This is a genomic window from Streptomyces sp. NPDC028711 (assembly GCF_055565415.1).
The window spans coordinates 1-224,963 of sequence record NZ_JBVHUJ010000007.1; the positions used below are offsets into that span (position 1 = coordinate 1).

A 224,963-nucleotide genomic window follows, 5' to 3' on the forward strand; every position below is an offset into this window, starting at 1 on the left:
AGCGGAGCGATCAACGCCCACGACTCATCCGTCAGTTCATGTCTACGCACCACGAACGGAGTAACGAGCCACCGACTTTCCGGACACGGCCTAGGGCCTGTCCTAGTCGTCGTCGCCTTCGAGGTCGCCCTCGGTCTCCAGGAACACCTGGCGCAGGGCGGCCAGGGTCTCCGGGTCCGGCTTCTCCCACATGCCGCGCGACTCGGCTTCGAGGAGCCGCTCCGCGATGCCGTGCAGCGCCCAGGGGTTGGCCTCCTTCAGGAAGGCCTGGTTCTCCGGGTCGAGGACGTACTCCTGCGTCAGCTTGTCGTACATCCAGTCGGCGACCACGCCCGTCGTGGCGTCGTACCCGAAGAGGTAGTCGACCGTCGCCGCCAGCTCGAACGCGCCCTTGTAGCCGTGGCGGCGCATCGCCTCGATCCAGCGCGGGTTGACCACGCGCGCGCGGAAGACCCGGGAGGTCTCCTCGACGAGCGTGCGGGTCCGGACGGTCTCGGGCCGGGTGGAGTCGCCGATGTACGCCTCGGGGGCGGTGCCCTTGAGCGCGCGGACGGTCGCCACCATGCCGCCGTGGTACTGGAAGTAGTCGTCGGAGTCGGCGATGTCGTGCTCGCGGGTGTCCGTGTTCTTCGCCGCGACCGCGATCCGCTTGTACGCCGTCTCCATCTCGGCGCGCGCCGGACGGCCTTCGAGCCCGCGCCCGTACGCGTACCCGCCCCACACCGTGTACACCTCGGCGAGGTCCGCGTCCGTACGCCAGTCGCGCGAGTCGATCAGCTGGAGGATGCCCGCGCCGTACGTGCCGGGCCGGGAGCCGAAGATGCGGGTGGTGGCGCGCCGTTCGTCGCCGTGCTCGGCGAGGTCGGCCTGCGCGTGCGCCCGTACGTAGTTCTCCTCTGCGGACTCGCCCTCCAGGCCCGCCACCAGGCGCACGGCGTCGTCCAGGAGGCCGATGACGTGCGGGAACGCGTCACGGAAGAAGCCCGAGATGCGCAGCGTGACGTCGACGCGCGGGCGGCCCAGCTCCTTCAGGGGAATGGGCTCAAGGCCGTTCACCCGGCGCGAGGCCTCGTCCCACAGCGGACGGACGCCGAGCAGCGCGAGCGCCTCCGCCACGTCGTCGCCGGCGGTGCGCATCGCGCTCGTCCCCCACAGGGAGAGGCCCACCGAGGTCGGCCAGTCGCCGTTGTCGGTGCGGTAGCGCTCCAGGAGGGAGTCGGCGAGCGCCTGCCCGGTCTCCCAGGCAAGCCGGGACGGCACGGCCTTCGGGTCGACGGAGTAGAAGTTCCGGCCGGTCGGCAGGACGTTGACCAGGCCGCGCAGCGGCGAACCGGAAGGACCTGCCGGGACGAAGCCGCCGTTCAGGGCGTGCACGGCGTGCGTCAGCTCGTCGGTGGTGCCGGCGAGACGCGGCACGACCTGCTCGCAGGCGAAGCGCAGGACGGCCGCGACCTCGGGGCCGTACGCGGCGGCCACGGCCGGGATCGCGTCCACGGACCAGTCCGCCGCCTCCATCGCCTCGACCAGCTCGCGCGCCTTCGCCTCCGCCTCGTCAGCGGTTGTCCGGGTCGCCGCCGACTCGTCGAGACCGAGCGCCTCGCGCAGGCCCGGCAGGGCCTGCGTACCGCCCCAGATCTGGCGGGCGCGCAGGATGGAGAGGACCAGGTTGACGCGGGCCTCGCCCTCCGGGGCGCCGCCGAGGACATGCAGACCGTCGCGGATCTGGGCGTCCTTGACCTCGCACAGCCAGCCGTCGACGTGCAGCAGGAAGTCGTCGAAGCCGTCGTCCTCCGGGCGCTCCTGGAGACCCAGGTCGTGGTCGAGCTTGGCGGCCTGGATCAGCGTCCAGATCTGGGCGCGGATCGCGGGCAGCTTCGCCGGGTCCATGGATGAGATCTGCGCGTACTCGTCGAGCAGCTGCTCCAGGCGGGCGATGTCGCCGTACGAGTCGGCGCGGGCCATCGGCGGCACCAGGTGGTCGACGAGGGTCGCGTGGACGCGCCGCTTGGCCTGCGTTCCCTCGCCCGGGTCGTTGACCAGGAAGGGGTAGACCAGGGGGATGTCGCCGAGTGCCGCGTCGGGGCCGCAGGCGGCGGACAGGCCGGCGTTCTTGCCGGGCAGCCACTCCAGGTTGCCGTGCTTGCCCAGGTGGACCATGGCGTCGGCGCCGAAACCGCCGTCCTCGGCGCGGGCGGCGATCCAGCGGTAGGCGGCCAGATAGTGGTGGGACGGCGGGAGATCGGGGTCGTGGTAGATCGCGATCGGGTTCTCGCCGAAGCCGCGCGGCGGCTGGATGAGGATCAGCAGGTTCCCGCGCCGGAGCGCGGCGAGGACGATGTCGCCCTCGGGGTTGCGGGAGCGGTCCAGGAACATCTCGCCGGGCGGCGGGCCCCAGTGCTCCTCGACGTGGCCGCGCAGCTCCTCGGGGAGCGTCGCGTACCAGCGCTTGTAGTCGGCGGCCGGGATGCGGACCGGGTTGCGGGCGAGCTGCTCCTCCGTCAGCCAGTCCTGGTCGTGGCCACCGGCCTCGATGAGGGCGTAGATCAGCTCGTCGCCGTCGCCGGAGACCAGGCCGGGAAGCTCCTCGACCGGCCCGAAGTCGTACCCCTCGGCGATCAGACGGCGGAGCAGGGAGACGGCGGAGGCGGGGGTGTCGAGGCCGACGGCGTTGCCGATGCGGGAGTGCTTCGTCGGGTACGCGGAGAGGACGAGCGCCAGCTTCTTCTCGGCGTTCGGGATGTGGCGGAGCCGGGCGTGCCGTACGGCGATCCCGGCGACGCGGGCGGCACGCTCGGCATCGGCCACGTACGCGGGCAGGCCGTCCTCGTCGATCTCCTTGAAGGAGAACGGGACGGTGATGAGCCGGCCGTCGAACTCGGGGACGGCGACCTGGCTCGCGGCGTCCAGCGGGGAGAGGCCCTCGTCGTTCTCCTCCCAGGCGGACCGCGAGCCGGTCAGGCACAGGGCCTGCAGGATCGGCACGTCGAGCGCGGCGAGCGCCCCCGCGTCCCAGGCCTCCTCGTCGCCGCCGGCCTGCGCCTCGGCGGGCTTGGTGCCGCCGGCGGCGAGGACGGTGGTGATGATCGCGTCCGCGCCACGAAGGGTGTCGAGCAGCTCCGGCTCGGGGGCGCGCAGGGATGCCACGTACAGCGGGAGCGCCCGCGCGCCGGCGTCCTCGATCGCGTCGCAGAGCGTGCCGACGAAGGCGGTGTTCCCGCTCATGTGGTGGGCGCGGTAGTAGAGCACGGCGACGGTCGGGCCGCTGTCGTTCTTCACGGTCCGGTCCAGGGGCCCCCAGGTGGGGGCGGCGGCCGGGGCCTCGAAGCCGTGGCCGGTGAGCAGGACGGTGTCGGAGAGGAAGCGGGCCAGCTGCTCCAGGTTCGCGGGGCCGCCGTGCGCGAGGTAGGCGTGCGCCTCGGTGGCGACGCCGATGGGCACGGTGGACGTCTCCATCAGCTGGGCGTCGGGTGCCTGTTCGCCGCTGAGGACGACGACCGGCTTTCCGGCCGCGCGGACCGCGTCCAAGCCGTCCTCCCAGGAGCGGAGGCCGCCGAGGAGCCGTACGACGACGAGGTCGGCGCCGTCCAGGAGGCCGGGGAGCTCGGCGAGGGGGAGTCGGGCGGGGTTGGCGAAGCGGTACTCCACCGGGCCGCCGGCCGCGCGGGCGCTGAGCAGGTCGGTGTCGGAGTGCGACAGCAGCAGAAGCATGGCGAGCGCAGGCCTTCCTCGGGGTTGTCCGCGCCCCGGGTGGTCGTATGGACGGCAGGAGTTCCTGACTCACTCGTTCCGTTTCCAGAACGGGTTCACAGTGGCGGGACCGCGCCGGATTCTCACCGGGCTTCCTCCCCGGGGTCCTGGGACCCCATGCCGATCTGCATCCTAGATCGTGGCGCCCAGGGGCGGGGCGGGCCGTCGAGTCGGCCTGATCACACCCGGTGGGCGGCCGGTGGCCCGTGGGTATGCTCGCCGCCATGCCGCCCACCCCGTCCACGACGCCCGAACCGGGCGAAGCCCGCATACGGGACCGAGGCGACGCCTGCCCCGGGGCGCTGCGTCTGCACCCCGCGGAGGACGGCCGTCTCGCCCGACTCCGCCTGCCCGCAGGCCGTCTGACGCCTCCTCAGGTCGAGGCGCTCGCGGTCGCGGCGGAGACCCTCGGCGACGGGCGGATCAGCATCACCTCGCGCGGAAACGCGGAGCTGCGGGGCCTCGCGGACGGCTGCGGCGCGGAGCTCGCGGCGCTCCTCGCGGAGGCGGGCCTGCTGCCCTCCGCCACCCATGAACGCGTCCGCAACATCGTCGCCTCGCCCACCGCGGGCCTCGACGGACTCGGATGCGCGGACGTGCAGTTGTGGGCGCGCGACCTTGACTCCGCCCTCTGCGCCGAGCCCCGGGCGGCCGCGCTTTCCGGCCGTTTCCTCTTCGTCCTCGACGACGGGCGCGGGGACGTGGCCACGCTCGGCGGGGATGTGAAGTTGATCGCAGGGGCGGACGGGACCGCCGTGCTGTGGCCCGGTGACCGGCAGGTCTTCCGGCTCGCCGCGGCCGACGCCGTACGGGCCGCCCTCGTCGCCGCCCTCGCGTTCCTCGACGCCGCCGACGCGGCAGGGAGCGGGGCCTGGCGGCCCCGGGAACTGCCCGCCGCCCATGTGCCGGACTGGGCCGGGGCCCTGGCGCGTGCGGGGATCGCGGCCGAGCCCGTACCCGTACCGCCGCCGCCCGCGTCCACGCCGCCCGCGCCCGGGGTCCTGCCCGGCGGCGCCCTGCACGTCCTCGCGCCCCTCGGCCGGCTGACCGCGGCTCAGCTGCGGGCCCTGCTGCCCGCCGACGAGGTCCGGCTCACGCCGTGGCGGGGAGCGGTCGTCGTGGGAGCCTCGGCCGGCCGGCTCGGCGACCTGGCGGCGCACGGCCTGATCACCCGCCCCGACGCCCCCCTGGCCGGGGTCTCCGCCTGCACCGGACGGCCCGGCTGCGCCAAGTCCCTCGCCGACGTCCGGGCGGACGCGCTCACCGTGCCCGCCGGGCCGCTGCCCGTGCACCTCTCCGGGTGCGAGCGGCGCTGCGGTCACCCGTACGGCGCCTGGGTCGACGTCCTCGCCACCGCCACCGCCACCGGCGACGACACCTATCTGGTGGACGGCGTCCCCACCCCCCGTACCTCCCTGTCCGAAGCCGTCGCGGCGGCCCGCGCCCCGTCGATTCCCACGCCCCATACGAGATGAGCGAGAGCGACACCATGTTCGACTACGAGAAGGACGGGACGGAGATCTACCGTCAGTCCTTTGCCACGATCCGCGCCGAGGCGGATCTCGCGGGCCTGCCCGCCGACGTCGCCCAGGTGGCGGTCCGGATGATCCACGCCTGCGGCATGACCGACCTCGTGCGGGACCTCGCGTACTCCCCCGGGGTCGTCGCGAGCGCCCGCGCCGCCCTGCGCGCCGGTGCGCCGGTCCTCTGCGACGCGCAGATGGTCGCCAGCGGCGTGACCCGCAAGCGGCTGCCCGCCGACAACGAGGTGCTCTGCGGGCTCTCCGACCCGTCCGTGCCCGGTCTCGCCGCCGAACTCGGCACGACCCGCTCCGCCGCCGCCCTCGAACTGTGGCGGGACCGCCTCGAAGGCTCCGTCGTCGCCATCGGCAACGCGCCCACCGCCCTCTTCCACCTCCTGGAGATGGTCGCGAAGGGCGCCGGGAAGCCCGCCGCCGTCCTCGGCATACCGGTCGGCTTCATCGGCGCCGCCGAGTCCAAGGACGCCCTCGCCGCCCAGGACCTCGGCCTCGAATACCTCGTCGTACGGGGCCGTCGCGGCGGCAGCGCGATGACGGCCGCCGCGATCAACGCGATCGCTCACGAAGCGGAGATCCAGGCATGAGCGGCACGAACACCGTGAAGGGCAGGCTGTACGGGGTCGGCCTCGGCCCCGGCGACCCCGAGCTGATGACGCTGGCGGCCGTGAGGGCCATCGCCGCCGCCGACGTGATCGCGTACCACTCGGCCCGCCACGGCCGCTCCATCGCCCGCTCGATCGCCGCCGAGCACCTCCGCGAGGACCACATCGAGGAGCGGCTGATGTACCCGCTCACGGTGGAGACCACGGACCACCCCGGCGGCTACCGGGGCGCCCTCGACGACTTCTACGAGGAGGCCTCGGCCCGCCTCGCCGCCCACCTCGACGCGGGCCGCACGGTCGCCGTCCTCGCCGAGGGCGACCCGCTGTTCTACGGCTCGTACCAGCACATGCACAAGCGGCTCGCGCACCGCTACGACACCACCGTCATCCCCGGTGTCACCTCGGTCAGCGCCGCCGCCGCCCGGCTCGGCGAGCCGCTGTGCGAGGCGGAGGAGGTCCTCACGATCATCCCCGGCACCCTGCCGGAGGACGAGCTGACGGCCAGGCTCGCGGGCACCGACTCGGCGGTCGTGATGAAGCTCGGCCGCACGTTCCCCACCGTGAAGCGGGCCCTGGAGCGGGCCGGCCGGCTCGACGACGCCCGGTACGTGGAGCGGGCGTTCATGGCGGGCGAGCGGACGGAGAGGCTGACGGAGGTCGACCCGTCGTCGGTCCCGTACTTCTCGGTGGCCGTGCTCCCCTCCCGTATCGACCGGGAGACACCCGTACGGGACAGGGGCGAGGTCGTCGTCGTCGGCACCGGTCCCGCCGGGGCACCCTGGCTGACCCCCGAGTCGCGCGGCGCGCTCGTCAACGCCGACGTCCTCGTCGGCTACACCACCTACCTCGACCGGGTCCCGGTCCTGCGCCCCGGGCAGATCCGGCACGGCTCCGACAACAAGGTCGAGTCGGAACGCGCCGAGTTCGCCCTCGACCTGGCCCGGCGCGGCCACCGGGTGGCGGTCGTCTCCGGCGGCGACCCGGGCGTCTTCGCCATGGCGACGGCCGTCCTGGAGGTCGCCTGCGAACCGGAGTACGCGGACGTCCCCGTACGGGTCCTCCCCGGGGTGACCGCCGCCAACGCGGCCGCCGCCGCCGCGGGCGCCCCCCTCGGCCACGACTACGCGACGATCTCGCTCTCCGACCGGCTCAAGCCCTGGGACGTCATCGAGGCCCGGCTGCGCGCCGCCGCCTCGGCCGACCTGGTCCTCGCGCTCTACAACCCCGGCTCGAAGTCCCGTACGCACCAGGTGGCCGCGGCCCGCGACCTCCTCCTCACCCTCCGCTCCCCCGACACCCCGGTGGTCGTCGCCCGTGACGTGGGCGGCCCCGAGCAGTCGGTCCGGGTCCTGACGCTGAAGACCCTGGACCCGTCGGAGGTCGACATGCGGACCCTGCTCCTCATCGGCTCGTCGCAGACCCGCGCGGTCGAACGCGCCGACGGCCGCACGATCACCTGGACGCCGCGCCGGTACGGGTGAAGGTGCCGAGTCCCTCCTGGTCCAGGTACTCGACCCGGACGGACTTCCCGTCAGGGGAGAACGTGACGCCGGTGAGGCCGACGGCGTTCTCGCCGCGCGTCGGGAAGCCGAACGTGTCGCCGTCGTAGTGCGTGAGCCGGTACGACTGGGGCTCCGGCCCCAGTCGCAGGACCAGACCGCCGCCCTCCTCGGCCACCGTGAGCCTGCCGTAGTAGTCGCTGGTGTACGTGCCGGCGTAGGCGCTCGCGGCCTTCGCGGGGGCGGCGTCGGCGGGCCTCTTCGCGTAGTCCGTCGGGGAACGGTCGGCGTCCGCCTGCTGCTGGTAGATGGCGTCGACGAGCGGCACCCAGTCGCGGCTCGGCCTGCCGTCCTGCGCGGTGTCGAAGAAGTCGAGGGCGACGGCGTCCGCGACGCCGACCGGCGCCCCGTTGGTGAGGACGACGATCCCGAGCCGCTCGCCCGGCAGCATCGTGACGTTGGTGTGCGCGCCGAGCGCGAACGCTCCGGTGTGCGAGAGGCGCAGCCGGCCCTCGTCGTCGTACGACACGTTCCAGCCGAGGCCGTAGAAGCCGGTCCGGCCCGCCGGAGCGTGCGCCGGGGAGGCGACGCTCTCGGGGTGGTGGGTGAGGTCGAGGGCGTCGGCGTCGACGATCCGCCGCCCGTCGAGGGTGCCGTTCGCCAGCTGGAGCCGCAGCCAGGTCGCCATGTCGCGGGCCGAGGAACTGACACCGCCCGCCGGGGACTGGGCGTCCGGGTCCCGTACGGACGCCTTCCAGGTCCCGTCGGCCTCCTTCACATGGCCGACGGCCCGGTCGGCGTTCGAGGCGAAGTCCTGGAAGCGGGAGCTGGTGTCGTTCATTCCGGCGGGCTTGTAGAGCGTGTCCTCGGCGAGCTTCTCCCACGGCACGCCCTTCTCCGCGGCGACGGCCTCGGCGGCCGCCGTCAGACCGAAGTTGGTGTACGCGTAGCTCGCGCGGAACGGTGCGAGGGGCTCGTACCGCAGGTGGGACAGGATGTACTCCTGGTCGTAACCGAGGTCCTCCAGGAGGTCGCCCGCGTGGTCCGGCAGACCACTGCGGTGCGAGAACAGGTCGGCGACCGTCACATGGGAGCTCACCCACGGGTCCTTCAGCCGGAACTCGGGCAGTTCGGGGGCGACGGGCCGCTGCCAGCCCTCGACGCCGACGGCCCCGGCGACGACGGTCGAGGCGATCGGCTTCGACACGGAGGCCAGCTGGAAGACGGTGTCGGCGTCGACCGTGCCGGCCTTGCCGACCTCGCGCACGCCGTACCCCTTGAGGTGGACGACCCTGTCCTCGTACACGACGGCGACGGACACCCCGGGAAGCCCGGTGCGCTTCATCATCGCCGCGACGTCGGCGTCGAGCCGGCCGACGGCCCGGTCCACGTCGGCCCGGTCGAGCACGGGCGGTGGCTGCGCGGGGGGCGGCTCGGGGGTGGGAGTGGGGCCTGTGCCCGGGGCCATGCCCAGTACGGACACGAGCCCCGCTGCGACCAGCCATCGGACGGTATCCATACCTCCATTGAACGCCGGGTGGAATCCTCTGTCGCACGGAAGGAACCAGTCGGTAAAGTGCGCCTCCGGCGGAACACCGGCCCCACCCGCACCGCCCCTTCCCCCACGCGTCGACTGTTCCCCGCTGTTCCCCACAGGTCCGGAAAGGGCCCCACTCTTCGTGATCACTCGTACCCGACTGAGCGCGCTGGCCACCACGGCCGCCCTCGTCGCATCCGGCGGTCTGCTGACCGCCGGCCCGGCCGCAGCGGCCGTCACCTGCGCCTCCCCGCTGTGGAAGGCGGACTACTACGCCAACACCACCCTCACGGGTACGCCCAAGCTGATCACCTGCGACAGCGTCATCGCCGAGAACTACGGCTACGGCGACCCGGCCGTCACCACGCTGCCCAGGGACAACTTCGGCGTCCGCTGGACCCTCAGCCGCGACTTCGGCTCCGGCGGCCCCTTCACGTTCACCGCCGAGGCGCAGGACGGCATCCGCGTCAGCCTCGACGGCGTCCGCAAGATCGACCTCTGGAAGAACGTCTCCACCACCCAGAAGAAGACGCTCAACCTGACGATCCCGTCCGGTCGCCACACGATCACCGTGCACTACGCGACCTGGACGGGCGCGGCGAACGTCAAGTTCGGCTACGCGCCGCTCACTTCGGCGACGGTCGACAAGGTGCGGCCGCTCGCACCGGCCAGCGCCTGGGTCGACCCCGACTACACCACGGGGGCGACCAAGATCTACTGGACCGCGAACAAGGAGATGGACCTCGCCGGGTACAGCGTCTACCGGCGCCCGGAGACCTCCACCGCCTGGAACCGGGTCAGCGGCACCACCCTGCTGACCACCAGGTCCTACACGGACAACACACCGCGCACGGGCCAGACGTACGTCTACGAGGTACGGGCACGGGACAAGGCCGGCAACGAGTCGTACGGCAGCCCCTACGACCCGGCCGTCCACACCATCGACCGCACCGCCCCCGCCACCCCGACGGGCCTCACCGTCTCCACCGCCAACAACGAGAACCAGCTGAGCTGGAAGGCGGCGACCGACGCCGTGCGGTACGAAGTGGAAGCGGCCGACCAGCCGACAGGGCCGTTCACGGTGCTCACGCCATACACCCACGGTCCGTTCACCGACCTGCGCTACTGGGACAGTTCGGCACCGACCGGAGCCCCGCGGTACTACCGCGTCCGCGCCTTCGACACCGTCGAACTCCCCTCGGCGTACTCCGCCGTCGTCAGCGGCAACAGGATCGACACGACGCCGCCGCCGGCACCGACGGCTGTGCGCGCTCTCGCCGAGCTCGACAAGACCTTCATCTCCTGGAACATGATCGGATCCTTCGGCAACGAGGTCGCCTACTCCGGAGGCTTCCGCGTCTACCGCTCGCCCGGCACCGCCCTCGATCCGGTCGATCTCACCCGGGTCTCCTGCAACCTGTACGAGGTGACGGGATCGGCCCCCGTCAGGATCGAGTGCGAGGACGAGGACATGGCGCCGAACGGCTACCACACGTACGCCGTCACCTCCGTCGACCCGGTGGGCAACGAGTCGCCGCTGTCCGCCCCCGTCACCATCCGCAGCGGCGACAGGGTCGCCCCCGCGCCGGTCGTCGACCTGAAGGCCACCCCGCGGGCCGACGGCACGCTGCTGACCTGGAAGCCTCCGGCGGACGACGACGTCGTCGGCTACTCGGCGTGGCAGGGAGTCGCCAGGGAGAACGGCACCATCGCCTGGGCCGGCTGCCGGGAGGGCCAGAGCGACCCCCTGGCCATGGTCTGCCCCAATGTCCCCGACGGGGAGGCCGCCGTCTACGCGGTGAGCGCCCGCGACCGCTGGGGCAACAGTCTTTCTCTCTACGGTCCGGACATCGCGAAGGTCACCGCGACGGAGCTCGACCTCCGGCCGTCCGTGAACGTCGTCGACGACTGGAACCTCTCGGGCGCCATGAGCTGGTCGGACGTCACCACGAGTGCGCCGTCCATCGGCTGGACGTGCTTCAGCGCCGAGGCGTGCGCACAGGTCGCCGGTTACCGGATGAGCCGCTGGGACCCGGTCACCAAGGCGTACGTGCCGCTCCACACGGGGCTGCTTCCTGCCGCCGGAACCAGCTACGCGGACAGGACGGCCGTGCCGGGGCAGGCGTACTTCTACACCTTCGAGGCGGTACGGGCCGACGGCACCACGGTGGCGACGCACACGCTGTCCACCGTGTGGCCCTCCCTCGTCTGACGAGGTCCCGGGCTCAGCCCCGCAGCACCCAGGCGGCGGCCCCCTCGGGGGTCGTCGCCACCGGGACGCCCTCCGGGACCGGGGGGCGGCGGACCAGCACGACCGGGATGCCGGCCTCGCGGGCGGCGCGGAGTTTCGGGGCGGTCGCCGCGCCGCCGCTGTCCTTCGTGACCAGGACGTCGATCCGGTGGCGGTCGAGGAGCTCCCGTTCGCCGTCCAGGGTGAACGGGCCCCGGTCCAGGAGGATCTCCGTGCGGGCCGGCATCGGGGGCTCCGGGGCGTCCACCGAGCGGACCAGGAACCACTGCGGGCAGTCCGCGAAGGCCGCGAGGCCCATGCGGCCGGTCGTCAGGAAGACGCGGTCGCCGAGGCCGTCCAGGGTCCCGGCGGCGTCCTCGAGGGAGGCCACCTCGCGCCAGTCGTCACCCTGCTCCGGGACCCAGCCGGGGCGGCGGAGGGCCAGCAGGGGAACATGGGCGGTGGCGGCCGCCCCGGCCGCGTTGAAGCTGATCCGCTCGGCGAAGGGATGCGTGGCGTCGATGACCGCGTCCACGGCGTGTCCACCGATCCACTCCACCAGGCCGGCGACGCCGCCGAACCCGCCGATCCGGACCTCCCCGGCCGGCAGCCTGGGGCTCGCCACCCGTCCCGCGAGGGAGCTGGTGACCCGTACCTCGCCGTGCAGCAGGCCCGCGAGGGCGCGGGCCTCGGTGGTCCCCCCGAGAATGAGTATGTGCACCACAGGAGCCCTTTCGTGACGTCAGGCGGCGGGCGTGAGGCCCAACTCAAGCACACCGGTCTCCGCCCGGGCTGGACGACGGGTGCCTGCGCGACGGCGGCGACGACGGCCGCGTACACGGCCCTCCTGACCGGCGACTTCCCGGACCCGGTGACGATCACGCTGCCGAAGGGGCAGACGCCGTCGTTCGCGCTGACGGCCGAGTCCCTCTCCTCCCGTACGGCCATGGCGGCCGTGACGAAGGACGCGGGCGACGACCCCGACGTCACCCACGGCGCGGTGATCCGCTCGACGGTACGGCTCCTGCCGCCGGGCTCCGGCGTGGTCTTCCGGGCGGGCGAGGGCGTCGGCACCGTCACCCTGCCGGGGCTGCCCCTGGAGGTCGGCGAGCCGGCGATCAACCCGGTGCCCCGGCAGCTGATGCGCGCGCACGTCGCCGAGGTCGCGGCCCGGCACGGCGCGCCCGGCGACGTCGAGATCACCGTCTCCGTCGACCACGGCGCCGAGATCGCCCGCTCCACCTGGAACCCGAGGATCGGCATCCTCGGCGGCCTGTCGATCCTCGGCACGACCGGGGTCGTCGTCCCGTACTCCTGCTCGGCCTGGATCGACTCCATCCGCCGGGGCGTGGACGTGGCCCGAGCGGGCGGTCTGACGCATGTGGCGGGCTGCACGGGCTCGACGTCGGAGCGGACCGTCGCCACCCTCTACGACCTGCCGGAGATCGCGCTCCTCGACATGGGCGACTTCGCGGGCGCGGTCCTCAAGTACATCCGCCGCCATCCGGTCGACCGCCTCACGCTCTGCGGCGGCTTCGCGAAGCTGTCCAAGCTGGCGGCGGGCCATCTGGACCTCCACTCGGCCCGCTCCCAGGTCGACAAGGCCTTCCTCGCGGACCTGGCCCGTACGGGAGGCGCGTCGGAGTCCCTGGCGGCGGAGATCACCGGCGCGAACACGGGCCTGGCGGCCCTCCGTCTCTGCGAGGCGGCCGCCGTCCCCCTCGGCGACCTGGTGGCCGCCCGGGCCCGCGACGAGGCCCTGACGGTCCTGCGGGGCGCGCCGGTGACGGTGGACGTGATCTGTATCGACCGGGCGGGGACGGTGGTGGGGCGGTCGGAGGTGGCGGGGCCGGGGGCGTGAACCGGGAGCCGGGACCGGGGGTGTGAACCGGAAGGTGGGACCGGGGGCCTTATCCGGGCGACAGCCCGGGAGGAGGGCCAGGGGCGGCCTTATCCGGGCGACAGCCGCCCGGGTCGCCCCGCAGAATGCCCGGATGCCCGACTTCCTGCACAAGCCCACCCTCACCGGCGACCTGGTGGTCCTCCGTCCCGTCACGGAGGAGGACGTCCCCGCGCTGCTTCCGATGTTCGAGGACACGGAGACGAGCCGGCTGACCGGCAACCACGCCCGCTTCGAGGAGGCGGCGCTGCGCGCGTGGTACGGCTCCCGGGGCGCCCAGGACGACCGTCTCGACCTCGCCGTCGTGGAGCGCGCGACGGGCCGGACCGTCGGCGAGGCCGTCCTCAACCTGTGGGACGAACCGAACGAGAGCTGCTCCTTCCGCATCGGGCTCGTCCCCGACGCCGCCGGCCGCGGCCTGGGCACGGAGGCGACCCGCCTGATCGTCGGGTACGGCTTCGCGTCCCTGGGCCTGTACCGGATCTCCCTCGAGGTCTACGCCTTCAACCCGCGCGCCCGCCGCGCCTACGAGAAGGCGGGCTTCCGTACGGAGGGCGTGCTGCGGGGGGCGCTGCTCTGGGAGGGCGAGCGGGTGGACGCGACGGTGATGTCGGTGCTGGCGCCGGAGTGGGAGGCGGAGGGGGTGGCGGTCGTCAGACCTTGACGACGAGGATCCGGTCGGGGACCAGCTTCTCCAGGTCGTCCACGTCCGAGGTGAGCACCATGACGTGGCCCATCTGCTGTCGTGCGACGACGGCGAGAACGGCGTCGATGGCGTACTTGTGCCCGTGCAGTCCGGCATCGGCCAGGAGTCGGCGGGCCTGGCGCGCCTCGTCCTTGCCGATGTCCACCACACGGACACGGGACAGCACCCAGTCCCAACGCTGCTCGGTCATTCTGCCGTCGTAGGCCTCGACGAGGGTCAAGGGGGACGTCACCACCTCGGCCCGCCCACTGGCAGCCAGGTCGAGGCGGGCGATCATCCCGCGATCACCCCGCACCGCGAGCGACAGTGCCTCACTGTCCAGGACGAAGACCCGGAGCGGCCGGTCCGCTCGCCTCGTCACGCGGCTTCGCCCGCGCGTCCCTCGCGGGCCCGCCGACGACGTTCGTGTTCTGCATCCCATTCGTCCAGCTCGGCGAGTGCGGCGCCCCGCTCGGCCTCCGTGACCGGGCCGTGCTCCTCCTCCAGCCAGTCGACCAGCTCCCGGAGCCGGTCACGATCGCGCCGCAGGCGCAGCGCCTCCGCGACGTACGCCGACAGACCGTGCTCGGCCGCCTCGGCGCGGACCTCGTCCAAGAGGTCCTCCGGGATCGTCACTGTCACCTTCTTCGTCGCCATACTCACGACCATACTCCCCAGGCCTCCTCCGTACGGCGGTTTCGGCATCCCCGGCCGGATGCGGCCCTCTGCCCCCGAACCTAGGCTTACGAAGGCACACCCCGCCCCCGAGCGAGAGGGAGTCCCATGGCGAAGCGTGGCAACAAGAAGCGGGCGCGTAAGAAGAAGAAGGCCAATCACGGCAAGCGGCCGAACGCCTGACCGGTCGGCGTGAACGCGGCGGGGCCCCGGGGATCGGACTTCCCGGGGCCCCGCCGCGTGCCCGTGCGCGGTTCAGCGGAGGTGCCGGACGGACCGGCCGTGGTTCAGCGGAGGCTCCGGCCGGACGGCCGCGGATCAGCGGAGGCTCCGGCCGACCGGCCGTCGTTCAGCAGGTGTGGCGGTCGCGCGCCGGGTCGTACAGGTGGCTGTCGCGGAACTCCGAGGCCGCGAGGGTGCGGCCGACGAGGATGACGGCCGTCTTCGTGATGCCGGCCGTCTTCGTCTGGGCGGCGATGTCGTCGAGGGTGCCCCGCAGGACCAGCTCGTCCGGGCGGCTCGCCATCGCCACCACCGCGGCCGGGCAGTCCGCGCCGTAGTGGGGGACGAGTTCGGCGACGACCCGGTCGACGTACCGGGCGGCCAGGTGGAGGACGAGCAGGGCGCCGCTGCGGCCCAGGGTGGCGAGGTCCTCGCCCTCGGGCATGGGCGTGGCCTGCTGGGCGACGCGGGTGAGGATGACGGTCTGGCCGACCGTGGGGACGGTCAGCTCCCGCTTGAGCGCGGCCGCCGCCGCCGCGAAGGCGGGGACGCCCGGGACGACCTCGTACGGGATGCCCAGCGCGTCGAGCCGCCGCATCTGCTCGGCCATCGCGCTGAAGACGGACGGGTCGCCGGAGTGGAGGCGGGCCACGTCCTCGCCGGCCTCGTGGGCGGCGGCGATCTCGGCGACGATCCGGTCCAGGTCGAGGTCGGCCGTGTCGACGAGGCGGGTGCCGGGACCGCACTCGGCGAGCAGCTCGGTGGGGACGAGCGAGCCCGCGTACAGGCAGACCCCGCAGGACGCGAGCGTCCGCGCGCCGCGCAGGGTGATCAGGTCGGCCGCGCCCGGGCCCGCGCCGATGAAGTAGACGGTCATGCTTCCTCTTCCTTGGTTACGGACCACTGCGTGACCGGCATCGCCTGGCGCCAGCCGGTGAAGCCGCCGACGGGGACGGCGGTGGCGACGGCGAGCCGGACCAGTTCGCCGCCGTGGCGGCGGTGGCGGTCGGCGAGCAGCGCCTCGGACTCCAGGGTCACGGTGTTCGCGACGAGCCGGCCGCCGGCGGGCAGCGCGTCCCAGCAGGCGTCGAGGAGGCCGGGGGCGGTGAGGCCGCCGCCGATGAAGATCGCGTGGGGGGCGGGAAGGCCGGTGAGGGCCGCGGGCGCCGGGCCCGTCACCACGCGCAGGCCGGGGACGCCGAGGGCATCGGCGTTCCGTTCGATCCGCGCCGCCCGCTCCGGCGACTTCTCGACCGTGATCGCCCGGCAGGAGCGGTGGGTCCGCATCCATTCGACGCCGATGGAGCCGGAGCCGCCGCCGATGTCCCAGAGGAGTTCGCCGGGGGCGGGGGCGAGTGCGGCGAGCGTGGCGGCGCGCACGTACCGCTTGGTGAGCTGCCCGTCGTGCTCGTACGCCTCGTCCGGAAGCCCGGGTACGGCGCCGAGCCGGAGGGTCTCCGGGTCGCGTACGCAGTCGAGGGCGAGGACGTGGAGCGCGTCGGTCCGCTCGAAGGGCCAGTCGGCGGCGGTCGCGTCGAGGAGCCGCTCGCGGTCCCCGCCGAGCTGTTCGAGGACCCGGATCCGGGTGCCGCCCCAGCCGGTGTCGCGGAGGAGCGCCGCGACCCGGGCGGGGGTCTCGGGGCCTTCGCCGAGGACGAGGAGCCGGCGGCCGGGGTGGAGCGCGGCGGAGAGCGCGGCGAGGGGCCGGGCGACGAGGGAGACGGTCTCGGTGTCCTCCAGCGGCCAGCCGAGCCGGGCGCAGGCGTACGAGACGGAGGACGGGTGGGGGTGGACGCGGAGGCGGTCGGCGCCGACGGTCTCGGCGAGGGTGCGGCCGATGCCGTAGAAGGAGGGGTCGCCGCTGGCGAGGACGGCGATCCTCCGGCCCTGGTGGGCGGCGAGCAGTCCGGGGACGGCGGGGCGGAGCGGAGACGGCCAGGTGATCCGCTCGCCGGGGCAGGTGTCGGCGGGGAGCAGGCCGAGCTGGCGGGGGGCGCCGATGAGGATCTCGGCGGCGCCGAGGACGCGGCGGGAGGTCTCGGGGAGTCCGTCCCAGCCGTCCGCGCCGATTCCGACGACCGACACTACCGATATCGCAGCGTTCACGTCGGGGACTCTACGTGAGCCCCTCGCGGCCCCTACTTCTGGGCGTTCTGTCCGACGTAGAAGAGGAGCCAGACGAAGCCGGCGAAGGCGTGGGTGGCGAAGACGTACACGAAGACGCGGAGCATGACGCCCCGCTCCTTCCAGCGCTCGTTGTCGTACGTCTTCTCGGTCATGCGGTCCAGGGTACGGGCGGGAATAGGGCAGGGGGGTGCGCCGTTGGAGCAGATAGTTTACGATTCAACCAACAGCCCCGAGGCAAGAGGTGAGCACGATGCAGTTCGGGATCTTCACCGTCGGCGACGTGACGACCGACCCCACCACCGGCCGCACTCCGACCGAGCACGAGCGGATCAAGAACACCGTCGCCATCGCGCTCAAGGCGGAGGAGGTCGGGCTCGACGTCTTCGCGACCGGCGAGCACCACAACCCGCCGTTCGTGCCCTCCTCCCCCACCACCCTCCTCGGGCACATCGCCGCCCGCACGGAGAGCCTGATCCTCTCCACCTCCACGACCCTGATCACCACCAACGACCCGGTGAAGATCGCCGAGGACTACGCGACCCTCCAGCACCTCGCCGACGGCCGCGTGGACCTGATGATGGGCCGTGGCAACACCGGCCCGGTCTACCCGTGGTTCGGCCAGGAAATCCGCCAGGGCATCCCGCTCGCCATCGAGCACTACGCGCTCCTCCACAAGCTGTGGAGGGAGGGCGTGGTCGACTGGGAGGGCACGTTCCGCAGCGCCCTCCAGGGCTTCACCTCCACCCCGCGCCCGCTCGACGGCGTCCCGCCGTTCGTCTGGCACGGCTCCATCCGCTCCCCGGAGATCGCCGAGCAGGCCGCCTACTACGGCGACGGCTTCTTCGCGAACCACATCTTCTGGCCCAAGCAGCACACCGAGAAGATGGTCCGCCTCTACCGCCAGCGGTACGCGCACTACGGCCACGGCACCCCGGAGCAGGCGATCGTCGGCCTCGGCGGCCAGGTGTTCATGCGGAAGAACTCGCAGGACGCCGTACGCGACTTCCGCCCGTACTTCGACAACGCGCCGGTCTACGGCCACGGCCCGTCCCTGGAGGAGTTCTCCCGCGAGACCCCGCTGACCGTCGGGTCGCCGCAGGAGGTCATCGAGCGGACCCTGTCCTTCCGCGACTACGTGGGCGACTACCAGCGGCAGCTGTTCCTCGTCGACCACGCGGGGCTTCCCCTCAAGACCGTCCTGGAGCAGCTCGACCTCCTCGGCGAGGAGGTCGTCCCCGTGCTCCGCAAGGAGTTCGAGAGCCTGCGCCCGGCCGGGGTCCCGGCCACGGCACCGCTCCACCCCGCCGTCCTCGCGTCCAAGGAGGTCTGACGCCATGCGGACCCTGAAGCTGGTCGCCGTCTCCGCCGGCCTCAGCTCCCCCTCCTCCACCCGGCTGCTCGCCGACCGCCTCCTCCAGGCGGCCCGGTACCGGCTGACCGAGCAGGAGTACGCGGTCGACGTCCAGGTCGTCGAACTGCGCGACCTGGCCCTCGACATCGCGAAGAACTTCGTTACGGGCTTCCCGTCCGCCGCGCTCCAGGAGGCGATCGACACGGTGACGGGGGCGGACGGGGTCATCGCGGTGACGCCGGTGTTCACGGCCTCGTACAGCGGCCTGTTCAAGTCGTTCTTCGACCTGATCGAGCCGGCCGCGCTCACCGGCACCCCCGTCCTCGTCGGGGCGACCGGCGGCACCGCCCGTCACTCCCTCGTCCTCGACCACGCCCTGCGGCCGCTCTTCGCCTACCTGCGGGCCCTCGTCACGCCGACCGCCGTCTACGCGGCCTCGGAGGACTGGGGCTCGGGCGGCGAGGAGGCCTCCCGAACGGGACACGGGGACGGGCTGCCGTCCCGGATCAACCGGGCGGGCAGCGAGTTCGCGGACATGGTCGCGGCCCGGCCGTCCCGGCGGCTCGACGACGACGAGGTCGTCCCGTTCGAACGGCAGTTGGCCGACCTGCGGCTCGACTGACGCGGGCCGGGTGGGAGGCAGGCCGCCGGGTGCTCTCCGGCCCGCCCCCTCCTACCCGACCGCCGGCACCACGTCCGCCACCACGCACGCCACGTTGTCCGGGCCGCCCAGGTCCCGCGCCAGCTCGACCAGCGCACCGACCGCGTCGTCGGGGTCACTGCCGCCGGCGAGCGCCCGCCTGATCCCCTCGGCCGGCGCGACCGCCGAAAGGCCGTCCGTGCACAGCAGATACCGGTCCCCAGGCCGCGCCTCGTGCACCCCGAGCTCCGGCTCGGGCGGTACGCCTCCGCCGTCCAGGGCCTTCAGGAGCAGCGCCCGGTCGGGCCGGTCCGCGGCCTCCGCCGGGTCCAGTTCGCCCGCGTCCAACAGCGCCTGGACGACGGTGTGGTCGCGGCTGAGCCGGACGAGCACGCCGTCCCGCAGCAGATACGCCCGCGAGTCGCCCAGGTGGGCGAGCACGAGACGGCTCCCGGTCCAGAGCGCGGCCGTCAGCGTCGTACCGGAATCGGCCAGGCCGGACACCGCGCCGTCGGCCCCGCGCACCGCGTCCTCCAGGGCGTTGAGCAGGTCGCCGGTGCGCGCCGACGGATCCGGCGCCGGTACGGAGACCAGCGCGCCGACCGCCGCGCGCGCGGCCCGCTCCCCCTCGGGCCCGTACCCGTCGGCGACGGCCAGCAGGTGCGGGCCCGCGTGGGCCGCGTCCTGCTGGGAGGGGCGGACCAGGCCGGGGTCGAGTCGCACGGCGGTGCGCAGCGTCCAGGGGGAGTGCACCCCTGCGGCCGTCTCGGAGGTCATCGTCATCTCGGTGGGTCCCTTCAGGCGTTCCACCAGGGAGGCCGCCAGGCCCCTGCGCGCCGCCGTCTCCGCCTCGATCCGCGCCCAGTAGCCGCGGATCGCGCGGGCCGCGCCCGCCGGGTCCGTGCCGTACAGCGCGCAGACCCGTCCGACCTCGGCGAGCGGCATGTCGATCCGCCGCAGCCAGGCGATCAGGCGGGCCCGGTCGACCTGCTCCTCGGCGTAGTACCGGTAGCCGGTGAACGGGTCGACGCGGGCGGGCGGCAGCAGGCCGAGCTCGTCGTAACGGCGCAGTGCCTTGGCGGAGAGCCGGGTGGCGCGGGCGAAGTCCCCGATGGTCAGCATGGGCGTGGGCATCGGCATGGGTTCCGCGTCGCGCACGGCTCTCTCCTCCCCGTGCCGGGCTCCCTGCCCGGCACCGCCGATGCTGGGCCTTCCCCGCACGGGAAGGTCAACACGGAGGATCCGGCACGCGCGGAGGACCGATCCGGCACTACTTGCGGTTGTAGAGCCTCATGGTGACCGCGCCGAAGACGACGACGAGCACCGCGGACCAGCCGAGCGTCCAAGCGATGTCGGCCGCCGGCCAGTCGCCGGCCATCAACTCCCGTACGGAGGTCGCCAGATGGGTCACCGGACTGTTGTTGACGAAGGCCTGGAGCCAGCCCGGCATCGTCCTCGGGTCGACGAAGACGTTGGACAGGAACGTCAGCGGGAAGATCACCATCATGCTGACGCCCATGACGGACTTCTCGCTGCGGAGCAGCAGTCCGAACATGGTCCAGATCCACGAGAAGGAGAACGAGAACACTAGGAGCAGCGCGACCCCAAGCAGCACGCCCACGGCCCCGCCGTCCGGCCGGTAGCCGATGATCATGCCGACCGTCAGCATCACGGCCGAGGCGATCAGATAGCGCACGACGTCGCCGAGGAGGTAGCCGACCATCGGCGCCGGCCGCCAGATCGGCAGCGTGCGGAAGCGGTCGAAGACACCCTTCTCGATGTCGGTGTTGACCGAGACGCCCGTGTACATCGTGATCATCACGACGCTCATCACGAGGATGCCCGGCAGCAGGAACTGGATGTACGAGGAGACGGAACCGGCGAGCGCGCCCCCGAAGAGGTACGTGTACATCAGCACCATCATGATCGGGAACGCCGTCACGTCGAACAGCTGCTCCGGCACGTGCTTGATCTTCAGCATGGCCCGCCAGCCGAACGTCAGCGACGCGGAGAGCGCGCTGGGGCGCGGGGGGCGCTCGTGGCCGACGAGGAGCGCGGCCAGGTCCTCCGCCCTGGGCGCCTCGAAGGCGAGGGGGTCGGTCTGCCGGGTGTCCTTGGTGGTGGCGACGGAGCTCATGCCGTCGTTCCCTTCCGTTCGGTGTCGTCCGCGGGCCGTCTGTCCGTCAGGGCCAGGAACACCTCGTCGAGGCTGGGCTGGCCGAGCCCGAAGTTGTCGACCGTGATCCCGGCCCGCGCCAGCTCCGCCAGGGCCCGCGCCGCCTGCTCGGCGGCGCCGAGGTCCGTCCCGTGGCCGTTGACGGTGGCGGTGAGCGCGACCGGGTCGGGTTCGAGGGTGACGGCCGCCTTCAGGGCGGCCTGGAGGACCCGCTCGGCCGCCGGCCGCTGCTCGGGGTCCCGGAGCCGTACGTGCACCGAACCCGAGCCGACGGAGGCCTTCAGCTCGCCCTTCGTGCCCTCCGCGATCACCTTGCCGTGGTCGATGACGGCGATGCGGGAGGCCAGCTGGTCCGCCTCGTCGAGGTACTGGGTGGTGAGCAGCACGGTGGTGCCCTGGGCGACGACGGCACGGACGATGTCCCAGACCTGGTTGCGGCTGCGCGGGTCGAGGCCGGTCGTCGGTTCGTCGAGGAAGAGCAGGTCGGGGGTGTTGAGGATGGACGCGGCGATGTCGATACGGCGCCGCATGCCGCCCGAGTAGTTCTTGATCTGCCGGTCGGCGGCGTCCCCGAGTCCGAACGCGGCGAGCAGCTGCGCGGAGCGCTCGCGGGCGGCGGGCCGGGTGTGGCCGAGCAGCCGGCCGAGCAGGACCAGGTTCTCGGTGCCGGTCAGGTCCTCGTCGACGGAGGCGTACTGACCGGTGAGGCTCACACGGCCGCGTACGGTGTCGGCGTCCTTGACGACGTCCTTGTCGAAGACGCGGGCCCGGCCGCCGTCGGGGCGGAGGAGGGTGGCGAGCATCTTGACGGCGGTGGTCTTGCCCGCTCCGTTGGGTCCGAGGACGCCGTAGACGGTTCCGGCGGGAACGCGCAGGTCGACGCCGTCGACGGCGCGGTTCGTGCCGAAGACCTTGACCAGGCCCTCGGTCTCGATGGCGAGGTCGGTCATACCGCTCCTCCCCCTCCGGGTCCGGGATCGAGCACTTCTGCCAGTCTCCGACACCGTCCGGTGGATCGCCAGGGCGGAGGCGCCGCCCTCCCGCCCCCGGCCCCCGGCCGCGTATCGCCGTATCGGAGGACCCCGGCTCCCCCGGCCGGTGGAGGAGGACCGGCCGCCGGGGCGACGACCGGGCGGGGGCGCGGCGGGACGCTGAGTCCATGATGAGAATCAAGGCGCTTCCCGGTGTGCCCCGTTGGGCCGTTCTCGCCGCCCACGCGGTTCCCCTGGCCACCCTCCCGTCCGGCCTGTGGCGGCTCGCGCTCGTCGCCGGGCTCCCCGTCACGCAGGACGCCGGGCTCGGGTCGCTGGGCGTGGGGGAGTCCGTGTACGTCGTCTCCCTCAGCGTCGTGTCCGAGCTGCTCGCCCTCCTCACCCTGGGGCTCGTCCGCTCCTGGGGCGAGGTCTTCCCCCGGTGGATGCCGTTCCTCGGCGGGCGGCGGGTGAACCCGGCCGCGGCGACGGGCGCGGCGCTCGCCGGGGTGGCGGGACTGTGTGCCATCGCCGGGTGGGGCGTGTACGCCTCGTACGCGGACCTCGGCCCCGGCATCCCGGCGACTCCGGCGCAGGACGCCCTGCTCATCGCCTGCTACGCGCCGCTCGCGGCCTGGCCCGTGCTGCTCGCCGCCGTGGCGGTCGCCTACCACCGGCGGCGCCGCCACGGCGGAGGGAGCGGAGGGCGTGGTCAGTACGGCGCGGGGCGGCCCGTGGCGTCCTCGTGGGTGTAGAAGAGGTAGAAGGCACCGGCCGCGTTCACCCCGGCGAAGGCCAGTCCGAGCCCGGTCGACGACAGGACGCTGGCGCCGGACAGGCTGAACAGGAAGCCGACCGCGATGCCGGTCAGGGTGCCCCAGGCGACGGCCCGCAGCTCGCGGGGGAGGGCGCGGCCGTAGCGCCGGAGCGCGTAGATAGCGCCGGCGAGGACCACGGCCGAGACGAGGCCGAGCCACAGCTGCCCGAGGGTGGCGGCACCGCCGTGGCGGGCGACGGTCGACGCGTAGAGGGCGTACAGGACGCCGATCGTGATCGGGGCGCCCCAGCCGTGCGTGCGGCCCTGCGTGCGCCCCTGCGGCGTGCTGGTCCGGCGCCGCCGGGCGGGTACCGCTGCGTGTGCGGCCATGGCAGGAGCTCCTTCGTCTCTCGCCCCCCTGCTGCTTCCCGCACCCTCCAGGGCACACCCGCGCCCGGCGCCCCGCAAGTGGATCAGCCGCGGGATCGGGCGCGGGATCAGCCGCGGGATCAGCCGCGGGATCGGGCGCGTGACCAGGCGCGTCGCCGGATCAGTCGCCTGGCCGTACGGCGACGGCGTCGATCTCGAAGAGCATGCCGGGCAGGGCGAGCGCCGCGACCCCGCTGAGGGTCTGCGCGGGCAGCCGCTCGCCGAAGTGGGCGTGCAGGGCCTTGCCGAGGACCTCCAGCTTGGCGAGGTCGTGCCCGACGACGTACGAGCCGAGGCGGACGACGTTCCGCAGGCCGAGGCCGACGCCTTCCAGGGCGAGCCGCAGGTTCGTCAGGGAGAGCTCGACCTGGGCGGCGAAGTCGCCGGGAACGGGAGCGCCGGTGGCGTCGGAGGCGTACTGGCCGGCGATGAAGACGAGCTCTCCGGGGGCGGAGACGGCGTGGCTGTAGCCGAAGGGGGTGGGGTCGTGGAGGGTGCCGGGGTTGGTGATGAGCCGAGGGTCGGCGGATCCGTCGGCGACGGCGGTCGGGGTCGGGGTCGGGGTCGGGGTCGTCTGGGCGGTCATGGCTGATCGTTCCTTCCGGGGGGTGCGGCGATCCTGACGGTGGAACATGAACCTGGATGTGTGATGTCCAGAATGATGCTTTCGAGCGCCCTCCCAACACGTGGAGGGCAGTCGTGTCACACGTGGGCGAACCAGTTCCGTAGCCGGTCGGGCGCGGTCGGCGCCTGGAGTTCCGCCCGCTGCCGTACGTCGTCCAGGGTCTGGGCCATGAGCTCCCGCCGCCAGGCCATCTCGGCCCTGCCCATGGCACCGGCGATGGCGCACTCGGCGGCGTACGTCCCCGGGGCGCCCGCGCCGGGACCCTGCTGCCGGATCTCCGTGCAGCGGAAGGCCTCGTCAGGTCCTTCGATGGCGGCGACGACATCCATCAGAGTGATCCGGTCCAGGCCGCGGGCGAGCCGGAAGCCGCCCTTGGGCCCGGAGACCGAGGTGACGATCCCGGCGCGGGCGAGCGCCTGGAGCTGCTTGTTGAGATACGCGGAGGGCAGCTCGTGATAGGCCGCGAGACGTGCGGCGGTGACCGCCCGGCCGGGCCCGATCCACGCCAGGTTCAGGCAGCTGTGCAGCGCCCACTCCACACCCTCGCTCATTCTCATGATCCTGGACCTTACATATCCAGGATCAGGTTTGCCAAGGGAATTCCGGCGCCGGGCTCAGGCGCCCTCCGCCGCGAGCGCCGCCAGGCGGCCGAGGGCGTCGTCAAGGACCGCGTGGGGCGGCGAGGCGAGGCCGACCCGGATCGCGTCCGGGGCCGTACCCGCCCCCACGGCGAAGGCGCTGCCCGGAGTGACCGCCACGCCCGCGCGTGCGGCGGCCGCGGCCGTGAAGGTCTCCGCCCGCCAGGGCGCGGGCAGCTCCCACCAGCAGTAGTACGCGTACGGGGAGGTCCGCAGGGTGTGTCCCGCGAGCCGCCGCAGGACCAGGGCGTGCCGGGCCTCCGCGTCCGCCCGCTTGGCCGCGACCGCCTCGGTGACCGTGCCGTCCCCGGCCCAGCGGGTGGCGGCGGCGAGCGCCAGACCGCCCGCCGTCCAGGCGCCGGAGCGCAGGGCGTCGGCGACGGCGGCGCGCAGCCGTTCCGGCACCACCAGGTAGCCGACGGTCAGGCCGGGGGCGAGCCGCTTGGAGAGGCTGTCGACGAGGACGACCCGCTCGGGGGCGTGCGCGGCGAGCGGGGCGGGCGCGTCGGGCACGAGGAAGGCCCAGGTGGTGTCCTCGACGGCCGTGAGGTCCAGGCCCCGAAGGAGCTCGGCCAGGGCGGCGCGGCGCTCCTCCCCCGTGGTCGAGGAGAGCGGGTTGTGGAGGGTCGGCTGGAGGTAGACGGCGGCGAGCGGCGCCGCCCGGTGGGCCGCGGCGAGGGCCTCGGGCCGTACCCCGTCGGCGTCGAGGGCGAGCGGCACGAGCCGGATGCCGAGCCGTTCGGCCACCGCCTTGACCAGCGGATACGTGAGCGCCTCGACGCCGAGGCGGCCGCCGGGCGGGACGAGCGCGGAGAGCGCGGCGGCGATGGCCTGCCGACCGTTCCCGGCGAAGAGCACGCTCTCCGGGTCGGGCGCCCAGCCGGGTGCGGAGATCGCGCTCTCCGAGTCGGGCGCCCAGCCCGGCCGGGCGAGGACGGTCGCCGCCGCCTCGCGGGCCTCCGGGGTGCCGGCGGCGGCGGCCGGCCGGGAGACGGCCTCGGCCAGGACGTCGGGCCGGCCGAGGGCCGCCAGCGCGCGGGCCATCAGCTCCGACTGGCCCTCGAAGCCGGGGTAGTTCAGCTGGAGGTCGACGGGCGCGGCCCCGGTGGCCTCGGCGAGCGCGGGCCCCGGCAGCGGGGGCGCTGCCCGGACGAACGTGCCGCGTCCCACCTCCCCCACGACGAGGCCCCGGCGCGCGAGCTCCCCGTACACGCGGATCGCGGTGGAGTTCGCGATCCCGTGGCGCCGCGCGAAGACCCGCTGCGGCGGCAGCCGGTCACCGGGGCGCAGCCGCCCGTCACGTACGGCCGTCTCGACCCGGTCGGCGATCCTCCGGTACTCCTCCACGGCCACCCCTCCGTATCGCACGACGCGTCGCACGCGCATCGCACGCGCCTCGTACCGCGCATCGCAAACACACCGCAACGCACCCGCACCCGCACCCGCACCCGCACACTCGCCCAAGCCATGCGTCGCCCCATTGCACCGAGAGCAAAGATCTTATTGCACCGAGCAGTTGCCGCTGCCTAGCCTGCGGCCATGCCCTTCTCCACCACCGTCCACGCCGAGACCTTCTACGAGGACCAGGGCACCGGCCCCGCCCTCCTCCTCGTCCACGGCCACCCCTTCGACCACACGATGTGGCGGCCGCAGATCGACCGTTTCTCCCGTACGCACCGGGTGATCGCCCCGGACCTGCGGGGCTACGGCGCCACCCCCCTGGGCCCGAACCCCCACTCCACCGACCTCGGCGTCTTCGCGGAGGACCTCGTCGCCCTCCTCGACGACCTGGGGATCGGCACCTGCGTCCTCGCCGGCCTCTCCATGGGCGGCCAGATCGCCATGGAGCTCTACCGCCGCCACCCCGACCGCGTCCGCGGCCTCGTCCTCGCCGACACCTTCCCCGCCGCCGAGACCGAGGACGGCAAGGCGGCCCGGAACGCCATGGCCGACCGGCTCCTGCGCGAGGGCATGCGGGGGTACGCCGACGAGGTCCTCGACCGGATGGTCGCCCCGTACAACACCCACGCCGCACCCCACGTCCACCGCATGATGTGCGCCACCGACCCGGTCGCCGCGGCCGCCGCCCTCCGTGGCCGGGCCGAGCGCCCCGACTACCGGAAGACCCTCACCACGGTCCCGTTCCCCGCGCTCGTGGTCGTCGGCCGGGACGACACGTACACCCCGGTCGCCGACGCCGAGGAGATGCGCGCGCTGCTCCCCCACGCCACGCTCGCCGTCATCGAACGGGCCACGCACCTGCCCAACCTGGAGCGGCCCGAGGAGTTCGACGCCGTACTGGAGAGCTATCTCCGCTCACTCGTCCGGCCCAGCTGAAGATTCGGAACCGCGCGCACGCGCCGACGATGGGGCCATGAGCCAGAACACGGCACCACCCCGCAGGCCGCACTCCTCCTCCGGCGCCTGGGCCGCCGGCGGCACGCTCTTCGCGGGCGTCCTCATGCTGGTCACCGGCCTCATGGACGTCTTCCAGGGCATCGCCGGCATCGCCAAGGACGACATCTACACCCGCGTCGGCGACTACGTCTTCAAGTTCAACCTCACCGCCTGGGGCTGGATCCACCTGATCCTCGGCGTCATCATCGCCATCGCCGGTTACGGCATCCTCAAGGGCGCGGAATGGGGCCGGGTCGCGGGTATCGCGCTCGCCTCCCTCAACATCCTGTTGCAGTTCCTCTTCCTGCCGTACCACCCGTGGTGGGCGCTCTTCTCCATGGCCATCTCGGTCTTCGTGATCTGGGCCCTGGCCACGGACGACGCGTACGGCCGCGACGAGAGACTCTGAGGACCGGCCCCATGCGGAGACCACCCGTGAAACGGCCGCCCACAAGGCGGCCGCCCCTGAGACGCACGACGACCGCCGTCCTCTCCCTCGCGGCGACCGCGGCCCTCGCCCTCACCGGCTGCGACACCATCGCGGACAAGGCGGGCGAGGTCGTCTCCTCCGCCACCGCGGCCGTCGCCTCGGCCGCCCAGGACAAGATGAACGAGGTCAAGGACGGGGCGAACGCCCGCGGCGACGTGCGAGCCGGGCCGACGAGCACCGACGGCGACCGCACGGTCGCCGAGATCACCGCGACCAACCCCAAGGACAAGGACGCCGACTACACGGTCATGGTGACCTTCCGGGACGGCGAGGGAAACTTCCTCGACTCGGTCGTCGTCACCATCGACGCCGTCGGACCCGGCGCGTCCAAGTCCGGTACGGCGCGCAGCAATCGGACGCTGTCGGGCGACACCAAGGCGGAGATCACCCAGGCACTGCGACACTGAGGGCGTGGACCGAGCCCTTGCCGCCGTGCCGGAACCCCCGCCCGTGACGAGCGCCGCCCCGGCGGCCCCCGAACCGCCGCCTCTCCGGCCCAGACACCGCCTCACCGCCTGGGCCGCGGGGCTGCTCCTCGTGGTGCCCGCCTTCCTCGCCGGCTGCCGGCTCCTCGACACCGACGCGACCACCCCCGTACCGCAGCTGCTCGCGCTCCTGCCCTGGTTCGCCGTGCCCGCCGGGCTCGCGGTGCTCCTCGCCGCCGTCGCCCGCCGCCGCGTCCTCACCTTCACGGCCGTCCTCGTCCTCACCGCCACCGGCTGGGCCGCCCTGCCCTACCAGCCGCAGCTCGTCACCGCGTACGGCGCGCCCCTCACCCAGGTCCGGGTGCTCGCCGCCAACGTCGAGTACGGCCAGGGCACGGGGGCGCTGACCGAGACGATCCGGCGCGAGCGGCCCCAGCTGGTGTTCGTCTCCGAATGCGACCAGGTCTGCGGACGCGCCCTCACCACCGCCTTCGCGGCCGAACTGCCCCACTACACCTCGGTCGACGCCGGCGGTGCCGTCGGCTCCGTCCTGCTCAGCGCGTACCCGCTGACCGACGAACGGGTGATCCCGGCGGTCATGGGCATGCCGGGCGCCACCGCGGTGATCGCCGGCCTGCCCGTACGCCTGCAACTCGCCCACCCGCTGCCGCCGGTGCCGGGCCAGGTCGACCTGTGGAAGCGGGAGCTCGGCCGGATCGGAAGCGCCGCCCGGCAGCACACCGGCCCCCTCCTCGTCGCCGGGGACTTCAACGCCTCCCAGGACCACGCCGCCTTCCGCTCGGTCCTGCGCGACGGCCACCTCCAGGACGCCGCCCGCCTCGCGGACGCGAGCCGCACCCCGACCTGGCCCATGGAGGGCCCCCTGCCGCCGTTCGTGCAGATCGACCACGTCCTGGTCAGCCGGGACTTCACCGTCCGGGGCATCCGCTTCCTCGACCTCGCGGGCTCCGACCACCGTGCCGTCCTCACCGATCTCGACCTGCGCGGCGGCCGCTGATCGGCCACGCTGGAAGACATGGAGAACGAGGAGATCCTGGACGACATCGGTGCCCTCGTCGAGGAGGAACGCGCCCTGCGGCAACGCACCGGCGGTCTCCTCCCCGAAGAACTCGCCCGCCTCGCCGAACTCGAGGTGCGCCTCGACCAGTGCTGGGACCTGCTGCGGCAGCGGCGGGCGAAGGAGGAGTTCGGCGAGGACCCGGACACGGCGACGATCCGCCCGGCCACCGAGGTCGAGTCCTACCGCAACTGAGCGCGGTCCGGAAGACGGGCCTCACGGGCCACCGGACACGCCCTAGGCCCAAAGGACCAGGACGATCACCGTACGCGGGCCGATGACCGTCCCGCCCCCGGCTGCGTAGGGTCGGAACGTGACGAGCAACGACGAAACGCTTCAGGAGTCCACCGCCCGCCCGGACGCCGAGTCCGTCCCCCGCCCGGACGCCGAGTCCACCCCCCGCCCGGACGCCGAGTCCACCCCCCGCCTGGACCTCGACGCCTACCTCGCCCGCGTCGGCTGGACCGGGGAGCGGCGCGCGGACGCCGCGACCCTGCGGTCGCTGCACCGTGCGCACATGCACGGCATCCCGTTCGAGAACCTCGACCCGCTCGGCGGCTCCGCGCCCTCCCTCGCCCTGCCCGACCTGGAGGCGAAGCTGGTCCGCGGGGACCGGGGCGGGTACTGCTACGAGCACAACACCATGCTGGCCGCCGTCCTCGACGCCTTCGGCTTCGGCGTCACACTCCTCTGTGCCCGCGTCGTCCTCGGCGCCCACGGCGCGATACGGCCGCGCACCCACATGCTGCTCCTCGTCGACGTGCCGGGCGAGCCGGTCCCGTACGTGGCCGACGTCGGCTTCGGCGCCTCCGGGGCGCTGCTCGAAGCGGTCCCGCTGATCGCGGACACCGAGTTCCGGGACGCGCCGCGCCGGCATCGCCTGGTCCACGAGCCGCACCGGGGGCCGCTGGAGATGTGGGTGCTCCAGGCGTACGAGGACGACGCGTGGACCGATCAGTACGCGTTCACCGTCGAGCCGTTCGAGGCCCCGGACTTCGACGTCATCAACTGGCACATCGCCACCAACCCCCGCTCCCCCTTCTCCCACCTGCTCTACGTCCAGCGCACGACGCCCGAGGCCCATCTCGCGCTCAGCGGCGGCCACCTGGTCGAGACCCGCCCGGACGGCACCCGCAAGGAACGCGAACTGTCGGGGCACGACGAGATCGCGCGCGTACTGACGACCGACTTCGGCATCGCGGTACCGGACGGCCTGCCCCTGGCCCCCCGGTAGGCGACAGCGGCCGCCCCCCCGCACGTGGGGCGGCCCCCGTAAGTTGGTCGTATGGCTCGTCCCGCACGGCCCGTACGGGTCGCTCCGCCCGTCTGGCTCACCGCCGGGCTCAAGCCCGCCCCCGCGCCGGTCCCCTGGGCCGCCGTCCTCCGCGCCGCCGTCGCCCTCGCCGCGCCGCTCGCGGTGGGGCTCGCCGCCGGGCAGCCGGCGTACGGGGCGCTCGTGTCGATGGGCGCCCTGTCCGGTGTCATCGGTGACACCGCCGACGCCTACCGGATGCGGGTCTTCAACATCGCCGTGCCGCAGCTCTTCGGGGCCGTCGGCGTCACCCTCGGCACCCTCGTCTTCGGTCACGGCTGGCTCGCGGTCGCCGCGCTCACCCTCGTCGCGCTCGTCTCCGGGATGATCTCCTCGATCGGCGCCGTCGCCTCCGTGTCCGGGCTTCTGCTGCTCCTCAACGCCGTCGTCGGCGCCGGTCTGCCCATGCCGGACCCGTGGTGGAAGGCGCCCGTCCTCCTCGGCCTCGGCGGCCTCTTCGTCCTCGTGCTCACGCTGCTCGGCTGGCCGCTGCGCCGGGCCGTGCCCGAGCGTGCCGCCGTCGCCGCCACCTACCGCGCCGTCGCCGACCTGTACGAGGCCACCGGCACGTCGGCGTACGACGAGAAGCGGCAGGCGGTCACCGCCTCGCTCAACCAGGCGTACGACCTGATCCTGGCGCACCGGGCCCGGCAGCACGGCCGCGCGCCGTCCCTGGTCCGGCTGCTCGCGCAGCTGAACGTCGTCATCCCTCTCGCCGAGGCCGCGCCCGCCGCGCATCTGCGCGCCCGGCTCCACGGCCCGCTGCCCGCCCTGATCCCGGCGGCCGTACGGGAGCTCGCCGACGCCGTCGAGGAGGGCCGCACCGGGGTCCCCGTACTCGATCTGCCGGCCCCGGAGCGGCCCTCGGAGAAGGCCGTCGACCACGCCCTGCGGTACGCGGCGGCCGTCGTCCACAAGGCGGACCCCGATCCGTACAACGTGGACGACCGGCTCGGCCGGCCCGCCGCGCTCCGGGTCCGCGTCCGCAGGACGACCCGCGCCGTGCTGTTCTCCGGGGCGTCCTGGCGGTACGGGCTGCGGCTCGCGCTCTGTATCGGGCTCGCACAGGCCCTGGTCTCGCTGATCGCCGTGCCCCGCTCGTACTGGGTGGCCCTGACCGTCACCTTCGTCCTGAAGCCGGACTTCGGCTCGGTCTTCTCCCGGGCGGTGCTCCGCGCCTTCGGCACCGCCCTCGGTCTGCTCCTCGCCGCCCTCGTGCTCGCCGAGGTCCCGCGCGGCTGGTGGGACGTCCCCGTGATGTGCGTGCTCGCGGCCCTCATCCCGGCCTTCTCCGCGAAGGGGTACGCCTTCCAGACGGCGGCCATCACGCCGGTGATCCTGCTGCTCTCCGACACCCTCAACCAGCAGGGCTTCGGCCTGATCATGCCCCGCCTGTACGACTCGCTCATCGGCTGCGGCATCGCCCTGATCGCCGGCTACCTGCTGTGGCCCGAGTCCTGGCACACCCGCATCGGGGACCGGCTCGCGGACGCCGTCGCCGACACCGCCGCGTACGTGTCCCTGGCCTTCTCCGGGGACGCCTTCTCCGGGGACGGCGCGGACCAGGGCGCGCGGCTGCGGGCCCGGCGGAAGCTCTACCGGGATCTGTCGACGGTCCGGTCCGAGTTCCAGCGTGCCCTGACGGAACCGCCTCCCACCGGGGCCCGGGCCGCCGCCTGGTGGCCGCTCGTCGTCGCCTCCGAGCGGATCGTGGACGCGACGACGGCCGCGCGCATCAGGGTCGACCACGGAGCCCCCGCCCCCGATCCGGCGGAGGTCGCCGCCGTCGAGCGGCAGCTGCGCGAACTCGCCCACGGACTGCGGGAGTCGGAGACCCTCGTGGAGGTCCGCGCGGAACTCCCCGGCGACGAGAACGGAGTCCTCGCGCCGCTCCGCCAGGAGGTCCGCGCGGCCCGCGCGATCGCCGGTCCCGACCTGCGGTAAACCTCCCCGCGGGGGCGTACGGGAGGACTTACCGGCGGTCACCGAACGGAACCCTCCCCACCGCCGTTACCGGAATCCACCCGGGCGACTACGATGCGCTCGATTCACCGTGATCCGCGCCCGCCGCCGTCGGCAACCGGCCCGGCGGACGGGCCACTTCGCCCTGCCACCGCCCTGCCCCGCCCCGCCTCCGTCCCGCCCCCGCCCCGTCACCACCTCGCCACCGCACCGCCACCGCCCGCCTCACCCCCCGCGCCCCGAGGACCCCGCCATGCGCACCACCACGAGCAGAGGGCTCCAGCCCAATGTCCTCGGCACCTTCGACACGATCGTGATGGCCGTCGCCGGCAGCGCCCCCGCCTACTCGCTGGCCGCGACCACCGCCGTGCTCTTCGGCGCCGTAGGCTTCGCGGGTCCGGCGGCCCTGCTGTACTGCGCGATACCGATGTTCGGCATCGTCCTCGCGTACGCCCGCCTCGGCCGCATCGACGTCAACGCGGGAGCCGGATACTCCTGGGTGGGCCGCACCCTCCACCCCTTCCTCGGTTTCCTCTCCGGCTGGGCCCTGGTCTTCGCCGCCACCGTCTTCATGGTGGCGGGCTCCCTGCCCGCCGGTGCCCTCACGCTTTCCCTGATCGACCCGGACCTCGCCGACAGCACCCCGCTCGCAGCCGCCGTCGGCGCCGGCTGGTTCCTGATCATGCTGCTCGTCGTCCTGGGCGGCGCCCGGCTCACCGTACGGGCCCAACTGATCATGTCGGGCGTCGAGATGCTGATCCTGGTCGGCTTCGTCCTCGCGGCCGTCGCGCACCGGGGGCGGGCCGCCGCCTTCGACTGGTCCTGGTTCGGCCTCGGCCAGTTCGAGGGCCCGCAGGGCTTCGCCGCGGGCGCCCTGATCGCCGCGTTCTACTACTGGGGCTGGGACGTCACCAGCAACCTCAGCGAGGAGACCCGGAACAGCCGCCGCACGGCCGGGCTCGCCGCGCTCGTCGGCGTCGGTTTCGTCTTCGTCCTCTTCGAGGCCTTCACCGTCGCCGTGAACGTGCTGCTGACCGCCGACGAGATCCGCACCGCCGGCCCCAACGTCCTCGCCGTCCTCGGCCAGGAGATCTGGCCGGGCGTCGGCGGCAAACTCCTCGTCGTGGCCGTCGTCCTGTCGACCGTCGCCACCCTGGAGACCACCCTCCTCCAGGTCACCCGCTCGCTCTTCGCGATGGGCCGCGACCGGACCCTGCCCGCCGCGCTCGGCACCGTCCACCCCCGCTGGAACACGCCGTGGGTCGCCATCGCCGCCGTCGGAGGCGCGGCGCTCCTGATGTTCTGCGCCGCCGCGGCCGCCGGCTCCGTCCAGCGGATCCTCAGCGACGCGGTCTCCGCGATCGGACTCCAGATCGCGTTCTACTACGGCCTCGCGGGCATCGCCGCGGTCGTCGCGTACAAGTCGGTCCTCTTCCGCTCCGTGAAGAACCTGGTCCTCGGCGGCCTCTGGCCGCTCCTCGGCTCCGCGTTCATGCTCTGGGCCTTCGTCGAATCGCTCGGCGAACTCTCCACGACCGCCCTCAGCATCGGCCTCGGCGGCCTGCTCGTCGGCCTGCTCCCGCTGGTCGTGTACTGGAGGAAGGGCAGCGACTACTACCGCCCGGCCCGCCTGGACGCCGTCCTCGCGATGGCCGCGACGGAGGGCTCGGGCCCCGCCACGCGCACGCGTACCGGCACCGCGGACAAGAGCTACGCGACGGACTTCTGACGGCGCGAAGCCCGCCCAACCACGACGACGAGCCCTCCCCGACTTCTGACGGCATCCGAACCGAAGGAGGCCCCCATGGCCGTACGCCGACGCTCCGCGCGCCCCGCGCGTCCCGAGCGCTTCGTGCCCGACTTCGACCCGGACTTCGGGGACCGCGCGCTGACCGAGGCGCGCCACGACATCGTCATCGGCCGCTGGCAGGGCGTACGGGACCTGCTCGCGGCCACCGGCGACCACTGGGCCCGCCGCACCCACCGGCTGCGGCTCCTCTCGCACGCCGCCGCCGGAAGCTCCACCGTGGAGACCTGGCGGGCCGCCGAACCGGGCAACCCCGACGCGGCCGTGCTGCGGGCGGCGACCGAGGTGGTACGGGTCTTCGACGCGGCCATCGCGGCGGGCCGGGGCGCCGCCGTCGAACGCGGCCGGATCGACGCCGCCGTCGACGCCTGCCGGAGCGCGGCAGAGGCGGCGCCCGCCGACCCGATGCCGTGGGTGTCGCTGCTCTCGGTGGCGAGGCTGTACGAGGGCGGGGTGCCGCGCCGCGAACTGCGGCACTGGTTCGACGAGCTGCGGCGCCGCGACCCGTACAACACGGAGGGGCACATCCAGGTGCTGCGCTACTGGTCGGCCCGGTGGCACGGGACGCACGGCAGCATGTACGACTTCGCCCGCGACGCGGCGGGCGTGGCACCGCCCGGCTCCCCGCTGCCGGTCCTGGTGCAGGTGGCGCGGGTCGAGGAGTACCGGTACATCGCGGACGGGGCACTCGGCCGCGGCCCGGTGCGCGGCTTCGACCAGCACTGGAAGCACGAACTGGCGGTCACGGAGCTGCGCCGCACGTACGCGCGGTGGATCGGCGGCCGCGACGGGGCCGCACCGGTCGCACCGGAGGAGGCCGGGGACCTCAACTTCCTGGCCCACGCGGCCTGCTACGCGGGCCAGGTGGAGATCGCGCGCGAGCTGCTCGGGATGCTGGGCAGACGGGCGGCGTGGGTGCCGTGGTCGTACACGGGGGACCCGGCGGAGCAGTTCATACGGTTCAGGGAGGGCCTGGGGACGGCGTAGACCACTCCGCACCCAGGCCCCCGGGGGTCACACGCCGATGTCGCGCCCGTCCGTGCGCCACACGGCGACGACCGACGGGCGGACGAGCTTGCCGGGTCCGTCGGGCCAGGCGGAGGCGGGATTCTCGACGGAGGCGCCGTCGATCTCGCCCGGGTGCTGCACGGCGACCAGGACACGGCGGTCCTGGATGATCGGTCCGCAGGTCTCGGCGCCCTTCGGCACGGTCAGGAACTGCTTGAGCTCACCGCGCTGCTCGCCGCGGGTGGCGACGCCGAACAGGCCGTCGTGCGAGCCGAGCTGGTTGCCGTCGGTGGAGATCCACAGGTTGCCGTGCGGGTCGAAGGCGACGTTGTCGGGGCAGGAGATCGGGGAGACCTTCTCCTTGGGGTAGCCGGCGAAGTAGGTGGCCGGGTCGTTCGGGTCTCCGGCGACGAGGAAGAGACGCCAGGCGAAGCCGTCCGAGGCAGGGTCGTCCCAGTGCTCGGCGAGTTCGAGGATCTGCCCGTGCTTGTTGAGGTTGCGCGGGTTGGCCTCGTCGGCGCCGGGGTTGGTGCCCTTGCCCCGGTTGGAGTTGTTGGTGAGGGCGACGTAGACGCGGCCGGAGCGCGGCGACGGCTCGACGTCCTCGGGCCGGTCCATCTTCGTCGCGCCGACCTTGTCCCCGGCGAGACGGGTGAAGACGAAGACCTCTTCGGCGGTCATTCCGGGCACGTGCGAGACGGCACCGTCGGGACCGGCCGTGGCGAGCGGGATCCACTGGCCGGAGCCGTCGAACTCGCCGTCGTTCGGCAGCTTGCCGGTGCCGTCGATCTCGGCGGCCGGGGAGTCGCCGGTCAGCTTGGCGACGTAGAGGGTGCCCTCGTCGAGCAGGGTCAGGTTGTGCTCACGGGCGGCCCGGGAGCCCCCCTTCTTCATCCTCTTGCTCGACACGAACTTGTAGAAGTAGTCGAACCGCTCGTCGTCACCCATGTAGACGACCGGGCGGCCGTCGTCGGTGAGGCGGGGCTGCGCGGCCTCGTGCTTGAAGCGGCCGAGCGCGGTGCGCTTGCGGGGCGTGGAGTCGGGGTCGTACGGGTCGAGCTCGACGACCCAGCCCTGGCGGTGCACCTCGTTGGGCTCCTGGCGCAGGTCGAAGCGCTTGTCGAACCGCTCCCACTTGCGCTCGGAGGCACCGGTACCGACGCCGTACCGCTTGTCGGTCGGCGTCGAGCCGTACGCGAAGTACTGGTTGAAGTTCTCCTCGCCGTGGAGGGTGGTGCCCCACGGGGTGGTGCCGCCGGCGCAGTTGTTGAGCGTGCCGAGGACGGTACGCCCCTCGGGGTCGGCGGACGTCCTGAGCAGGTCGCCACCGGCGGCGGGCCCGGTCAGCTCGAACTCGCTCGTGGTGTGCAGCCGCCGGTTGAGGTGATGGCGGGTGACCGGCGTCAGCTTGCCGGAGCGGTGCTCCTCCTGGACGACGACGACCGAGAGGCCGTGCGCGGCCCAGGCGATCTCGACCTGCTCGCGGGTCGGGTTCTCGGAGTCGTACCCCCGGAACATCAGGACTTCGTCGGTGTACTCGTGGTTGGCGACGAGGACCTGACGGTGGTGCTCCCCGCGCAGCGGCAGCAGGGAGAGGAAGTCGTTGTTGTACCCGAACTGGCCGGCCTGGGCCTTCGCCGACTGCTTCTCGGAGTCGAAGGCGGGGGCGCCGCGGAGGATGGGCTCGCCCCAGCGGATGACGATGTTCTGCGCGTAACCGGCGGGGACGGTGACCTGGTCGGCGGTGTTGGGCGCGACGGGCGTGAAGCGGAGGCCGCGGGCGCCGCCTTGGGGGGCGGGCTTCTGCGACCGGGCGACGGCCTCGGGGGCGCTGCCGAGGACGACGGCGCCGCCGGCGGCGGAGGCGACGGTCACGACGGCGGCGGCACGGAGGGCGGAACGGCGCGAGAGCGCACCGGCTATGACGTCGCCGACGTACTCGTTGTCGCTGGTGTTGGGCACCTCGTGGAAGCAGGCGTCACCGCACCGGAAGCGACAGGTGAGAGCGGAACGGCCGCCTCCGTGGGGGTTCGTGCTCAGCAGGGGCAGCAGTTTGCGCACTTCGTCCTCCTGGTGTGGGGATTCCTTCGGCGGCGACGCTATGTGCGTAGATCTGCACAGGAACGGCGACCGAGTGAACGCCGAATGAATGCACGGCAACCGGGGGCGACCGGGTCACGGAGGAGGGAGGGGGCGGCCGCTAACCTTACGTGTCCGCCCTGGCCAGGGATGAACGTCCCGAAACGCCCAGTACGGACATTCCCACTGCACCCCACTCATGCGAAAGGGTTCGCCCATGGGTATTCGGAGCATGCTGCGCAAGGTATTCGGCCGGGACCGCGAGGAGTCCACGGCAACCTCCGTCCCGCCCCAGACGCGTGAGACCACGTCGACGTCCGCGTCGACGTCCACGACCACGTCCTCGTCCTCGTCCTCGGACACGCCGGAAGCGGCGGCCCGGCGGGCGGCGGACGATCTGGTGGCGGCGTCGTTCGACAACCCGCAGATTCCACGGGCGCGGGCGAATTCGCAGGCGGCGGCTGCGCCTGCGGCGGACGCTGCGGGGGCGGTGACTGAGACCGAGGCCGCGCCTGCGGCGGACGCTGCGGCGGGTCCGGCTCCGGCCGAGGCTGCGCCTGCGGCGGACGCTGCGGGGGGTTCGGCTCCGGCCGAGGCTGCGCCTGCGGGGGCGGTGACTGAGGCGACGGAGCCGGAGACGGCGCCTGTGGAGGCTGAGGCGGCGCCTGCGGAGGCTGCGTCTGCTGCCGAGGCGGATGCGGAAGCGGAAGCGTCGGAGGCCTCGGAGACCGAGGGAACAGTTTCGGCCACGGCGTCGGCTGACACGGAGCCGGCGACGGCGACGGTCGCAGCTGCCGAGCCGGCAACGGCCGCAGCAACGACAGACGAGGCTGCGGAGCCGGTCGCGGAGACGCCCGACGCGTCGGAAGCCGAGAAGTCGGCTGACGCCGACGCGGTGACGGCGACGACCGAGCCCGCGACGGACGAGCCGGCGGAGCCGACCGAGAAGGCCACCGACGAGCCGGCGGACACAGCAGCCGAGTCGGCCCCGGCGGAGGTGACCGCCGACGCCGACACGGCGGAACCTGCTGCGGAGCAGCGGGAGCCGGCGGAGGCCTCCGCACCGGCAGACGAGCCCGAGGCCCAGGCCGAGACGGCCGAGTCCGCTGCCCCGACGGGGCCGGAGGCGACCCCCGGAGCCGAGCCGCAGGACAAGGTGCCCGCTCCGGCCGAGCCCGAGGCCCAGGCCGAGACCGCTTCCCCGGCCGAGCCCGAGGTGGCTGCCGAGGAGCCGCAGGCTCAGACCGCTGCCCCGGCGGAGCCCGAGGCAACTGCCGACGCCGACACGGACACGGACACGGACATCGAAGCGTCCGCATCTGCGGAGGAGCCGCAGGAAGCGGACGCGACCGTCACCGAGGCGGAGCCGGTGACGGCCAAGGCCGAGGCCACGGCGGAGCCGGAGGCCGAGGCCGACGCAACCGCCACGCCGGAGGCCGACGCCCCCGAAGCCGAGACCGCCGAGCCGGAGGCCGAGGCCGAGGCCCAGACCACCGCGCCGCAGGCCCCCGCCCTCCCCCTCCCCAAGGTCAAGGCCGTCGCCCCCCACCTCGCCGAGGCCTACAGCGCCGCCGGCGCGGAGCTCAAGAAGCAGGGGCTCACCGGGGCGCGGGCCGCCGTCTATCTCGTGGTGGACCGGTCCGGTTCGATGCGCGGGTACTTCAAGGACGGCTCCGTGCAGCGGCTCGCCGAACAGGTCACCGCGCTCGCGGCGCACCTCGACGAGAACGCCACCGTCACGACCGTGTTCTTCTCGACGGACATCGACGGCACCGTCGACCTGACGCCCGCCGACCTCACTCCCACCCGCGTGGAGGAGATCAACGGCACCCTGGGCCGCCTGGGCCGTACGAACTACCACCGCGCCGTGGAGGAGGTCCTGGCCCACCACGAGAAGGCGGACCCGACCCGCCCCGCCCTGGTCGTGTTCCAGACGGACGGCGCCCCGGAGTCGAAGACGGCGGCCACGCAGGCGCTGGCCGAGGCGGCGGACCGTCCGCTGCACTGGCGGTTCGTGGCCTGGGGCGAGGAGGACAACAAGGCCTTCGACTTCCTCCGGAAGCTCGACGGCACGCCCCGTACCGCCGCGTACTTCCCCGGCACGACCCCGGTCGAGACCGCGCACGCCGCCTTCTACCGGGGGCTGCTCGCAGGCCTGGAGTTCTAGGAAGCAGGGCTGGTGGCGGTGACCGGCAGGGTCACCGCCACCACGAGCCCGCCGCCCTCGGCGGCGCTGCGGGCGACCGCCGTCACGGACCCGCCGTGCGCGACCGCGATGGACCGCACGATGGACAGTCCGAGCCCGGCGCCAGGCCCCATCCGGTCCCGCCCTTCGCCGCGCCGGAAGGGTTCGAAGAGGCCGGGGACCTCGTCGGCGGGGACGACGGGCCCGGTGTTGACCACGGTCAGAACGCCGCCCTCGACCCGTACGTCCACCACGCCACCGCCGGGCAGGTTGTACGCGAGGGCGTTCGCGACGAGGTTCCGTACGAGCTGCCCGAGCAGCACCCGGCTGCCCCGTACGACACCTCCGTCGGCCACCACGTACGCGCCCTCGTACTCCTCCCCGACGACCTCGCCGAGGACCACGTCCTCCCTCTCCGCGAGGCCCCGCTCGCTGCGGGCGAGGAGCAGCAGCCCGTCGATGAGGCGTTCGCTGCGACGGTTGGCGTCGAGCAGCACCTGCCGTACGTCGCAGTCGTCGTCGAGCCCGACCTGGATGGCGGCGCGCTGGGTGGCGAGCGGGGTGCGGAGTTCGTGGGAGGCGTTGGCGATGAACCGGCGCTGGCTGTCGAAGGCGGTCTCCAGGCGTCCGAGCAGCGCGTCGATCGTGTCGCCGAGTTCCTTGAGCTCGTCGTCGGGCCCGCTGACGGCGATGCGGTCGTGCAGGTTGCGTTCGGAGAGGCGCCGCGCGCGGGCGGTCATCTCGTGCACGGGCCGCAGGACGCGCCCCGCGGTCCACCACCCGACGGCGACGGCGCAGCAGGCGATCACGAGCAGGGCCATGCCGGACCACATGAGCATCTGCTCGCCCGCAGCGCGGCTGATGTCGTCGCCGAGCTGGTACGCCTCGACGACGGCGATGTCGTCGGCGCGCGCCACGATCGCCTCGGCTTCACCGTCCGTACCGGCTCTGACCAGCAGGTTCACGATGAGCAGCAGGACCGCGCCGAGGACCAGGAAGACACCGCCGTAGACGAGGGCGATCCGGGCGCGGATGGTGGAACCGGCCCCGAGGTAGGCGTTGCCGGGCGGGCTCACAGCATGTACCCCACGCCCTGCACGGTCCGGATGAGCGAGGGCTCCCCCACCTTGGCGCGCAGCTTGCTCATGCAGACGCGTACGGCTCCGGTGAAGGGGTCGGCGTGGGCGTCCCAGGCGCGTTCGAGGAGCTCTTCGGCGGAGACGGCGGCGCCGTCGGCCTCCAGGAGGATCTGGAGGACGGAGAACTCCTTGGGGGAGAGGTCGAGGTCCCGCCCGTCGCGGGTGGCGGTGCGCCGGACGGTGTCCATGACCAGGCCGTACCGCGCGAGGAGCGGGGGGAGCGGGGGCCGGGCGGATCGCCGGCGCAGCGCCCGGACGCGGGAGACGAGCTCGGGGAACTCGAAGGGCTTGCCGAGGTAGTCGTCGGCGCCGAGGTCGAGGCCCTGGACGCGGTCGTCGACGGCGGTGGCGGCGGTCAGCATGAGGATCCGGGTGGGGGAGCCGGCGGCGACGAGCCGCCGGGCGACGTCGTCGCCGTGGACGCGGGGCAGATCGCGATCGAGAACGAGAACGTCGTAGGGGGAGGGGCCGAGCGGCGGGGCGGGCTCGGAGGGCCCGGCGAGCCCGACGGACACGGGGATCCCGTTGGGCACAGGGATCCCGTTGGGCACAGGGTCGCCCCCGTACAGCCCGAGCAGCTCCAACGCGTCGTCGCCCCCATGCACGGTGTCGACGGCGAATCCGGCCCGTCGCAGACCGGTGGCGACGAGCGCGGCGAGGTCCCGCTCGTCCTCGGCTACGAGTACACGCATGGGTCCCATCCTCCCCATCCCGCCGGGGGCACCGGCCTCCGGGGTTTATCGATGTGAGTGGATCTTCGTCCGACGGTTAGGATTTCGACCATGGCGGCCACTGGATCCGAGAAGCAGGGGGCGAAGGCGTTCTACGTCACGACCCCCATTTACTACGTCAACGACGCTCCTCACCTGGGCCACGCCTACACGACCGTCGCAGGCGACGTGCTCACGCGCTGGCACCGTCAGCGCGGCGAGAAGGTGTGGTACCTCACCGGCACGGACGAGCACGGTCAGAAGATCATGCGCACGGCCGAGGCGAACGACGTCACGCCCCAGGCCTGGTGCGACAAGCTCGTGGAGGAGGCGTGGAAGCCCCTCTGGGAGCACCTGAACATCGCGAACGACGACTTCATCCGCACCACGCAGAAGCGTCACACCGACCGCGTGCAGGAGTTCGTGCAGGACCTGTACGACAAGGGCGAGATCTACAAGGGCGGGTACGAAGGCCCGTACTGCGTGGGTTGTGAGGAGTTCAAGCTCCCGGGCGATCTCATCGAGGCGGAGGACGGCACGAAGCTGTGCGCCGTCCACAAGAAGCCGGTGGAGATCCTCAAGGAGGAGAACTACTTCTTCAAGCTGAGCGAGTACGGCCCGAAGCTGCTCGAGTTCTACGAGTCGAACCCGGGCTTCGTGCAGCCGGAGTCGGCCCGCAACGAGGTGCTGAACTTCGTCAAGCAGGGCCTTGAGGACCTCTCGATCTCGCGCTCGACGTTCGACTGGGGCATCCCGGTGCCGTGGGACGACAAGCACGTCGTGTACGTGTGGGTCGACGCGCTCCTGAACTACGCGACGGCCGTCGGCTACGGCGCCGACCAGGCGAAGTTCGACGAGACGTTCCCGGCGAACGTGCACCTCATCGGCAAGGACATCCTCCGCTTCCACGCGATCATCTGGCCGGCGATGCTGATGGCGCAGGGCCTGCCGGTCCCGGGCCGCGTGGCCGCGAACGGCTGGCTGATGGTCGGCGGCGAGAAGATGTCGAAGTCGAACCTGACGGGCATCAAGCCGCAGGACCTGACCTCGCACTTCGGCGTGGACGCGTACCGCTGGTACTTCCTGCGGGCGATCGCGTTCGGGCAGGACGGCTCGTTCTCGTGGGAGGACTTCTCCGCCCGCTACACGTCCGAGCTGGCGAACGACTACGGCAACCTGGCGTCCCGCGTCGCGGCGATGGTCGGCAAGTACTTCGGCGGCGCGCTGCCGGCCTCGGCGGCCGACGGCGAGGCGGAGAAGGCGATCCAGGACGGCCTGGCGAAGGCCGTGGCGACCGCCGACGCCAAGATCGGCGAGGAGCTGGACTTCCAGGCCGGCATCCTGGCGATCTTCGACTTCGTGAAGCAGGTCAACGGCTACATCACGGAGCAGGAGCCGTGGAAGGTCGCGAAGGACGAGTCGCCTGAGGGCCAGGCCCGCCTGGCGACGATCCTCTACACGGCGGCCGAGTCGCTCCGCGCGGTCGCGGTCCTGCTGAACCCGATCATGCCGGAGACCTCGCAGGCCCTGTGGGAGTCCCTGGGCGCGGAGGCGTCCCTGGGTGCGCTCGCGGACCAGCCGGTCCAGTCCTCCGCCACGTGGGGCCAGCTGCCCGCGGGCGCGACGGTGACGAAGGGTGCGGTGCTGTTCCCGCGCCTGGAGGAGAAGAAGGACTGACGTCCCCGCGTACGCGTACGAAGAAGGCCGCCGTCCCTGCTCACAGGGGCGGCGGCCTTCGCCGTGTCAGACGAGAGCGAGGACGGCGACGGCGGGGCCGGTTTCACCGAGAGGTGGGTGCTTGAACGCATTCCCACAATCCGCGCCTACTCGGAGTCGTCGTTCTCCGCCGCGATCTCCCGCTCGATGGACTCGAGCTCGCTGTCGGACAACTTGCCTTCGAGCAGAGCTCGCACACGGGTCCACGAGACTCCAGCGGGGGTATTGCTGGGAGTCGGCATGCTCTTAGGATGTGACCACCACCGACCTGGATGCAGTTCGTCCCATGCGGGTCGGGCGCCTGTCTGGCGCCGAGGCCCCCCGGGGTCGTTGTTGCCGAATCCATCAACCACGCTGTTCCAGACCGGACGGTAGTGATTGATCATCACTCGCTCCGCGAGGCTGACGAACGCCTCGATCGAGACCAGGTAGCGCACCATGAAGTGATCGACCTCCAGGTCATAGACCTGATCGATCGAACGCTGGTGGAGGAAGAGCCGATCCCACAGCTTCACACTGGGCTTCTCGGAGCGGGTTCCCTTCCGCACACCATCGGGTCTCGCCTGACCTACGTAGATCGGCTTCAGACAGGCGGGGTCACTGATCTCCTGGTACAGCGGATGCGGGCCGACGTAGTACAGCACGTAAACGCCGCTGCCGTAGATGGGCGGTACGGACGACAAGGGGACCGGCTCGCGCGTGAGCAGCTCCGCCTCCATGCTGCGGCCGAGATTGTCCAGGTCCAAGGGATTGAACGGCTCGCGACTCCCGGCTGCGGCCTCGGCATGCCACTTCTTCGTTTTGACCGGCTTCCTGGACGGTCTCACCGGATCCGGCAGGGAGGCATCGCTAGGGCGGTGTGGCATCTCAGACAACTTTCCTCCGAGCCTGTGTGGCGTTGGGTCTTCGGTGACGACGGTTGTTGGCGCCTGGTCAGTAATCGGAGACGTCCAGAACCCCAGACGCTGTGTAGTACCTCAGTGCGCTCGGGTACTCCTCGACCTTCGGATACATGATCAAGTAGCCAGGCAGGGCCGTGATCTGCCACAAGTCCGGCAGGTGCGAGGCGATGGCCCGGAGGAGCTCGTCGGCCGTCGCCCACGCATTCGGCTCGGCCACGTGGATCGCCTCGAAGGCACTGGACGCCTGGTAGCGGAAGACGTAAGGAAGCGCCTTCTTCGTGGCGGAGAGGAGGTCCGAGAGTGAGACGGTTCCGTTCCCACTGACGAATTGCCACAGCTGCGAGCACTTGTACTCGAGGTCAATCGGGTACGCCCGGTCGAAGTGATCCGCGTCCACCTCGGTCGTGTCCCGCCGCTTGCCGGGGTCGTTGTTGCCGAAGCCGTTGTAGTTCCAGGGCACCTCGCCCTGCCCTCGATGCTTGTTGATCAAGAGGCGTTCGGGCGCGACGGCGCCGAAGTCCTCGTCAACGTAGAGACACGTGAAGGCCATCTCGGCGAGGGATATGTTCCTGCGTCCCGAGATCTTGCGGAAGTGCCTCTCGATCCGCTGCGGCAGTGACGTGTCCGCCTTGCCGACGTAGACGAGTTGTCCGCCCTTGTAGAGCTGGTACACCCCAGGCAGTGGCTGGAGCGACTGGATGTTCTCGATGGACAGGGCCGCCGGCATCAGATCCTTCAACGCGGCCGCGAGCTGGTCGCCGAGTGCTTTGGTGATGCTGAGCTTGAACTCCGCGTGATTCTCCAGCGGCACGGCCAAGGCCTCCTGAACGCATGACGAGTGATTGTCGTCACTCTATCCGGTGAAGTTCGGAGACATAGGACTCCCTTGCCGCTAGGGGCTCACCTGATCGATAACTCCGCGGTATGGTTTTGATATGTCTGAGCTGCGAACGAAGCACCCCGAGGTGGGAACCTGTGTCGAGCTGTTCGCTGGCGGTGGGGGACTCGCCATGGGCGTCCACAACGCCGGCTTCCGGCCGCTGCTCGTAAACGAGTACGCCAAGCGGGCGATCGAGACCCTTCAGACGAACGACATGCCAGGGGGCGGGAAGTGGCCTCTGAGGCCCGGCGATGTCCGCGATCTGGTGGAGGACTTCAAGAAGCTGGACGGTCAGGTCGACGTCCTCGCCGGGGGGCCGCCCTGTCAACCGTTCAGCTTGGGTGGCGCCCACAAGGGTACGGAAGACGAGCGAAACATGTTCCCGCAGATGTTCCGCGCCATCCAGGAGATGCGCCCGAAGGCTGTCATCTGCGAGAACGTCCAGGGCCTGCTCCGGAAATCCTTCAACCCGTACTTTCAGTACATCCTGAACGAGATGCGTCTCCCCTTCATCAAGCGCGAGCGTGGCGCTACTTGGGAGGAGCACAACGACGTGCTGGAGAAGTTGCTCGCCAACGACTCGGTTGCCGCCTCCGAGCGCTATGACGTGAAGTACCACCGCGTGAACGCGGCGGACTATGGCGTTCCTCAGATCCGGCAGCGGGTCGTCATCGTCGCCTTCCGAGCGGACCTCAACGTGGCCTGGGAGAACTTCGAGCCGGAGGGGACCCACTCGGATGAGGCTCTGATCCACTCCATGCGTGAAGGCGGGGAATACTGGGACCGACACGCGAAGGTAGATCCGGAGGCTCGGGCTCGCGCGATGAGGAACCTGCCGAAGCTCGACATCGACAATCCGAGGATCAAGGAGAAGCTGGCTCTCCGGCCCTGGCGGACGCTCCGCGACGCGATTCACGGCATCGATGAGTTCGAGGGGCGCCCCCTGCCGTTTGTGAACGAGGAGGCTGTCAACGCGAAGGCCCAGGTGGGAGAGATCTCCGACCACTTCGGTTGGCCGGGTGCGCGGGTCTACAAGGGACACACTCCAAACCTTCTCGACCGCCCCGCCAAGACGGTCAAGGCCGGCGTACATGGTGTCCCTGGAGGCGAGTCCGTGATGATGATGGACGACCCCGAGTTCGACGACAGCGGCTACCGGTACATGACTGTCCGCGAGACCGCACGTGTCATGACCTTCCCTGACGAGTGGACACTCGCCGGCCCCCGCGGCGAAAAGATGCGGCAACTCGGCAACGCGGTGCCGGTGAAACTGGGCAAGGTGTTCGCCGACGCGGTCGCCGCCGCTCTGAACTCTGTCGGGGCCCTGGAGAAGCCCGGCGAAAAGCGATGACGCAGGCGGAGGCCAGGGGGCAGCGGGGCTGGAACGATCGGCTACCGCCCGCCAGCGCGTACAAGCCACGCCCCGGCCTGACCCGTGACAAACGGAGCCTCGAGCAGGACAGAGCGGCTGGCGGCCGGCATCGACGCGCCGTGCTTCTCGCCGATGGTTCATACGCCCGGGCGTCGATTCAACTCCGCCTGTACCGAAGTACCCGTCGCATCCAGGCGTACCTCCGATGGTCGGACAACGGGGTGACCAAGGAAAAACACGTCTGCGACGTCGACGCGGCGACGCGAGCGGCGAACCTCGCGCTGGCGTGGGCGAAGGCAAGAGAAGCGGGAAAAGTCGTCGACGAACCACTGCCTTCCCATTCGACCGCCTCGTCGGTGGCCGTCCGCGCGGTTATGACGGCGAACAAGGGCAAGGACACCAAGCCCGAGTTGATGCTCCGATCGGCCCTGCACCGCAGGGGCCTTCGCTACAGGGTCGGCATCCGTCCGCTCCCCGAACTGCGGCGTACGGCGGACGTCGTCTTCCCCAAAGCCAAGGTCGCTGTCTTCGTGGACGGCTGCTTCTGGCACGGCTGCCCGGACCACTATCGGCCGGCTAAGAAGAGCGGCGAGGCGTGGAACCAGAAGATCAAGGACAACCGAGACCGTGATGTCTCCACCGTCATCGCGCTCAAGGAGCAGGGGTGGACGGTGCTCCGCTTCTGGGAGCACGAAGATCTGGAGCAGGCTGCTGACGAAGTCAGCGCTGTGTTGGAGCAACGGAGGTCGATTGCTCCGAGGCACGGATGATCCGTACGAGGAACTCCCTCCCCTGTAGCCAGTCGAGGCCGATGAACCCTCAGTGGCTGCTCCTCGCGGGCGCGACGGTGACGAAGGGTGCGGTGCTGTTCCCGCGCCTGGAGGAGAAGAAGGACTGACGTCCCCGCGTACGCGTACGAAGAAGGCCGCCGTCCCTGCTCACAGGGGCGGCGGCCTTCTTGGTCCCACCCGTCACCAGGTCAGGGCCAGGGCGGCGACGGCGGGGGCCATGTAGACGAGCGGGAAGGGCACGTGGGCGTACGAGCGGGCCCGCAGGATGGTGATCACGGCACCGGCGAAGTACAGGATCAGCCCGATCGCGGCCAGGGTCCCGATGACCGGCACGAAGAACCCGACGACGAGCCCGACGGCCCCGGCGGCCTTGGCGGCCCCGAGCCAGTTCCACCACGACCTCGGCACGCCGTACGCGGCGAGAGGCTCGACGACGAAGGCGGCCTTGAAGAAGATCGCCGCAGCGGAGAACCCGGCCATGAAGGCGGCGACGGCGGTGACGACGACTGCGGTGGTGGACATCTCGGTGAACATCGCGAGGGCTCCTTCAGCCTTTCCCGTGTCCGCCTCGACCGAGCCGGACACAGCACTGACGGAGCGCGGAACGGATGTGTGACAGCCCGCGCGAAAAACTTCAGCGAACCCAGTTCTTCAAGGGCTCGGTGTCCAGCTCGTTACCCACCGGCTCCGGCAGCGTGACGCTTTTCCCGAAGGGCACGGTCACGACCATCTCGTACCGCTCGCCGTCCGGCTGGGAGTGCACCTTGACCTCGCCGGCGGTCCTGTCGATGTCTCGGAGCGAGGCAACCGTCAGGGCGGGCGTTGCCCTTGCGGTCTCTCTCGACGCGGAGCCCTTGCCCGGGATACAGCCACCAGCCGGCGTCGACCTGGATACACAGGCGCGTGAGCCACTCGATGATCCGCCCGTGGTTCCCGTCGGGCAGCGCCTTCGCCAAGAGCCCGGGATCGAGAGATCCGGGCCCTTCACACGTGCGGGTTACGGAGGGGGTGGCGGGTCAGCCGTTCGTCGCGTACGAGACGAAGCCCGCCCAGGAGCCGGGCATGAACGCGAGCTGGGGGCCGTCGACGCACTTGGAGTCACGGACGTGGACGGTGGCGGGCGTGCTGGCGACCTCGATGCAGGAGTCACCCTCGCTGCCGCTGCTGTAGCTGCTCTTTCGCCAGGCGACCTCGATGCAGGAGTCGCCCTCGTTGCCGTCGCTGTAGCTGCTCTTGAACCAGGCCAGTTCGGAGGCTTCCCCGGTAGAGGACTTGCGGATCATGTCTCTCCCAGCAATTGCTCGATGAAGGCCAGTGACTCCCGGGGCGGGAGAGCCTGAGCCCGGATCGTGCCATACCGCAGCTCAAGGATGCGTACCTGCCTCGGGTCCGTGACGGGACGGCCGTTAAACGCGCCGTCGGAGCGGCCCGTCGCAGTTCCATCGACGAACTTCAGCAGCTCGATCTTGCCGTCCAGACCAGGATGAACCTCTACGTGCGTCGGCATCACCTGAAGGGTGACGTTACGCATCCGGCCCACCTCCAGAAGACGTTCGAGCTGCCCTCGCCACACCATTCTGCCTCCCAGCGGCCGTCGCAGCAGCGACTCTTCGAGCACGAAGCCGAGCGAAGGCGCCGGATCCCGTTCGAAAATGGACTGTCGCGCCAGCCGAGCGGCCGCCAACCGCTCCACCTCGCCCTGGGAGTAAGGAGGTTGCCGACACTCGAATGCGGCACGCGCGTGTTCCGGCGTCTGCAGCAACCCGCTGATGCTGTTGCAGACGTACACGCCGATCTCTACGGCCTTCGCCTCGACGTGCGCCAGATCCCGCACCTTCTTCGGGTACCGGACCTTGGCAACGTCCTCCTTCATGGCCGAGAGCAACCCACCCGCCACCAGTACCTCGTCCGCCTTGTCCAGGAACTCGGGTCGCGGGATCCGCTTGCCGCTCTCGATCTTGTAGATGAGGTCCTCGCCGTAGCCGGTGGCCGCCCCGACCTCGGCGGCCCGCATGCCCACCGCCTCCCGCCGCAGCCTCAACTGCCGTCCCACGGTGGCGACTACGGCCACCCCCCAGTCATCATCCGGGTCGACCTCCCACCCCGGCTCATCCGCCTCGGTCTTGAGCCGCTGTGCCCCACCGTCCACCGACATGCCCGCACCCTTCCCTGGCCCCTTCGTGGCGCGATGCCCCTACCCCTGAGGAAGGTCCGGACAGCCCGGACAGCAGTGGACAAGCACCGGACAGTGACTCTACGCATCGACGCCGTCACTGTTCACGGTAGCCCGGGACGGCCACGCTCGGTGACGTGAATCAGCAGACAACCGCCCAAGTCCACGGCTCCATCAGTCACTTCAGCGTCCTCCTCTCCCCCACGCCACGCGGAGCCCGGCTCGCCCGGCTGCTCGCCGTCGCGTGGATGCGGGATCACGAGGTGCCGTACGGCGTGACGGAGGCCGCCACTCAGGTCGTCGCCGAACTCGCCGCGAACGCGGCCACGCACGGCCGGGTCGCCGGCCGGAGCTTCCGGCTCGCGCTCGTCAGCCACGAGGGAGTTCTGCGGATCGAGGTGACGGATACCCGGGGCGAGGAGCTGCCGCGTGTCCAACCAACCGCTCCCGAGGGCGACTCGGGGCGCGGACTGCTCCTGGTCGAGGCGCTGTCGGACCGGTGGGGCGTCGGGCCCGGCCCCGTACCCCGGAAGACGGTATGGGCCGAACTCGATCTCCCGCACCCCTGACCTGCACAAACGACTCAGGCACCGGATTCCGGAAACCTGGTCTTCGGCGAGGAGGACGGTCTCCCAAGACAACAACCGGAGCGAAAGAAACCCACCAAGCCCCACCCCTCCCCCCGCGCAGGCAGTCCCTCACTCACTCGGGTGAAAAACACCAACTCAGCTGACTTTGGGGTGGGTTGCCTGCCCTACGCTCTGCCCAACTGGCATATGACCGCCAGCCTCAGACATGCGTCGGCCCTCGCCGGGACGGGCAATCCCAAAGGCGAGGGCCTGACCATCAAGGAAGTAAAGGCTTCCCGATGGGTATCCAGCACACTAGCGCGCGCCCGCACGCCCAGTCCCGTAACGACGGGAAGAATCCCTCTCCGCGCACCCGTACGGCCACGCGTCCCGGCGGGGTCACGCACGACAACGCCCGGCACGCCACCCGCTTCACGGTGATCGGCAACCACCTCGCCCAGCACGCGGAGCTGTCGCTGCTTGCCATCGGCCTGGCCGTGCACATCCAGTCGCTCCCGAGCGGCGCGCCGATCGGCATCAGGGCCCTCGCGGCCCGCTTCCCGGAGGGGACGACCCGGATCGCGGCCGCGCTGCGCGAGCTGGAGGCCCACGGGTACCTGCGCCGCACCCGCGAGCGTACGAAGGACGGGCACATCGTCACCCGAACGGTGTCCTGCAACCAGCCGGGCCGAGCGGGCGCGACGGAGAAGCCGAAGCCCCAGCGCCCCGCGCAGCGGGAGAAGAAGCCCAAGCGCCGCGCCCTGCCCGCCGTACCGCAGCCGGCGTACCCCGTTCCCGACCTGCTCGCCACCGCGCTCGGCGTCCTCTCAGGGCTCCGCCACACCGACCCCCGGCTCCTGATCTCCGCGACGGACGCCGAACACCTCGCCCCGGGTGTAGCCGCCTGGCTGGAGCGCGAGCTCACCCCGGAGGCCGTCCACAACGCCCTGACCGCCGGCCTGCCGCAGGAGCCCCTCCACCGCCCGGCCGCACTCCTGGCCCACCGCCTGACGGCCCAACTCCCGCCCCTGCCACCCTTCCGCCCCCGCAAGAACCCGGCCGCCCACCACCCCCTCCAGAACTGCGACACCTGCGACCGCGCCTACCGCGCCCCCGCCCCCGGAACCTGCGGCGCCTGCCGCACCTGACCAACCTCCGGCCCCACACCCCTAGGGAACCCCGTGGTCAACCCACCGCACGAAGCGATGCACCACATCTTCCGCCACGACCTCCATCTCTTCAGCCGTCTGAAGGAGGTGCTGGAGCTGCCTCTCCCGGAGGCCGTCGAGGTGGTCGTCCTGCCCAACGACCTCACCGAAACGAGGCCCGTCGAGCGCCGAGTCGACACCCTCCTGCGGCTCGAAAGCGCCAAGGACGGCTCGCTCCTCCTCGCCATCGAGGCGCAGGGCAAGAAGGACCCGTCCAAGCCGGCAAGCTGGGCGTACTACGTCTCGTACCTGTGGACGAAGTACGGGCTGCCGACCGCCCTGCTGGTGGTCTGCCAGGACCGGGCCACGGCGGAATGGGCCGCCCGGCCGGTCGTCAGCGGACCCGCCTACATGCCCACGCTCAGCGTCCAGCCGATCGTCGTGGGCCCGCACAACATGCCCGTCATCACCGACCCGGCCAAGGCCGCCGAGGACCTGGCACTGGCCACCCTGTCGGCCATCACGCACGCGGGCGATCCGGACATCGGTGCCATACTGAAAGCACTGTCCACCGCGCTGCGGGACGTTCCCGAGAACGTCGCCGACCCGATCATCGAATTCACCGCACAAGGGCTGAGCAAGCGCCCAGCCCAGGACCTCTGGAGGACTCTGGTGGCCGTGGACCTCTCCTTCTACAAGTCGTACCTCGCCGAGGAAATCCGGGACGAAGGCCGAGCTGAGGGCAAGGCCGAGGGCAAGGCCGAAGGCCGGGCCCAGGCGGGCGCCGACGCCATACTGCTGGTCCTGGAGCAGCGCGGCCTCGACGTGCCCGACGACGTCCGCGCCCGCGTCACCGGCTGCGACGACCCCGAGACACTGCGCGTCTGGCTGACCCGCGCCGTCACGGCGGCCTCGGCCGAGGAGATCTTCGCGGACGAGTAGCACCGGTGGGAAGTACGGAAGGGCCCGGGGACGGATGTCCACCCCCGGGCCCCTCTACGTGCCTGTCGTGCCCATGGCTCGCAGCGCGGGGGCAGAATGCGTGACAGCCGAGAGAGGACCGGGGAGGGGCTCATGAACACGCCGGAGGCCGGTGAGCTCCAGATTCACACCGTGGTCGAGCACGGCCCCGACGGCGGTGTCTGCATCGTCCGCTGCGTCGGGGGCGTCCTCCGGCCCGGACAGGTCTTCGCCGCGAGGGGTCTGACGGGGACGGTGAGGCTGGACCGGGTCGAGAAGTACGGGCGCTTCCTGGAGTTCATCGACCCGCCCCACAGCGCGCTGGTCCACCTCTCCGGCGGCCCGCTCGTCCAACTCCGATACGGGGACGTCCTCAGGTCGCTGCCGAACGGCACCGCTCTCCACGGACACCCTCAGGACGAGGAGACCTGGGCCCGCGTGACCGGGCGGGTGGAGCCGGACTGGCGTCAGAGGCTCGAAGCCAGTGGGCTCCGGCCGGTCGGCCTCGACGTTCCCTCCGGTTTCCCCGAGGTCCTGCGGGCCCACTACGTCGTCCGCCGCCACCAGGAGCCTGCCCCGTCGGTCCACGCCGAGACGGAACTGGACGCCCTGTGGGAGTCGCTGACGACCAGCGCCCGACTCATATCTCCGGACGGCGAGTTCTACGTCATGCCACCGGACCCCCGCGGGCACGACATCGGTTGGGTCCGCGTCAGGGACCTCATCGGCACCGGCCTGCCGTCCCGCATCCTGACGGCCACCGGCCGCGCCGCGTTCACCGCCGTCTCCCTGGACGGCCGGGTCCTGGGCGCGGTGACCGAGGAGGAGACGGGAAGGCGGATCGTCGTACGCGCCGACGACTGGAAGAACGTCCGAGTAACCGGCTGAGGAGAGACTCCGCCGATTCCAGGGAGGGACATGATGAAGCAGTACGAAGGCGAAGACCAGGGAGTCCTCGACCGGCTTGAAGCTCTCGGGCGACACGGCGTGGAGACAGCCGGCGGAGGGGTGCCGGAAGACGCGTCAGACCCCAGGAGCGCGTTCCACGCCGTGGTCGGCTACGAAGTGAAGCCCACCAGGAAGGTCCTTCAGAAGGATCCGAACGTACGGGAGCAGGTGGACGCCCTCTGGCACGAAGAGGCGAGCCGGGTACGGCTATTCGATCGGAGCGGGGAGTTCCTTCTGTTCGTCTGGCCCTCAGGAAGCCCGACCGGTGAATGGCGCAGGATGCGCGACGCAACCGGTACCCACCTCCCTTCCCGCATCGCCACCGCGACCGGCAGCCCCGAGTTCATCGCCGCCTCCCTGGACGGCAGATCCCTGTGCGCCGTCTCTGTCGAGGAGTACGAGGACTGGATCGTCACGCACTCCTTCGAAGACGCTGACTGACATGACGGGCTCGGGTATTCGTTCGTTGCTCGTGTGAATGAGCGCGTGGCAGCATGCGGGAGTGGCTGAGAACGGGGACGGCATACCGGAGCCCGGACGGGTTTCGGAGCCCGAGCCTGGGGCCGGGGACGAAGTGGCAGTGGCGGCGCGAGTTTGCGCGTTTGCGAAGACACCCGTAATGGCCACATACCTGGCATCGAGGAGCACTACCGCTATGACCGATAGTCTCGTTCTGGTGGACCCCCAAAAACTTTCCAGCCTATTCGGAGACGTCCCATCTCTCGACGAATTCAAACTGCGCTCGATCAATCTGGACTGGCGAGGGCCGACGGTCACTCTACGAGTGGACCTTTCAAGCTTTCCGACAGTGGTCCCGCCGGAATGGGAGGGAGCGGACGTGGACACCGTGCAATGTCACCTTCAGTTTCTCGCCGTGGCAGACCTCTCCCTGACGGAGTGGAAACCGCCTGTTCACTCCGCATTGCTCGACGCGGACTCTATGGGCGAGGGGCGGAGAATACGAGTGCGGGTCACGGGCGTCGGGGTGGACCTCGGGTTCACCAGCAGTGAATCCGTACTGGTGGGCCACGTGAGCGCTTTCAGAGCCGCTCCTGACGGCACGGATGGAGGTCGACGCCTGTTCTCCCAAAGGATCGACAGCCTGCGCTACGAGGAAATTCCGAAAACTGAAGAGAAGGTCTTCTATGGGCGCCTCTGACTGGACATCGCTCGTCGGATCGGCAGAGTATTTCAAGGCCGCCTACACGACGCCTCCGGATCTGATCGACTGCGTCTTGTTCTATGTGCAGATCGACGAGAGAGACACCTCGGTGACGCTGGGATTCGAGACGTCCACTCTCCCCGCGAATCCGCCGGCTGCCTGGGCGGACAAGAAGTACAACACCATCGAGTTCTACCTGCGGTTCACAAGCGTCAAGGGCCTCAGGGTCACCGGTTGGAACTCCGATGTCCGTGACGCGAACGTCACCTTGAGCCCCGGTGAGGACGATGGTGTGCGGGTGGCCGTCGAAGCGCCGGGTTCGCACCTGGCGTTCACGGCGTCCGCATCTCTCCTGACCGGGGTGCGCCCCTATCTCGCCGCGTCTTCGAGCGGGGTCGGCCACGCACGCGACTCCGGTGGGTCCTAACGATGGGCCACAGCTTGGACGGGTCGGCTTCGAATCCCCCATTCTCTGATGACTCTTCGCCTCCGGGACAGCGCTGCACGGCGGGCCACGTCGGTGACGATGCTTCGTTGGAGGCCCTTGAGCAGTTCCTGCGGGCGGCCGAGGCCAAGTCCTGTTCACCGGAATGCCGAAGGCAGACGCGTGTCCTCGCTGTCGGACGCATGCAACGCCCTGAGCTCCCCGCCGAGTACAGGCTCCGATGGGGCCAACTCGCCCTGTCCGCGATCTCGGGGAATTACGCGGATGGCCCGCCACAGCAGGCCATGGCCGAAATGACGCACGTGCGCGTCTACATGATCGCGGAGTTCGGCGTCAGCGACACGGATGCGGCCCGGGATTTCTCCGCTCTGTGCTCGGACATCCTGCGGCACCTGGGGCTGCCGCACGAGGCGGCCGCGCGGTTGGCCGGAGAGTGGCGGGCACTGCCGCGGGAGCAGGTGCTCCAGCTGCGTCGTATCAAGAACATGCTGACCGCGCTGTCGCCCGTCCAGGCGCTCCTGGAGGGCGACGACCCGGTCATGCGTGACACGCGCGCCTGGTTGGAACTCGTTCCGAGGCTTCCCTGAGCATGGAATTCAGTCGGCTCCGACTCTGTTCAGACCTGATCGACACACTGGAGAACTGGCCGTGACCGGCGTTGGATTCCTCGCCTCTTTCATCACCACCGGAGAGCTGCACGGCCTCCGCGTCGGCTCGGCACTCGACGAGGTTAACCGGGCGTTCCGTCATCCCTTCGTTGATGCCGTCGGCGAGGAAGGAGCGTGGCTGCGGCGGGACTACGGACTCGTCGAGTTCGCCTTCAATCCAGAGCCGGAGGTGGAGTGGGTCATGGCCACCGCGACGATCCAGTTGCACCGCCTCGCGTCGGACGACGACCTGGCTCGGGTCTGGAGACGGAGCATGGCCGTCGGGTTTCCCCGGTACACCTCCTGGGAGGAGGTACGCGACGAGCTCTCCCGTACGCAAGGCGCCCCGGACCTGAAGGTCACCGGCCAGAGCGGATTCCTCCAGTACCGAGCCGCGTCCTCGAACGTCTCCGTCCTCGTCGTGGACGCCGAGGACGAGGAGCGCGGTTACCGCGTCGGCAACGGTGACGTGTGGAGCCTCGATCTGTGGGCGCCGTTCCGGGCTAGCTGATGATCGCCGTGGCAGGGCAGAAGAGAATCCCCTGACCGGTCGGGCCCTGGGAGGCACACGCACTGGAAGGCGACCGAGGGACACACGTGCAACACGGGAACGAAGACCACGGAAGTCCGGGATGGCTTCAGGATCTAGGTCGGCATGGGCTGGAACAGAGGAGCGGTGGGGCCTCCGGTGATGTGCCGCCTCCCAGGGAAGCGATCCTCGCCGTGGCAGGGGGCAACGTGCGGCCGGCCGTGACGGTTCCCCATGCCGACCCGAACGCGATGGAGCGGGTCGACATCCTCTGGCATGAGGAGGCGGACCGCATGCCGCTCCTTGACCAGGACGGTGAATTCCTGCTGCTCGCCACATTTCCCGGAAGCGTTACCAAGGGGTGGATCAGAGTGAGGGACTCCATCGGGGCCCGCCTCCCTTCACGAATCGCCGACGCGACCGGCTCCCGCGATTTCATCGCAGTCTCCGTGGACGGGAAATCGCTGTGCGCCGTTTCGGTCGAAGAATACGAAGACTGGATCGTCACGCATTCCTTCGAGGGCGCCCGGCCGGGAGGTCAGTAATACGGCGCCCGCGTCCCCCCACATGAAGGGCCCGGAATCGTACATACGGTTCCGGGCCCCTCAGTCGTCAATACCGCTTACCGCGCCGCGTCCGGGTGGACCGCCTCCGTCACCGGGCGGTCCTCCGTCGTCTTCTTCTCCACCGGCTTGCGGAGCTGGATGTTCAGTTCGCGCAGGCGGGACTCGTCGAGTTCCGTCGGGGCGCCCATCAGGAGGTCCTGGGCGTTGCCGTTCAGCGGGAAGGCGATCGTCTCGCGGATGTTCGGCTCGTCGGCGAGGAGCATCACGATGCGGTCGACGCCCGGGGCGATGCCGCCGTGCGGCGGGGCGCCGTACTCGAAGGCGCGGAGCATGCCCGCGAACTCGTGCTCGACGGTCTCGCGGGAGTAGCCCGCGATCTCGAAGGCCTTGAACATGATCTCGGGCTCGTGGTTCCGGATGGCGCCGGAGGAGAGCTCGATGCCGTTGCAGACGATGTCGTACTGCCAGCCGAGGACGTCCAGCGGGTCCTGGGTCTCCAGGGCCTCGATGCCGCCCTGCGGCATCGAGAAGGGGTTGTGCGAGAAGTCGATCTTGCCGGTCTCCTCGTCCTTCTCGTACATCGGGAAGTCGACGATCCACGCGAAGCGGAAGACGTTCTCCTCGAACTGGCCGGCGCGCTTGGCGGCCTCGACCCGGACCGGGCCCATGATCTTGGAGACCTCGTCGAACTCGCCGGCGCCGAAGAAGATCGCGTGGCCGGGGGCCAGGCCGAGGCGCTCGGTGAGGACCTTGACGTTCTCCTCGGTGAGGAACTTGGCGATGGGGCCGGTAAGGGCGTTGCCCTCGCCGACGCGGACCCAGGCCAGGCCCTTGGCGCCGAGGGAGACCGCGAAGTCGCCCAGCTGGTCGAAGAACTTGCGCGGCTGGTCGCCCGTGTTCGGGACGGCCAGGGCGCGGACGTGCTTGCCCGCGAAGGCCTTGAACTCCGACGCCTCGAAGACGTCCGAGATGTCGACGAGTTCGAGGGACGTGCGCAGGTCGGGCTTGTCGTTGCCGTACTTCAGCATCGACTCGCGGAACGGGATCCGCGGGAACGGGGACGTGACGTGACGCCCGCCGCCGAACTCCTCGAAGATCTCCGTCATGAGCTTCTCGATGGGCTGGAAGACGTCCTCCTGCTCGACGAAGCTCATCTCGACGTCGAGCTGGTAGAACTCGCCCGGCGAACGGTCCGCGCGCGCGTCCTCGTCGCGGAAGCAGGGCGCGATCTGGAAGTACCGGTCGAAGCCCGAGATCATGAGCAGCTGCTTGAACTGCTGCGGAGCCTGCGGCAGCGCGTAGAACTTGCCCGGGTTCAGGCGGGACGGGACGACGAAGTCGCGGGCGCCCTCGGGGGAGGTCGCGGCGAGGATCGGGGTCGCCATCTCGTTGAAGCCGAGGGCCACCATCTTGGAGCGGATGGAGGCGATGACGGCGGAGCGCAGCATGATGTTGCGGTGCATGCGCTCGCGGCGCAGGTCGAGGAAGCGGTACTCCAGGCGCCGCTCCTCGTTGACCCCGTCGTCGGTGTTGACGGTGAAGGGGAGCGGCTTCGAGGCGCCCAGGATCTCGACCTCGACGGCCTCGATCTCGATCTCGCCGGTGGGCAGTTCCGGGTTGACGTTCTCGGCGCCACGCGAGACGACCTTGCCGTCCACGCGGACGACGGTCTCCTTCGTCAGCTTGTCGAGGACCTCGGCGGCGGCGGTGCCGGGCCGGGCGACGAGCTGCGTGATGCCGTAGTGGTCGCGCAGATCGATGAAGAGGATGCCGCCCAGGTCGCGCCGATTGTGCAGCCAGCCGCTCAGCCGGACGTCGGTGCCGACGTCAGAGGCGCGGAGCTCGCCGCAGGTGTGGGACCTGTACCGATGCATCGTCGTTCATCCAGTCTTCGGGATTCGTGGGTGGTGGGCCGCCGCCCTGTGCCCCCTGTCACGGATGTCACAGGACACGCGGGCAGACCCACCCAGCGTACCGGCCGGGCCGCCATCGCTTTTCGAATACTCTCAGTGGCGACCTGGTGTCCGATATTCATAAAGTAGGGCAATGCGCACCGAGGACGTCCTGGCCGCGATCGCGACCGGCCTGTGGCGCTGGGACAACGCCTCCGGGATCGTCTCGCTCGACGCCGAGGCCGCCCGGCTGCTCGGGCTGCCCGCCGAGCCCGCCCAGCTCAGCGAGGCGGCCGTACGCTCCCGCTTTCATCCCGTCGACTGGAACGAGATCGACGGCGTCGTCAACCTCGCCGTCGCCGAGGGCACCCTCGCCGAGGCCCGGCTGCGGATCATGGACGAGCACGGACGGGTGATCCGTACCGTACGGAGCCGGTCGAAGCCACTCATCGAGGGCAACGACTACCAGCTGGTCGGCACCCTCCAGGAGGTCGCCGAGCAGCTGCCGGGGACCGCCGCCCGTACCCCCGTCACCGGCGACTGGCGCCGCTCCCGCGAGGCCTTCCTGCTCGACGCCGGCCGGGCGCTCGCCGAGGCGCGGTCGACGGCCGAGGTGCTGCGCGTGGCCGCCTCCCTCTCGATGCCCGGCTTCTCGCCCGACGGGCTCGCCGTCTTCGGGGTGGCGGGCGACCGGCTGACCGTCATCGGCCACCACGGGCACAGCGAGGGCGACGAGGGGCCGTTCACGTCGATGTCGCTCGACACCGACTATCCGGCGGCCGAGGTCGTACGCACGGGCCGGGCGATCTATCTGCCGACCCCCGACGAGTACCTGCGCCGCTTCCCCATGACCTGGCCGCTCGCCCAGCGCTTCGGGCGCCGCTCCTGGGCCTTCGTGCCGCTGGTCGTCGCCGGGCGCACGATGGGGGCCTGGATGGCGGCCTTCAAGCACCCGGTGGCGTTCACGCCCGACGAGCGTTCGGTGCTCACGACCGTGGCGCGGATGCTGGCGCAGGCCCTCGCACGCGCGGGCGTGGCGGAGTCGGAGCGCGAGCTGTCGCTCGGCCTGCAGCGGACGATGATGCCGTTCCTCGGGCCGGGGATCCCCGGCATCCAGGTCGCCGCCCGGTACGTGCCGACCGGCGGCGGGCTCCAGGTCGGCGGTGACTGGTACGACATGATCCGGCTGCCCGGCGGCACCTCCCGCTCCGGCGGGCGCGGCCCCGGCCGTATCGCCCTCGTCATCGGCGACGTACAGGGCCACGACGTGCGGGCGGCGGGGCTGATGGGGCAGCTGCGGATCGCCCTGCGCGCGTACGCCTCCGAGGGCCACCGGCCGGACGCGGTCCTCTCCCGCGCCTCGCGCTTCCTGTACGGGATCACCGACGGGGACGACGGGGAGCACGCGGGCGGCCCGCGCTTCGCGACCTGCCTCTACCTGGAGGTCGACCTGGAGACCGGGACGGTCGACATCGCGCGGGCGGGGCACCCGGACCCGGCGGTACGGATGAACGACGGAACGGTTCTGCTGAGGCCCACGGCCGGCGGCCTCCCCCTCGGCATCGACCCCGACACCGACTACCCCACCACCCGGCTCACCCTGGACCCCGGCGAGACCCTGATGATCTGCACCGACGGTCTCCTGGAGACCGGCGGTCACGACCTGGACAGCGGCTGGGAGCGGGTCAGGAAGCTCCTGGAGTCCCACGACGGCCAGGACCTGGAGCAGCTCGCCGACACGCTCGTGGAGGCCGTCCACGGCCCCGGCTCCCACCACACGACCGGGCCGCTCGCCGACCGCCGCGAGGACGACATCGCGGTCCTGCTGCTCTCCCGCCGGCCCGCGGGACCGGTCGTCGAGGCCCCGCGCCGCACCCTGATGACCATCGCCCAGGCGGAACCGGAACGGATCGCGGAGGCGCGGGAGCAGGTACGGCAGCTGCTGCACGACTGGGCGGACGAGGACCAGCTCGACTCGGCGGTCCTCATGGTCTCCGAGATGGTCACCAACGTCCTCGTCCACACGGACGGCGACGCCCTCCTGGTCGCCGAGGTCGCCTGCGCCGAGCGGTCCCGGCGACTGCGCGTCGAGGTCTCCGACACGAGCGACGAACTCCCGCACAAACGCCACCCGGGCGAGATGGCCTCCAGCGGCCGCGGCCTGGTCCTGATGGAGATGCTCGCGGACGCATGGGGCGTCGACCCGCGCGGCGACGGCAAGGCGATCTGGTTCGAACTGAACGAGAAGGGGAGGGCGGGGGAGGTCTGCTGCGGATAGGGGGCGTGGTGGGCTTTGGGGAGCCTTGGCCCGGCGGCCCCCGGGAAGGCCCCGGAGCCCGGCAGCCCGGGGCCTGGCCCGGCCCGGCAGCCCGGGGCCTGGCCCGGCCCGGCAGCCCGGGGCCTGGCCCGGCCCGGCAGCCCGGGAAGGTCCGGAGCCCGGGAAGGCCCGGCAGCCCGGGAGGGCCCGGCAGCCCAGGAAGGCCCGGAGCCCGGCGGACCCGCAGGCCCGGGCCCCTCCGCACCCCCGCCCCGCCCCGCCGCGCGCCCGTCCCCCCATCGGCGCAGACTGGGGACGTACGGCCGCCGCCGGGGGGAGCACGGAGCTTGCCATGGACACCCACAAGGTCGGGAGCGACACCACCGTCCTGGCCGACAGCCTCGAAGTGCCCGGGATCGGGCACATTCCCGTCAACGCGTACGTCCTCACCGCCGCCGAACCCCTCGTCGTCGACACCGGGCTCTCGCTGGCCGACCGGACCTTCGTCAACACGCTCGGCTCGGTCATCGACCCCGCCGACGTCCTCTGGATCTGGCTCACCCACCCCGACCGTGACCACACCGGCGGCATTTTCGACCTGCTCGTGGCCGCGCCCCGGGCGAAGGTCGTCACCACCTTCATCGGCGCCGGGATCATGACCACGGAGCGCCCGCTGCCGATGGACCGGCTGTACTTCCTCAACCCCGGCCAGTCCCTCGACGTCGGCGACCGCATGCTGCGCGCGTTCCGGCCGCCGCTCTTCGACAGCCCGGCCACGGTCGGCTTCTACGACGAGAAGACCAGGATCTGCTTCAGCTCCGACTGCTTCGGCGGGCCCATGCCGACGGCCGAGCTCGCGGAGAGCGGGCACGCGAACGACCTCAAGCCGGAGGAGCTGCGGGAGGCCCAACTGATGTGGGCGACCCTGGACAGCCCGTGGGTGCACATCGTGGACCCGGACAAGTACCGGACGACGATCGACCCGCTGCGGGACATGGCCCCGGAGATCGTGCTGTCCACGCATCTGCCGCCCGCGGTCCGGATGACGTCCTCGATGATCGACACGATCACGATGGCCCCGGACTCGGACCCGTTCGTCGGTCCCGACCAGGCGGCCCTGGTGCAGATGCTGGCCTCCTTCGAGCCCGGCGGGCTGCCGACGGCGACCTGAGCGCAGTACCTCAGGCGCCGGGCGCGACCGGTTTCCCGTACCGCGAGCGCAGTTCGCCGAGGACCCCCGTCGCGGCGGCCGTCAGCGGTACGGCGAGCAGCATGCCCAGGATGCCGGCGACGGACGCCCCGGCCGTGATCGCCAGCATGACCGCGGCCGGGTGCATCTGCACGGTCCGGCTCTGGACCATCGGCTGGAGCACGTTCCCCTCGATGACCTGGACGGCCAGGACGACGGCGAGCACCCACAGGGCGATGATCGCCCCCCGGTCGGCGAGGGCGACGAGGACGGCGACGGCGCCGGAGAGGAAGGCGCCGAGGTACGGGATGTAGGCGGTGACGAAGACGAGCGCGGCGAGCCCGACCGCGCCGGGCACGTCGAGGACGAGGAGTCCGACGCCGATGAGGACGGCGTCGACGAGGGCGACGAGGGTCGTCCCGCGCATGAAGCCCTCCACGGCCTCGAAGGCGCGGCGGGCCATGGCCTCGACGGTGTCGCCGGTGGCGGCCGGGACGAGGGAGCGCAGGGCGCCGGCGGCCCGGTCGGAGTCGCGCAGGAAGAAGAAGATCAGCAGGAGGGCGAGGACGGCCGTGGCGATCATCTCGCCGACGACGCTGATGCCGCTGATGACCCCGGAGGCCGCGGTTCCGCCGAATCTCTCCAGGAGCGTCTTGGCGTTCTTCGCGAGGTCGTCGAGGGAGGTCCCGGCGGCGCCGAGGTGCTCGGCGATGTCGCTCGCGGCCTGCCGCAGGGAGTCGATGATCTGGTCGCCGGTCTCGACGAGCGCGACGACGACGATGTACGTGGCTCCGCCGACGACCGTGAGGACGGCGACGACGGTGAGCGCGGCGGCGAGCGACTTGCGGACCTTCATCCGGAGCAGGCGCCGGTAGAGCGGCCCGAGGAGCGCGGTGCCGAGGATCGCGAGGAGGACGGGGGTGACGGCCGTCTTGAAGACGACGCACAGCCAGACGAAGACGGCGGCGACCCCGGCGACGAGCAGGATGACGGCGCACCAGGCGGCGACCCGCCTGGCACCTTCGGGAATCAGCGCTGTACTCGTCTGCACCCGACCACCGGACCACGCCGCCGGGCGCGTCGTCGCGCGCTGACGGGCCGTACGGGTGACGGCCCGTCAACAACGCCGTACTACGCGGCTTGCTCGGCCCTACTCGCCCATCCCGTGCACCGCCGGGATCGTCCCGAGACGGCCCGCCTGGAAGTCCTCGAAGGCCTGGCGCAGTTCGGCCTGGGTGTTCATGACGAACGGGCCGTAGTGGGCCATGGGCTCGCGGATCGGGCGGCCGCCGAGGAGGACGACCTCCAGGTCCGGGGTGTTCCCGTCCTGCTTCTCGTCGGCGCGGACGGTGAGCGCGCCGCCCTTGCCGAAGACGGCGGTCTGGCCCATGTGGACCGGTCGCCGTTCGGCGCCGACGGTGCCGCGTCCGGCCATGACGTACGCGAGACCGTTGAAGTCCTCGCGCCACGGCAGGGTGATCTCGGCGCCGGGGCGCAGGGTCGCGTGGATCATCGTGATCGGGGTGTGGGTGATGCCCGGCCCGTCGTGCCCGTCGAGCTCGCCGGCGATGACGCGGAGCAGCGCGCCGCCGTCGGGGGAGGTGAGGAGCTGGACCTGGCCGCCGCGGATGTCCTGGTAGCGGGGGGCCATCATCTTGTCGGCGGCGGGCAGGTTCACCCAGAGCTGGAGGCCGTGGAAGAGGCCGCCGCTGACGACGAGGGACTCCGGCGGCGCCTCGATGTGGAGGAGGCCGGCGCCGGCGGTCATCCACTGGGTGTCGCCGTTGGTGATGGTGCCGCCGCCGCCGTTGGAGTCCTGGTGGTCGAAGACGCCGTCGATGATGTAGGTGACGGTCTCGAAGCCGCGGTGGGGGTGCCAGGGAGTGCCCTTGGGCTCTCCGGGCGCGTACTCCACCTCACCCATCTGGTCCATCATGATGAACGGGTCGAGGTACTGGTAGTTGATCCCGGCGAACGCGCGGCGCACCGGGAAGCCCTCGCCCTCGAAGCCCGTGGGCGCCGTGGTCACGGCGAGGACGGGGCGGGCGACGGCGTCGGCGGTGGCGGCGACGCGCGGCAGGGTGAGCGGGTTCTCGACAGTCACGGCGGGCATGACGGACCTCCTGGGTGCGGCCTCGGTGGCCTTGTACGTCCACTTTAGTTGAATGCTGAACTTCCTGCCACCAGGAACGCGGAACGCCCGGGAGGAATTCCTCCCGGGCGCCCCTTGTGGTCCAGATTCGGTCAGCCGTACATCCGCCGCATCGCGAAGTCGACCATCTGCTCCACGGCCTTCGCGTCGAAGACCATCCGGTGGTCGCCCTCCATGTCGAGGACGAAGCCGTAGCCGGTCGGCAGCAGGTCGATGACCTCGGCGCCGGTGATCACGAAGTACTTCGACTCCTTGCCCGCGTACCGCCGCAGCTCCTTGAGCGAGGTGAACATCGGGATGACCGGCTGCTGCGTGTTGTGCAGGGCCAGGAAGCCCGGGTTGTCGCCGCGCGGGCAGTAGACCTTGGAGGTCGCGAAGATCTGCTGGAAGTCCTCGGGCGCGAGCGTGCCGGTCGTGAAGGCGCGCACGGCGTCGGCGAGGGAGGGCGGCGAGGGCTCGGGGTAGAGCGGGGCCTGCTGCTGCCCGTACCCGCCGGCCTGCATCCCGCCCTGCATGTCGGCCTGCGGCTGGGCGTACGGCTGCTGCGGAGGCGGCGCGTACTGCTGCTGGGCACCCGGATTCTGCTCGTAGCCGTACATGGGGGCAGCCTATCGACCCGCGGGCGGTCCCGGCACGGCCCGCGGGCAGTCCCAGCACTGCCCGTCAGCGGTCCCAGCACGGCCTGTGGGCGGGTGCGGGCCGCCCGGCCGCCCCGCACCCGCCGACGTACGCCCCCCTGCCCCTTGCTAGGTTCGCGGAAGCAATTTCGGTCACCACGGGGGTGGAACATGGCGCTGAACGCCACTTGGGAAGAGTTGTTCGGCGGGACGGCACCGCCGGGACAGCCCGCCACGATGACCCTCGCGGGGGTACCCTCCCCCGATTCCGGCGGCGGCGACGCGAACCTGAAGGCCGACGAAGGCCCGTGGCACCAGGCCGGGAACACCGCCGGTGAGCTGCGCACCTCCACCACCTCCTCGCTCACCGACCTCGACACCGCGAACGAGGGCGTCAGCGGCGGCACCGCCGGCTTCGACTCCTCGGCCGGCCTCACCGAGATCCTCGGCACCTGGAAGGCCCGCCTCGGCGCCGTACGCGACGAGTGCGGCCGCCTGGAGGGCGCGCTGAAGAGCGCGGGCCTGCAGTTCGGTGAGCGCGAGGCCGCGACGCAGAGGAAGATCGCCGCCGAGGCGCCGGCTCCCGCGCGGAAGGAAGGCTGAGCCCGTGCCCACCTGGCAGCAACTGCGCGACGTGAAGCTGAACGAGTACACCGACGCGGCCGACGGCTGGGGAAAGGTCTCCTCCCGCTCCAACGCCGACAAGGACCGTGTCGACAACGGCATGTTCGCCAGGATCCACGAGACGCAGAAGGGCGAGACGGCCACCGAGGCGACCCACGCCGTCCGGCAGCTCAGCCGCAACTACCAGTACCTGCACACCGAGTGCGGACTGGTCCGCACCGCGCTCAACGGCCTCGCATCGGAGCTCGCGGCCCCGCAGAGGAAGCTGAAGCAGGCCCTGGAGGACGCGGAGAACCTCAAGTTCACCGTGAAGCCCGACGGTTCGGTCGAGTACCCGACCGATTCCCTCGTCCTCGCCCCCGGCAGCAACACCGCCGAGCACGGCGCGCCCGTCCCGCTCGCGCCCGGCAAGGGCGAAGGGGTCGGCAGCGCCGACGCCAACAAGGGCAAGGCGGAGGACATCGCCCAGCGCATCGGCGACGCCGTCCGCGAGGCCACCGAGATCGACGGCCGCTACGCCGCCGCCCTGCGCAGGCTCAAGGCCGGCCCCGGCCTGGACGTCAGCGACGCGGACCTGGTCGACGCCGCCGCCGACACCAAGGCCCTCCAGCAGGCCGCCGGGAAGTACGCCGACGACGACCGCATTCCCCACGGCAAGTCCCCCAAGGAGAACGCCGAGTGGTGGAACGGTCTCTCCCAGGAGCAGCGTGACGAGTACGCCACGCTCTACCCGGCGTCCGTCGGCGCCCTCGACGGCCTGCCGTCGTCGGTCCGGGACGACGCCAACCGGATGGTCTTCGCCGAGACCCGGGCGCAGATCCAGACGGACCTGAACAAGCCCGCGCCGAACCAGTACATCCCGAACCCGAACGGCACCTACCCGGCCGTCGTCCTCAGCCCCGAGTACAAGCAGTGGCAGAAGGACCAGGAGCGGCTGAAGGAACAGCTCAAGGGCAGCGACTCGATCCAGGCCCGCTTCGACGCCACCGGCAAGGAGGGCCTGCCGGAGGCGTACCTCCTCGGCTACGACAAGGAGGGCATCGGCCGGGCGATCATCGCCAACGGCAACCCGGACACCGCCGACCACACCGCCGTCTACGTGCCGGGCACGAAGACGAACCTGAACAACTTCGGCGAGGACATCAGCCGGATGACCGACATGTGGAAGGAGACGCAGAAGTGGGCGCCGGGTGAGAGCGTCTCGACCATCACCTGGTTCGGCTACGAGGCTCCGCAGTCCGTCCTGACCGATGCCACGCAGAAGGACTACGCGTACAACGGATCTCCCCACCTGCTCCAGTTCATGGACGGTCTGGAGACCGCGCAGGGCGGTCCCGACAACAGCCACACGACGGTCATCGGCCACAGCTACGGTTCGACCGTCGTCGGAGACGCCTCCAACAAGGGCGATCTGGCCGCGGACGACATCGTGGCGGTCGGCAGCCCGGGCATGCTCACGGGCAGGGCCGAGGACCTCGACGTCGGCGCGGACCACGTCTGGTCCGAGGCGGCGACGAGCGACATGGTGCCGGCGGGCGGCAAGGCCGCGGGGCTCGGCGGCTACACGTGGGGCGTCGAGACCTGGAACGGCGTCCCGTTTAACGCGGGATACGTGCAGACCGTGCCCTCCGACGAGCTGTTCGGCGCGCACCGGATGGACGTGGACACCAGCGGTCACACCTCGTACTGGGAGCGGGACTCGGAGAGTCTCTCGAACCAGGCGAAGGTCGTGGTCGGTGAGTACGACAAGGTGAACGAGGACGACTGATGACCATCCGCAACCACCCCACCAGAGTCCGGGGGGCGGCGCTCGGCGCCCTCCTCCTCTCCCTCACCACCCTCGCGACGGGATGCTCCATGAACGACGCCGGCGGCGCCGACGACCTCGGCTACACCCCCACGACCCTCGCCGTCGCGGACGCCAGGACGCGGACGAAGGAGGTCTCCAGCCAGATCTTCGACATGATCGGGCTGCCCCGCGCCAAGTCCACCCCCATCGGCCCGGGCGCCTCGACCTGCCCGGAGGACCGCGAGCACCTCTTCAAGATCCGTCACCCCTGGTCGGTGTACGACGTCTCCGAGGAGGAGCTGAAGCAGGGCTTCGAGCGGCTCAGGCAGGCGCTGCCCACCAAGGGCTGGAAGGTCGTCTCGTACGGCCCGAACAACAGCAAGGCCAAGAGCCTGGAGCTCCTCGCGGAGTCCGAGAAGGAGCACTTCGCCGTCAACGCCGAGCTGTGGGTCGGCAGCACCGACCCGAAGAAGAAGAACCTGATCGGCGTCTCCGTCGTCTCCGGCTGCTTCCGGGCCCCCGAGGGGACGGACCTGAAGAATCTGTACTGACGGACAGAGATCCACAGGGAGGCCCGGGGCACGTGTCCCGGGCCTTTCTCTGCGGCTCGTGTCACAGATGACCCGATAGGGGTTGCTCTTATTACCGGTGGGTAGCATCATCGTAGAGAAGCGTGGGCTACTCACCGGTAGTACGAGCACGACCGCATGGGCACGACCACGCCCGCGTACCAGGACATCCGCCTCCCCGAGCCTTAACGGAGCCGTCGCCATGGGGCACTACAAGTCGAATCTCCGCGACATCGAGTTCAACCTCTTCGAGGTCCTCGGCCGCGACAAGGTGTACGGCACCGGGCCGTTCGAGGAGATGGACGTCGAGACCGCCAAGAGCATCCTCGACGAGATCCGCCGCCTCGCCGAGAACGAGCTCGCGGAGTCCTTCGCCGACGCGGACCGCAACCCGCCGGTCTTCGACCCCGAGACCAACACCGCCCCCGTCCCGGCCACCTTCAAGAAGTCGTACAACGCCTTCATGGAGTCCGAGTACTGGCGCCTCGGCATCCCCGAGGAGATCGGCGGCACCGTCTCCCCGCGCTCCCTGATCTGGGCCTACGCGGAGCTGCTCCTCGGCTCGAACCCGGCCATCTGGATGTACTCCTCCGGCCCGGCCTTCGCCGGCATCCTCTACACCGAGGGCAACGAGCAGCAGAAGAAGGCCGCGCAGATCGCCGTCGAGCGCCGCTGGGGCTCCACCATGGTCCTCACCGAGCCCGACGCGGGCTCGGACGTCGGCGCGGGCCGCACCAAGGCCGTGCAGCAGGAGGACGGCTCCTGGCACATCGAGGGCGTCAAGCGCTTCATCACCTCCGGCGAGCACGACATGGAGGAGAACATCCTCCACTACGTCCTCGCCCGCCCCGAGGGCGCCGGACCCGGCACCAAGGGCCTCTCCCTCTTCCTCGTCCCGAAGTACGAGTTCGACTGGGAGACCGGCGAGCTGGGCGAGCGCAACGGCGTCTACGCCACCAACGTCGAGCACAAGATGGGCCTCAAGGCCTCCAACACGTGCGAGATGACCTTCGGCGACCAGCACCCCGCCAAGGGCTGGCTCATCGGCGACAAGCACGACGGCATCCGCCAGATGTTCCTCATCATCGAGTTCGCCCGCATGATGGTCGGCACGAAGGCGATCTCCACCCTCTCCACGGGCTACCTCAACGCCCTGGAGTACGCCAAGGAGCGCGTCCAGGGCACCGATCTGGCCAACTTCATGGACAAGGCCGCGCCCAAGGTCACCATCACCCACCACCCCGACGTCCGCCGCTCGCTCATGACGCAGAAGGCGTACGCCGAGGGCATGCGCTCCCTCGTCCTCTACACGGCCTCCGTGCAGGACGAGATCGCGATCAAGGAAGCCGCCGGCGAGGACACCAAGGCCCTCCACGGCCTGAACGACCTGCTGCTCCCGATCGTCAAGGGATACGGCTCCGAGAAGGGCTACGAGCAGCTCGCGCAGTCGCTCCAGACCTTCGGCGGCTCCGGCTTCCTCCAGGAGTACCCGATCGAGCAGTACATCCGGGACGCCAAGATCGACACCCTCTACGAGGGCACCACCGCCATCCAGGGCCAGGACTTCTTCTTCCGGAAGATCGTCCGCGACCAGGGCGCGGCCCTGAACACGCTGTCCGAGGAGATCAAGAAGTTCCTCGCGGTCGGCACCGGCGGCGAGGAGCTGGCCGGCGCCCGCGACGCGCTCGCCAAGGCCGCCGTCGACCTCGAAGGCATCGTCGGCACGATGATCACCGACCTCACCGCCACCGGCGAGGACGTCAAGAACATCTACAAGGTCGGCCTCAACACCACCCGCCTGCTGCTCGCCTCCGGCGACGTCGTCGTCGGCTACCTGCTGCTGCGCGGTGCGGCCGTCGCGGCGGAGAAGCTGGCCGCCGGCGCCACCGGCAAGGACGTCCCGTTCTACCAGGGCAAGATCGCGGCCGCGAAGTTCTTCGCCGCCAACGTCCTGCCCGGCGTCACCGCCGAGCGCGCCCTCGCCGAGGCCGTCGACGGCTCGCTGATGGACCTGGACGAGGCCGCGTTCTAAGACCGCGCCCCCGTCCTGCAGAACACGGCCCGTCCCCGGGGAGGGGGGCGGGCCGTTCTGCCTTTTTTCGGGGCTCGGTTCGCCTCCGGGGCGCTCAAGCCGGGCTCACGGTCCCGACCGTGCTCGCCTTCCTCGTTCCTCGGGAGGCTCCGCGCGCTCGGGACCGTTCCCCCGGCCGCGCCCCTTCGGCTCACTCGCCAGGTCCTACCGGTGGACGTGACCGGCCACCTCCCGGCGCACCGGCCCGCTCGTGGGTGGGCAGGGGAGTGGTCATCCCGCCGGATCGGGCGGTCCCGTACTGCGTAAGGTTGATCCATGAGCAGCGCAGCTTCCCGTCCCACCGCCGGCCCCTTCGACCGCGGACACACCGACGACCTCATGGCCTTCCTGACGGCCTCGCCCTCGCCGTACCACGCGGTCGCGAGCGCCGGCGAACGCCTGGAGAAGGCCGGCTTCCGCCAGGTCGAGGAGACCGCCGCCTGGGACGGGACGAGCGGCGGGAAGTACGTCATCCGCGGCGGTGCGATCATCGCCTGGTACGTGCCGGAGGGCGCCGCCGCCCACACCCCGTACCGCATCGTCGGCGCCCACACCGACTCCCCCAACCTGCGCGTGAAGCCGCAGCCCGACCTGGGCGCGCAGGGCTGGCGGCAGGTCGCCGTCGAGATCTACGGCGGCACCCTCCTCAACACCTGGCTCGACCGCGACCTCGGCCTCGCCGGACGCCTCGCCCTCCGCGACGGCAGCACCCGCCTCGTCAACGTGGACCGGCCGCTGCTGCGCGTCCCGCAGCTCGCCATCCACCTCGACCGGGGGGCCAACGACGGCCTGAAGCTGGAGCGCCAGCGGCACATGCAGCCCGTCTGGGGCATGGGCGACGTCCACGAGGGCGACCTGATCTCCTTCGTCGCCGGCGAGGCCGGCGTCGACGCCGAGGACGTCAGCGGCTGGGACCTGATGGTCCACGCCGTCGAGGCACCCGCGTACCTCGGCCGCGACCGCGAGCTCCTGGCCGGTCCGCGCATGGACAACCTGATCTCCGTGCACGCCGGCGTCGCCGCGCTCGCGTCCCTCGCGGGCCGCGACGACCTCCCGTACATCCCGGTCCTCGCCGCCTTCGACCACGAGGAGAACGGCTCCGAGGCCGACACCGGCGCCCAGGGCCCCCTGCTCGGCAACGTCCTGGAGCGCTCGGTGTACGCGCGGGGCGGCTCCTACGAGGACCGGGCGCGGGCCTTCGCCGGCACCGTCTGCCTCTCCTCCGACACCGGCCACGCCGTCCACCCGAACTACGCGGAGCGCCACGACCCGACGCACCACCCGCGCGTCAACGGCGGCCCGATCCTCAAGGTGAACGTCAACCAGCGGTACGCCACCGACGGCAGCGGCCGCGCGGTCTTCGCCGCCGCCTGCGAGAAGGCGGGCGTGCCCTGGCAGTCGTTCGTCTCCAACAACGACATGCCCTGCGGCACGACGATCGGCCCGATCACCGCCGCCCGCCACGGCATCAAGACCGTCGACATCGGCGTCGCGATCCTCTCCATGCACAGCGCCCGCGAACTCTGCGGCGCGGAGGACCCGTACCTCCTCGCCAACGCCCTGGTCGCCTTCCTGGAGGGCTGATCCCGGACCCCGCACCCGTACCCGCTCGCGAAACATCCGGGAAAGGCCCCGCCTGACACCGTCGCCCCATGCACCGTCATGAGGGCCCGTCCCGGAAGAAGTTCGTCCTGTTCCTGACCGCCGCCGTGCTGTTCGGCACGGCGGTGGCGTGGGGGCTGATCGACCGGTACGCCGACCGGCCGCCCTGGGGCACGGACATCGCGTACGAGGGCGGTTACGTGCAGGCGAGCCGGATCCGCGGGTACGACGTGGACGGCTCGCGGACGAAGGCGCTGCTCGACGGGGAGTGCGCGCTCATGGAGCGGCAGGGGATGGGCGGCGACCGGGCCGTCCACGATCCGGCGGCCTGGGTGGCGGGGTGCCTGGACGGGGCCGCGGGGCGCCCGTCCAGGAACCAGGGGATCGTGCGCTGAGTTCCCTCAGCCGTCCATGCCCGCCAGGATCAGGGGCAGCCGGGTCGCGCCCGCCTCCGTGATCCTCACCGGGACGCCCCAGTCCTGCTGGTGGACGTGGCAGGCCGGGTACTCGTTCGACGGGTCGTCGTCGCAGGACGCCGCCATCGCCGAGACGTGCAGGACGCCCTCCGTGACCTCCGGGTTCAGGTCGAGGTCCCGGAAGAGGTCCGTGCCCGTGCCCTCGCCGCCGAGGAGGAGCTCCGGCGGGGTCGCGGAGACCAGGAGCCGGGTCGAGGGGCCGTAGCGATCGTCGAGCTTCTGGCCCGTCGGGGCCTGGAAGACGATGTCCAGACGGAGGCGGCCGGGGGCGACCTCGGTGGCCTCGCGCCGGGTGCGGTGGGCCACTGCCTCGACCCGGACGGCCTCCTCGGGGAGCCGCAGCCGGGTCAGCCGGTGCCGGGCGGACTCGACGACCACGATGTCGCCGTCGACGAGGACCGCCCCGCTCGGCTCGCGCAGGTCCGTGGCGAGGGTGGTGACCTCGCCGGTGGCGGGGTCGTAGCGGCGCAGGGCGTGGTTGTACGTGTCGCTGACGGCGACCGAGCCGTCGGGCAGGGCCGTGACGCCCAGCGGGTGCTGGAGCAGGGCCTGGGCGGCGTCGCCGTCGCGGTGCCCGAAGTCGAAGAGGCCGGTGCCGACGGCGGTGTGGACGCTCCCGTCCGCGTCGATCCAGCGCAGGGCGCTGGTCTCGGCGTCGGCGATCCACAGCCGGTCCTCGGTGGCCGACAGCCCCGACGGCTGCGCGAACCAGGCCTCGGCGGAGGGCCCGTCGACGAGCCCCTCGTTGGTGGTGCCGGCCGCGACCTCGACGGTTCCGGTCGCCGGGTCGTACGTCCACAGCTGGTGGACGCCGGCCATGGCGATCCACACCTTGCCCCGCCACCAGGCCACGTCCCACGGCGAGGACAGGTCGACCTCGAGGGCCGGCCCCGAGGTGGGGGACCCCTGCCACCAATGCCTTCCGGTGCCGGCGACGCGCTCGATCGCGCCGCTCTCCGGGTCGAGGACCCGCAGGGAGTGGTTCACCGTGTCGGCGACGACGACCTTCCCGTCGGGGAGCAGGGCGAGACCCTGTGGCTCCCGGAAGACACCCTCGCCGATGCGCCGCACGACGGTCTCGCCGTCGGCGGCGAGCTCGACGAGCTGGTGCCGGGTCGTGTCGGAGACCAGGAGGTTCCCGGAGGGCAGCAGGATCGCCTTGCCGGGGAACCGCAGATCGGTGGCGACGGGCTCGGGCGCCACGTACGGCCCGTCCCCGCGCCGCAGCGTCCCCTTGGCCCCGTGCTCGGCCTCCAGCTCCTCGACGAGCGTCCGGATCGCGTTCGCGTGGCCCTCACCGGCGTGCTGGGCGACGACGTACCCCTCCGGGTCGATCACGACGAGCGTCGGCCAGGCGCGTACGGCGTACTGCTTCCAGGTCGCGAGCTCGGGGTCGTCCAGTACGGGGTGGTGCACCTCGTACCGCTCGACGGCGTCGACGACGGCCTGGTGCTCGGCCTCGTGCACGAACTTCGGCGAGTGCACCCCGACGATCACGAGCGTGTCGCGGTGCTTCTCCTCCAGCTCACGGAGCTCGTCGAGGACGTGCAGGCAGTTCACACAGCAGAAGGTCCAGAAATCGAGCAGAACGATCTTTCCTCGCAGGTCGGCGAGGGTCAGGTCGTCTCCTCCCGTGTTCAGCCAGCCACCCTTGCCGATCAGCTCGGGGGCGCGGACACGGGCACGGCGGGGTGCGGTCGCGGGCGCGGAGTCGTTCATGGGTCAAGGGTGCCGTACGGGTGGAATGTAGGGGCCGGGTGGGGCCGGGGTGCGTGTCCGGGGGCGGGGTGGGGGCGGGTGGTGGTGAGCATGGCGCCATGGTGGAGCGTTTTATCGGATCATCAGACTATTACCGCCATCGGGTGAGCTGGGGCCTCCTGGTGGTGCTGCTCGTCCTGCCCTGCCTGGTCCTGGCCTGCCTGGTCCTCCCCGTGGCCCTCGCGCGGGCCGGCGGCGCCGGGGACGGGTCCCTGCGGCTGACCGTGACCGTGAACGGCCGCGGCGACAGCGGGCCGCGACCGCCCGACATCCGGGTCGGCCGGCAGGTCGTGAAGCGGTACCGCCTCGTGAACCACAGCGAGGCGGACCTGTACCGGGTCCGGGTCGTCGACCCCGAGGTCCCCGCCGGGTCCGTGCGCTGCCCTGCGGGGCCGCTGCCGGCGGCCGAGGAGCTGGAGTGCGTCGCCAGGTTCCCCGCGGCGCCCGGGCTGCACTGGGGCACCGTCCGCGCGGAGGGCACCGTCCCGTCGCTCAAGCGGCGACTCACCGCGAGCGCCCGCGCCGGGTACAACGGGGTCGGCCCGGCCCCTGGGGCGCCCGGAGCGGGTGGGACGAGCGGGGCGGCCTCGGGGGGTCCTGGGGCAGGTTCGGGAGGGGGCTCGGTGGGGGGTCCTGGAGCGGGTTCCGGTGGGGCCTCCGTAGGGGGACCTGGAGCAGGTCCGGGAGCCTCCGTAGGGGGTTCCGTAGGGGGGACGGGTGCGGCGCCGCCCGGGGCGCCGGTTCCCGGGGCGGCGGGGGCTCCCGCAGCCCCTGCCGTGCCAGGATCCGCCCCTGGGACCGGGGCTGCCGGGGCCGCGGGGGCTGCCGCGGCCGGAGCAGGCGCGGCCGGGGCTGCCGGAGCCGGGGCCGCCGCGCCCGGGGCCCCCGCGCCCGGACCCGCCGCGCCCGGAGCCGGACCCGCCGCCCCGCCCGGCGCCCCCGCACCCCCCGCCGCTCCGCCGCCGGCGGCCGCACCCCCCGGAGCCGTACCCCCGGAAGCCGTACCCCCCGCCGCCGTACCCCCGGTCCTGCCCGTCGGGCCGCCCGGCCCGGGACCCGGCGGAGCCGTCGGGGCCGGGACCAGTGCCGGGACGGGGGCCGGGGCCAGTACCGGCACCGGGGCCGGAGCCAGCGCCGGCACCGGAGCCGGGGCCACTGTCGGCACCGGGGTCGGAGCCAGTGCCGGCACCGGTACCGGAGGCGTCGGCACCGATGTTCCTCCTCCCGTCGCCCGCCGCGCCGCCGCCGACGACTCCGAGGGGTTCCTGGGGCGCCTGCGGCGGCGCGGGCGGGAGGCGAGTGAGTTCGGCGTCGTGACGATGTTGCTGCTGCTCCTGATCCCGGCGGCCATCGCGGCCGCCCTCCTCGGCAACCGGAGAAGCTGACCGTGGCCCTGCTCGAAACGCTCGTCGTGGTCCTCGGCGTCGCGTTCGTCGCCGCCCTCGCCGTCGTCGCCAAGACCAGGCTCTTCCCGCTGGGCGAGGACGAGGAGCCCCGCGAGGACGTCGCCGAGTACATCGCGATGATGGTGTCGGTCCTCTACGCCGTCGTCCTCGGCCTCTGTCTCGTCTCCGTCTGGGAGACCCGCTCCGCCGCCGCCGACCACGTACAGGCCGAGGCGAGCGCCCTCCACCAGATGTATCTGCTCGCGGACGCGCTCCCCGCCGACCGGCGGGAGCCGCTGCGCGAGGCGGCCCGGACGTACGCCGGTCATGTCGTCGACGTCGAGTGGCCGGTCATGGCGGCGCGTGAACCGCTCGACATGTCCGGCTGGCGGCTCCTCGAACAGCTGCGGCGGGCCGGTGAGGTGGAGGAGTCCGCGAAGGTGCCCCACCAGATCGCCGCCCAGGAGGTCCTCGCCCAGCTCGGCTACGTCGACGACGCCCGGCGCGGCCGGGAGGCGGCGGCGCAGGAGCGGCTCTCCCCCGTGCTGTGGACGGGCCTGCTCATCGGCGGCGCGCTGACCCTCGGGTTCATGTTCCTCTTCGGGGTCAGGAGGAGCGCGACCCATGTGGTGATGGTGATGGGCCTGGCGGGCTTCATCGCCTTCACCGTGCTCCTCATCCACCAGCTCGACTCGCCGTTCGGCCCGGTGCTCGGGGCGACCCCGGACGCGTTCACCCGCTACTTCGCGTGAGAAGTGCCGGCCGCGCGGGCAGGCATACCGCCGTGAAATATCTCGTACGGGACAAGATCTTCGCGATCGGCGACGACTACTGGATCGAGGACGAGCAGGGCCGCCACGCCTTCCTCGTCGACGGCAAGGCGCTCCGGCTGCGCGACACCCTGGAGCTGAAGGACCCCGACGGGCACGTCCTGATCACCCTGCGGCAGAAGATGTTCGCCCTGCGGGACGCCATGACCGTCGAGCGCGACGAACGGCCGCTCGCGACCGTCCGCCGCAAGCGGCTCTCGCTGCTGCGCAACCACTACCGGGTGACGCTCGTCGAGGGCACCGCACTGGATGTCAGCGGCCGGATCCTGGACCGGGAGTTCGTCGTCGAGTACGAGGGTGAACTCCTGGCCCACATCTCCCGGCAGTGGTTCCACGTCCGCGAGACGTACGCGGTGAACGTGGTCCGCGAGGACGCGGACGCCGCCCTGCTCATCGCCGTGGCGGTGTGCGTGATCCGGATGGCCGAGCGGGAGCGAGAGGACTAGGCGGACAAGGGCACAGCGGCTACAGCGCCTTCTGGAGTGCCTGCTCCAGGTCCGTCCACAGGTCCTCGACGTGCTCGATGCCGACCGAGATCCTGACCGTGCCGGGGCCGATCCCCGCCGCCGCGAGGGCCGTCGCGTCGAGCTGGTGGTGGGAGGTGGAGGCCGGGTGCATCACCAGGGTCTTCACATCGCCGAGGGAGACGCTGAGGGAGGCGAGCCGTACCGCCTCGACGAAGGTACGGCCCGCCTCCCGGCCGCCCGCGAGGTCGACCGAGATCACCCCGCCGCCCCCGCCGGGCAGCAGACGCGCCGCGATCTCCCGGTCCGGGTGGCTCGCGAGCGCCGGGTGGCGTACGGCTCCGACGGCCGGGTGCGCGGCGAGCCGGGCCGCGAGGTCGGCGGCGCTCGCGCACTGGCGCTCCATGCGCAGCGACAGGGTCTGCATGCCGCGCAGGGTCAGCCAGGCGGCGAACGGGTCGGTGGACGCGCCCTGTTCGACGGCGTGGTGGCGGACCCTGTCGTACACCTCGGCGTCCTTGAAGACGGCGACGCCGCCGAGGACGTCCGCGTGCCCGGACAGGTACTTGGTGGCGGAGTGGACGACGATGTCGGCGCCGTGGTCGAGGGGCCGGCAGAGGAGCGGTGACGCGAAGGTGTTGTCGACGGCGACGGGGACCCCGGCCCCGGCGGCGACGGCCGCGAGCGCGGGCAGGTCGGAGACGCGGGTGGTCGGGTTGGCGATGGTCTCCAGGTAGAGGAGCCGGGTCTCGGGGCGCAGGGCCGCCCGTACCTCCTCCGGGTCGGTGCCGGAGACGTACGTGACGTCGACGCCCCAGCGGGTGGCGAGGTCGGTGAGGACCGCGTACGTGCCGCCGTACAGGCAGCTCTGGGCGATGACGTGGTCGCCGCCGGAGAGCAGGCCGAGCAGGACGGCGTTGACGGCGCCCATGCCGGAGGCGAAGGAGAGGCCGGCGGCGCCGCCTTCGAGGCGGGTGACGGCCTCTTCGAGGGTACGGACGGTGGGGTTGCCGAGGCGGCTGTAGAGGAAGGCGTCGGCGGAGGTGAAGGCGGTGGCGAGGGCGTCGGCCGAGTCGAAGGCGAAGACGTGTCCCTGGTGGAGGGGGACGCCGAGGGGCCTGCTGCCCGTGATCTCGACGTGCGGCGGGTGGACGGCGAGGGTCTCGGGACGGACCGCGCCGGAACCGGGCGATGCGGAAAGGGCGGGACGGAGGGGGGTGGCGGCGGAGTCGTCGGCGTGGCTCATGCGTTCAGTCTGTGGACGCGCCGTTTGCCTTCCCAGGTCCAATCGCGGCAGATTGGTCCGGCGATGGAGCCAATCGACGCGTCCCTGGATCTGGACCACCTGGTCTCCCGGCTCGGCCGCTGGTCGGCAGGGCGCGGACCGCTGTACCTGCTGCTCGCGACCCGGCTGCGCGCCCTGATCGACGAGGCCGCACTGCCTCCGGGCGCGCTCCTCCCGCCGGACCGGCGGCTCGCGAAGGCCCTGGCCGTGGGCCGTACGACGGTGGTGGCCGCCTACGACACGCTGCGCCAGGAGGGGCGGCTCGTACGACGGCAGGGCAGCGGTACCAGGGTCGCGCGTGCGGCGCTCGCGCCGGAGGCGCCTCGGGTGACGGAGACGTCGAACCCGCTGTTCCTGCACCTCCTGGAGGCGCCGGACGACGTGATCCTGCTGAGCTGCGCGGCCCCGGCGCAGCCGCCGCCCGAGTTGGCGGAGGCGTACCGCTCGCTCGTCCTGCCGGACGGGGATCTCGGCTACCACCCGGCGGGGCTCGGGACGCTGCGGACGGCGGTGGCGGAGCGGTACGCGGCGCGGGGGGTGCCGACCGGGCCGGGGCAGATCCTGGTCACCACCGGTGCGCAGCAGGCGCTTTCGCTGCTCGCCCGGCTGCTGCTCGCACCGGGGGACGGGGTGCTGGTGGAGGCGCCGACGTATCCGGGGGCGCTCGACCTGTTCCGGGAGGCGGCCGCCGTACCGCTGCCGGTGGCCGTGGGCCCCGACGGGATCGACGTGCCGGAGGCGGTCCGGGTGATGGAACGTCACCGTCCGGGCCTGGCCTATGTCGTGGCGCGGTTCCAGAACCCGACGGGGGCGGTGCTTCCGCCGCTCGCCGGGCGCCGGCTCGTGGAGGCGGCGAACGCGCTGGGCGTGCCGCTCGTGGACGACGAGGCCGTCGCGGACCTGGCGTTCGACAGCGCGTCGCCGCCGGCGCCGATGCTCTCCTCGTACGGCGAGGTGATCGCGGTCGGTTCGCTGAGCAAGGTCGTGTGGGGCGGGCTGCGCATCGGCTGGGTGCGCGCCCCGGCTCCGCTGATCGCCCGTCTCGCCCGGCTCAAGGCCCTGCACGACCTGGGCAGCGACCTGCCGTCCCAACTGGTCGCGGCCCGGCTCCTGGACGGCTTCGGGCCCGTACTCGACGCCCGGCTGCGCGGCCTGCGCGCGGGCCACGCCCACCTCCGCGCCGAGCTGTCCCGGCTGCTGCCCTCCTGGTCCTGCGCCCCGGCGACCGGCGGTCAGACGGTGTGGGTACGGCTTCCGCACGGCGACGGCGTCTCCTTCGCCCAGCTCGCGCTCCGGCACGGCGTGGCCGTCCTCCCGGGCGCGACGACCGACGCGCTCGGCGGCAGCGTCCGCCATCTCCGGCTCCACTTCCTCCTGCCGCCGGAGGTGCTCACGGAGGCGGTACGGAGACTGGCGGCGGCCTGGGCGGAGTACGCGCCGGACCCGGAACCGGAGCGGGCTTCCCTGCAGGGCATCACGCTCTGAACGGCACGGGCGTCACGCTCTGAACGGCACGGGCTTCATGCCCTGGGCAGGCACGGGCTTCATGCCCTGAGCAGGCGCGGGCTTCATGCCCTGGGCAGGCATGGGAGACCGCACCTTGCGCCTCGGGCGTCACCACGGAAACATACGGTGCACCTGCAAAGTGATGATCGTTCTTTCATGGGGGCACAGCGCATGGGGTTTGACGAGGACTGGGCCGGGATACGGTCCGGCACGACCGCACCAGACCCGGTCGGGACCCGGCTGAACCAGCTCGACGGCGGCGGAGGCGGGGGAGGCGGCGGCACTTCGGGCGGAGCACCGAACCTCGCCACCGCGCCAGCAAAGAAGAAGGCCGCGGCAAACACCATCGAGAACGAGCTGGAGCCGGGCACGGCGAAGGCCGCCAAGTGGGCCGACGCCGCCACGACCGCCGCCGTCAGCGGCTTCGAGGGCTGGGCGACCGCCGCCGGTCTGAAGACCGTCGAGACCACCTGGGACAACCAGGTGAAGAACCTCCTCGCCCGGCTCGCCTCCGAGAAGACCGCGCTGCGCGGCGCCGCGCTCTCGTTCAGCCGGCAGGAGACCGACACCCGCGCCCGTATCGCGGGGGTCCGGCCGACCTCGCGCATCGAGCAGTACTGAGGGGGCCGGACATGCTGACGTACTCCGAGATCATGACGACCGACCTGGGCAAGCTCTCCGCCACCGCCGACAAGTGGACCGAGATGGCAGGCGAGCTGCACAAGGTGGAGGAGCGCTACCGGGACAGCGTGCAGTCGCTGACGACGGCGCAGACCTGGCTCGGCGAGAGCGCGACCGCCGCCCACACCAACTTCACGGCGACCCGCTACGAGTACCAGGCCGCCCAGACGCAGGCGAAGGCCACCGGGACGCTGCTGCGCAACGCCCACGAGCAGTTCACCGAGCTGAAGAAGCAGCTGGAGAACGCCCGCGCCGACGCCGTCAAGGCCGGGATGAAGGTGTCCGAGGAGGGCAGGGTCGCCTACGACTACGAGCGGCTCTCGCCGAGCGAGCGCAGCGCGCTGCAGCACGACCCCGACGGTGCCAAGAGCGTCCGGGAGGCCGAGGCGGCCTGGACCGAGCACCTGGCCGGCTGCGTCAAGGCCTTCGACCTCGCCGACCAGGACCTGAAGAAGGACCTGGAGGCCGTGGTCAAGGACGGCTACGGCAACAAGAACGACGCGACGCTGGGCACCGGGTTCAACGGTGACGCGGGCAAGGTCTCCGCGGCCGACGACAAGGCCAAGGACGACCGGATGAACCTGGCCTGGCTGAAGATGAAGGACAACGAGACGCTCGACGACTACGTCGCGCGGCTCCAGCGCGACGGCATCGCGAAGCTCACCGGCAACGAGAAACTCGCCGACCTCGTCGCTCAGTTCACCAAGGGCACCATCACGGCGGGCGCGTTCGCGGGCGCCCTGACGACGGCCGGTCTGTACTCGTACAAGCTGTCCAAGGCGATCCGGCCGCCGTTCGTCCACCCGACCGCGCCCGGCACCTTCCTCTCCAAGCACTTCAACATGCGGCTTGCGGGGGCGGCTCCCGGCAGTCTGCTCAGCAAGGTGCCGCCGGGTCTGGCGACCGCGCTGACCGGCTCCGACGAGGCCGCCATGCTCGGCGGGTTCATGCGCAACGGCGCCTTCTTCATGCCGACCGCCGCCGAGGCCAACCTGGTGAAGGTCGCCCAGAACGGCGGTCTCGCCAACGCGGCCAAGGCCGCGGGCTGGATCCGTGGCGCGGGTGTCGTCGGCGGCGTGGCGGCCACCGCGTACGGCGTGGCCAACCTCGCCACGTACAACACGGACATGATCAAGGCCGATCCGGCGAAGTTCGCCTCGGACCTCACCGGGACGGCGTTCAGCGCCTCGATGACGGCGCTGACCGTGGCCCCGAACCCGGTCACCCTCGGCCTCGCCGTCGGCACCGGCGTGGCCTACGGGGCCGCGCTGATCTGGGACAACCACGAGGCCATCGGGAAGGGCATCGAGGAGGCCGGCGACTGGATCGGCGACAAGGCATCCGACGTGGGCGACGGCATCGCGAGCGGAGCGAAGAAGCTGGGCAGCGCGCTGAACCCGTTCGACTGAGTCCACCGAGGCCGTCCGCCCGTCACCGTAAAGGAATCCGTTCATGCACACCCAGGTCAGCCCGTTCGAACTCCTCGCGTGGAAGGAGGGCAACCGGCACCACTACAGCGCCGGCTGGAAAGGCGTCTCCCCGGAGTTCGGCGAGATCGTGCTGACCGCCCCGCTCCCCCGCGCCACCCGCGAGTCGATCGTCTCGGAGGTGCGGGGCGGACAGCTTCCCGTCACCTCGTTCGAGTCGCGCGGGATGCACGCCGAGGGGCTCACGCTGCCGACCCTGAACCGGTCCACGCTGCGGGTCGGGGACCGGATGGTGTACATCGACCGGAACCGCTTCGGCGCCACCCTCGAACAGCGCGCGCTGATGATGCGGTACGCGGGGGACCACTACCGGCTCGCGGCCCTCGACAAGCACGGTTACGTCCTGAACCGCGTCGCCGACGACGAGGACCCCGGGGTCACGATCACGGTCCGCGAGTCCGGGCGCGGCAAGAACCGCAGGCTCTCCGTCCAGGCCGCCGGGCGCGCCGAGGGCGGGGACCTGGCCCTCGCGCTGATCTTCGCGGGCGTCGACCGCTCCGTCCTGACGCGGGTCGGCGCGGTGAAGGCGGGGATCTCCCGCGTGACCCACTTCTGGACCGAGTCCCAGTACTAGGCCCTCGTACCAGGTACCAGGCCCTCGTACCAGGCCCTCGTGCCAGGCCCTCGTCAAAGTCCCGCCCGTCCTACCCGCCCCACCGATCACACCGTCCTACATGAGTGAGCGAGACATGCCTTCCTTCGACGTGACCCGATCCCGTTTCCGGCTGAACGACGACGAGGTCTTCGTCCTCGCCCAGCTGGCGACCGGTCAGCCGGTCCCGGAGTCCATGGCGCCCGCCGAGGCACGGCTGCGGGACTGCGGGCTCATGAACGGTGCCGGGGCGCTGTCCGCGCTCCTGCTGCCCCTGATGCGGACCCTCGTGCAGCCGACCGTGATCGTCTCCCTGGAGGCGGGCGGCCGGCAGGGCACCCTGCACCACGGGGTGCTCATCGGTGACGAGCACGTCGTCTGCCACGAGACCTGGCCGGGCCAGGAGGAGGCCGAGTACCGGCTCGTGGAGCCGAGGACCGTGGTGTGGACGCTCGCCGACCTGATCGGGCTGCGCCAGTCCGATGCCTCGGAGGCCGGCGAGGACGTGGTCGAGACGACCGTGGGCGTGCTCGAGGCGGGACTCGCGGCCCTGGAGAAGGCCGCGGCGACACCCGGCGCGGACGAGCGGGTCCTGGTCGGCGAGGCGCTGCGCGCGGCGGGGGCGGCGGACGGCACCGCCGCGCGTCTCGCGGAGCTGATCGTGGAGGTGCGCTCCAACTGGCGTATGACCGCGGCCTGGCAGGGCCGTCAGGACGGGGTGCAGGGCGTGGCGGCCCGCGCGGTCGCCGCGTGGGACTGCGGTCCGCTCGGTTACTGGCTGCGGGAGCTGCCCGCCGAGCCGATGGCGGAGGGCGGGGCGACGGCGACCAGCCCGTTCCGGCTGCGCCACGTCCCCCCGAAGCGCATCTGGCAGGAGCTGACGGGCCTCCTCCCGGACGGGGCGGAACTGGTACGGGCCCCGGCACCGGCGGAGGGGTGAGGCCCGGCGGGGCCGGCGTCGCGGGAGGGGTGAGGCCCGGCGGGGCCGGAGGCTCAGCCCCTCTTCGGCGTCGCCAGGCCGAGGACGCGGTCCTTCAGGGCCGGGAACTGTTCGCGGGTCGTGGTGACCTTCGACGGGTCGAGGTCGACGCGGAGGATCTCCTCCCCCGGGCCCGCCTCCGCGAGGACCTCGCCCCAGGGGTCGACGACGATCGAGTGGCCGGCCTGTTCGACGCCCGCGTGGGTGCCCGCCGTACCGCAGGCGAGGACGTACGCCTGGTTCTCGACGGCGCGGGCCCGGGCCAGGAGGGTCCAGTGGGCGCGGCGGCGGGCGGGCCAGCCGGCCGGGACGACGAAGGCCTGGGCGCCCGCCTCGACGAGCCCGCGGAAGAGTTCGGGGAAGCGCAGGTCGTAGCAGGTGCCGACGCCGACGGTGAGGTGCGGCAGGTCGACGGTGACGAGGTCCTCGCCGGCCGCCATCATCACCGCCTCGCCCTTGTCGAAGCCGAAGCGGTGGATCTTCCGGTAGGAGGCGGCGAGTTCGCCGTCGGGGGAGAGGACGAGCGAGGTGTTGTAGAGGGCGCCGCCCTCCGCCTCCACGAAGGAGCCGGCGTGCAGCCAGACCCCGGCGTCGCGTGCGGCGGCCGCCATCGCCCGGTGGGTGGGGCCGTTCAGCGGCTCGGACTCGGCGGCGAACGACTCGTACGCGAAGGCCCCCATGGGCCACAGTTCCGGCAGGACGACGAGGTCGGCGCGGCCGGATTCCTCCCGTACGAGACGCGCCACGCGGGTGCGCCGGGCGTCGACCGGTTCGTCCGGGTCTACCGCGATCTGGATCAGCGAGGCGCGCACACTACCACCGTCCTGGCATTCGAGCCGTCAACACAGGCCTACGATCGTCACACGAAAGCACTGCCGGGGTGCCTTCGGGCAGCGTAACTTAGCGTCCGAGCCTCCTACCCAGTCGTGTTTTGAGCCCGCGCACCGAAGAACCGCCGAGGGGTCCCGTGACCGTCCATCCCAGCCTCCAGAACTACGCCGACGCCTGGACCCACTCCATCGAGGCGATAGCCGAGCTGGTGCAGCCGCTCGCGGAGGGCGAGTGGAACCGGCCGACACCGTGCATCGGCTGGTCGGTGCGGGACATCGTGTCCCATGTGATCGGCATGGAGACGGAGATGCTCGGCGACCCGCGGCCGATCCACTCCCTGCCGCGCGATCTGTACCACGTACGCACTGACTTCGCGCGCTACATGGAGGTCCAGGTCGATGTGCGGCGGCACCACACCGCACCGGAGATGACCTCGGAGCTGGAGTACATCCTGATCCGCCGGGCCCGGCAGCTCCGTAACGAGAACCGCTCGCCCGAGCATCTGATCCGCGCGCCCCTGGGCGCCGAGCAGTCCCTGGAACTGGCCTACCGGATGCGGGCCTTCGACGTGTGGGTGCACGAGCAGGACCTGCGGGCGGCGCTCGGCGTCCCGGGCAACCTCGACTCGGCGGGCGCGCACGTGACGCGGGACGTGCTCCTGGAGGCGCTGCCGAAGGTGGTCGCCAAGGACGCGGGGGCACCCGCCTCCTCGGCGGTCGTCGTCGACGTGAGCGGCCCGGTGGAGTTCCTGCGGACGGTGCGGGTCGACGCGGAGGGCCGGGGTTCGATCGACGGCGCGCCCTCGCTGGGCCCCGCGGTGACGCTCGCGACGGACTGGGAGACGTATGTGCGCCTGGCCTGCGGCCGGGTCCGGTCGGCCGATGTGGCCGACCGGGTCAAGGTGGAGGGCGACGAGGAGCTGGGGCGTGCGATCCTCGACAACTTCGCGGTGACGCCCCGCTGACCTCTCAGACCGGCACGTGCACCGCCTCCACGCGGCTGGCCACGAGCCGTTCCCGTTCCCTGCGGTGGGTGCGGGCCTTGAGGCGGAGGATCTGGACGACGCCGATCGCCTCCAGGACGAAGACGGACGAGAACGCGATCCGGTAGTCGTCACCGGTCGCGTCGAGCAGCACGCCGACGGCGAGCAGCGTCGTCATCGAGGCCGTGAAGCCGCCCATGTTGACGATCCCGGACGCGGTGCCCTGGCGCTCCGGCGGGTTCGCCGGGCGGGCGAAGTCGAAGCCGATCATCGAGGCCGGTCCGCAGGCGCCGAGGACCAGGCAGAGGGTGACGAGCAGCCACATCGGCGCGTGATCACCGGGGTACGCGAGGGTGCTCGCCCACAGCAGGGCGGTCGCGGCGACCGTACCGAGGGCCAGCGGCGCGCGGGCCGTGTGGTGGCGGGCGATGATCTGCCCGTACGCGAGGCCCACGACCATGTTCGACAGGACGACCAGGGTGAGCAGTCCCCCGGCGGCCGACCGGGACAGGCCCTGCGCCTCGACGAGGTACGGCAGTCCCCAGAGCAGCAGGAAGACCATCGCGGGGAACTGGGTGGTGAAGTGCACCCACATGCCGAGCCGGGTGCCGGGCTCCCGCCAGGACTCGACGATCTGACGGCGCACGAACGCGGCGCCCGCGTGCGTGGAGGGCTGGGGCTCGTACCCCTCGGGGTGGTCCTTGAGGAAGAGCAGCAGCAGAACGAGGACGAGGACGCCCGCGAGGGAGCTGCCGACGAAGGTGGCCGTCCAGCCGAGGCTCTGCAGGGCGCGGGCGAAGAAGACGGTGGAGACGAGGTTGCCGGCCACGCCGAAGAGCGCGGCGACCTGGCCGATGAGGGGGCCCCGGCGGGCGGGGAACCAGCGGCTGCCGAGCCGCAGGACGCTGATGAACGTCATGGCGTCGCCGCAGCCCAGGAGGGCGCGGGCGGCGAGCGCCGTGCCGTACGAGGGGGAGAGGGCGAAGCCCAGCTGGCCGAGGGTGAACAGGACGACGCCGAGGGCGAGGACCTTCTTGGTGCCGAGCCGGTCGACCATGAGGCCGACGGGTATCTGCATGCCCGCGTAGACGAGCAGCTGGAGGATGGAGAAGGTGGAGAGCGCGGAGGCGTTGACGTCGAAGCGGTCGGCGGCGTCGAGTCCGGCGACGCCGAGGGACGTGCGGAAGATGACGGCGACGAAGTAGACGGCGACGCCGACGCCCCAGACGAGGGCGGCGCGGCGGCCCCCGGGCGGGTCTCCGGGAAGGGTGCCGACGGATCCGTGGGACCTGCTCACCGGTCCTCACCCCGGACCAGGACCTTGACCCAGCTGAGGTGCCGGCGGACGCAGCGGGCGGCGCCCTCCACGTCACCGGACTTGATCCGGTCGAGGATCTCGGCGTGCTCGGCGATGTTCTTGGCGACGCGGTCGGGCTGGGACTGCATCACGGCGACGCCCATGCGCAGCTGACGGTCCCGGAGCTGGTCGTAGAGGCGGGAGAGGATCTGGTTGCCGGCGTGGCGGACGATCTCGGCGTGGAAGCAGCGGTCGGTGACCGCGACTTCGGCGAGGTCTCCGACCAGGGCGCGCTGCTTCTGCTCCTCCAGGAGCTCTTCGAGCCGTGCGATGAGGGAGGCGGGCGCGGGCACGGCCCGGCGGACGGCGAACTCCTCGACGAGCAGGCGGGTCTCGACGACGTCGGCGATCTCCTGGGCGGAGACGGCGAGGACGAGGGCGCCCTTCTTCGGGTAGAGCTTGAGCAGCCCTTCCATCTCCAGCTTGAGGAGCGCCTCGCGGACGGGCGTCCGGGACACCCCTACCGCGAGGGCGAGTTCGCCCTCGGTGAGGAGGGTGCCTCCCTCGTACTGCCGGTCGAGTACGGCCTGCTTGACATGCGTGTAGACACGGTCGGCCGCGGCGGGCGGCTTGACGGGGGCGGCTGGCATGCGCACAGCTTAGATACAACAGAGGTGCAACAGGCAGGCCCGTCCGCGATGCGGACGGGCCTGTTTCACGTGAAACGGTCCGATCGGGGCGTTACGCCCAGGTGATCAGACGCTTCGGCTGCTCCAGGATCGCGGCGACATCCGCGAGGAACTTGGAGCCGAGCTCGCCGTCGACCAGGCGGTGGTCGAAGGAGAGGGCCAGCGTGGTGACCTGGCGCGGCTTCACCTTGCCCTTGTGGACCCACGGCTGGAGCTTGATCGCACCGACCGCGAGGATCGCGGACTCGCCGGGGTTCAGGATGGGCGTACCGGTGTCGACGCCGAAGACGCCGACGTTGGTGATGGTGAAGGTGCCGCCCTGCATCGCCGCCGGGGTCGTCTTCCCGTCGCGGGCGGTGGAGACCAGCTCGCTCAGGGACGCCGAGAGCTCGGGCAGGGTCTGTGCGTGCGCGTCCTTGATGTTCGGCACGAGCAGACCGCGCGGGGTCGCCGCGGCGATGCCCAGGTTCACGTAGTGCTTGAGGACGATCTCCTGCGCCGCCTCGTCCCAGGCCGCGTTGATCTCCGGGTTGCGCTTGACCGCGACCAGGACGGCCTTGGCGATGAGGAGCAGCGGGTTGACCCGCAGGCCCGCCATGTCCTTGTCGGACTTGAGCTCCTCGACCAGCTTCATCGTGCGCGTGATGTCGAAGGTCACGAACTCGGTGACGTGCGGGGCGGTGAAGGCCGAGCCGACCATCGCCGCCGCCGTGGCCTTCCGTACGCCCTTGACGGGCACACGGGTCTCCCGGGCATCGGTCGAGACGGGAGGCGCGGGCGCCACGGCCTGAGCCGGGGCCGGAGCCACGGCCGGAGCCGGGGCCTCGACGGTCGGCGCGGGCGCCGGAGCGGCCGCCGCGTGGACGTCCTCGCGGGTGATGATGCCGTCCGGGCCGGTCGGGGTGACCGTCGCCAGATCGACACCGAGGTCCTTCGCGAGCTTCCGGACCGGCGGCTTGGCCAGCGGCCGGGCACCGGCCGGGCCGTGCCCGTTGAGCTGCTCAGGTACGGAGACGGCGACGGGCGCGGGCACGGCCTGGGCCGTACCGGAAGCCGCCTGTGCCGGGGCCGCCTGGGTCGTCGCGCCCGCCGGTGACTTGCGCGCGCGGCGCTTCGTGGAGCTCGCGGCCACGCCGTAGCCGACGAGGACCGGCTGACGGGCCTGCGGCGCGTCCTCCTCCTCGACCGGCGCGGGCGCGGGGGCGGCGGCCGGAGCGGCCTCCGCCACCGGGGCGGCCGGGGCCTCGACGGGCCCGCCGCCGACGTTCACCGAGATGATGACCTGGCCGACGTCGACCGTCGTCCCCTCGGGGAAGCACAGCTCGTGGACCGTGCCGTCGAAGGGGATCGGCAGCTCGACCGCGGCCTTGGCCGTCTCGACCTCGCACACGACCTGCCCGTCGGTGACGGTGTCACCCGGCTGGACGTACCACTTGAGGATCTCGGCCTCGGTCAGGCCCTCGCCCACATCGGGCATCTTGAATTCGCGGATCGTCACGGTGCTCTCCTCAGTACGCCAGCGAGCGGTCGACGGCGTCGAGCACGCGATCGAGACCCGGGAGGTACTCCTCCTCCAGGCGCGCCGGCGGGTACGGCGCGTGGTAGCCGCCGACCCGCAGGACGGGCGCCTCCAGGTGGTAGAAGCACCGCTCGGTGATCCGGGCGGCGATCTCCGCACCGGAGCCGAAGAAGACGGGCGCCTCGTGGACGACGACCAGGCGGCGGGTCTTCTCGACCGAGGCCTGGATGGTGTCGAAGTCGAGCGGGGAGATCGAGCGCAGGTCCACGACCTCGATCGACTTGCCCTCCCCGGCCGCGGCGGCGGCCACCTCCAGACAGGTCTTCACCATCGGGCCGTAGGCGGCGAGGGTGAGATCCGTGCCCTCGCGGGCGACGCGGGCCTTGTGCAGCTCGCCGGGGATGGCCTCCGTGTCGACCTCTCCCTTGTCCCAGTAGCGGCGCTTGGGCTCGAAGAAGATGACCGGGTCGTCGCTCTGGATCGCCTGCTGCAGCATCCAGTAGGCGTCGGAGGGGGTCGCGGGGGTGACGACCTTGAGGCCCGCGACGTGCGCGAAGAGCGACTCGGGGGACTCGGAGTGGTGCTCGACGGCACCGATGCCGCCGCCGTACGGGATGCGGATGACGACCGGCATCTTCACCGTGCCGAGCGACCGGGCCCGCATCTTCGCCAGCTGGGTGACGATCTGGTCGTACGCCGGGAAGACGAAGCCGTCGAACTGGATCTCCACGACCGGCCGGTAGCCGCGCAGCGCGAGGCCGATCGCGGTGCCGACGATGCCGGACTCGGCGAGCGGGGTGTCGACGACCCGGTCCTCGCCGAAGTCCTTCTGCAGGCCGTCGGTGATCCGGAAGACTCCGCCGAGCTTGCCGACGTCCAGGCCCATGATGACGACCTTGGGGTCGGTCTCCAGGGCCTTGCGCAGCGACTCGTTGAGCGCCTTCGCGAGAGGAAGATTCTGAACAGCCATGATTACTCGTCCTCTCCGCCCTCGAAGGACGCCTGGAAGGCGGCGAACTGCGCGCGCTCCTCGTCGACGAGCGCGTGCCCGTCCGCGTACGTGTGGTCGAAGATCGCCATGTGCTCCGGGACGGGCATGGCGCGGACGACCTCACGGACGTGCTTGCCGAGCTCCTCGCTCTCCGTCTCCAGCTCCTCGAAGAAGGCCGCGTCGGCGTGGCCCTCGTTCTCCAGGTACGCCCTGAGCCGCAGGATCGGGTCCTTGGCCTCCCACTCCTCGCGCTCCGCGTCACGGCGGTAGCGGGTCGGGTCGTCGGAGGTGGTGTGCGCGGCCATGCGGTAGGTGAACGCCTCGATGAGCGTCGGGCCCTCGCCGCGACGGGCGCGCTCGAGCGCCGACCGGGTCACGGCCAGACACGCCAGGACGTCGTTGCCGTCGACGCGGACGCCGGGGAAACCGAAGCCGCGGGCGCGCTGGTAGAGCGGGACGCGGGTCTGCTTCTCGATGGGCTCGGAGATGGCCCACTGGTTGTTCTGGCAGAAGAACACGACGGGGGCGTTGTAGACCGCGGAGAAGACGAACGCCTCGTTGACGTCTCCCTGGCTGGAGGCGCCGTCACCGAAGTACGCGAGCACGGCGGAATCCGCGCCGTCCTTGGCGATGCCCATGGCATAACCCGTGGCGTGCAGGGTCTGCGAACCGAGAACGATCGTGTACAGGTGGAAATTGTTGCTGTTGGGATCCCAGCCGCCGTTGTTCACACCGCGGAACATTCCCAGCAGATTCGTCGGGTGGACGCCGCGGACCCACGCGACACCGTGTTCGCGATAGGTGGGAAAGACGTAGTCGTCGTCCCGCAGGGCGCGGCCGGAACCGATCTGTGCCGCCTCCTGGCCGAGCAGCGAGGCCCACAGGCCCAGCTCGCCCTGACGCTGCAGCGAGGTGGCCTCGGCGTCGAAACGACGCGTGAGCACCATGTCGCGGTAGAGACCGCGCAGCTCCTCGGCGCTCAGGTCGATGTCGTAGTCGGGGTGCTGGACGCGCTCTCCCTCGGGCGTCAGCAGCTGGACGAGCTCGGGCTCCGTGGCTTCCGCCCCGGCGCGCGCGCTGGTCTTCTTGGTGGTGCTCGTGCTCGCGCTTGCGGTGCGCTTGGTGCCGCTGCTGCGTCGCGTCGTCTTGCGCGCGGCAGTGCTCTCCACGGTCACGTGCGTGCTCCTCCGTCGGTCCGGCCCCCGGGTTCGCCGGGCAAGGCCAGTGCGGCTCTCCGCCTTATCCGTACCCTTCGCACGGGGTGGGTGCGACGCGGCCGGGGTCGGGCGTGACAGGTGCCCCGGCGAGCGCCCTGTCATAGGCACGTTACCCACAGCGTGGCATTACCGCGAAACCCCACTTGACCTGCGATTTTGCTTGGATTTCCAAGTAAATCGAGAAAAGCGGGAACAGCGGCTGGTCAGCGCGTCGGCAACGGCCGAGAGGGCCGCCGGAACAACCGGCACGTTATCCCGCGCACCCCGGGCACGGGAAGAGCCAATATGTGAGACTGACCGGGTGCGCGAAGAAGGAAAAATCCGGGTATTTCTGCTGGACGACCATGAAGTGGTCCGGCGCGGCGTCCACGAGCTGCTCTCCGTGGAGGACGACATCGAGGTGGTCGGCGAGGCCGGGACGGCGGCGGACGCGCTGGTCAGGATCCCCGCGACCCGCCCCGACGTCGCGGTGCTCGACGTCCGGCTGCCCGACGGCAGCGGGGTCGAGGTGTGCCGCGAGATCCGCTCGCAGGACGACGGCATCAGGTGCCTGATGCTCACCTCGTACGCGGACGACGAGGCGCTCTTCGACGCGATCATGGCCGGGGCCTCGGGTTACGTCCTCAAGGCCATCCGGGGCAACGAACTCCTGAACGCGGTACGGGACGTGGCGGCCGGCAAGTCGCTGCTGGACCCGGTGGCGACGGCCCGCGTCCTGGAGCGGCTGCGCGACGGCAACAACCCGAAGCGCGACGACAAGCTCGCCCATCTGACGGAGCAGGAGCGCAAGATCCTGGACCTGATCGGCGAGGGCCTGACCAACCGGGTCATCGGCGAGCGGCTCCACCTCGCGGAGAAGACCATCAAGAACTACGTCTCCAGCCTGCTGTCGAAGCTGGGCATGGAGCGACGCTCGCAGGCGGCCGCGTATGTGGCACGGCTGCAGGTGGAGCGCCGCTGAGGACCGCGGGGGCCGACCGCGTGCCCGTGCCGGCCGGTCTGCCGCTCCGACCGCCGCCCGTGCGTCACCCGTACGGGCCAGAGCGCGCCGGGCGCCGGGGTTCGGGACCTACGTCCCGTGAATCCGGGGCGGGGGCCCCTTTTCCGACACGGCGGCGGTGGCGGAGAGTGGAGATCATGTCCACCGACGAGATCCGCGCCATCGAGCTGCTCCGCCGTGTGTCGTACGGCCGGGTGGCGACGAGCATGCGGGCGATGCCGTTCGTCGCCCCCGCCCGGCACATCGTCGTCGACGGGCGGGTCCTGCTCCGGATGCACCAGGGGCTCGGCTACCACCGCGCCTGCGACGGCGGTGTCGTCGCCTACGGCGCGGACAACCTCAACTCCGGCGCCGGGAACCTGTGGTCCGTGCAGTTCACCGGCACCGCCGAGATCGTCGAACCGACAGAGGACGAGCTCGCCGCCTTCGGGCCCGAGCCGGAGGCGGTGGACGGCGAGGCCTTCGCGCCGGTCTACATGCGGATCGAACCGCAGTTCGTGACGGTGCACGCGCTCGACTACGCGAGCGAGACCCCGGTGGCCGGCCCCGCCGCCCCCTCCGTGCGGCGACATCTCCACCACGTAGCGTGATCTAACATCTGGCGGGTGCCGCGCTCATCTGAAACGCTCACCCCGCCGGCTGCCCCGCTCGCCCCACCGGCCGAGCCCGACGCCCACCCCACGAGCACCGGGCCCGTAGGCGCCTCCGCCCCGCGCGCCGCCGCTCCCGCCGCCCCCCTGGCCGCTCCCGCCCCGCCCCTCGGCGCCCTGCTGCGCCGTCATCGGCATGCCGGTGAGGCCCTGTCCTGCGTGCCCGTCGCCGAAGGGCTGCTCAACCGGGGCTTCCGGCTCTCCACCACCCGCGGCACCTACTTCCTGAAGCAGCACCTGGACGCCCCCACCGCCGACCGCGTCACCATCGCCCGCCAGCACCGCGCCACCCACCGGCTGCACGCCCTCGGGCTGCCCGTCGCGCCCCCGCTGCCCGACGCCACCGGCCGCACGGTCGCCGTCATCGGCGGCCACTGCTACGCCCTGCACCCCTGGATCGACGGCCGCCACCGGGACGGTGCCCAGCTCTCCGCCGACTGCTCCCGGCGCCTCGGCACGCTGCTCGGGCAGGTCCACACGGCCCTGGACCGGGTCATGGAGCCTTCGGGACCCGAGGGCACGCCCGGCGCCGCCGACGACGGCGTCTGCGCGAGCGCCGACCTCCAGGACACCTTCCGGGCCATCGACGAACTGATCCGCCTCGCCCGCGCGCACCGCCCCCGTGACAGCTTCGACGCGCTCGCCGAGCACCGGCTCAAGGAGCGGCGCCGGCTGCTCGCCCAGCACGCCCACCACCGGCCGCCGCCCGCGGCGGCAGCCGGCTGGGTGCACGGCGACTTCCACCCGCTGAACCTGCTCTACCGGGGCGCGGAGCCCGCCGCGATCGTCGACTGGGACCGCCTGGGGGTCCGCCCCAGGGCGGAAGAGGCGGTCAGGGCCGCCGCCATCTTCTTCGTACGGCCCGGGGGCGAGCTGGCCCTGGACAAGGTCCGGGCGTACGCGCGCGCGTACCGCCGGGCGACCGGCGCCGACCGCGCCGAACTGGCGGCGGCGGCGCACCGGGTGTGGTGGGAGCGCCTGAACGACTTCTGGACGCTGCGCTGGCGCTACCAGCTGCACGACCGAAGGGCCGACCCGCAGTTTCCCGCGGTGTCGGCCCTGGCGGTCTGGTGGACCCGTGAGTACGCGTCGGTACGCGACGCGTTCACCGGCTGAACGGCCGGCGCCGCCCGGTCGTCGGCGCGGCCCGGCCACCGGCGCGCCGCCCGTCGTCGGACGCGCGTCAGCCGATCACGGGGTCGGCGTCCCCCGGCGGTGTCGTGCCCGGGTTGCCGTTGCCCCCGGTCGGCTCGCCGCCGCCCGTCGTCTCACCACCGGTCGGCTCGCCGCCACCGGTCGTCTCACCGTCCGTCGGCTCGTCCGTGGGCGTCGGCGAGTCCGTGGGGTCGGTCGGCGGCGTGGTCGTCGGCTCGGTCGGCTCCTGCGACGACGGCGTGGTCGAGGGCGCCGTCGGCTCGTACGACGTCGCCGGCGGCCACGGGTTCTGCGGCTGGCCGCCGCCCGTCGTGCTCTGGTCCTGCGTCGGCTCCTGGGTGGTCTCCTGCGAAGGAGTCGGCTCCTCGGAGACCGTCGGCGGGGAGCTGCTGACGGTCGGCGGGATGACGCCCGTGTCCCCGCCCTTGTTACCCGTCTGGTCGAGGGCGAAGACGACACCGGCGACGACCGCGATCACCGCGAGCGCGGCGAACAGCCAGACCTTGCCGCGGCCGGGCCTGCCGCCGCCCTGCTGGCCGTAGCCGCCGTCCGGGCCGTAGCCGCCGTTGCCGACCGTCCCGGCGTCGTAGCCGCCGTACCCGCCGTCGTCCGGGTTGACCGGCGGAAGGATCGGGCGCTGCGCGGTCTCGCCGTGCGTCGGGTGGCCCATGGCGGTCGTCGCGGCCATGCCGCCGACCGGCGTGTGCCCGCCCTCGTGCATCTCGACCGGCCCGGTGTTCCAGGTGCCGGTGTGGCCGCCCTGCTGCTGGAGCATCTGGAGGCCGTACTGGATGAGGCCGCGCATCTCCTCGGCGCTCTGGAACCGGTCGTCCGGGTCCTTCGCGAGCGAGCGCATCACCAGGCCGTCGAGCTCCGGCGGCGCGCCCTGCGCCACGTCGGACGGCGGGATCGGCGCGTCCTGGACGTGCTGGTACACGACGGACAGCGGGGTCTCGCCGGTGAACGGGGGCCGCAGCGCGAGGAGCTCGTAGAGGAGGCAGCCCGTCGCGTACAGGTCGGAGCGGTGGTCGACGGCCTTGCCGAGCGCCTGCTCGGGGGAGAGGTACTGCGGGGTGCCCATGACCATGCCGGTCTGGGTCATCGTCGACTGCGCGCCGTGCAGCGCGCGGGCGATGCCGAAGTCCATGACCTTGACGGCGCCGCCGTGGGTGATGATCACGTTCGCCGGCTTGATGTCGCGGTGCACGATGCCGTGCTGGTGCGAGTAGGCCAGCGCCTCCAGGACTCCGGAGACGATGATGAGGGCCTGCTCGGGCCCGGGGGCCTCGGCGCTGAGCAGCAGTTCGCGGATGGTGCGGCCCTCGACCAGCTCCATCACGATGTACGGCACGGGCCGGCCGGCCACGAGGTCCTCGCCGGAGTCGTACACGGCGACGATGGCGTGGTGGTTGAGCCCGGCGACGGACTGCGCCTCGCGGGTGAAGCGGGCCTTGGAGACGGGGTCCTCGGCGAGATCGGCGCGCAGCAGCTTCACGGCGACCGTGCGGCCGAGCCGTACGTCCTCGGCGGCGAAGACCTCCGCCATGCCGCCGCGGCCGAGACGGTGGGTCAGCCGGTAGCGGCCGTCGCCGACGACGCCGCCGACGCCCCATGACTCCGCTGACGCGTCCGGCACACCGCCACCTGATCCGGATTCGGGTGCCATCAGTCCTCGCCGTCGTCTGTCGTGCCGTGTCCAGTCGTCACGCTACAGGCTCCGTACGACACCACGGTCCGAGATGGACCGGCCATCCAACCCCGTACATGTACACCTGTGCAAATTCGACGCTTTACACCGCGACTCCCGAAGCGGTTCCCGTGCGGGGGCCTGTGCGGAGGGTCACGGAACGGGCACCCGGCTTGACGTGTCACTGCCCTCGGGCAGACTTGGCCAGTAAATTCCGGATCAACGCCGCCACGCGCGCGTAGGGGGAAGCACAGATGAGCCAGGACGGCGCACAGGGCCGCTATGCGGGCGGTTCGGTCGCGGGCGGCCGGTACCAGCTGCGCGACCTTCTCGGTGAGGGCGGCATGGCGTCGGTGTACCTGGCCTACGACAGCGCCCTCGACCGGCAGGTCGCGATCAAGACGCTGCACACCGAGCTCGGCCGGGAGCAGTCGTTCCGCGAGCGCTTCCGGCGCGAGGCGCAGGCGGTCGCGAAGCTGTCGCACACCAATATCGTCTCGGTCTTCGACACGGGCGAGGACACCCTCGACGGCGCGGTCATGCCGTACATCGTCATGGAGTACGTGGAGGGGCAGCCGCTCGGCTCGGTCCTCGCATCGGACGTCCAGCAGTACGGGGCGATGCCGGCCGACAAGGCGCTGAAGGTCACGGCCGACGTGCTCGCCGCCCTCGAGGTCAGTCACGAGATGGGCCTGGTCCACCGCGACATCAAGCCGGGCAACGTGATGACGACCAAGCGCGGCGTGGTCAAGGTCATGGACTTCGGCATCGCGCGCGCCATGCAGTCCGGGGTCACGTCGATGACGCAGACCGGCATGGTCGTCGGCACCCCGCAGTACCTCTCGCCCGAGCAGGCCCTCGGCCGTGCGGTGGACGCCCGGTCCGACCTCTATTCGGTCGGCATCATGCTCTTCCAGCTGCTTACGGGCCGCCTCCCCTTCGACGCCGACTCCGCCCTTGCCATCGCGTACGCGCATGTACAGGAGGAGCCGGTCGCTCCGTCGACCGTCAACCGGGCGGTGACGCCGGCGATGGACGCGCTCGTCGCCCGCGCGCTGCGAAAGAACCCGAACGAGCGGTTCCCGAGCGCGGCGGCGATGCGCGACGAGTGCCTGCGGGTGCTCTCGGCCGGTCAGACCGGCGCCCCGATGATCGTCCAGGGCGGCCCGGTCAGCAGCGGCGCGGGCGTCGGCTCGGCGGTCTTCCCGCCCGTCGGCCAGACCCCGCCGCCTCCGCAGCCCGGCCCGCACGGGGTGCAGCAGCCCTATCAGACGGGGCCGTACGGTCCGGCGACCCCGGCCCCCGCCCCGTCGTACGGCTACCCGCAGCAGGCGCCGACGCCCGCGCCGGCGTACCAGACCCAGGCCCCCGCGCCGTCGCCGTACCAGCAGGCCCCCACCCCCGCGCCGTACGCCCCGGCGCACACGCCCGCTCCGGCGCGCGGCGGGTCCCGGCGGAACACGCCGGTGCTCGTGGGCGCGATCGTCGTCGCCCTGCTCGCGATCGGCGGCGTGCTCGTGGCGTTCAACCAGAAGGACGAAGACCCGCAGGCGGGCGGCACCGGCGGCACGGGCACGGGCACGGAACAGAGTCAGACCGCGGCCCCCGGCCACAAGGGGCCGGACCTGACCAAGACCATCGACCCGAAGAAGTGCTCCCAGCCGACGGAGTCGAGCGACGACCCCGAGAAGTTCGAGGTCCCGAACTTCACGTACAAGAACATCCAGTCGGTGAAGGCCTGTGTCCAGGCGGCCGGGTGGAAGATCATGACGCAGCGGCCCGTGGACGAGGCGACCTACGGCGAGGGCACGGTCCTCGAGCAGTATCCGCCGGCCGGTGAGGACATCACCGCCGCCGACGCCGAGTTCACCCTCACCATTTCGACGGGCAACCCGCCGCAGTAGTCCTGACGCCCCCTCCGGCTCTCCGCTACGCCGACCGACCCCGTCCCGGATGCCGGACTCCTCCCGTCATGTGACGCTGAGTCGACCATCTCGGCGGCTCGGTACGGGAGGGGGTCACCCGGTGACTCCAGCACTCCGCAGGGCACGGGCGCGGGCTCTCGGCCCCGCGCTCACCTGCGTGTTCGCCTGCGCGTGCACGTTGTACGCCGCGCCCCTCGGGCACGGACAGGGCTCGGCGTACGGGGTGGAGGCGCCCGGCACCCCGGGGGGCGGGGTGGAGGCGCCCGGCGCGCCGGCGGGCGGTGTGGGGGCGCCCGGCGCCCCGGCCGGCGCCACGACCCCGCCGCCCGCGACCGGCACCGCCCCGGCGCCCTCGTCCTCCCCGGCGACCCCTTCGCCCTCCTCCCCGCTCCCCTCGTCCCCCTTGTCAGGCACGCCCTCTGGGACCTTCGGGCCGTCCCGCTCGCCGTCCGCGTCCGCGTCTCCGGTGCGGCCCGCCGGTTCCGGCACGCCACCGCCCCCGGCGCCCGCACCGACCGGCACCGGGTCGCCCACGCCTTCCGCTTCGAGCGCCGAGCCCACCGACGCCCCCGCCCCCAGCGACTCCGCCTCGCTCGCGGGCCGGCCCGCCGGTGAGGGACGGACCCGGCCCGGGCGACCCGTCCCGCCCAGTGCGACGGAGACCTCTCCCGACGACTCTCGTACCGAAACGGCAACAGAGCCGCCTTCCTCCAAGGCCGAAGACGAGGAGGCCGAAGCGGTACGCGAGGAGGACCCGGTCGTGACGGAGGTGGCGCCGGCCAGCCGGCCGGGCGCCGCGTCGCGCAGCGCGGCCGAGGCCGCTCCCGACCTCGTCCACCAGCGGATTCCCGTGATGACCCTGGGAGTGGGGCTGTCCCTGATGGGGCTCGGGATCGGTTTTCTCGGGATGCGGATGCGCCGCCGCTGAGCCGTCCGCCGGCCCGGGTCCCCCTTGAGGCGGACCTGCCGCTTCCGTCTCAGGACGGTTGTCCGGCTCGGCATACCCGGTATACATACTGAGTATGTCGATCCGCCACGGGCTTCTCGCCCTCCTCGAACGCGGCCCTCGGTACGGCTCCCAGCTCCGTACGGAGTTCGAGTCCCGCACCGGCTCCACCTGGCCGCTCAACGTCGGCCAGGTCTACACGACCCTCAGCCGGCTTGAGCGCGACGGCATGGTCGCCCAGGACGGCGCGGACGCGTCCGGGCACGCCCTCTACGCGATCACCGACAGCGGCCGCGACGAGCTCAGGACCTGGTTCGGGAAGCCGGTGGACCGCACCAGCCCCGCCCGTGACGAACTGGCCATCAAGCTCGCCATGGCGGTGGGCGCCCCCGGCGTCGACATCCGCGACGTCATCCAGTCCCAGCGCCGCCACACCGTGAAGGCGATGCAGGACTACACCCGTCTCAAGGCCCAGGCCCTCGTCGCCGTCGAGAGCGGCACCGCCCGCGAACGGGACGACGTGGCCTGGCTGCTCGTCCTCGAGCAGCTGATCTTCCAGACCGAGGCCGAGGCGCGCTGGCTGGACCACTGCGAGTCCCGGCTGATCCGGCTGTCGGCGACGGCCACGACGGCCGGGCCCGCTTCGGACGCGCCGCCCGCCGCGACGCCCACGCCCGTGCCCGGCTCCGCGTCCACGCCCGCGTCCGCTCCCGCTCAGCAGGACGCCGGGGCCGCCGGGCCCGTGACCGGGGCGCGCTGACTTCGGGCGCGCGCCCCACCCCGTACCGCTGACGCACGACCTTTCCACCGCTCGTTCCCGTGCCCGGCCGACCGCCGTGTACGTCCAAGGGGGGACCCCTCATGTCCGCACCGCAGCCCGTGCTGCAACTCCAGAACCTGACCCGCGTCCATGGCGCGGGTGCCACCGAGGTCCACGCCCTGCGGGGCATCGACCTCGCCGTGTACCCGGGTGAACTCGTCGCCGTCATGGGCCCGTCCGGCTCCGGCAAGTCCACGCTCCTGACCATCGCGGGCGGCCTCGACACCCCCACCTCGGGCCGGGTGATCGTCGAGGACACCGACATCACCTCCGCCGGCCCCAAGGAGCTCGCGGCCCTGCGCCGCCGCAGCGTCGGCTACGTCTTCCAGGACTACAACCTCATCCCGGCGCTCACCGCCGCCGAGAACGTGGCCCTGCCCCGTGAGCTGGACGGCACCTCGGCCCGCAAGGCGCGTGCAGAGGCCCTCAAGGCACTGGAGGAGATGGGTCTCGGCCACCTCGCCGACCGCTTCCCCGACGAGATGTCCGGCGGGCAGCAGCAGCGGGTCGCCATCGCCCGCGCCCTGGTCGGCGACCGCCGGCTCGTCCTCGCCGACGAGCCGACCGGCGCCCTCGACTCCGAGACCGGCGAGTCCGTGCTCGCTCTCCTCCGCGCCCGCTGCGACGCGGGTGCCGCCGGTGTGCTCGTCACCCACGAGCCGCGGTTCGCCGCCTGGGCCGACCGTGTCGTGTTCCTGCGCGACGGCGCCATAGTCGACCAGACCGTGCGCAGCGAGGCCGATTCCCTGCTGTCGGGCCAGGTGGCTGAGGCGTGAAGACCTGGTTCCACTCCTGGCGGGCCGCGATCCGCATCGCCCGTCGTGACGCCTGGCGTTCCAAGGGCCGCAGCGCCCTCGTCCTGGCCATGATCGCCCTGCCGATCCTGGGTGTCAGCGCCCTCGATCTGACCTTCCGCAGCTCCGAGTTGTCCCCGACCGAGCAGGCGGACCGCTCGATGGGCGCCGCCGACGCCCAGTTCAGAGACCCCGGCTACGGCGGGGTGCCGATCTTCCAGGACCCGACCGGCGAGTTCAACACGCCGGCCAAGGACTACGGGGCCGCGATGTGGCCGAGCGGGCCCACCGACGTCGCCAAGATCGTTCCGGCGGGGTCCACGGTCCTCACGGACAGCATCGGCTCCGCCAAGGTGACGACGACCCACGGTCTCCTCATGACCGAGGTCCGTGAGCTCAAGGCTGCCGATCCGGTCGCCCGCGGCATCATGACGCTCCTTGAGGGGCGGTTCCCGCAGCGGAACGACGAGGTCATGGCGACCTCTCACTTCCTGGAGACCAGTGGTCTGACGGTCGGTTCGACTCTTTCCGCCCGCAACTTCGACCGTCCGTACCGGATCGTCGGCTCGTACGAACTTCCTGACTCACTCAAGACCGACCAGGTCAACGCGCTGCCCGGGGCGTTCCTCGCTCCGTACGCGAAGGCCGCCGAGAAGGCTGGTCTGACCGCCTCCGAAGCATCCACCACGTATCTGGTGCGCAAGTCCGGTGGTTTCACGTGGAACACGGTGAAGGAGCTCAACGCCAAGGGCGTGGTCGTCGCCTCGCGTGCCGTGCTCCTCGACCCGCCTGCCGACTCCGAGGTCCCGCTCTTCCAGAAGGAAGGCTGGGGCAACTTCAACAGCGGCCCGGCGGCGAACGCCGCCGAACTCGCCGCCGTCGGCACCGTCGTCGGCCTGGCGATGCTGGAGATCTGCCTGCTCGCCGGCCCGGCCTTCGCGGTCGGCGCCCGCCGCTCCCGTCGCCAGCTCGGTCTCGTCGGAGCCAACGGCGGTGCCCGCAGCCACATTCGTGCCATCGTGCTGAGCGGCGGCCTGGTCATCGGTATCGCCGCTGCCGTCACCGGCACGGTCCTCGCCCTGGTCCTCACCCTGGCACTCCAGCCGGTCCTCGAAGAGACCATGGGCCAGCGGTTCGGCGCCTTCGACGTCCGGCCGCTCGAAATCCTCGGCATCGCGATGCTCGCCGTGCTCACCGGTCTGCTCGCCGCGATCGTGCCGGCCGTCACCGCCTCCCGGCAGACCGTCCTCGCCTCGCTCACCGGCCGCCGCGGAGTCCGCCGCAGCAGCCGGGTGCTGCCCCTCATCGGCCTCGGGGCCGTCGTGGTCGGCGGCGCCATCGCGCTCTTCGGCTCCATGGTCAGCCAGCAGTTCATCATCGTGGCGGGCGGCTCGGCCATCGCCGAGCTGGGTGTCGTCGCCATGACCCCCGCCCTGGTCGGCCTGTTCGGCCGGGCCGGGCGCTGGCTGCCGCTGTCGCCGCGGCTCGCGCTGCGGGACGCCGTGCGCAACCGGGGCCGTACGGCACCCGCCGTCGCCGCCGTCCTCGCCGCCGTCGCGGGCAGCGTCGCCGTCGCCACGTTCATGGCCAGCAGCGAGGCCCAGAACAAGGCCGAGTACCAGGCCCAGCTGCCCCACGGGGCCGTCTCCGCCTTCGTCATGGAGGAAGGCGGCCGGGACGTCCCCGCGGTCCGCGAGGCGGTCCAGCGTTTCCTGCCCGTCGACGTCCGCGCCGATGTCGAGCGCGTCTCGGTCGGCAAGCCGAGCTGCCCGCTGTGGGGCGGCGGCGAGGGCTGCGGCCGCTACGAGGTCGTCATTCCCCCGGCGAACGAATGCCCCATGTACGTGGCGGTCCCCGGCGGTGGTGACCCCTCGGAGCGGTTCACGCCCGAGCAGCGGCGGAAGATGCTCACCGAGGACTGGCGCTGCGCGCAGTCGTCGAACGGCCACGGCGTCTACACCGACGGCGGTCTGCTGGTCGGCGACGCCAAGCTCCTCAAGATCTTCGGCATCGAGGACGCGGGAGCCGTGAAGGCCCTCGCCGAGGGGAAGATCGTCTCCTTCAGCCGTGCCCAGGTCGACAAGAACGGCACCATCGGGATCCGCCAGGTCACCGACATCGCCGCCGCCGACAAGGCCGCCGAGGCGGGCCGTCCCGCGCCCGGCAAGGTCAGCTCCATCCCTGCCTACCGCGTGCCCGGCAGCCCGAAGTCCTACGGCCTCGAAGCCCTCATGACCCCGGCCACCGCCAAGGCCGCCGGGCTCTCCACCGTGCCCCTTGGCGTGTACGTCTCCACCGACCATCTGCCGGAGAGCGAGCAGCGGCAGAAACTCGACAGTGAGCTCACCAAGCTCGGCAGCAACGTCGACCTGCAGGTGGAGGAAGGTTTCGTCAACGACAGCAGCATCATCCTGCTCGCGCTCTCCATCTTCGCGGGCCTCGTCACCATCGGCGCCGCCGGTATCGCCACCGGCCTCGCCCAGGCCGACGCCGAGGCCGATCTGAAGACGCTCGCCGCCGTGGGCGCCCCGCCCCGCGTCCGCCGCACGCTCAGCGGCTTCCAGTGCGGAGTCGTCGCCGCGATGGGCGTGATCCTCGGCTCGGCGGCGGGACTGCTGCCCGCGATGGGCCTACGGCTCACCGAGGAGCGCCAGATGATGCGCATCCACGAGGAGTCCGTCGCCCAGGGCTGGAGCACTGCCTCGGACCTGCCGTACGTCCCGATCGTCATCCCCTGGGAGACCCTCGCGGGCCTGCTCGTCGCCGTACCGCTGGGCGCCGCGCTGCTCGCCGCCCTGGTGACCCGCTCGCGCGGCGCGCTGGCCCGGCGCGAGGCGACCTGACGGTCTTCGTTGCCGTCCTGTGCCCCCGTACGAGGGTGGATCACCCTCGTGCGGGGGCACACCCCGTGGTGACGTGTGTGTACGAGAGAATGGCGGCATGGAGATGCCGAGGAATGACAGGTCGCAGGAGAGCCCCCAGGTCCTCATCGTGGGACAGGACGGGATGGCGCTCGGCGGCGCTCAGGGCGACGACGAACCCCGCGAGGTCCCGGTGACGGAAATGGTCGAGCAGCCTGCGAAGGTCATGCGGATCGGCAGCATGATCAAGCAGCTCCTGGAGGAAGTACGCGCGGCACCTCTCGACGAGGCCAGCCGGGTGAGGCTCAAGGACATCCACGCCAGCTCCGTGAAGGAACTGGAGGACGGGCTCGCCCCTGAGCTGGTCGAGGAACTGGAGCGTCTCTCCCTGCCGTTCACGGACGAGGCGATCCCCTCCGAGGCGGAGCTGCGCATCGCGCAGGCCCAGCTCGTGGGCTGGCTGGAGGGGCTGTTCCACGGCATCCAGACCGCGCTGTTCGCCCAGCAGATGGCGGCCCGCGCGCAGCTGGAGCAGATGCGCAGGGCGCTCCCGCCGGGTGCGTCCCACGACGAGGACGACGACGACCGCGGCCCCGGCCACGCGGTCCGCTCGGGGCCGTACCTGTAGGCCTCGGGGAAGACGGAGAAGGGGCCAGGCACAGTGTGCCGGGCCCCTTCTCCGTGCGTTCGTCAGGCGGAGGCGCAGGTATGTCAGTCCTGGGGTGCGAGCAGGATCACCTTGCCGACGTGGCTGCCGGACTCCAGCGCGCGGTGGCCCTCGGCGGCGTCCTTCAACGGCACCGTACAGTCGACGACCGGCCGGACCGTGCCCGCGCCGAACAGCGGCCAGACGTGCTCCCGTACGGCGGCGACGATCGCCGCCTTCTCCTCCACCGGGCGGGATCGCAGCGTGGTCGCCATGACGGCGGCGCGCTTCGCGAGCAGCGCCCGGAGGTTCAGCTCCGCCTTCACGCCGCCCTGGAGACCGATGACGACAAGCCGGCCGTTCATGGCCAGCGCCTTCACGTTCCGCTCCAGGTACTTGGCCCCGACGATGTCCAGGATGACGTCCGCGCCCGCCCCGTCGGTCGCCTTGTGCAGCTCCTCGACGAAGTCCTGCTCGCGGTAGTCGATCAGGACGTCGGCGCCCAGTTCGGCGCAGCGCGCCAGCTTCTCGGGGCCTCCGGCGGTGACCGCGACCCGTGCCCCGACCGCCTTCGCGAGCTGGATGGCCATCGTGCCGATGCCGCTCGCGCCACCGTGCACGAGCAGCGTCTCGCCCGGCCGCAGGTGCGCGATCATGAAGACGTTGGACCAGACCGTGCAGGCGACCTCGGGGAGCGCGGCGGCCGTGACCAGGTCGACGCCCTCCGGCACCGGGAGCAGCTGGCCGGCCGGGACGACGACCTTCTCCGCGTAACCGCCACCCACGAGCAGCGCGCACACCTCGTCGCCGACGGCCCAGCCGGACACCCCAGGTCCGAGCGCGGCGATCCGGCCCGAACACTCGAGGCCCGGGTACGGAGAGGTGCCCAGCGGCGGGTCGTAGAAGCCCCGGCGCTGGAGCAGATCGGCGCGGTTGACCGCGCTCGCCACCACCTCGACGAGAACCTCGCCCTCGCCGGGTACGGGATCGGGCACTTCGGCCCAGACGAGGGCCTCGGGACCGCCGGGTTCCGGAATCGTGATCGCATACATGGCGGCGAGGCTACTCCCGCCGCCGTCCCGGAGGCCGGGTGCTCCCCGCTCAGTCCTCGCGCGGCGTGCTGAGCGGGGTGACCGGCGCGGCGCGCACGATGGTGATCACCCGGTCGGTGAGCTGGAGCGGGTTGGCCGCGGGGTCGTCGTAACCGATCAGGCGGTGGCCGCGGAGCACGCTCACCACCAGGTCGCCGGTCTCGCGCGGGCTCTTGCCGACCTCGCTCTTGGTCACCGGGCGCTCCACCAGGTCGAGGCCGGAGCCCTGCTGGATCAGGTCCTCCATGACCGTGCCGGCGCTGGGGCTGAGCACGGAGAGGCCGAGCAGGCGCCCGGCGGCGCTGGCGCTGGTGATGACGGCGTCCGCGCCGGACTGGCGCAGCAGCGGCGCGTTCTCCTCCTCGCGGACGGCGGCGACGATCTTCGCGCCCCGGTTGAGCTGGCGGGCCGTGAGGGTGACCAGGACGGCCGTGTCGTCGCGCTGGGTGGCGATGACGATCTGCCGGGCCCGCTGCACCTCGGCGCGGAGCAGCACGTCGCTGCGGGTCGCGTCGCCGATGACGCCGACGAACCCGTCCGCGTTCGCCGTCTCGATCACCTTGCTGGACGGATCGACGATGACGATCTGTTCCTTGCTCAGACCGGTGGAACAGAGGGTCTGGATGGCGGACCGCCCCTTGGTGCCGAAGCCGACGATGACGGTGTGGTCGCGCAAGGTGGACCTCCAGCGGTTCAGCCGGAACTCCTCGCGGGTCCGCTCCGTGAGGACCTCGAGGGTGGTGCCGACCAGGATGATCAGAAAAAGCACGCGCAGGGGCGTGACCAGCAGGATGTTGGCGAGCCGAGCCGTGTCGCTGTACGGGACGATGTCGCCGTATCCGGTGGTGGAGAGCGTCACGGTCGCGTAGTAGGCGCAGTCGAGGAAGTCGAGCGTCTCATCGGCGTTGTCGTGGTAGCCCTCACGGTCGACGTAGACGATGAGGACTGTTAGGGCGAGCACGCCGAGCGCCATGAGCAGCCGCTTGCCGACCTGGAGCAGCGGCCGCTCGACCTCCCGGCGGGGCAGGGTGACCCGGGGGCCGGAGAGTTTCTCGTCCGCGTGGCGGGCCATCACGTCACGACTGGGAAGTTTCACGTGAAACACGCTCCTTGGGCCGGTACGGCCCCCGCCTCGGTCGGCCAGGGAAGGCCGAGGACATCCAGCTCCTGGCCGGGCTGTGCGCCGCCGGGAGGCACGACGACAAGCCCGTCCGCCACGGCGATGCCCCGCAGCATGGCCGGTCCGTTGTAGCGCAGGGGTACGGCCCGTCCCCCCCTGCGGACGACCGGGACGAGCCGCGTGTCGTGCGGGTGCCCGGGGATCTCGTCCTGGACGGGGACGCGGGTGAGGGGCTGCGTTTCGGCTCCTGTGAGGGCCGTGAGGTCCCCGAGGGCCGCGAGGAGCGGCTCGGCGAGGGTGAGGAGGCCGGAGACAGCCGCGAGGGGGTTGCCGGGGAGCCCGACCAGATGCCGGACGGGTCGGCCCGGGATGGGCTCGGCGTCGAGGCGGGCGAGCAGCATCGGGTGGCCCGGCCGGACCTTCACCCCGTCGACCAGGAGGGTCGCTCCGGCCTTGTCGAGCACCCCGTGGACGTGGTCCACCGGTCCGGCGGCGGTGCCCCCGGTGGTGACGACGAGGTCGGCGGCGGAGCCGGTGACGGCGGCGTACAGCTCCTCGGCGTCGTCGCCGATCCGGCGCGTGGCGAGGACTTCGGCGCCGAGCGCCGTCAGCCAGGGGCCGAGCATCGGACCGAGGGCGTCACGGATGAGCCCCTCGTGGGGGAGGCCGGCCGTGAGCAGCTCGTCGCCGAGAACCAGGATCTCCACCCGGGGACGGGATGGCACGGGCAGCTCGTCGTATCCGGCTGCGGCCGCGAGGCCCAGCACGGCGGGGGTCACGGTGGTGCCCGCCGGCAGCAGCTCGTCGCCCGAGCGGCACTCCTGACCCCGGGGCCGGATGTCCTGGCCGGGCACCACGTCCCGCAGGGCGTACAGCAGGGTGGCCCCGGCGGCGCCCGCGCCTGCCTGCTCGGTCCGGGAGTGTTCGGTACGGACGACGGCGGTGGTCCCGGAGGGGACGCGGGCGCCGGTGGCGATCCGTACGGCCTCCCCGGGGGCGGACACGGCCGCGGGCGTCTGCCCGGCGAGCACGGCGCCGTCCTCGCGTACGGTCCAGGGCCCGGGACCCGCGACCGCCCAGCCGTCCATGGCGGAGGTGTCGAAGGGCGGCAGGTCGGTGAGTGCCAGGAGCGGCTCGGCCAGGACCTGGCCGAGGGCCTGGCCGAGCGGAACGCCGAGGGGAGCCCGGCCGGCCCGTGCGGAGACCCCGGCGCGGACCGCGGCGGCTCGCGCCTCGGGCCAGGCGGTGGCCCGGTGCGGCTGCCCGGCGCCCGCGTCGGTGGCGGTGCGCGGGGGCACCGGGGCGGGCTCCTTCAGGTTCATCCGGCCTCGTCCTGCTCGGCGGCCCAGCGCTGGGCCAGCGCGGCGGCCTTGCGGGCGGCCTCGGCGACCGCCTCCGGACCGCCCTCGGCGCGTGCCGCCGCGTATCCGACCAGGAAGGTGGTCAGGGGCGCGGCGGGGCGGGCCACTCCATGGGCGGCGTCACGTGCCAGGTCGAGCAGTACGCCGGTGTCGACGTCCAGCTCGATACCCAGTTCGTCCTTGACTGCGGTGATCCATTCATCCAGCACGGTCCCATGCTCCCTGATGCGGGCCCGGGCCGTGGCGATGTCCTCCCAGGTGTCGCAGTCGAAGGAGGCGAGGGGGCCCGCGGCGACCCGGACGGCGCGGAGCACGTGCGTGAGGTGGCGCAACGGCAGGTGGGCGAGGCCCCGGTGGTCCTGCGCGAGTCGGCGCAGCTCGCGTCGCAGCGGTCCAGCGCGATACGCGGCGACGAGCGGCTGGTCCCTTCCCCCGGCGTCGACGAGGAGGGCGACCTCCGCCGCCGGGTCCCCGTCGAGCGCCGCCATGAGGTTCCGGACGGTGTCCCGGTCCAGGAAGGGAAGATCGGCGGAGAGGACGAGGAGGACGGCGGCCTCCGTCTCCCGGGCCCCGGCGTCGAGGGCGGCCACCGGCCCTCCGCCGGGCGGCTCCTCCCGGGTCCAGCGGACGGGACGGACCGTCGGGCGCGGATCGCCGACGACGACGGTCAGGCCGGCGTCGGGGCAGGCGGCGAGGACCCGGTCGAGAAGGGGCCTCCCCCCGACTCGTACCGCGGGCTTGTCGGAACCGCCGAGGCGCCGGGCGGCGCCCCCGGCGAGTACGACGGCGTCATAGGCGGTGGTCACCCCAGCAGTATGGAGCGCCCGGGTCGACGGCCGCCCGGCCGGTCCCACTGGAGAGACGGAAGGGGCCGGAGCGACGCCTCTCCCCGGGGCTGACCAAGGGACGGCCCATGGGCGGGCGCCCGGCCCCTCCCAAGAGCCGCCCCAGGCCGCCGCGCGAGGGCGGCGCCCCAGTCCCTCCCGAGAGCCGCCGCAGGAGCGCGGCGCCCAGGATCGGCCGGCCCCTCCCCAGCGCCCCGGGCCGCCGCCCCAGGGCGGCCCGGTCCGACGTGGGCCGTCAGAGCGTGCGGAGCAGGACCGCGGGCTGCTCCACGCAGTCCGCCACGTACCGCAGGAAGCCGCCCGCCGTGCCGCCGTCGCAGACACGGTGGTCGAAGGTGAGCGAGAGTTGCACCACCTGACGGACGGCCAGCTCGCCCTGGTGCACCCAGGGCTTGGGGATGATCCGGCCGACGCCGAGCATCGCGGCCTCGGGGTGGTTGATGATCGGCGTGGAGCCGTCGACCCCGAACACCCCGTAGTTGTTCAGGGTGAACGTGCCACCCGTCAGGTCCGCCGGGGTCAGCGCCGACTCCCGGGCGGCCTCCGTCAGCCGGGCGAACTCCGCCGTCAGCGACTCGGCGGTGCGGTTCCCCGCGTCCTTGACCACGGGGACGACGAGGCCGCGCGGGGTCTGGGCCGCGAAGCCGAGATGCACGGCCGGCAGCCGGACGATCTCCCTGGCGGCGGTGTCCACGGTGGAGTTGAGCTCGGGGAACCGGGCGAGGGCGTGGACGCAGATCCTGGCGAGGAGCGCGAGCAGCGAGATCTTCGGACCTCCCGCCGCGTTCATCGCCGCGCGTGCGGCCATCAGCTCGGTGGCGTCGGCGTCGACCCAGCAGGTCGCGTCCGGAATCTCCGTACGGCTGCGGGACAGCTTGTCCGCCACGGCGCCGCGGACACCGCGCAGCGGAACCCGCTCACCGGCCGCGGCGGCGACCGCCGGGACGGCGGCGGGCGCGGGCGCCGGTGCGGCGGCCGCACGCTCGACGGCCGCGAGGGCCAGCTCCACATCGGCCCGCAGGATCAGCCCCTCGGGCCCCGATCCACGCACCTCGCGCAGGTCGAGCCCCCGGTCCCTGGCCAGCTTCCGCACGAGCGGCGAGATGACCGGCACCGGGCCCTCGTGCCCTCCGGCAGCCACGGCGACGGGCACCGGAGCGACCGCAGGAGCCGGGGCAGCGGCGGGCGCCGGGGCGGGGACGGGCGCCGGGGCAGGGGCAGCGGCGGGCGCGGCCTTCCCTGCCGCCGCCGGGCTCTCGTGCCGCACCCGTCGACGGCGGGCGGCGGGCTCCGCCGTGCCGTACCCGACGAGCACGTTCCCCGACTGCTCGGACGCCGCGGCGGACCCGGTCTCCTCGGAGGCGCGAGGAGCGGCGGTCTCCGGCGCCCCCGTGCCGCCCACCGCGACCGTCAGAAGCGGCGCGCCGACGGGAAGTTCGGTGCCCTCCTCGCCGAACCGGGCGGTGACGACACCGCCGTACGGGCAGGGCACCTCGACCATGGCCTTGGCCGTCTCGACCTCGACGACCGGCTGGTCGACGGCGACGACGTCACCGACGCCGACCAGCCAGCGGACGATCTCCGCCTCGGTGAGTCCCTCACCGAGGTCGGGCAGCTTGAACTCGAGCACCTGGGCCATCAGCTTCCCGCCTCCCACTGCAGTCGCGCCACCGCGTCCAGGACCCGGTCCACGCCCGGCAGATGGTGCCGCTCCAGCATCGGCGGCGGGTACGGGATGTCGAAGCCGGCGACCCTGAGCACCGGAGCCTCCAGGTGGTGGAAGCAGCGCTCGGTGACCCGCGCGGCGATCTCCGCGCCGGGGCCGCCGAATCCGGTCGACTCGTGGACCACGACCGCGCGGCCGGTGCGCCGCACCGAGGCGCAGACGGTCTCGTCGTCGAAGGGCACGAGTGAGCGCAGGTCGACGACCTCCAGGTCCCAGCCCTCGGCCTGCGCGGCCTCCGCCGCCTCCAGACAGACCGGCAGGGAGGGGCCGTAGGTGATCAGGGTGGCGCCGGTGCCCCGCCGCCGTACGACGGCCTTGCCGATCGGCTCCACGGGCGCGGGTGCCTCGGGGGACCAGTCGGACTTGGACCAGTAGAGCCGCTTGGGCTCCAGGAAGACCACCGGGTCGTCGGAGGCGATGGCCGCGCGCAGCAGCCCGTAGGCGTCCTCGACGGTGGCCGGGGTGACGACGTGGAGGCCGGGGGTGGCCGTGTAGTAGGCCTCGGAGGAGTCGCTGTGGTGCTCGACGCCGCCGATCCCTCCGCCGTACGGGACGCGGATGACGATCGGCATCGGCATCGCGCCGCGCGTCCGGTTCCGCATCTTCGCCACATGGGAGATCAGCTGCTCGAACGCCGGGTAGGCGAACGCGTCGAACTGCATCTCGACGACCGGTCGCAGGCCGTACATGGCCATGCCGACGGCGGCGCCGAGGATGCCGGCCTCGGCCAGCGGGGTGTCGGTGCAGCGGTCCTCGCCGAACTCCTTGGCGAGCCCGTCGGTGACGCGGAAGACGCCGCCGAGTGTGCCGACGTCCTCACCCATCACATGGACGGTCGGGTCCTCCGCCATCGCGTCGCGCATGGCGCGCTGGAGCGCCTGCGCCATGGTGGCGGGCTTGGCCTTCCCGGCCTTTCCGGCGGTCCTGTCCGCCGTGGGTCCGGTCGTCGCCGTCGTCATCACGCCTCACCCTCGGCTTCGAGCTCGGCGCGCAGCTGCGCCGCCTGTTCGCGCAGCTGTGTGGTCTGCTCCGCGTACACGTGGGCGAAGAGGTCCATCGGGTCGAGCACCGGGTCGGCGTTCATCCGCTCGCGCAGCTCCGCTGCCATCGTCTCGGCGGCCTCCGCCGCCGCGCGCCTGCCGTCCTCGTCGAGCAGGCCGCGCTCGGTCAGTTCCCGTTCGAGGATCAGGATCGGGTCGTGCGCCCGCCAGGCCTCGACCTCGCCGGCCGCGCGGTAGCGCGTGGCGTCGTCGGCGTTGGTGTGGGCGTCGATCCGGTACGTGATCGCCTCGACGAGGGTCGGACCGCCGCCGCGCCGGGCGCGGGCCACGGCCTCGGTCAGCACCTGGTGGACGGCGACCGCGTCGTTGCCGTCGACGAGCCGGCCCGGCATCCCGTATCCGACGGCCTTGTGGGCGAGGGAGGGGGCGGCGGTCTGCTTGGCGAGCGGCACGGAGATCGCGAAACCGTTGTTCTGCACGAGGAAGACCACGGGGGCCTGCCAGACGGCCGCGAAGTTCAGCGCCTCGTGGAAGTCGCCCTCGCTGGTGCCGCCGTCGCCGACCATGGCGAGGGCGACCACGTCGTCGCCCTTGAGCCGGGCGGCGTGGGCGAGACCCACCGCGTGCGGCAGCTGGGTGGCGAGCGGGGTGCAGAGCGGCGCGATGCGGTGCTCGTGCGGGTCGTAACCGGTGTGCCAGTCGCCGCGCAGCAGGGTCAGCGCCTGGACGGGGTCGAGGCCCCGGGCGACGGCCGCGAGCGTGTCGCGGTACGAGGGGAAGAGCCAGTCCCTTTCCTCCAGGGCGAGGGCGGCGGCGATCTCGCACGCCTCCTGGCCGGTGGTGGACGGGTACACGGCGAGCCGGCCCTGCTTGGTGAGGGCGGTGGCCTGCGTGTTGTACCGGCGGCCGCGGATCAGTTCCGCGTAGAGCCGGAGCAGCAGCGCGGGGTCGGCGTCGGCCACGGCGTCCGTGCCGAGCACGCGCAGCGGCTCGGCGTCGGGCAGCAGCGGGGCGGGGTCGGTGCGCGGCTGCCACGCCGGCGACGGGGTGGGCCGGTGGGTGGGGACGGCACCGGGCGGCTCTTGGACTGTCGAACTGCGCTGTTGCAACGAGTCCACCTCCTCGTGGGAGCGGGCATAAGACCCGAAGGCGGGTGGCGCGAGTGTGGCGCGCCTCACCTACCGATTGTTCGGTCGTGGAGGCATTTTGGCTACAGGCACCTCCAGCCTGTGGACAAACGGTTCTCCACAGCCTGGGATATGTGCAGGTCGTCCACCGGAGAGAGGCGGGGGGACATGGCGGATGAACAAATGGCCGTCGACCGGAGCGGGATTCCGGGCGACGAGACGGGCGCCGAGGCGGGTGGCGCCCTCGGCGGGACGGAGAGCGAGGTGCCGGGTGAGGCTCTGAGCGCGCCGGTCGGAGTGCCGACGGGCGCACCGCCGGCACGCCCGCTGGACGCGATCGACCGGGACATCCTGCGGTTGCTGCAAACGGACGGACGCGCCTCGGTACGCTCCGTGGCCGAACGGGTGCACGTCTCCCGGGCCAACGCGTACGCGCGCATCAACCGGCTCATCGACGACGGGGTGATCCGCGGTTTCAGCGCCCGGGTCAACCACGAGCGGGCGGGCCACGGCGCCTCCGCCTACATCACGCTCAAGATCGTCCAGAATTCCTGGCGCACGGTCCGCGAGCAGCTCAAGACGCTGCCGGGCGCCACGCACATCGCCCTGGTCAGCGGCGATTTCGACGTCCTGCTGCTGGTCCACACGCCGGACAACCGGACGCTGCGGGAACTGGTGCTGACCCGGCTCCAGGCGATCCCCGAGGTGCTGTCGACGCGCACGCTGCTTGTCTTCGAGGAGACGGACCTGAACACCGACCCACGCGGCTGACCCGGCCCGGCGCCGGACGGCCCTGAGCGGGCCGTCCCCAGCCCGCCGAAGGAACCTGAACCCGCGACCGGGGGCCCGGGCCCCTCAGCGAGCCGTCCGCAGCCCGTCGAAGGCCAGATGCGCGACGGTCTCGGCGAGCTGCTCCCGCTCCGCCGTCGCGTCCGGATGCGGCCGGTACCACTCCACAAGCGAGTTGATCATGCCGAAGAGGAGCCGGGTCGCGAGCCGGATGTCCACATCGGCCCTTAGGTCGCCCTCGTCGGCAGCGGCCCTGAGCAGCTCGGCCACCTTGTGGTCGAACTCGCGCCGCCGCTCCATGGCCCACCGCTCGGTGGACGTGTTGCCCCGCACCCGGAGCAGCAGCGTCACGTACGGCAGCTCCGCTATCAGCACCTCGACGGTCCGCCGCGTGACGTACTCGACCCGCTCGACGGCCCGGCCGCGCACGGCGCCCGGCTCGTCGAGGATCGCGAAGAGCCCGTCGAGCGCCCGGCTGACCGCCCGCCGCAGCAGCTCCTCCTTGCCGGACACATGGTGGTAGATCGACGACTTGGAGATCCCGGCCGCCTTGGAGAGGTGCTCCATGGAGGTGCCGTCGTAGCCGCGCTCGTTGAAGACCCGCACGGCGACCGAGAGCAGCGTCTCGGGGGTGTAGGTGTCGCGCTTCGCGGTGGTCATCGGGAGTCCTCCGCGTCCTGGGCGTTCTCGACGAAGGCCCGGCGTGCGGTGGCCAGGCTGGGCGCGTACCGCCCCGTGGGGCAGCGCTCGTGCATCGCGTCCAGCAGCTCCCGTACGCGCGCGTGGCCCACCTTTCCGGCCCACTCCAGCGGTCCCGCCGGGTAATTGACCCCGAGCCGCATGGCGGTGTCCACGTCCTCGGCGGTGGCGACGCCCCGGTCGACGGCATCGGCGGCCAGGTCGGCCAGCATCGCGACCGTACGGGCCACGATCATGCCGGGCACGTCCCCGATCACGGAGACCCGCTTACCGAGCGCCTGGAAGAGACCGACCGCCTCGGCGAGGACGTCGGGATCGATGTCCTCGCGGGCCGACAGCACGATCCGGCTCGCGGCCGTGTAGTCGAGCGCGAGGTCGAAGTAGACGATGTCGTCCTTCTGGTACTCGAAGGACGTCTCGCCGTCCGCGAGGTTGAGCTCGCCGCCGCTCGGCAGCTCGACGCAACCGTCGCCCTTCTTGCGCCGGACCGCGATCCCGGCCGCCTCGAAGAGCCCCACCAAGGACTCGGCGGGTCCGAGGTCGCCCCGGACGGTGATCCGCTCGGGCGCCTTCGCCGGCGCCGCCGTGTGCGGCTCCGGCCGCTCCGCCCCCTCCGCGTACGAGAACCAGCCCTGGCCCGTCTTGCGGCCGAGCCGTCCCGACTCCACGAGCCGGCGCTGCGCGAGCGAGGGCGTGAACTTCGGGTCCTGGTAGAAGGACTCCCACACGGAGCGGGTGACGGCCTCGTTCACGTCCTGGCCGATCAGGTCGGTCAGCTCGAAGGGGCCCATGCGGAACCCACCGCATTCGCGCAGAGCGGCGTCGATCGTGGCCGGATCGGCCGCGCCCTCCTCGTAGACCCTCAGCGCCTCGGCGTAGAAGGGGCGCGCGACCCGGTTCACGATGAAGCCGGGGGTGTCCGCGCAGCGCACGGGCGTCTTGCCCCAGCCCTTCATCGTCTCGTACGCGCGCGTGGCGACGTCCGGGTCGGTGGCGAAGCCGCTGACGACCTCGACGAGGGGGAGCAGGGGTGCCGGGTTGAAGAAGTGCAGTCCGACGAACCGGCCGGGCAGCCGCAGCCCCCCGGCGATGGCGGTGACGGAGAGGGAGGAGGTGTTGGTGGCGAGGAGGGTGTCGTCGCCGACGATCTTCTCCAGGTCGGCGAAGAGCTGCTGCTTGACGGGGAGCCGTTCGACGATCGCCTCGATGACGAGCGCCGCGTCCGCGAGCTCGTCGAGCTCCTCGGCCGCGTGCAGCCGCCCGACGGCGGCCTCGCGCGCGGTGGCGTCGAGCCGTCCCTTCTCGACGAGCCGGTCGAGGCGGGCCGTGAGGGCGGCCACGGCCTCCCCGGCGCGGCCGGGGGCGCTGTCGTAGAGGCGGACGGGGTGCCCTGCGACGAGGGCGACCTGGGCGATGCCCTGCCCCATGGTCCCCGTGCCGACGACGGCGATGGTGCGGTCCTGTCCCACGGTCTGCCCGGCTTCCGCCGCGGCGGCCTCATTGGCGGTCACGTCGTCGCTCCCCCTGACGGTCACGTTGGCGCTCATAGGGGTGATCCTCCCCGATGGGTTTTCCACAGGATCGACGGACCCCCTTGTCCCGACCGATCGTTCGGTTACTCTAACTCCGTACGCGTCTCCCTGCCCAGCTCGACGAGGAGTTGGTCCATCCATGGCCACCGCTCTGCTGACCACCGACCGTCTGGCCGAGAAGCACCGGTCCACGCTCGACCAGGCGCTCGACACCATCCGCACCCGTGCCTACTGGTCGCCGCACCCCGAGCACCCGAAGGCCTACGGGGCGGACGGCTCGCTCGACGCGGCGGCGGGCCTCGCCGCCCACCAGGCGGTGCTGAACACCCGCTTCGAGCTCGACCAGCCCGGCACGGACGGCTGGACCGGCGGCGAGACCTCGCCGTACGGCCCGTCCCTCGGCATCGAGTACCCGCACGCCGACATCGACGTCCTGCTGCCCGCGATGCGCGCCGGGACGGCCGCCTGGCGCGACGCCGGGGCCGAGACCCGCGCCCTGGTCTGCCTGGAGATCCTCGCCCGGATCTCCGCCCGCACCCATGAGTTCGCCCATGCCGTGATGCACACCAGCGGGCAGGCGTTCATGATGGCGTTCCAGGCCGGCGGCCCGCACGCGCAGGACCGCGGCCTCGAAGCCGTCGCCTACGCGTACGCGGAGCAGACCCGCACCCCCGCCGGACGGGCCGACTGGTCCAAGCCGCAGGGCAAGCGCGACCCCCTGGAGCTGAGCAAGGAGTTCACGCCGGTCGGCCGCGGCATCGCCCTGATGATCGGCTGCAACACCTTCCCCACGTGGAACGGCTACCCGGGCCTGTTCGCCTCCCTCGCCACCGGCAACCCGGTCCTGGTCAAGCCGCACCCGCGCGCGGTGCTGCCGCTCGCGCTCACCGTCCGCGTCGCCCGCGAGGTGCTCGCCGAGACCGGCTTCGACCCGAACCTGGTCGCGCTCGCCGTCGAGCGGCCGGGCGAGGGCATCGCCAAGACCCTGGCCGTGCGCCCCGAGGTCCGGATCATCGACTACACCGGCTCCACCGAGTTCGGCGACTGGCTCGAGGCCAACGCCCGGCAGGCCCAGGTGTACACCGAGAAGGCCGGCGTCAACACGGTCGTGGTGGACTCCACCGACGACTACAAGGGCATGCTCGGCAACCTGGCGTTCTCGCTGTCCCTGTACAGCGGCCAGATGTGCACCACCCCGCAGAACCTCCTGATCCCCCGCGACGGCATCACCACCGACCAGGGCCCCAAGTCGTACGACGAGGTCGTCGCGGACCTCGCGGCGGCGGTCGGCGGCCTGCTCGGCGACGACGCCCGGGCGAACGGCATCCTGGGCGCCCTGGTCAACCCCGACGTGAAGGCGCGTCTCGAGGCCGCAGCGGCTCTCGGCGAGGTGGCGCTCGCCTCCCGCGAGGTGACGAACCCGGAGTACCCGGACGCCGTGGTCCGTACGCCGGTCATCGTGAAGCTGGACGGCTCCAAGCCCGACGCGCAGGCCGCGTACTTCTCGGAGTGCTTCGGCCCGGTCTCCTTCGCCGTCTCGGTGGACTCCACCGACGAGGCCCTGGAGCTGCTGCGGCGCACGGTCCGCGAGAAGGGCGCCATGACGGTCGGGGCCTACACGACCTCGGCGGAGACCGAGCGCGCGGTCGAGGAGGTCTGCCTGGAGGAGTCGGCCCAGCTCTCGCTGAACCTCACGGGCGGGGTGTACGTGAACCAGACCGCCGCGTTCTCCGACTTCCACGGCTCCGGCGGCAACCCGGCGGCGAACGCGGCCCTGTGCGACGGCGCCTTCGTCGCCAACCGCTTCCGGGTGGTGGAGGTCCGCCGCCAGGCCTGACGACGCGCGCGTGGAGGCCCCTGGGGCAAGACACCCCCGGGGGGGCCTCCACGCCGCCTCAGGGGCTCTCGATCTCCGCGTAGCGCTGTACCCACGCGTGCATGGCGATGGCAGCGGCCGCACCCGCGTTGATGGAGCGGGTCGAGCCGAACTGGGCGATCGAGCAGACCATCTCCACATGGGCGCGGGCCTCCTCGGTGAGTCCCGGGCCCTCCTGCCCGAAAAGCAGCACACAGCGGCGGGGCAGCACGGTCCGCTCCAGCGGCACGGCGCCCGGCAGGTTGTCGATCCCGATGACGGGGATGCCCTCGGCCGCCGCCCACGAGGTCAGCGACTCGGTGTCGGGATGGTGCCGGACGTGCTGATAGCGGTCGGTGACCATGGCGCCGCGCCGGTTCCAGCGCCGTCGGCCCACGATGTGGACCTCCTTCGCCAGGAAGGCGTTGGCGGTCCGCACCACCGAACCGATGTTGAAGTCGTGGCCCCAGTTCTCCACGGCCACATGGAAGTCATGGCGGCGGGTGTCCAGGTCGGCGACGACCGCCTCCCGCGTCCAGTACCGGTAGCGGTCGACGACGTTGCGCCGGTCGCCGCCGGCAAGCAGCTCGGGGTCGTACCGCTCGCCCTCGGGCCACGGCTCCGGGTGCGGCCCGACGCCGATCTCGGCGCCGAAGCCCTCGTCGTACTGGACCGGCTCGGCGGCCTCCGCTCCGGTCCCGTCTCCGGGCTTCTCGTCAGTGGTCCTGGTGGTGCTCACCCGACGAGGGTACGGGGGTCCTGCTCCTCACCCGTACGGCGCTGCTCGGGCAGCTTCTCGACGGGCGCCCGCCGCAGCAGCCGGTCCCTGCCCCGCACGACCCACGCGCCGAGCGCCACCAGGAACGGTGTCGGCAGGAACACGGCGTCGGCGGAGATCATCGCGAGCGAGAAGACCGGAAGCCCGAGGATCACCGCGATGCCCGCGTGCTCCAGCATCATCACGACGAGCAGGACGTTCTTGACCTTGCGGTGGAAGAGCGTGAAGGGGAAGGCGACCTGCACGATCACCGTGCCGTAGGTCAGCAGCAGCACCATGACGCCGCTGCCGGCGAGCAGATCGGAGAGGGCGGGCCACGGCGTGAAGTAGTCGAGGTGCAGCGGGTAGTACAGCGCGGTGCCGTCCTGCCAGCGCGAGCCCTGGATCTTGTACCAGCCGGCCGTGGCGTAGATCAGACAGACCTCCGCCATGATCACGAAGAGGGCGCCGTTGTGCGCGAGGTGGGCGAGGGCGTCGAGCAGGGTGCGCGGCTCCCCCGGCGCGTACCGGCAGACCAGCCACCACAGGCCGTTCCCGAGCCACAGCACCCACAGCAGTACGGGCAGCCACCACTCGCCGGTGACCTCGCTGAACCAGGTCGTGGCGAGGAGGAAGCCGCCGAGCACGATCCACAGCAGCGGGCCGACGAGGTCCTCGCGCAGCGGCCGGCCCGCGTGGGTGGCACGGGCGTCACGGGCCGCCCGGCGGGCGTCGAGGGACCACACCTGGGAGCAGCGGGTGAGCACGAGGTAGATCGCGGCGAGGTGGAGGACGTTGTCGCCGCCGTCGCCCACGAAGACGGACCGGTTCTGCAGCGAGAGCACCCCGGCCATGAAGACCACCGAGACGGCCCGGGTGCGCCAGCCGACCAGGAGCAGCACGGCGGAGAGCACGGCGAGCCCGTAGACGAGCTCGAACCAGAGCCGGCCGTCGGACCACATGAGGGCGGTGAAGGACCGGTTGTCGGCGATCAGCCGACGGGCCATCTCCCAGGACCAGGGGCTGTCGGGGCCGTACAGCTCGTGCCGGTGCGGCAGCTCGCGCAGCAGGAAGACCAGCCAGGTCAGCGCGACGCCGATCCGCACGATCGCGCTCTGGTACGGGCCGAGGGAGCGGCTCGTGACGGTCTGGACGGCGCGGGCGAGCCGGCGGTCGAGGGGCTCGCGGGTACGCGCGCGCGTGCCGGGTGCCGTGGGAGGCGTGAGGGGCTTGGGGGTGGTCATCGGCCCGCCTCCGTGCGGCTTCGGTCGGCTCCGGCGGAGCGGTCGGCTCCCGCGGGCGGGTCGGCCGCGGTCGGCAGGTCCGCTCCGGCGGGCAGGTCGGCGGCGGTGACCGGCCACCACGGGAAGTCGCGGTAGGAGGGGTCCGTGTCGGTCTTCTCGAAGCTCCACCGGGGCGCGGCGACGGGCGTGGTGACGGTGCGGAGCTGGACGCGCCGCACCTCGCCGGCGATCGGCCGGCCGTCGGGGCCTACGAGGGCGGGCAGGGCGTCGAGGCGGAGCATCGCGATCCGGCGCATGTACTCCTCCGAGAGGCGGCCGCGCATCCCGTTGGGGCGGTCCTCGTCGGAGTGCGAGTTGAGGTAGAAGTCGATGGCCCGGCGGAGCTCGTTCTGCTGGGCGTGGCTGGGCATCGGGTTGTGGCGGATGGCCTCGGCGTCCTGGGCGGTGAGGCCGATCCAGTCGGTGGTGCGGAGGCCGCCGCCGGGGGTGGCGAGCTCGGCGCGGACCTCGACGGCGGTGTTCTGCTGGAGCGGGTTGGGCGCGAAGAGCTTCCAGTTCTGTTCGAACTCGGGATAGACCCAGTCGTCGACGGCCTGGCCGTGCCGTTTGGTCACCGTGTTGGACGGCGCCACGTGCAGGAACACCATCGCCAGGTGGGCGCAGGCGAACACCCCGGCGACGGCGAGCGCCACGGCGAGGACGACCTGGTAGGGCAGGGAAAGGGCCATGATCCCGTGGGCCGCGCGGTGCGCCGCGGGTGCGGTGTCCGGGCCCCCGGCCGGGGGGTTCGCGGGGGTCTCCGGACGGTTCTCGTCCACGTCGGCGGCGCCCTTCTCGACGTACGCGTCCATCCCGTCCCGCTCCCGTTCGGCCCACCCCGGTTATCCACAGGGTTGACACCATACGGGCCGTCGACTCACCATTGAAGTCATTCAACCGAACGATCGGTCGGTAGGGGGTCTGATGACCGCAGTGACGGCAGGGACGGCAGCGACCACGGGCGTGTCCGGCGTGTCGGACACGGCCGTGGCGGCGGAGCAGGCCGCGTACGAGGCCGTGTTCGACGCCGCCGTGGCCGCCGACGAGCGGATCGAGCCGCGCGACTGGATGCCCGAGGCCTACCGGGCCTCGCTCGTCCGGCAGATCGCGCAGCACGCCCACTCCGAGATCATCGGCATGCAGCCGGAGGCGAACTGGATCACCCGCGCGCCCTCGCTGCGGCGCAAGGCGATCCTCATGGCCAAGGTCCAGGACGAGGCCGGCCACGGCCTGTATCTGTACAGCGCGGCGGAGACCCTCGGCACCAGCCGCGACGAGCTGCTCGACAAGCTCCACGCCGGCCGCCAGAAGTACTCCTCGATCTTCAACTACCCGACGCTGACCTGGGCCGACGTCGGCGCCATCGGCTGGCTGGTGGACGGAGCCGCGATCACCAACCAGGTCCCGCTCTGCCGCTGCTCCTACGGGCCGTACGCCCGCGCGATGGTCCGGGTCTGCAAGGAGGAGTCCTTCCACCAGCGCCAGGGGTACGAGGCGCTGCTCGCCCTCTCCCGGGGCACCGAGGCCCAGCACGCCATGGCGCAGGACGCGGTGGACCGCTGGTGGTGGCCCTCCCTGATGATGTTCGGCCCGCCGGACGACGAGTCGACCCACACCGCCCAGGCGATGGCCTGGAAGATCAAGCGCCATACCAACGACGAGCTGCGGCAGCGCTTCGTCGACATCGCCGTGCCGCAGGCCGAGGCCCTCGGACTCACCCTCCCCGACCCCGACCTCCGGTGGAACGAGGAGCGCGGGCACTACGACTTCGGCCCGATCGACTGGACCGAGTTCTGGGACGTCCTCAAGGGCAACGGCCCCTGCAACGACCAGCGGCTCAGCCGACGGCGCCAGGCCCACGAGGACGGCGCCTGGGTCAGAGAAGCCGCGGCCGCCCACGCGGAGAAGCACAGGAACACCGGCAAGAACGGGGAGGCACAGGCATGACGAGCGACGGTTGGCCGCTGTGGGAGGTGTTCGTGCGCTCCCGCCGCGGACTGTCCCACACCCACGCGGGCAGTCTCCACGCGCCCGACGCGGAGATGGCCCTGCGCAACGCCCGCGACCTGTACACCCGCCGGAGCGAAGGCGTGTCGATCTGGGTCGTGCCCTCCGCGGAGATCACCGCCTCCTCGCCCGACGAGAAGGACCCCTTCTTCGAGCCGGCCGCCGACAAGCCCTACCGCCACCCGACGTTCTACGAGATCCCGGAGGGGGTGAAGCACCTGTGAGCACCCCCGACACCCGCGAGGGCGCCCAGCTCACCGGCGCCGCACTCGCCCTCGGCGACGACGCACTCGTCCTCTCCCACCGCCTGGGGGAGTGGGCCGGCTCCGCCCCCGTCCTTGAGGAGGAGGTCGCCCTGGCGAACATCGCGCTCGACCTCCTCGGCCAGGCCCGGATCCTCCTCTCGCTCGTCGGCGACGAGGACGAACTGGCGTACCTGCGCGAGGAGCGTTCCTTCCGGAACGTCCAGCTGGTCGAGCAGCCGAACGGCGACTTCGCCCACACCATCGCCCGGCAGCTGTACTTCTCCACCTACCAGCGCCTCCTGTACGGGCAGCTGGCCGCCGGGGACGGCCCCTTCGCCGGTCTCGCGGCCAAGGCCGTCAAGGAGGTCGCCTACCACCAGGACCACGCCGAGCACTGGACCCTGCGGCTCGGCGACGGCACCCCCGAGAGCCACGAGCGGATGCGTCGGGCCTGCGATGCCCTCTGGCGGTACACGGGCGAGCTGTTCCAGCCCGTCGAGGGCCTCGACGTGGACCACGCGGCCATGGAGAGCGCCTGGCTGGCCTCGGTGACGGACGTCCTCGCCAGGGCCACGCTCACCGTGCCCGAGGGACCGCGCACCGGCGCCTGGGCCGCGGGGGCCGGCCGGCAGGGACTGCACACCGAGTCCTTCGGCCGCATGCTCGCCGAGATGCAGCACCTGCACCGCAGCCACCCGGGGGCGTCATGGTGACCATGACCGCCCTGGAGGAGGAGCTGAGCCGGATCGCCGGCGCCGTCCTCGACCCCGAGCTGCCCGTCCTCACCCTGGCGGAGCTCGGAGTACTGCGGGGCGTCCAGGTCACCGGCCCCGGCCGGGTGGAGGTCGCCCTCACCCCGACATACACGGGCTGCCCCGCCGTCGAAGCCATGTCCTCGGACATCGAGCGCGCCCTCCACGAGCACGGAGTGCCCGACGTCTCCGTCATCACGGTCCTCGCCCCCGCCTGGTCCACCGACGACATCACCGAGGAAGGACGCCGCAAACTCGCCGAGTTCGGCGTCGCCCCGCCGCGCCCACAGGGCCCCGGCCCTGCCGGCGGCCCGGTGCCGCTGACCCTCGCGATCCGCTGCCCCCACTGCGGCTCCACCGACACCGAGCTCCTGAGCCGCTTCTCCTCGACCGCGTGCAAGGCCCTGCGCCGCTGCACCGCCTGCCGCGAACCGTTCGACCACTTCAAGGAGTTGTAGATGGTGTCCTCAGGCGCCGCCGGACGGGCCGGGTTCCATCCGCTCCGGGTGAGCGAGGTCGAGCGGCTCACGGACGACTCCGTCGCCGTCACCTTCGCCGTCCCGCCCGAACTCCACGAGACGTACCGGCACCTCCCCGGCCAGCACCTCGCCCTGCGCCGCGCGGGCGAGCGGGGCGAGGAGATCCGGCGCACGTACTCGATCTGCGCCCCCGCCACCCCGGCCGGCGAGCCCCCCGTGCTGCGCGTCGGCATCCGGCTCGTCGACGGCGGCTCGTTCTCGACGTACGCGCTCAAGGAACTGGCCGTCGGCGACCTCGTCGAGGTCATGGAGCCGATGGGCCGCTTCACGCTCACCCCGCGCCCCGGTCACTTCGCGGCCGTCGTCGGCGGCAGCGGCATCACCCCGGTCCTGTCGATCGCGGCCACCCTGCTCGCCCGCGAGCCGGAGGCCCGGTTCTGCCTGATCCGGAGCGACCGCACCGCCTCGTCCACGATGTTCCTCGACGAGGTCGCCGACCTGAAGGACCGCTACCCCGACCGCTTCCAGCTGGTCACCGTGCTCTCCCGGGAGGAGCAGCAGGCGGGCCTGCCGTCCGGCCGTCTCGACCGTGAGCGGCTCGCCGAGCTGCTGCCCGCGCTGCTGCCGGTCGACACCATCGACGGCTGGTTCCTGTGCGGCCCCTTCGGGCTCGTCCAGGGCGCCGAGCGCGCGCTGCGCGGCCTCGGGGTCGACCGTGGCCGTATCCACCAGGAGATCTTCCACGTCGACGACGGCTCCGCACCCGCCCCGGTGCCGGCGGGCGACACCCCCGCGCACGCCACCCTGACGGCGACCCTGCACGGCCGGTCCGGCAGCTGGCCGGTCGACCGGGGCGAGACACTCCTCGACACGGTGCTCCGCGCCCGCGCGGACGCCCCGTACGCCTGCAAGGGCGGAGTGTGCGGCACCTGCCGTGCCTTCCTCGTCGGCGGAGAGGTGCGGATGGACCGCAACTTCGCGCTGGAACCGGACGAGACGGAAGCCGGATACGTGCTGGCCTGCCAGTCCCATCCGGTCACCCCGGACGTGGAGTTGGATTTCGACCGCTGACGAAGCCCTGGTACCACCCATTCCCTTCCCCTAGAACCTGTTCTATCTTGACGGACCGTCAGGAACACGGGAACGGCAACGGGAGGGCAGGACAGTGGACTTCACCTTCACCGAGGAACAGCAGGCGGCCGTCGAGGCGGCGAAGGCGGTCTTCTCGGACGTCGCGCCCGACGCCGTACCGAGCCCCGCCCTCACACCGGGCGCCGTCTCCGAGGACCTTGACCGCCCGCTCTGGGCCCGCCTCGCCGCCGCCGGCCTGCTGGGCCTGACAGTGTCCCCGGAGCACGGGGGCGCCGGTCTCGACGCCGTCGCCCTCTGCCTCGTCCTGCGCGAGTCGGCCCGCGTCCTCGCCCGCGTCCCCCTCCTGGAGACCAGCGCCGTCGCCATGACCGTCGAGCGGTACGCCTCCCCGGAGACGGCCGCCGCACTGCTCCTCCGGGTGGGCCGCGGCGAACTCGTCCTCACGGCCGCTTCCCAGGGGCGTACCGGCCACGACCCCGCCGAGCGTGCCGTCACCGCCCGCCGCGAGGGCACCGCCTGGATCCTCGACGGCCTCCAGACCACCGTTCCCTGGGCCCACGGAGCCGGCCTCGTCGCCGTACCCGCGCACACCGCCGAGGGCCGCACCGTCCTCGCCCTGCTGCCCCGGAGGCACGACGGTCTCACCCTCACCGCGCAGTACTCCACCAGCGGCGAGCTCCTCGCCGAACTACGACTCGACGCCGTACGCCTCGACGCCGCCGACGTCATCGACACCGAGGGCGCCTGGGAGTGGCTGCGCGGAATCCTGACCACCGGCACCTGTGCGCTCGCCCTCGGCCTCGGCGAGGCCGTACTCACCATGACGAGCCAGTACACCGGGAAACGGGAGCAGTTCGGCCACCCGGTGGCCACCTTCCAGGCCGTCGCCATGCAGACCGCCGACCGCTACATCGACCTGCGCGCCATGGAGGCCACCCTCTGGCAGGCCGCCTGGCGACTCTCCAGCGCGTCCGAAGGAACGCTCCCGGCCGCCGGGGACATCGCCGTCGCGAAGATCTGGGCCTCCGAGGGCGTACGGCGCGTGGTGCAGACCGCACAGCACCTGCACGGCGGCTTCGGCGCCGACACCGACTACCCCCTGCACCGCTACCACGCCTGGGCCAAACACCTGGAGCTGTCCCTCGGCCCCGCCGCGGCCCACGAGGAGGCCCTGGGCGACCTACTGGCCACCCACCCCCTCGGCTAGGCCTGCCCGGCGGATCAGGGCCTGGTCGCCGGCCTCAGAGGACGAAGGCCGGGCTGCCGCTCCCCGTCACCATCGGGCGACCGGCACCGTCCCAGGCGAGCATCCCGCCCTCGACGTTCACCGCGTCGAAGCCCTGCTGCACCAGATACTGCGTGACCTGCGCCGACCGGCCACCGACCCGGCACATCACATAGGCACGACCGCGCTCGGCCACGGCCTCCGTCACCTCACCGAAGCGGGCCACGAAGTCGCTCATCGGCACGTGCAGCGCGCCCTCGACATGACCGGCCGCCCACTCGTCGTCCTCCCTGACGTCCAGCACCAGGGCATCGGCCGGCACGGAAGCCGCGTCCACCGAGGGGAGCGGGGAGAAATTCATGGGACAGGCCTTCTCTCGTCAGTACCGCCCGAAGGAGAACGAGCGCACAGAAAAACCTACTGCACCAGCCCGGCCAGCTCGTTCTCCCGCTCGGAGACCTGCGCGAGCAGCTGCTCCGCGATCTCCTCGAGGAGCCGGTCCGGGTCCTCCGGCGCCATCCGCAGCATCGCGCCGATCGCGCTCTCCTCCAGCTCGCGGGCGAGCGCCGACAGCATGTCCTTGCGCTCCGCGAGCCACTCCAGACGCGCGTACAGCTCCTCGCTCTCGCTGAGCCGCTCCGCCGGCACGGGACCGGCCTCCCACTCCGCGGAGAGCTCCCGCAGCAGGGCCTCGTCACCACGGGCGTAGGCCGCGTTCACCCGCGTGATGAACTCCTCGCGCCGCTTCCGCTCGTCCTCCTCACGGGCCAGGTCGGGGTGGGCCTTACGGGCCAGCTCCCGGTAGAGCCTGCGGGCCTCCTCGCCGGGACGAACCCGCTTCGGAGGCTGCACCGGCCGGTCGGTGAGCATGGCCTCCGCCTCGGGGGAGAAGCCGTCGGAGTCGATCCAGTCGTGGAACAGCTCGTCCACCCCGGGCATCGGCATGACCGCCGCCCGCGCCTCCTGCGCCCGCCGCAGATCCTCCGGGTCGCCGGTGCGAGCGGCCCGTGCCTCGGCGATCCGTGCGTCGAGCTCGTCGAGCCGCGCGTACATCGGACCGAGCTTCTGGTGATGGAGCCGGGAGAAGTTGTCCACCTCGACCCGGAACGTCTCGACGGCGATCTCGAACTCGATCAGAGCCTGCTCGGCCACCCGCACAGCCCGCTCAAGCCGCGCCTCGGGCCGCTCGTCCGCAGCCCCCGGCTGCCCATCCTGAGCCGGCGCCTCGGGCTGACCGTCCTGAGCCGGCGCCTCGGGCTGACCGTCCTGAGCCGGCGCCTCGGACCGCTCGTCCTGAACCCGCGCCTCGGGCTGACCGTCCTCGGGCCGGTCGTCCCCGGACCCCTCGTTCACACCCTGGTCCACGCTCACGTCAACGCCCGTCCAGTCCTCGTTCCGCCTCGTCCCCCCAGCCTACGGGCCTCGGGGGGCCTCCCCCCCTCCCTCCCCCTCCCCTCCCGCCCCTTCCCCTCTCCCGCCCTCGCCCCGCACCTCACCCCGCACGTCGTCGCCGACGAGGTCCGTCGCCCCTCGCCCCCGCGACGGACGTCAGACGCCCAGTTCCGACGCTATACGGCCCGCGCGGACGGCAGCGAGCAGGTCGGCGTGGTCGCTGGTGGTGCGGTCCGCGTACGAGACGGCGAAGGCGGCGACGGCCTCGTCGAACTCCTCGTTCTTGCCGCAGTACCCCGCTATCAGTCGCGGGTCCGCGCTGTGGGCGTGGGCGCGGGCGAGCAGCGCCCCGGTCATCCGGCCGTAGTCGTCGACCTGTTCGACGGTGAGGGCGGCGGGGTCGACGCTGCCCTTGCGGTTGCGGAACTGCCGCACCTGGAAGGGCCGCCCCTCGACCGTGGTCCAGCCGAGCAGGATGTCGCTGACGACCTGCATCCGCTTCTGCCCGATCACCACCCGCCGCCCCTCGTGGCCGGGGGCCGGCACGGTGAAGCCCGCGGCGGGCAGATGGGGCAGCAGGGCGGACGGCCTGGCCTCCTTCACCTGGAGCACCAGCGGCTCGCCCCGATGGTCCAGGAGCAGTACGACATAGGAACGGGTGCCGACACTGCCGGTGCCGACCACCCTGAAGGCCACGTCGTGGACGGCGTACCGCGCGAGCAGCGGCAGCCGGTCCTCGGAGACGGTCTCCAGGTACGTGCCGAGGGAGGCGGCGACCGCGGCGGCCTCGGCGTCCGGGACTCTGCGCAGCACCGGGGCGGCGTCCACGAACCTGCGCCCGCCGCCCTCCGCGTCGCTCACGGCCTCGGTCGACCGGGCGGCGAATCGGGCGCTGGTGTTGTTGCGGGCTTTCGCGGACACCCGCTCCAGGGTGCCGAGGAGATCACGGGCGTCGGTGTGCGAGACCAGTTCCTCGTCGGCGATCGCGTTCCAGGCGTCGAACGCGGGAAGCCGGGCGAGCAGGCGCATGGTGCGCCGGTAGGCGCCGACGGTGTCGAAGGCGGCGGCCCGGCACATCTCCTCGCTCGCGCCCACCTCCCGGCCCGCGAGCACCAGGGATGTGGCGAGCCGCTTGAGGTCCCATTCCCAGGGGCCCACGACGGTCTCGTCGAAGTCGTTGAGGTCCATGACGAGCCGGCCGCGGGCGTCCCCGTAGAGCCCGAAGTTGGCGGCGTGGGCGTCGCCGCACAGCTGGGCGGCTATCCCGGTGACGGGGGTGCCGGCGAGGTCGTGGGCCATGAGGCCGGCGGATCCGCGCAGGAAGGCGAAGGGGCTGGCCGCCATCCTGCCGACCCGTATCGGCGCGAGCTCGGGGACCCGGTCGCGGCTCGACTCCTCGACGGCCCTGACCGCGTCCGGGCGGTCGGCGGCGAGGGCGGGCCGGGAGTGCGAGGCGCGCGGGACCCGCTGCCGCAGTTCCTTGCCGCGCTCCTTGTGGGCCGTCCCGCCGTCGATGTCGTCACGGCGCGCGAAACCCGGCACGTGCGGCACGCGCACGCCGCCCGGCCCTCCGCCCTTACCGCGCTGTCCCGGCACCACGGCCTGGATCGTGTCCATGGCACGCCCTCCCCCGACGAATGTCCAACATCATCCGCGCTGACGGTACCGCCGCACCCGAGTGAGCGTCTCCCCCTGTGGACAACGCCGTCGGCGGCCTGTGGACAACCCCCTGCGGACCGTCCTCAGACCGCGACCGCCTCCTCCATCTCCTCCTCGGCTCCCGCCCCGTCCCGGGCCGAAGAGGAAGCCGCGGAGGAAGCCGCGGCGGAAGCCGAAGGAGCGGCCGGGGCGGCCGCCCCCGCCTCACGTGCCCGCCTCGTCTCCGTGATCCCGGCGACGACGACGAGGGCGGCCCCGGCCAGGAACCAGAGGGCCAGGACGAGGACGTGCCCGCCGAGCGCGTGCCCGCCGAAGTACACATGGCCGCGTACGCCCTCGACGAAGCCCGCGCCGTTCCAGAAGGCGTGCAGGGCGCCGAAGAAGCCGGGCTGGAGCTCGGGCCGGTAGATGCCGCCGGAGCTCGTGAAGTTGAGCATGACGAAGAGCACCATCACGCCGAGTGTGGTCCAGCGGCGCAGGAAGGTGTGCAGGCCGACACCGACGAGCAGGATGCCCGCCGCGTACAGCCAGGAGAGCGCCCACACCCCTCCGAGCCCCTGATCGACCAGATGGAAGACCGGTCCGGCGAAGAGCGTCCCGATCAGGCTGACGACGAGTGACATCCCGGCGGCGAGGAGGGCCCTGATCCGCATGGGCAGCACGGCCCCGGCCCCGCCGATGACGGCCACGGAGGCGTACGCGCCGATGCTGAGGGCGACGAGCAGGAAGAAGACGCCCTGCCCGGTGGGGTCGCCGGAGGCGACGGGTGCCACGTCGGTGACCTTGAGCGGGGCGCCCTGCCCGGCGGCGACCTTGGTGAACAGCTTCTCGACGGCCATGGCGCTGGTGTCGGAGGACGCCGAGGCCACGAGCAGCTCGGGCTTCTCGCCGGGGACGTAGGCGCCGAAGCTGCTCTGCTCGCGCAGGGCGGTGACGGCCGTGTCCCGGTCGGCGACGGTACGGACGTCGAGAGCGCCGGCGCCCTTGTCCTGGAGGGTCTGCGCGAGGACCTGGGTGGCGGGTCCCGAGCCGACGACGTCGACGCGCAGATCGTGGGGTGCGGGGGCGTGGAACGCGCCGAGGTAGGCGAGTCCCATGCCGACGCACATCAGCAGCGGGGTGAGCAGATGTCCGAGGACATGCCGCAACGCGCCGCTGGTCTTCGGTCCTGCGGACACCGGGACCTCCATGGTTGGCTTTTACAACTAAAGAACCGTTGTACTATACAACTGAAAGCTCGTGGCGAGCGAACAGTGCCCGCCCGATGACGAGGGAGCCCACCATGACCGGCGGCGCGGAAACCCCACGCGAGGCGTCCATGGACGTCATCCAGCGTGAGCTGACGGCCTTCGCCCGCCGGGCCCGCGCCGCGGCGACCCGGGTGCATCCGGAGCTCCCGCTCGTCTCGTACACGCTGCTCGCCCACATCGAGGAGCAGCGCGGCTGCCGCGCGACCGATCTCGCGGCCCACTACCTGCTGGACAAGTCGACGGTCAGCCGCCAGATCGCGGGCCTGGAGAAGCTCGGCTTCGTCGAGCGCCGGCCCGCCCCCGACGACCACCGCGTGCACGTCCTCCACCCCACCGAGGCAGGCACCAAGGTGCTGGCCTCGACCCGGACGAGCCGCCGAGCGGCCTACCAGGAGCGCCTCAAGGACTGGTCGGCCGAAGACCTCGACCGCTTCGCCGCCTACCTGCTCCGCTACAACGCGGCCGGCCCGAACGGCCTCCCGGAACGCCCCCCACACTGACCGAAACGTCTGACGGAAACGCCTGACCGAACGGCACCTGCCGGCAGCCCCGCGCCCGGGGCCTGCGCCGCTCTTCCCCCGTACAGGAGCCTTCCCTTACAGCCCCGCGTCCCGGGCAAGGAGCGCCGCCTGCACCCGGTTCTCGCAGTCCAGCTTGGCGAGGATCCGGCTCACATACGTCTTCACCGTGGCCTCGCTCATGTGCAGCCGCTTCCCCGCGTCCGCGTTGGAGAGCCCCTCCCCGAGCAGCGCCAGCACATCGCGCTCCTTCTCGCTCAGCCCGACGACCCGCCCCCGCGCCTGCTCCGCACGGACCGCCTCCCGACCCTTGGCGAGCCGCTCCACCACGTGCCGAGTCGCCGCCGGCGAGAGATACGCGTCACCCGCCGCGGCCGCCCGCACCGCCCGGATCAGCTCCGCCGGCGCCGTGTCCTTGAGCAGGAACCCGGCTCCCCCGTGCTCCAGCGCCCGCAGCACGTTCTCCCGCTCGCCGAAGGTCGTCAGCACGATCACCCGGGCCTTCGGCGCCGCGCGGCGCAGCTCCGGCAGCGCCGAGAGACCGTCGAGCACCGGCATCTGGATGTCGAGGAGCACCACATCGGCCGCGTGCGCCCGAGCGGCTTCGATCGCCTGGCGGCCGTCGGCGGCCTCGCCGACGACCTCGATCTCCGGGTCCGAGGTGAGAATCATCCGGATCCCGGCCCTGATCAGAGGCTCGTCGTCGGCGATCACGACCCTGATGGCCTGCCCTGCCACTGGTGTTCCCCCACGCTTCGGTACGGGCGGATCAGCGCTACCGCGCCTCGACCTCGTACGACTTCTTCTCGATCAGCTTGCCGTCCTTGAAACAGAACCGGAAAACGGGCTCCTTGTCGAAGGAGTCGCTTATCTCCGAGGACATCAGCACGAGGCAGTCGGCGCCGTCCGGCATCGCGGGCCCCTTGCCCCCCAGGCCGGCGGTGGCGATCGTGTCCCCCGAAGGGAGCCGGTCCCGGACCTCCTTCTCAGGCGAGCCGACCTTCACCGCGTCGTACTCCCCTGGATCGATCATCCCCTTCTCCAACGAACCCATCAGGAAGAAGAGGCCGAAGCCCGCCGCGACCACAAGCAGCACGAGCGCGGCGAACGCGATCCCGCAGCCCAACGCGATCGAACCGCCCGTGCTTCTGGTCCTGCCCCCATGCACCGCCATAGCGAGCTCCCGCTCCGTGAACGTCCAGTCGGTCGGTCCGACCCCGACCGGACGACCATCACCCACCAGCGGCTTCGTGGTCTGCTGCCGGAAGTCGTCGGCCACATCGACCAAAGGCGCTGCCTCCGCGACGGGCGCCGCCCCGTACGGCAGCATCCCCGCCACCCGGAACCCACCACCGTCGGCCGGACCCGCGTGGCACATGCCGCCGACCAGACGAGCGCGCTCGGCGAGCCCGGTCAGCCCCTGGCCGCCGCTCACCATGTCCTTCGCCGGCCCTCCCGACGGCTGCTCGTTGAGCACCTCCACCACGAAGGTGTCCGGCTCATACCGCAGCTCGACACCGATCGGGGCCCCCGGCGCGTACTTGTAGGCGTTGGTCAGGGCCTCCTGCACGATCCGGTAGGCGGCGTGGTCGGCGGCCGGTGCCAGCGTCCGCTCCTCCCCCGACCGTCTCAGCCCGACCGCGGTGCCGGCCGCCCGCGCCGCCTCCACGAGGCCCTCGATGCCGGCGATCCCCCGCGCGGCCCGTCCCGTCTCGTCGCCGGCCCGCGACGGCGCCCCGGCCGTACCATCGACGGCCTCGACGCCGTCGCGGAGTATCCCGACGACCTCCCGCAGTTCGTGCATCGCGGTCACCGACGCGTTCCGCAGGACCCCGACCACCTCGCGCTGACGCCCGCTCAGCTCCCGGTCCACCTCCAGGGCACCCGTGTGCACGGCGATGAGGGCCAGTTGGTGCCCGAGGCTGTCGTGCATGTCCTGGGCGATCCGCTGCCGCTCCCGCAGCCGCGCCTGCCAGGCCACCATGGTCCGCTCCCGCAGCAGTTGGGCGTTCCGCTCCTGGAGCGCGTGCAGCAGGGTCCGCCGCTGGGTCCAATAGCGGTGGGCGAGCCCAGGGGCCAGCGTGGTGCCCAAGTAGTAGAGGGTCGCCGTGAGGGCTATGACGAGCATCCGCTGCGGGTCGAAGGTCCCCAGGAGGCTCGCCCCGACGTTCACGACGAAAGCGACGATGAAGGCGGCCAGTGCCCGCCCGGCGCCCGCGATGTACCGGCCGGACGACCAGCCGACCACGAGCAGCACGAAACCGAAACCGGGCACGAGAGGCGCGAGCCCCGCGGTCAGGACGAGCACGCTCGCGGGGAGCCTGCGCCGCACCAACGACAGCACGGCGGAGCCGACGGCGACCGCGGCCAGCGGCCAGCCCTCGCCGCCCATGAGTTCCTCGGACCCCGCGCCGAGCAGCGCGACGACCGCGGCGAGCGCCACCTCCCCGGTGGTCCTGCGCCCCGACCACTGCCCCGGCACCGCGAACCAGGCCCACCATCCGGCGAGCACGGCCACGACCCCGGACGAACTCCGGGCCCCCGACTTCGACATAACGTCCACGCTCGCACCGTAGGCCGCGGCCCGATCCCCGGGCTTCCCACTTTCGTCTCGGCCCCCGAAGACAAAAGTCGCGTGCCGCCACCGAGGAACGTGGGAAGGCTCACACCACGTCGACAACGCGGAAGCCCCGTAGGTCGATGACCTACGGGGCTCCCGTCTGGTGCGCGAGGGGGGAGTTGAACCCCCACGCCCTTTCGGGCACTGGAACCTGAATCCAGCGCGTCTGCCTATTCCGCCACCCGCGCATTGGGTGTGCTCCGGGCTCTCTCACTCTGCGGTGCGAGCGCCTGGCGACATCAGAAGATTAGCACGTCGCAGACCGTGGATTCACATCCGTTGTTTCGGCTCCGCCGGGGGAGACCAAGGTGAGGGAGGGGCAGAAGCACGGAAGCGGGAGGACGGCGAAGAAGGTGAGGGCCGAGACGAAGGAAGCGACGCAGGGACGAGGCGGGCAGGCGGGCAGGACGGCAGGGAGCAGAGAGGAGAAGGGCGGAGATCAAGGGGAAAGGAGGGGGAAGGAGGGGGATGAAGGGGACGGACCGCCCCCGGGACGAGCACCCTGCCCGGACCGAGCCCCGCTCCCACAGCCGGGTGCGGGACACTGTCCACAGGCCGCCTCTACGATCCGTGGGGAAAGCCTGTGAGAGGTGACACTCGTCCACAGGGCAGAGAAGGGGAACCAGCCGATTTCCCGACGCGTGGATACGATCAGTAAGCAGTACCAGGACGACAACGACGGAGGAGGTGCCCCATGGGAGTCCTGAAGCGTTTCGAGCAGCGTCTCGAAGGTCTGGTCAACGGCACCTTCGCCAAGGTCTTCAAGTCCGAGGTCCAGCCGGTCGAGATCGCCGGCGCGCTCCAGCGCGAGTGCGACAACAACGCGCAGATCTGGAACCGCGAGCGGACCGTCGTCCCCAACGACTTCATCGTGGAGCTGAGCGCGCCGGACTACGAGCGCCTCAGCCCCTACTCGGGCCAGCTCGGCGACGAGCTCGCCGGCCTGGTCAGGGACTACGCGAAGCAGCAGCGGTACACCTTCATGGGCCCGATCAAGGTCCATCTGGAGAAGGCCGACGACCTCGACACCGGTCTGTACCGCGTCCGCAGTCGCACCCTGGCGTCGAGTACGTCACAGTCCCAGCCGCCCGCGGGCGGACAGCACCACCAGCAGCAGAGCCCGGCACAGGGCCGCGGCGGCTACGGGTACCCCCCGGTCGGCGCCCCGCCCATGCCCGCCTCCCCGCCCCCCGGCGCCCCCGGCCCCCGGCCGACGGCCGCCGCGGGCCGCCCCGCGGCCGGAGCCGGCGCCATGCCCGGCCCCGGGACCCACGGCGGAGCGGGCACCCGGGTGCGCCACTGGATCGAGATCAACGGCACCCGCCATCAGATCTCCCGCCCGACCCTGGTCCTCGGCCGCAGCACCGACGCGGACGTGAGGATCGACGATCCCGGCGTCTCCCGCCGGCACTGCGAGATCCGGACCGGAACGCCCTCGACGATCCAGGATCTGGGATCCACCAACGGCATCGTGGTGGACGGGCAGCACACCACCCGCGCTACGCTCCGCGACGGCTCGCGGATCGTCGTGGGCAGCACCACCATCGTTTACCGGCAAGCCGAAGGGTGAAGCGGGGGCAATGTCAGAGCTGACCCTGACGGTCATGCGGTTGGGTTTCCTGGCCGTTCTGTGGCTGTTCGTCATCGTGGCCGTCCAGGTCATCCGTAGCGACCTCTTCGGTACGCGGGTGACCCAGCGCGGTTCGCGGCGCCAAGAGGCGCGACCGCAGCAGCAGGCGCGGCAGGCCGCCGCGCCTCCGCAGCAGCGCGGCCAGCAGACCGCGGGCGGTGGGCGGCAGCGCCGCGGCGCCCCGACCAAGCTGGTCGTCTCCGAGGGCACCCTCACCGGCACGACCGTCGCCCTCCAGGGGCAGACGATCACGCTGGGCCGGGCGCACGATTCGACGATCGTCCTCGACGACGACTACGCGTCCAGCAGGCACGCCAGGATCTACCCGGACCGGGACGGCCAGTGGATCGTCGAGGATCTCGGGTCCACCAACGGCACGTATCTCGACCGGACCCGCCTCACCACCGCCACACCGATTCCGCTGGGCGCGCCGATCCGCATCGGCAAGACCGTCATCGAGCTGCGGAAGTAGTGCTACATCATGAATAGGCGCGAGCGGAGCGAGCGAGTCGGGACGGTCCCCGCCACCGGCCGTGCCGCGCTCCCGACCGGAGCGACTGAGGCGACCGGCGTGACCGGAGCGACCGGAGGGTGGGCAGTGTGGGTCGAGACCGGCCGTACCCCGATGCAGCGGCGACAGGGCAGGTGCGCATGACTCTGTCCCTGCGATTCGCCGCGGGCTCGCACAAGGGCATGATCCGCGAGGGCAACGAGGACTCGGGTTACGCCGGTCCCCGGCTGCTCGCCATCGCCGACGGCATGGGTGGCCAGGCCGCCGGTGAGGTCGCCTCCTCCGAGGTGATCTCCACCCTCGTCACGCTCGACGACGACGTCCCCGGCTCCGACATCCTCACCTCGCTCGGTACGGCGGTGCAGCGCGCCAACGACCAGCTTCGGATGATGGTCGAGGAGGACCCGCAGCTGGAGGGCATGGGCACCACGCTCACCGCCCTCCTGTGGACCGGCCAGCGGCTCGGTCTCGTGCACGTCGGCGACTCGCGCGCCTATCTGCTCCGCGACGGTGTCCTGACCCAGATCACCCAGGACCACACCTGGGTCCAGCGGCTCGTCGACGAGGGCCGGATCACCGAGGAAGAGGCCACCACCCACCCGCAGCGCTCGCTGCTCATGCGCGCGCTCGGCAGCGGTGACCACGTCGAGCCCGACCTCTCCATCCGTGAGGTCCGGGCCGGCGACCGCTACCTGATCTGCTCCGACGGCCTGTCCGGCGTGGTCTCGCACCAGACCCTCGAGGACACCCTCGCCAGCTACCAGGGCCCGCAGGAGACCGTGCAGGAGCTGATCCAGCTCGCTCTGCGCGGCGGCGGCCCCGACAACATCACGGTGATCGTCGCCGACGTCCTCGACGTCGACGGTGGCGACACCCTCGCAGGTCACCTCAGCGACACCCCGGTCATCGTGGGCGCGGTCGCCGAGAACCAGGCCCAGCTGAACGACGGCGGGGCCATGCAGACCCCGGCCGGCCGCGCCTCCGGCCTCGGCCGCACGGCCGCGCACCAGCAGCCGCCCGCCGGCGGCTTCGGTCCGCCCGGCAGCGGCGACGGCCACGGCTACGGCGGCATGCCCCCGCAGGGCTCCTTCGACGCGTACACGGACGACGACTTCGTGAAGCCGCGCACGGGCCGCAAATGGCTCAAGCGCTCCTTCTTCCTCGTCCTCGCCCTGGCGGTCATCGGCGGCGGGCTGTACGGCGGCTGGCGCTGGACGCAGAAGCAGTACTTCGTCGGTTCCAAGGACCAGCACGTGGCGCTGTACCAGGGGATCAGCCAGGACCTCGCCTGGGTCTCGCTGTCGAAGGTCCAGAAGGACCACCCCGAGATCGAACTCAAGTACCTCCCCGCCTACCAGCGGAAGCAGGTCGAGGACACGATCACGGGCGGCAGCCTCGGCAAGGCCCAGACGAAGATCGCCGAGCTTGCGGCGCAGGCCTCGGCCTGCAAGAAGACCGAGCAGCGCCGCGAGGCCGCCGAGAAGGCCGCCGACCAGGCGAGCAAGCCGCCGGCCGAGAAGCCCGGCGACACCGCCACCCCTGACCCCAAGCCCACCACAGCCGCTCCGTCCCCGGGTCCCACCCTCACCGCGGAGGAGCAGAAGCTGGCCTCGAACTGCGGCAAGCAGTAAGCACCCGTAGGGGGCCTTTCACCACCATGAGCGTTGTCACCAACACGACCACCATCGGCGCGATCGATGCGCCGAGCCGCCGCAACACCGAGCTGGCGCTGCTCGCGTTCGCCGTCGCCATCCCGGTGTTCGCGTACCTCAACGTGGGCCTGGCCATCGACGGCGAGATCCCGGCCGGCATGCTCGGATACGGGCTCGGGCTCGCCCTGCTCGCCGGCGTCGCCCACCTCGTGGTGCGCAAGTGGGCCCCGTACTCGGACCCGCTGCTGCTGCCCCTCGCGACCCTGCTCAACGGCATGGGCCTGGTGCTGATCTGGCGTCTCGACCAGTCGCCGCGGCTGATCGCGACGTCGATGCGGCTGTACAAGTCCTTCAGCCCCGACGCCCCGAGCCAGATGATGTACTCGGCGATCGGCATCGCCATGTTCGTGGGCGTGCTGCTGCTGCTCAAGGACCACCGCGTCCTCCAGCGCTACACGTACATCTCCATGGTGGTCTCCCTCGTCCTGCTGCTGCTGCCGCTGGTCCCCGGCCTCGGAGCGGACGTCTTCGGCGCCAAGATCTGGATCAAGGTCGGCGGTTTCTCCATCCAGCCCGGTGAGTTCGCCAAGCTGGTCCTGGCGGTGTTCTTCTCCGGCTACCTGATGGTGAAGCGGGACGCGCTGGCCCTGGCCAGCCGCCGCTTCATGGGGCTCTATCTGCCCCGTGGCCGCGACCTCGGCCCGATCCTGACGATCTGGGCGGTCAGCCTCCTCATCCTGGTCTTCGAGAACGACCTGGGTACGTCGCTGCTGTTCTTCGGCATGTTCGTGATCATGCTGTACGTGGCGACCGAGCGGACCAGCTGGATCGTCATGGGTCTGCTGATGGCCGCGGGCGGCGCGGTCGTCGTGAGCTCGTTCGCCAGCCACGTCCAGTCCCGTGTGGCGGCCTGGCTCGACCCCTTCGGCTGCCTGGAGACGGCGACCGACCAGAACATGCTCAACGCCTGTGACCAGATGACCCAGGTGTTGATGTCCTTCGGTTCCGGCGGCATCCTCGGTACCGGCCTCGGCCAGGGCAATTCGGACCTCATCAGCTTCGCCGCCAACTCGGACTTCATCTTCGCCACCGTGGGCGAAGAGCTCGGCCTCGCCGGTGTGATGGTCTTCCTGCTCCTCTACGGGCTGATCGTCGAGCGCGGTGTCCGCACCGCCCTCGCCGCCCGTGACCCCTTCGGCAAGCTGCTCGCGATGGGCCTCTCCGGCGCCTTCGCGCTCCAGATCTTCGTCGTCGCCGGCGGTGTGATGGGCCTCATCCCCCTCACCGGTATGACGATGCCGTTCCTCGCGTACGGCGGATCCTCCGTGATCGCCAACTGGGCTCTGATCGGCATCCTGATCCGGATCAGCGACACGGCGCGCCGGCCCGCGCCCGCGCCCGCCCCGTCCCCCGACGCCGAGATGACCCAGGTGGTCCGTCCGTGAACAAGCCGCTGCGCCGGGTCGCGATCTTCTGCGGCCTGCTCATCCTCGCCCTGCTCCTGCGGGACAACTGGCTCCAGTTCGTCCGTGCCGACGAGCTGAACGCCCACCCGAAGAACACCCGCGTCCGGATCGAGCGGTACGCCAACCAGCGCGGCAACATCATTGTCGACGGCAAGCCGATCACCGGGTCCGTCGACTCCAAGGACCCGTACTACAAGTTCAAGCGCACCTACATCGACGGCCCCATGTGGGCCCCGGTCACCGGTTACGCCTCACAGGCCTATGACGCCAACCAGATCGAGAAGATCGAGGACGGCATCCTCACCGGCAACGACGACCGGCTCTTCTTCGACCGCACGCTCGCCATGTTCACCGGTGAGAAGAAGAAGGGCGGCGACGTCGTCACCACCCTCAGCGGGGCCGCGCAGAGGGCCGCGTACGAAGGCCTCGGGAACAACACCGGCGCCGTCGTCGCCATCGAGCCGAAGTCCGGCAAGATCCTGGCGCTCGCCTCCACCCCGTCGTACGACCCCTCGTCCTTCGCCGGGTACTCCGGCAAGGACGAGAAGGCCTGGGTGGCGCTGGAGAAGGACAAGAACAAGCCGAAGCAGAACCGCGCGATCCGCGAGATCTACCCGCCCGGTTCCGTCTTCAAGGTCGTCACCGCCGCCGCGGCGCTGGAGAACGGCAAGGTCACCGACATCAACGCGGCGACCGACACCCCCGAGGGCTGGAAGATCCCGCTCTCCAACAAGGAGATGATCAACCACGCCAGGGGCTGCGCCGACGCCAGCCTGAAGCGTGCCCTCGACATCTCCTGCAACTCGGTCTTCGCGAAGCTCGGCGACGACGTCGGCGTCGAGAAGATGAACGAGATGGCCGAGAAGTTCGGTTTCAACGCCGAGCAGTTCACGCCGGTCCGTTCCTCGGCCTCCGTCTACGACAAGAAGGCCGACCGCGGCGGAAACGCGCTCTCGTCCATCGGCCAGTTCAACACCGCGACCACCCCGCTCCAGATGGCGATGGTCACGGCGGCGATCGCCAACGACGGCAAGCTGATGAAGCCGTACATGATCGACCAGCTGCGCGCCCCGAACCTCGACATCATCAAGCAGAACGAGCCGGAGGAGATGAGCCGGCCGGTCTCGCCGCAGAACGCCCAGCTGCTCCAGCAGATGATGGAGAGCGTCGTCACCAACGGCACCGGTGGCAAGGCCGACCTGAACATGGACGGCGTGAAGGTCGGCGGCAAGACGGGTACGGCCCAGCACGGCGAGAAGAACGCCAAGCGTCCGTACGCCTGGTTCATCTCGTACGCGAAGACCGCCGAGGGCTCCCCGGTCGCGGTCGCCGTGATCGTCGAGGACTCCCAGGGCACCGACCGCGAGGACATCAGCGGTGGCGGTCTGGCCGCCCCGATCGCGAGGGACGTCATGAAGGCGGTCATCAAGAGCCGCGGCTGACGCCACGGCCCCGTACCTGCCAGGTACCGGTCAGGTATCAGCTACCGGCCCCGGGCGGAACGTCTTCCCGGGGCCGGTAGCGTATGCGCGAACAGCACACACCGCCGGACCACCCATGGGTGCGGTCGGGACAGACGGAGAGGGCTGGATTAGCTATGGAAGAGCCGCGTCGCCTCGGCGGCCGGTACGAGCTGGGCTCGGTGCTCGGCCGTGGTGGCATGGCCGAGGTGTACCTCGGTCAGGACACCCGGCTCGGCCGCACCGTCGCCGTGAAGACGCTGCGGGCCGACCTGGCCCGCGACCCGTCCTTCCAGGCCCGGTTCCGCCGTGAGGCACAGTCCGCCGCCTCGCTGAACCACCCGGCGATCGTCGCGGTGTACGACACCGGCGAGGACTACGTCGACGGGGTCTCCATCCCGTACATCGTGATGGAGTACGTCGACGGGTCGACCCTGCGTGAGCTGCTGCACTCCGGGCGCAAGCTGCTGCCCGAGCGCACCCTCGAGATGACGGTCGGCATCCTCCAGGCGCTGGAGTACTCGCACCGCGCCGGCATCGTGCACCGTGACATCAAGCCGGCGAACGTCATGCTGACGCGCACCGGTCAGGTCAAGGTCATGGACTTCGGCATCGCGCGCGCCATGGGCGACGCGGGCATGACCATGACGCAGACCTCCGCGGTGATCGGCACGGCCCAGTACCTCTCCCCGGAGCAGGCCAAGGGCGAGCAGGTCGACGCGCGCTCCGACCTGTACTCCACGGGCTGCCTGCTGTACGAGCTCCTGACCGTCCGTCCCCCGTTCATCGGTGACTCCCCGGTCGCGGTCGCGTACCAGCACGTCCGCGAGGAGCCGCAGCCGCCGAGCAACTTCGACGCCGAGATCACGCCCGAGATGGACGCCATCGTCCTCAAGGCGCTGGTCAAGGACCCCGACTACAGGTACCAGTCCGCCGACGAGATGCGCGCGGACATCGAGGCCTGCCTCGACGGTCAGCCGGTCGCCGCCGCCGCGGCGATGGGCATGGGGATGGGCATGGGCGCGCCCCCGTACGGCGGGGGCTACGGCGGCTACCCGCCGGAGGACCAGCCGACGACGGCGCTGCGCCAGGCCGACCCGGCCGGCCAGACCTCGATGCTGCCCCCGATCAACCCGGACGACGGCGGCTACGGCTACGACGACCGCCCGGACCGCCGTCGCGGCGGCCAGAAGAAGTCGAACACCTCGACGATCCTGCTGGTCCTCGCGGGCATCCTCGTACTCGTCGGCGCGATCTTCATCGGCGTCTCGCTGTTCGAGGACAAGGAAGGCACCCGTCAGGTCTCCGTCCCGCAGCTCGTCGGCCTGACCGTCGAGTCGGCGACAGGACACGCGGGCAACGCCGACGTGAAGATGCAGGAGGCCGGCACAGAGCGCTGTGACCAGCCCAAGGGCTCCATCTGCCGCCAGGTCCCGGCAGCGGAGAACGGCGCGAAGATGGACACCGGCAGCACCATCCAGGTGTACGTCTCCGAGGGCGCGCCGCTCGTCGAGGTCCCGGACGTGCAGGAGCAGTCGCAGGAGCGGGCCACGGAGTCCCTGGAGAGCAAGGGCTTCAAGGTCAAGGTCGAGGAAGAGGAGTCCGACGAGGACCCGGGAACGGTCCTGCGGCAGAACCCCCAGGCCAACACCAAGGCGGAGCAGAACTCCGAGATCACGATCACCATCGCGAAGCAGAAGCTGTCCCAGCTGCCGGACCAGAAGGGCCGGACGTACGACCAGGCCCTCCAGCAGCTGACCCAGCTCGGCTTCACGAACGTGACGAAGGAGGAGGTCGACAACGATCAGCCCGCGGGCACGGTCGTCGACCAGACCCCGGCCGGCCCCTCGGACCAGCCGAAGGACGTCCAGATCACGCTGAAGGTCTCGAAGGGCCCGCAGCAGCCGGCCCAGGTGCAGCTCCCGACGGGTCTGGCCGGCAGGCCGTTCAAGGACGTCAAGGCGCAGCTGGAGGCCCTGAGCCTGAAGGTCACCCAGCAGGGCTCCGACAAGGAGGACGCCATGGTCATGGGGACGAACCCGACCGAGGGTTCGATGGTCACTCCGGGTCAGGAGATCAACGTCTACACCGTCGGTGGCAGCGGCAACGGCGGCGGGGACAACAACGGCGACAACAACGGCGACAACAACGGCGGCGGCGGCTTGTTCGACTGAGCCCCGCCCCCTACGGGAGAGCCCCGGCATCCAGTGGATGCCGGGGCTCTCCCGTTTGTCGCGCCGCCTCAGCGCAGCTCCGCCGGGGGTGTCCGGTCGCGGTCGACCTTCTCCGTGCGCTCCAGCTCGCCCCAGACGATGTACCGGTAGTCGGAGGTGTACATCGGGGTGCAGGTGGTCAGCGTGATGAAACGGCCGGGCTTGGTCTTGCCGGATTCCTTCGGTACCGGCTGGAGGACGTCCACGTTGTACTTCGTGGTCTCCGGCAGGGACTTGTAGACCTTGTAGACGTACCAGGTGTCCTTCGACTCGAAGACGATCGCGTCCCCGGTCTTCAACTTGTGGATGTTGTGGAACTTGGCCCCGTGCCCGTCGCGGTGCGCGGCGAGCGTGAAGTTGCCCTGCTTGTCCTGGGGGAGCGCGGACTTGATCGGGTCGGTGTAGTAGCCGGCGACGCCGTTGTTGAGGATGGCGCTGGTGGTTCCCCGCTTGACCAGTATCTCGTCGTCGCCCATGACGGGGACGTGCAGGAAGCCGATGCCGTCCTTGGTGTCGAGCGCCCCTGGCCCGCCGGCCCAGCGGTCACGGACCTGGGCGCCGTCCTGGTCGGCGGCGCGGTCGGCGAGGACGTTGGTCCACCACAGGGAGTAGACGACGAAGAGGCCGAGGACCAGGCCCGCCGTGATGAGGAGTTCGCCGAAGAGGCTGATGATCCCGGCGATCCGATTGCGCGCGCGTGCCACTAGGTCGTCCCGTCGTCCCGTCCGGAGGTGTCGGGTCTCAGCCTACGAGCGCTTTCGGCTTTCCCTCGCTGCGCGGGCGTTCCTCGACCAACTTGCCCCACACGATCATCCGGTACGTGCTGGTGAACTCGGGCGTGCAGGTGGTCAGCGTGATGAACCTGCCCGGCTCGGTGAAGCCCGAGCCCTTCGGCACCGGGTCGATCACGGAGACGTTGGAGGGCGCGGTCTGCGGCAGGATGCTCGCCATCTCGTAGGTGTAGTACGCGCTCTGGGTCTCGACGACGATCGGGTCGCCGGGCTTCAGCCGGTTGATGTACCGGAACGGCTCACCGTGGGTGTTGCGGTGGCCGGCGACCGCGAAGTTGCCCTGCTTGTCGGACGGCATCGCCGTCTTGAGGCTGCCCTCGGCGTAGTGGCCGACCATGCCCTTGTCGAGGACCTTGGCCTTGTCGATGCCCTCGGCGACGGGGACGACGACGTCCAGCTTGGGGATGTACATGATGGCGAAGCCCTCGCCCGGCTCGAAGGCCTCCGGCTTGCTGTCGCCCTTGGCCCAGGTGTCCTCGATCTGCTCCTTGGCCTGGTCGGTCTCCTGGCCGGCCAGGACGTTCGTCCACCACAACTGGTAGGTGACGAAGAGCAGCATCACGACGCCGAGGGTGATGAAGAGTTCGCCGACGGCCCGACTGGCGACCACACCGACGCTGTCCTTGGCCGCGCGGGCCGCGCGCCGGGCCTCGACGCGGGAGAGCGGGGCCGCGGGAGCCTCTGCGGGCGCGGCTCCGGTCGGGGCGGCGCGCCCCTTGCCCCGGCCGCCCTTGGCCGCACGACGACGTTCGGCCCTCCCGGGACCGGGAAGGGGCTCCACGGCCCGTAGGGGCATCGTCTCGCTCGGGGAGGGCCGGGAGGGCTCCGCGGCCTCGTAGGGGTCGTACGCGGGCACGTAGGGGTCCTCGGGGGCGGGCTCGGGGCGCCGGTGGGACCGCGGGGGCGCCGCGGACTCGGCGGCGACGGGGGCCTGCCCGTGCGCGGCACCGTGCTCAGCCCCGGCGACCTGCCCGTACGCAGCCGTCTCCCCGTACGTCATCGCCGTTTCGCCGTACGTCGTCGCGGTGTCCTCGTACGCCGTGGTCTCCCCGTACCCGGGGGCCGCCTGCTGATCCGCCGGCTGCCCGTACGGGGGCACCGGGACCCCGTAAGGGTCAGCGGGTATCGGCTCGGGGCCCGGTTCGTTCGTCGGCCGGAACCACGGGGAGCCCGTCGTCACGCGACGGCCTTGCCCACCACCGGCGCGAGCCCCGCCGACCGTGCGACCGCCCCCTTGTCGCCGCACTGCTCAAGCCAGTTGGCGAGCATCAGGTGGCCGTGCTCGGTGAGGACCGACTCGGGGTGGAACTGGACGCCCTCCACGGGCAGTTCCCGGTGGCGCAGGCCCATGATGATGCCGTCCTCGGTCCGCGCGGTGACCTCGAGCTCGGCCGGCAGGGCGGCGGGCTCGGCGGCCAGCGAGTGGTAGCGGGTCGCGGTGAACGGCGAGGGCAGGCCGGCGAAGACGCCCTTGCCCTCGTGCGTGACGGGCGAGGTCTTGCCGTGCAGCAGCTCGGGCGCGCGGTCGACGACTCCGCCGTACGCCACGGCCATCGACTGCATGCCGAGGCAGACGCCGAAGACGGGCACGCCGGTGGCCGCGCAGTGCCGGACCATGTCGATGCAGACGCCGGCCTGCTCGGGGGCGCCGGGTCCCGGCGACAGCAGGACGCCGTCGAAGCCGTCCTGCGCGTGGCTCAGCTCGACCTCGTCGTTGCGGAGGACTTCGCACTCGGCGCCGAGCTGGTAGAGGTACTGAACGAGGTTGAAGACGAAGCTGTCGTAGTTGTCGACGACGAGAATTCGCGCGCTCACTGGCCGTCCACCGTCACATCGTTGAACGGAAGCAGAGGCTCCGCCCAGGGGAACACGTACTGGAAGAGGGCGTAGACGACCGCGAGCACCAGCACGATCGAGATCAGCGCCCGCACCCACGCGTTGCCCGGCAGATGCCGCCAGATCCAGCCGTACATGACGTCGACCGCCCCTTCCGTTCGTTACGGGGACCAGAGTACGGGGCGAGGGGGCCGTGGGGGGTCAGCTGCCCAAAGCCTGTGGACGACTGTTCAGAGCCTGTGGACGGCCGTCGGCGACCGGCAGGGTGGCGTCGAGGTGCGCCCAGACGACGAGCCGGTGGCTGCTTCCCCACTCGGGATCGCAGGTGGTGAGGGTGAGATAGCGGCCGGGCCCGTCGAAGACCGCCGCGTCCTTCCTGAGGGGCCTGGGCAGCGGGTCGACGACCCCGACGTCGGTGGGCACGGTCCGGTAGGGGGCACGGGCGATCCGGTACGTGAACCAGGTCGTTCCGTCGGTCAGCACCACCGCGTCGCCTGCGCGCAGCCGAGGGAAGTCCTTGAAGGGGTCGCCGTAGGTGCGGCGATGGCCGGCGACGGCGAAGTTGCCGGTCCCGCCCAGCCGGGCGGTGGCCGTGTAGTGGCCGAGGCCCTTCTTGAGGACGTCGGCGCCGGTGCCTTCGAGGACGGGCCATTTCCAGTCCTCGCCCAGCCTGGGGACGTACATGACGGCGATCCCCCTGCCCGGGGCGTACGGCACGGTTGAGGGAGCGGGCGCTGCCGTGACCGGGGCGCGCGTCCACTGCCGTTGGAGGCTGTCGATCTGGCCGGCGCTCGCGCTCTCGGCCTGGACACCGGTCCAGTACAGGACGTACACGACGAAGAGGACGATCAGGGCGCCCACGGTGAGGCACAGTTCACTGAAGGTCCTGACGACGAGACGCAAGCCTCCCAAGCCGCCCTCCCGCTGTCAGCTCACCGGCTTCGCGTGGTGGAGGTCCACTGTGCCCGAGTAGCCGGGAAGAGTCACCGCTCCGTGGTCGTCGACTTTCCAGCCGAGCCCGTAGGCCTTCACGTACAGCTGGTAGTTCTGGATCGCCGGGGAGTCGGCGAGCGCCCTGCTCAGCTTCCCCCGGTCGCCGACGGCCGTGATCTTGTACGGGGGCGAGTAGACGCGGCCCTGGAGGATCAGGGTGTTGCCGACGCAGCGCACGGCGCTGGTGGAGATGAGCCGCTGGTCCATGACCCGGATGCCCTCGGCGCCGCCCTGCCACAGGGCGTTGACGACGGCCTGGAGGTCCTGCTGGTGGATGACGAGGTCGTTGGCCTGCGGCTCGGGGTAGCCGGGGGCAGCCTGGGCGTTCGGCGGGGCGTCGTCGAGGGTGACGGTGAGGCCGGAGCCGGAGACCTCGGTGGTACCCGCCGCCGCCTCGAGCGCGTCGAGTCGCGCGTCCTCCGCGCGGGTGGATCCGTCGTCGCGCGCGGCGAGCGAGTCGACCTGGGAGCGGAGGGCGGAGGTGGACTCGTCGAGGCCCGCGTTCTTGTGGCTGCGCTGCTCGATCAGGTCGGAGAGCCGCAGGAGGGAGGCGTCCGTGCGGATGTTGGTGCCCTTGGCGGTGTTGAAGCTGGTGACGAAGATCAGTCCGGCGAGGGCGAAAACGGCAAGGGTGAGGACCCGTACGGGGCGCCACCTCGCGGTGCGGCCCGCTCGTTCGGGAGTGCCGGCGGAATTGCTCAACGTACCCTGATCCCCTTCGGTGCCGCGGAACCACTACGCTAACGGACGCCTGGGGGACGCAGTCGTCCTCCTTCGTCACATCCCGGCGCCAGCCACAGTTCCCTGCGCGGTCACGCAGCGCATCGACAGGAGAGTCCCTCGTGCCGAAGTCACGGATCCGCAAGAAGGCCGACTTCACGCCTCCGCCCGCCAAGCAGGCGACCAGTATCAAGCTGACCAACCGCAGCTGGGTGGCGCCTGTGATGCTGGCGCTGTTCGCCATCGGTCTGGTGTGGATCGTGGTCTTCTACGTCACCGACGGCTCGATGCCGATCGAGTCGATCCGGAACTGGAACATCGTGGTGGGCTTCGGCTTCATCGCGGCCGGCTTCGGTGTCTCGACTCAGTGGAAGTAGCCGCGCAGCAGCCGGTGAGAAGCAGGGGAGACAGCGGGATCTAGCGCCCCCCGAGGGCACTCGTCAAGCTCTCCCCTGAACTTATCCACAGCGTTGTGCACAGCACTGGATAACTTACGAAGATCTGTGGATAACTCGCACGGGGTTGACGCCGGTATGACCGGAATCACACCACCCCCGAAATCCACAGCGCCCCTCGCCTCCCTGAATAAACACCAGGTCAGAGGCGAGGGGCGCAGTCTTTCCCCAGCGAGCGGGGGCGATCGACCCCAGAGGGGCCACACACTGTGGATAACTCTGGGGAAAGCTCACAGGGAAGCTCTTCCTGGCCCCTGTGCGCTCAGGTGAGCGCCGCCGAGCGGGCCAGGACCATCCCCAGGTCGATCAGAAGCACCAGTCCACAGGCCCCGTACTGCACGAGGTCCCGGCGGTTCCGCGGCGCGTGCACGAGCGCGTACGTCACGAGGGCGCCGGCGACCAGACCGCCGACGTGGGCCTCCCAGGAGATCCCCGGACGGGTGAACGTCATGAGCAGCGAGAGCGCCACGAAGAGGACCACCGGCCGCATGTCGTGACGGCGCCGGCGGGCCAGCACCACCCAGGCACCGATCAGGCCGTAGACGACGCCGGAGGCACCCAGCGAGGGCTGGTTCGGCGCGGCGACGAGATAGGCCAGTACGGAGCCGGAGAGACCGGAGAGCAGACAGAGGACCGCGTACCGGATCCGGCCCAGCTCCGGCTCGACGATCCCGCCGATCACCCACAGGCCCAGCACGTTGAAGAGGATGTGCCAGACCTCCTGGTGGAGGACGGTCGCGGTCAGCAGCCGGTACCACTCGCCGTCCGCGACCCCGACGACCTCACCGAGCGCCGGGCTGAAGGCGTAGCCGATGAGCACGAGCTCGTCGACGAACCGGTCGCCGAAGGCCAGGACCGCGAGGTAGACGGCGAGGTTGATCCCGATGAGGATCTTGGTGACGAGGTGGTCGTCGGACGCCACCTTGCCGCCCGCCAGCGTCCTGGGCTGGTTCGCGTCGGCCGCGTGGCCGGTCCCCGAGCCGTTGCGCACACAGTCCGGGCACTGGAAGCCGACGGAGGCGGAGATCATGCACCGCGTGCAGATCGGCTTCTCGCAGCGGGCGCAACGGATGCCGGTCTCGGCCTCCGGGTGCCGGTAGCAGCGGGGCGGACCGGCGGGCGGGTCCGTGGAAGGTCGCGGGTCCATGGAGGTTCCGTCCCTTCCCGTCTCAGCGCTTCTCGATCACCACGGACTCGATGACCACGTCCTGGAGAGGCCGCTCGGTGTGCGGGTCGGTCGCGGTCGTCGCGATCGCGTCCACGACCTTCCTGCTCTCCTTGCTCACGACCTCGCCGAAGATGGTGTGCTTGCGGTTCAGCCAGGTCGCGGGGGCGACGGTGACGAAGAACTGCGAGCCGTTGGTGCCCGGGCCCGCGTTGGCCATGGCCAGCAGGTAGGGGCGGTCGAAGAAGAGCTCCGGGTGGAACTCGTCGGCGAAGGCGTAGCCGGGGTCGCCGGTGCCGTCGCCGAGCGGGTCGCCGCCCTGGATCATGAAGTCCTTGATGACCCGGTGGAAGACCGTGCCGTCGTAGAGCGGGTCCGAGGAGACCGTGCCGGTCGCGGGATGCGTCCACTCCCGCTCGCCGGAGGCGAGTTCGACGAAGTTGCGCACCGTCTTCGGGGCGTGGAACGGCATCAGCCGCACCTCGATGTCACCCAGGCTGGTCTTGAGGATCGCGTACAGCTGCTCGGCCACGGTCGCCTTCCGTCCACGTCATGTCGCGTCGTCCCACGTCTGTCTCTGGCGTGTCCGATCCTCGCATGCCCCGTATGCCCGCCCCACATGCCGGACCTCGCTCCGGCGGGCATGATTCCGAACAGGATGGAAAGGTGAAAAACCGACATCGCCACCGACGAGGAGGAATCCTGTGACCCGCATGGACAGCGTGCGCGCCGCGACAGATTCGGCGAAGGAGAGCGTCATGCACGCCGCGGAAGTGGTGGCGCCGTACGCCGACACGGCGAGGGACCAGGCCTCGCACTACGCGCACGAGGCGCGCGAACTGCTCGCGCCGAAGGTCTCGAAGGCCGCTCGGCAGGCCCGCGTGCAGGCTCGAGCGCAGTACGACTCGTATGTCGCACCGCGTGTACCGCCACGGGTCGACGCGGCCGCACACCGTGCGGCGGTCAAGACCCGCCGGGCCGCCCGTCAGGCGGCCGACTACACCGTTCCGCGTGTCGAACACGCGGTCGCCGCGACCGGGCCCGTCCTCGATGAGGCCGGTTCGCGTTCCACCGCCGCCTGGGCCGCGCTGCGCGGTCAGGTGACGCCGAGGGAGATCCAGAAGATCGTGAAGAAGCACGAGCGTCGGGCCAGGGCCGGACGCCTCGCCAAGGGCCTCGTGGTCCTGGGCGTTCTCGCCGGCGGCGCGTTCGCCGCCTGGAAGTGGTGGGACAAGCAGGCAAATCCCGACTGGCTGGTGGAACCTCCCGCTCCCACCGAGGTGGACGAGGGCACCGTACCGACGTCCGTCGACGACAGTGGGGCTCCGCTCGACCCGGATGCGGAGGTCGACGAGGCCGCAGCCGCGGCCGAAGCCGAAGCAGCCGCCGAACGCGACGAGCGCCGCTGACCGACCGGGGGTGTGCTCTGCGGGGTTCTACGGGGTTCTACCGGAAGTGCTCTGCGGGGTGGATCTACGGGTTCTACGGGGTTCTACCGACTGAGTTCTGCGGGGTGCTGCGAGTACTGCGGAGTTCTACGACGTACTGCGAGGTCCTACGAGGTACTGCGGGGTTCTCGAAGGTCCTGCGGGGCTTCTACGAGGTCCTGCGACCGAGAGGCTGTGCGAGGTACCGCGAGGCGCTGTGAAGCGCACGTCTCCTCGCCCTACGCCGCGGCGGCCGACGCGAGCTCGGCCGGCGCGGCGGCCTCGTCGCTCTCGGCGCCGGCGCTCGTGCCGGTCGAGGAGCGGTGCCGGGCGGCGGGAGAGGAACCATGGGCCTCGGCGGCGATGCGCTGCTTGATGGTGGGCGGCAGGGAGCGGTCCCCGGCGATCGGCCGGCGATGGGCCCTCTGTGCCGGTACGGAGGCCAGGGCGGCGCGCTCCCGGGCGACGGGCGCGGCGGCCGCGGTGCCGGCCGGCTCCTCGGGCTGCTGCACGGCGGGCTGGGCGGCCGCGGCGGCGGTGCCCGCCAGGCCGACGGAGGCGAGCAGGGCGAAGACGACGGAGATGAAGGCGGTCCAGAACTGCTTGACCTTGGCGGTGGCCATGGCCCCTCACTTTCGTGGCGTTATCGGATGGTTCATTTCGGATTGCGCGCTTTTCGTACCTCCCTCATCATGTGGATGCGCCGCCGTTTTCCGCGGACCGACGCCCCTGCCGCGCAGTTCTTCCGATGAACACAACCCGTCCGGAGCAGCGGCCCCTCCGGGGCGATGAGCGCGCACCCCACGCAAAACACCCCCTTCGAACCGCGTTTCCGCAGTTCGAAGGGGGTGTACGGGGTGGAGCCTAGGGGAGTCGAACCCCTGACATCTGCCATGCAAAGACAGCGCTCTACCAACTGAGCTAAGGCCCCGGAACGAGGACAGCGTACCGGGTCACCCCCCATGTCCGGCAAAAGGATTGGGACTCCCGGTCGGCAACCACTCTCCGTAAGATGCTGACCGAGGTTCGCAGTGGCGAACCGCAGGGATGGGGAGAAGTAATGGACGCAGCGCAGCAGGAAGCCACGGCCAGAGCCAGAGAGCTTCAGCGCAGTTGGTACGGAGAGCCGCTGGGGGCGCTCTTCCGTCGGCTGATCGACGATCTCGGGCTCAATCAGGCCCGGCTCGCGGCCGTGCTCGGACTGTCCGCGCCCATGCTGTCCCAGCTGATGAGCGGCCAGCGGGCCAAGATCGGCAACCCGGCCGTCGTCCAGCGCGTCCAGGCTCTCCAGGAGCTCGCCGTTCAGGTCGCCGACGGCACCGTCAGCGCGGCCGAGGCCACCGACCGGATGGACGAGGTGAAGAAGTCGCAGGGCGGCTCCGTCCTCACCAGCACCGGTCAGACCACCACCGGCCCGGGCGCTCCGACCGTCCGCCGCGTGGTCCGCGAGATCCAGTCGCTGCTGCGCTCCGTAGCGGCGGCCGGCGACATCATCGACGCGGCCGACTCCCTCGCCCCGGCCCACCCGGAACTGGCAGAGTTCCTCAGGGTGTACGGCGCCGGGCGCACCGCGGACGCGGTCGCCCACTACGAGTCGCACCAGAACTGACGAGGTCGGCGGCCGGCCGGCATCGCCGAGAGACGAAGCGAACGGGGAGCGGCGCAGCACCATGGGTGAGGTCTTCGCTGGTCGGTACGAGCTGGTCGACCCGATCGGACGGGGCGGGGCGGGCGCGGTATGGCGTGCCTGGGACCACCGTCGCCGCCGCTATGTGGCGGCCAAGGTGCTTCTGCAGAGCGACGCGCACACGTTGCTCCGCTTCGTCCGCGAGCAGGCGCTGCGGATCGATCATCCGCACGTCCTCGCCCCGGCCAGCTGGGCCGCCGACGACGACAAGGTCCTGTTCACCATGGACCTGGTCGCCGGCGGCTCTCTGGCACACGTGATCGGCGACTACGGCCCGCTGCCGCCCCGGTTCGTCTGCGTCCTGCTCGACCAGCTGCTCTCGGGCCTGGCCACGGTGCACGCCGAGGGGGTCGTGCACCGGGACATCAAGCCCGCCAACATCCTGATGGACGTCACGGGCACCGGGCGGCCGCATCTGCGGCTCTCCGACTTCGGCATCTCCATGCGCAAGGGCGAACCGCGCCTCACCGAGACCAACTACGTCGTGGGCACGCCCGGGTACTTCGCGCCCGAGCAGCTCCTCGGCGCCGAGCCGGACTTCACCGCCGACCTCTTCGCCGTCGGCCTGGTCGCCCTCTATCTGCTCCAGGGCCGCAGGCCGGACTCTCAGGCCCTGGTCGAGCACTTCGTCGCGTACGGCACTCCCGGGGCCCCCGAGGGCATCCCGGAGCCCCTGTGGCAGGTGCTCGCCGGGCTGCTCCAGCCCGATCCGCAGGCCCGCTTCCGGACGGCCACGGGCGCGCGCAAAGCGCTGACCGCCGCCGTGGAGATGCTTCCCGAGCCGCGCGCCGACGAGCAGCCGGTCGAGATCTTCGACCAGCTCGGCCCCCTGCCACCGGGCTTCGGCCCCGAGGGCCCCACGGGCCCCTCCGACGCCGTGGCCTCCGGGGCCTCCCAGGCCACCCAGGGCCAGTCCCCGGCCGCCGTACCGACGACGCCGCCCGCGACGCCCGTACCGCCCCGACAGCCGTCCCCGGAACAACCCGCACAGCAGCCCGCACAGCACTACCAGGCCCCGCACATGGCCGCGCCCCTCCCCGGCCCCTCGGAGACGGGCAGCTTCCATCTGCCCCCGCCGGTCACTCATCCGACCCCCTCCTTCGAACAGACACCCACCGCGGGAGTGCCGTACGGACAAGCCCCCACTTATCCATACACCGCTCACCCCGATCAGGTTCCCGGGCAGCACACCCCACCCGCCCCGGTACGCCGACCGGGACCGCCCCCGAAGGTGACGATCCCGGTCCTCCTGCTCGCCCTCGCGTGTTTCGCGGTCGGCTTCTGGGCCCTCAGCCAGACCTGAGCGCGGACGAAGCCTCTGCGGCTCCCCGACACCCGGGCGAAGCCTCCTACGGCCCTCCGGCACCCGGGCAGCCGCCCGCCGACAACCCGCGACCCGCGACCCGCGACCCGCGAGGGCGCTACGCCACCCTCCGTCGTGCCACCAGCGTCCACGCGCCGAGGCCGAGGAGCAGCGCCGTCCCGCTGCCGATGCCGGCCATCGCGACGACGCGCATGGAGCCGCTCCGCTCGGCCGCGAGCGCCCCGCCGGCGCCGTTCGCGGCGGCCTCCCTGTCGTCGGCGGTCACCGTGAAGGGACCCGGGTCGCCGTCGTACCCGGGACCCGGCTTCGCGGCGCCCCGCACGGAGACCCGCAGGGTCAGCGGCAGCGGCTCGTCCCCGTACTCCTTGGCGACCTCCGGGCTGAGCGTGGCCGACAGGTAGTACCAGCCGGCGAACCGCATGCCGCTGGTGGCGTCCTGGTACGAGGTGCGGTTCTCGTGGGCCACGGGCCGCAGCGCGTCGAGCGCCAGCGTCTCGGACTTCCCGTCGTAGCTGCCGGAGTTCTCGGCGACGTGTCCGAGCGCCGGGTTCTCGAGGGAGAGGATCAGGGCGTTGCCGATGTACTCGTCACCGGCGGCGCTGCTGCCCAGCTCGGCGCTGGCGAACAGCTGCTGCCCCCAGTCGACCGGCACCCGGTAGAAGAGCGTCTGTCCCGGCCGGATGTCGGACCGCCACTCGCCCTGCGCCAGCGAGGTGGCGTCGTGGATCCCGGAGCCGCCCCGCCGCGCCGTGGGGCCGCCCGTGGGCGGCGCGGGCGTGCCGGAGGGCCAGACCTCGGGAAGCTCCGTCGGTCCGGCCTTCTTGAGGCCCGGCTCGGACGTGTACCGGATCTCGAGCTCCCAGTCGTCGGGGCTGGAGCTCGCCTTCGACTCGCGCTCGACGAGCACGTAGTAGGCGCCGGCGCCCTGGCAGCTGGAGCTGTCCGCGTCGACGATGCGGCGGGCGTACGCGGCGAGCGGCCGCGTGTACTCGGCCGAGGTGAAGTTCACCTGCTGGTCGCCGCACTCGGTGCCCGAGGTGTCCTGCATGCTGATCTTGAAGCCGTCGGCGTACTCGACCTTGCCGCCGGTCCTGGGGACGGCGACCACGGAGACGTACGCGTTCCGCTTGTCGTCGAGGTCGACCCGGTAGTAGACCTTGCCGTCCTTCTTGAGCGTGTCGCGGTAGGTCTGCCCGGCCTTGAGCCGCGGCCCGTCCGAGCTCGAAGCGGCTCCCTGGACCCGCTGTGCCGAGCCGTCGAAGGTGTACGGCGGAAGGGCGCCCCCCTCGGCGGCCGACGCCTGACCAGGCGCCATCGCCGACGCCTGACCAGGCGCCATCGCCGACGCCTGACCAGGCGCCATCGCCGGCGGCCGTCCCGGAGTCGTCGCCGTCGCCGTGCCGGGCAGCGCGGCCACCGCTCCGACCGCCGCGGCCGCCGTGATCAGGGCCCCCGCCCTCCGGCCGATGCCGGCCTGCGTCCTCACCCGCTCCTCCTCTTCACTTAAGCAAGTCGACAATTTGCTCAGGCAAAGCAAAGCCCCGGCCCGCTCTCGCGCGGCCGGGGCTTCACCCACAGACGGTCTTCGTCTCAGACACCCGAACCTGCGGGCACGGAGTCGGTCGCCTCCGTCCACAGATCCTGCTCGGCGCGATCCGCCTGGATCTGGCGGTACACGAGGAGTCCGCCGATGGCGGCCAGTGCGACCAGGAGCAGCTTCTTCACCGCGCGACCTCGTCTTTCGTTGACGTAGGAGACTTCTGACGCCCACTCTACACATCGACCGATACCGATCGGTGATCTGTGCGAGCTTCAAACCTCCCACCGGCCCGGGACAAACAAATCGACCCGGACGGAGTAACCGTCCGGGTCGATCGACACTGTGGGGCTAACAGGATTTGAACCTGTGGCCTCATCCTTATCAGGGATGCGCTCTAACCAACTGAGCTATAGCCCCGCCGCGCTTGCGGTGTGTGTCCCGCGCGCTGACTCCTGAAGATTAGCGCACGTGGGGGCCAGTCCCAAAATCCGTTCCCGGACCGGCCCCGCGCGTCCTACTCGTCCTCGGCGAGCGTCAGCTCCACACCGCCGACGAAGCCGGCCGACAGGTTGTAGATGAACGCGCCGAGCGTCGCCAGGGCGGTCATCAGGACCACGTCGATCACTGCGATCACCGAGGTGAACATCAGCACCCGCGGCAGCGAGAGGAACGACTGCAGGTCGAAGCCGTTGGACTCGTTCGAGCCCGTCGCCTCGCTGATCGTGCCGCCGACCGTCGAGAACACGCCCATGGCGTCCATGACCATCCACAGCACCGCCGCCGCGACGACCGTGCAGATGCCCAGCGCGATGGAGAGCAGGAAGCTCACCTTCATCACCGACCACGGATCGGCCTTGGCCACCCGCAGCCGCGCCTTGCGCGTCCGGGGCGTCGTGCTGGCCCCCGTACGCGGCCGGCGCACGCCGGCCCCCGCCGTCTGGCCGCCCGGCGCCGCGGCACCGTACGCCTGCGGCGGGTGGTAGGGCCCGCCCGGCTGCTGCGCACCCGTGCGCTCGCCGGGCAGCGGCCCGTTGTAGCTCTCGTACGAGGGCTGCTGCCCTCGAGTGTCCGTCACCGCAACCCCCTGGGAGTCCGTGGCGGGGCCACGGGCGCCGTTCGCTCCAGCACCAGCAGAAGCTCCGGCGGCCGCCGATCCGGCGCCCGTGGCTCCACTCACGCTCTTACTCCTCGTGCTCCCCGGCCGAGGGCTCCGTGCCCTCGACTGCCTCGGTCTCGACCACCACGGTCTCGACCACCGCGCCCTCGGACGCCTCCACGGCGTCCTCGGCGTCATCGACTTCGTCGTCGCTGCCGGCCTCGGCGTTCCTCGCGATGCCGACGACGGCATCGCGCTTGCCCAGGTTGATCAGCTGGACGCCCATGGTGTCACGGCCGGTCTCCCTGACTTCGTTGACTCGCGTACGAATCACACCGCCGGAGAGCGTGATGGCGAGGATCTCGTCCGTCTCCTCGACCACCAGCGCGCCCACGAGCGAGCCACGGTCCTCCACGATCTTGGCGGCCTTGATACCGAGGCCGCCACGGCCCTGGACGCGGTACTCGTCGACGGGGGTGCGCTTCGCGTACCCGCCGTCGGTCGCGGTGAAGACGAACGTACCGGGCCGGACGACATTCATCGAGAGCAGCTCGTCGTCCGCGCGGAAACTCATCCCCTTGACGCCCGAAGTGGCGCGTCCCATCGGACGCAGCGCGTCGTCCGTGGCGGTGAAGCGGATCGACTGCGCCTTCTTGCTGATGAGCAGCAGATCGTCCTCCGCGGAGACCAGCTCCGCGCCGATCAGCTCGTCGTCGCCACCGTCCTCCGTCTCCCGGAGGTTGATCGCGATGACACCGCCCGATCGCGGCGAGTCGTAGTCCTTCAGCGCGGTCTTCTTGACCAGGCCGGCCTTGGTGGCGAGCACCAGGTACGGCGCGGCCTCGTAGTCGCGGATCGCCAGGATCTGGGCGATCTGCTCGTCCGGCTGGAAGGCGAGCAGGTTGGCCACGTGCTGGCCGCGCGCGTCCCGGCCGGCGTCGGGCAGCTCGTACGCCTTGACGCGGTAGACCCGGCCCTTGTTGGTGAAGAAGAGCAGCCAGTGGTGGGTCGTGGAGACGAAGAAGTGGTCGACGATGTCGTCCTGCTTCAGCTTCGTGCCGCGCACGCCCTTGCCGCCGCGCTTCTGCGAGCGGTAGTCCTCGGTCTTCGTCCGCTTCACATAGCCGCCACGCGAGATGGTGACGACGATGTCCTCCTCGGCGATCAGGTCCTCGATGGACATGTCACCGTCGAAGGGCACCAGCTTGGAGCGGCGGTCGTCGCCGAACTTCTCGACGAGCGCGGCCAGTTCCTCGCTGACGATCGCGCGCTGGCGCTCCGGCGAGGCCAGGATCGCATTGTACTCGTTGATCTTCGCCTGGAGTTCGTCGTGCTCGGCGACGATCTTCTGGCGCTCCAGGGCGGCGAGCCGGCGGAGCTGCATCTCCAGGATCGCGTTGGCCTGGATCTCGTCGATCTGCAGGAGGTCCATCAGGCCGCCGCGGGCGACCTCGACCGTGTCGCTGCGCCGGATGAGCGCGATGACCTCGTCGATCGCGTCGAGCGCCTTGAGCAGACCGCGCAGGATGTGCGCGCGCTCCTCGGCCTTGCGCAGCCGGAACTTCGTCCGCCGGACGATGACCTCGATCTGGTGCGTCACCCAGTGGCGGATGAACGCGTCGAGCGAGAGGGTGCGCGGCACGCCGTCGACGAGCGCCAGCATGTTCGCGCCGAAGTTCGTCTGGAGGTCGGTGTGCTTGTAGAGGTTGTTGAGGACGACCTTGGCGACGGCGTCACGCTTGAGCACGATGACCAGGCGCTGGCCGGTCCGGGACGAGGTCTCGTCGCGGACGTCGGCGATGCCGCCGATCTTGCCGTCCTTGACCAGGTCGGCGATCTTCTGCGCGAGGTTGTCCGGGTTGGTCTGGTACGGCAGCTCCGTGACGACCAGGCACTGGCGGTTCTGGATCTCCTCGACCTCGACGACCGCGCGCATCGTGATCGAGCCACGGCCGGTGCGGTACGCCTCCTCGATGCCCTTGCGGCCGACGACGAGCGCGCCGGTGGGGAAGTCCGGGCCCTTGATCCGCTCGATCAGCGCGTCGAGGAGCTCCTCGTGGCTGGCCTCGGGGTGCTCGAGCGCCCACTGGGCACCGGCCGCGACCTCGCGCAGGTTGTGCGGCGGGATGTTGGTCGCCATGCCGACCGCGATGCCGGCGCTGCCGTTGATCAGCAGGTTCGGGAAGCGGGACGGCAGGACCGTCGGCTCCTGGTTGCGGCCGTCGTAGTTGTCCTGGAAGTCGACGGTCTCCTCGTCGATGTCCCGGAGCATCTCCATCGACAGCGTCATCAGCTTGCACTCGGTGTACCGCATGGCGGCGGCCGGGTCGTTGCCCGGGGAACCGAAGTTGCCGTTGGAGTCGACGAGCGGCATCCGCATCGACCAGGGCTGGGCGAGGCGGACGAGCGCGTCGTAGATCGAGGAGTCGCCGTGCGGGTGGTACGTACCCATGACGTCACCGACGACGCGGGCGCACTTGTAGAAGCCCTTCTCGGGCCGGTAGCCGCCGTCGTACATCGCGTACAGCACGCGCCGGTGGACGGGCTTGAGGCCGTCCCGTACGTCGGGCAGCGCGCGGGACACGATGACGGACATCGCGTAGTCGAGGTACGAGCGCTGCATCTCGGTCTCGAGCCCGACGGGCTCGATCCGCAGCACGGGCTCCTGCTCTTCGGTGGTACCCGGGGTGTTTTCGTCGGCCATTGCTGGTCGTCAGTCCTTTCGTACGGTCAGCTGAGACCGACTCAGATGTCGAGGAAACGAACGTCCTTGGCATTGCGCTGGATGAACGAGCGGCGTGCCTCGACGTCCTCGCCCATCAGCACCGAGAACAGGTCGTCGGCCTGCGCGGCGTCGTCCAGGGTGACCTGGCCGAGCACCCGGTGCTCGACGTCCATGGTGGTGACGCGCAGCTCCTCGGCGTTCATCTCGCCGAGACCCTTGAAGCGCTGGATCGAGTCTTCCTTGATCCGCTTGCCGTTCTGCTTGCCGAGCGTGACGAGCGCGTCCCGCTCCCGGTCCGAGTACGCGTACTCGAAGTCGTCCCGGCCCCACTTGATCTTGTAGAGCGGCGGACGGGAGAGGTAGACGTGACCGGCCTCGACCAGCGGCCGCATGAAGCGGAAGAGGAAGGTCAGCAGCAGGGTGTTGATGTGCTGGCCGTCGACGTCGGCGTCCGCCATCAGGATGATCTTGTGATAGCGGAGCTTCTCGATGTCGAAGTCCTCGTGGACACCGGTGCCGAAGGCCGAGATCAGGGCCTGGACCTCGGTGTTCTGCAGGATCTTGTCGATCCGGGCCTTCTCGACGTTCAGGATCTTGCCGCGGATCGGCAGGATGGCCTGGTACATCGGGTTGCGGCCGGACTTGGCCGAGCCGCCGGCGGAGTCACCCTCGACGATGAAGATCTCGCACTTGACCGGGTCGTTCGACTGGCAGTCGGACAGCTTGCCCGGCAGCGAAGCCGATTCCAGGAGACCCTTGCGGCGGGTGAGGTCGCGGGCCTTGCGGGCGGCCACGCGCGCGGTGGCCGCCTGGATCGACTTGCGGATGATGTCCGCGGCCTCGACCGGATTGCGGTCGAGCCAGTCGTTGAGGTGCTCGTAGACCGCCTTCTGGACGAAGGTCTTCGCCTCCGTGTTGCCCAGCTTGGTCTTGGTCTGGCCCTCGAACTGCGGCTCGCTCAGCTTGACCGAGATGATCGCGGTCAGACCCTCGCGGATGTCGTCGCCCGTGAGGTTGTCGTCCTTCTCGCGGAGGAACTTCTTGTCGCGCGCGTACTTGTTGATCAGCGAGGTCAGCGCCGCACGGAAGCCCTCCTCGTGCGTGCCGCCCTCGTGGGTGTGGATGATGTTGGCGAAGGAGTACACGCCCTCGCTGTAGCCGCTGTTCCACTGCATCGCGACTTCGAGGGAGAGGGCCTTGTCCTTGTCCTCGGCCTCGAGGTCGATCACGGTGGGGTGGATCAGCTCGCCCTTGCGCGAGTTGAGGTACTTCACGAAGTCGACGATGCCGCCCTCGTAGTGGTACTTCACCGTGCGCGCGGTGGGCTCGGCGGCCTCCGCCTCGGGGTCGTCCGCGCCGACCGTGGCCTTCGCCGACTCGCGCTCGTCCGTGAGCGTCAGGGTGAGGCCCTTGTTGAGGAAGGCCATCTCCTGGAAGCGCCGCGCGAGCGTCTCGAAGGAGTACTCGGTGGTCTCGAAGATGTCCGGGTCGGCCCAGAAGGTGACCGAGGTACCGGTCTCGTCGGTCGCCTCGTGCTGGACGAGCGGGGCCGTCGGGGCGCCCATCTTGTAGTCCTGCGTCCAGCGGTAGCCGTCCGTCTTGATCTCGACGGCGATCTTGGTGGACAGGGCGTTCACGACGGAGACGCCGACACCGTGCAGACCACCGGAGACCGCGTAGCCGCCGCCGCCGAACTTGCCGCCCGCGTGCAGCACGGTCAGCACGACCTCGACGGCCGGCTTGCCCTCGGAGGCGACGATGCCCACCGGGATGCCGCGGCCGTTGTCGATAACGCGGACGCCGCCGTCGGGGAGGATCGTGACGTCGATGGTGTCGGCGTGGCCGGCCAGGGCTTCGTCGACCGAGTTGTCGACGACCTCCTGCACCATGTGGTGCAGACCGCGCTCACCGGTCGAGCCGATGTACATGCCAGGGCGCTTGCGCACGGCATCCAGGCCTTCGAGGACCTGGATGTTGCTGGCGGTGTACTGGTTGTTCTCGTTGGGGTCGCCGGAATCGGCCACGAAGCGCCCTTTCTGGCACAGCACAGGCCGTTCTCCGGGCATGCGGGAGCGGCTGCGTCGTTCGACATGTTCCGCAGGGTGGCGGGATTGTCTCCCAGTCTACCGGTAGCGCAGACAGTCATGGGGGTTTGCCGGTCCCTGAGTCCGCATGTGCCGCCCTGAGCGGGAGCGAGACGACTCCCCATATCCGGACAGGGGCTTCAGAGCCCCCTGACGGCCACCCAGCGCTTCGGCTCGTAGCGCGTTGTGGGTGTCAGGTTCACAGCGTCGCGGGCATGCGTTCCGCCCCACGTTGTGGGCATGCGTTCCGCCGGGGCGATGGGGGTGCCCCCTGCTCGAGCGAAGCCGAGAGCTTGGGGGAGGGTGGGCACAACGCCACCAGCGCAGCGCTCTCTGCCTGAACCCGCACCCCGCACCGCCCGCACCCCCGGCAGCCCGGCGCCCTAGCCGTACGTGTCCCCGGGCCCCACAGACCCCGGCGCCCGCAACGGCCCGTACCCCCGCCGCGGCGCCCCCGGCCCCAGCACCTTGATCATCCGCACGGTCCCGTGCCCCAGGTCCTCGTTCAGCCGCGCCACCAGCGTCGGCGCGAGCAGCCGCAGCTGGGTCGCCCACGCCGTCGAGTCGCACTGCACCGTGAGCACGCGCGCGTCCGGCTCGTCGTCGAACTTGAGCGGTACGCAGTGCTTCGCGAGGTTCTCGCCGACGATCTGCGGCCAGCGGCCCATGACCCCGCCGACGGCCGCCGGTGTCTCCCAGCCCCGCTCGGTGATCAGCCGGTTGATCGCGGCGCCGAGCGCCATCGGGTCACGTCCGTCGGCGCGCGCACCTGAGCGCAGTCCGCCGCCGCGCCTCGCCTGCTTCTTCTGCTGGGCGGCCGCGCCCTTGGCCTTCGCCTGTTCCCTGGCGGCGCGCAGCGCGACCCGCGCGAGATCGACACCCGAGGGTTCGGGCACCGAAGGAGTGTCCACAGGCTGTGGAAGCTTTTCCTCGCTCATGCCCGCTCCGCCGTCCCGTCGGCCACCGTGTACCGCGTCCCCGCGAGCACCCCCGGCACGTCGTCGTCGACGGCGGCCGTCACCAGGACCTGCTCACCGCCCGCCACGAGCTCCGCGAGCCGCTCGCGCCGCCGTGCGTCCAGCTCGGCGAAGACGTCGTCGAGGACGAGGACGGGCTCATTGCCCTCGGACCGCAGCAGGTCGTACGAGGCGAGCCGAAGGGCCAGGGCGTACGACCAGGACTCCCCGTGGCTCGCATACCCCTTCGCCGGCAGGTCGCCGAGCTTCAGCAGCAGCTCGTCGCGGTGCGGACCGACCAGCGTGACGCCCCGCTCGATCTCCTGTTTGCGCACCTCGGCGAGCGCCGCCATCAGCTGTTCGTAGAGCTCCTCCCGGGTGTGCCCGGTGCCGGGCGCGGAGGGGCGGTACTCCAGCAGAATCGGTCCTCCGGCGGGCGCGAGCTGGTCGTACGCCTTGTCCGCGAGCGGCTGCAGTACGGCGATCAGGTCGAGCCGCTGGGCGAGCAGCTCGGCCCCGGCCCGCGCCAGGTGCTGGTCCCAGACGTCCAGGGTGGAGAGGTCCATGCCGCGGCCGCCGTGCCGCCGTGCCATCGCGGCCGACTTCAGGAGCGTGTTGCGCTGCTTGAGCACCCGGTCGTAGTCGGAGCGCACCCCCGCCATGCGCGGTGTGCGGGCGGTGATGAGCTCGTCGAGGAAGCGCCGGCGCTCGCCGGGGTCGCCCTTCACCAGGGCGAGGTCCTCGGGCGCGAACAGCACGGTCCGTACGATCCCCAGCACATCACGCGGCCTGACCTGCGAGGACCTGTTGATGCGGGCACGGTTGGCCCGGCCGGGGTTGAGTTCGAGCTCGATCAGCTGGGAGCGCTCGCCCTGGGTGACGGCGGCGCGGATGACCGCGCGGTCCGCCCCCATCCTGACGAGCGGGGCGTCGGAGGCGACGCGGTGGCTGGAGAGGGTCGCGAGATAGCCGACGGCCTCGACCAGATTGGTCTTGCCCTGGCCGTTGGCGCCCACGAAAGCGGTGACGCCCGGGTCGAGCGGGACCTCGACCCGGGCGTAGGAGCGGAAGTCGGCCAGCGACAGATGCGTGACGTGCATGGTTGGGCGCCGACCTTCTTCCCCCGGCGGCTGTGCACCGCGGGGTGCACAGCCTGTGGATTACTTCTTGGACTCGACCGCGTGGCCACCGAACTGGTTGCGCAGCGCGGCGATCATCTTCATCTGCGGGGAGTCGTCCTGACGCGAGGCGAACCGCGCGAACAGCGAGGCGGTGATCGCCGGCAGCGGGACGGCGTTGTCGATGGCGGCCTCGACGGTCCACCGGCCCTCGCCGGAGTCCTGGGCGTAGCCGCGGAGCTTCGCCAGGTGCTCGTCCTCGTCCAGCGCGTTCACCGCGAGGTCGAGCAGCCAGGAACGGATGACCGTGCCCTCCTGCCAGGAGCGGAAGACCTCCCGCACGTCGGTGACGGAGTCGACCTTCTCCAGGAGCTCCCAGCCCTCGGCGTAGGCCTGCATCATCGCGTACTCGATGCCGTTGTGGACCATCTTCGCGAAGTGGCCGGCGCCGACCTTGCCCGCGTGGACCGAGCCGAACTCGCCCTCCGGCTTGAGCGCGTCGAAGATCGGCTGGACCTTCGCCACGTCCTCGGCGGAGCCGCCGTACATCAGCGCGTAGCCGTTCTCCAGGCCCCAGACGCCGCCGGAGACGCCGCAGTCGACGAAGCCGATGCCCTTGGCCGCCAGCTCCTCGGCGTGCTTCTCGTCGTCCGTCCAGCGCGAGTTCCCGCCGTCCACGACGATGTCGCCGGGGGAGAGCAGTTCGGCCAGCTCGTCGATGGTGGACTGGGTCGCGGCACCGGCCGGAACCATGACCCACACGACGCGGGGCCCCTTGAGCTTGCCCACAAGCTCTTCGAGGCTGTGGACATCGGCGAGGTCCGGATTGCGGTCGTATCCGATGACGGTGTGGCCTGCGCGGCGGATGCGCTCGCGCATGTTGCCGCCCATCTTGCCGAGACCGACGAGACCGAGCTCCATCAGAGATTCCTTAAGCGTCGTGTGCGGTTTTCCCGGGTCCGAGCCTACGCCCGGACCCGGGTGCACACCTGTGGGGTCAGCCGCTCAGGCGATCCCCTGACGACAGGCCTCAGCCGGAGAGACGCACCGGCATGATCAGGTACTTGTACGCCTCGTCCGCCTCGGCGTCCACGGCCGGCTTGCCGCTCAGCAGCGCCGGCTTCGTGGAGGTCGTGAAGGACAGCTGGGCGACCGGGGAGTCGATGGCGCTCAGGCCGTCGAGCAGGAACGTCGGGTTGAAGGCGATCGAGATGTCGTCGCCCTCCAGCTGCGCGTCCACACGCTCCACAGCCTGTGCGTCGTCGCTCGAACCCGCCTCCAGGATCAGCACGCCCTGCTCGAAGCTCAGCCGGACCGGGGTGTTGCGCTCGGCCACCAGGGCCACACGCTTCACGGCCTCGACGAAGGGGGCGGTCTCGATCACCGCGACCGAGTTGAACTCGGTGGGGAAGAGAGTCCGGTACTTCGGCAGGTCGCCCTCGAGCAGCCGGGTGGTGGTGCGGCGGCCCGCGCCCTCGAAGCCGATGAGGCCCTCGCCCTTGCCGGAGCCCGAGAGCGCCAGGGTGACCGTGTCGCCGCTGGTGAGCGCCTTGGCGGTGTCCAGGAGGGTCTTCGCGGGCACCAGGGCGACCGCGGAGGCGTCCGGGGACTCCGGCTTCCACAGGAACTCGCGGACCGCGAAGCGGTAGCGGTCGGTGGAGGCCAGCGTGACCGTGTCGCCCTCGATCTCGATGCGCACACCGGTGAGGACGGGCAGCGTGTCGTCGCGGCCGGCGGCGATGGCCACCTGCGCGGCGGCGGAGGCGAAGACCTCACCGGGGACCGTGCCGGTCGCGGTGGGCATCTCCGGCAGCGCCGGGTACTCCTCCACAGGCAGGGTGTGGAGGGTGAAGCGGGAGGAGCCGCAGACCACCGTCGCCCGTACACCGTCTGTGGAGATCTCCACCGGACGGTTGGGGAGGGCGCGGCAGATGTCGGCCAGCAGTCGGCCGGAGACGAGGACGGTGCCGTCCTCCTCGACCTCCGCCTCGACGGACACCCGGGCCGAGACCTCGTAGTCGAAGCTCGAGAAGCTCAGGGCGCCGTCCTCGGCCTTCAGCAGAAGGCCCGCGAGCACGGGCGCCGGCGGACGGGCCGGGAGGCTGCGGGCCACCCAGGCCACCGCCTCCGCGAGTACATCGCGCTCCACCCGGATCTTCACCGGAACCGCCTCCTGCTTGTTGCTGGCTCTTCGTCGACTGCGGGAACCAGTCTGACGTACGCCGCCGACACTCGGTGCTGCTCCGGGTCAAGTCGCGACAAGAGCGCGCCGGAGCTCCGGCGCCGAGTTGTGCACAGGCCCCACTTCGAAGCGGATTCCGAGCTAACTCTATGTGGGAGTAGTAGTAGGGCCTGTGGAAACGGTGGATAACCCCGTATGCGCAGGTCAGGGCCGGTTTTTTGTCCACCGTGCCTGTGGGTGGAGCCGGTGGACAACTGGGGTTCTCTGTGGACACCCAAAAGTTCTGCACAGCCCATGCACAGGCCATGGGGAGTTCTCCCCAGCGCTGTCCCCAGCTTTACCCACGTTCCCCACAGCCCAACCGTCCCCCTTGGTGTGACGGCTTTCACTCGACGCGGTGAGGAGGGCCGATTCGTTGCCGAACAGTGGACAGGGCTGTGGAGAAGCTGTGGGCAACAGACCCCACCCTGTGGGCAGCCAGTGGACAACCGTCAGGACTCCCTGTGGACGAAAGATTCATCCACAGCCTGTGGACATCATTTACCAACAATTCCCCAAGGGTCTGAGCTGGGGTGATGGCCTGTCACCAGGCTTGCCTGTGGACACGTTCCGGATAACTCGACAGTCCCCACCCTGTGGACGGGAGATCATCCCCCAATCTGTGGAGAACCCGCCACCGGAACGGAGTAATCGAACACCCCGGTCGGCGGACAAGACCTTGGACGACCCCGGGAAGCGCGCGAGAAGGGCTCCGGACGGCCCCGCGGAGGCCTCGAAAGGGCCGCGAGGAGTCCCCGGAGCATCCTCGTGAGGCCTTGGCGATACGCCGAAGGGCGCCCAGGGAGGTTGTCCCGGAGCGCCCTTCGGATGCTGCTGAAGCGGTTCGTCAGCCGTTCTTGATGCGGTTGGTCAGCTCGGTGACCTGGTTGTAGATGGAGCGCCGCTCGGCCATCAGCGCGCGGATCTTCCGGTCCGCGTGCATCACCGTCGTATGGTCACGGCCGCCGAACTGCGCGCCGATCTTCGGCAGCGACAGGTCCGTCAGCTCGCGGCACAGATACATGGCGATCTGCCGGGCCGTCACCAGGACGCGGCTGCGCGAGGACCCGCAGAGGTCCTCCACCGTCAGACCGAAGTAGTCGGCCGTGGCCGCCATGATCGCCGGCGCGGTGATCTCCGGCGAGGAGTCCTCGCCGCCCGGGATCAGGTCCTTGAGGACGATCTCGGTCAGCCCCAGGTCGACCGGCTGCCGGTTGAGGCTCGCGAAGGCCGTGACCCGGATCAGCGCGCCCTCCAGCTCACGGATGTTCCGCGAGATCCGGGAGGCGATGAACTCCAGGACCTCCGGCGGCGCGTTGAGCTGCTCCTGCACCGCCTTCTTGCGGAGGATCGCGATGCGCGTCTCCAGCTCGGGCGGCTGCACGTCGGTGGTCAGACCCCACTCGAAGCGGTTGCGGAGCCGGTCCTCCAGCGTCACCAGCTGCCGGGGCGGCCGGTCCGAGGAGAGCACAATCTGCTTGTTCGCGTTGTGGAGCGTGTTGAAGGTGTGGAAGAACTCCTCCTGCGTCGACTCCTTGCTCGCGAGGAACTGGATGTCGTCGACCAGGAGGATGTCCACGTCCCGGTAGCGCTTCCTGAAGGCGTCGCCCTTGCCGTCGCGGATCGAGTTGATGAACTCGTTGGTGAACTCCTCCGAGCTCACGTAGCGCACACGCGTGCCCGGGTAGAGGTTCCGCGCGTAGTGGCCGATCGCGTGCAGCAGGTGGGTCTTGCCGAGGCCGGACTCCCCGTAGATGAAGAGCGGGTTGTACGCCTTCGCCGGCGCCTCGGCCACCGCGACGGCGGCCGCATGCGCGAAGCGGTTCGAGGAACCGATGACGAAGGTGTCGAAGAGGTACCGGGGGTTCAACCGTGCGTGCTGCTCCCCGGGAGCCCCCCCCTGCGTGCCGGACGAGGACCCGTGGCCGCCCCCAGGGCCGGGGACGGGACCGCCCGGCCGGGGGCCGGGGCGGGCACCGTGGTTCTGCGGGTCCGGCAGCTCGGTGCGCTCGGACCGCTGCGGCTCGTAACCCCGGGGCGGCTCGTCGTAGCGCGACTGCCGCGACTGATCGGGGCCGGTGTACGGGGCCCGCTCCTGGTAGCCGCCCATCCGGGACTGCTGCCAGCCCAGGTCCTCCTGGGTACGCGGCCAGGTGCCCGGGTCGGGCCGCTGCTGGCCGTAGTCGGGGTAGGCGGGGCGTGCCGTGGGCAGACCGTCGTCGGGCATCGGCCGATGGCCGTAGCCCTCGTACTTCTCGTACTGCTCGGGCTGCGGGCGCTCGTCGTAGCGGGACTGCTGCGACGGAGGCGCCGGCGGAGTCGGCTCGCCGACGGAGTCGTCGACGGTGATCGCGATCCGGATCGGGCGGCCGCACTCACGGCTGAGGGTCTCGCTGATCAAGGGCGCGAGCCGGCCCTCGAGGACGCGCTTTCCCCACTCGTTGGGTACGGCGAGGAGCGCCGTGTCGGCGACCAGGGCGAGCGGCTGGCAGCGTTCGATCCACTGCTTGTCCTTGGGCTCGATTCCCTGCTGGCCCTCGGCGAGGAGCTGCTCGAGGACGCGTGGCCACACTGCGGCAAGATCGGCAGGTACGTCAGCCACAGGGCACGCTTTCTCGCAGGTCCCACGATGGTGTGGTTCTCGGGGACGGTGGGTCGGTGTCCGTGAGGACGGGGGTCCGTGAGGACAGGTGGGACAGAACGGAAAAGAATGTGGAGTCCGTCCACGGTAGTCGCGGCGGCTGACGTGGTTCAAGTTGTTGTCCACAGCCTGTGCACAATGGGGGGTGGCGACAGGTCGGTTTGACCGGATGGCGTAGCCGCGCGTACCGTAACCAGGTCGAGTTGTCGATGGCTGCTGCCGCCTGCCTCCGATGGGCAAAGATCACGATCTGTGATCGTTTAGCGGTGCACTCGGGCGTATTGCGAGCTACTCGTGGGCGCACGGTGACAGCCAGGCGATGTCCCGCCGTCTACGAATCATTTCTGGAGCCCCCGAGTGAGCAAGCGCACCTTCCAGCCGAACAACCGTCGTCGCGCCAAGACCCACGGCTTCCGCCTGCGGATGCGCACGCGTGCCGGCCGAGCCATCCTTGCGAACCGCCGTTCCAAGGGTCGCTCTGAGCTGTCCGCCTAAACCGCTTAACAGGTCATGACGTGCTGCCTACCGAGAATCGGCTGAGGCGGCGCGAGGACTTCGCAACCGCGGTACGCCGAGGGCGCCGGGCCGGTCGCCCGCTCCTCGTCGTCCACCTACGCAGCGGTGCAACGAACCCGCACGCGCCTGGGGAGAGCGCTCCCCCGACGCGTGCGGGTTTCGTCGTGAGCAAAGCCGTGGGTGTTGCGGTCGTACGCAACCAGGTGAAGCGTCGCCTCCGCCATCTCATCCGCGATCGGCTCACCGAGCTGCCCCCCGGTAGCCTGGTGGTCGTACGGGCGTTGCCCGGAGCCGGCGACGCCGACCACGCACAGCTGGCCCGAGACCTGGACGCCGCTCTCCAGCGGCTGCTGGGAGGGGGCGCGCGATGAAGTACCCGCTGCTGGCTCTCATCAAGCTGTACCAGTGGACGATCAGCCCGCTCCTGGGCCCCGTCTGCCGGTACTACCCGTCGTGTTCCCACTACGGATTCACGGCCATCGACCGGCATGGCGCGATCAAGGGCACGGCCCTGACCGCCTGGCGCATTCTGCGGTGCAACCCGTGGTCGCCCGGCGGTGTGGACCATGTCCCCCCGCGTAAGCGCCCCCGCTGGCACGAAATGCTGAGGAACGCGCTGCGCGGCGACAAGGGCGGGTCCACCGCCGAGACGAGCCCGGCCGCAGAGACCTCGCCCAATGCTCAAGGAGCCTGATTAGTGGACACGATTGCCAGTCTGTTCAGCTTCATCACCTGGCCCGTTTCCTGGGTCATCGTCCAGTTCCACAAGGTGTACGGGGCGGTCTTCGGCCCTGACACGGGCTGGGCCTGGGGCCTGTCCATCGTGTCCCTCGTGGTGCTCATCCGTATCTGTCTGATCCCGCTGTTCGTCAAGCAGATCAAGTCGACGCGGAACATGCAGGCGCTCCAGCCGAAGATGAAGGCGATCCAGGAGCGCTACAAGAGCGACAAGCAGCGTCAGTCCGAAGAGATGATGAAGCTGTACAAGGAGACGGGCACCAACCCGCTCTCCTCGTGCCTTCCCATCCTGGCGCAGTCGCCGTTCTTCTTCGCTCTGTACCACGTGCTGTCCAACATCGCCGAGGGCGACAAGGTCGGCGCGATGAACCAGGCGCTGGTCGACAGCGCCCGGCAGGCCCATATCTTCGGTGCCCCGATCGCCTCGAAGTTCATGGACAGCGCCGCCGACGTCGCCGCGCTCGACGCCTCGATCGTCTCGGTCCGCATCGTCACCGCGATCATGATCGTCCTGATGTCGGCCTCGCAGTTCTTCACCCAGCGCCAGCTGATGATGAAGAACGTCGACCTCTCGGTGAAGACCCCGTACATGCAGCAGCAGAAGATGCTCATGTACATCTTCCCGGTGATCTTCGCCGTCATGGGCATCAACTTCCCCGTCGGTGTCCTCGTCTACTGGCTGACCACCAACCTGTGGACCATGGGTCAGCAGATGTACGTGATCAACCAGAACCCGACTCCGGGCAGCAAGGCGCAGGACTCCTACCTCCAGCGCCTCCTGAAGAGCATCACCACCCACGGCGAGGTCCGCGGCCGCCGCCGCAAGACCATCGTGAAGATGATCGTCGCCAAGGCCACCAGCGACCGCAACGAGAACGAGCGCCGCTTCTTCTCTGGTCTGACCAAGGCCGGTTTCGTCGCCCAGGCCGACGGCAGCGTGATCAAGGGCGAGACGATCGAGGCCGACGCCGAGGGCGGTGCCACCGCCAGGCGTCAGCAGCCCAAGCGCCAGACCAAGGCCCAGCGCCAGGCCGCCGCGGCCCAGCAGCTCGTGGCCAAGGACACCGAGGACGTCTCCGAGCCGGCCGCCGAAGAGGCGACCACCTCGCTCGAGAAGAAGCCCCAGGGTCCGGCCAAGACTGCCGCGAAGGACGAGCCGAAGGACGAGGCGGGCGACAAGCCGGCCCGCCCGAGCCGTGCCAACTCCGGTGGCTCCCGCCAGGGCAAGTCCGGTCAGCGCAAGGGCCAGCAGCGGCCCAAGCACCCGTCCTCCAAGAAGTAAGCCTCGCCGAAGCAAGAAGGAGTCCATCCGTGACGGAAGGCACCACCTCCGCCGCCGCCTCCGCAGCCGCCGAGGGTGGCGACACCCTGACCCGCCTGGAGCAGGAGGGTGAGATCGCGGCCGACTACCTCGAGGGTCTGCTCGACATCGCCGACCTCGACGGCGACATCGACATGGACGTCGAGGCGGACCGGGCCGCGGTCTCGATCATCAGCGACTCCAGCAGCCGTGAGCTCCAGAAGCTCGTGGGCCGCGACGGTGAGGTCCTGGAAGCCCTCCAGGAGCTGACCCGCCTGGCCGTCCACCGGGAGACCGGTGACCGCAGCCGTCTGATGCTCGACATCGCCGGCTTCCGCGCCAAGAAGCGCACCGAGCTCGCCGAGCTGGGCGCCAAGGCCGCGGTCGAGGTGAAGTCCACCGGTCAGCCGGTCAAGCTGGACCCGATGACGCCGTTCGAGCGGAAGGTCGTGCACGACGCGATCGCCGCCGCCGGTCTGCGCAGCGAGTCCGAGGGCGAGGAGCCGCAGCGCTTCGTCGTCGTGCTCCCGGCCTGAACCCTCACGTAGTCTCGGCCCCGTCTGTTCGCAGGCGGGGCCGATCTTTGTCAGCCTGATAGTCAGCCACCACAGTGCGCTCGTACGCGATGCGTGCGGTACGGAAGGACGGTTCCCGTGACGGAGGCAGCGGAGCTCCCCGAAGCTCCGGAGCAGGCGCGGACAGTCTTCGGTGAGTACTTCCCGGAGGCCGTGCGGTACGCGGAGCTCCTCGCGGACGCGGGTGTGAAGCGCGGTCTGATCGGCCCGCGCGAGGTCCCGCGGCTGTGGGAGCGCCACCTGCTGAACTGTGCGGTCCTCTCGGAGGTCGTCCCTGAGGGCATCACCGTCTGCGACGTGGGCTCGGGTGCCGGTCTTCCCGGCATTCCCCTGGCTCTGGTCCGGCCCGATCTGAAGATCACGCTCCTGGAGCCGCTCCTCCGCCGGACGAACTTCCTCCAGGAGGTCGTCGAGCTGCTCGGCCTCGACCATGTGACCGTGGTCCGAGGGCGAGCGGAGGAGATGCTCGGCAAGATCACTCCTGTGCACGTGGTGACCGCTCGGGCGGTGGCGCCTCTGGACCGGCTGGCCGGCTGGGGAGTCCCCCTGCTGCGCCCGTACGGGGAGATGCTGGCTCTCAAGGGTGATACCGCCGAGGAGGAGATCAACGGTGCGCGCGCCGCGCTCTCCCGGCTCGGTGTGGTGGAGACCTCGGTGCTGCAGGTGGGCGAGGGGATCGTCGATCCGCTGTCCACGGTCGTCAGGGTGGAGGTCGGCGAGAGCCCCGGGGGTGTGCGGTTCGCGGCCAAGCGGGCCAAGGCCGCCCGGACGAGCAAGACCCGTCGACGTCGCTGACCGTCCCATACGTACCATTTCGGAGTGTCGAACGGTCCCGGCCGGGCAGCGGGGGCATGGTGTTTCACGTGAAACGTCGCTCACTGCTGCAGGGGATCATCAGCCGCGGTCGCGCGGCTGCCACGCCCCGGGACCGTAGACCCCGTGTGAAGCCACCCGCGAGGGTTACGGAGATGTCCACAGAGGTGGATTCACCCACAGAACCACCGGCCTCGCTGGTTCACGACCCCGAAAGCATGGCAGGCTCTCCCCATCGCGAGCCTGAAGCCGAGGAGAGTGAATCCTTGCGGTCCGACGCCAACATCGCGGGACCGATGACCGATCCGGTCCCCGGTCCCCGAACCGAATCGGTGGGGGAGGATGTTTCACGTGAAACACCGCCCCCGATGGACGACACCCCCATTGGTCGTGCTGCCCAGCTGGCAGTAGAAGCCTTGGGTCGTGCCGGTGAGGGTCTTCCCCGCCCGGCGCAGACTCGCGTGATGGTGGTCGCCAATCAGAAGGGCGGCGTGGGCAAGACGACCACGACGGTCAACCTTGCCGCGTCCCTCGCCCTGCACGGTGCCCGGGTCCTGGTCATCGACCTGGACCCGCAGGGCAACGCCTCCACCGCACTCGGCATCGACCACCACGCCGAGGTCCCTTCGATCTACGACGTCCTGGTGGACAGCAGGCCGCTCTCCGAAGTGGTGCAGCCCGTCATGGACGTCGAAGGCCTCTTCTGCGCCCCCGCCACCATCGACCTCGCGGGTGCCGAGATCGAGCTGGTGTCGCTGGTGGCCCGTGAGAGCCGCCTTCAGCGGGCGATCCAGGCCTACGAGCAGCCGCTCGACTACATCCTGATCGACTGCCCGCCCTCGCTCGGTCTCCTCACGGTCAACGCCATGGTGGCCGGAGCCGAGGTGCTGATCCCGATCCAGTGCGAGTACTACGCGCTCGAGGGGCTCGGGCAGCTTCTGCGGAACGTCGACCTGGTACGAGGGCATCTCAACCCCGCGCTCCACGTCTCGACGATTCTGCTCACGATGTACGACGGCAGGACGCGGCTTGCCTCCCAGGTCGCCGACGAGGTGCGCACGCACTTCGCCGAGGAGGTGCTGCGGACCAGCATCCCGAGATCCGTCCGGATCTCCGAGGCCCCGAGCTACGGGCAGACGGTCCTCACCTATGACCCGGGCTCCAGTGGCGCCCTGTCGTATCTCGAAGCGGCACGCGAGATCGCCCTGCGGGGGGCCGCAGTGCACTACGACCCGCAGCACGCCCATGTAGGGCACCAGAACAACCAGCGCAGCATGTCGGAGGGGATCCAGTGAGTGAGCGACGTAGGGGATTGGGGCGTGGGCTCGGTGCGCTGATCCCCGCTGCTCCCCAGGAGCGGCAGGCGCCGACGGTCGGCGTCGGGGCGGGGGCGACCTCCCCCGGTGCGGTCCCGTCCCTGTCGTCGGACCGCGGGGTGGCCGCCGCCAAGCTGGCGACGCTCCCGCAGAGCGCGCAGTCCCCGGAGTCCGCGCTGTCGTGGAACGAATCCGACGCGGTGGTCCGGCCGGAGCCTCCGGCAGGGGCCTACTTCACGGAGCTTCCGCTCGACGCGATCGTTCCCAACCGGCACCAGCCCCGTGAGATCTTCGACGAGGACGCTCTGGCGGAGCTCGTCATCTCCATCAAGGAAGTCGGCCTTCTCCAGCCCGTGGTCGTGCGCAAGGTCGATGACGAGCGCTATGAGCTCGTCATGGGCGAGCGTCGCCTGCGAGCCTCCAGGACCGCGGGACTTGAGCGGATTCCGGCGATCGTCCGGGACACCGACGACGAGAAGATGCTCCTGGACGCGCTCCTGGAGAACCTTCACCGGGCCCAGCTGAACGCGATCGAAGAGGCTCACGCTTACGAGCAGTTGCTCAAGGACTTCGGCTGCACTCATGACCAGCTCGCGGAGCGGATCGGGCGGTCCCGTCCGCAGATCTCCAATACGCTGCGTCTTCTGCGGCTCTCGCCGCCGGTGCAGCGGAGGGTCGGCGCCGGAGTGCTGTCCGCCGGCCATGCCCGGGCCCTGCTCGGTGTGGAGGACCCGGAGGCCCAGGACAAGCTGGCCTTTCGGATCGTCTCCGAAGGTCTCTCGGTGCGTTCGGTCGAGGAGATCGTGAGCCTCATGGGCTCCGAGGAGTCCGTCGGTACGGTCAAGCCGAAGGGACCGCGTGCCGGCGGTCGTGTCTCGCCCGCGCTGACGGAGCTTGCCACCCGGCTCTCGGACCGCTTCGAGACCCGGGTGAAGGTCGATCTGGGGCAGAAGAAGGGCAAGATCGTCGTCGAGTTCGCGTCGATGGAGGATCTGGAACGGATTCTGTCGACGCTGGCTCCCGGCGAAGGCCGGGTCATGGACAAGAAGAACGCCGAACAGGAGGCGGAGAGCTGATTCTCTTCGCTTCCTGAGGCTGCCCTGGGCGGGCTGTGCTCCGGTCTTCACCGGAACGCGGCCCGCCCTTTGTCTGTGTGCGGTGTCTTCCCGATCGCCCGATCGATACGATTCCAAGAGGCGTATCCGTGCTCGATGGCGAGGGAATGAGGAGCGGCAGTGGGGCGTCGGCTCGTACCGCTCACGCTGGACAACCTTCCGGACCTGCCCAAGCGGTGTCGCTCCTGTGTCTTCTGGGAGCTGGACCCGGTCAGTGGAGAGGCTGCGGTGAAGACCGGCCGGCCGGAGCTGGAGAAGGAGGCCTGGATCTCGGGCGTCCTCCTGGAGTGGGGGTCCTGCGGTCGGGTGGTCTATGTCGACGAGGTGCCGGTCGGCTATGTCCTCTACGCTCCCCCGGCCTATGTGCCGCGTTCGACGGCCTTTCCGACGAGCCCCGTGGCCGCCGATGCCGCGCAGTTGATCACGGCCTGGATCATGCCCGGCTACCAGGGCCAGGGGCTCGGCCGGGTGATGGTGCAGACCGTGGCGAAGGATCTGCTGCGGAGGGGCTTCAAGGCCATCGAGGCGTTCGGGGACGCCCGGTGGAAGGAGCCGGCCTGTGTCCTGCCGGCTGATCATCTGCTGGCGGTGGGCTTCAAGACCGTCCGTCCGCATCCTGCCTTCCCCCGACTGAGGCTGGAGCTCCGGACGACGCTGTCCTGGAAGGAAGACGTCGAGATGGCCCTGGACCGGCTTCTCGGCGCCGTACAGAAGGAGCCCGTCCTGCGGCCGCTCTAGATGCCCGGACACCAGAACGGCCCGCCCCCAGAAGGGGCGGGCCGTTGGCGTTTCACGTGAAACAGCAGCTCTGTTTCACGTGAAACGAGCGAGTGCGTGTCAGGCCTTGGTCGGCTCGACGAAGCCCTCGAGGTCGCGGAGGATGGCGGCCTTCGGCTTGGCACCGACGATCGTCTTCACGACCTCGCCGCCCTGGTAGACGTTCAGCGTCGGGATGGACATGACGCCGTACTTCGCAGCCGTGGCCGGGTTCTGGTCGATGTTGAGCTTCACGATCTCGATCTCGCCGTGCTCGGCGGCGATGGCCTCGAGCGACGGGGCGATCTGGCGGCACGGGCCGCACCATTCGGCCCAGAAGTCCACCAGGACGGGCTTGTCGCTCTTGAGGACGTCCTCTTCGAAGGAAGCGTCGGTCACAGTCTTCAGGGCCACAGCGGCCTCCTTGATCTCGCGGGGTGTGGGTGGGGAGAGACGGGTCAGACCGCGGGGGTCTCGGCCAGCTTCTCGCTGTCGGCGAGAGCGGCCAGGAAACGCTCGGCGTCGAGCGCGGCGGAGCAGCCGGTACCGGCGGCCGTGATGGCCTGGCGGTAGGTGTGGTCGACGACGTCTCCGGCGCCGAAGACGCCGACGAGGTTCGTGCGGGTCGACGGGGCGGCCACCTTGAGGTAGCCCTCCTCGTCGAGGTCCAGCTGGCCCTTGAAGAGCTCCGTCCGTGGGTCGTGACCCACGGCGATGAAGAGGCCGGTGACGGGCAGCTGGCGGGTCTCACCGGTCTTGGTGTCGCGCAGGGTCACACCGCTGAGCTTCTGCTCACCGTGGATCTCGGTGACCTCGCTGTCCCAGGCGAAGGAGATCTTCGGGTCGGCGAAGGCGCGCTCCTGCATGGCCTTGGAGGCACGCAGGGTGTCGCGGCGGTGGACGATCGTGACGGACTTGGCGAAGCGCGAGAGGAAGGTGGCCTCCTCGATCGCGGTGTCGCCGCCGCCGACGACGGCGATGTCCTGGTCCTTGAAGAAGAACCCGTCGCAGGTGGCGCACCAGGAGACACCGCGGCCGGAGAGCGTGTCCTCGTTCGGGAGGCCGAGCTTGCGGTGCTGGGAGCCGGTGGTCACGATGACGGCCTTGGCACGGTGCACGGTGCCGGCCGTGTCGGTGACGGTCTTGATGTCACCGGTCAGGTCCACGGCGATGACATCGTCGGGGACCAGCTCGGCGCCGAAGCGCTCGGCCTGGGCCCGCATGTTGTCCATCAGGTCCGGGCCCATGATGCCGTCACGGAAGCCGGGGAAGTTCTCGACCTCGGTCGTGTTCATCAGCGCGCCGCCGGCGGTCACGGCGCCCTCGAAGACCAGCGGGTTCAGCGACGCTCGGGCGGTGTAGAGCGCTGCGGTGTACCCCGCGGGCCCGGAGCCAATGATGATCACGTTACGGACGTCGCTCACGGGTTTCTTCCTCGTCTCTGCAGACTGCCACTGCCTACGGGGCGGTTGTCTCGGTCGCTCTCACCCCACCCAACGGATCCTAAGGGGCGTACATTCCCGAAACCGCCGCACGGCACCGTTGCCGGACGGGGAGAGAGATCAGGGGCGGGGGTAGCTCTGGCTGAAGAGCAGATCGGCAGCCGGGCTTCCGCTCTCTGTGGCCCGGTCCGCACAGGAGGCGTCGAGCACATAGGCCTGGATCCGGGTGCTGTCCGCGGGGTCCGGCATCACGAGCAGATAGGCGGGCGTTCCCTCGTATTCGCCACGCTCATGGCCGAGCACCGCATCGGTGCGGCCGGTGCCGGCCAGGACACAGCCGGGCACGGCGGTGGCGTCCCTGTTCAGCTGAGGGCCCGTGGGGGTGACAGCCTCGGCGGACATCGACTCGGGCCCGATGCCCCGGGGCGTCTTGGCGGTGCTCTCCTCGGCCAGGAGCGCCTGGACCCGGTCCTCGACCGGAGAGCCGGAGAAGGGGCTCAGACTCCCCCCTGCGGCGGTGGCGGCCTTCTTGGTGTCCGCCGCCGTACCTCCCTGGTCGAGGTTGCTCGTCTGGCTCAGGAACAGGCTCGTCCCCAGGATCACGGCGCCGAAGGCGGCACCGAGCGTCGAGAGCAGGGCGATCCGGCTGCGGCGTGGCCTCTTCGTCCGGCCGGGGCCGGTGGCTGCGCTGGGGCGGCCCGCAGGGCGGTCGGAGACGGGGGTCCGGGAAGAGGACGGGGCCGTCTCGGACGGCGCGCGCGATGTTTCACGTGAAACGGGGGTGCCGTTCTCCGGCGTGGTCGCGTTGAGGAGGGCTTCGGCAGCGAGGGCGGCATCGATGCGGCCGGCGATGTCCGCGGGCATACGGGGCGGCCCGGGGAGGGTGCCCAGAAGGCCACGGATCTCCTCCAGGGAGGTCCGTACGTCGGCGCAGAGCGGACAGTCGTCAAGGTGGCGGCGTACGGCGACGGCGCGGCTCGGCGAGAGCAGCCCTTCGGTCAGATCGGAGATCTCCGAGACGTCCGGGTGCTGTGTTGTGTCGGCCTTGCCGGTCGTGGAAGTCACGCGCGCCCACCTCCGCCCTTCACAGCAGCTGGATCAGTCGGTCCGGTATCCGTCGGCCCCGGCACCTGTGGGACGGATGTCCCCGGCGTCCGGTTCCTTCCCCCATCGGAGGCCTCGTTACCCACGGTGTCGGCGCGCAGATGAGTGACCATCGGAAGCAGCCGTGCGCGCCCGCGTGCGCAGCGGCTCTTCACGGTGCCGGTGGGAACGCCGAGGATACGGGCCGCCTCCGCGACCGGGTATCCCTGCATGTCCACCAGGACGAGTGCGGCGCGCTGGTCTGCGGGGATCGCGGCGAGCGCGGCGAGCACTTCGCGGTGGACGTCCTGCCGCTCCGCAGGCGCCTCGGCCGACTCATGGGGTTCGAGGAGCTGCTCGAACCGATCGGTGTCATCGACGGGCGAGGTCCTGCGGGAGGCCGTCTTGCGTGCGCGGTCGAGGCAGGCGTTCACGGTGATGCGGTGCAGCCAGGTGGTGACGGCCGACTGGCCCCGGAAGGTGTGGGCGGCCCGGAAGGCCGAGATCAGAGCGTCCTGAACGGCGTCGGCGGCTTCCTCGCGGTCCCCCAGGGTCCGCAGGGCCACCGCCCACAGCCGGTCCCGGTGCCGCCGCACGAGCTCGCCGAAGGCATCCGGGTCTCCGGCGACATGGCGAGCCAAGAGCTCCTGGTCGCCTGTGGCCTCGTCTATCGGATCGTCCAACGGTGAGCCCCCTCCGGTGCGGCGGTCAGCCCATGACCTTGATCTCGCTCAGCTTGCCGCGGAAACCGCCGTCGGCGGCGGGCAGTTCCGTGAGCCAGAGCAGAACGTAGCGGGTGGTGACGGGTTTGGTGGGCTTCAGCGTCACGTCGGTGCCGTCTCCGGACGCCTGGGTCGTGAACGAGTCCGGTGAGGAGGGCGCCGACGAGGAGTCCGAAGGTGCGGTGCGCAGCTCCACCGAGGTGTCATCCAGGAACGACAGCTCGACCGAGCTGATCTCCTGCGACGTGCCCAGGTCGAGTACGAGTCCCACTCCGGCCTTCAGGTTGGCGAAGTTGGGGCCGAAGTAGCGATCGGTGTACCAGAAAGTGCCGGGGTCGCCGTCGTAGGCGAGGTCTATGGCCTGTGGCTTCTCCGAGCCATTGCCCAGCGGGTCGAAGTCGTGGGCGGATTCGATGGCGATCGGCTTGGGCGGCGGCGGCTTCTCGTCGGCCGTCGGCGTCGGGCCCGGTGTCTTGGGAGTGGCCTCGGGACCGAGGAGCCGGTCCGCGATCTGCCAGCTGCCCAGGCCCAGGGCGGCGATGAGGAGGGCGGACACGGCCCACTTCAGCGCTGTGCCCGTGCGGCTCTGGAGCGGGGGCGGCGGGGCGACGATCGGCTGCGTGGCCTGAGGGCGCTGCTGGGGGCGGCCGTACGTGCCCTGCTGGTACGTCGTGCGCTGGTACTCGGGCGGTGCGGCGAACTCCGGCTCCGGCGGCTTCACGCGGGGCATCGCGGCCACGGCCTTGGCCAGCTCGTCCGGGGTGGTGCAGGGCGGTTCCTGGCGTGAGGCGGTGGCCCCGTCGTTGGCCAGGGCGCGCATGGCGATCTCGGAGAGGCCCCGGTGGACACCGGCGCGGACCTGGTCGGGCGGGAGCAGGCCGACGCCCTTGGGAAGCCCGGAGAGGCCGTAGGCGTCGCTGTCGTACGGCCAGCGTTGGGTGAGAGCGGCGTACAGGAGCGCGCCGATGGCCTCGGTGTCGCTGCGCTGCGGGCGTTCGGCGGTGATGCCGCGCAGGGCGGCGTTCACGGCCAGGCCGCGGATCCGGTACTGGCCGGTGGAGCTGCGCAGGACGGCGCTCGGGGTGAGCCGGAGGTGGGCGAGGCCTTCGCGGTGGGCGGCGGCCATGGCCTGGGAGACCTGGGTGACGAGCTGGTAGGCGTCGTGGGGTTCCAGCGGGCCGGCCGCGAGCAGCGCGGTCAGTTCGGTGGAGTCGGGCAGCCACTCATGCACGACGTACACGAGGTCGTTCTCCTCGACGGCGTCGAGGACCTGGACGAAGCGAGGGTCGCCGAGGAGGGCCGAGGAGCGGGCAGCGGCCAGGACCGAGCGGGCCCGGGGGTGGTCGGCGGGCAGCAGGTGCACCCCGACGGCACGCCGCAGTTTCTCGTCGACGGCACGCCAGCTGCTGAAGCCGTCCAGACGGGTGACGCACTCCTCCAGCCGGTAGCGTCTGGCCAACTTGTGGCCGCTGTGCAGTTCCGGTGCCGTGAGGGAGGGCTGTTCGCCGCTCTGTCGTTCGACCGCCTTCTTCTCCGTGGCCTCGGCGGTCTGCTCCGCCGTCTTCTGCTCTTCCGCCACCCCGTCGGTCGCGGCCGTGCCCGCCTTGGCGGTCAGCGGGTCGTCACCGCTGTTGTCGGCCACGTCGACGGCAGCCGTGCTACGTTCCGCCACCGTCGTTCCTGCCTCCCCATCCGTTGCGCCACATCCAACAGCCAAGCCAATTGTGCCCACAGTCGGACGCTATGCACGACACGCGGTTCCCCCCGATGGTTGTGCGGGACCCGTCGGTTCAGCGTCCCAGACGTCCGCGCACCATGCCGACCAGGGTGTTCAGCTCCGCGATCCGCATGCGCTTGGCCGCGACGAAGAAGACACCGAGGAGTACCGCTCCGCCGACGAGCAGGGCGACGAGCGAGCCCAACGCGCCTTCGCCGAGGAGCTTCAGCAGGCCGAAGCCGACGGCGCCGGAGACGATGGCGGCGGGCACGGAGGCCATGCAGAGGCGGGCGTAGGTCCGCATCACCTGGGCGCCGTCCAGGTCGCCGCCAAGCCGCTTGCGGAGGCGGCGCCACGCGATGCCGACACCGACGGCGTAGGCGAGCCCGTACGAGGCGGCCATGCCGACGACGGCCCACTGGGCGGGCAGGAGGACGTAACAGAGGGCGGACGCCGCTGCGTTGACGGCGGCGACGATGACCGTGTTGTAGAAGGGCGTCCGGGTGTCCTCGTAGGCGTAGAAGCCGCGGAGCACGACGTACTGGACGGAGTAGGGGATCAGGCCGAGGCCGAAGGCCATCAGGATGAAGCCCATGCTCTGGGCGGCCTGGATGCCGCTGGAGGCGTAGAGCAGGGTGCACATCGGGACGCCGAGCGCCAGGAAGGCGAAGGAGACCGGGACGATCGCGACGGCCGAGTTGCGCAGCCCCTGCGAGATGTCGTCCCGGACGGCGCCGGGGTCGTCGTCGTGGGCGGCGCGGGAGATCCGCGGGAGCAGCGCGGCCATGACGGAGACGGTGATGATGGCCTGCGGCATGCCCCAGATCAGCTGGGCGTTCGAGTACGCGAGGAAGCCGGCGCCGTTCTTTCCGGACTCCTCACCGGCGGCCGTGGCGAGCTGGGTGACGACCAGGACGCCCGCCTGGTTGGCGAGGACGAAGAGAACGGTCCACTTGGCGAGCTTGACGGTCTTGCCGAGCCCGTGGCCCTTCCAGTCGAAGCGGGGCCGGAAGCGGAAGCCGGTCTCACGCAGGTACGGGATCATCGCGAGGGCCTGGACGGCGAGCCCGAGCAGGGTGCCGATGCCGAGCAGGCGGATGCCGTCGTCCGGGATGGTCTGCACACCCATCTGGGACTCGGCGGAGGTGCCGTAGACCCAGATGAACAGGCCGAAGGTGACGATCATGACGATGTTGTTGAGGACCGGGGTCCACATCATCGCGCCGAACTTGCCGCGTGCGTTGAGGATCTGACCCATCACCACGTGCACGCCCATGAAGAAGATCGTGGGCAGGCAGTAGCGGGCGAAGGTCACGGCCACGCTGTTGGCCGCGGCGTCGTCGGCGATGGTGTTCGACATCAGCCGGATGAGCAGCGGGGCCGCGAAGACGGCGAGGGCCACGATCGCGCCGAGCGCCACCATGACCAGGGTGAGCAGCCGGTTGGCGTAGGCCTCGCCGCCGTCCTCGTCGTTCTTCATCGAGCGGACGAGCTGCGGGACGAAGACCGAGTTGAGACCGCCGCCGACGGTGAGGATGTAGATCATCGTCGGCAGGGTGTAGGCGATGGTGAAGGTGTCACCGAGCAGTGCGGCGCCGAGCGCGCCCGTGATCACCAGGCTGCGGACGAAACCGGTGAGCCGGGATACCAGGGTGCCGGCGGCCATCAGCGCGCTCGACTTCAGCAGTCCGGAGGCACGGCCGGTCTTCTTGGGAGCGGGGGCGGGCATGGGGTCCGGTTCCGGAGCGGGCGGCGGTACCTGGCCGGGCGTCTGCTGGTCCCGGTAGAGGTGTGCGAAGGCGTCAGGCTCGGGCTTCTCCTCGCCGGCCCGGGTGACGAGGTCGTCGACGCCGGTGAACTGGACCGTGCGCGCGTCGTCGCCGTACGGCAGGTGGCGGGAGGTGCCGTCGGGCTCCGGCGCGGGGGTCTGTGCCCACAGCCGGGGGTCGGGAGCGTGCTGGGGCGCGGCCGGCTGCTGGTAGAGCGGCTGCGGCTCCTGGTAGGTGCCGGGCGGGGGCGGCGGGTGCGCGGCGCGGTCGTAGAGGGCCTCGGACACCGGGTCCTGCGCGGAGAGGTCCTGGGCCCGGTAGGGGTCGTGGGTGTACGCGTCCTGGACGTAGGGGTCCTGGACGTACGGGTTCTGCGGGTGGGCGTCCTGCGCGTAAGGGCCTTGTGCGTAGGGTCCCTGTCCCTGCGGCCCCTGCTGTGGGGGCGGGACCGGTGGGTAGCCGGAATCGGGAGGTGTCGCGGGCGTCCCACCGGACGGCGCGGTGCCGCCCGGGCCCTGGCCGCGGTCACCGTCGTACGGCGCGTTCATGGTTACCCCACCTCATCGTCCCCGGCCGACCGGCCACGACATCGCTCAACGGTCCACTTTCTCACCCGCGCCCGACGGGTCGCCGCTTTCGGGCCCGGTGTCCGGTGTCAGGTCACTCGGCTGCTCGGGTTCATCCCCGTCGGCCTCCGCCGTCGGCGCCTCCGCCTCCGTGTCCGTGTCGGCCTCCGTCTCGTCCGGCGCCGGGTCGGACTCCGCCGCTTCGGCCTCGGCGTTCCGAGCGGCCAGCCGCTTGCGCTGGCTGTACATCCGCACGCCGGCCAGGACGAGGAGGAGGACTCCGCCGGCGATCACGAGCATCACCGTGGCGGTGATCTCGGAGACCTTCACGTTGAAGGTCATCGGCTGTCCGTACGGGGTGCCGTCGTCCGTGTAGAGCTGGGCGGTCATCGGCACCTGGCCGTTGACGTTCGCGGACGCGTGGAACTTCACCGACTGGCTGTGGCCGCCGCTGATCTTCACGGGCAGTTCGGCGATCGCCTCGCCGTTCAGCGTCAACCGGTTCTTGTTGCTGGAGGTGAGCCGCAGCACCAGGTGCACGTCCTGCAGCAGCTGGTTCTGGACGGTCACGGGGATCGTCGCGCTGCGGCCGGACAGCATGAGGTCCGACTTGTCGACCAGCTGGACGCCCTCGGTGAGGGTCTGCAGATACTCCAGGACGTTGCCCCGGTAGATGGCGGCCGTTCTGGCCTGACCGCGCCAGGAGGTCGACATCTCGCGGTTGATCGCGTTGCCGAACGGGGTCACCACGCGGTCGGGCAGGGTCAGGATGACCTTGAAGTCGTTCAGTTCGTCGCGGGTGGTCTTCATGTCCCGGAAGGCCTGGACCGGCAGCTCCCGGTCGCGCAGCTTCTTCGGGTACCGGGAGCCGGCGGGCACCGCGGTGGACGCGTCGGGGTCCGCCTTGGCCGCGGCGGCCACCAGCAGATCGGTCGGCTGGCTCCAGCGCCGGTCGGAGAGGCCGTGCAGGGCGGTCGCCATGGTCTGCGCCTGGGCGACGGTGGGGACGCGCTGCGGGGCGACCACGATGCTGCGCTGGTCCTCCGGCTGCTCCAGGGTGATCGCGAGGGACTGGGCGAGGAACTCCTGGACCGCGAGCGTGGAGTTCTCCGCGCGGACCATGTCGCCCTCGAACGCGGTGGACAGCAGAGCGTCGCTCACCACGGCCGTGGTGCTGCCGTCGCCGAAGGGACGAGCCGCCGTGGGCGTGTACGGGAGGTCGTCGCGGACACTGTCGCTGCGGGCGATCACCTTGTCGGCGCCGGCGGAGGTCGCCACGGCCAGGATCGAGGGGTCGACGGCGCCTTCGGCGGGCCAGGCGAAGTCGGTGGAGGGCTGGACGTGGAGGATGGTCTCCACCGTGCCCGCGGCGAGGGCGGTCGCCGACTGGAGGTGTCCGAGCGAGCCGGGCACGTCCTTGCCGCGGTGGGCGAGGGAGGCCAGGTCGGGGTCCGCGAAGGGAAGGGCGACGACCTTGCGGCCCTGGACCGCCTTCTCCAGTGCGTTCAGCCAGCGCTCGGCGACGGCCTGGTTCCTGCCGGGGACGTGCAGGGTGCCGTCCTTGACGCGGTAGCCGTTCGCCATGGCGTCGACGGAGGCCAGCAGGTCCGGGTCGAGCACCCAGGTGACCGGGAGCTCCTTGCCGAGTGAGACGAGCTGGTCGAGCCGCCCGCCCGGCTTCAGCTCGGTCGCCAGGGCGTCGTCCTCGAAGACCGGGGTCTGCTGATCGTCCGTGGCCGTCTCCGCCGAGACGTGGGCCGAGGAGATCAGCGGCCACAGATAGGCGAGCTGCGTCTTCTTCTTGGTGGCCTCGGGCTGGTACGGGACGAAGGTCCGCTCGATGCCGAGCACCCGGTCGTAGCGCCGGTCCGAGGTCTGGCCGGTGAGGGAGACGCCCAGCTGGTAGACGCCCGCCTCGTCGAGTCCGAGTTCGGAGACCGGCACGGAGAGGGAGAACTCCGCACTCAGGCCGGCGCCCAGTCGGGGGACGGCGACGGTGGGGGCGTCCTCGAGGGGAGCCGGGTCACTGTCGCTCCGGTAGCCGGTGCGCGCGGTGACCTGCTCGATCTCGCTGCGGCTCGTCATGCGCGGCCCGACGCGCAGGTCCACGGTCGCGTCGGTGATGGTCTTCTTTCCCCGGTTGGTGACCGTCCCGGTGACGGTGACGGTGTCGCCGTCGACGGGTGCGCTCGGGCTCAGCGTGTCGAGGGACACATCGACGGTCTTCGAGACGGCGGCGTCCTCGGCGGCGGCTGCCGGGGAGGAGGCCCCCGGCGCCTGGAGCAGTCCGGCGAGGAGCGGCGCGCCGAAGGCGACGGTGATCGTGCGCCGCAGCCATCGGCGGGCAGGTGAGGGACCGGTTCCCTGGATGTCTGCCGCCTCGGCCACGCGTTCGCCCGTCCTCGTCGTTGTCTGTGGTGCCAGTGGTGTAGATGGTTCCCGGTTGCTGTGTCCAGGCATGGTAACGAGGCACGCTGGGAGCAAGTGCCGGGGACTGCTCCAGCCGATCTCCTCAGGAGCCCTCGGTCGGCAGCTCAGGAGGCCGGGTCCCCGGGAAAACGAGGACGTCACCGCGGGCCGGGGCACGTACCCTTTTCTGTTGTGCCGAACGCCAACGAAGACACCCCGACTGCCCTGAGCCAGGTGCAACACCGCGCGGTCAGTGAACTGCTGCGTGTGTCCCCAGCCGCCGACGACCTTGCCCGCCGTTTTCAGGAGGCCGGGTTCAGCCTCGCGCTGGTCGGTGGCTCGGTACGGGACGCGTTGCTCGGCCGGCTCGGGAACGACCTGGACTTCACCACCGACGCCCGACCCGAGGACGTACTGAAGATCGTCCGTCCATGGGCCGACGCCGTGTGGGAGGTCGGCATCGCCTTCGGCACGGTCGGCTGCCAGAAGGACGCCCGCGTCGGGGACACCGTTCAGCGCTTCGAGATCGAAGTCACCACGTACCGCTCGGAGGCGTACGACCGGAGCTCGCGCAAGCCCGAGGTCTCCTACGGCGACTCCATCGAGGAGGACCTCGTCCGGCGTGACTTCACCGTCAACGCCATGGCCGTGGCCCTTCCCGAGAAGGAGTTCATCGACCCGTACGGTGGCCTTGAGGACCTCGCCGCCCGGGTGCTGCGTACGCCGGGTACGCCGGAGGAGTCCTTCTCCGACGACCCCCTGCGCATGATGAGGGCCGCGCGTTTCGCCGCTCAGCTGGACTTCGAGGTAGCCCCCGAGGTCGTCACGGCGATGAACGAGATGTCCGGCCGGATCGAGATCGTCTCCGCCGAGCGCGTCCGTGACGAGCTCAACAAGCTGCTGCTCTCGGCCCACCCGCGGAAGGGTCTCGGTCTTCTCGTGGACACCGGGCTCGCCGACCACGTGCTCCCGGAGCTGCCCGCGCTCCGTCTGGAGAGCGATGAGCACCACCGCCACAAGGACGTCTACGAGCACTCCCTGACCGTGCTTGACCAGGCGATCGACCTGGAGGAGGACGGCCCCGACCTGGTGCTGCGCCTTGCGGCCCTGCTCCATGACATCGGTAAGCCGCGTACCCGTCGCTTCGAGAAGGACGGCCGGGTCTCCTTCCACCACCACGAGGTGGTCGGCGCGAAGATGACGAAGAAGCGCATGACCGCGCTCAAGTACTCCAACGAAATGATCAAGGACGTCTCGCGGCTGGTGGAGCTGCATCTCCGCTTCCACGGGTACGGGACCGGTGAGTGGACCGACTCGGCCGTGCGCCGCTACGTCCGTGACGCCGGGCCGATGCTTTCGCGTCTGCACAAGCTGACCCGCTCGGACTGCACCACCCGCAACAAGCGCAAGGCGTCCGCGCTCTCCCGTGCCTATGACGGCCTGGAGGACCGCATCGCCCAGCTCCAGGAGCAGGAGGAGCTGGACTCGATCCGCCCCGACCTCGACGGCAACCAGATCCAGGAGATCCTGGGCATCGGCCCCGGCCCCGCCATCGGGCAGGCGTACAAGTTCCTGCTGGAGCTCCGGCTGGAGAACGGGCCGATGGAGCACGACAGTGCCGTCGCCGCGCTCAAGGAATGGTGGGACACACGGGACTGAACCGCGTCAGGGCGCAGCGATGTTTCACGTGAAACACGCGCGCTCCCGACATCTGCGAGGGGTGGTGTTTCACGTGAAACATCACCCCTCGGTGCGTTCCCGCCGCAACGCCAGAGCCATCACCGCGTAGATCACGGCCACCAGGACGACCAGCAGGGCGGATCGGCCGTCGGGCGGCAGCATCAGCGCCGCGACCCCCGCCGCCGCCACGAAGGCGACGTTGAACAGCACGTCGTACAGCGCGAAGACCCGGCCTCGGTAGGAGTCGTCCACGGACGTCTGCACCACCGTGTCCGTCGCGATCTTGGCTCCCTGGGTGATGAGGCCGAGGAGGAAGGCGGCGACGAGGAAGGGGACGGGGGCGAAGGTCAGGGCCAGTGCCGGTTCGAGCACGGCGGCCGTCGCCGCGCACACCGTCATCCAGCCGAAGGGGCCGAGTCGTCCCACCGCCCAGGGGGAGAGCACGGCGGCCGCGAAGAAGCCCGCGCCCGAGGCGGCGACGGCGAGACCGAGGAGTCCGAGCCCCTCGGACTCCGTGGAGCTCCAGGCGTAGCGGCTGAGCATGAGCACGGTGACGAGCAGGGCGCCGTAACAGAAGCGCATGAGGCCCACCGCGAGGAGAGCAAGGGCGGCGGGCCGCCGTTCACCGAGGTGCCGGAGTCCGGCGGCCAGGCCTCGGGCCGTCGAGGCCAGGGCCGAGGTGAGGCGCTGCGGCACGAGGCCGGGGTCGGGACCGAGGAGCTCCCGGGACATCCGCAGGGAGGCGAGGGCCGCGCAGAGGTAGAGGACGGCGCCGAAGGCCACCACGACCGCGTCGGACTTCCCCGCGGCGAGCTGGACGCCGAACGCGAGACCGCCGCCCAGGGTCGCGGCAAGGGTGCCGGCGGTGGGAGAGAGCGAGTTCGCCACGACCAGCCGCTCGGCGTCGACGACCCGCGGGAGGGAGGCGGAGAGCCCCGCGAGCACGAAGCGGTTGACGGCGGTGACGGAGAGCGCGGAGGCGTAGAAGAGCCAGTCGGGGACGGAGGCGAGGACGAGCACGGCGGTCCCGCCGGCGAGCAGGGCGCGCAGGAGGTTGCCGTAGAGGAAGACCTGGCGTCGCTGCCAGCGGTCGAGGAGCACACCGGCGAAGGGCCCGACGAGCGAGTACGGGAGCAGGAGGACCGCCATGGCGGAGGCGATCGCGGTCGGCGAGGTCTGTTTCTCGGGGGAGAAGACGACGTACGTGGCCAGAGCCACCTGGTAGACGCCGTCGGCGCACTGGGAGAGCAGCCGCACGGCGAGCAGACGGCGGAAGTTCGTCAGGCGCAGGAGTACGCGCAGATCCCGTACGACGGACATGGCAGCAAGACTCACATACGAAGAGGGCCCCCGGGGCGGCGCCTCGGGGACCCTCTTCGGTAAACGTGCGGAGCTTTAGCGCTCGACCTCGCCCTTGATGAACTTCTCGACGTTGGCGTAGGCCTCGTCGTCGAAGTACTGCACCGGCGGGGACTTCATGAAGTAGCTCGACGCGGAGAGGATCGGGCCACCGATGCCGCGGTCCTTGGCGATCTTCGCGGCGCGGAGGGCGTCGATGATGACACCCGCCGAGTTCGGGGAGTCCCACACCTCGAGCTTGTACTCCAGGTTCAGCGGGACGTCGCCGAAGGCACGGCCTTCGAGGCGCACGTACGCCCACTTGCGGTCGTCCAGCCAGGCCACGTAGTCCGACGGACCGATGTGGACGTTCTTCTCGCCCATCTCGCGGTCGGGGATCTGCGAGGTGACGGCCTGGGTCTTGGAGATCTTCTTCGACTCCAGGCGGTCGCGCTCCAGCATGTTCTTGAAGTCCATGTTGCCGCCGACGTTGAGCTGCATCGTGCGCTCAAGACGGACACCACGGTCCTCGAACAGCTTCGCCATCACGCGGTGCGTGATGGTCGCGCCGACCTGCGACTTGATGTCGTCGCCGACGATCGGGACGCCCGCCTCGGTGAACTTGTCCGCCCACTCCTTGGTACCGGCGATGAAGACCGGAAGAGCGTTGACGAACGCGACCTTGGCGTCGATGGCGGCCTGCGCGTAGAACTTCGCGGCCTCCTCGGAGCCCACCGGCAGGTAGCAGACGAGGACGTCGACCTGGCGGTCCTTGAGGATCTGGACGACGTCGACCGGCTCCTCGGCGGACTCCTCGATGGTCAGGCGGTAGTACTTGCCGAGACCGTCGAGCGTGTGACCGCGCTGGACCGTGACGCCCTTGTTCGGGACGTCGCAGATCTTGATGGTGTTGTTCTCGCTGGCGCCGATGGCGTCGGAGAGGTCGAGGCCGACCTTCTTCGCGTCGACGTCGAAGGCGGCGACGAACTCGACGTCACCGACGTGGTACTCGCCGAACTGGACGTGCATCAGGCCGGGCACCTTGGCCGCCGGGTCGGCGTCCTTGTAGTACTCGACGCCCTGAACCAGCGAGGCGGCGCAGTTGCCCACGCCGACGATGGCTACGCGAACCGAACCCATTCCGGTTGCTCCCTGTGTGATCGTGGAAGCCCTGCGGTGCGCAGGGCTTCACTTGGCGGTGTCGTCGGACGGATCCGGCCGGGTACTGCCCCCGTGCCGGGGCAGGCCGCCCGTTTCTCCAGAATCGTTGTCGTGCCGAGCGGGGGCATCGGTGCCGGATCGCTGATCCCGCCCTGCCCGCTCGCTCTCGATGAGCTCGTTCAGCCAGCGCACTTCGCGCTCCACGGATTCCATACCGTGGCGCTGCAGCTCAAGCGTGTAGTCGTCGAGGCGCTCGCGGGTCCGGCCCAGGGAGGCGCGCATCTTCTCCAGACGCTCCTCCAGCCGGCTGCGGCGCCCTTCGAGGACGCGCATCCGCACCTCCCGCTCGGTCTGCCCGAAGAAGGCGAAGCGTGCGGCGAAGTGCTCGTCCTCCCAGGCGTCCGGGCCGGTGTGGGAGAGGAGCTCCTCGAAGTGCTCCTTGCCCTCGGGTGTCAACCGGTAGACGATCTTGGCCCGGCGTCCTGCGAGTGAGGCGGCGAGAGCCTCCTCGGGAGCGCTGCCCGGTTCCTCGATCAACCAGCCGTTGGCGACCAGCGTCTTGAGGCAGGGGTACAGCGTTCCGTAGCTGAAGGCCCGGAAGACGCCCAGCGAGGTGTTGAGGCGCTTCCGCAGCTCGTACCCGTGCATCGGAGCCTCGCGCAGCAGGCCGAGGACGGCGAACTCGAGGATGCCGGAACGTCTGCTCATCTGTCGCCTCCTCCACCGTCTTCGGGACTCTTATGCCGTGCTGATGTATCGACTCGATACATCAGCACGATAGAACGGCCTGAGAGTCTCGACAAGTGGGACCGCAGTGACCGGCGTCACATCGTCAATTCACAGCGTTCGACTTGCCTGATTTGAGGTGAAGTCCGGCCCTAGGTGGGTTTTGGCCGTGCGTAGTCTGTGCGGCATGCAGATCACCGGGAACCGAGCATTGCCGTGGGGCGTCAGTGCTCCGGGTGACCGGCTGCGGTACGGAGGGACCTCCGATGGGGTTCCAGCCGTGCGCATTTCGGGGGGACCGGAACTCAACTGCCGCTTCCAGGCGCCTGTGCGCCTGCCCGAGGAGTAGTCGTTCGATGAGCGAGCATCGTCGCAAAATGCCGCCGCAGCAGCCGCCGACGGGCGGTCGCGCGGCGGCACGGCGCGCTGCCCAGCAGCCGGTGGGCCGCAGGTCGGCCCCGGCCCATGACGTCGGTACGGGGGCCCCTTCGGCCTCGTACGGGCCTGCTTCCTCCCATGGGGAGGAGCAGCGCCCCTACGGGGGTCGCGCCGAGGCCCGTAGGGCCGCCCAGCGCGGCAGCCGCAGGAAGGGGGCCGACACCGGCCCCGGAGGCCCCGGTGACCCTGGTGGGTCCGGTGGCGGACGGCGTGGCGGCGGCGGTGGCGGCCGTGGCGGCGGCCCCGGTCGGGGCGGCGCCGGAGGGCGTCCGCCGGGCAAGAAGCGGATCATCGACTACCCGCGGTACGGCAAGTACGGCTGGCGTCGCTGGGTGCCGTCGTGGAAGCTCGTGACGGGCACGTTCCTGTTCTTCGCGGCGAGCCTGATGGGCGCGGCGGCGTTCGCTTACTCGAAGGTGGAGATCCCCAACGAGGCCGAGACCGCGATCTCGCAGAACAACATCTACTACTGGGCCGACGAGACCCGCATGGTCGCGACGGGCAGTGGCACCAACCGCCAGATCGTCCCGTTCTCGAAGATCCCGAAGTCCATGCAGAACGCGGTGATCTCGGCGGAGAACAAGACCTTCTGGGACGACTCCGGAGTCGATCCCATGGGTATCGCCCGTGCCGTGTGGAACATGGCCAAGGGTGGCGACACCCAGGGCGGTTCGACCATCACCCAGCAGTACGTGAAGAACAACCGGCTGGACGACCAGTCGCAGACCCTCACCCGGAAGGTGAAGGAACTCTTCATCTCCATGAAGGTCGGCGACGAGGTCGAGAAGGACGACGTCATGGCCGGCTATCTCAACACCGCGTACTACGGTCGCGGCGCGTACGGCATCCAGGCGGCGTCCCGCGCCTACTTCAACAAGGACACCGACAAGCTCAACCCCAGCGAGTCGGCGCTGCTCGCCGCGGTGCTGAAGGGTGCGACGTACTACGACCCGGCCGGCTACCCCGAGATCGACTCCGAGGCCACCCCCGAGAAGAACACCGCCCGGGCCACCAAGCGGTGGCAGTGGATCCTCGACGAGATGGAGAAGGACGGGCACCTCTCGGCCGAGGAGCGGGCGAAGTACAGGACCTTCCCCAAGCTTCGGAAGCCCGGCCAGAGCGCCAACCTGAGCGGCCAGATCGGTTACCTGGTCAAGACCGCCAACGCGAACATCAAGGCCCAGTTCGGCATCAGCGTGCAGGAGCTCGAGCGCGGCGGCTACGAGATCTACACCACCTTCGAGAAGCCGAAGGTGAACGCGTTGGAGAGCGCGGTCAAGAAGGTCATCAAGGAGAACATCGACCCGAAGAAGCGCCCCAACGACGACACGCACGTCCAGTTCGGTGGTGCCTCCGTCGACACGGCGACCGGGAAGATCGTCGCTCTCTACGGCGGTGTCGACGCGACCAAGCACTTCAGCAACAACGCCGACGCCACCGGCGCCATGGTCGGATCGACGTTCAAGCCCTTCGTGCTCGCCGCCGCGATGAAGCACGGCGTCCGGGACCCGGAGCTCGGGGCGGTGCAGGACGCGTCCACCCGCAGGCTCGTGGACCCGGACAAGAGCCGCTATTCCGGCAAGAACAACCTGACGATCCGCAAGTACAACGGCGAGATCTGGAAGAACGAGGACGGCGAGGAGTGGCAGCAGGCCAATGACGGGGACGAGAGCTACGGCGCCATCTCCCTGCGCCGGGCCATGATCCGCTCCGCCAACTCGCCGTACGTGCAGCTCGGCATGGACATCGGCATCGACAAGGTGCGCGAGACCGCCGTAGAGGCCGGACTGCTGCAGAGCTCCCTCGTCCAGGGCGAGGTCCCCTCGTTCTCCCTCGGCATCTCCAGCCCGAGCGCCATCCGCATGGCCGGTGCCTACGCGACCTTCGCCAACGAGGGCGAGCAGAACGACCCCTACTCGGTGCAGAAGGTCAAGAAGGACGGCGTCGTCAAGTTCGAGCACAAGGCCGCCGCCAAGGCGCCCTTCTCGCCGGCCATCGCCAGCAACGTCACGGACGTTCTCCGGAGCGTCGTGGACGACGACGAGGGCACCGGTAAGAACGCCCGCATCCCGGGCCGTGCCGTGGCCGGCAAGACCGGTACGACCGACGACAACATGTCCGCCTGGTTCGTGGGGTACACCGCGCAGCTGGCGACCGCGATCGACATGTACCGCTACGACGACGACGACACCAAGAAGAACCGCGAGTTCCTCGAGATGTACGACACGGGTGGCCAGGACTCGATCCACGGTTCGTCGTTCCCCTCGGAGATCTGGCAGGACTACATGACCGACGCCGTGGAGGGCATGCCGGTCGTGGACTTCCCGAAGCCGGAGAAGCTGGAGGGCGCCGAGCCCGTCTTCGGTGGTGGCGCCAAGAGCCCGACGCCGACGCCGTCGCCCACGCCGACGCCCACCAAGACGACGCCGTCGCCGACGACGACCACCCCGACCCCGCCGACGACGACTCCCCCGCCGACCTCCAGGACGCCGAAGCCGGGCAAGACGACCTGTGACGTCCTGGACTGGAACTGCAACAACACCGGGGAACCGGGCGATCCCGGAGGCAACACCGGGGAGCCCACCACCACGGCGCCCACCAACACCGACGAACCGGATCCGACCGACTCACCGACGGACGGTGGCAACGGAGGCGGGGGCGGGGGCGGCAGGCCCGAAGACGGGACCTGGATTCCCTGATCCCGCCCGGCGGGACACTCCCTGAGGGCCGCCGCGTCCGCTCCGTACCTTCCGTACGGGCCGGCCGCGGCGGCCCTCGCCGTTTTCCCGGGGACGTACGGCAGGATGTCCCCCATGCCGAGCCTCCAGAAGTCGAGCGCGCCGCAGGACCGGTCGCAGGGCCGCTCGCCGACGGTCAGCCCCACCCGCCGGGACACGGTGGCCGCCGCGGGCAGCGAACTGATCGGCGGCCCCTACGGCCGCAGGGCGTCGGCCTACGGCGGGCAGCTGACGCCGGTGCGGGTGATCGCCCTCGTGGCCATCGGCATGTTCGCGCTCGGCATGGTGCAGAAGCTGCCCTGCTACAACTGGGCCTGGTTCCGGGGCACGACCTCCCAGTACACCCACGCCTGCTACTCGGACATCCCGCACCTCTTCTCGGGGCGGGGCTTCGCGGACGGTCTGGTGCCCTACTTCGACCGGCTGGGCGGCGACATACCGTTTCTGGAGTACCCGGTCCTGACCGGTCTGTTCATGGAGGTCGCGGCCTGGCTGACGCCCGGCGGCGGCGACACGATGCAGCAGGAGCGGGCGTACTGGCTGGCCAACGCGGGTCTGCTGATGGTCTGCGCGGCCGTCCTCGCGGTCTGTGTGGCCCGGACGCACCGCCTGCGGCCCTGGGACGGCCTCCTTGTCGCCCTGGCGCCCTCGATCGCGCTCACGGCCACGATCAACTGGGACCTGCTGGCCGTCGCGCTGACCGCCGCGGCGGTCCTGATGTGGTCGCGCGGGCGTCCGCTGGCCTTCGGTATCCTGCTCGGCCTCGCCACCGCCTCCAAGCTCTACCCGGTCCTGCTCCTCTGCCCGCTGCTGCTGCTCTGCTGGCGGGCCGGGAAGTGGCGTGAGTACGGGGCCGCGGTGCTCGGCGCGTGCGGCGCGTGGCTGGTGGTGAACCTGCCGGTGATGCTGCTCGCCCCCGAGGGCTGGAAGCAGTTCTACGTCTTCAGCCGGCAGCGGAACGTCGACTTCGGTTCGGTCTGGCTGCTCGTCAGCCAGCGCACGGGCATCGCGATCCCGCCGGACCGGGCCAACCTGTACGCGCTGCTGCTGATGGCGGCGGCGGTGGCAGGCCTCGCCTACCTGGCGTTCACGGCGCCCCGCAGGCCCCGCTTCGCCCAGCTGGCGTTCCTGGTCGTCGCCGCGTTCGTGCTGACCAACAAGGTCTACTCGCCGCAGTACGTCCTGTGGCTGGTCCCGCTGGCCGCTCTGGCCCGGCCGCGCTGGCGCGACTTCCTCGTGTGGCAGGCGTGCGAGGTCATGTACTTCGTGGGCGTCTGGATGTACCTGGCGTTCACGACCAGCGGAAACAAGCAGGGTCTGCCGGTGGACGGCTACCAGTTCGCCATCGTGCTGCACCTGCTCGGCACGCTCTACCTGTGCGTGATGGTCGTACGCGACATCCTGAGGCCCGAGAAGGACCCCGTCCGGCAGGACGGCGCGGACGACCCCTCGGGGGGCGTCCTGGACGGTGCGGAGGACGTCGTGGTGGCGGGCAGGGCAGCGCATCCCGCCCGGCACGCGGCCGCTGCCGTGGAGGGGCCGCGGGTGGAATGGGGCACCCCCGGAGAGCAGAGCTCCCGGGGGTGAGGGGGTAAGGCCGGATCAGCGCTCAGCGCTCAGCGTTCGACGATCCGGTCGAACTGCGTCGTGGTGTGGCGCAGATGGGCCACGAGCTCGTCGCCGACCCGGGGTTCCTGGGCGTCGGCGGGCACGAACAGGATCGACACCTGCATGTGCGGCGGCTCGGCGAACCAGCGCTGCTTCCCGGCCCAGACGAAGGGCGACAGGTTCCGGTTGACGGTGGCGAGACCGGCTCGTGCGACGCCCTTGGCACGCGGCATCACGCCGTGCATCGCCTTGGGGGCCTCCAGGCCCACCCCGTGCGAGGTGCCGCCGGCGACGACGACCAGCCAGCCGTCCGAGGCGGCCTTCTGCTGGCGGTAGCCGAACCGGTCGCCCTTGGCGACCCGGGTGACGTCAAGGACCGCGCCCCGGTACTCCGTGGCCTCGTGGTCGCCCAGCCACAGCCGGGTGCCGATCCGGGCGCGGAACCGGGTCTGGGGGAACTGCTGCTGGAGACGGGCCTGTTCCTCGGCCCGCAGGTGGCTGACGAACATGGTGTGCAGCGGCAGCCTGGCGGTCCGCAGCCGGTCCATCCAGCCGATGACCTCCTCGACGGCGTCGGTGCCGTCCGGACGGTCCAGGGGGAGGTGGAGCGCGAAGCCTTCGAGGCGTACGTCCTCGATGGCGGCGTGGAGCTGCTGGAGCTCCTCCTCGCGGACGCCGTGCCGCTTCATCGAGCTCATGCACTCGATGACGACCCGGGCCCCCACGAGGGCGTGGACTCCGTCCACGGACGACACGGAGCGGATGACCCGGTCGGGCAGCGGAACCGGTTCCTCACCGCGGCGGAAGGGGGTGAGGACCAGCAGGTCGCCGCTGAACCAGTCCTTGATCCGCGCGGCCTCGTACGTGGTGCCCACGGCGAGCATGTCGGCTCCGAACCGGGCTGCCTCGTCGGCGAGGCGCTCGTGGCCGAAGCCGTATCCGTTGCCCTTGCAGACCGGGATGACACCGGGGAACTGGTCGATGACGGTCTTCTGGTGCGCGCGCCAGCGAGCGGTGTCGACGTAGAGGGAGAGCGCCATGGCCGGCCCGGAACCTTTCTGATGGCAGCGGTGTATCAAAGGTATGTACGAGACTACGGAAACGTCAGCGACACCACACCGGTCAGCGGCGCGACATGTAGATGTCGAGCGCCTTGTGCAGCAGCTTGTTCAGCGGGAAGTCCCACTCGCCGACGTACTCGACGGCCTCGCCGCCCGTGCCGACCTTGAACTGGATGAGTCCGAAGAGGTGGTCGGTCTCGTCGAGCGAGTCCGAGATGCCCCGCAGGTCGTAGACGGTCGCGCCCATCGCGTAGGCGTCGCGCAGCATCCGCCACTGCATCGCGTTCGAGGGCCGGACCTCACGGCCGATGTTGTCGGAGGCGCCGTAGGAGTACCAGACGTGCCCGCCGACGACGAGCATGGTCGCCGCGGAGAGGTTCACGCCGTTGTGGCGCGCGAAGTAGAGCCGCATGCGGTTGGGGTCCTCGTTGTTGAGGACGGTCCACATGCGCTGGAAGTACGAGAGCGGGCGCGGCCGGAAGTGGTCACGGACGGCCGTGATCTCGTACAGCCGCTGCCATTCGGCCAGGTCCTCGTAGCCGCCCTGGACGACCTCGACACCGGCCTTCTCGGCCTTCTTGATGTTGCGGCGCCACAGCTGGTTGAAGCCCTTGAGGACGTCGTCGAGCGAGCGGTTGGCGAGCGGGACCTGGAAGACGTAGCGGGGCTGGACGTCGCCGAAGCCGGCGCCGCCGTCCTCGCCCTGCTGCCAGCCCATCTTCCGCAGCCGGTCCGCGACTTCGAAGGCACGCGGCTCGACGTGGGTGGCCTGGACGTCCTTGAGCCGCTTGACGTCCGGGTCCTGGATTCCGGACTTGATGGCGGCCGAGTCCCAGCGGCGGATGACGACCGGCGGGCCCATCTTCACCGAGAAGGCGCCCTGCTGCTTGAGGTGCGCCAGCATCGGCTGCAGCCAGTCGTCGAGGTTGGGCGCGTACCAGTTGATGACCGGGCCCTCGGGCAGATAGGCCAGGTAGCGCTTGATCTTCGGCAGCTGGCGGTAGAGGACGAGGCCGGCGCCGACCAGCTCGCCGTTCTTGTCGAACCAGCCGAGGTTCTCCGAGCGCCACTCGGTCTTCACATCAGCCCACGCCGGGACCTGGCAGTGGCTCGCCGACGGCTGGCTCTGGATGAATCCCAGATGCTGCTCACGGCTGATGGTCCTCAGGGTCAGGCTCATGCGGGGCGCTCCTCGGCAGGTGTGTCCCCATCGGTCAGGGGCTCCGGCTCTCGCGCCGAAGCCTACTGTGACCGGGGAGCGCCCCGAATGGGCATGTACGCCCTGACGTGCCGCCGGTCAGCCGACGACGCCGCCGAAGAGACCGCCGTGGGCCATGCCGAGGAAGAAGCCCAGGGCCGCCGCGCCGAGCCCCACGATCAGAGCGAAGCGCTCGCGCGTCGTCACCGAGATGAACTGTCCGTAGGCGCCGGTCAGGATGCCGATCAGGCCCGCCCAGGAGCTCAGCAGATGCAGGTTGTGGAACATCGCGGTGACGAAGGCGAGGACGCCGAGCACCAGAGTCACTCCGACCAGCGTGTCCTGGAGCGGATGGGGTTTGCCGTCGGTGGCGAAGAGGGAGTGGCCGGGGTCGGGTCGCATTGCCTGTGCCATGGAGCACCTCCTGGCGTGCCTGCCGGACGGCGGCGCATCCTAGCGCCGCCGACATCCGTTGTGTACAGATTGCGTCCCCCCACCAGTGAATTTCAACCGGAGGGCGATGTCCGGGTACGCTGTACGGTCTGCACCGGTGTCTGCCCTGGTCCTTCCTGGATCCCGGCGGTGTCCCTCGTTCGCCGAGGGGGACTGTCAGTGGCGGCGGATACCGTTGCTTACGCATCACGACCCTCCTGCCACGGAACGACCGTGGCCGCTGAGTCCAAAGGAGGTGGGTTCCACATGCGTCACTACGAAGTGATGGTCATCCTCGACCCCGATCTCGAGGAGCGCGCTGTCTCCCCGCTGATCGAGAACTTCCTTTCTGTCGTCCGTGAGGGCAACGGAAAGGTCGAGAAGGTCGACACCTGGGGCCGTCGTCGTCTGGCCTACGAGATCAAGAAGAAGCCCGAGGGCATCTACTCGGTCATCGACCTGCAGGCCGAGCCTGCGGTCGTCAAGGAGCTCGACCGACAGCTCAACCTGAACGAGTCGGTCCTCCGGACCAAGGTCCTCCGCCCCGAGACCCACTGAGCTTCTAGCTCAGTGGTCATCGGGTCCGAGTAGCAACACAGCAGCCAGAAGCAATCCCGCCGAGAGGTTCCCCCATGGCAGGCGAGACCGTCATCACGGTCGTCGGCAATCTTGTCGACGACCCCGAGCTGCGCTTCACCCCGTCCGGTGCGGCGGTCGCGAAGTTCCGTATCGCGTCCACCCCCCGCACCTTCGACCGTCAGACCAATGAGTGGAAGGACGGCGAAAGCCTCTTCCTCACCTGCTCGGTCTGGCGTCAGGCGGCGGAGAACGTCGCCGAGTCGCTTCAGCGAGGCATGCGCGTCGTCGTGCAGGGCCGGCTGAAGCAGCGGTCCTATGAGGACCGTGAGGGCGTCAAGCGCACGGTCTACGAGCTGGACGTCGAGGAAGTCGGCCCCAGCCTCAAGAACGCCACGGCCAAGGTCACCAAGACCACCGGTCGCGGCGGCCAGGGTGGATACGGCGGGGGTGGCGGCGGCCAGCAGGCCGGCGGCGGCGGTGGCAGCTGGGGTGGAAACTCCGGCGGTGGCCAGCAGGGTGGTGGCGGTGCTCCCGCCGACGACCCGTGGGCGACCGGCGGTGCCTCCTCCTCCGGCGGCGGCCAGCAGGCCGGTGGCGGCGGTGGCGGCTGGGGTGGAAACTCCGGCGGCGGCTACTCGGACGAGCCCCCCTTCTAGGGCGCAAGCCCTCGAAGCAGCTCGTACCCCCACTTCTTGATCACACAGGAGAAACACCATGGCGAAGCCGCCTGTGCGCAAGCCTAAGAAGAAGGTCTGCGCGTTCTGCAAGGACAAGACCGTCTACGTGGACTACAAGGACACGAACATGCTGCGGAAGTTCATTTCCGACCGTGGCAAGATCCGTGCCCGCCGCGTGACCGGCAACTGCACGCAGCACCAGCGTGACGTCGCCACGGCCGTCAAGAACAGCCGTGAGATGGCGCTGCTGCCCTACACGTCCACCGCGCGATAAGGGAAGGGTGACCGAAAAATGAAGATCATCCTCACCCACGAGGTCTCTGGCCTCGGTGCCGCTGGCGACGTCGTCGACGTCAAGGACGGCTACGCTCGCAACTACCTGGTCCCGCGTGGTTTCGCGATCCGCTGGACCAAGGGTGGCGAGAAGGACGTGGCGCAGATCCGCCGCGCCCGCAAGATCCACGAGATCGCGACCATCGAGCAGGCCAACGAGATCAAGGCCCGCCTCGAGGGCACGAAGGTGCGCCTGGCCGTTCGCTCCGGCGACGCCGGCCGTCTCTTCGGCTCCGTGACCCCGGCCGACATCGCCTCGGCGATCAAGTCCGCGGGTGGCCCCGACGTCGACAAGCGTCGCGTCGAGCTCGGTTCGCCGATCAAGACCCTGGGCTCGCACCAGGTGTCCGTGCGTCTGCACCCCGAGGTTGCCGCGAAGCTCGGCGTCGAGGTCGTCGCCGCGTAACGCTGCCCTTGGCAGTCTGCGCTCAGCAGTGAGGAAGGGCCGCACCCCTCGGGGTGCGGCCCTTCCGCTGTTTCAGGGTCTCTTCTCAGAGGAATCTGGGCGTTTCACGTGAAACATCACCGGGTGGCGCCCGTGACGATCCAGCGGCCGGAGCGGGAGCGCAGCCAGAGCGTGGCCATCCGGACCGACATCATCAGCGTCATCGCCCACCACAGCGCCGTGAGTCCGCCGCCGAGCGCCGGGATCGCGAGGGCGATCGGGGCGAAGACGGCGAGGGTCAGCAGCATGGCCCATGCCAGATAGGGTCCGTCCCCCGCGCCCATCAGGACGCCGTCGAGGACGAAGACCACTCCGGAGATCGGCTGTGAGACGGCGACCACGAGCAAGGCCGGGAGCAGGGTGTCCTGGACCGTGGTGTCGCCGGTGAAGAGCGGGATGAACAGGGGGCGAGCGAGGACGATCAGCGCGCCGAGCACCACACCGGAGACGATGCCCCACTGGACCATGCGGCGGCAGACCTGGCGCGCGCCGTCGGCGTCGCCCGCGCCGAGATACCGGCCGATGATGGCCTGGCCGGCGATGGCGATCGCGTCGAGGGCGAAGGCCATCAGGCTCCACAGGGACAGGATGATCTGATGGGCCGCGACCTCCGCGTCACCGAGCCGGGCGGCGACGGCCGTGGCGATCATCAGGACCGCGCGCAGGGAGAGCGTACGGACGAGGAGCGGCACGCCGGCCTGGGCGGAGGCGCGGATGCCGGCCGCGTCGGGGCGGAGGGAGGCTCCGTGGCGCCGGGCACCGCGTACGACCACGACGAGGTAGGCGGCCGCCATGCCGTACTGGGCGATGACCGTGCCCCAGGCGGAGCCCGCGATGCCGAGGTCCGCCCCGTAGACGAGCCCGATGTTGAGCGCCGCGTTGGCCGTGAAGCCGGCGATGGCCACGTAGAGCGGTGTACGGGTGTCCTGGAGGCCCCGCAGGACGCCGGTGGCGGCGAGCACCACCAGCATGGCGGGGATGCCGAGGCTGGAGATCTTGAGGTAGGTGACGGCGTGGGGGGCCGCGGTGTCGGAGGCTCCGAAGACGTCGACGAGCCAGGGCGCCGTGGGCAGGGTCAGTGCGACGACCGCGGCGCCGAGGAGGAGGGCGAGCCAGATGCCGTCCATGCCCTGGCGGATGGCGGCCTGGAGATCTCCGGCGCCGACTCGGCGGGCGACGGCGGCCGTGGTGGCGTAGGCGAGGAAGACGAAGACGCTGACGGCGGTGGACAGCAGGGCGGCGGCGATGGCGAGACCCGCGAGTTGGGGGGTGCCGAGATGGCCGACGACAGCGCTGTCGACCATGAGGAAGAGCGGCTCGGCGACCAGTGCGGCGAAGGCCGGCAGGGCGAGGGAGATGATCTCGCGGTCGTGTCGGCGGCGGTCGGCCTTGGAGGTCGCGGGGGCCTGGGTCATGGGGGTCAATCTAATCTTCCACAGGTAAGAGATGCAATGCCTCTGGAGTCCTTACTTGATGAGGGTAAGGGGCTTCGGGTGTGGGTCGTTTGTTCTGATCTTGAGCTGGGGGAAGAAGTTTTTCTCCCCCACAGCCCGTGGACGGAAAAACACCAGGTCAGACGGGTGACGTCAGGGTCCTTATGAGTTTGTCCACATGGCTGTCCCCCGCTCCGTGCACAGGTTCCGGGGAGTTCTCCACAGCATCTGGCCCTTCACCCACAGGGCCTGTGGATAACCAGATTGGCTGACGCCCCTCGCGGGCCTACCGTGGACCGGCGCCCGACGCGCCAGAAGCGGACGCGCAGCCACTCTTTGATGATGGCCGTGGCGTAGGAAAGAGTGGCACGGCGAGGTCCGCGGAGCGGACGGGAGGAGGTGGCTTGGTGAGCGTTACCGAGCCCTTGGACGACCCCTGGGCCGACAGCGGACCGAGCGACCGGCTGCCCCCCCGCACCCGCGTAGACGGGCGCGGCCGGGGCAGAGGCCGTGACGACCAGCACGAGCGGGGCGGCGACAGCCCCTGGGACGGGGGACTCTCCGGCTTCGAGCGCGTTCCCCCGCAGGACCTCGACGCCGAGCAGTCCGTTCTCGGCGGCATGCTGCTCTCCAAGGACGCCATCGCGGACGTCGTGGAGATCATCAAGGGCAACGACTTCTACAAGCCGGCCCACGAGACCGTCTACGCCGCGATTCTCGACCTCTACGCCAAGGGCGAGCCGGCCGACCCCATCACGGTCGGTGCCGAGCTCACCAAGCGCGGAGAGATCACCCGGGTGGGCGGCGCTTCCTACCTGCACACCCTGGTCCAGTCCGTACCGACCGCCGCCAACGCCTCGTACTACGCGGAGATCGTCCACGAACGAGCCGTCCTGCGCCGTCTCGTGGAGGCCGGCACCAAGATCACGCAGATGGGGTACGCGGCCGACGGAGACGTCGACGAGATCGTGAACTCGGCCCAGGCCGAGATCTACGCGGTCACCGAGCAGCGCACCACCGAGGACTACCTTCCGCTCGGCGACATCATGGAGGGAGCGCTCGACGAGATCGAGGCGATCGGCTCCCGCAGCGGCGAGATGACCGGTGTGCCCACCGGTTTCACCGACCTCGATTCGCTCACCAACGGCCTGCACCCCGGCCAGATGATCATCATCGCGGCCCGTCCCGCCATGGGTAAGTCGACCCTGGCCCTGGACTTCGCCCGGGCGGCGTCCATCAAGCACAACCTGCCCAGCGTCATCTTCTCCCTCGAAATGGGCCGCAACGAGATCGCGATGCGTCTGCTCTCGGCCGAGGCCCGGGTCGCGCTGCACCACATGCGCTCCGGCACGATGACCGACGAGGACTGGACGCGCCTCGCCCGCAGGATGCCGGACGTCTCGCAGGCCCCGCTCTACATCGACGACTCACCGAACCTCTCGATGATGGAGATCCGGGCGAAGTGCCGCCGGCTGAAGCAGCGCAACGGCCTCAAGCTCGTCATCATCGACTATCTGCAGCTCATGCAGTCGGGCGGCTCGAAGAGGCAGGAGAGCCGCCAGCAAGAGGTCTCCGACATGTCGCGAAACCTGAAGCTCCTCGCCAAGGAGCTGGAGCTCCCCGTGATCGCGCTCTCGCAGCTGAACCGTGGGCCCGAGCAGCGCACCGACAAGAAGCCGATGGTCTCCGACCTGCGTGAGTCCGGCTCGATCGAGCAGGACGCCGACATGGTGATCCTGCTGCACCGCGAGGACGCCTACGAGAAGGAGTCCCCCCGCGCGGGCGAGGCGGACATCATCGTGGGCAAGCACCGTAACGGTCCGACGGCCACCATCACGGTGGCCTTCCAGGGCCACTACTCGCGCTTCGTGGACATGGCACAGACGTGACCGGAGAGCCGGGTGGGTCCGGCCGTGGGGCTGTCCGGGCCTGAAATTCGCAGGCTCCGGGGGAGGTCATCGCGTTGGATGGCCTCCATGACGACATCTTTCGAAGCCTTGCTGCCCGGTACCGAGCGGGCCCTGCTGCACCGCGTCGCGGTCGCCCAGTCGGAGGGCCGGGCGCCTTCCTTCGTGGGGGCGGTGGTGCGCGACGGAGCGCTGGTGTGGAGCGGTTCGCGGAGTTGCGTGGACGGGCACGCCCCGGACGCCGATACGCAGTTCAGGATCGGTTCCCTCACCAAGGTGTTCACCGCCGTGCTGGTGATGCGACTGAGGGACGAGGGCCTTCTGGGACTTGACGATCCCCTGGAGCGGCATCTCAAGGGCACGGGTGTCGGCGAGGTGACGATCGCTCAGCTCCTGAGCCACAGCGGTGGGCTCGCGGCGGAGACCCCCGGTCAGTGGTGGGAGCGTTCGGCCGCCACGCTGCGGCCGGAGCTCTCCGACGTCCTGGGGGAGCAGCCCTTCCTCCAGACGCCGGGACGCCGTCACCACTACTCCAACCCCGGGTACACCCTGCTCGGTTCGCTGGTGGAGGCCGTGCGGGGGGTGTCCTGGGAGGAGGCGCTGCGGCGGGAGATCCTGGAGCCTCTGGGGATGGGCCGTACGACGGTCGATCCGGTCGCGCCGCACGCGGGCGGCTGGGCTGTGCACCCCTGGGCCGATGTGATGCTGCCGGAGCCGTCCGAGTCCCTGGGGCTGATGGCGCCGGCGGGGCAGCTCTGGTCGACGGCGGGGGATCTCGCCCGGTTCGCCGCCTTCCTCGCCGCGGGTGACGAGCGGGTGCTCGCCACGGCCTCCGTGGAGGAGATGCGGGTTCCGGCCTCTCCGGCGGGCGAGGGGGAGTGGGAGGCAGGCTACGGACTCGGTCTTCAGCTGTTGCGCAAGGACGGCCGGACCCTGATCGGCCACACCGGGTCGCTTCCCGGCTTCGTGGCCGCCCTCTGGGTGAGCGTGGAGGACGGGCTCGCGGCGATCGCCCTCGCCAATGCCACCTCAGGGCCGCTGACGGCGCTCGTGGCCGCCGATCTCGTGCGGATCGTGGCGGAGGCGGAGCCGAGGTTCCCGGAGCCGTGGCGCCCGCTTCCGGAGTCCGAGGTCGACGAGGAGCTCCTCGCCTTGACGGGTCCCTGGTACTGGGGGACGTACGCCTACGGGCTGCGGCTCGGCCCCGAGCGGGGAGTGGTGCTCGAACCCTTGCGGGGAGCCGGTCGACGGGCCCGCTTCCGGGCGCTGCCCGAGGGCGGCTGGGTCGGGCTGAACGGTTACTACGCGGGAGAGACGCTGCGGGCGGTCCGGCGCGCCGACGGCAGCGTGAGCCATCTCGACCTGGGTTCGTTCGTCTTCACCCGGGAGCCGTACGCGCCCGAGGACGCCGTTCCGGGCGGGGTGGACGAGGCGGGGTGGCGCGGCCTCTGAGCCGTTCTGTGGTGTTTCACGTGAAACACCACGTCGGGAGTGATGCTGCGCGAGGAGCTGTACGCCGGGCTCGCGGCCCGGCGTGCAGCCGTCTCGTTTGCCGGGTCAGAGGTTCTTCTTGAAGCCCACGTGGGAGGCCTCGAAGCCGAGTCGCTCGTAGAAGCGGTGGGCGTCGGTGCGGGTGGCGTCGGAGGTCAGCTGAACGAGCCGGCAGCCCTGGCGTCCGGACTCCTCGACGGCCCATTCGATGAGCTGGGTTCCCAGGCCGCTGCCGCGCTCGTCGGCGTGGATGCGGACGGCTTCGATGATCGAGCGCGTGGTGCCCCGGCGGGAGAGTCCCGGGATGACCGTCAGCTGGAGGGTGCCGACGACCTTGTCCGCCCGGACGGCCACGACGAGGTGCTGGCGGGGGTCGCTCGCCAGGCGATCGAAGGCGGTGAGGTAGAGGGCGAGGTCGTCCGGGGACTCGCGCTGCGCGCCCAGGGGGTCGTCGGCGAGCATCGCGACGATGGCTTCGATGTCCTCCGCTGTGGCGGGGCGTATCTCAAGATCGCTCATGCCCGCAGCGTACGCCGATGCGCCGGGGTGACCGCTCGCGTGTGAGCAGGCCGTTCGCTCGCGCCCGCGTCCTCCGGCTCCGCGTCAGGCGGGGACGCTCACGCCCTCGACCACCTGGACCAGCGGGGCCAGCTCAGGGTTCTTCGCCGCCTCGTCGAGGGCCTCGCGCAGCGCGCTGTCGTTGGTGGGGCGGGCCTCTTCCAGGAGCTTCAGGCCGGCCTCGGTGACATCGGTGTAGATGCCGCGCCGGTCGGTGGCACAGAGGTACCGGGTGAGCAGACCGCGGTCCTCGAGCCGGGTGACGAGCCGGGTCGTGGCGCTCTGGCTGAGTACGACCGCGTCCGCTACCTGCTTCATCTGGAGGTGCCCGCCCGGGCCGCTGTGCTGGCGGCTGAGGACGTCGAGCAGCGAGTACTCCCGCACGCTCAGGCCGTGCCGGGATTCCAGGGCGCGCTCGAGGTGGGCCTCGATCCTGCCGTGCAGCAGGGAGAGGACGCACCAGCGCTGGGAGAGCGCGGTGAGTGCGGGGTCGGTCGCGGTCATGGTCTCTCCTCGGTCTCTCCTCGGCACCGGAGCGGCTCTCGACCCAGGGTAGACGATGCGACGCAATAATGCGCGTGTGCAAGTAACTCTCTCCCTGGACAGGCGGACCGCCGGGCCCGGGGCAGGCCGGCTAACCGGCCGCCACGGTCAGCGGAGCGAAGCGGCGGCGCCAGTCGCCGGGGAGGTCGGGGAGGGAGCGGACCATCACCGAGGTGGTGATGATGGTGTCGATGCCGTTCTCCTTCGCCCAGCTGAGCAGAGATGTGTGGCGTACGTCGATGTCCGTGCGCAGCGGGCGGTCGGTGGCGGCCGCCAGGGAGGCGATCAGTGCCTGGGCCGTGGCCGGGTCCCGGGCGATCAGCGGTCCGATGACATGGGTGTCCATATTGGGCCAGGCCGCCGCGAAGCCCGTGATCTCGCAGTCCTCCTCCGCGACCCGGAGGTGGTCCGCGAACGCGGGGAGCCGGATGATCATCGGGGTGCGGTCGAGGCCGAAGACCTCGTGGTCCAGGCGCAGAATCGCCTGGAGGTCCTCCGCCGTCGCCGGGCGCACCGGAACCGCCGGGGCGGGCGTGGTGAAGGTGAACCGTCCGAGCACCATCTCCGCCCGGCTCGTCTGCGTGAAGCCCAGCTGCTCGTAGAGGGGCTGGCCGTTCGCGGTGGCGTAGAGCGTGAGCGGTGTCTCCCCGGCCTCCGCGATGACGTGCTCCATGAGTCGGCGTCCCACCCCTTGGCGGGCGTACCGCTCGGCGACGAGCACCATGCCGATCGCGGCGAGCCCCGGGCCGTACGAGGTGACCACGGAGCAGGCGGCCAGTCCGGCTCCGGAGGGGTCGTCGATGCCGTAGCCGGTGCCGGCGGTGAGCAGCAGCCCCCACTTGTACTCCTCGCGCTGCCAGCCCCGGTTCTCGGAGAGGTCGGCGCAGGCGAGGAGGTCGTCCGAGGTGAGGCGCCGGATGGGGAGCTGGGCGAGGGAAGGGGAGATCGGCATGCTGTCAGGCTGTCCGACGCTGTGATCTTCCGTCCAGCGCTTTACCGGATCTGGCCGATACCCGAAAGGCCGTTGATTCCACCTCGCCGCATGAGGACGATGTTTCACGTGAAACCCCGTGGACAGCGACTGCACCTCTTCGACCTCGACGGCACTCTGATCAGGGGCTCGGCCGCGGCGGTGGAGATCTCCCGGCAACTGGGGGTCCTCGACGAGATCACCGCCCTTGAGGAGAGCTTCCTGCGGGGCATGACCCCCGACGAGTTCGCCGTCCGGGCCCGCGAGCTGTGGTCCGCGCTCACCGAGGCACAGGTCGCGGCCGCCTTCGAAGGAGCGCCCTGGCTGGAGGGCATTCGTGAGGTCTGGGCCGACATCCGGGAGCGGGGCGACCGCTGTGCGGTCATCTCCCTCTCTCCCGACTTCTTCGTCGAGCGGCTTCTCGACTGGGGCGCCGACGCGGCACACGGTTCACCGTGGCCGGCCGTCCCGTTCACCGAGCCGATCCACCGGCCCAGCATCCTGGACGCGAGGGCGAAGGTACGGATCGCGGGGCGGCTCTGCGCGGAGTTCGGGGTGGACCCCGCCGACTGCGTCGCCTATGGGGACTCGATGTCCGACGCGGAACTCTTCGCGATCGTCTCGGACACCGTGGCCGTGAACGCGGACCACCATCTTGCCGGGCTCTCGCGCCACAGCTACACCGGCGGCGATCTGCGCGAGGCCTACGCCCTGGTCCAAAACAGCGCAGCTTAGTCAGAAAGCCCGCCCTTTGGCCCGAGAACTCCGCTTTCCGTCCGAAGCGCCGGGCGGAGGGGTCATGCTGCGACCACGGAAGCCGGCCAGCGCGAGGGCGAGGCACATGATGGATGCTCCGACCACCACGAGGGCAGCGGAGGACGCGGACGCCCACGAGCCCGGGGCGAGGGACACGGACGAAGCTCGGCCGGCGGCGGACGAGGAGACGCCTGCGGGGGACGGGAACGAGCCGCGAATACCCGGCGGGGCCTCTGCCGACGCGGTCCTCGTACGGCGCACCCTGACGGAGATCGCCCCGGTCGCCGACCGGGTGACCTCGTACTTCTACGCGCTGCTCTTCATCAGGAACCCCGAGCTGCGCGACATGTTCCCCGCGGCCATGGACACCCAGCGGGACCGGCTCCTGAAGGCCCTCCTCACCGCTGCGGAGCACCTGGACGACACTCCGGTGCTCACCGCGTACCTGGAGAACCTCGGCAGGGGCCACCGCAAGTACGGAACCCACTCCGCCCACTATCCGGCCGTGGGCGAGGCGCTGATCGGGGCGCTCGTCCGGTACGCGACGACGACCTGGGACGAGGAGACCGAGGCGGCCTGGGTCCGTACGTACACGACGATCTCGCAGATCATGATCGACGCGGCGGCGGAAGACGAGCGGTCGGCGCCCGCGTGGTGGCAGGCCGAGGTGGTCTCCCATGATCTGCGAACCCCGGACATCGCCGTCGTCACGCTCCGGCCCGACCAGCCGTATCCCTTCCTCGCCGGGCAGTACACGACGCTGGAGACCCCGTGGTGGCCGCGGGTCTGGCGGCACTACTCCTTCGCGTCGGCGCCACGGCCCGACGGGCTGCTGTCCCTCCACGTCAAGGCGGTTCCGGCCGGCTGGGTGTCCAACGCCCTGGTCCACCGGGCGCGCCCCGGGGACGTACTGCGGATGGGCCCGCCGGCCGGGTCCATGACGGTCGACCACGCCACGGACACCGGTCTGCTCTGTGTGGGCGGCGGCACCGGGATAGCGCCGATCAAGGCCCTGGTGGAGGAGGTCGCCGAACACGGGGACCGCCGGCCGGTCGATGTCTTCTACGGGGCGCGCAGCGGTCACGACCTCTATGACATCGACACGATGCTGCGGCTCCAGAAGACCTTTCCCTGGCTCTCCGTCCATCCGGTCACCGAGGAGCAGGGGCGGCTCCCGGAGGCCGTCTGCCGTTACGGTCCCTGGAGCGAGCGCGACGCCTATCTCTCGGGTCCGCTCGGCATGGTCCGTCGCGGGGTGGACGCGCTCCGGGGGGCGGGGTTCCCGGTGGAGCGCATCCGTCATGACTTCCTCGCGGAGCTCGCCCCGGCGGCGGCCTCCGATCAGCCCAGGTCGGGGGCGTGCATCGCGCGCACCCCCTCGATGTTGCCGTCGAGGTAGTGGCGCAGGGAGAGCGGGACGAGGTGCACGGCCGCGATGCCGACCCGGCTGAAGGGCACCCGGACGATCTCGTACTCGCCGACCGGTTCCTCGACCTCGGGGCCGTGGCGCAGCGAGGGATCCATGGAGTCGAGCCGGCACACGAAGAATTGCTGGACCTTCACTCCGGAGACGCCGCCGTCGACGATGTGCTCGACGGTGTCGACGAAGCAGGGGACCACGTCGGTGATCTTGGCGCCGAGCTCCTCGTGCACTTCGCGGTGCAGGGCTTCGACGACGGTGGTGTCGGAGGGTTCCACGCCGCCGCCGGGCGTGACCCAGTAGGGATCCACCCCCGGCTTGGTGCGCTTGATGAGGATGAGGTCGTCCCCGTCGAGCAGGATGGCGCGTGCGGTGCGTTTGATCACGGGCCGTTCGTTCATGGGAAGAAAATGGCCCGTCCCGGGTGTCCTGAAACTCACCAGGCCACGGCGGCCCGCAGCAGTTCCTCATGAGCCCGCGCGATCGGCGGCAGCGCGAGCGTCCCCGTCCGTACGACGAGGAAGTAGGTACGCAGCGGAGGGACCGGGGGGTCGAGCAGCGCCACGAGCCGGCCCTGCTCCAGGGCGTCCTCGCAGAGGTAGCGGGGCAGGACGGCCAGCCCGGCGCCGGAGGCGGCGGAGTCCCGTACGGCGCGCAGATCGGGGGCGATCACCGTGGCGGCGACCGTCGGCTTGGACTCGAAGACGCTCGCCCAGTAGCGGGTGACGAACGGCAGTGACTCGTGCACCTCGACCACGGGCAGCTGTTCGAGGGCCACGGCGCCCTTGCGCTGGAGGACCTCGGGGGAGAGCCGGTTCGCCCAGCGCTCCGCCGCGACCAGGACGTACTCCTCGTCGCAGAGCGGCGTGGAGACCAGCAGACCGCCCCGGGGGCGTGCGGTGGTGACGGCCAGATCGTGGTGGCCGGCGGCGAGGCCGTCGAGGATCTCCTCCGTGTTGCCGAGGAACGAGGCCCGTACGGCGAGGCCCTGGCCGACGAGGGGCGTGAGGGCGGGCAGGACGCGGAACGCCGTGAACTCCGGGGGCCCGGCGACATGGAGGGTGCGGACTCCGCTCTCCTCGGCGAGGCCGGCCTCGGCGATCTCGACGAGCGCGTCCAGGTGCGGAGCGGCCCGGTGCGCGAGTTCGTCGCCGATGGTCGTCGGGGTGACGCCGCGGGCCTGCCGGAGGAACAGCGGCCGCCCGAGCTGTCGTTCGAGGGTGCGGATCTGGCTGGTGACGGCCGGCTGGGAGAGGCCGAGAAGCGCGGCGGCGCGGGTGAAGGAGCCGGCCCGGTGCACCGCCACGAACGTGCGCAGCAGGGCCAGGTCCATGTCCGCCTCCTCCCGGCCGTGCGGCCGTTCGACTCAGGCGGTCGACAGACTGCGCCTCAGGACCGTCCAACTATAAATAAGTCGATAGGTCTCTGTCGCTACCGTGATTGGACACTGACGCACAGTCAACTAGCCTTGTTCGGGCGGTCTCCGCGCGTGGACCGAGGGCGCTCCGAGCCACGAGGGGGGAGGCTCGGAGCGCCCCGGTCCGCGAACCCGCGGCCGGTCTCAGCCGACGGCGCCGGCCTCGTCGAGAGCCCGCAGCACATCGGCGATCAGGTCCTCCGGGTCCTCGGCGCCGACCGAGAACCGGATGAAGCCCTCCGCGACCGCGTCGCCGCCCCAGCGCCCGCGCCGCTCCGCCGTGGAGCGCACCCCGCCGAAGCTGGTGGCGTCGTCCACGAGCCGTAGCGCTTCGAGGAACCGCTCGGCCCGCTTCCGGTCCGCGAGCTCGAAGGAGACCACGGGTCCGAAGCGCCGCATCTGCGCGGCGGCAACCGTGTGCGAGGGGTCGGTGGGCAGCCCCGGGTAGCGCAGCCCGGTCACGTCCGCGCGTTCGGCAAGCGTCCGCGCGAGCGTGAGGGCGGTGGAGCACTGCCGGTCGATCCGCAGCTGGAGCGTGGCGAGCGAACGGTGGGCGAGCCAGGCCTCCATGGGACCGGGGATGGCACCGACGACCTTGCGCCAGCGCCGCACCTCCGCCGCCCGCCGGGGATCGCGGCAGCTGACATGGCCGAGCAGGATGTCGCCGTGCCCGGTCATGCCCTTGGTGTCGCTGGCGACGGAGAAGTCCGCGCCCAGTTCGAGGGGGCGCTGGCCGAGCGGGGTGGCGAGGGTGTTGTCGACGGCGACGAGCGCCCCCGCGGCATGCGCCTCGCGCACCAGGCGCCGGATGTCGCAGACGTCGAGCCCGGGGTTGGACGGGGTCTCGATCCAGAGCAGGCGGGCCCCGTCGAGCACGGCGAGCTGCCCGTCGCCGCCGGTCGGCGCGGTGCGGACCTCGATGCCGTACGCCCTCAGCTGCTCGTGCAGCAGGGGCAGGGCCTGGTAGCCGTCGGTGGGCAGCACCACCGCGTCGCCGGCCTTCAGCTGGGAGAGGAGGACGGCGGAGATCGCGGCCATGCCCGAGGCGAAGACCAGCGTCTCGACGCCCTGCTCCCCCGGCGCCTCCAGCTCGCCGATGGCCCGTTCCAGATGGGTCCAGGTGGGGTTCTCGTCGCGTCCGTAGGTGTACGGGCCCGTCGGCTCGCCCGGCAGATGGAAGTGCGCGGCGAAGACCGGACCGGGCAGGGTCGGCTCGTACTTCACGGGTTCGGGCAGCCCGGCCCGCACGGCGCGCGTGCCGTCGCCGTAGTCCTTGTCGGTCACGGTGTTCGCTCCTTGATCTCTCGGCGTACGGCCGCGAGCAGTCCCTCGCTCGCGGCCTCCACCATCTCCAGGCACTCCTCGAAATCCTCGCGGTCCCCGTAGTACGGGTCGGGGACGTCGAGTGCGCCCCGCGCGGCCGGGTCGTAGGAGCGCAGCAGTCGTATCCGCGCCGCCTCCTCGGGCGTGCGGGCGAGCTTCCGAAGCTCCCGCGCATGCCCTTCGTCCAGTGCGATCACCAGGTCCAGGCCGGGGAACCAGGAGGCCTGGAACCGGCGTGCGGTGTGCGCGGAGGTGTAGCCGTTCTCGTCGAGCACGGCGACCGCGCGCGGGTCGGCGGCCTCGCCCTCGTACCAGCCACCGGTGCCGGCGCTGTCGACCCGCACCGCCGCGCCGAGACCGGCCTCCTCCACCTGCCTGCGGAAGACGTGCTCGGCCATCGGCGACCGGCAGATGTTGCCCGTGCAGACGAAGCAGACGCGGTAGGCCATGGTCCCCACTCAGTCGCCGTCGGGAAGCACGACGTTCAGCGCCCACGAGACGACGGAGATGATCAGGCCGCCGAGCACGGCGGTCCAGAAGCCCTCCACGTGGAAGCTGAGGTCGAACTGCTCGGCGAGCCAGGAGGTGAGGAGCAGCATCAGGGCGTTGACCACGAGGGTGATCAGGCCGAGCGTCAGGATGAAGAGCGGCAGCGTAAGCAGCTTGACGACGGGCTTGACCAAGAAGTTCACGAGCCCGAAGACCAGGGCGACGAGAATGAGGGTCAGGGCCTTCTTGCCGGTGCTCTCACCGGTCAGGGTGATGTCCTGGAGCAGCCAGATGGCGACTCCCAGGGCGCCCGCGTTGGCGAGCGTCTTGACTACGAAATTCATCATGTGTCTGATCGTGGCAGACATGATCGGGCCGAGGCAGGGGCGGACGGGCGATGAAGGCATTCCGACTGGACGAACTGGAGGCGGAGCGTGCCGCGAACAAGGGCGCGTACCTCCAGTTCCTGCGGGAGCGGAACATGTCGGTGGGTCTGTACGCGCTGGACGCCGGGGAGCTCGATCCGCAGCAGCCGCACCACCAGGACGAGGTGTACTTCGTGGTGAGCGGCCGGGCCGCGATCACGGTCGGGACGGAGACGACCCAGGTGGCGCGCGGGAGCGTGGTCTACGTGCCGGCCGGGGTGGAGCACAAGTTCCACCACATCAGCGAGGACCTGCGCGTGATGGTGGTCTTCTCCCCGCCGGAGAGCTGAGCCCCCGGTCCGGCCTGAACGGGAGGACACCCCCTAGGGGGCGGATCAGGGGAGAGCGGGGGCCGCGGCGTCCCCGTGGGCCGCTTCCGGCACCTAGCCTTGAACGTGTTCGGCGCGGAAGGCGTCGAACATGACGTCGAGAGCGAGGTAGGACGATGGCCGTGCAGGAGATTCTCGCGGGGATGCCCTGGTGGGTGAAGTGGGTCGCCATACCGGTGCTCGCGCTGCTCGTCTTCGGAGGGCTGATCACCAGCGTCCTGGCCTTCGTGGTCGGGCTGCTCTTCAAGGTGCTGCTCTTCGTGGCCCTCGTCGCCGGACTGATCTACGTCGTGCGGAAGTTCACGTCCTCCGACCGCTCGCGCGAGGAGTGGTAGCACGCGCTACTCATCGGTTTGAAGGCGACGGAGGGGATTAGCCCGCCCGGGGGAACGCACTGGTCGAATCAGGGCGGGGCCCCAGGGGCTGCCACTAGAGTGGAATCTCTCCGCCGCGTTGGGGACTACAGGCGTAGACCTCCGTACTGACCAGCGGTTTCCCAGGCCCGGCGGGCGCGCGGGGGCGGCCCCCGCGGGCGGGTGCAGTGCATCCGTCGTCACGCCTGGGGGTGACCTTTGGCCACGGCTTCGCAGACGGCTGCGCCGACCCTGATCGGCTCGGTGCAGCGGGCGCTGAGACTTCTGGAGGCCGTGTCCTCCCATGAGGGCGGCGCGCCGGCCAAACAGCTCGCACGTGAGACGGGCCTTCCGCTGCCCACCACGTACCACCTGCTCCGCACCCTGACGCACGAGGGCTATCTGCGCCGTGAGAAGGGGGTGTTCGTCCTGGGCGACGCCGCTGTCCGGCTGGCCGGCGGCGGGGCTGTGCAGAATCGTCGCATCAAGATCGAGGACTCCCTTGCCCGCTGGCGGGACGAGATCGGTGTGCCGGTCTACTTCGCCCTCTACCGCGAGGGGGAGATCGAACTCGTCGCCGTCGCCGACACCCCTTCCGCCCCCGCCGTGGAGGAATGGGCCGACTTCCGCGAGACCGCGCACGCGCACGCCATCGGGCAGTGCCTGCTGAGTCAACTCGATCTGAAATCTCGTCAAGACCACCTTGACCGCCATCCGGTGGACGCCATCACTCCGTACACGGTGCGTAATCGCCGTCTGCTTTTGGAGCGTTTGGACGGTTACGGGCGAATGGAGCCCCTGGTGGAGCGTCAGGAATATGCGCTCGGCACGGTTTGTGCCGCGATCCCCATCACGGCGGGCTCCACAGCGGCCGCAATGGCCATTTCCCTGCCGCTTCACCAGGAAGAACGGTTGCTCCCCGCAATCGAGCGACTACGCACAGAGATCGGAAGGCTCTTCAGTTCGCTCGCTTTCTCTATCAGTATCTGAAAAATCACTCCTTGTGATCTGCTAGCGCTTACAGCACGATTGCGTCAAGAGGGCCACGGGGGATCATTCCTGGCCGTTTCGGTCACAGGTTTCAGCAGCTGTGTTTACACAACTGCTTCATCTACTGCGGGGTACACGATGCGAGAGTCCGTCCAGGCCGAAGTCCTGATGAGCTTCCTCGTCTCCGAGGAGCTCTCCTTCAGGATCCCGGTCGAACTGCGATATGAGACCCGGGATCCCTACGCGGTGCGGATGACCTTCCACCTCCCCGGGGACGCTCCTGTGACCTGGGCCTTCGGCAGGGAGCTGCTGCTCGACGGGATCAACCGGCCGAGCGGGGACGGCGATGTGCACATCGCCCCGACGGAACCCGAGGGACTCTCGGACGTCTCCATCCGGCTCCAGGTCGGCGGCGACCGCGCCCTGTTCCGCGCGAGCGCGCCGCCGCTGGTCGCCTTCCTCGACCGTACGGACAAGCTGGTCCCGCTCGGTCAGGAACGGACACTCGGCGACTTCGAGGACAACCTGGAAGCCGCTCTGGGCCGGATCCTGGCCGAGGAGAGCGCGGGGCCGGCCGCCTGACCGGCCCCCGCCCGTACGCCTCGCCCGCCCCCGCACGCCTCACTTGGCGCGGCGGCGCCGCCCGCCCCGTCCCGCCGTCGGCTTCCGGCTGCCCGCGCCCGGACGCCCGTCGCCCTCCGTCCGGTCGGCCGAGACCACCAGTGCCGCGAGCGCCGTGGTGACCGGTACGGAGGCGACCAGACCGATCGATCCGACCAGGGTCCGCACGATCTCCTCGGCGACCAGCTCGCTGTTGGCCACCGTCCCCATGCTGCTCTGCGCGATCGAGAAGAGCAGCAGCAGCGGGAGGGCGGCGCCCGCGTAGGCCAGCACCAGCGTGTTCACGACCGAGGCGATGTGGTCACGGCCGATCCGGATGGCGGCCCGGTACAGCGCGCGCGGCCCCATGCCCGGATCGGCCTGGTGCAGCTCCCAGACCGCCGAGGTCTGGGTGACCGTCACGTCGTCGAGCACGCCGAGCGAACCGATGATGATCCCGGCGAGGAGCAGGCCGGACATGTCGATGCTCGGGTACAGGCCGTGGATCAGACCGGTGTTGTCGTCGGTGTTGCCGCTCAGCGAGGCCCAGCCGATGAAGAGCGAGCCGAGCAGGCCGATCAGCAGCAGTGAGATCAGCGTCCCGAGCACCGCCACCGAGGTGCGGGCCGAGAGGCCGTGGCACATGTAGAGCGCGATCAGCATGATCGCGCTCGATCCGACGACCGCCACCACCAGCGGATTCGACCCTTCCAGGATCGCGGGCAGGATGAAGAACGTGAGCACGAGGAAGCTCGCGACGAGGGCGATGAGCGCCATCACGCCCCGCATCCGGCCGACGAGCACGACGACGAGGGCGAAGATGCCGGCGAGGACCGCCAGCGGCACCTTGCGGTTCACATCGGTCACCGAGTACTGCAGGTCGCGCGGGGCGTCGGGGGCGTAGGCCACCACCACGCCCTGACCCTCGTGAAGTTGGCGCGGCGCGTCCGGCTGCACGATCTCGGTGAACGTACGCCCCTTCTCCGGGCCGCTGGTCACCTCGACGGTCGCCTTCGCGCACTGACCCTGCTGGGATTCGACAGCCTCGCGCCCCTCCGGGGTGGAGGTGTCCCCGGTCGGCGGGACCTGCGCGGCGTTCACGTCCTTGCAGTCGACGTGCTCGACGGCCACGACCTGGCCCTGCTCGGTCTGCCGGTCGAAGCCGACGCCGGTGCGCTCGTGGGCCGGGGCACCGCCGGGCCACAGCACCGCGAGACCGACCAGGACGGCCGTGGCGAAGGGGATCAGGACCGCGGCGATGACCTTGCGCAGATGCCGGGACACCGGGGCGGCGGGGCCGTGGCTGTGGCTGTGGCCGTGCCCCTGGCCCGGCCCGTGGGAGGGGCCGGGACCGTGGTCGTGGCCGTGCGGCTCGGGGGTCTGCTGGGGGGAAGTCACCGACCGATCATCGCAAGAACGACGGGGGCCCACTGTTCAGCACGCCAGGGATGGCGCTAGCGTGGTGGCACCTTTGCACACGCGGGAGCTCGGAGCACCGGGCTGAGAGGGCGCTGATCACCGTACGCACGTACGGGAAGAGGCTGCGCCGACCGCCGAACCTGTTACCGGGTAATGCCGGCGTAGGGAGATCGGTCTCATGACCATTCAGGATGCACGCACGCCTGCCTCCGACCAGGACGGCACCTCCACCGACGGCGAGCGCACGCCGGGCTGGCACAAGGGGTACGTCCAGGGCTCGCGCCCCGACCTCCGGGTGCCGGTCCGTCAGGTGCACCTCACCAACGGCAGGGACGTCACGCTGTACGACACGTCCGGCCCGTACACCGACCCCACCGTCGACACCGACGTACGGCGGGGACTTCCGCCGCTGCGCGAGAACTGGATCATCGCGCGCGGCGACACCGAGGAGTACGCGGGCCGCCCGGCCCGCCCCGAGGACGACGGCATCAAGCACACCTCGCCGCGCGGCGGCGGGCTCAAGAACCTCGACGCCGTCTTCCCCGGCCGCCCGCGTCTGCCGCGCAAGGGCCGCGAGGGCCAGCCGGTGACGCAGCTCGCGTACGCCCGCCGGGGCGAGATCACGCCGGAGATGGAGTACGTCGCGATCCGCGAGAACGTCTCCCCCGAGGTCGTACGGGAGGAGATCGCGGCGGGTCGCGCGGTGCTCCCGGCGAACGTCAACCACCCGGAGATCGAGCCGATGATCATCGGCAAGCGGTTCCTGGTGAAGGTCAACGCCAACATCGGCAACTCCGCCGTCACCTCCTCCATCGAGGAGGAGGTGGAGAAGATGACCTGGGCGACCAAGTGGGGCGCCGACACGGTCATGGACCTGTCCACCGGCCGGAACATCCACACCACCCGCGAGTGGGTGCTGCGCAACTCCCCCGTGCCGATCGGCACCGTGCCGCTCTACCAGGCCCTGGAGAAGGTCGACGGCAGGGCCGAGGACCTGACCTGGGAGATCTACAAGGACACGGTCATCGAGCAGGCCGAGCAGGGCGTGGACTACATGACGGTGCACGCCGGCGTACTCCTGCCGTACGTCCCGCTCACCGCGCGCCGCAAGACCGGCATCGTCTCGCGCGGCGGCTCGATCATGGCCGCCTGGTGTCTCGCGCACCACAAGGAGAACTTCCTCTACACGAACTTCGAGGAGCTCTGCGACATCCTGGCGGCGTACGACGTCACGTACTCGCTCGGCGACGGGCTGCGCCCCGGCTCGATCGCGGACGCCAACGACGAGGCCCAGTTCGCGGAGCTGCGCACGCTCGGCGAGCTCAACACGATCGCCAAGCGCCACAACGTGCAGACGATGATCGAGGGCCCCGGGCACGTCCCGATGCACAAGATCAAGGAGAACATCGACCTCCAGCAGGAGATCTGCGAGGAGGCGCCGTTCTACACGCTCGGCCCGCTGACCACGGACGTCGCGCCCGCGTACGACCACATCACCTCCGGCATCGGCGCGGCGATGATCGCCTGGTGGGGCACGGCGATGCTCTGCTACGTCACGCCCAAGGAGCACCTCGGCCTGCCGAACCGCGACGACGTGAAGACCGGAGTCATCACGTACAAGATCGCGGCCCACGCGGCGGACCTCGCCAAGGGGCACCCGGGCGCGCAGGAGTGGGACGACGCGCTGTCGGACGCGCGGTTCGAGTTCCGCTGGGAGGACCAGTTCAATCTGGCGCTCGACCCGGACACCGCGCGCGAGTTCCACGACGAGACGCTGCCGGCGGAGCCCGCGAAGACCGCGCACTTCTGCTCGATGTGCGGCCCGAAGTTCTGCTCGATGAAGATCTCGCAGGACATCCGTCGTGAGCACGGCGGTACGCAGCAGGAGATCGAGGCCGGCATGGCGGAGAAGTCCGCGGAGTTCGCCGCGAGCGGCAACCGCGTCTACCTGCCGCTGGCGGACTGACCCTCCCCGGCGTGTGTGCCGGCCCGCGACCCCGGGGGAGTCGCGGGCCGGCGGCATGTCAGGGCAGGGGCGGGGGCGGCGGGCCCGCGGGTGGGGCGGTGGCGGCGAGGACGTCGCGGAGGAAGGGGAGGATGCCGCGCTCGAGGAGGGCACGGCGCCAGGCCTCCCGGGCGAGGGACAGTTCGTCGTCCGGTGCGGTTCCCGTGCTCACCTCGGCCGGCTGATTGCGCAGGGCCGTCACGAGGAGTCCGACGGCCGCGCAGAGCAGCCCGGCCGCGGCCAGGACGCCGAAGACCAGGCCGGCGGTCAGCAGCGTCGCGCCGAACACCAGGGTGGGGGCGAGGGCTCGGAGCACCGCGCCGACCAGCAGGAATATGACGGCCGCTGCCCCCGCCAGGACGGGCACCAGGACGGTGAAGACGGCGACGACGCCGGCGCCGGGCCCGGGGCGGTCGGAGGGGACCGGCGCCCGGCTCCCGAGGGCCGCGCGGTTCTCCTCACGGACCTTCACGAAGTGCTCGTACTCGCTCGCCGCCGCGCTCGTCACCAGCGCCGTCGCGTTCAGCGTCATGGCACGCAGCTGCGCCAGCGTGAGCCGGGTCCCGGCTCCGGAGAGTTCCGGACGTGCGTGGGCGGTGCTCAGTGCGTCGTCGAGGACCCGCTCGTACTCGGCGCGGTCCTCGGTCAGCAGGTGCGGAGCCACGTTCATGTGCATCCCCCGATGCTCCGTGGGCCCGGTTCAGCCGTGGGGAACGGTGGCTCGGGCAGAAACGGAGGAGAGCCTGCTACGGATGGACCCGATGGTATTGCGGGGGTGCCACGCGCTGACAGGGTGTTTCCGGAATTCGCCTTCCCCGGATGCGCAGGGTTATGCCTCAGCGGTCCAGGGGGAGTTGGACGACCAGTAGCTTTCCGGCCATGGTCACTCCGCCGTCCATGGCGATCGCCAGACCGTCCGCGTACACGTGCGGTCCGTCGACGACCGGGCCCGCGCTGTCCTCGCCGTCCTCCGTGCCGACCTGGCCGAGGAGGTACGGGATCGGACTGTGGCCGTGGACGATCCGGTGGCCGCCGTAGGTGGAGAGCAGCTCCTGGACGGCCTGCGGACCGCCTTCGTCGCGGAAGGCGAAGCGCTTGGTGAACTTGCGGAAGACGTCCCAGACCTCGTCGGCGTCGTTCCGGTTGAGGATCTCGTGGACCGTGTCGTTGACGTCCTCGATGGTCTCGCCGTATTCGAGGTACGCGGTGGTGTCGGAGTGCAGGAGGAGGTGGTCGTCCTCGCGCACCACGGCGTCGAGCCGGGACATCCACTGGAGGTGAACGTCCTGGAGCCGGTCCATGTCGTGCTTCTGGCCGCCGTTGAGCAGCCAGGCGGCCTGGAAGGTGGCGGTGCCCGCGCCGGAGTTGACCGGGGTGTCGCCGAAGCGCTTGGCGCCGATGAGCAGCAGCTCGTGGTTGCCCATCAGGGCCTTGCAGTAGCCGCCGGCGGCGGCGGCCTCGGCGGAGAGCCGCATGACGAGGTCGATGACGCCGATGCCGTCGGGGCCGCGGTCGGTGAAGTCGCCGAGGAACCAGAGGCGGGCGTTGCCGGCGGACCAGCCGCCGTTCTCGTCGATGAGGCCCTGGGCGCGCAGCGCGGCGACGAGCTCGTCGAGGTAGCCGTGGACGTCCCCGACGACGTAGAGCGGGCCGGGTCCCTCGCCGCTCGCGGCGGCGGGCTCGGCGGTGGTGGCGGGCTCGGAGGGGACCGTGACCTGGACGGTGTCACCGCGCTTGATGACGGGGAGGTCGCGCTCGGTCGGGGTGTACCCGTCGGGCATCGCGCCCTCGGGGAAGGCGTTGCCGGGGTGGCCGGTGGCGACGGAGACGATGGAGGAACCGGCCGCCGCGGCGGGGTACGCGGGGGCGGTACGGCGTCCCAGGTGGAGGGTCGGCTCGGCGGGCATGGGCGCGGTGGGCATCGGCGTGGCGGGCACGGCGGGCGCGGGCGCTGCCTGCGGGGGTGCGGGCGCGACGGGGTTCTCGGCCGGTGGGGGCACCGGCAGAGGCTCCGCGGTCGTCGGTTCGGTGGCATGGCCCTGTACGGGCACCCGGGCGTACGGCGGTACGCGGAAGTCACGCAATGTCGCCGTGCGCACCACGGGCTCCTGCCCGGCCCCCTGAGTCATGGACCCCTCCACCACCGTCGCGATGCCCTGCACATCGCGGACCGGCCTGGTCGGGGAGGTCCGCGGTGTCGTGCGCCCATCATAGGAATGAGGTTCCTCCTGTGTGACGCACCAGGGGTGGTGAATCCGGGTCCACTCCGGGTTCACCGGTTGTTTCGCCCGAATTGAGAAGGTCGAATCCAGGGTTGAGGCCGGTTCGGTGGCCGGTTTCGCCGTCCGCGCCCACGGGCAGGGGCGAGGACGGCGGACGCGGTGAGGCGATGGGGCGGGGTCAGTCCTTCGTGGGTGAGCGCGGCGGGCTGACCGTCGTACGGGGGGAACGGCGCTGCGACGAGGTGCGGACGATGAGTTCGGTCGGTATCACCTGCTCGACCGGTCCGTCGGTGTCGTTCCCCTCGATGGCGTCGATGAGGAGCTGGACGACGGCCGTGCCGATGCGGCGTGGCTTGAGCGAGAGCGTCGTGATGGGCGGTTCGGTGGTGGCGTAGACGGTCGACTCGCTGCAGCAGACGAGCAGCAGGTCGTCGGGGACGCGCAGTCCGTAGCGGCGGGCGGCCGCGAGGAGATCGGTCCCGTTCGGGTCGAAGAGGCCGTAGACGGCGTCGGGCCGGTCGGGTCGGGCGAGCAGCCGGTCGGCCGCGACGGCGCCCGCGCACGGATCGTGCGCCGGATAGGCCTCGTAGACGGGGTCCTGGCCCACGCGCTCGCACCAGTTGAGGTACGCGGTGGTGGACAGGCGGGTGTAGGTGTCGGTGGTGGTTCCGGTGAGGAGTCCGATGCGGCGGGCGCCGGCGTCGGCGAGGTGGTCGAGAAGGTCGAGGACGGCGGCTTCGTGGTCGTTGTCGACCCAGGCGGTGACCGGAAGGGTGCCGGCGGGGCGTCCGTCGGAGACGACGGGCAGGCCCTGGCGGACCAGTTCGGTGACGACCGGGTCGTGGTCGGAGGGGTCGATGACGACGGTGCCGTCGAGGGCGACGTTCGACCAGACGTCATGGCGGGAGGTGGCGGGGAGGATGACCAGGGCGTAGCCCCGGGCGAGCGCCGCCGATGTGGCTGCTCTGGCCATCTCCGCGAAGTACGCGAATTCGGTGAAGGTGAAAGGTTCATCCCCGTACGTGGTCACGGTCAGGCCGATGAGTCCCGACTTCCCGGTGCGGAGCGTGCGGGCCGCCGCGGACGGGCGGTAGCCCAGCCGGTCGGCGACCTCCCGCACGTGCCGGCGGGTGGCGTCGGGGAGTCTGCCCTTGCCGTTGAGCGCGTCGGAGACAGTCGTGATGGAGACCCCGGCGGCGGCGGCCACGTCCCGGATGCCCGCCCGGCCCTGCCGGCTTCCCCGGGTCTGTGCCCGGCTCACCTGGTGCTTCCCTGCTGCTGTCATGGCGAGCCGATAGTAGGGCGATGAGAGGCGGTGGAGACGGTCGCATATGCAGGCGTTGACAGGCACGTTTCTGCATGGTCAATGAGCGTCAAGAACCAATAAATCGCAGGTAGTTGGAGTCTTCTGCATGGGACCTGGGGTTGTTGAATGCCGTCGGCCTGGTGTGGGGGCGAGGTCTCGAAGAGGTCTCAACTCACCTCTACGGGGGATGCGCGCCACGGCGCTCGCCACCGGCGCGCGCCACCCTGGCGCGCGCTCCCCCCTCGGTGGGCCGCTTCGGGTGGCTCTGTCCACAGCGTGTCCCTCCTGTTGTCCACAGCCCATTCGCACGGGAGGCGAATCCTCTTAAGGTGAGGAGTATTGGCGGTACGGACGGTCGAGGAGGCCACACAGTGAGCGAGACCAGCGGGACGAGTACGGGCAGCCCGAAGCTGCGCGCCGAGCTGGACGGCGTCCCCACCTACAAGCCGGGCAGGCCGGCGGCCGCGGGCGGGCCCGTGGCCTTCAAGCTGTCCTCCAACGAGAATCCGTACCCGCCGCTGCCGGGGGTCATGGAGAGCACGCTGGCCGCCGCGTCGAACTTCAACCGCTACCCCGACATGGCCTGCACCGGGCTGATGGAGGAGCTGGCCGACCGCTTCGGGGTGCCCGTCTCGCACCTGGCCACGGGGACCGGCTCGGTCGGTGTCGCCCAGTCGCTGCTCCAGTCGACCTCGGGCCCCGGCGACGAGGTCATCTACGCCTGGCGGTCCTTCGAGGCGTACCCGATCATCACGCAGATCAGCGGGGCCACCTCGGTGCAGGTGCCGCTGACCGAGGGTGAGGTGCACGACCTCGACGCGATGGCCGAGGCGATCACCGACCGGACCCGGCTGATCTTCGTCTGCAACCCCAACAACCCCACGGGCACCGCGGTGCGCAGGGCCGAGCTGGAGCGCTTCCTCGACCGGGTGCCCTCCGACGTCCTCGTGGTGATCGACGAGGCGTACCGCGAGTTCGTCCGCGACACGGAGATCCCGGACGGCATCGAGCTGTACCGGGACCGGCCGAACGTCGCCGTGCTGCGGACCTTCTCCAAGGCGTACGGTCTGGCGGGGCTGCGGGTCGGCTTCGCGGTCGCCCATGAGCCGGTGGCGGCGGCGCTGCGCAAGACGGCGGTGCCGTTCGGGGTGAGCCAGCTGGCGCAGGACGCGGCGGTGGCCTCGCTGCGGGCCGAGGACGAGCTGCTCGGCCGGGTCGGCTCGCTGGTGGCCGAGCGCGAGCGGGTCCACGCGGGGCTCGTGGCCCAGGGCTGGACCGTGCCGGACACCCAGGCGAACTTCGTCTGGCTGCGGCTCGGCGAGCGGACGATGGACTTCGCGGCGGAGTGCGAGCGGCACGGGGTGATGGTCCGGCCGTTCGCGGGCGAGGGCGTCCGGGTGACGATCGGCGAGACCGAGGCGAACGACCTGTTCCTGAAGGCGGCGGAGGGCTTCCGCGAGGAGAGCTGACCGGGCCGCCGGAAGGGCTTCCGCGAGGAGGGCCGGCCGGCTGCCCTGCCTGTGTGACCAGGCCCCCATGAGCGCTCCGCTCGTGGGGGCCTTTGTCCTTGTATGCCCTGGTACGCGGCCTTGTCCGGATCGGGGGACCCCCGGTTGACGATACGGATTTCGTATGAGCCATAATAGCTTGTGAATGTGAACGCGTTCACAAGCTCTTCCGTTTCCTTTCGTTATGGGTGGGATCGGGTGGGTGGACTGCCGATGTGAGCGCGGCGATGTAAGGAGACAACGACGTGGACCTCGCTCTGGCGCCAGAGACGTTGGCGCGCTGGCAGTTCGGCATCACCACCGTCTACCACTTCCTCTTCGTCCCCCTGACGATCTCCCTCGCCGCGCTCACCGCCGGGCTGCAGACCGCCTGGGTGCGGACGGAGAACGAGAAGTACCTCAGGGCGACGAAGTTCTGGGGCAAGCTCTTCCTGATCAACATCGCCATGGGTGTCGTCACCGGCATCGTGCAGGAGTTCCAGTTCGGCATGAACTGGTCCGACTACTCCCGGTTCGTCGGTGACATCTTCGGCGCGCCGCTGGCCTTCGAGGCGCTCATCGCCTTCTTCTTCGAGTCGACCTTCGTCGGTCTGTGGATCTTCGGCTGGGACAAGCTCCCGAAGAAGATCCACCTCGGCTGCATCTGGATGGTGTCGATCGGCACCATCCTCTCCGCGTACTTCATCCTCGCGGCCAACTCCTGGATGCAGCACCCGGTGGGCTACCGCATCAACGAGGAGCGCGGCCGGGCGGAGCTCACCGACTTCTGGCAGGTGCTCACCCAGAACACCGCGCTCACCCAGTTCTTCCACACCATGGCGGCCGCCTTCCTGGTCGGCGGCGCGTTCATGGTCGGCATCTCCGCCTTCCACCTGGCGCGCAAGAAGCACATCCCGGTGATGCGGACCTCGCTGCGGCTGGGCCTGATCACCCTGATCATCGCCGGACTCGGCACCGCCGTCAGCGGTGACATGCTCGGCAAGGTCATGTTCAAGCAGCAGCCGATGAAGATGGCCGCCGCCGAGGCGCTCTGGGACGGCGAGGCGCCCGCGCCCTTCTCGATCTTCGCCTACGGCGACGTCGACAAGGGCCACAACAAGGTCGCCGTCGAGATCCCCGGTCTGCTGTCCTTCCTCGCGAACGACGACTTCACCTCGTACGTCCCGGGCATCAACGACATCAACAAGGCCGAGCAGGAGAAGTTCGGTCCCGGCGACTACCGGCCCAACATCCCCGTCGCCTACTGGGGATTCCGCTGGATGATCGGCTTCGGCATGGCCTCGCTGACGATCGGCATGATCGGCCTCTGGCTGACCCGGAGGAAGTTCATGCTGGCGCCGGGGATGCGGACCGGTGAGGACGAGGTGCCGAACCTGGTCCTGTTCAAGCGGAAGGCACTCAGCCCCCGCCTCGGCAAGTGGTACTGGATCATCGCCCTCTGGACCATGGCGTTCCCGCTCATCGCCAACGCCTGGGGCTGGATCTTCACCGAGATGGGCCGTCAGCCCTGGGTCGTCTACGGCGTGCTGCGCACCCGGGACGCGGTCTCCCCCGGCACCACGACGGCCGAGGTGCTCACCTCGATGATCGTCTTCACGGCGCTCTACGCCGTCCTCGCCGTGATCGAGGTCAAGCTCCTCGTGAAGTACATCAAGGCGGGACCGCCCGAGCTCACCGAGGACGACCTCAATCCGCCCACCAAGATCGGCGGGGACTCTCGTGACCCCGACCGCCCCATGGCCTTCTCGTACTGAGGCTGAGGAGATCGAGGCATGGAACTCCACGACGTCTGGTTCGTACTCATCGCCGTCCTCTGGATCGGCTACTTCTTCCTGGAGGGTTTCGACTTCGGGATCGGGGTCCTGACCAAGCTGCTCGCCCGTGACCGGGTCGAGAAGCGGGTCCTCATCAACACCATCGGACCCGTCTGGGACGGCAACGAGGTGTGGCTGCTCACCGCGGCCGGCGCGACCTTCGCCGCGTTCCCCGAGTGGTACGCGACGCTCTTCTCCGGCTTCTACCTGCCGCTGCTGATCATCCTGGTCTGTCTGATCATCCGGGGTGTCGCCTTCGAGTACCGGGCGAAGCGGCCCGAGGAGAACTGGCAGCACAACTGGGAACAGGCCATCTTCTGGACCTCGCTGATCCCCGCGTTCCTCTGGGGTGTGGCCTTCGGCAACATCGTGCGGGGCGTGAAGATCGACGCGGACATGGAGTACGTGGGCGGCTTCTGGGAGCTGCTCAACCCGTACGCGCTCCTCGGCGGCCTGGTCACGCTGACCCTCTTCACCTTCCACGGGGCGGTCTTCGCCTCGCTCAAGACGATCGGTGACATCCGCACCCGGGCCCGGGCGCTCGCGCTCAAGCTGGGCGTGGTCACGGCGGTTCTCGCGGTGGCCTTCCTGGCCTGGACGCAGCTCGACACGGGGAACGGGTGGAGCCTCGCGGCGATGCTGGTCGCCGTGGTGGCCCTGGTCGCCGCGATCGGCGCCATCAGGGTGGGCCGCGAGGGCTGGTCGTTCGCGTTCTCGGGCGTCACCATCGCCGCCGCCGTGGGGATGCTCTTCCTCGGGCTCTTCCCGGACGTCATGCCGTCTTCGCTCAACCCGGAGTGGAGCCTTACCGTGACGAACGCGTCGTCGAGCCCGTACACGCTCAAGATCATGACCTGGTGCGCGGCGCTCGCGACCCCGCTGGTGCTGCTCTACCAGAGCTGGACCTACTGGGTCTTCCGCAAGCGGCTCGGTACGCAGCACATCGCCGACGCCCACTAGGCCTGTCCTGTCCGGCCCTGGGCCGTGTCCGGCGCCGACCCGCCGGACACACCTGGCCGGCCCCTCACAGGGAGCATGTTTCACGTGAAACCGATCGATCCGCGTCTGCTCCGGTACGCCAGGGCCACCCGTGTCTTCCTGCTCGCGGTCGTGTTCCTCGGCCTCGTCGGGGCGGCGCTGGTCATCGCCCAGGCGATGCTCATCGCCGAGATCGTCGTGGGGTCCTTCCAGCAGGGCCGGTCGGTCTCCGAGCTGACCAGCGCCCTGCTGCTGCTCGCGGGCGTCGCGGTGGCGCGCGCGCTGGTCTCCTGGCTGACCGAGCTCGCCGCCCATCGGGCGAGCGCGGCGGTCAAGTCCGAACTCCGTGGCCGGCTGCTCGACCACGCGGCCGCGCTCGGACCGGGCTGGCTGAGCGGCCAGAAGGCCGGTTCGCTGATCGCCCTCGCGACGCGGGGAGTGGACGCCCTCGACGACTACTTCGCCCGCTATCTGCCCCAGCTCGGTCTCGCGGTGGTCGTACCGGTGGCGGTCCTGGCCCGGATCGTCACCGAGGACTGGGTCTCGGCGGCGATCATCGTCGTCACCCTGCCGCTCATCCCGGTCTTCATGATCCTCATCGGCTGGTACACCCAGGCCCGGATGGACCGTCAGTGGAAGCTGCTCTCCCGGCTCTCCGGCCACTTCCTCGACGTGGTGGCCGGGCTTCCCACCCTCAAGATCTTCGGCCGGGCGAAGGCCCAGGCCGAGTCGATCCGCGCGATCACCTCGGAGTACCGCCGGGCGACGATGCGCACACTGCGGATCGCCTTCCTCTCCTCCTTCGCCCTGGAGCTCCTCGCGACGCTGTCGGTCGCGCTCGTCGCGGTCACCATCGGCATGCGGCTCGTCCACGGCGACCTCGACCTGTACATCGGGCTCGTCATCCTGATCCTCGCGCCCGAGGCATATCTGCCGCTGCGGCAGGTGGGAGCGCAGTTCCACGCGGCGGCGGAGGGGCTCGCGGCGGCGGAGGAGATCTTCGACGTCCTGGAGCAGCCGGTACGGGAGCGGGACGCGGGTGCGGCCGTTCCGGACTCGGTCCGGCTTGAGCTGGAAGGCGTGACGGTACGGCACGCCGGGCGCGCCGAACCCTCGCTCGACGCGGCGACGCTGACGGTCGAGCCGGGGGAGACGGTGGCCCTGGTCGGGCCGAGCGGCGCGGGGAAGTCGACGCTGCTCGATGTCGTGCTCGGGTTCGCCGTCCCGGAGGAGGGCGGTTCGGTACGGGTCGGGGGCGTCGACCTGGGGTCGCTGGATCTGGAGGAGTGGCGGAGCCGGATCGCCTGGGTGCCGCAGCGGCCGTACCTCTTCGCGGGGACGGTCGCCGAGAACGTCCGCCTCGCCCGCCCGGACGCCTCCGACGAGGCGGTACGGGAGGCTCTGCGGGACGCCGGGGCGGACGGGTTCGTCGCGGGGCTCCCGCAGGGGCTCGACACGGTGCTCGGCGAGGACGGTGCCGGGCTCTCGGCCGGGCAGCGGCAGCGCCTCGCGCTGGCGCGGGCGTTCCTGGCCGACCGGCCGCTGCTGCTGCTCGACGAGCCGACGGCGGCGCTGGACGGGGCGACGGAGGCGGGGGTGGTGGACGCGGTGCGTCGCCTTGCGGCGGGGCGGACGGTGCTGCTCGTTGTGCATCGGCCGGCGTTGCTGGCGGTCGCGGACCGGGTGGTGGCGGTCGGCGGCGCCGCGCCGGTTGCGGGTTCTACGGGGGCGGGCTCGTCCCCGACGGGTGCCACGGCGGTGGGGGCGCCGCGGGGCGAGGGCGCTGTCGTGGCGGACGAGGCCGGGGTGGGCCGGGATGCGGAGGGTGCCGAGCTCGGTGCGGGCCGGGGTGCGGAGGGCGACGGGTCCGGCGTGGGTGCGGGGACGTCCGTCCTGGGACGGGTGCGGGGCATGGCCGGGGAGCTCAAGGGGCGGATGGCGCTCGCGCTGCTGCTCGGGAGCCTCGCCCTCGGTTCCGCCGTCGGGCTCATGGCCGTGTCCGGCTGGCTGATCTCCCGTGCTTCCGAACAGCCGCCTGTGCTCCATCTGATGGTGGCCGTCACCGCCACGCGTGCCTTCGGCATCGGGCGGGCCGTGTTCCGGTACGCCGAGCGGCTCGTCTCGCACGACGCCGTCCTGCGGATGCTCGCCGAACTCCGGGTCTCCGTCTACGGACGGCTTGAGCGGATCGCCCCGGCCGGGCTCCGCCGCACCCGCCGCGGCGACCTGCTCGCCCGGCTCGTGCAGGACGTCGACGCCCTCCAGGACTACTGGCTCCGCTGGCTGCTCCCCGCCGGCGCCGCGCTCGTCGTGGGCGTCGCGTCCGCCGGGTTCACCGCCTGGCTGCTGCCCGAGGCCGGTGCCGTCCTCGCCGTGGGCCTCCTGGTCGCGGGTGTCCTCGTCCCCCTGGCCTCCGGGGCGCTCGCCCGCCGGGCCGAACAGCGGCTCGCCCCCGCGCGCGGCACCCTGGCGACCGCCGTGGCCGACCTGCTCCGCGGCTGCGCCGAGCTGACGGTGGCCGGTGCCCTGCGGAGCCGTATCGAACGCGCCCGGACCGCTGACCGCGCCCTCACCGGCATCGCCTCCCGGCAGGCCGCGGCCACCGCGCTCGGGGCCGGGCTCTCCGCCCTGGTGTGCGGGCTCACGGTCGTGGCCGCAGCGGTCGTCGGCGTCCAGGCCGTACGCGACGGGCGGCTCGACGGGGTGGCCCTGGCCGTGGTCGTGCTGACCCCGCTCGCCGCCTTCGAGGCCGTCACAGGACTGCCCCTCGCCGTGCAGTACCGGCAGCGCGTGAAGCACAGTGCCGAGCGGGTCTTCGAGGTGCTCGACGCCCCCGTCCCCGTACACGAGCCGGCCGCGCCCGGGACTCCCCCGGCCGGCCCATTCCCGCTGGAACTGGACGGGCTCTCGGCCCGGCACGCCGGTCAGGAACGGGCGGCGCTCGCCGACTTCCGGCTCACCCTGGAGGCCGGGCACCGGGTCGCCGTCGTCGGCGCCTCCGGCTCCGGCAAGACCACGCTGGCCCAGGTGCTGCTGCGGTTCCTGGACGTGGAACAGGGCACGTACCGGCTCGGCGGGGTGCCCGCCCCGGAGCTCGAAGGGGACGCGGTCCGGCGGCTCGTCGGCCTCTGCGCCCAGGACGCCCACCTCTTCGACAGCTCCGTCCGCGAGAACCTGCGGCTCGCCCGCACCGGGGCGAGCGACGAGGAACTGCGCGAGGCGCTGCGCGGGGCCCGGCTGCTCGACTGGGTGGACAGCCTCCCCGACGGGCTCGACACCCTGGTGGGCGAGCACGGCTCCCGGCTCTCCGGCGGGCAGCGGCAGCGCCTCGCGCTCGCCCGCGCCCTCCTCGC

General features: G+C 71.0%; 207 protein-coding genes, 3 tRNA genes, 1 pseudogene and 1 riboswitch (1 of these 212 running past the window's edge). Of the genes and pseudogenes, 107 read left to right on the plus strand and 104 right to left on the minus strand.

Translation table 11 applies throughout. The features are described from left to right. Nucleotides 1-102 precede the first annotated feature (102 nt). A complete protein-coding gene (gene cobN, locus ACZ4VK_RS21900; protein WP_468354362.1) occupies nt 103-3,708 on the minus strand; it encodes a cobaltochelatase subunit CobN in 3,606 nt (1,201 codons plus the stop codon). A 39-nt stretch (nt 3,709-3,747) separates the two neighbouring features. Beyond that, nucleotides 3,748-3,884: riboswitch (cobalamin riboswitch) on the minus strand. 75 nt (nt 3,885-3,959) lie between these two features. On the opposite strand from cobN, the gene ACZ4VK_RS21905 reads away from it, so the two are divergent. The 3 genes from ACZ4VK_RS21905 to ACZ4VK_RS21915 are packed head-to-tail and all read left to right on the plus strand — an operon-like array spanning nt 3,960 to nt 7,371. Then, the gene (locus tag ACZ4VK_RS21905; RefSeq protein WP_468355305.1) at nt 3,960-5,222 is read left to right on the plus strand and encodes a cobalamin biosynthesis protein CobG; all 1,263 of its coding nucleotides are present in this window, start codon (nt 3,960-3,962) and stop codon (nt 5,220-5,222) included. Continuing rightward, nucleotides 5,219-5,872: a precorrin-8X methylmutase gene (locus ACZ4VK_RS21910; RefSeq protein ID WP_468354364.1), complete on the plus strand. Its 654-nt coding sequence runs from the start codon at nt 5,219-5,221 to the stop codon at nt 5,870-5,872. Before ACZ4VK_RS21905 ends, ACZ4VK_RS21910 begins: the two co-directional genes overlap by 4 nt. Next, on the plus strand, nt 5,869-7,371 hold the full coding sequence (locus ACZ4VK_RS21915; RefSeq protein WP_468354366.1) for a precorrin-2 C(20)-methyltransferase: 1,503 nt from the start codon (nt 5,869-5,871) through the stop codon (nt 7,369-7,371). Before ACZ4VK_RS21910 ends, ACZ4VK_RS21915 begins: the two co-directional genes overlap by 4 nt. Here ACZ4VK_RS21915 and ACZ4VK_RS21920 read toward each other — a convergent pair. Continuing rightward, nucleotides 7,343-8,908, minus strand: coding sequence for a serine hydrolase (locus tag ACZ4VK_RS21920; protein WP_468354368.1), 1,566 nt, complete (start codon nt 8,906-8,908; stop codon nt 7,343-7,345). The genes ACZ4VK_RS21915 and ACZ4VK_RS21920 overlap by 29 nt on opposite strands. 160 nt (nt 8,909-9,068) lie before the next feature. Between ACZ4VK_RS21920 and ACZ4VK_RS21925 the strand changes: the two genes are divergently transcribed. After that, nucleotides 9,069-11,138: a PA14 domain-containing protein gene (locus ACZ4VK_RS21925; protein WP_468354370.1), complete on the plus strand. Its 2,070-nt coding sequence runs from the start codon at nt 9,069-9,071 to the stop codon at nt 11,136-11,138. A gap of 13 nt (nt 11,139-11,151) precedes the next feature. Here the strand turns inward: ACZ4VK_RS21925 and ACZ4VK_RS21930 are convergent, their stop codons facing one another. Then, complete coding sequence (locus ACZ4VK_RS21930; RefSeq protein ID WP_468354372.1) at nt 11,152-11,877, minus strand: cobalt-precorrin-6A reductase; 726 nt, start codon at nt 11,875-11,877, stop codon at nt 11,152-11,154. Nucleotides 11,878-11,892: 15 nt separating this feature from the next. On the opposite strand from ACZ4VK_RS21930, the gene ACZ4VK_RS21935 reads away from it, so the two are divergent. Together ACZ4VK_RS21935 and ACZ4VK_RS21940 are read left to right on the plus strand one after the other, a co-directional pair. Next, entirely contained in the window at nt 11,893-13,017 is a 1,125-nt protein-coding gene (locus ACZ4VK_RS21935; protein ID WP_468354374.1) for a cobalt-precorrin-5B (C(1))-methyltransferase, read from the plus strand. A 133-nt stretch (nt 13,018-13,150) separates the two neighbouring features. After that, complete coding sequence (locus tag ACZ4VK_RS21940; protein WP_468354376.1) at nt 13,151-13,720, plus strand: GNAT family N-acetyltransferase; 570 nt, start codon at nt 13,151-13,153, stop codon at nt 13,718-13,720. On the opposite strand, the gene ACZ4VK_RS21945 is transcribed toward ACZ4VK_RS21940, so the two are convergent. Both ACZ4VK_RS21945 and ACZ4VK_RS21950 read right to left on the minus strand, forming a co-directional pair. Further along, nucleotides 13,710-14,123 (minus strand): PIN domain-containing protein, encoded by a 414-nt coding sequence (locus ACZ4VK_RS21945; protein ID WP_468354378.1) that lies wholly within the window; start codon nt 14,121-14,123, stop codon nt 13,710-13,712. The two genes, ACZ4VK_RS21940 and ACZ4VK_RS21945, sit on opposite strands and share 11 nt — an antisense overlap. After that, on the minus strand, nt 14,120-14,398 hold the full coding sequence (locus tag ACZ4VK_RS21950; protein WP_468354380.1) for a CopG family transcriptional regulator: 279 nt from the start codon (nt 14,396-14,398) through the stop codon (nt 14,120-14,122). Before ACZ4VK_RS21950 ends, ACZ4VK_RS21945 begins: the two co-directional genes overlap by 4 nt. Nucleotides 14,399-14,524: 126 nt before the next feature. Here ACZ4VK_RS21950 and ACZ4VK_RS21955 point away from each other — a divergent pair, with 126 nt between their 5' ends. Continuing rightward, nucleotides 14,525-14,599 carry a 50S ribosomal protein bL37 gene (locus ACZ4VK_RS21955; RefSeq protein ID WP_099895366.1) on the plus strand — a complete coding sequence of 25 codons (75 nt, stop codon included), beginning with the start codon at nt 14,525-14,527 and terminating at the stop codon, nt 14,597-14,599. Nucleotides 14,600-14,765: 166 nt separating this feature from the next. On the opposite strand, the gene cobM is transcribed toward ACZ4VK_RS21955, so the two are convergent. Genes cobM through ACZ4VK_RS21970 form a run of 3 tightly spaced genes read right to left on the minus strand, consistent with a single transcriptional unit; the run spans nt 14,766 to nt 16,917 of the window. Continuing rightward, nucleotides 14,766-15,515, minus strand: coding sequence for a precorrin-4 C(11)-methyltransferase (cobM, locus tag ACZ4VK_RS21960; protein ID WP_468354382.1), 750 nt, complete (start codon nt 15,513-15,515; stop codon nt 14,766-14,768). Then, a complete protein-coding gene (gene cbiE, locus ACZ4VK_RS21965) occupies nt 15,512-16,744 on the minus strand; it encodes a precorrin-6y C5,15-methyltransferase (decarboxylating) subunit CbiE (protein WP_468354384.1) in 1,233 nt (410 codons plus the stop codon). The genes cobM and cbiE overlap by 4 nt, the downstream gene beginning before the upstream one ends. Before the next feature lie 32 nt (nt 16,745-16,776). Then, nucleotides 16,777-16,917: a DUF6126 family protein gene (locus ACZ4VK_RS21970; protein WP_367823530.1), complete on the minus strand. Its 141-nt coding sequence runs from the start codon at nt 16,915-16,917 to the stop codon at nt 16,777-16,779. A 98-nt stretch (nt 16,918-17,015) separates the two neighbouring features. On the opposite strand from ACZ4VK_RS21970, the gene ACZ4VK_RS21975 reads away from it, so the two are divergent. Both ACZ4VK_RS21975 and ACZ4VK_RS21980 read left to right on the plus strand, forming a co-directional pair. Then, the gene (locus ACZ4VK_RS21975) at nt 17,016-18,095 is read left to right on the plus strand and encodes an LLM class flavin-dependent oxidoreductase (protein ID WP_468354386.1); all 1,080 of its coding nucleotides are present in this window, start codon (nt 17,016-17,018) and stop codon (nt 18,093-18,095) included. A 4-nt stretch (nt 18,096-18,099) separates the two neighbouring features. Next, entirely contained in the window at nt 18,100-18,738 is a 639-nt protein-coding gene (locus ACZ4VK_RS21980; RefSeq protein WP_468354388.1) for an FMN reductase, read from the plus strand. Between the two features lie 51 nt (nt 18,739-18,789). Here the strand turns inward: ACZ4VK_RS21980 and ACZ4VK_RS21985 are convergent, their stop codons facing one another. From ACZ4VK_RS21985 to ACZ4VK_RS21995, 3 genes are all read right to left on the minus strand, one after another. Continuing rightward, nucleotides 18,790-19,878 carry a MerR family transcriptional regulator gene (locus tag ACZ4VK_RS21985; RefSeq protein WP_468355308.1) on the minus strand — a complete coding sequence of 363 codons (1,089 nt, stop codon included), beginning with the start codon at nt 19,876-19,878 and terminating at the stop codon, nt 18,790-18,792. A 148-nt stretch (nt 19,879-20,026) separates the two neighbouring features. Then, entirely contained in the window at nt 20,027-20,893 is an 867-nt protein-coding gene (locus ACZ4VK_RS21990; RefSeq protein WP_468354390.1) for an ABC transporter permease, read from the minus strand. Continuing rightward, nucleotides 20,890-21,882 carry an ATP-binding cassette domain-containing protein gene (locus ACZ4VK_RS21995; protein ID WP_468354392.1) on the minus strand — a complete coding sequence of 331 codons (993 nt, stop codon included), beginning with the start codon at nt 21,880-21,882 and terminating at the stop codon, nt 20,890-20,892. Before ACZ4VK_RS21995 ends, ACZ4VK_RS21990 begins: the two co-directional genes overlap by 4 nt. A gap of 209 nt (nt 21,883-22,091) precedes the next feature. On the opposite strand from ACZ4VK_RS21995, the gene ACZ4VK_RS22000 reads away from it, so the two are divergent. Beyond that, entirely contained in the window at nt 22,092-22,658 is a 567-nt protein-coding gene (locus ACZ4VK_RS22000) for a hypothetical protein (protein ID WP_468354394.1), read from the plus strand. On the opposite strand, the gene ACZ4VK_RS22005 is transcribed toward ACZ4VK_RS22000, so the two are convergent. From ACZ4VK_RS22005 to ACZ4VK_RS22020, 4 genes are all read right to left on the minus strand, one after another. Continuing rightward, nucleotides 22,616-23,050: a hypothetical protein gene (locus ACZ4VK_RS22005; RefSeq protein WP_468354396.1), complete on the minus strand. Its 435-nt coding sequence runs from the start codon at nt 23,048-23,050 to the stop codon at nt 22,616-22,618. The genes ACZ4VK_RS22000 and ACZ4VK_RS22005 overlap by 43 nt on opposite strands. Nucleotides 23,051-23,210: 160 nt before the next feature. Further along, the gene (locus ACZ4VK_RS22010) at nt 23,211-23,675 is read right to left on the minus strand and encodes a RidA family protein (protein WP_468354398.1); all 465 of its coding nucleotides are present in this window, start codon (nt 23,673-23,675) and stop codon (nt 23,211-23,213) included. Between the two features lie 116 nt (nt 23,676-23,791). Further along, on the minus strand, nt 23,792-24,265 hold the full coding sequence (locus ACZ4VK_RS22015; protein WP_468354400.1) for an RrF2 family transcriptional regulator: 474 nt from the start codon (nt 24,263-24,265) through the stop codon (nt 23,792-23,794). A gap of 63 nt (nt 24,266-24,328) precedes the next feature. Further along, the gene (locus tag ACZ4VK_RS22020; protein WP_468354402.1) at nt 24,329-25,738 is read right to left on the minus strand and encodes an aminotransferase-like domain-containing protein; all 1,410 of its coding nucleotides are present in this window, start codon (nt 25,736-25,738) and stop codon (nt 24,329-24,331) included. 153 nt (nt 25,739-25,891) lie between these two features. Here ACZ4VK_RS22020 and ACZ4VK_RS22025 point away from each other — a divergent pair, with 153 nt between their 5' ends. From ACZ4VK_RS22025 to ACZ4VK_RS22065, 9 genes are all read left to right on the plus strand, one after another. Beyond that, nucleotides 25,892-26,689: an alpha/beta fold hydrolase gene (locus ACZ4VK_RS22025; protein ID WP_468354404.1), complete on the plus strand. Its 798-nt coding sequence runs from the start codon at nt 25,892-25,894 to the stop codon at nt 26,687-26,689. Nucleotides 26,690-26,726: 37 nt separating this feature from the next. Next, nucleotides 26,727-27,158 (plus strand): DUF7144 family membrane protein, encoded by a 432-nt coding sequence (locus ACZ4VK_RS22030; protein ID WP_468354407.1) that lies wholly within the window; start codon nt 26,727-26,729, stop codon nt 27,156-27,158. A gap of 26 nt (nt 27,159-27,184) precedes the next feature. Further along, nucleotides 27,185-27,646 carry a hypothetical protein gene (locus ACZ4VK_RS22035; protein ID WP_468354410.1) on the plus strand — a complete coding sequence of 154 codons (462 nt, stop codon included), beginning with the start codon at nt 27,185-27,187 and terminating at the stop codon, nt 27,644-27,646. A 4-nt stretch (nt 27,647-27,650) separates the two neighbouring features. Further along, a complete protein-coding gene (locus ACZ4VK_RS22040; protein ID WP_468354413.1) occupies nt 27,651-28,682 on the plus strand; it encodes an endonuclease/exonuclease/phosphatase family protein in 1,032 nt (343 codons plus the stop codon). Between the two features lie 18 nt (nt 28,683-28,700). Continuing rightward, nucleotides 28,701-28,937: a DUF2630 family protein gene (locus ACZ4VK_RS22045; protein WP_468354416.1), complete on the plus strand. Its 237-nt coding sequence runs from the start codon at nt 28,701-28,703 to the stop codon at nt 28,935-28,937. Nucleotides 28,938-29,169: 232 nt separating this feature from the next. Further along, nucleotides 29,170-29,976, plus strand: coding sequence for an arylamine N-acetyltransferase family protein (locus tag ACZ4VK_RS22050; protein WP_468355311.1), 807 nt, complete (start codon nt 29,170-29,172; stop codon nt 29,974-29,976). A 51-nt stretch (nt 29,977-30,027) separates the two neighbouring features. Next, on the plus strand, nt 30,028-31,998 hold the full coding sequence (locus ACZ4VK_RS22055) for an FUSC family protein (RefSeq protein ID WP_468354419.1): 1,971 nt from the start codon (nt 30,028-30,030) through the stop codon (nt 31,996-31,998). 271 nt (nt 31,999-32,269) lie between these two features. Further along, a complete protein-coding gene (locus tag ACZ4VK_RS22060) occupies nt 32,270-33,745 on the plus strand; it encodes an APC family permease (RefSeq protein WP_468354421.1) in 1,476 nt (491 codons plus the stop codon). A gap of 75 nt (nt 33,746-33,820) precedes the next feature. After that, nucleotides 33,821-34,810, plus strand: coding sequence for a hypothetical protein (locus ACZ4VK_RS22065; RefSeq protein WP_468354424.1), 990 nt, complete (start codon nt 33,821-33,823; stop codon nt 34,808-34,810). A gap of 27 nt (nt 34,811-34,837) precedes the next feature. On the opposite strand, the gene ACZ4VK_RS22070 is transcribed toward ACZ4VK_RS22065, so the two are convergent. Then, on the minus strand, nt 34,838-36,892 hold the full coding sequence (locus tag ACZ4VK_RS22070) for a PhoX family protein (protein WP_468354427.1): 2,055 nt from the start codon (nt 36,890-36,892) through the stop codon (nt 34,838-34,840). A gap of 913 nt (nt 36,893-37,805) precedes the next feature. Between ACZ4VK_RS22070 and ACZ4VK_RS22075 the strand changes: the two genes are divergently transcribed. Continuing rightward, nucleotides 37,806-39,077, plus strand: coding sequence for a VWA domain-containing protein (locus tag ACZ4VK_RS22075; protein WP_468354430.1), 1,272 nt, complete (start codon nt 37,806-37,808; stop codon nt 39,075-39,077). Here ACZ4VK_RS22075 and ACZ4VK_RS22080 read toward each other — a convergent pair. Both ACZ4VK_RS22080 and ACZ4VK_RS22085 read right to left on the minus strand, forming a co-directional pair. Next, nucleotides 39,074-40,171 carry a sensor histidine kinase gene (locus tag ACZ4VK_RS22080; protein WP_468354433.1) on the minus strand — a complete coding sequence of 366 codons (1,098 nt, stop codon included), beginning with the start codon at nt 40,169-40,171 and terminating at the stop codon, nt 39,074-39,076. The genes ACZ4VK_RS22075 and ACZ4VK_RS22080 overlap by 4 nt on opposite strands. After that, nucleotides 40,168-40,926: a response regulator transcription factor gene (locus tag ACZ4VK_RS22085; RefSeq protein WP_468354436.1), complete on the minus strand. Its 759-nt coding sequence runs from the start codon at nt 40,924-40,926 to the stop codon at nt 40,168-40,170. The genes ACZ4VK_RS22080 and ACZ4VK_RS22085 overlap by 4 nt, the downstream gene beginning before the upstream one ends. Nucleotides 40,927-41,016: 90 nt before the next feature. Between ACZ4VK_RS22085 and metG the strand changes: the two genes are divergently transcribed. Then, nucleotides 41,017-42,621 carry a methionine--tRNA ligase gene (gene metG / locus ACZ4VK_RS22090; RefSeq protein WP_468354439.1) on the plus strand — a complete coding sequence of 535 codons (1,605 nt, stop codon included), beginning with the start codon at nt 41,017-41,019 and terminating at the stop codon, nt 42,619-42,621. A gap of 146 nt (nt 42,622-42,767) precedes the next feature. Here the strand turns inward: metG and ACZ4VK_RS22095 are convergent, their stop codons facing one another. Next, the gene (locus tag ACZ4VK_RS22095) at nt 42,768-43,406 is read right to left on the minus strand and encodes an Eco29kI family restriction endonuclease (protein ID WP_468354442.1); all 639 of its coding nucleotides are present in this window, start codon (nt 43,404-43,406) and stop codon (nt 42,768-42,770) included. A gap of 187 nt (nt 43,407-43,593) precedes the next feature. Beyond that, nucleotides 43,594-44,373, minus strand: a complete 780-nt coding sequence (locus ACZ4VK_RS22100; protein WP_468354445.1) for a GIY-YIG nuclease family protein — start codon at nt 44,371-44,373, stop codon at nt 43,594-43,596. 124 nt (nt 44,374-44,497) lie between these two features. Between ACZ4VK_RS22100 and ACZ4VK_RS22105 the strand changes: the two genes are divergently transcribed. Together ACZ4VK_RS22105 and ACZ4VK_RS22110 are read left to right on the plus strand one after the other, a co-directional pair. After that, nucleotides 44,498-45,793, plus strand: a complete 1,296-nt coding sequence (locus ACZ4VK_RS22105) for a DNA cytosine methyltransferase (RefSeq protein WP_468354448.1) — start codon at nt 44,498-44,500, stop codon at nt 45,791-45,793. A gap of 140 nt (nt 45,794-45,933) precedes the next feature. Further along, complete coding sequence (locus ACZ4VK_RS22110) at nt 45,934-46,584, plus strand: very short patch repair endonuclease (RefSeq protein WP_468354451.1); 651 nt, start codon at nt 45,934-45,936, stop codon at nt 46,582-46,584. A gap of 201 nt (nt 46,585-46,785) precedes the next feature. Here the strand turns inward: ACZ4VK_RS22110 and ACZ4VK_RS22115 are convergent, their stop codons facing one another. From ACZ4VK_RS22115 to ACZ4VK_RS22130, 4 genes and pseudogenes are all read right to left on the minus strand, one after another. Beyond that, complete coding sequence (locus tag ACZ4VK_RS22115; protein WP_468354454.1) at nt 46,786-47,139, minus strand: DoxX family protein; 354 nt, start codon at nt 47,137-47,139, stop codon at nt 46,786-46,788. A 100-nt stretch (nt 47,140-47,239) separates the two neighbouring features. Next, nucleotides 47,240-47,576 (minus strand): annotated as a pseudogene (locus ACZ4VK_RS22120) (Uma2 family endonuclease); the annotation flags it as partial. Nucleotides 47,577-47,621: 45 nt separating this feature from the next. Then, a complete protein-coding gene (locus tag ACZ4VK_RS22125) occupies nt 47,622-47,888 on the minus strand; it encodes a DUF397 domain-containing protein (protein WP_468354457.1) in 267 nt (88 codons plus the stop codon). Continuing rightward, nucleotides 47,885-48,760, minus strand: a complete 876-nt coding sequence (locus ACZ4VK_RS22130; protein ID WP_468354460.1) for a helix-turn-helix domain-containing protein — start codon at nt 48,758-48,760, stop codon at nt 47,885-47,887. The genes ACZ4VK_RS22125 and ACZ4VK_RS22130 overlap by 4 nt, the downstream gene beginning before the upstream one ends. A 155-nt stretch (nt 48,761-48,915) precedes the next feature. Between ACZ4VK_RS22130 and ACZ4VK_RS22135 the strand changes: the two genes are divergently transcribed. From ACZ4VK_RS22135 to ACZ4VK_RS22180, 10 genes are all read left to right on the plus strand, one after another. Beyond that, the gene (locus ACZ4VK_RS22135) at nt 48,916-49,347 is read left to right on the plus strand and encodes an ATP-binding protein (RefSeq protein ID WP_468354463.1); all 432 of its coding nucleotides are present in this window, start codon (nt 48,916-48,918) and stop codon (nt 49,345-49,347) included. 299 nt (nt 49,348-49,646) lie between these two features. Then, on the plus strand, nt 49,647-50,495 hold the full coding sequence (locus tag ACZ4VK_RS22140) for a helix-turn-helix domain-containing protein (protein WP_468354466.1): 849 nt from the start codon (nt 49,647-49,649) through the stop codon (nt 50,493-50,495). Between the two features lie 33 nt (nt 50,496-50,528). Continuing rightward, a complete protein-coding gene (locus tag ACZ4VK_RS22145) occupies nt 50,529-51,437 on the plus strand; it encodes an RpnC/YadD family protein (RefSeq protein ID WP_468354469.1) in 909 nt (302 codons plus the stop codon). A 132-nt stretch (nt 51,438-51,569) separates the two neighbouring features. After that, a complete protein-coding gene (locus tag ACZ4VK_RS22150) occupies nt 51,570-52,343 on the plus strand; it encodes a hypothetical protein (protein ID WP_468354472.1) in 774 nt (257 codons plus the stop codon). Nucleotides 52,344-52,373: 30 nt separating this feature from the next. Continuing rightward, the gene (locus ACZ4VK_RS22155) at nt 52,374-52,844 is read left to right on the plus strand and encodes a hypothetical protein (RefSeq protein ID WP_468354474.1); all 471 of its coding nucleotides are present in this window, start codon (nt 52,374-52,376) and stop codon (nt 52,842-52,844) included. Nucleotides 52,845-53,058: 214 nt separating this feature from the next. Next, nucleotides 53,059-53,562 (plus strand): Imm50 family immunity protein, encoded by a 504-nt coding sequence (locus ACZ4VK_RS22160; RefSeq protein ID WP_468354477.1) that lies wholly within the window; start codon nt 53,059-53,061, stop codon nt 53,560-53,562. Beyond that, entirely contained in the window at nt 53,549-53,992 is a 444-nt protein-coding gene (locus ACZ4VK_RS22165) for an Imm50 family immunity protein (RefSeq protein WP_468354480.1), read from the plus strand. The genes ACZ4VK_RS22160 and ACZ4VK_RS22165 overlap by 14 nt, the downstream gene beginning before the upstream one ends. 107 nt (nt 53,993-54,099) lie before the next feature. Next, nucleotides 54,100-54,597 (plus strand): hypothetical protein, encoded by a 498-nt coding sequence (locus ACZ4VK_RS22170; protein ID WP_468354483.1) that lies wholly within the window; start codon nt 54,100-54,102, stop codon nt 54,595-54,597. Between the two features lie 61 nt (nt 54,598-54,658). Next, nucleotides 54,659-55,168 carry a hypothetical protein gene (locus ACZ4VK_RS22175; protein ID WP_468354486.1) on the plus strand — a complete coding sequence of 170 codons (510 nt, stop codon included), beginning with the start codon at nt 54,659-54,661 and terminating at the stop codon, nt 55,166-55,168. 212 nt (nt 55,169-55,380) lie between these two features. Further along, nucleotides 55,381-55,731, plus strand: a complete 351-nt coding sequence (locus ACZ4VK_RS22180) for a hypothetical protein (protein ID WP_468354489.1) — start codon at nt 55,381-55,383, stop codon at nt 55,729-55,731. Between the two features lie 77 nt (nt 55,732-55,808). On the opposite strand, the gene aspS is transcribed toward ACZ4VK_RS22180, so the two are convergent. Beyond that, nucleotides 55,809-57,626, minus strand: a complete 1,818-nt coding sequence (gene aspS / locus ACZ4VK_RS22185; protein WP_468354492.1) for an aspartate--tRNA ligase — start codon at nt 57,624-57,626, stop codon at nt 55,809-55,811. Between the two features lie 172 nt (nt 57,627-57,798). On the opposite strand from aspS, the gene ACZ4VK_RS22190 reads away from it, so the two are divergent. Both ACZ4VK_RS22190 and ACZ4VK_RS22195 read left to right on the plus strand, forming a co-directional pair. Continuing rightward, nucleotides 57,799-59,922 (plus strand): ATP-binding SpoIIE family protein phosphatase, encoded by a 2,124-nt coding sequence (locus tag ACZ4VK_RS22190; protein ID WP_468354495.1) that lies wholly within the window; start codon nt 57,799-57,801, stop codon nt 59,920-59,922. Between the two features lie 331 nt (nt 59,923-60,253). Then, entirely contained in the window at nt 60,254-61,072 is an 819-nt protein-coding gene (locus ACZ4VK_RS22195; protein ID WP_468354498.1) for an oxygen-binding di-iron domain-containing protein, read from the plus strand. Nucleotides 61,073-61,082: 10 nt separating this feature from the next. On the opposite strand, the gene ACZ4VK_RS22200 is transcribed toward ACZ4VK_RS22195, so the two are convergent. The 3 genes from ACZ4VK_RS22200 to ACZ4VK_RS22210 all read right to left on the minus strand — a co-directional run bounded on the left by ACZ4VK_RS22200 (nt 61,083) and on the right by ACZ4VK_RS22210 (nt 63,841). Next, the gene (locus ACZ4VK_RS22200) at nt 61,083-62,141 is read right to left on the minus strand and encodes an AI-2E family transporter (RefSeq protein ID WP_468354501.1); all 1,059 of its coding nucleotides are present in this window, start codon (nt 62,139-62,141) and stop codon (nt 61,083-61,085) included. A 99-nt stretch (nt 62,142-62,240) separates the two neighbouring features. Then, complete coding sequence (locus tag ACZ4VK_RS22205; protein WP_389680263.1) at nt 62,241-63,203, minus strand: pirin family protein; 963 nt, start codon at nt 63,201-63,203, stop codon at nt 62,241-62,243. A 131-nt stretch (nt 63,204-63,334) separates the two neighbouring features. Next, nucleotides 63,335-63,841, minus strand: a complete 507-nt coding sequence (locus ACZ4VK_RS22210) for an SseB family protein (RefSeq protein ID WP_468354505.1) — start codon at nt 63,839-63,841, stop codon at nt 63,335-63,337. A gap of 189 nt (nt 63,842-64,030) precedes the next feature. Between ACZ4VK_RS22210 and ACZ4VK_RS22215 the strand changes: the two genes are divergently transcribed. The 6 genes from ACZ4VK_RS22215 (at nt 64,031) to ACZ4VK_RS22240 (ending at nt 70,909) form a co-directional block, all read left to right on the plus strand. Then, nucleotides 64,031-64,462, plus strand: a complete 432-nt coding sequence (locus tag ACZ4VK_RS22215; protein ID WP_468354508.1) for a hypothetical protein — start codon at nt 64,031-64,033, stop codon at nt 64,460-64,462. A 4-nt stretch (nt 64,463-64,466) separates the two neighbouring features. Next, a complete protein-coding gene (locus ACZ4VK_RS22220) occupies nt 64,467-66,251 on the plus strand; it encodes an alpha/beta hydrolase (RefSeq protein ID WP_468354511.1) in 1,785 nt (594 codons plus the stop codon). After that, nucleotides 66,251-66,823 (plus strand): hypothetical protein, encoded by a 573-nt coding sequence (locus tag ACZ4VK_RS22225; RefSeq protein ID WP_468354514.1) that lies wholly within the window; start codon nt 66,251-66,253, stop codon nt 66,821-66,823. The genes ACZ4VK_RS22220 and ACZ4VK_RS22225 overlap by 1 nt, the downstream gene beginning before the upstream one ends. A gap of 220 nt (nt 66,824-67,043) precedes the next feature. Continuing rightward, nucleotides 67,044-68,873, plus strand: a complete 1,830-nt coding sequence (locus tag ACZ4VK_RS22230; protein WP_468354517.1) for an acyl-CoA dehydrogenase — start codon at nt 67,044-67,046, stop codon at nt 68,871-68,873. A gap of 315 nt (nt 68,874-69,188) precedes the next feature. Continuing rightward, on the plus strand, nt 69,189-70,496 hold the full coding sequence (locus ACZ4VK_RS22235; RefSeq protein ID WP_468354520.1) for a M18 family aminopeptidase: 1,308 nt from the start codon (nt 69,189-69,191) through the stop codon (nt 70,494-70,496). 68 nt (nt 70,497-70,564) lie between these two features. After that, entirely contained in the window at nt 70,565-70,909 is a 345-nt protein-coding gene (locus tag ACZ4VK_RS22240; RefSeq protein ID WP_468354523.1) for a hypothetical protein, read from the plus strand. Between the two features lie 6 nt (nt 70,910-70,915). On the opposite strand, the gene ACZ4VK_RS22245 is transcribed toward ACZ4VK_RS22240, so the two are convergent. Continuing rightward, nucleotides 70,916-72,709, minus strand: a complete 1,794-nt coding sequence (locus tag ACZ4VK_RS22245; protein WP_468354526.1) for an NHL domain-containing thioredoxin family protein — start codon at nt 72,707-72,709, stop codon at nt 70,916-70,918. Nucleotides 72,710-72,852: 143 nt separating this feature from the next. Here ACZ4VK_RS22245 and ACZ4VK_RS22250 point away from each other — a divergent pair, with 143 nt between their 5' ends. The 3 genes from ACZ4VK_RS22250 to ACZ4VK_RS22260 are packed head-to-tail and all read left to right on the plus strand — an operon-like array spanning nt 72,853 to nt 75,409. Further along, a complete protein-coding gene (locus tag ACZ4VK_RS22250; protein WP_468354528.1) occupies nt 72,853-74,133 on the plus strand; it encodes a hypothetical protein in 1,281 nt (426 codons plus the stop codon). A 2-nt stretch (nt 74,134-74,135) separates the two neighbouring features. Further along, nucleotides 74,136-74,885 (plus strand): bestrophin-like domain, encoded by a 750-nt coding sequence (locus tag ACZ4VK_RS22255; RefSeq protein WP_468354531.1) that lies wholly within the window; start codon nt 74,136-74,138, stop codon nt 74,883-74,885. Between the two features lie 32 nt (nt 74,886-74,917). Next, on the plus strand, nt 74,918-75,409 hold the full coding sequence (locus ACZ4VK_RS22260; protein ID WP_468354534.1) for an LURP-one-related/scramblase family protein: 492 nt from the start codon (nt 74,918-74,920) through the stop codon (nt 75,407-75,409). A gap of 19 nt (nt 75,410-75,428) precedes the next feature. Here ACZ4VK_RS22260 and ACZ4VK_RS22265 read toward each other — a convergent pair whose 3' ends face one another. Continuing rightward, nucleotides 75,429-76,673 (minus strand): trans-sulfuration enzyme family protein, encoded by a 1,245-nt coding sequence (locus ACZ4VK_RS22265; protein ID WP_468354537.1) that lies wholly within the window; start codon nt 76,671-76,673, stop codon nt 75,429-75,431. A gap of 63 nt (nt 76,674-76,736) precedes the next feature. On the opposite strand from ACZ4VK_RS22265, the gene ACZ4VK_RS22270 reads away from it, so the two are divergent. The 5 genes from ACZ4VK_RS22270 (at nt 76,737) to ACZ4VK_RS22290 (ending at nt 81,918) form a co-directional block, all read left to right on the plus strand. Further along, nucleotides 76,737-78,197, plus strand: coding sequence for an aminotransferase-like domain-containing protein (locus ACZ4VK_RS22270; RefSeq protein ID WP_468354540.1), 1,461 nt, complete (start codon nt 76,737-76,739; stop codon nt 78,195-78,197). Between the two features lie 177 nt (nt 78,198-78,374). After that, on the plus strand, nt 78,375-78,839 hold the full coding sequence (locus ACZ4VK_RS22275; protein ID WP_468354542.1) for a hypothetical protein: 465 nt from the start codon (nt 78,375-78,377) through the stop codon (nt 78,837-78,839). Between the two features lie 11 nt (nt 78,840-78,850). Further along, nucleotides 78,851-80,308 carry a hypothetical protein gene (locus ACZ4VK_RS22280; protein WP_468354544.1) on the plus strand — a complete coding sequence of 486 codons (1,458 nt, stop codon included), beginning with the start codon at nt 78,851-78,853 and terminating at the stop codon, nt 80,306-80,308. Between the two features lie 43 nt (nt 80,309-80,351). Next, nucleotides 80,352-80,960 carry a hypothetical protein gene (locus ACZ4VK_RS22285; protein ID WP_468354547.1) on the plus strand — a complete coding sequence of 203 codons (609 nt, stop codon included), beginning with the start codon at nt 80,352-80,354 and terminating at the stop codon, nt 80,958-80,960. A gap of 100 nt (nt 80,961-81,060) precedes the next feature. Next, nucleotides 81,061-81,918, plus strand: a complete 858-nt coding sequence (locus ACZ4VK_RS22290; protein ID WP_468354550.1) for a histidine kinase — start codon at nt 81,061-81,063, stop codon at nt 81,916-81,918. Nucleotides 81,919-81,971: 53 nt separating this feature from the next. Here ACZ4VK_RS22290 and ACZ4VK_RS22295 read toward each other — a convergent pair whose 3' ends face one another. Then, complete coding sequence (locus tag ACZ4VK_RS22295; RefSeq protein ID WP_468354553.1) at nt 81,972-82,769, minus strand: carbon-nitrogen family hydrolase; 798 nt, start codon at nt 82,767-82,769, stop codon at nt 81,972-81,974. Nucleotides 82,770-82,924: 155 nt separating this feature from the next. Here ACZ4VK_RS22295 and ACZ4VK_RS22300 point away from each other — a divergent pair, with 155 nt between their 5' ends. Further along, nucleotides 82,925-83,752, plus strand: coding sequence for a maleylpyruvate isomerase family mycothiol-dependent enzyme (locus ACZ4VK_RS22300; RefSeq protein WP_468354556.1), 828 nt, complete (start codon nt 82,925-82,927; stop codon nt 83,750-83,752). Between the two features lie 4 nt (nt 83,753-83,756). On the opposite strand, the gene ACZ4VK_RS22305 is transcribed toward ACZ4VK_RS22300, so the two are convergent. From ACZ4VK_RS22305 to pdhA (ACZ4VK_RS22325), 5 genes are all read right to left on the minus strand, one after another. Beyond that, nucleotides 83,757-85,067 (minus strand): MFS transporter, encoded by a 1,311-nt coding sequence (locus ACZ4VK_RS22305; protein WP_468354558.1) that lies wholly within the window; start codon nt 85,065-85,067, stop codon nt 83,757-83,759. Further along, entirely contained in the window at nt 85,064-85,717 is a 654-nt protein-coding gene (locus tag ACZ4VK_RS22310) for a GntR family transcriptional regulator (protein WP_468354561.1), read from the minus strand. Before ACZ4VK_RS22310 ends, ACZ4VK_RS22305 begins: the two co-directional genes overlap by 4 nt. Nucleotides 85,718-85,808: 91 nt before the next feature. Then, nucleotides 85,809-87,233 carry a dihydrolipoamide acetyltransferase family protein gene (locus ACZ4VK_RS22315; RefSeq protein ID WP_468355314.1) on the minus strand — a complete coding sequence of 475 codons (1,425 nt, stop codon included), beginning with the start codon at nt 87,231-87,233 and terminating at the stop codon, nt 85,809-85,811. Nucleotides 87,234-87,264: 31 nt separating this feature from the next. Then, nucleotides 87,265-88,245: an alpha-ketoacid dehydrogenase subunit beta gene (locus tag ACZ4VK_RS22320; RefSeq protein ID WP_468354563.1), complete on the minus strand. Its 981-nt coding sequence runs from the start codon at nt 88,243-88,245 to the stop codon at nt 87,265-87,267. A gap of 2 nt (nt 88,246-88,247) precedes the next feature. Further along, entirely contained in the window at nt 88,248-89,441 is a 1,194-nt protein-coding gene (gene pdhA / locus ACZ4VK_RS22325) for a pyruvate dehydrogenase (acetyl-transferring) E1 component subunit alpha (protein ID WP_468354566.1), read from the minus strand. A gap of 343 nt (nt 89,442-89,784) precedes the next feature. Between pdhA (ACZ4VK_RS22325) and ACZ4VK_RS22330 the strand changes: the two genes are divergently transcribed. The 3 genes from ACZ4VK_RS22330 (at nt 89,785) to ACZ4VK_RS22340 (ending at nt 92,249) form a co-directional block, all read left to right on the plus strand. After that, nucleotides 89,785-90,444, plus strand: coding sequence for a response regulator (locus ACZ4VK_RS22330; RefSeq protein WP_468354569.1), 660 nt, complete (start codon nt 89,785-89,787; stop codon nt 90,442-90,444). Between the two features lie 176 nt (nt 90,445-90,620). After that, on the plus strand, nt 90,621-91,073 hold the full coding sequence (locus ACZ4VK_RS22335; RefSeq protein WP_468354572.1) for a pyridoxamine 5'-phosphate oxidase family protein: 453 nt from the start codon (nt 90,621-90,623) through the stop codon (nt 91,071-91,073). Nucleotides 91,074-91,220: 147 nt separating this feature from the next. After that, the gene (locus ACZ4VK_RS22340) at nt 91,221-92,249 is read left to right on the plus strand and encodes a phosphotransferase (RefSeq protein WP_468355317.1); all 1,029 of its coding nucleotides are present in this window, start codon (nt 91,221-91,223) and stop codon (nt 92,247-92,249) included. A 67-nt stretch (nt 92,250-92,316) separates the two neighbouring features. Here the strand turns inward: ACZ4VK_RS22340 and ACZ4VK_RS22345 are convergent, their stop codons facing one another. Beyond that, nucleotides 92,317-93,954: a protein kinase domain-containing protein gene (locus ACZ4VK_RS22345; RefSeq protein WP_468354574.1), complete on the minus strand. Its 1,638-nt coding sequence runs from the start codon at nt 93,952-93,954 to the stop codon at nt 92,317-92,319. Between the two features lie 275 nt (nt 93,955-94,229). On the opposite strand from ACZ4VK_RS22345, the gene ACZ4VK_RS22350 reads away from it, so the two are divergent. Beyond that, the gene (locus ACZ4VK_RS22350; RefSeq protein WP_468354577.1) at nt 94,230-95,879 is read left to right on the plus strand and encodes a protein kinase domain-containing protein; all 1,650 of its coding nucleotides are present in this window, start codon (nt 94,230-94,232) and stop codon (nt 95,877-95,879) included. A gap of 114 nt (nt 95,880-95,993) precedes the next feature. Here the strand turns inward: ACZ4VK_RS22350 and ACZ4VK_RS22355 are convergent, their stop codons facing one another. After that, nucleotides 95,994-96,314 carry a hypothetical protein gene (locus ACZ4VK_RS22355; RefSeq protein ID WP_468354580.1) on the minus strand — a complete coding sequence of 107 codons (321 nt, stop codon included), beginning with the start codon at nt 96,312-96,314 and terminating at the stop codon, nt 95,994-95,996. 346 nt (nt 96,315-96,660) lie between these two features. On the opposite strand from ACZ4VK_RS22355, the gene ACZ4VK_RS22360 reads away from it, so the two are divergent. From ACZ4VK_RS22360 to ACZ4VK_RS22380, 5 genes are all read left to right on the plus strand, one after another. Beyond that, nucleotides 96,661-96,828 carry a hypothetical protein gene (locus ACZ4VK_RS22360; RefSeq protein WP_468354582.1) on the plus strand — a complete coding sequence of 56 codons (168 nt, stop codon included), beginning with the start codon at nt 96,661-96,663 and terminating at the stop codon, nt 96,826-96,828. A 94-nt stretch (nt 96,829-96,922) separates the two neighbouring features. Beyond that, nucleotides 96,923-97,606 (plus strand): PadR family transcriptional regulator, encoded by a 684-nt coding sequence (locus ACZ4VK_RS22365; protein WP_468354585.1) that lies wholly within the window; start codon nt 96,923-96,925, stop codon nt 97,604-97,606. A gap of 101 nt (nt 97,607-97,707) precedes the next feature. Continuing rightward, nucleotides 97,708-98,442: an ABC transporter ATP-binding protein gene (locus tag ACZ4VK_RS22370; protein ID WP_468354588.1), complete on the plus strand. Its 735-nt coding sequence runs from the start codon at nt 97,708-97,710 to the stop codon at nt 98,440-98,442. After that, the gene (locus ACZ4VK_RS22375) at nt 98,439-101,303 is read left to right on the plus strand and encodes an FtsX-like permease family protein (protein ID WP_468354591.1); all 2,865 of its coding nucleotides are present in this window, start codon (nt 98,439-98,441) and stop codon (nt 101,301-101,303) included. The genes ACZ4VK_RS22370 and ACZ4VK_RS22375 overlap by 4 nt, the downstream gene beginning before the upstream one ends. Nucleotides 101,304-101,400: 97 nt before the next feature. Beyond that, entirely contained in the window at nt 101,401-101,949 is a 549-nt protein-coding gene (locus tag ACZ4VK_RS22380; RefSeq protein ID WP_468354594.1) for a bacterial proteasome activator family protein, read from the plus strand. A gap of 83 nt (nt 101,950-102,032) precedes the next feature. Here the strand turns inward: ACZ4VK_RS22380 and ACZ4VK_RS22385 are convergent, their stop codons facing one another. From ACZ4VK_RS22385 to pdhA (ACZ4VK_RS22415), 7 genes are all read right to left on the minus strand, one after another. Beyond that, complete coding sequence (locus tag ACZ4VK_RS22385) at nt 102,033-103,019, minus strand: NAD(P)H-quinone oxidoreductase (protein WP_468354597.1); 987 nt, start codon at nt 103,017-103,019, stop codon at nt 102,033-102,035. Nucleotides 103,020-103,068: 49 nt separating this feature from the next. After that, complete coding sequence (locus tag ACZ4VK_RS22390; RefSeq protein WP_468355320.1) at nt 103,069-104,130, minus strand: potassium channel family protein; 1,062 nt, start codon at nt 104,128-104,130, stop codon at nt 103,069-103,071. Between the two features lie 20 nt (nt 104,131-104,150). Continuing rightward, the gene (locus ACZ4VK_RS22395; protein ID WP_468354600.1) at nt 104,151-105,500 is read right to left on the minus strand and encodes a molybdopterin molybdotransferase MoeA; all 1,350 of its coding nucleotides are present in this window, start codon (nt 105,498-105,500) and stop codon (nt 104,151-104,153) included. After that, nucleotides 105,497-106,345 carry an NTP transferase domain-containing protein gene (locus ACZ4VK_RS22400; protein ID WP_468354603.1) on the minus strand — a complete coding sequence of 283 codons (849 nt, stop codon included), beginning with the start codon at nt 106,343-106,345 and terminating at the stop codon, nt 105,497-105,499. The genes ACZ4VK_RS22395 and ACZ4VK_RS22400 overlap by 4 nt, the downstream gene beginning before the upstream one ends. Before the next feature lie 274 nt (nt 106,346-106,619). Then, nucleotides 106,620-108,023 carry a dihydrolipoamide acetyltransferase family protein gene (locus ACZ4VK_RS22405; RefSeq protein ID WP_468354606.1) on the minus strand — a complete coding sequence of 468 codons (1,404 nt, stop codon included), beginning with the start codon at nt 108,021-108,023 and terminating at the stop codon, nt 106,620-106,622. Next, nucleotides 108,023-109,069, minus strand: a complete 1,047-nt coding sequence (locus ACZ4VK_RS22410; RefSeq protein WP_468354609.1) for an alpha-ketoacid dehydrogenase subunit beta — start codon at nt 109,067-109,069, stop codon at nt 108,023-108,025. The genes ACZ4VK_RS22405 and ACZ4VK_RS22410 overlap by 1 nt, the downstream gene beginning before the upstream one ends. Next, nucleotides 109,069-110,229 (minus strand): pyruvate dehydrogenase (acetyl-transferring) E1 component subunit alpha, encoded by a 1,161-nt coding sequence (gene pdhA, locus ACZ4VK_RS22415; protein ID WP_468354611.1) that lies wholly within the window; start codon nt 110,227-110,229, stop codon nt 109,069-109,071. The genes ACZ4VK_RS22410 and pdhA (ACZ4VK_RS22415) overlap by 1 nt, the downstream gene beginning before the upstream one ends. Before the next feature lie 177 nt (nt 110,230-110,406). On the opposite strand from pdhA (ACZ4VK_RS22415), the gene ACZ4VK_RS22420 reads away from it, so the two are divergent. Beyond that, nucleotides 110,407-111,009: an Lrp/AsnC family transcriptional regulator gene (locus tag ACZ4VK_RS22420; RefSeq protein WP_468354613.1), complete on the plus strand. Its 603-nt coding sequence runs from the start codon at nt 110,407-110,409 to the stop codon at nt 111,007-111,009. 84 nt (nt 111,010-111,093) lie between these two features. On the opposite strand, the gene ACZ4VK_RS22425 is transcribed toward ACZ4VK_RS22420, so the two are convergent. Next, the gene (locus ACZ4VK_RS22425; protein ID WP_389680223.1) at nt 111,094-111,687 is read right to left on the minus strand and encodes a TetR/AcrR family transcriptional regulator; all 594 of its coding nucleotides are present in this window, start codon (nt 111,685-111,687) and stop codon (nt 111,094-111,096) included. Continuing rightward, nucleotides 111,684-113,273, minus strand: coding sequence for a 3-hydroxyacyl-CoA dehydrogenase (locus tag ACZ4VK_RS22430; RefSeq protein ID WP_468354617.1), 1,590 nt, complete (start codon nt 113,271-113,273; stop codon nt 111,684-111,686). The genes ACZ4VK_RS22425 and ACZ4VK_RS22430 overlap by 4 nt, the downstream gene beginning before the upstream one ends. 124 nt (nt 113,274-113,397) lie before the next feature. On the opposite strand from ACZ4VK_RS22430, the gene paaN reads away from it, so the two are divergent. Continuing rightward, entirely contained in the window at nt 113,398-115,095 is a 1,698-nt protein-coding gene (paaN, locus tag ACZ4VK_RS22435) for a phenylacetic acid degradation protein PaaN (RefSeq protein WP_468354620.1), read from the plus strand. 58 nt (nt 115,096-115,153) lie between these two features. On the opposite strand, the gene ACZ4VK_RS22440 is transcribed toward paaN, so the two are convergent. The 3 genes from ACZ4VK_RS22440 to ACZ4VK_RS22450 are packed head-to-tail and all read right to left on the minus strand — an operon-like array spanning nt 115,154 to nt 117,965. Continuing rightward, nucleotides 115,154-115,852 carry a TrmH family RNA methyltransferase gene (locus ACZ4VK_RS22440; RefSeq protein WP_468354623.1) on the minus strand — a complete coding sequence of 233 codons (699 nt, stop codon included), beginning with the start codon at nt 115,850-115,852 and terminating at the stop codon, nt 115,154-115,156. Beyond that, entirely contained in the window at nt 115,849-117,114 is a 1,266-nt protein-coding gene (locus ACZ4VK_RS22445; RefSeq protein ID WP_468354626.1) for an HTTM domain-containing protein, read from the minus strand. Before ACZ4VK_RS22445 ends, ACZ4VK_RS22440 begins: the two co-directional genes overlap by 4 nt. Next, nucleotides 117,111-117,965, minus strand: coding sequence for a DUF5819 family protein (locus ACZ4VK_RS22450; protein ID WP_468354629.1), 855 nt, complete (start codon nt 117,963-117,965; stop codon nt 117,111-117,113). Before ACZ4VK_RS22450 ends, ACZ4VK_RS22445 begins: the two co-directional genes overlap by 4 nt. Nucleotides 117,966-118,077: 112 nt before the next feature. Between ACZ4VK_RS22450 and paaA the strand changes: the two genes are divergently transcribed. The 6 genes from paaA (at nt 118,078) to ACZ4VK_RS22480 (ending at nt 122,935) form a co-directional block, all read left to right on the plus strand. Further along, on the plus strand, nt 118,078-119,100 hold the full coding sequence (gene paaA, locus ACZ4VK_RS22455) for a 1,2-phenylacetyl-CoA epoxidase subunit PaaA (RefSeq protein WP_468354632.1): 1,023 nt from the start codon (nt 118,078-118,080) through the stop codon (nt 119,098-119,100). Next, entirely contained in the window at nt 119,097-119,384 is a 288-nt protein-coding gene (paaB, locus tag ACZ4VK_RS22460) for a 1,2-phenylacetyl-CoA epoxidase subunit PaaB (protein ID WP_055599070.1), read from the plus strand. Before paaA ends, paaB begins: the two co-directional genes overlap by 4 nt. Further along, complete coding sequence (gene paaC / locus ACZ4VK_RS22465; RefSeq protein ID WP_468354635.1) at nt 119,381-120,118, plus strand: 1,2-phenylacetyl-CoA epoxidase subunit PaaC; 738 nt, start codon at nt 119,381-119,383, stop codon at nt 120,116-120,118. Before paaB ends, paaC begins: the two co-directional genes overlap by 4 nt. Beyond that, on the plus strand, nt 120,112-120,615 hold the full coding sequence (paaD, locus tag ACZ4VK_RS22470; RefSeq protein ID WP_468354638.1) for a 1,2-phenylacetyl-CoA epoxidase subunit PaaD: 504 nt from the start codon (nt 120,112-120,114) through the stop codon (nt 120,613-120,615). The genes paaC and paaD overlap by 7 nt, the downstream gene beginning before the upstream one ends. Further along, nucleotides 120,616-121,707, plus strand: coding sequence for a 2Fe-2S iron-sulfur cluster-binding protein (locus ACZ4VK_RS22475; protein ID WP_468354641.1), 1,092 nt, complete (start codon nt 120,616-120,618; stop codon nt 121,705-121,707). A gap of 94 nt (nt 121,708-121,801) precedes the next feature. Beyond that, complete coding sequence (locus ACZ4VK_RS22480) at nt 121,802-122,935, plus strand: acyl-CoA dehydrogenase family protein (RefSeq protein WP_468354644.1); 1,134 nt, start codon at nt 121,802-121,804, stop codon at nt 122,933-122,935. Between the two features lie 34 nt (nt 122,936-122,969). Here ACZ4VK_RS22480 and ACZ4VK_RS22485 read toward each other — a convergent pair whose 3' ends face one another. The 4 genes from ACZ4VK_RS22485 to ACZ4VK_RS22500 all read right to left on the minus strand — a co-directional run bounded on the left by ACZ4VK_RS22485 (nt 122,970) and on the right by ACZ4VK_RS22500 (nt 127,194). Beyond that, nucleotides 122,970-123,314 carry a rhodanese-like domain-containing protein gene (locus tag ACZ4VK_RS22485; RefSeq protein WP_468354646.1) on the minus strand — a complete coding sequence of 115 codons (345 nt, stop codon included), beginning with the start codon at nt 123,312-123,314 and terminating at the stop codon, nt 122,970-122,972. 56 nt (nt 123,315-123,370) lie between these two features. Next, on the minus strand, nt 123,371-124,111 hold the full coding sequence (locus ACZ4VK_RS22490; RefSeq protein ID WP_468355323.1) for a hypothetical protein: 741 nt from the start codon (nt 124,109-124,111) through the stop codon (nt 123,371-123,373). A gap of 390 nt (nt 124,112-124,501) precedes the next feature. Continuing rightward, the gene (locus ACZ4VK_RS22495) at nt 124,502-125,962 is read right to left on the minus strand and encodes a DUF2252 domain-containing protein (RefSeq protein WP_468354649.1); all 1,461 of its coding nucleotides are present in this window, start codon (nt 125,960-125,962) and stop codon (nt 124,502-124,504) included. Nucleotides 125,963-126,087: 125 nt separating this feature from the next. Continuing rightward, nucleotides 126,088-127,194 (minus strand): ABC-2 transporter permease, encoded by a 1,107-nt coding sequence (locus ACZ4VK_RS22500; protein WP_468354651.1) that lies wholly within the window; start codon nt 127,192-127,194, stop codon nt 126,088-126,090. A gap of 92 nt (nt 127,195-127,286) precedes the next feature. Here ACZ4VK_RS22500 and ACZ4VK_RS22505 point away from each other — a divergent pair, with 92 nt between their 5' ends. Then, nucleotides 127,287-127,754, plus strand: a complete 468-nt coding sequence (locus ACZ4VK_RS22505) for a MarR family winged helix-turn-helix transcriptional regulator (protein ID WP_468354654.1) — start codon at nt 127,287-127,289, stop codon at nt 127,752-127,754. 96 nt (nt 127,755-127,850) lie between these two features. Here the strand turns inward: ACZ4VK_RS22505 and ACZ4VK_RS22510 are convergent, their stop codons facing one another. From ACZ4VK_RS22510 to ACZ4VK_RS22520, 3 genes are all read right to left on the minus strand, one after another. After that, nucleotides 127,851-128,510, minus strand: a complete 660-nt coding sequence (locus ACZ4VK_RS22510; protein WP_468354657.1) for a response regulator — start codon at nt 128,508-128,510, stop codon at nt 127,851-127,853. Nucleotides 128,511-128,547: 37 nt separating this feature from the next. Continuing rightward, a complete protein-coding gene (locus ACZ4VK_RS22515) occupies nt 128,548-130,326 on the minus strand; it encodes a sensor histidine kinase (protein ID WP_468355326.1) in 1,779 nt (592 codons plus the stop codon). A gap of 167 nt (nt 130,327-130,493) precedes the next feature. Beyond that, nucleotides 130,494-130,580, minus strand: a tRNA-Leu gene (locus tag ACZ4VK_RS22520). 506 nt (nt 130,581-131,086) lie between these two features. Here ACZ4VK_RS22520 and ACZ4VK_RS22525 point away from each other — a divergent pair. The 6 genes from ACZ4VK_RS22525 (at nt 131,087) to pknB (ending at nt 139,285) form a co-directional block, all read left to right on the plus strand. Beyond that, the gene (locus tag ACZ4VK_RS22525) at nt 131,087-131,962 is read left to right on the plus strand and encodes an FhaA domain-containing protein (protein WP_468354660.1); all 876 of its coding nucleotides are present in this window, start codon (nt 131,087-131,089) and stop codon (nt 131,960-131,962) included. 10 nt (nt 131,963-131,972) lie between these two features. Next, on the plus strand, nt 131,973-132,494 hold the full coding sequence (locus ACZ4VK_RS22530) for an FHA domain-containing protein FhaB/FipA (RefSeq protein WP_468354663.1): 522 nt from the start codon (nt 131,973-131,975) through the stop codon (nt 132,492-132,494). A gap of 179 nt (nt 132,495-132,673) precedes the next feature. Further along, a complete protein-coding gene (locus ACZ4VK_RS22535; protein WP_468354665.1) occupies nt 132,674-134,164 on the plus strand; it encodes a Stp1/IreP family PP2C-type Ser/Thr phosphatase in 1,491 nt (496 codons plus the stop codon). Between the two features lie 26 nt (nt 134,165-134,190). Continuing rightward, complete coding sequence (locus ACZ4VK_RS22540; RefSeq protein WP_468354668.1) at nt 134,191-135,630, plus strand: FtsW/RodA/SpoVE family cell cycle protein; 1,440 nt, start codon at nt 134,191-134,193, stop codon at nt 135,628-135,630. Further along, nucleotides 135,627-137,093 (plus strand): peptidoglycan D,D-transpeptidase FtsI family protein, encoded by a 1,467-nt coding sequence (locus tag ACZ4VK_RS22545; protein ID WP_468354671.1) that lies wholly within the window; start codon nt 135,627-135,629, stop codon nt 137,091-137,093. Before ACZ4VK_RS22540 ends, ACZ4VK_RS22545 begins: the two co-directional genes overlap by 4 nt. A 155-nt stretch (nt 137,094-137,248) precedes the next feature. Then, the gene (pknB, locus tag ACZ4VK_RS22550) at nt 137,249-139,285 is read left to right on the plus strand and encodes a Stk1 family PASTA domain-containing Ser/Thr kinase (protein WP_468354674.1); all 2,037 of its coding nucleotides are present in this window, start codon (nt 137,249-137,251) and stop codon (nt 139,283-139,285) included. 68 nt (nt 139,286-139,353) lie between these two features. On the opposite strand, the gene ACZ4VK_RS22555 is transcribed toward pknB, so the two are convergent. The 6 genes from ACZ4VK_RS22555 to ACZ4VK_RS22580 all read right to left on the minus strand — a co-directional run bounded on the left by ACZ4VK_RS22555 (nt 139,354) and on the right by ACZ4VK_RS22580 (nt 143,646). Beyond that, complete coding sequence (locus ACZ4VK_RS22555; RefSeq protein ID WP_468354677.1) at nt 139,354-140,028, minus strand: class E sortase; 675 nt, start codon at nt 140,026-140,028, stop codon at nt 139,354-139,356. 37 nt (nt 140,029-140,065) lie between these two features. Further along, entirely contained in the window at nt 140,066-141,295 is a 1,230-nt protein-coding gene (locus ACZ4VK_RS22560) for a class E sortase (RefSeq protein ID WP_468354680.1), read from the minus strand. Then, nucleotides 141,292-141,930, minus strand: a complete 639-nt coding sequence (locus tag ACZ4VK_RS22565; RefSeq protein WP_389680199.1) for an aminodeoxychorismate/anthranilate synthase component II — start codon at nt 141,928-141,930, stop codon at nt 141,292-141,294. The genes ACZ4VK_RS22560 and ACZ4VK_RS22565 overlap by 4 nt, the downstream gene beginning before the upstream one ends. Further along, nucleotides 141,927-142,088 (minus strand): hypothetical protein, encoded by a 162-nt coding sequence (locus ACZ4VK_RS22570; protein WP_024760376.1) that lies wholly within the window; start codon nt 142,086-142,088, stop codon nt 141,927-141,929. Before ACZ4VK_RS22570 ends, ACZ4VK_RS22565 begins: the two co-directional genes overlap by 4 nt. Nucleotides 142,089-142,152: 64 nt before the next feature. Further along, nucleotides 142,153-142,854 carry a class E sortase gene (locus tag ACZ4VK_RS22575; protein ID WP_468355329.1) on the minus strand — a complete coding sequence of 234 codons (702 nt, stop codon included), beginning with the start codon at nt 142,852-142,854 and terminating at the stop codon, nt 142,153-142,155. A gap of 24 nt (nt 142,855-142,878) precedes the next feature. Further along, a complete protein-coding gene (locus ACZ4VK_RS22580) occupies nt 142,879-143,646 on the minus strand; it encodes a DUF881 domain-containing protein (RefSeq protein WP_468354684.1) in 768 nt (255 codons plus the stop codon). A 140-nt stretch (nt 143,647-143,786) separates the two neighbouring features. Here ACZ4VK_RS22580 and crgA point away from each other — a divergent pair, with 140 nt between their 5' ends. After that, nucleotides 143,787-144,041, plus strand: coding sequence for a cell division protein CrgA (gene crgA, locus ACZ4VK_RS22585; RefSeq protein WP_030321260.1), 255 nt, complete (start codon nt 143,787-143,789; stop codon nt 144,039-144,041). A 340-nt stretch (nt 144,042-144,381) separates the two neighbouring features. Here crgA and ACZ4VK_RS22590 read toward each other — a convergent pair whose 3' ends face one another. Then, on the minus strand, nt 144,382-145,266 hold the full coding sequence (locus ACZ4VK_RS22590) for a rhomboid family intramembrane serine protease (RefSeq protein ID WP_468354687.1): 885 nt from the start codon (nt 145,264-145,266) through the stop codon (nt 144,382-144,384). Nucleotides 145,267-145,288: 22 nt separating this feature from the next. Further along, entirely contained in the window at nt 145,289-145,816 is a 528-nt protein-coding gene (locus tag ACZ4VK_RS22595) for a peptidylprolyl isomerase (RefSeq protein ID WP_468354690.1), read from the minus strand. A 172-nt stretch (nt 145,817-145,988) separates the two neighbouring features. Between ACZ4VK_RS22595 and ACZ4VK_RS22600 the strand changes: the two genes are divergently transcribed. Next, nucleotides 145,989-146,693, plus strand: coding sequence for a DUF5324 family protein (locus ACZ4VK_RS22600; RefSeq protein WP_468354692.1), 705 nt, complete (start codon nt 145,989-145,991; stop codon nt 146,691-146,693). A gap of 257 nt (nt 146,694-146,950) precedes the next feature. Here the strand turns inward: ACZ4VK_RS22600 and ACZ4VK_RS22605 are convergent, their stop codons facing one another. Together ACZ4VK_RS22605 and ACZ4VK_RS22610 are read right to left on the minus strand one after the other, a co-directional pair. Beyond that, nucleotides 146,951-147,334, minus strand: coding sequence for a DUF6344 domain-containing protein (locus ACZ4VK_RS22605; RefSeq protein ID WP_468354694.1), 384 nt, complete (start codon nt 147,332-147,334; stop codon nt 146,951-146,953). Between the two features lie 235 nt (nt 147,335-147,569). Next, nucleotides 147,570-147,642, minus strand: a tRNA-Ala gene (locus ACZ4VK_RS22610). A gap of 129 nt (nt 147,643-147,771) precedes the next feature. Between ACZ4VK_RS22610 and ACZ4VK_RS22615 the strand changes: the two genes are divergently transcribed. Together ACZ4VK_RS22615 and ACZ4VK_RS22620 are read left to right on the plus strand one after the other, a co-directional pair. Then, nucleotides 147,772-148,320, plus strand: coding sequence for a helix-turn-helix domain-containing protein (locus ACZ4VK_RS22615; protein ID WP_389680193.1), 549 nt, complete (start codon nt 147,772-147,774; stop codon nt 148,318-148,320). Nucleotides 148,321-148,381: 61 nt separating this feature from the next. Beyond that, entirely contained in the window at nt 148,382-149,701 is a 1,320-nt protein-coding gene (locus tag ACZ4VK_RS22620) for a serine/threonine-protein kinase (protein WP_468354697.1), read from the plus strand. Between the two features lie 118 nt (nt 149,702-149,819). Here ACZ4VK_RS22620 and ACZ4VK_RS22625 read toward each other — a convergent pair whose 3' ends face one another. From ACZ4VK_RS22625 to dnaA, 11 genes are all read right to left on the minus strand, one after another. After that, a complete protein-coding gene (locus tag ACZ4VK_RS22625; protein ID WP_468354700.1) occupies nt 149,820-151,208 on the minus strand; it encodes a hypothetical protein in 1,389 nt (462 codons plus the stop codon). A 104-nt stretch (nt 151,209-151,312) separates the two neighbouring features. After that, a complete protein-coding gene (locus tag ACZ4VK_RS22630; protein ID WP_003958712.1) occupies nt 151,313-151,447 on the minus strand; it encodes a DLW-39 family protein in 135 nt (44 codons plus the stop codon). Between the two features lie 158 nt (nt 151,448-151,605). Then, nucleotides 151,606-151,679, minus strand: a tRNA-Ile gene (locus ACZ4VK_RS22635). A 97-nt stretch (nt 151,680-151,776) separates the two neighbouring features. Continuing rightward, on the minus strand, nt 151,777-152,337 hold the full coding sequence (locus tag ACZ4VK_RS22640; RefSeq protein ID WP_468354703.1) for a DUF3566 domain-containing protein: 561 nt from the start codon (nt 152,335-152,337) through the stop codon (nt 151,777-151,779). Nucleotides 152,338-152,443: 106 nt separating this feature from the next. Beyond that, on the minus strand, nt 152,444-155,062 hold the full coding sequence (gyrA, locus tag ACZ4VK_RS22645) for a DNA gyrase subunit A (RefSeq protein WP_468354706.1): 2,619 nt from the start codon (nt 155,060-155,062) through the stop codon (nt 152,444-152,446). Nucleotides 155,063-155,103: 41 nt separating this feature from the next. After that, the gene (gene gyrB, locus ACZ4VK_RS22650; RefSeq protein ID WP_468354709.1) at nt 155,104-157,131 is read right to left on the minus strand and encodes a DNA topoisomerase (ATP-hydrolyzing) subunit B; all 2,028 of its coding nucleotides are present in this window, start codon (nt 157,129-157,131) and stop codon (nt 155,104-155,106) included. Between the two features lie 419 nt (nt 157,132-157,550). After that, nucleotides 157,551-158,105 (minus strand): DciA family protein, encoded by a 555-nt coding sequence (locus ACZ4VK_RS22655; protein ID WP_468354712.1) that lies wholly within the window; start codon nt 158,103-158,105, stop codon nt 157,551-157,553. Then, complete coding sequence (gene recF, locus ACZ4VK_RS22660; protein WP_468354715.1) at nt 158,102-159,223, minus strand: DNA replication/repair protein RecF; 1,122 nt, start codon at nt 159,221-159,223, stop codon at nt 158,102-158,104. Before recF ends, ACZ4VK_RS22655 begins: the two co-directional genes overlap by 4 nt. Nucleotides 159,224-159,283: 60 nt before the next feature. Further along, entirely contained in the window at nt 159,284-160,162 is an 879-nt protein-coding gene (gene gnd / locus ACZ4VK_RS22665; RefSeq protein WP_468354718.1) for a phosphogluconate dehydrogenase (NAD(+)-dependent, decarboxylating), read from the minus strand. 109 nt (nt 160,163-160,271) lie between these two features. Then, nucleotides 160,272-161,402 (minus strand): DNA polymerase III subunit beta, encoded by a 1,131-nt coding sequence (dnaN, locus tag ACZ4VK_RS22670; RefSeq protein ID WP_030205035.1) that lies wholly within the window; start codon nt 161,400-161,402, stop codon nt 160,272-160,274. Nucleotides 161,403-162,309: 907 nt separating this feature from the next. Continuing rightward, a complete protein-coding gene (dnaA, locus tag ACZ4VK_RS22675) occupies nt 162,310-164,064 on the minus strand; it encodes a chromosomal replication initiator protein DnaA (protein ID WP_468354721.1) in 1,755 nt (584 codons plus the stop codon). Nucleotides 164,065-164,460: 396 nt separating this feature from the next. Between dnaA and rpmH the strand changes: the two genes are divergently transcribed. The 9 genes from rpmH to ACZ4VK_RS22720 all read left to right on the plus strand — a co-directional run bounded on the left by rpmH (nt 164,461) and on the right by ACZ4VK_RS22720 (nt 171,214). Continuing rightward, nucleotides 164,461-164,598 carry a 50S ribosomal protein L34 gene (gene rpmH / locus ACZ4VK_RS22680; RefSeq protein WP_030205020.1) on the plus strand — a complete coding sequence of 46 codons (138 nt, stop codon included), beginning with the start codon at nt 164,461-164,463 and terminating at the stop codon, nt 164,596-164,598. Nucleotides 164,599-164,618: 20 nt separating this feature from the next. Further along, nucleotides 164,619-164,990 (plus strand): ribonuclease P protein component, encoded by a 372-nt coding sequence (gene rnpA / locus ACZ4VK_RS22685; protein WP_468354724.1) that lies wholly within the window; start codon nt 164,619-164,621, stop codon nt 164,988-164,990. Then, a complete protein-coding gene (gene yidD, locus ACZ4VK_RS22690; RefSeq protein WP_015034858.1) occupies nt 164,987-165,313 on the plus strand; it encodes a membrane protein insertion efficiency factor YidD in 327 nt (108 codons plus the stop codon). Before rnpA ends, yidD begins: the two co-directional genes overlap by 4 nt. Nucleotides 165,314-165,316: 3 nt before the next feature. Further along, the gene (yidC, locus tag ACZ4VK_RS22695; protein WP_468354728.1) at nt 165,317-166,639 is read left to right on the plus strand and encodes a membrane protein insertase YidC; all 1,323 of its coding nucleotides are present in this window, start codon (nt 165,317-165,319) and stop codon (nt 166,637-166,639) included. A 29-nt stretch (nt 166,640-166,668) separates the two neighbouring features. Continuing rightward, nucleotides 166,669-167,193, plus strand: a complete 525-nt coding sequence (locus ACZ4VK_RS22700) for a Jag family protein (RefSeq protein ID WP_468354731.1) — start codon at nt 166,669-166,671, stop codon at nt 167,191-167,193. A 117-nt stretch (nt 167,194-167,310) separates the two neighbouring features. Beyond that, nucleotides 167,311-168,027: a 16S rRNA (guanine(527)-N(7))-methyltransferase RsmG gene (gene rsmG, locus ACZ4VK_RS22705; RefSeq protein WP_468354735.1), complete on the plus strand. Its 717-nt coding sequence runs from the start codon at nt 167,311-167,313 to the stop codon at nt 168,025-168,027. Between the two features lie 236 nt (nt 168,028-168,263). After that, complete coding sequence (locus tag ACZ4VK_RS22710) at nt 168,264-169,340, plus strand: ParA family protein (protein ID WP_389680587.1); 1,077 nt, start codon at nt 168,264-168,266, stop codon at nt 169,338-169,340. Further along, the gene (locus ACZ4VK_RS22715; RefSeq protein ID WP_468354739.1) at nt 169,337-170,437 is read left to right on the plus strand and encodes a ParB/RepB/Spo0J family partition protein; all 1,101 of its coding nucleotides are present in this window, start codon (nt 169,337-169,339) and stop codon (nt 170,435-170,437) included. Before ACZ4VK_RS22710 ends, ACZ4VK_RS22715 begins: the two co-directional genes overlap by 4 nt. Nucleotides 170,438-170,596: 159 nt before the next feature. Beyond that, nucleotides 170,597-171,214: a GNAT family N-acetyltransferase gene (locus ACZ4VK_RS22720; RefSeq protein ID WP_468354742.1), complete on the plus strand. Its 618-nt coding sequence runs from the start codon at nt 170,597-170,599 to the stop codon at nt 171,212-171,214. A 99-nt stretch (nt 171,215-171,313) separates the two neighbouring features. On the opposite strand, the gene trxA is transcribed toward ACZ4VK_RS22720, so the two are convergent. The 7 genes from trxA to ACZ4VK_RS22755 form a co-directional block, all read right to left on the minus strand. After that, nucleotides 171,314-171,646, minus strand: coding sequence for a thioredoxin (gene trxA, locus ACZ4VK_RS22725; protein ID WP_030321223.1), 333 nt, complete (start codon nt 171,644-171,646; stop codon nt 171,314-171,316). A 44-nt stretch (nt 171,647-171,690) separates the two neighbouring features. Further along, entirely contained in the window at nt 171,691-172,656 is a 966-nt protein-coding gene (gene trxB, locus ACZ4VK_RS22730; RefSeq protein WP_468354745.1) for a thioredoxin-disulfide reductase, read from the minus strand. Nucleotides 172,657-172,794: 138 nt separating this feature from the next. Then, a complete protein-coding gene (locus ACZ4VK_RS22735) occupies nt 172,795-173,739 on the minus strand; it encodes an anti-sigma factor family protein (RefSeq protein WP_468354748.1) in 945 nt (314 codons plus the stop codon). After that, nucleotides 173,736-174,440 carry an RNA polymerase sigma factor SigM gene (gene sigM, locus ACZ4VK_RS22740; RefSeq protein WP_468354751.1) on the minus strand — a complete coding sequence of 235 codons (705 nt, stop codon included), beginning with the start codon at nt 174,438-174,440 and terminating at the stop codon, nt 173,736-173,738. The genes ACZ4VK_RS22735 and sigM overlap by 4 nt, the downstream gene beginning before the upstream one ends. A 25-nt stretch (nt 174,441-174,465) precedes the next feature. Beyond that, nucleotides 174,466-176,151 carry a protein kinase family protein gene (locus tag ACZ4VK_RS22745; RefSeq protein WP_468354754.1) on the minus strand — a complete coding sequence of 562 codons (1,686 nt, stop codon included), beginning with the start codon at nt 176,149-176,151 and terminating at the stop codon, nt 174,466-174,468. 118 nt (nt 176,152-176,269) lie between these two features. Beyond that, nucleotides 176,270-178,513 (minus strand): murein biosynthesis integral membrane protein MurJ, encoded by a 2,244-nt coding sequence (gene murJ / locus ACZ4VK_RS22750; protein ID WP_468354757.1) that lies wholly within the window; start codon nt 178,511-178,513, stop codon nt 176,270-176,272. Nucleotides 178,514-178,558: 45 nt separating this feature from the next. Then, nucleotides 178,559-180,919, minus strand: coding sequence for a DUF6049 family protein (locus ACZ4VK_RS22755; RefSeq protein ID WP_468354760.1), 2,361 nt, complete (start codon nt 180,917-180,919; stop codon nt 178,559-178,561). 213 nt (nt 180,920-181,132) lie between these two features. On the opposite strand from ACZ4VK_RS22755, the gene ACZ4VK_RS22760 reads away from it, so the two are divergent. Further along, nucleotides 181,133-182,599, plus strand: coding sequence for a CCA tRNA nucleotidyltransferase (locus tag ACZ4VK_RS22760; protein WP_468354763.1), 1,467 nt, complete (start codon nt 181,133-181,135; stop codon nt 182,597-182,599). Between the two features lie 81 nt (nt 182,600-182,680). Here the strand turns inward: ACZ4VK_RS22760 and ACZ4VK_RS22765 are convergent, their stop codons facing one another. The 3 genes from ACZ4VK_RS22765 to ACZ4VK_RS22775 all read right to left on the minus strand — a co-directional run bounded on the left by ACZ4VK_RS22765 (nt 182,681) and on the right by ACZ4VK_RS22775 (nt 185,827). Beyond that, entirely contained in the window at nt 182,681-183,940 is a 1,260-nt protein-coding gene (locus tag ACZ4VK_RS22765; RefSeq protein WP_468354766.1) for an MFS transporter, read from the minus strand. A 75-nt stretch (nt 183,941-184,015) separates the two neighbouring features. Next, nucleotides 184,016-185,098 (minus strand): inositol-3-phosphate synthase, encoded by a 1,083-nt coding sequence (locus ACZ4VK_RS22770; protein ID WP_468354769.1) that lies wholly within the window; start codon nt 185,096-185,098, stop codon nt 184,016-184,018. Nucleotides 185,099-185,146: 48 nt separating this feature from the next. Beyond that, the gene (locus ACZ4VK_RS22775) at nt 185,147-185,827 is read right to left on the minus strand and encodes a PadR family transcriptional regulator (protein ID WP_468354772.1); all 681 of its coding nucleotides are present in this window, start codon (nt 185,825-185,827) and stop codon (nt 185,147-185,149) included. 374 nt (nt 185,828-186,201) lie between these two features. Here ACZ4VK_RS22775 and ACZ4VK_RS22780 point away from each other — a divergent pair, with 374 nt between their 5' ends. Together ACZ4VK_RS22780 and ACZ4VK_RS22785 are read left to right on the plus strand one after the other, a co-directional pair. After that, nucleotides 186,202-188,982 (plus strand): transglycosylase domain-containing protein, encoded by a 2,781-nt coding sequence (locus ACZ4VK_RS22780; protein WP_468354775.1) that lies wholly within the window; start codon nt 186,202-186,204, stop codon nt 188,980-188,982. A 114-nt stretch (nt 188,983-189,096) separates the two neighbouring features. Beyond that, the gene (locus ACZ4VK_RS22785; protein ID WP_468354778.1) at nt 189,097-190,608 is read left to right on the plus strand and encodes a glycosyltransferase family 87 protein; all 1,512 of its coding nucleotides are present in this window, start codon (nt 189,097-189,099) and stop codon (nt 190,606-190,608) included. Nucleotides 190,609-190,637: 29 nt separating this feature from the next. On the opposite strand, the gene ACZ4VK_RS22790 is transcribed toward ACZ4VK_RS22785, so the two are convergent. The 3 genes from ACZ4VK_RS22790 to ACZ4VK_RS22800 all read right to left on the minus strand — a co-directional run bounded on the left by ACZ4VK_RS22790 (nt 190,638) and on the right by ACZ4VK_RS22800 (nt 193,302). Next, complete coding sequence (locus ACZ4VK_RS22790) at nt 190,638-191,669, minus strand: alanine racemase (protein WP_468354781.1); 1,032 nt, start codon at nt 191,667-191,669, stop codon at nt 190,638-190,640. Nucleotides 191,670-191,751: 82 nt separating this feature from the next. After that, nucleotides 191,752-192,870: a lipid II:glycine glycyltransferase FemX gene (locus ACZ4VK_RS22795; protein WP_384101849.1), complete on the minus strand. Its 1,119-nt coding sequence runs from the start codon at nt 192,868-192,870 to the stop codon at nt 191,752-191,754. Between the two features lie 117 nt (nt 192,871-192,987). Then, complete coding sequence (locus ACZ4VK_RS22800) at nt 192,988-193,302, minus strand: hypothetical protein (protein ID WP_468354784.1); 315 nt, start codon at nt 193,300-193,302, stop codon at nt 192,988-192,990. A gap of 285 nt (nt 193,303-193,587) precedes the next feature. Here ACZ4VK_RS22800 and rpsF point away from each other — a divergent pair, with 285 nt between their 5' ends. The 4 genes from rpsF to rplI all read left to right on the plus strand — a co-directional run bounded on the left by rpsF (nt 193,588) and on the right by rplI (nt 195,315). Next, nucleotides 193,588-193,878 (plus strand): 30S ribosomal protein S6, encoded by a 291-nt coding sequence (gene rpsF, locus ACZ4VK_RS22805; RefSeq protein ID WP_015034882.1) that lies wholly within the window; start codon nt 193,588-193,590, stop codon nt 193,876-193,878. A 74-nt stretch (nt 193,879-193,952) separates the two neighbouring features. Further along, a complete protein-coding gene (locus ACZ4VK_RS22810) occupies nt 193,953-194,555 on the plus strand; it encodes a single-stranded DNA-binding protein (protein WP_389680159.1) in 603 nt (200 codons plus the stop codon). Between the two features lie 58 nt (nt 194,556-194,613). Beyond that, nucleotides 194,614-194,850 (plus strand): 30S ribosomal protein S18, encoded by a 237-nt coding sequence (gene rpsR, locus ACZ4VK_RS22815; RefSeq protein ID WP_003956534.1) that lies wholly within the window; start codon nt 194,614-194,616, stop codon nt 194,848-194,850. An 18-nt stretch (nt 194,851-194,868) separates the two neighbouring features. Beyond that, nucleotides 194,869-195,315: a 50S ribosomal protein L9 gene (gene rplI / locus ACZ4VK_RS22820; protein ID WP_030204953.1), complete on the plus strand. Its 447-nt coding sequence runs from the start codon at nt 194,869-194,871 to the stop codon at nt 195,313-195,315. 116 nt (nt 195,316-195,431) lie between these two features. Here the strand turns inward: rplI and ACZ4VK_RS22825 are convergent, their stop codons facing one another. Then, complete coding sequence (locus tag ACZ4VK_RS22825) at nt 195,432-196,769, minus strand: MATE family efflux transporter (protein ID WP_468354789.1); 1,338 nt, start codon at nt 196,767-196,769, stop codon at nt 195,432-195,434. Between the two features lie 425 nt (nt 196,770-197,194). On the opposite strand from ACZ4VK_RS22825, the gene dnaB reads away from it, so the two are divergent. Then, entirely contained in the window at nt 197,195-198,676 is a 1,482-nt protein-coding gene (gene dnaB, locus ACZ4VK_RS22830; RefSeq protein ID WP_468354792.1) for a replicative DNA helicase, read from the plus strand. Between the two features lie 87 nt (nt 198,677-198,763). Next, a complete protein-coding gene (locus tag ACZ4VK_RS22835; RefSeq protein ID WP_468354795.1) occupies nt 198,764-200,146 on the plus strand; it encodes a serine hydrolase domain-containing protein in 1,383 nt (460 codons plus the stop codon). 105 nt (nt 200,147-200,251) lie between these two features. Here ACZ4VK_RS22835 and ACZ4VK_RS22840 read toward each other — a convergent pair whose 3' ends face one another. The 3 genes from ACZ4VK_RS22840 to ACZ4VK_RS22850 form a co-directional block, all read right to left on the minus strand. Then, the gene (locus tag ACZ4VK_RS22840) at nt 200,252-200,704 is read right to left on the minus strand and encodes a GNAT family N-acetyltransferase (protein WP_468354798.1); all 453 of its coding nucleotides are present in this window, start codon (nt 200,702-200,704) and stop codon (nt 200,252-200,254) included. Nucleotides 200,705-200,788: 84 nt separating this feature from the next. After that, nucleotides 200,789-201,247 carry a MarR family winged helix-turn-helix transcriptional regulator gene (locus tag ACZ4VK_RS22845; protein ID WP_468354801.1) on the minus strand — a complete coding sequence of 153 codons (459 nt, stop codon included), beginning with the start codon at nt 201,245-201,247 and terminating at the stop codon, nt 200,789-200,791. 130 nt (nt 201,248-201,377) lie between these two features. Further along, nucleotides 201,378-202,238 carry a GNAT family N-acetyltransferase gene (locus tag ACZ4VK_RS22850; protein WP_468354804.1) on the minus strand — a complete coding sequence of 287 codons (861 nt, stop codon included), beginning with the start codon at nt 202,236-202,238 and terminating at the stop codon, nt 201,378-201,380. Nucleotides 202,239-202,337: 99 nt separating this feature from the next. Between ACZ4VK_RS22850 and ACZ4VK_RS22855 the strand changes: the two genes are divergently transcribed. Both ACZ4VK_RS22855 and ACZ4VK_RS22860 read left to right on the plus strand, forming a co-directional pair. Continuing rightward, complete coding sequence (locus tag ACZ4VK_RS22855) at nt 202,338-202,991, plus strand: HAD family hydrolase (RefSeq protein ID WP_468355332.1); 654 nt, start codon at nt 202,338-202,340, stop codon at nt 202,989-202,991. 106 nt (nt 202,992-203,097) lie between these two features. Beyond that, a complete protein-coding gene (locus tag ACZ4VK_RS22860) occupies nt 203,098-204,411 on the plus strand; it encodes a globin domain-containing protein (protein WP_468354807.1) in 1,314 nt (437 codons plus the stop codon). On the opposite strand, the gene ACZ4VK_RS22865 is transcribed toward ACZ4VK_RS22860, so the two are convergent. The 5 genes from ACZ4VK_RS22865 to ACZ4VK_RS22885 all read right to left on the minus strand — a co-directional run bounded on the left by ACZ4VK_RS22865 (nt 204,354) and on the right by ACZ4VK_RS22885 (nt 208,008). Continuing rightward, nucleotides 204,354-204,833 (minus strand): NUDIX domain-containing protein, encoded by a 480-nt coding sequence (locus ACZ4VK_RS22865; RefSeq protein ID WP_468354810.1) that lies wholly within the window; start codon nt 204,831-204,833, stop codon nt 204,354-204,356. The two genes, ACZ4VK_RS22860 and ACZ4VK_RS22865, sit on opposite strands and share 58 nt — an antisense overlap. A gap of 35 nt (nt 204,834-204,868) precedes the next feature. Continuing rightward, nucleotides 204,869-205,765: a LysR family transcriptional regulator gene (locus tag ACZ4VK_RS22870; RefSeq protein ID WP_468354813.1), complete on the minus strand. Its 897-nt coding sequence runs from the start codon at nt 205,763-205,765 to the stop codon at nt 204,869-204,871. A gap of 228 nt (nt 205,766-205,993) precedes the next feature. Next, the gene (locus ACZ4VK_RS22875) at nt 205,994-207,133 is read right to left on the minus strand and encodes a cystathionine gamma-lyase (RefSeq protein WP_468354816.1); all 1,140 of its coding nucleotides are present in this window, start codon (nt 207,131-207,133) and stop codon (nt 205,994-205,996) included. Beyond that, nucleotides 207,130-207,621: a low molecular weight protein-tyrosine-phosphatase gene (locus ACZ4VK_RS22880; RefSeq protein WP_468354818.1), complete on the minus strand. Its 492-nt coding sequence runs from the start codon at nt 207,619-207,621 to the stop codon at nt 207,130-207,132. Before ACZ4VK_RS22880 ends, ACZ4VK_RS22875 begins: the two co-directional genes overlap by 4 nt. 9 nt (nt 207,622-207,630) lie before the next feature. After that, a complete protein-coding gene (locus ACZ4VK_RS22885; RefSeq protein WP_351211025.1) occupies nt 207,631-208,008 on the minus strand; it encodes a phage holin family protein in 378 nt (125 codons plus the stop codon). A gap of 50 nt (nt 208,009-208,058) precedes the next feature. Here ACZ4VK_RS22885 and ACZ4VK_RS22890 point away from each other — a divergent pair, with 50 nt between their 5' ends. From ACZ4VK_RS22890 to ACZ4VK_RS22905, 4 genes are all read left to right on the plus strand, one after another. Beyond that, nucleotides 208,059-208,376: a cupin domain-containing protein gene (locus tag ACZ4VK_RS22890; protein ID WP_468354823.1), complete on the plus strand. Its 318-nt coding sequence runs from the start codon at nt 208,059-208,061 to the stop codon at nt 208,374-208,376. A 161-nt stretch (nt 208,377-208,537) separates the two neighbouring features. Further along, the gene (locus tag ACZ4VK_RS22895; RefSeq protein WP_389680586.1) at nt 208,538-208,750 is read left to right on the plus strand and encodes a DUF5326 family protein; all 213 of its coding nucleotides are present in this window, start codon (nt 208,538-208,540) and stop codon (nt 208,748-208,750) included. A 237-nt stretch (nt 208,751-208,987) separates the two neighbouring features. Then, nucleotides 208,988-209,758 carry an IclR family transcriptional regulator gene (locus ACZ4VK_RS22900; RefSeq protein ID WP_468354826.1) on the plus strand — a complete coding sequence of 257 codons (771 nt, stop codon included), beginning with the start codon at nt 208,988-208,990 and terminating at the stop codon, nt 209,756-209,758. 138 nt (nt 209,759-209,896) lie between these two features. Next, nucleotides 209,897-210,340 carry an SsgA family sporulation/cell division regulator gene (locus tag ACZ4VK_RS22905; RefSeq protein WP_073811732.1) on the plus strand — a complete coding sequence of 148 codons (444 nt, stop codon included), beginning with the start codon at nt 209,897-209,899 and terminating at the stop codon, nt 210,338-210,340. A gap of 39 nt (nt 210,341-210,379) precedes the next feature. Here ACZ4VK_RS22905 and ACZ4VK_RS22910 read toward each other — a convergent pair whose 3' ends face one another. After that, a complete protein-coding gene (locus tag ACZ4VK_RS22910) occupies nt 210,380-211,756 on the minus strand; it encodes a YibE/F family protein (protein ID WP_468354829.1) in 1,377 nt (458 codons plus the stop codon). 199 nt (nt 211,757-211,955) lie between these two features. On the opposite strand from ACZ4VK_RS22910, the gene thiC reads away from it, so the two are divergent. After that, nucleotides 211,956-213,743 (plus strand): phosphomethylpyrimidine synthase ThiC, encoded by a 1,788-nt coding sequence (thiC, locus tag ACZ4VK_RS22915; protein ID WP_468354832.1) that lies wholly within the window; start codon nt 211,956-211,958, stop codon nt 213,741-213,743. Between the two features lie 58 nt (nt 213,744-213,801). Here the strand turns inward: thiC and ACZ4VK_RS22920 are convergent, their stop codons facing one another. The 3 genes from ACZ4VK_RS22920 to ACZ4VK_RS22930 form a co-directional block, all read right to left on the minus strand. Then, entirely contained in the window at nt 213,802-214,458 is a 657-nt protein-coding gene (locus ACZ4VK_RS22920) for a hypothetical protein (RefSeq protein WP_468354835.1), read from the minus strand. A gap of 160 nt (nt 214,459-214,618) precedes the next feature. Beyond that, nucleotides 214,619-215,911 carry a metallophosphoesterase gene (locus tag ACZ4VK_RS22925; protein ID WP_468354838.1) on the minus strand — a complete coding sequence of 431 codons (1,293 nt, stop codon included), beginning with the start codon at nt 215,909-215,911 and terminating at the stop codon, nt 214,619-214,621. Nucleotides 215,912-216,182: 271 nt separating this feature from the next. Then, on the minus strand, nt 216,183-217,289 hold the full coding sequence (locus tag ACZ4VK_RS22930; RefSeq protein ID WP_468354841.1) for a LacI family DNA-binding transcriptional regulator: 1,107 nt from the start codon (nt 217,287-217,289) through the stop codon (nt 216,183-216,185). Nucleotides 217,290-217,681: 392 nt separating this feature from the next. Here ACZ4VK_RS22930 and hisC point away from each other — a divergent pair, with 392 nt between their 5' ends. From hisC to cydD, 4 genes are all read left to right on the plus strand, one after another. Then, the gene (hisC, locus tag ACZ4VK_RS22935) at nt 217,682-218,779 is read left to right on the plus strand and encodes a histidinol-phosphate transaminase (RefSeq protein WP_468354844.1); all 1,098 of its coding nucleotides are present in this window, start codon (nt 217,682-217,684) and stop codon (nt 218,777-218,779) included. Between the two features lie 284 nt (nt 218,780-219,063). Next, complete coding sequence (locus tag ACZ4VK_RS22940) at nt 219,064-220,572, plus strand: cytochrome ubiquinol oxidase subunit I (RefSeq protein ID WP_468354847.1); 1,509 nt, start codon at nt 219,064-219,066, stop codon at nt 220,570-220,572. A gap of 18 nt (nt 220,573-220,590) precedes the next feature. Next, nucleotides 220,591-221,592, plus strand: coding sequence for a cytochrome d ubiquinol oxidase subunit II (gene cydB / locus ACZ4VK_RS22945; RefSeq protein ID WP_468354850.1), 1,002 nt, complete (start codon nt 220,591-220,593; stop codon nt 221,590-221,592). A gap of 84 nt (nt 221,593-221,676) precedes the next feature. Next, nucleotides 221,677-224,963 carry the 5' portion of a thiol reductant ABC exporter subunit CydD gene (cydD, locus tag ACZ4VK_RS22950; RefSeq protein ID WP_468354853.1) on the plus strand. Its footprint extends 316 nt past the window's final position, so only the first 3,287 of its 3,603 coding nucleotides appear in the window; its start codon is at nt 221,677-221,679; the stop codon falls past the right edge of the window.

What these genes read in the sequence shown, in the direction of transcription:
- ACZ4VK_RS21905 (WP_468355305.1), top strand. Translation starts at nt 3,960, where the DNA reads ATGCTCGCCGCCATGCCGCCCACCCCGTCCACGACGCCCGAACCGGGC.
- ACZ4VK_RS22195 (WP_468354498.1), top strand. Translation starts at nt 60,254, where the DNA reads ATGGACACCCACAAGGTCGGGAGCGACACCACCGTCCTGGCCGACAGC.
- ACZ4VK_RS22800 (WP_468354784.1), bottom strand. Translation starts at nt 193,302, where the DNA reads ATGGCACAGGCAATGCGACCCGACCCCGGCCACTCCCTCTTCGCCACC.
- ACZ4VK_RS22025 (WP_468354404.1), top strand. Translation starts at nt 25,892, where the DNA reads ATGCCCTTCTCCACCACCGTCCACGCCGAGACCTTCTACGAGGACCAG.
- ACZ4VK_RS22590 (WP_468354687.1), bottom strand. Translation starts at nt 145,266, where the DNA reads ATGGACCCGCGACCTTCCACGGACCCGCCCGCCGGTCCGCCCCGCTGC.
- ACZ4VK_RS21975 (WP_468354386.1), top strand. Translation starts at nt 17,016, where the DNA reads ATGCAGTTCGGGATCTTCACCGTCGGCGACGTGACGACCGACCCCACC.
- rplI (WP_030204953.1), top strand. Translation starts at nt 194,869, where the DNA reads ATGAAGATCATCCTCACCCACGAGGTCTCTGGCCTCGGTGCCGCTGGC.
- ACZ4VK_RS22215 (WP_468354508.1), top strand. Translation starts at nt 64,031, where the DNA reads ATGGCGCTGAACGCCACTTGGGAAGAGTTGTTCGGCGGGACGGCACCG.
- murJ (WP_468354757.1), bottom strand. Translation starts at nt 178,513, where the DNA reads ATGAACGCGCCGTACGACGGTGACCGCGGCCAGGGCCCGGGCGGCACC.
- ACZ4VK_RS22015 (WP_468354400.1), bottom strand. Translation starts at nt 24,265, where the DNA reads ATGAGCGAGGGTGTGGAGTGGGCGCTGCACAGCTGCCTGAACCTGGCG.
- ACZ4VK_RS21950 (WP_468354380.1), bottom strand. Translation starts at nt 14,398, where the DNA reads ATGGCGACGAAGAAGGTGACAGTGACGATCCCGGAGGACCTCTTGGAC.
- ACZ4VK_RS22925 (WP_468354838.1), bottom strand. Translation starts at nt 215,911, where the DNA reads ATGACTCAGGGGGCCGGGCAGGAGCCCGTGGTGCGCACGGCGACATTG.
- ACZ4VK_RS22270 (WP_468354540.1), top strand. Translation starts at nt 76,737, where the DNA reads ATGGAGCCAATCGACGCGTCCCTGGATCTGGACCACCTGGTCTCCCGG.
- ACZ4VK_RS22420 (WP_468354613.1), top strand. Translation starts at nt 110,407, where the DNA reads ATGGCGGATGAACAAATGGCCGTCGACCGGAGCGGGATTCCGGGCGAC.
- ACZ4VK_RS22920 (WP_468354835.1), bottom strand. Translation starts at nt 214,458, where the DNA reads ATGCACATGAACGTGGCTCCGCACCTGCTGACCGAGGACCGCGCCGAG.
- ACZ4VK_RS22310 (WP_468354561.1), bottom strand. Translation starts at nt 85,717, where the DNA reads ATGCCAGCCGCCCCCGTCAAGCCGCCCGCCGCGGCCGACCGTGTCTAC.
- ACZ4VK_RS22495 (WP_468354649.1), bottom strand. Translation starts at nt 125,962, where the DNA reads ATGGACACGATCCAGGCCGTGGTGCCGGGACAGCGCGGTAAGGGCGGA.
- paaA (WP_468354632.1), top strand. Translation starts at nt 118,078, where the DNA reads ATGACCGCAGTGACGGCAGGGACGGCAGCGACCACGGGCGTGTCCGGC.
- ACZ4VK_RS22390 (WP_468355320.1), bottom strand. Translation starts at nt 104,130, where the DNA reads ATGGCCCGCCACGCGGACGAGAAACTCTCCGGCCCCCGGGTCACCCTG.
- ACZ4VK_RS22235 (WP_468354520.1), top strand. Translation starts at nt 69,189, where the DNA reads ATGAGCAGCGCAGCTTCCCGTCCCACCGCCGGCCCCTTCGACCGCGGA.
- ACZ4VK_RS21990 (WP_468354390.1), bottom strand. Translation starts at nt 20,893, where the DNA reads ATGAGCTCCGTCGCCACCACCAAGGACACCCGGCAGACCGACCCCCTC.
- ACZ4VK_RS22240 (WP_468354523.1), top strand. Translation starts at nt 70,565, where the DNA reads ATGCACCGTCATGAGGGCCCGTCCCGGAAGAAGTTCGTCCTGTTCCTG.
- ACZ4VK_RS22130 (WP_468354460.1), bottom strand. Translation starts at nt 48,760, where the DNA reads ATGTCGGTGGACGGTGGGGCACAGCGGCTCAAGACCGAGGCGGATGAG.
- ACZ4VK_RS22515 (WP_468355326.1), bottom strand. Translation starts at nt 130,326, where the DNA reads ATGTCGAAGTCGGGGGCCCGGAGTTCGTCCGGGGTCGTGGCCGTGCTC.
- ACZ4VK_RS22540 (WP_468354668.1), top strand. Translation starts at nt 134,191, where the DNA reads ATGAGCGTTGTCACCAACACGACCACCATCGGCGCGATCGATGCGCCG.
- rpsR (WP_003956534.1), top strand. Translation starts at nt 194,614, where the DNA reads ATGGCGAAGCCGCCTGTGCGCAAGCCTAAGAAGAAGGTCTGCGCGTTC.
- aspS (WP_468354492.1), bottom strand. Translation starts at nt 57,626, where the DNA reads ATGCATCGGTACAGGTCCCACACCTGCGGCGAGCTCCGCGCCTCTGAC.
- ACZ4VK_RS22505 (WP_468354654.1), top strand. Translation starts at nt 127,287, where the DNA reads ATGACCGGCGGCGCGGAAACCCCACGCGAGGCGTCCATGGACGTCATC.
- ACZ4VK_RS22430 (WP_468354617.1), bottom strand. Translation starts at nt 113,273, where the DNA reads ATGAGCGCCAACGTGACCGTCAGGGGGAGCGACGACGTGACCGCCAAT.
- ACZ4VK_RS22045 (WP_468354416.1), top strand. Translation starts at nt 28,701, where the DNA reads ATGGAGAACGAGGAGATCCTGGACGACATCGGTGCCCTCGTCGAGGAG.
- ACZ4VK_RS22770 (WP_468354769.1), bottom strand. Translation starts at nt 185,098, where the DNA reads ATGGGTTCGGTTCGCGTAGCCATCGTCGGCGTGGGCAACTGCGCCGCC.
- paaN (WP_468354620.1), top strand. Translation starts at nt 113,398, where the DNA reads ATGGCCACCGCTCTGCTGACCACCGACCGTCTGGCCGAGAAGCACCGG.
- ACZ4VK_RS22485 (WP_468354646.1), bottom strand. Translation starts at nt 123,314, where the DNA reads ATGAATTTCTCCCCGCTCCCCTCGGTGGACGCGGCTTCCGTGCCGGCC.
- ACZ4VK_RS22320 (WP_468354563.1), bottom strand. Translation starts at nt 88,245, where the DNA reads ATGGCTGTTCAGAATCTTCCTCTCGCGAAGGCGCTCAACGAGTCGCTG.
- ACZ4VK_RS22315 (WP_468355314.1), bottom strand. Translation starts at nt 87,233, where the DNA reads ATGCCCGATGTGGGCGAGGGCCTGACCGAGGCCGAGATCCTCAAGTGG.
- ACZ4VK_RS22115 (WP_468354454.1), bottom strand. Translation starts at nt 47,139, where the DNA reads ATGTTCACCGAGATGTCCACCACCGCAGTCGTCGTCACCGCCGTCGCC.
- ACZ4VK_RS22395 (WP_468354600.1), bottom strand. Translation starts at nt 105,500, where the DNA reads ATGAACCTGAAGGAGCCCGCCCCGGTGCCCCCGCGCACCGCCACCGAC.
- ACZ4VK_RS22380 (WP_468354594.1), top strand. Translation starts at nt 101,401, where the DNA reads ATGGAGATGCCGAGGAATGACAGGTCGCAGGAGAGCCCCCAGGTCCTC.
- ACZ4VK_RS22005 (WP_468354396.1), bottom strand. Translation starts at nt 23,050, where the DNA reads ATGGCCGCACACGCAGCGGTACCCGCCCGGCGGCGCCGGACCAGCACG.
- ACZ4VK_RS22535 (WP_468354665.1), top strand. Translation starts at nt 132,674, where the DNA reads ATGACTCTGTCCCTGCGATTCGCCGCGGGCTCGCACAAGGGCATGATC.
- ACZ4VK_RS22790 (WP_468354781.1), bottom strand. Translation starts at nt 191,669, where the DNA reads ATGGCGCTCTCCCTCTACGTCGACACCGCTCGCTGGCGCGCGCACCAG.
- ACZ4VK_RS22840 (WP_468354798.1), bottom strand. Translation starts at nt 200,704, where the DNA reads ATGAGCGATCTTGAGATACGCCCCGCCACAGCGGAGGACATCGAAGCC.
- ACZ4VK_RS22855 (WP_468355332.1), top strand. Translation starts at nt 202,338, where the DNA reads ATGTTTCACGTGAAACCCCGTGGACAGCGACTGCACCTCTTCGACCTC.
- cobM (WP_468354382.1), bottom strand. Translation starts at nt 15,515, where the DNA reads ATGACCGTCTACTTCATCGGCGCGGGCCCGGGCGCGGCCGACCTGATC.
- ACZ4VK_RS22865 (WP_468354810.1), bottom strand. Translation starts at nt 204,833, where the DNA reads ATGAACGAACGGCCCGTGATCAAACGCACCGCACGCGCCATCCTGCTC.
- paaD (WP_468354638.1), top strand. Translation starts at nt 120,112, where the DNA reads ATGGTGACCATGACCGCCCTGGAGGAGGAGCTGAGCCGGATCGCCGGC.
- ACZ4VK_RS22370 (WP_468354588.1), top strand. Translation starts at nt 97,708, where the DNA reads ATGTCCGCACCGCAGCCCGTGCTGCAACTCCAGAACCTGACCCGCGTC.
- cobN (WP_468354362.1), bottom strand. Translation starts at nt 3,708, where the DNA reads ATGCTTCTGCTGCTGTCGCACTCCGACACCGACCTGCTCAGCGCCCGC.
- ACZ4VK_RS22765 (WP_468354766.1), bottom strand. Translation starts at nt 183,940, where the DNA reads ATGTCCGTCGTACGGGATCTGCGCGTACTCCTGCGCCTGACGAACTTC.
- ACZ4VK_RS22780 (WP_468354775.1), top strand. Translation starts at nt 186,202, where the DNA reads ATGAGCGAGCATCGTCGCAAAATGCCGCCGCAGCAGCCGCCGACGGGC.
- ACZ4VK_RS22225 (WP_468354514.1), top strand. Translation starts at nt 66,251, where the DNA reads ATGACCATCCGCAACCACCCCACCAGAGTCCGGGGGGCGGCGCTCGGC.
- gnd (WP_468354718.1), bottom strand. Translation starts at nt 160,162, where the DNA reads ATGGAGCTCGGTCTCGTCGGTCTCGGCAAGATGGGCGGCAACATGCGC.
- ACZ4VK_RS22530 (WP_468354663.1), top strand. Translation starts at nt 131,973, where the DNA reads ATGTCAGAGCTGACCCTGACGGTCATGCGGTTGGGTTTCCTGGCCGTT.
- paaB (WP_055599070.1), top strand. Translation starts at nt 119,097, where the DNA reads ATGACGAGCGACGGTTGGCCGCTGTGGGAGGTGTTCGTGCGCTCCCGC.
- ACZ4VK_RS22775 (WP_468354772.1), bottom strand. Translation starts at nt 185,827, where the DNA reads ATGAGCAGACGTTCCGGCATCCTCGAGTTCGCCGTCCTCGGCCTGCTG.
- ACZ4VK_RS22155 (WP_468354474.1), top strand. Translation starts at nt 52,374, where the DNA reads ATGATGAAGCAGTACGAAGGCGAAGACCAGGGAGTCCTCGACCGGCTT.
- ACZ4VK_RS22165 (WP_468354480.1), top strand. Translation starts at nt 53,549, where the DNA reads ATGGGCGCCTCTGACTGGACATCGCTCGTCGGATCGGCAGAGTATTTC.
- ACZ4VK_RS22880 (WP_468354818.1), bottom strand. Translation starts at nt 207,621, where the DNA reads ATGGCCTACCGCGTCTGCTTCGTCTGCACGGGCAACATCTGCCGGTCG.
- ACZ4VK_RS22405 (WP_468354606.1), bottom strand. Translation starts at nt 108,023, where the DNA reads ATGGCCCAGGTGCTCGAGTTCAAGCTGCCCGACCTCGGTGAGGGACTC.
- ACZ4VK_RS22410 (WP_468354609.1), bottom strand. Translation starts at nt 109,069, where the DNA reads ATGACGACGGCGACGACCGGACCCACGGCGGACAGGACCGCCGGAAAG.
- ACZ4VK_RS22445 (WP_468354626.1), bottom strand. Translation starts at nt 117,114, where the DNA reads ATGACCACCCCCAAGCCCCTCACGCCTCCCACGGCACCCGGCACGCGC.
- ACZ4VK_RS22605 (WP_468354694.1), bottom strand. Translation starts at nt 147,334, where the DNA reads ATGGCCACCGCCAAGGTCAAGCAGTTCTGGACCGCCTTCATCTCCGTC.
- ACZ4VK_RS22905 (WP_073811732.1), top strand. Translation starts at nt 209,897, where the DNA reads ATGCGAGAGTCCGTCCAGGCCGAAGTCCTGATGAGCTTCCTCGTCTCC.
- cydB (WP_468354850.1), top strand. Translation starts at nt 220,591, where the DNA reads ATGGAACTCCACGACGTCTGGTTCGTACTCATCGCCGTCCTCTGGATC.
- ACZ4VK_RS22010 (WP_468354398.1), bottom strand. Translation starts at nt 23,675, where the DNA reads ATGACCGCCCAGACGACCCCGACCCCGACCCCGACCCCGACCGCCGTC.
- ACZ4VK_RS22160 (WP_468354477.1), top strand. Translation starts at nt 53,059, where the DNA reads ATGACCGATAGTCTCGTTCTGGTGGACCCCCAAAAACTTTCCAGCCTA.
- ACZ4VK_RS22655 (WP_468354712.1), bottom strand. Translation starts at nt 158,105, where the DNA reads ATGAGCGAGGAAAAGCTTCCACAGCCTGTGGACACTCCTTCGGTGCCC.
- thiC (WP_468354832.1), top strand. Translation starts at nt 211,956, where the DNA reads ATGACCATTCAGGATGCACGCACGCCTGCCTCCGACCAGGACGGCACC.
- ACZ4VK_RS22860 (WP_468354807.1), top strand. Translation starts at nt 203,098, where the DNA reads ATGATGGATGCTCCGACCACCACGAGGGCAGCGGAGGACGCGGACGCC.
- ACZ4VK_RS22055 (WP_468354419.1), top strand. Translation starts at nt 30,028, where the DNA reads ATGGCTCGTCCCGCACGGCCCGTACGGGTCGCTCCGCCCGTCTGGCTC.
- ACZ4VK_RS21980 (WP_468354388.1), top strand. Translation starts at nt 18,100, where the DNA reads ATGCGGACCCTGAAGCTGGTCGCCGTCTCCGCCGGCCTCAGCTCCCCC.
- ACZ4VK_RS22450 (WP_468354629.1), bottom strand. Translation starts at nt 117,965, where the DNA reads ATGGACGCGTACGTCGAGAAGGGCGCCGCCGACGTGGACGAGAACCGT.
- ACZ4VK_RS22570 (WP_024760376.1), bottom strand. Translation starts at nt 142,088, where the DNA reads ATGTACGGCTGGATCTGGCGGCATCTGCCGGGCAACGCGTGGGTGCGG.
- ACZ4VK_RS22525 (WP_468354660.1), top strand. Translation starts at nt 131,087, where the DNA reads ATGGGAGTCCTGAAGCGTTTCGAGCAGCGTCTCGAAGGTCTGGTCAAC.
- ACZ4VK_RS22350 (WP_468354577.1), top strand. Translation starts at nt 94,230, where the DNA reads ATGAGCCAGGACGGCGCACAGGGCCGCTATGCGGGCGGTTCGGTCGCG.
- ACZ4VK_RS22795 (WP_384101849.1), bottom strand. Translation starts at nt 192,870, where the DNA reads ATGAGCCTGACCCTGAGGACCATCAGCCGTGAGCAGCATCTGGGATTC.
- ACZ4VK_RS21910 (WP_468354364.1), top strand. Translation starts at nt 5,219, where the DNA reads ATGAGCGAGAGCGACACCATGTTCGACTACGAGAAGGACGGGACGGAG.
- ACZ4VK_RS22150 (WP_468354472.1), top strand. Translation starts at nt 51,570, where the DNA reads ATGAACACGCCGGAGGCCGGTGAGCTCCAGATTCACACCGTGGTCGAG.
- ACZ4VK_RS22285 (WP_468354547.1), top strand. Translation starts at nt 80,352, where the DNA reads ATGCACACCCAGGTCAGCCCGTTCGAACTCCTCGCGTGGAAGGAGGGC.
- gyrA (WP_468354706.1), bottom strand. Translation starts at nt 155,062, where the DNA reads ATGGCCGACGAAAACACCCCGGGTACCACCGAAGAGCAGGAGCCCGTG.
- ACZ4VK_RS22620 (WP_468354697.1), top strand. Translation starts at nt 148,382, where the DNA reads ATGGGTGAGGTCTTCGCTGGTCGGTACGAGCTGGTCGACCCGATCGGA.
- ACZ4VK_RS22140 (WP_468354466.1), top strand. Translation starts at nt 49,647, where the DNA reads ATGGGTATCCAGCACACTAGCGCGCGCCCGCACGCCCAGTCCCGTAAC.
- ACZ4VK_RS22345 (WP_468354574.1), bottom strand. Translation starts at nt 93,954, where the DNA reads ATGGCACCCGAATCCGGATCAGGTGGCGGTGTGCCGGACGCGTCAGCG.
- ACZ4VK_RS22085 (WP_468354436.1), bottom strand. Translation starts at nt 40,926, where the DNA reads ATGCGTGTACTCGTAGCCGAGGACGAGCGGGACCTCGCCGCGCTCGTC.
- ACZ4VK_RS22365 (WP_468354585.1), top strand. Translation starts at nt 96,923, where the DNA reads ATGTCGATCCGCCACGGGCTTCTCGCCCTCCTCGAACGCGGCCCTCGG.
- ACZ4VK_RS22845 (WP_468354801.1), bottom strand. Translation starts at nt 201,247, where the DNA reads ATGACCGCGACCGACCCCGCACTCACCGCGCTCTCCCAGCGCTGGTGC.
- yidD (WP_015034858.1), top strand. Translation starts at nt 164,987, where the DNA reads ATGAAGTACCCGCTGCTGGCTCTCATCAAGCTGTACCAGTGGACGATC.
- ACZ4VK_RS22870 (WP_468354813.1), bottom strand. Translation starts at nt 205,765, where the DNA reads ATGGACCTGGCCCTGCTGCGCACGTTCGTGGCGGTGCACCGGGCCGGC.
- ACZ4VK_RS22265 (WP_468354537.1), bottom strand. Translation starts at nt 76,673, where the DNA reads ATGAGCCACGCCGACGACTCCGCCGCCACCCCCCTCCGTCCCGCCCTT.
- ACZ4VK_RS22125 (WP_468354457.1), bottom strand. Translation starts at nt 47,888, where the DNA reads ATGATCCGCAAGTCCTCTACCGGGGAAGCCTCCGAACTGGCCTGGTTC.
- ACZ4VK_RS22825 (WP_468354789.1), bottom strand. Translation starts at nt 196,769, where the DNA reads ATGACCCAGGCCCCCGCGACCTCCAAGGCCGACCGCCGCCGACACGAC.
- ACZ4VK_RS22810 (WP_389680159.1), top strand. Translation starts at nt 193,953, where the DNA reads ATGGCAGGCGAGACCGTCATCACGGTCGTCGGCAATCTTGTCGACGAC.
- ACZ4VK_RS22885 (WP_351211025.1), bottom strand. Translation starts at nt 208,008, where the DNA reads ATGATGAATTTCGTAGTCAAGACGCTCGCCAACGCGGGCGCCCTGGGA.
- ACZ4VK_RS22850 (WP_468354804.1), bottom strand. Translation starts at nt 202,238, where the DNA reads ATGCCGATCTCCCCTTCCCTCGCCCAGCTCCCCATCCGGCGCCTCACC.
- ACZ4VK_RS22475 (WP_468354641.1), top strand. Translation starts at nt 120,616, where the DNA reads ATGGTGTCCTCAGGCGCCGCCGGACGGGCCGGGTTCCATCCGCTCCGG.
- ACZ4VK_RS22710 (WP_389680587.1), top strand. Translation starts at nt 168,264, where the DNA reads ATGGCAGGCTCTCCCCATCGCGAGCCTGAAGCCGAGGAGAGTGAATCC.
- ACZ4VK_RS22835 (WP_468354795.1), top strand. Translation starts at nt 198,764, where the DNA reads ATGACGACATCTTTCGAAGCCTTGCTGCCCGGTACCGAGCGGGCCCTG.
- ACZ4VK_RS21920 (WP_468354368.1), bottom strand. Translation starts at nt 8,908, where the DNA reads ATGGATACCGTCCGATGGCTGGTCGCAGCGGGGCTCGTGTCCGTACTG.
- ACZ4VK_RS21915 (WP_468354366.1), top strand. Translation starts at nt 5,869, where the DNA reads ATGAGCGGCACGAACACCGTGAAGGGCAGGCTGTACGGGGTCGGCCTC.
- ACZ4VK_RS22385 (WP_468354597.1), bottom strand. Translation starts at nt 103,019, where the DNA reads ATGTATGCGATCACGATTCCGGAACCCGGCGGTCCCGAGGCCCTCGTC.
- ACZ4VK_RS22060 (WP_468354421.1), top strand. Translation starts at nt 32,270, where the DNA reads ATGCGCACCACCACGAGCAGAGGGCTCCAGCCCAATGTCCTCGGCACC.
- ACZ4VK_RS22230 (WP_468354517.1), top strand. Translation starts at nt 67,044, where the DNA reads ATGGGGCACTACAAGTCGAATCTCCGCGACATCGAGTTCAACCTCTTC.
- ACZ4VK_RS21940 (WP_468354376.1), top strand. Translation starts at nt 13,151, where the DNA reads ATGCCCGACTTCCTGCACAAGCCCACCCTCACCGGCGACCTGGTGGTC.
- metG (WP_468354439.1), top strand. Translation starts at nt 41,017, where the DNA reads ATGGCGGCCACTGGATCCGAGAAGCAGGGGGCGAAGGCGTTCTACGTC.
- ACZ4VK_RS22425 (WP_389680223.1), bottom strand. Translation starts at nt 111,687, where the DNA reads ATGACCACCGCGAAGCGCGACACCTACACCCCCGAGACGCTGCTCTCG.
- ACZ4VK_RS21985 (WP_468355308.1), bottom strand. Translation starts at nt 19,878, where the DNA reads ATGCTGACCATCGGGGACTTCGCCCGCGCCACCCGGCTCTCCGCCAAG.
- rpsF (WP_015034882.1), top strand. Translation starts at nt 193,588, where the DNA reads ATGCGTCACTACGAAGTGATGGTCATCCTCGACCCCGATCTCGAGGAG.
- ACZ4VK_RS22190 (WP_468354495.1), top strand. Translation starts at nt 57,799, where the DNA reads ATGCGCACCGAGGACGTCCTGGCCGCGATCGCGACCGGCCTGTGGCGC.
- ACZ4VK_RS21970 (WP_367823530.1), bottom strand. Translation starts at nt 16,917, where the DNA reads ATGACCGAGAAGACGTACGACAACGAGCGCTGGAAGGAGCGGGGCGTC.
- ACZ4VK_RS22290 (WP_468354550.1), top strand. Translation starts at nt 81,061, where the DNA reads ATGAGTGAGCGAGACATGCCTTCCTTCGACGTGACCCGATCCCGTTTC.
- ACZ4VK_RS22280 (WP_468354544.1), top strand. Translation starts at nt 78,851, where the DNA reads ATGCTGACGTACTCCGAGATCATGACGACCGACCTGGGCAAGCTCTCC.
- ACZ4VK_RS22275 (WP_468354542.1), top strand. Translation starts at nt 78,375, where the DNA reads ATGGGGGCACAGCGCATGGGGTTTGACGAGGACTGGGCCGGGATACGG.
- ACZ4VK_RS22205 (WP_389680263.1), bottom strand. Translation starts at nt 63,203, where the DNA reads ATGCCCGCCGTGACTGTCGAGAACCCGCTCACCCTGCCGCGCGTCGCC.
- ACZ4VK_RS22785 (WP_468354778.1), top strand. Translation starts at nt 189,097, where the DNA reads ATGCCGAGCCTCCAGAAGTCGAGCGCGCCGCAGGACCGGTCGCAGGGC.
- ACZ4VK_RS22105 (WP_468354448.1), top strand. Translation starts at nt 44,498, where the DNA reads ATGTCTGAGCTGCGAACGAAGCACCCCGAGGTGGGAACCTGTGTCGAG.
- ACZ4VK_RS22065 (WP_468354424.1), top strand. Translation starts at nt 33,821, where the DNA reads ATGGCCGTACGCCGACGCTCCGCGCGCCCCGCGCGTCCCGAGCGCTTC.
- ACZ4VK_RS21995 (WP_468354392.1), bottom strand. Translation starts at nt 21,882, where the DNA reads ATGACCGACCTCGCCATCGAGACCGAGGGCCTGGTCAAGGTCTTCGGC.
- pknB (WP_468354674.1), top strand. Translation starts at nt 137,249, where the DNA reads ATGGAAGAGCCGCGTCGCCTCGGCGGCCGGTACGAGCTGGGCTCGGTG.
- ACZ4VK_RS22245 (WP_468354526.1), bottom strand. Translation starts at nt 72,709, where the DNA reads ATGAACGACTCCGCGCCCGCGACCGCACCCCGCCGTGCCCGTGTCCGC.
- ACZ4VK_RS22615 (WP_389680193.1), top strand. Translation starts at nt 147,772, where the DNA reads ATGGACGCAGCGCAGCAGGAAGCCACGGCCAGAGCCAGAGAGCTTCAG.
- recF (WP_468354715.1), bottom strand. Translation starts at nt 159,223, where the DNA reads ATGCACGTCACGCATCTGTCGCTGGCCGACTTCCGCTCCTACGCCCGG.
- ACZ4VK_RS22930 (WP_468354841.1), bottom strand. Translation starts at nt 217,289, where the DNA reads ATGACAGCAGCAGGGAAGCACCAGGTGAGCCGGGCACAGACCCGGGGA.
- ACZ4VK_RS22030 (WP_468354407.1), top strand. Translation starts at nt 26,727, where the DNA reads ATGAGCCAGAACACGGCACCACCCCGCAGGCCGCACTCCTCCTCCGGC.
- ACZ4VK_RS22020 (WP_468354402.1), bottom strand. Translation starts at nt 25,738, where the DNA reads ATGCGCGTGCGACGCGTCGTGCGATACGGAGGGGTGGCCGTGGAGGAG.
- ACZ4VK_RS22210 (WP_468354505.1), bottom strand. Translation starts at nt 63,841, where the DNA reads ATGTACGGCTACGAGCAGAATCCGGGTGCCCAGCAGCAGTACGCGCCG.
- ACZ4VK_RS22890 (WP_468354823.1), top strand. Translation starts at nt 208,059, where the DNA reads ATGAAGGCATTCCGACTGGACGAACTGGAGGCGGAGCGTGCCGCGAAC.
- ACZ4VK_RS22500 (WP_468354651.1), bottom strand. Translation starts at nt 127,194, where the DNA reads ATGGAGGTCCCGGTGTCCGCAGGACCGAAGACCAGCGGCGCGTTGCGG.
- ACZ4VK_RS22335 (WP_468354572.1), top strand. Translation starts at nt 90,621, where the DNA reads ATGTCCACCGACGAGATCCGCGCCATCGAGCTGCTCCGCCGTGTGTCG.
- ACZ4VK_RS22000 (WP_468354394.1), top strand. Translation starts at nt 22,092, where the DNA reads ATGATGAGAATCAAGGCGCTTCCCGGTGTGCCCCGTTGGGCCGTTCTC.